The sequence below is a fragment of the Luteolibacter sp. LG18 genome (genome assembly GCF_036322585.1).
Taxonomy (GTDB): domain Bacteria; phylum Verrucomicrobiota; class Verrucomicrobiia; order Verrucomicrobiales; family Akkermansiaceae; genus Luteolibacter.
The window spans coordinates 4,606,746-4,834,502 of sequence record NZ_AP024600.1; the positions used below are offsets into that span (position 1 = coordinate 4,606,746).

The 227,757-nt window shown below is 64.1% G+C and carries 219 protein-coding genes, 3 tRNA genes and 1 pseudogene (2 of these 223 running past the window's edge); 94 read left to right on the plus strand and 129 right to left on the minus strand.

Features of this window, described 5'->3' with window-relative positions; genetic code table 11:
* Together llg_RS18200 and llg_RS18205 are read left to right on the plus strand one after the other, a co-directional pair.
* Nucleotides 1-90, plus strand: the final stretch of a protein-coding gene (locus llg_RS18200) for an HAD-IB family phosphatase (protein ID WP_338286269.1). Its footprint begins 1,023 nt before the window's first position; 90 of the gene's 1,113 nt are visible here — the last part of the coding sequence; the start codon falls outside the window, past its left edge; its stop codon occupies nt 88-90.
* Between the two features lie 104 nt (nt 91-194).
* Nucleotides 195-533, plus strand: coding sequence for a hypothetical protein (locus tag llg_RS18205; RefSeq protein WP_338286270.1), 339 nt, complete (start codon nt 195-197; stop codon nt 531-533).
* A 392-nt stretch (nt 534-925) separates the two neighbouring features.
* On the opposite strand, the gene llg_RS18210 is transcribed toward llg_RS18205, so the two are convergent.
* From llg_RS18210 to rpmH, 8 genes are all read right to left on the minus strand, one after another.
* On the minus strand, nt 926-1,426 hold the full coding sequence (locus llg_RS18210) for an 8-oxo-dGTP diphosphatase (RefSeq protein WP_338290185.1): 501 nt from the start codon (nt 1,424-1,426) through the stop codon (nt 926-928).
* 181 nt (nt 1,427-1,607) lie between these two features.
* Nucleotides 1,608-4,442, minus strand: a complete 2,835-nt coding sequence (gene gcvP, locus llg_RS18215; protein WP_338286271.1) for an aminomethyl-transferring glycine dehydrogenase — start codon at nt 4,440-4,442, stop codon at nt 1,608-1,610.
* 159 nt (nt 4,443-4,601) lie between these two features.
* The gene (gene gcvH / locus llg_RS18220; RefSeq protein WP_338286272.1) at nt 4,602-4,979 is read right to left on the minus strand and encodes a glycine cleavage system protein GcvH; all 378 of its coding nucleotides are present in this window, start codon (nt 4,977-4,979) and stop codon (nt 4,602-4,604) included.
* 28 nt (nt 4,980-5,007) lie between these two features.
* A complete protein-coding gene (gene gcvT, locus llg_RS18225; RefSeq protein ID WP_338286273.1) occupies nt 5,008-6,093 on the minus strand; it encodes a glycine cleavage system aminomethyltransferase GcvT in 1,086 nt (361 codons plus the stop codon).
* Between the two features lie 142 nt (nt 6,094-6,235).
* Nucleotides 6,236-8,050, minus strand: a complete 1,815-nt coding sequence (gene yidC / locus llg_RS18230; RefSeq protein ID WP_338286275.1) for a membrane protein insertase YidC — start codon at nt 8,048-8,050, stop codon at nt 6,236-6,238.
* 27 nt (nt 8,051-8,077) lie between these two features.
* Nucleotides 8,078-8,356: a membrane protein insertion efficiency factor YidD gene (gene yidD / locus llg_RS18235; RefSeq protein ID WP_338286276.1), complete on the minus strand. Its 279-nt coding sequence runs from the start codon at nt 8,354-8,356 to the stop codon at nt 8,078-8,080.
* Nucleotides 8,353-8,718 carry a ribonuclease P protein component gene (gene rnpA / locus llg_RS18240; protein WP_338286278.1) on the minus strand — a complete coding sequence of 122 codons (366 nt, stop codon included), beginning with the start codon at nt 8,716-8,718 and terminating at the stop codon, nt 8,353-8,355. The genes yidD and rnpA overlap by 4 nt, the downstream gene beginning before the upstream one ends.
* Before the next feature lie 47 nt (nt 8,719-8,765).
* Nucleotides 8,766-8,951 carry a 50S ribosomal protein L34 gene (gene rpmH / locus llg_RS18245; protein ID WP_211633174.1) on the minus strand — a complete coding sequence of 62 codons (186 nt, stop codon included), beginning with the start codon at nt 8,949-8,951 and terminating at the stop codon, nt 8,766-8,768.
* A 169-nt stretch (nt 8,952-9,120) separates the two neighbouring features.
* On the opposite strand from rpmH, the gene llg_RS18250 reads away from it, so the two are divergent.
* Nucleotides 9,121-9,618, plus strand: coding sequence for a GNAT family N-acetyltransferase (locus tag llg_RS18250; protein WP_338286281.1), 498 nt, complete (start codon nt 9,121-9,123; stop codon nt 9,616-9,618).
* Between the two features lie 9 nt (nt 9,619-9,627).
* The gene (locus llg_RS18255) at nt 9,628-9,882 is read left to right on the plus strand and encodes a hypothetical protein (RefSeq protein WP_338286282.1); all 255 of its coding nucleotides are present in this window, start codon (nt 9,628-9,630) and stop codon (nt 9,880-9,882) included.
* A 10-nt stretch (nt 9,883-9,892) separates the two neighbouring features.
* Here the strand turns inward: llg_RS18255 and llg_RS18260 are convergent, their stop codons facing one another.
* The 12 genes from llg_RS18260 to llg_RS18315 form a co-directional block, all read right to left on the minus strand.
* On the minus strand, nt 9,893-10,459 hold the full coding sequence (locus llg_RS18260) for a hypothetical protein (protein ID WP_338286284.1): 567 nt from the start codon (nt 10,457-10,459) through the stop codon (nt 9,893-9,895).
* 176 nt (nt 10,460-10,635) lie between these two features.
* Nucleotides 10,636-11,829, minus strand: coding sequence for an NF038122 family metalloprotease (locus llg_RS18265; protein ID WP_338286285.1), 1,194 nt, complete (start codon nt 11,827-11,829; stop codon nt 10,636-10,638).
* Nucleotides 11,830-12,212: 383 nt separating this feature from the next.
* The gene (locus llg_RS18270) at nt 12,213-12,992 is read right to left on the minus strand and encodes a tetratricopeptide repeat protein (RefSeq protein ID WP_338286286.1); all 780 of its coding nucleotides are present in this window, start codon (nt 12,990-12,992) and stop codon (nt 12,213-12,215) included.
* A 56-nt stretch (nt 12,993-13,048) separates the two neighbouring features.
* Complete coding sequence (nadD, locus tag llg_RS18275) at nt 13,049-13,624, minus strand: nicotinate (nicotinamide) nucleotide adenylyltransferase (protein ID WP_338286287.1); 576 nt, start codon at nt 13,622-13,624, stop codon at nt 13,049-13,051.
* The gene (locus llg_RS18280) at nt 13,617-14,357 is read right to left on the minus strand and encodes an AraC family transcriptional regulator (protein ID WP_338286289.1); all 741 of its coding nucleotides are present in this window, start codon (nt 14,355-14,357) and stop codon (nt 13,617-13,619) included. Before llg_RS18280 ends, nadD begins: the two co-directional genes overlap by 8 nt.
* 74 nt (nt 14,358-14,431) lie before the next feature.
* Entirely contained in the window at nt 14,432-15,265 is an 834-nt protein-coding gene (locus tag llg_RS18285) for an oxidoreductase (protein WP_338286291.1), read from the minus strand.
* A gap of 165 nt (nt 15,266-15,430) precedes the next feature.
* Entirely contained in the window at nt 15,431-19,204 is a 3,774-nt protein-coding gene (gene smc, locus llg_RS18290) for a chromosome segregation protein SMC (protein ID WP_338286293.1), read from the minus strand.
* Between the two features lie 187 nt (nt 19,205-19,391).
* Entirely contained in the window at nt 19,392-20,645 is a 1,254-nt protein-coding gene (locus llg_RS18295; protein ID WP_338286295.1) for a hypothetical protein, read from the minus strand.
* A gap of 294 nt (nt 20,646-20,939) precedes the next feature.
* A complete protein-coding gene (locus llg_RS18300; RefSeq protein ID WP_338286296.1) occupies nt 20,940-22,091 on the minus strand; it encodes a Gfo/Idh/MocA family oxidoreductase in 1,152 nt (383 codons plus the stop codon).
* 203 nt (nt 22,092-22,294) lie between these two features.
* Nucleotides 22,295-23,107 carry a sugar phosphate isomerase/epimerase family protein gene (locus llg_RS18305; protein ID WP_338286298.1) on the minus strand — a complete coding sequence of 271 codons (813 nt, stop codon included), beginning with the start codon at nt 23,105-23,107 and terminating at the stop codon, nt 22,295-22,297.
* Complete coding sequence (locus tag llg_RS18310) at nt 23,107-24,108, minus strand: LacI family DNA-binding transcriptional regulator (protein ID WP_338286300.1); 1,002 nt, start codon at nt 24,106-24,108, stop codon at nt 23,107-23,109. Before llg_RS18310 ends, llg_RS18305 begins: the two co-directional genes overlap by 1 nt.
* A gap of 3 nt (nt 24,109-24,111) precedes the next feature.
* Nucleotides 24,112-25,059, minus strand: coding sequence for a dihydrodipicolinate synthase family protein (locus llg_RS18315; RefSeq protein WP_338286301.1), 948 nt, complete (start codon nt 25,057-25,059; stop codon nt 24,112-24,114).
* An 83-nt stretch (nt 25,060-25,142) separates the two neighbouring features.
* Between llg_RS18315 and llg_RS18320 the strand changes: the two genes are divergently transcribed.
* The gene (locus llg_RS18320; protein WP_338286303.1) at nt 25,143-27,074 is read left to right on the plus strand and encodes a sigma-70 family RNA polymerase sigma factor; all 1,932 of its coding nucleotides are present in this window, start codon (nt 25,143-25,145) and stop codon (nt 27,072-27,074) included.
* Nucleotides 27,075-27,170: 96 nt separating this feature from the next.
* On the opposite strand, the gene llg_RS18325 is transcribed toward llg_RS18320, so the two are convergent.
* Nucleotides 27,171-27,299 (minus strand): hypothetical protein, encoded by a 129-nt coding sequence (locus llg_RS18325; protein ID WP_338286305.1) that lies wholly within the window; start codon nt 27,297-27,299, stop codon nt 27,171-27,173.
* Nucleotides 27,300-27,351: 52 nt separating this feature from the next.
* On the opposite strand from llg_RS18325, the gene llg_RS18330 reads away from it, so the two are divergent.
* From llg_RS18330 to llg_RS18340, 3 genes are all read left to right on the plus strand, one after another.
* The gene (locus llg_RS18330; protein WP_338286306.1) at nt 27,352-28,242 is read left to right on the plus strand and encodes a hypothetical protein; all 891 of its coding nucleotides are present in this window, start codon (nt 27,352-27,354) and stop codon (nt 28,240-28,242) included.
* A gap of 132 nt (nt 28,243-28,374) precedes the next feature.
* Complete coding sequence (locus llg_RS18335; protein ID WP_338286308.1) at nt 28,375-29,424, plus strand: hypothetical protein; 1,050 nt, start codon at nt 28,375-28,377, stop codon at nt 29,422-29,424.
* Between the two features lie 33 nt (nt 29,425-29,457).
* A complete protein-coding gene (locus tag llg_RS18340; protein ID WP_338286310.1) occupies nt 29,458-30,609 on the plus strand; it encodes a hypothetical protein in 1,152 nt (383 codons plus the stop codon).
* Nucleotides 30,610-30,742: 133 nt separating this feature from the next.
* Here the strand turns inward: llg_RS18340 and llg_RS18345 are convergent, their stop codons facing one another.
* A complete protein-coding gene (locus tag llg_RS18345) occupies nt 30,743-31,495 on the minus strand; it encodes a type 1 glutamine amidotransferase domain-containing protein (protein WP_338286311.1) in 753 nt (250 codons plus the stop codon).
* Nucleotides 31,496-31,829: 334 nt separating this feature from the next.
* On the opposite strand from llg_RS18345, the gene llg_RS18350 reads away from it, so the two are divergent.
* Nucleotides 31,830-32,207 carry a barstar family protein gene (locus tag llg_RS18350; RefSeq protein ID WP_338286312.1) on the plus strand — a complete coding sequence of 126 codons (378 nt, stop codon included), beginning with the start codon at nt 31,830-31,832 and terminating at the stop codon, nt 32,205-32,207.
* 152 nt (nt 32,208-32,359) lie between these two features.
* Here llg_RS18350 and llg_RS18355 read toward each other — a convergent pair whose 3' ends face one another.
* Nucleotides 32,360-32,914 (minus strand): hypothetical protein, encoded by a 555-nt coding sequence (locus llg_RS18355; RefSeq protein WP_338286314.1) that lies wholly within the window; start codon nt 32,912-32,914, stop codon nt 32,360-32,362.
* A gap of 80 nt (nt 32,915-32,994) precedes the next feature.
* On the minus strand, nt 32,995-35,208 hold the full coding sequence (locus tag llg_RS18360; RefSeq protein ID WP_338286315.1) for a carboxy terminal-processing peptidase: 2,214 nt from the start codon (nt 35,206-35,208) through the stop codon (nt 32,995-32,997).
* 163 nt (nt 35,209-35,371) lie between these two features.
* Between llg_RS18360 and llg_RS18365 the strand changes: the two genes are divergently transcribed.
* Nucleotides 35,372-36,691, plus strand: coding sequence for an alkaline phosphatase D family protein (locus tag llg_RS18365; RefSeq protein WP_338286316.1), 1,320 nt, complete (start codon nt 35,372-35,374; stop codon nt 36,689-36,691).
* A gap of 47 nt (nt 36,692-36,738) precedes the next feature.
* Here the strand turns inward: llg_RS18365 and llg_RS18370 are convergent, their stop codons facing one another.
* Together llg_RS18370 and llg_RS18375 are read right to left on the minus strand one after the other, a co-directional pair.
* Nucleotides 36,739-37,584 (minus strand): polysaccharide lyase, encoded by an 846-nt coding sequence (locus llg_RS18370; RefSeq protein ID WP_338286317.1) that lies wholly within the window; start codon nt 37,582-37,584, stop codon nt 36,739-36,741.
* 79 nt (nt 37,585-37,663) lie between these two features.
* On the minus strand, nt 37,664-39,367 hold the full coding sequence (locus llg_RS18375) for a 4-alpha-glucanotransferase (RefSeq protein WP_338286318.1): 1,704 nt from the start codon (nt 39,365-39,367) through the stop codon (nt 37,664-37,666).
* A gap of 142 nt (nt 39,368-39,509) precedes the next feature.
* Between llg_RS18375 and llg_RS18380 the strand changes: the two genes are divergently transcribed.
* Nucleotides 39,510-40,307, plus strand: coding sequence for an ABC transporter permease (locus llg_RS18380; RefSeq protein ID WP_338286320.1), 798 nt, complete (start codon nt 39,510-39,512; stop codon nt 40,305-40,307).
* A gap of 265 nt (nt 40,308-40,572) precedes the next feature.
* Here the strand turns inward: llg_RS18380 and sucB are convergent, their stop codons facing one another.
* Both sucB and llg_RS18390 read right to left on the minus strand, forming a co-directional pair.
* The gene (sucB, locus tag llg_RS18385; protein WP_338286322.1) at nt 40,573-42,021 is read right to left on the minus strand and encodes a dihydrolipoyllysine-residue succinyltransferase; all 1,449 of its coding nucleotides are present in this window, start codon (nt 42,019-42,021) and stop codon (nt 40,573-40,575) included.
* Nucleotides 42,022-42,063: 42 nt separating this feature from the next.
* The gene (locus llg_RS18390) at nt 42,064-44,832 is read right to left on the minus strand and encodes a 2-oxoglutarate dehydrogenase E1 component (RefSeq protein WP_338286323.1); all 2,769 of its coding nucleotides are present in this window, start codon (nt 44,830-44,832) and stop codon (nt 42,064-42,066) included.
* A gap of 151 nt (nt 44,833-44,983) precedes the next feature.
* Here llg_RS18390 and llg_RS18395 point away from each other — a divergent pair, with 151 nt between their 5' ends.
* The 3 genes from llg_RS18395 to llg_RS18405 all read left to right on the plus strand — a co-directional run bounded on the left by llg_RS18395 (nt 44,984) and on the right by llg_RS18405 (nt 49,823).
* On the plus strand, nt 44,984-45,916 hold the full coding sequence (locus tag llg_RS18395; RefSeq protein WP_338286326.1) for an ATP-binding cassette domain-containing protein: 933 nt from the start codon (nt 44,984-44,986) through the stop codon (nt 45,914-45,916).
* Nucleotides 45,917-46,004: 88 nt separating this feature from the next.
* Nucleotides 46,005-49,217 carry a HEAT repeat domain-containing protein gene (locus llg_RS18400; protein WP_338286327.1) on the plus strand — a complete coding sequence of 1,071 codons (3,213 nt, stop codon included), beginning with the start codon at nt 46,005-46,007 and terminating at the stop codon, nt 49,215-49,217.
* Between the two features lie 6 nt (nt 49,218-49,223).
* Nucleotides 49,224-49,823, plus strand: coding sequence for a 2OG-Fe(II) oxygenase (locus llg_RS18405; RefSeq protein ID WP_338286328.1), 600 nt, complete (start codon nt 49,224-49,226; stop codon nt 49,821-49,823).
* Nucleotides 49,824-49,907: 84 nt separating this feature from the next.
* On the opposite strand, the gene llg_RS18410 is transcribed toward llg_RS18405, so the two are convergent.
* Complete coding sequence (locus tag llg_RS18410) at nt 49,908-50,624, minus strand: Crp/Fnr family transcriptional regulator (protein ID WP_338286329.1); 717 nt, start codon at nt 50,622-50,624, stop codon at nt 49,908-49,910.
* Between the two features lie 93 nt (nt 50,625-50,717).
* On the opposite strand from llg_RS18410, the gene hmpA reads away from it, so the two are divergent.
* A complete protein-coding gene (gene hmpA, locus llg_RS18415) occupies nt 50,718-51,938 on the plus strand; it encodes an NO-inducible flavohemoprotein (protein ID WP_338286331.1) in 1,221 nt (406 codons plus the stop codon).
* 128 nt (nt 51,939-52,066) lie between these two features.
* Here the strand turns inward: hmpA and llg_RS18420 are convergent, their stop codons facing one another.
* Both llg_RS18420 and llg_RS18425 read right to left on the minus strand, forming a co-directional pair.
* Nucleotides 52,067-53,368, minus strand: coding sequence for a type II secretion system F family protein (locus llg_RS18420; RefSeq protein ID WP_338286332.1), 1,302 nt, complete (start codon nt 53,366-53,368; stop codon nt 52,067-52,069).
* 37 nt (nt 53,369-53,405) lie between these two features.
* The gene (locus llg_RS18425) at nt 53,406-55,118 is read right to left on the minus strand and encodes a GspE/PulE family protein (protein ID WP_338286333.1); all 1,713 of its coding nucleotides are present in this window, start codon (nt 55,116-55,118) and stop codon (nt 53,406-53,408) included.
* Nucleotides 55,119-55,284: 166 nt separating this feature from the next.
* Between llg_RS18425 and llg_RS18430 the strand changes: the two genes are divergently transcribed.
* The 3 genes from llg_RS18430 (at nt 55,285) to llg_RS18440 (ending at nt 57,669) form a co-directional block, all read left to right on the plus strand.
* On the plus strand, nt 55,285-56,091 hold the full coding sequence (locus tag llg_RS18430; RefSeq protein ID WP_338286334.1) for an ATP-binding cassette domain-containing protein: 807 nt from the start codon (nt 55,285-55,287) through the stop codon (nt 56,089-56,091).
* A gap of 35 nt (nt 56,092-56,126) precedes the next feature.
* Complete coding sequence (msrB, locus tag llg_RS18435; protein ID WP_338286335.1) at nt 56,127-56,702, plus strand: peptide-methionine (R)-S-oxide reductase MsrB; 576 nt, start codon at nt 56,127-56,129, stop codon at nt 56,700-56,702.
* 136 nt (nt 56,703-56,838) lie between these two features.
* Nucleotides 56,839-57,669 carry a trypsin-like serine protease gene (locus llg_RS18440; protein ID WP_338286336.1) on the plus strand — a complete coding sequence of 277 codons (831 nt, stop codon included), beginning with the start codon at nt 56,839-56,841 and terminating at the stop codon, nt 57,667-57,669.
* Between the two features lie 7 nt (nt 57,670-57,676).
* Here llg_RS18440 and llg_RS18445 read toward each other — a convergent pair whose 3' ends face one another.
* Together llg_RS18445 and llg_RS18450 are read right to left on the minus strand one after the other, a co-directional pair.
* Nucleotides 57,677-58,603: a Gfo/Idh/MocA family oxidoreductase gene (locus tag llg_RS18445; protein ID WP_338286337.1), complete on the minus strand. Its 927-nt coding sequence runs from the start codon at nt 58,601-58,603 to the stop codon at nt 57,677-57,679.
* Between the two features lie 51 nt (nt 58,604-58,654).
* Nucleotides 58,655-59,359, minus strand: a complete 705-nt coding sequence (locus tag llg_RS18450; RefSeq protein ID WP_338286338.1) for a type II secretion system protein — start codon at nt 59,357-59,359, stop codon at nt 58,655-58,657.
* A 202-nt stretch (nt 59,360-59,561) separates the two neighbouring features.
* On the opposite strand from llg_RS18450, the gene tal reads away from it, so the two are divergent.
* The 11 genes from tal to llg_RS18505 all read left to right on the plus strand — a co-directional run bounded on the left by tal (nt 59,562) and on the right by llg_RS18505 (nt 73,482).
* Nucleotides 59,562-60,524 carry a transaldolase gene (gene tal, locus llg_RS18455; RefSeq protein ID WP_338286340.1) on the plus strand — a complete coding sequence of 321 codons (963 nt, stop codon included), beginning with the start codon at nt 59,562-59,564 and terminating at the stop codon, nt 60,522-60,524.
* A gap of 138 nt (nt 60,525-60,662) precedes the next feature.
* A complete protein-coding gene (locus tag llg_RS18460) occupies nt 60,663-61,160 on the plus strand; it encodes a hypothetical protein (protein ID WP_338286342.1) in 498 nt (165 codons plus the stop codon).
* A 5-nt stretch (nt 61,161-61,165) separates the two neighbouring features.
* Complete coding sequence (locus tag llg_RS18465) at nt 61,166-62,287, plus strand: M23 family metallopeptidase (protein ID WP_338286344.1); 1,122 nt, start codon at nt 61,166-61,168, stop codon at nt 62,285-62,287.
* Nucleotides 62,288-62,305: 18 nt separating this feature from the next.
* A complete protein-coding gene (locus llg_RS18470) occupies nt 62,306-62,770 on the plus strand; it encodes a RidA family protein (protein WP_338286345.1) in 465 nt (154 codons plus the stop codon).
* Between the two features lie 61 nt (nt 62,771-62,831).
* On the plus strand, nt 62,832-63,611 hold the full coding sequence (locus llg_RS18475; protein ID WP_338286346.1) for a TatD family hydrolase: 780 nt from the start codon (nt 62,832-62,834) through the stop codon (nt 63,609-63,611).
* 122 nt (nt 63,612-63,733) lie between these two features.
* Nucleotides 63,734-66,043 carry a c-type cytochrome gene (locus llg_RS18480; protein WP_338286347.1) on the plus strand — a complete coding sequence of 770 codons (2,310 nt, stop codon included), beginning with the start codon at nt 63,734-63,736 and terminating at the stop codon, nt 66,041-66,043.
* A gap of 99 nt (nt 66,044-66,142) precedes the next feature.
* Nucleotides 66,143-66,490 carry a histidine triad nucleotide-binding protein gene (locus tag llg_RS18485; RefSeq protein ID WP_338286348.1) on the plus strand — a complete coding sequence of 116 codons (348 nt, stop codon included), beginning with the start codon at nt 66,143-66,145 and terminating at the stop codon, nt 66,488-66,490.
* Nucleotides 66,491-66,496: 6 nt separating this feature from the next.
* Nucleotides 66,497-67,201 carry an alpha/beta fold hydrolase gene (locus llg_RS18490; protein WP_338286350.1) on the plus strand — a complete coding sequence of 235 codons (705 nt, stop codon included), beginning with the start codon at nt 66,497-66,499 and terminating at the stop codon, nt 67,199-67,201.
* Between the two features lie 123 nt (nt 67,202-67,324).
* Nucleotides 67,325-67,399 (plus strand) — tRNA-Arg (locus tag llg_RS18495).
* 154 nt (nt 67,400-67,553) lie between these two features.
* On the plus strand, nt 67,554-72,230 hold the full coding sequence (locus llg_RS18500) for a ThuA domain-containing protein (protein ID WP_338286353.1): 4,677 nt from the start codon (nt 67,554-67,556) through the stop codon (nt 72,228-72,230).
* A 100-nt stretch (nt 72,231-72,330) separates the two neighbouring features.
* Nucleotides 72,331-73,482: a redoxin family protein gene (locus tag llg_RS18505; RefSeq protein WP_338286356.1), complete on the plus strand. Its 1,152-nt coding sequence runs from the start codon at nt 72,331-72,333 to the stop codon at nt 73,480-73,482.
* A 78-nt stretch (nt 73,483-73,560) separates the two neighbouring features.
* Here the strand turns inward: llg_RS18505 and llg_RS18510 are convergent, their stop codons facing one another.
* The 5 genes from llg_RS18510 to llg_RS18530 form a co-directional block, all read right to left on the minus strand.
* Nucleotides 73,561-74,355 (minus strand): AraC family transcriptional regulator, encoded by a 795-nt coding sequence (locus llg_RS18510; RefSeq protein WP_338286357.1) that lies wholly within the window; start codon nt 74,353-74,355, stop codon nt 73,561-73,563.
* A gap of 51 nt (nt 74,356-74,406) precedes the next feature.
* Nucleotides 74,407-75,240: a class I SAM-dependent methyltransferase gene (locus llg_RS18515; RefSeq protein ID WP_338286358.1), complete on the minus strand. Its 834-nt coding sequence runs from the start codon at nt 75,238-75,240 to the stop codon at nt 74,407-74,409.
* A gap of 67 nt (nt 75,241-75,307) precedes the next feature.
* A complete protein-coding gene (recR, locus tag llg_RS18520) occupies nt 75,308-75,913 on the minus strand; it encodes a recombination mediator RecR (protein WP_338286360.1) in 606 nt (201 codons plus the stop codon).
* 4 nt (nt 75,914-75,917) lie between these two features.
* Nucleotides 75,918-76,397: a hypothetical protein gene (locus tag llg_RS18525; protein WP_338286362.1), complete on the minus strand. Its 480-nt coding sequence runs from the start codon at nt 76,395-76,397 to the stop codon at nt 75,918-75,920.
* 50 nt (nt 76,398-76,447) lie between these two features.
* The gene (locus llg_RS18530; RefSeq protein ID WP_338286364.1) at nt 76,448-76,918 is read right to left on the minus strand and encodes a peroxiredoxin; all 471 of its coding nucleotides are present in this window, start codon (nt 76,916-76,918) and stop codon (nt 76,448-76,450) included.
* 253 nt (nt 76,919-77,171) lie between these two features.
* Between llg_RS18530 and llg_RS18535 the strand changes: the two genes are divergently transcribed.
* From llg_RS18535 to llg_RS18555, 5 genes are all read left to right on the plus strand, one after another.
* Nucleotides 77,172-77,813 (plus strand): DUF4291 domain-containing protein, encoded by a 642-nt coding sequence (locus llg_RS18535; RefSeq protein ID WP_338286365.1) that lies wholly within the window; start codon nt 77,172-77,174, stop codon nt 77,811-77,813.
* 97 nt (nt 77,814-77,910) lie between these two features.
* On the plus strand, nt 77,911-78,537 hold the full coding sequence (locus llg_RS18540) for a CDP-alcohol phosphatidyltransferase family protein (RefSeq protein WP_338286366.1): 627 nt from the start codon (nt 77,911-77,913) through the stop codon (nt 78,535-78,537).
* A 65-nt stretch (nt 78,538-78,602) separates the two neighbouring features.
* Nucleotides 78,603-80,006 (plus strand): pyruvate kinase, encoded by a 1,404-nt coding sequence (gene pyk / locus llg_RS18545; RefSeq protein ID WP_338286367.1) that lies wholly within the window; start codon nt 78,603-78,605, stop codon nt 80,004-80,006.
* Nucleotides 80,003-80,821 carry a site-specific DNA-methyltransferase gene (locus llg_RS18550; RefSeq protein WP_338286368.1) on the plus strand — a complete coding sequence of 273 codons (819 nt, stop codon included), beginning with the start codon at nt 80,003-80,005 and terminating at the stop codon, nt 80,819-80,821. Before pyk ends, llg_RS18550 begins: the two co-directional genes overlap by 4 nt.
* A 121-nt stretch (nt 80,822-80,942) precedes the next feature.
* The gene (locus llg_RS18555) at nt 80,943-81,380 is read left to right on the plus strand and encodes a type II secretion system protein GspG (protein WP_338286369.1); all 438 of its coding nucleotides are present in this window, start codon (nt 80,943-80,945) and stop codon (nt 81,378-81,380) included.
* Between the two features lie 52 nt (nt 81,381-81,432).
* Here llg_RS18555 and llg_RS18560 read toward each other — a convergent pair whose 3' ends face one another.
* The 3 genes from llg_RS18560 to llg_RS18570 all read right to left on the minus strand — a co-directional run bounded on the left by llg_RS18560 (nt 81,433) and on the right by llg_RS18570 (nt 86,181).
* Nucleotides 81,433-83,988 carry an adenylate/guanylate cyclase domain-containing protein gene (locus tag llg_RS18560; RefSeq protein WP_338286371.1) on the minus strand — a complete coding sequence of 852 codons (2,556 nt, stop codon included), beginning with the start codon at nt 83,986-83,988 and terminating at the stop codon, nt 81,433-81,435.
* 105 nt (nt 83,989-84,093) lie between these two features.
* Nucleotides 84,094-85,869: a cation acetate symporter gene (locus tag llg_RS18565; protein WP_338286373.1), complete on the minus strand. Its 1,776-nt coding sequence runs from the start codon at nt 85,867-85,869 to the stop codon at nt 84,094-84,096.
* A gap of 6 nt (nt 85,870-85,875) precedes the next feature.
* Entirely contained in the window at nt 85,876-86,181 is a 306-nt protein-coding gene (locus llg_RS18570; RefSeq protein ID WP_338286375.1) for a DUF485 domain-containing protein, read from the minus strand.
* A 94-nt stretch (nt 86,182-86,275) separates the two neighbouring features.
* Here llg_RS18570 and prmC point away from each other — a divergent pair, with 94 nt between their 5' ends.
* From prmC to llg_RS18585, 3 genes are all read left to right on the plus strand, one after another.
* Nucleotides 86,276-87,115 carry a peptide chain release factor N(5)-glutamine methyltransferase gene (prmC, locus tag llg_RS18575; RefSeq protein ID WP_338286376.1) on the plus strand — a complete coding sequence of 280 codons (840 nt, stop codon included), beginning with the start codon at nt 86,276-86,278 and terminating at the stop codon, nt 87,113-87,115.
* A 22-nt stretch (nt 87,116-87,137) separates the two neighbouring features.
* Nucleotides 87,138-88,406 (plus strand): UDP-N-acetylglucosamine 1-carboxyvinyltransferase, encoded by a 1,269-nt coding sequence (gene murA, locus llg_RS18580; protein WP_338286377.1) that lies wholly within the window; start codon nt 87,138-87,140, stop codon nt 88,404-88,406.
* Between the two features lie 96 nt (nt 88,407-88,502).
* Complete coding sequence (locus llg_RS18585; protein WP_338286378.1) at nt 88,503-89,786, plus strand: hypothetical protein; 1,284 nt, start codon at nt 88,503-88,505, stop codon at nt 89,784-89,786.
* A 30-nt stretch (nt 89,787-89,816) separates the two neighbouring features.
* On the opposite strand, the gene llg_RS18590 is transcribed toward llg_RS18585, so the two are convergent.
* Together llg_RS18590 and llg_RS18595 are read right to left on the minus strand one after the other, a co-directional pair.
* On the minus strand, nt 89,817-90,098 hold the full coding sequence (locus llg_RS18590) for a hypothetical protein (RefSeq protein WP_338286380.1): 282 nt from the start codon (nt 90,096-90,098) through the stop codon (nt 89,817-89,819).
* 17 nt (nt 90,099-90,115) lie between these two features.
* Nucleotides 90,116-90,787 (minus strand): hypothetical protein, encoded by a 672-nt coding sequence (locus llg_RS18595; protein WP_338286382.1) that lies wholly within the window; start codon nt 90,785-90,787, stop codon nt 90,116-90,118.
* Nucleotides 90,788-90,909: 122 nt separating this feature from the next.
* On the opposite strand from llg_RS18595, the gene llg_RS18600 reads away from it, so the two are divergent.
* On the plus strand, nt 90,910-92,106 hold the full coding sequence (locus tag llg_RS18600; RefSeq protein WP_338286384.1) for a KamA family radical SAM protein: 1,197 nt from the start codon (nt 90,910-90,912) through the stop codon (nt 92,104-92,106).
* A gap of 221 nt (nt 92,107-92,327) precedes the next feature.
* Here the strand turns inward: llg_RS18600 and llg_RS18605 are convergent, their stop codons facing one another.
* Entirely contained in the window at nt 92,328-93,152 is an 825-nt protein-coding gene (locus tag llg_RS18605; protein WP_338286386.1) for a polyphosphate kinase 2 family protein, read from the minus strand.
* A 107-nt stretch (nt 93,153-93,259) separates the two neighbouring features.
* On the opposite strand from llg_RS18605, the gene llg_RS18610 reads away from it, so the two are divergent.
* The 8 genes from llg_RS18610 to llg_RS18645 all read left to right on the plus strand — a co-directional run bounded on the left by llg_RS18610 (nt 93,260) and on the right by llg_RS18645 (nt 103,028).
* Complete coding sequence (locus tag llg_RS18610) at nt 93,260-94,816, plus strand: hypothetical protein (protein WP_338286387.1); 1,557 nt, start codon at nt 93,260-93,262, stop codon at nt 94,814-94,816.
* A 13-nt stretch (nt 94,817-94,829) separates the two neighbouring features.
* Complete coding sequence (gene ppk1 / locus llg_RS18615) at nt 94,830-96,938, plus strand: polyphosphate kinase 1 (RefSeq protein ID WP_338286388.1); 2,109 nt, start codon at nt 94,830-94,832, stop codon at nt 96,936-96,938.
* Nucleotides 96,935-97,435 (plus strand): hypothetical protein, encoded by a 501-nt coding sequence (locus tag llg_RS18620; RefSeq protein WP_338286389.1) that lies wholly within the window; start codon nt 96,935-96,937, stop codon nt 97,433-97,435. The genes ppk1 and llg_RS18620 overlap by 4 nt, the downstream gene beginning before the upstream one ends.
* A 244-nt stretch (nt 97,436-97,679) precedes the next feature.
* Nucleotides 97,680-97,949: a hypothetical protein gene (locus llg_RS18625; RefSeq protein WP_338286390.1), complete on the plus strand. Its 270-nt coding sequence runs from the start codon at nt 97,680-97,682 to the stop codon at nt 97,947-97,949.
* 51 nt (nt 97,950-98,000) lie between these two features.
* The gene (locus llg_RS18630) at nt 98,001-99,941 is read left to right on the plus strand and encodes a right-handed parallel beta-helix repeat-containing protein (protein ID WP_338286391.1); all 1,941 of its coding nucleotides are present in this window, start codon (nt 98,001-98,003) and stop codon (nt 99,939-99,941) included.
* 178 nt (nt 99,942-100,119) lie between these two features.
* Entirely contained in the window at nt 100,120-100,809 is a 690-nt protein-coding gene (gene nagB / locus llg_RS18635) for a glucosamine-6-phosphate deaminase (RefSeq protein WP_338286392.1), read from the plus strand.
* A 123-nt stretch (nt 100,810-100,932) separates the two neighbouring features.
* Nucleotides 100,933-102,321, plus strand: coding sequence for a hypothetical protein (locus tag llg_RS18640; RefSeq protein WP_338286393.1), 1,389 nt, complete (start codon nt 100,933-100,935; stop codon nt 102,319-102,321).
* A complete protein-coding gene (locus llg_RS18645; protein WP_338286394.1) occupies nt 102,318-103,028 on the plus strand; it encodes an N-acetylmuramoyl-L-alanine amidase in 711 nt (236 codons plus the stop codon). The genes llg_RS18640 and llg_RS18645 overlap by 4 nt, the downstream gene beginning before the upstream one ends.
* Nucleotides 103,029-103,031: 3 nt before the next feature.
* On the opposite strand, the gene can is transcribed toward llg_RS18645, so the two are convergent.
* Complete coding sequence (gene can / locus llg_RS18650; protein WP_338286397.1) at nt 103,032-103,637, minus strand: carbonate dehydratase; 606 nt, start codon at nt 103,635-103,637, stop codon at nt 103,032-103,034.
* Between the two features lie 70 nt (nt 103,638-103,707).
* On the opposite strand from can, the gene llg_RS18655 reads away from it, so the two are divergent.
* A complete protein-coding gene (locus tag llg_RS18655) occupies nt 103,708-104,412 on the plus strand; it encodes a hypothetical protein (protein ID WP_338286399.1) in 705 nt (234 codons plus the stop codon).
* A 4-nt stretch (nt 104,413-104,416) separates the two neighbouring features.
* The gene (locus llg_RS18660) at nt 104,417-105,760 is read left to right on the plus strand and encodes a replication-associated recombination protein A (RefSeq protein ID WP_338286401.1); all 1,344 of its coding nucleotides are present in this window, start codon (nt 104,417-104,419) and stop codon (nt 105,758-105,760) included.
* 125 nt (nt 105,761-105,885) lie between these two features.
* Here the strand turns inward: llg_RS18660 and llg_RS18665 are convergent, their stop codons facing one another.
* Nucleotides 105,886-106,188, minus strand: coding sequence for a metalloregulator ArsR/SmtB family transcription factor (locus tag llg_RS18665; RefSeq protein WP_338286403.1), 303 nt, complete (start codon nt 106,186-106,188; stop codon nt 105,886-105,888).
* A gap of 103 nt (nt 106,189-106,291) precedes the next feature.
* On the opposite strand from llg_RS18665, the gene llg_RS18670 reads away from it, so the two are divergent.
* The 3 genes from llg_RS18670 (at nt 106,292) to llg_RS18680 (ending at nt 109,569) form a co-directional block, all read left to right on the plus strand.
* Nucleotides 106,292-107,368 carry an alkene reductase gene (locus llg_RS18670; RefSeq protein ID WP_338286405.1) on the plus strand — a complete coding sequence of 359 codons (1,077 nt, stop codon included), beginning with the start codon at nt 106,292-106,294 and terminating at the stop codon, nt 107,366-107,368.
* Nucleotides 107,369-107,388: 20 nt separating this feature from the next.
* On the plus strand, nt 107,389-108,378 hold the full coding sequence (locus tag llg_RS18675) for an LLM class flavin-dependent oxidoreductase (protein ID WP_338286406.1): 990 nt from the start codon (nt 107,389-107,391) through the stop codon (nt 108,376-108,378).
* Between the two features lie 156 nt (nt 108,379-108,534).
* Nucleotides 108,535-109,569: a hypothetical protein gene (locus llg_RS18680; RefSeq protein WP_338286407.1), complete on the plus strand. Its 1,035-nt coding sequence runs from the start codon at nt 108,535-108,537 to the stop codon at nt 109,567-109,569.
* Nucleotides 109,570-109,618: 49 nt separating this feature from the next.
* Here the strand turns inward: llg_RS18680 and llg_RS18685 are convergent.
* Nucleotides 109,619-109,691: transfer RNA gene (locus llg_RS18685), tRNA-Ile, on the minus strand.
* A gap of 144 nt (nt 109,692-109,835) precedes the next feature.
* Here llg_RS18685 and lat point away from each other — a divergent pair.
* Genes lat through llg_RS18700 form a run of 3 tightly spaced genes read left to right on the plus strand, consistent with a single transcriptional unit; the run spans nt 109,836 to nt 114,045 of the window.
* Nucleotides 109,836-111,161, plus strand: coding sequence for an L-lysine 6-transaminase (gene lat / locus llg_RS18690; protein ID WP_338286408.1), 1,326 nt, complete (start codon nt 109,836-109,838; stop codon nt 111,159-111,161).
* A gap of 14 nt (nt 111,162-111,175) precedes the next feature.
* Complete coding sequence (locus llg_RS18695; protein ID WP_338286410.1) at nt 111,176-112,696, plus strand: aldehyde dehydrogenase family protein; 1,521 nt, start codon at nt 111,176-111,178, stop codon at nt 112,694-112,696.
* Nucleotides 112,693-114,045, plus strand: a complete 1,353-nt coding sequence (locus tag llg_RS18700) for a hypothetical protein (RefSeq protein ID WP_338286412.1) — start codon at nt 112,693-112,695, stop codon at nt 114,043-114,045. Before llg_RS18695 ends, llg_RS18700 begins: the two co-directional genes overlap by 4 nt.
* On the opposite strand, the gene llg_RS18705 is transcribed toward llg_RS18700, so the two are convergent.
* The 4 genes from llg_RS18705 to llg_RS18720 all read right to left on the minus strand — a co-directional run bounded on the left by llg_RS18705 (nt 114,046) and on the right by llg_RS18720 (nt 118,012).
* Nucleotides 114,046-115,614 (minus strand): PLP-dependent transferase, encoded by a 1,569-nt coding sequence (locus tag llg_RS18705; RefSeq protein ID WP_338286414.1) that lies wholly within the window; start codon nt 115,612-115,614, stop codon nt 114,046-114,048. It lies immediately after the preceding gene.
* 351 nt (nt 115,615-115,965) lie between these two features.
* Nucleotides 115,966-116,355 carry a hypothetical protein gene (locus llg_RS18710; RefSeq protein WP_338286415.1) on the minus strand — a complete coding sequence of 130 codons (390 nt, stop codon included), beginning with the start codon at nt 116,353-116,355 and terminating at the stop codon, nt 115,966-115,968.
* 114 nt (nt 116,356-116,469) lie between these two features.
* Nucleotides 116,470-116,544, minus strand: a tRNA-Val gene (locus llg_RS18715).
* A 67-nt stretch (nt 116,545-116,611) separates the two neighbouring features.
* Nucleotides 116,612-118,012 carry an MBL fold metallo-hydrolase gene (locus llg_RS18720; protein WP_338286416.1) on the minus strand — a complete coding sequence of 467 codons (1,401 nt, stop codon included), beginning with the start codon at nt 118,010-118,012 and terminating at the stop codon, nt 116,612-116,614.
* A 282-nt stretch (nt 118,013-118,294) separates the two neighbouring features.
* On the opposite strand from llg_RS18720, the gene llg_RS18725 reads away from it, so the two are divergent.
* Nucleotides 118,295-118,729 (plus strand): hypothetical protein, encoded by a 435-nt coding sequence (locus tag llg_RS18725; RefSeq protein WP_338286418.1) that lies wholly within the window; start codon nt 118,295-118,297, stop codon nt 118,727-118,729.
* Between the two features lie 103 nt (nt 118,730-118,832).
* On the opposite strand, the gene llg_RS18730 is transcribed toward llg_RS18725, so the two are convergent.
* From llg_RS18730 to gspG, 9 genes are all read right to left on the minus strand, one after another.
* Nucleotides 118,833-121,433, minus strand: coding sequence for a secretin N-terminal domain-containing protein (locus llg_RS18730; RefSeq protein ID WP_338286419.1), 2,601 nt, complete (start codon nt 121,431-121,433; stop codon nt 118,833-118,835).
* A gap of 39 nt (nt 121,434-121,472) precedes the next feature.
* Nucleotides 121,473-122,186 (minus strand): hypothetical protein, encoded by a 714-nt coding sequence (locus llg_RS18735; RefSeq protein WP_338286421.1) that lies wholly within the window; start codon nt 122,184-122,186, stop codon nt 121,473-121,475.
* 4 nt (nt 122,187-122,190) lie between these two features.
* Nucleotides 122,191-122,724, minus strand: coding sequence for a hypothetical protein (locus tag llg_RS18740; protein ID WP_338286423.1), 534 nt, complete (start codon nt 122,722-122,724; stop codon nt 122,191-122,193).
* 102 nt (nt 122,725-122,826) lie between these two features.
* Complete coding sequence (locus llg_RS18745) at nt 122,827-124,083, minus strand: hypothetical protein (RefSeq protein ID WP_338286424.1); 1,257 nt, start codon at nt 124,081-124,083, stop codon at nt 122,827-122,829.
* Complete coding sequence (locus tag llg_RS18750; RefSeq protein ID WP_338286426.1) at nt 124,080-125,015, minus strand: hypothetical protein; 936 nt, start codon at nt 125,013-125,015, stop codon at nt 124,080-124,082. Before llg_RS18750 ends, llg_RS18745 begins: the two co-directional genes overlap by 4 nt.
* Nucleotides 125,012-125,722, minus strand: a complete 711-nt coding sequence (locus llg_RS18755) for a prepilin-type N-terminal cleavage/methylation domain-containing protein (protein ID WP_338286428.1) — start codon at nt 125,720-125,722, stop codon at nt 125,012-125,014. Before llg_RS18755 ends, llg_RS18750 begins: the two co-directional genes overlap by 4 nt.
* Nucleotides 125,719-126,135: a type II secretion system protein gene (locus llg_RS18760; RefSeq protein WP_338286429.1), complete on the minus strand. Its 417-nt coding sequence runs from the start codon at nt 126,133-126,135 to the stop codon at nt 125,719-125,721. The genes llg_RS18755 and llg_RS18760 overlap by 4 nt, the downstream gene beginning before the upstream one ends.
* Nucleotides 126,132-126,686, minus strand: a complete 555-nt coding sequence (locus llg_RS18765; protein WP_338286430.1) for a hypothetical protein — start codon at nt 126,684-126,686, stop codon at nt 126,132-126,134. The genes llg_RS18760 and llg_RS18765 overlap by 4 nt, the downstream gene beginning before the upstream one ends.
* Nucleotides 126,687-126,720: 34 nt before the next feature.
* A complete protein-coding gene (gene gspG, locus llg_RS18770; protein ID WP_338286433.1) occupies nt 126,721-127,149 on the minus strand; it encodes a type II secretion system major pseudopilin GspG in 429 nt (142 codons plus the stop codon).
* Between the two features lie 171 nt (nt 127,150-127,320).
* Between gspG and llg_RS18775 the strand changes: the two genes are divergently transcribed.
* Both llg_RS18775 and llg_RS18780 read left to right on the plus strand, forming a co-directional pair.
* Complete coding sequence (locus llg_RS18775; protein WP_338286434.1) at nt 127,321-128,544, plus strand: saccharopine dehydrogenase family protein; 1,224 nt, start codon at nt 127,321-127,323, stop codon at nt 128,542-128,544.
* Between the two features lie 91 nt (nt 128,545-128,635).
* On the plus strand, nt 128,636-129,868 hold the full coding sequence (locus llg_RS18780) for a carboxynorspermidine decarboxylase (protein ID WP_338286436.1): 1,233 nt from the start codon (nt 128,636-128,638) through the stop codon (nt 129,866-129,868).
* A 109-nt stretch (nt 129,869-129,977) separates the two neighbouring features.
* Here llg_RS18780 and llg_RS18785 read toward each other — a convergent pair whose 3' ends face one another.
* On the minus strand, nt 129,978-130,835 hold the full coding sequence (locus llg_RS18785) for an SPFH domain-containing protein (RefSeq protein WP_338286437.1): 858 nt from the start codon (nt 130,833-130,835) through the stop codon (nt 129,978-129,980).
* 106 nt (nt 130,836-130,941) lie between these two features.
* Here llg_RS18785 and speA point away from each other — a divergent pair, with 106 nt between their 5' ends.
* Both speA and llg_RS18795 read left to right on the plus strand, forming a co-directional pair.
* Nucleotides 130,942-132,888, plus strand: a complete 1,947-nt coding sequence (gene speA / locus llg_RS18790) for a biosynthetic arginine decarboxylase (RefSeq protein ID WP_345789207.1) — start codon at nt 130,942-130,944, stop codon at nt 132,886-132,888.
* Nucleotides 132,888-133,283 (plus strand): VOC family protein, encoded by a 396-nt coding sequence (locus llg_RS18795; RefSeq protein WP_338286441.1) that lies wholly within the window; start codon nt 132,888-132,890, stop codon nt 133,281-133,283. The genes speA and llg_RS18795 overlap by 1 nt, the downstream gene beginning before the upstream one ends.
* 13 nt (nt 133,284-133,296) lie before the next feature.
* On the opposite strand, the gene llg_RS18800 is transcribed toward llg_RS18795, so the two are convergent.
* The 3 genes from llg_RS18800 to llg_RS18810 form a co-directional block, all read right to left on the minus strand.
* Nucleotides 133,297-133,737 carry a hypothetical protein gene (locus tag llg_RS18800; protein WP_338286443.1) on the minus strand — a complete coding sequence of 147 codons (441 nt, stop codon included), beginning with the start codon at nt 133,735-133,737 and terminating at the stop codon, nt 133,297-133,299.
* A gap of 73 nt (nt 133,738-133,810) precedes the next feature.
* Nucleotides 133,811-134,335: a hypothetical protein gene (locus llg_RS18805; protein WP_338286445.1), complete on the minus strand. Its 525-nt coding sequence runs from the start codon at nt 134,333-134,335 to the stop codon at nt 133,811-133,813.
* 49 nt (nt 134,336-134,384) lie between these two features.
* Complete coding sequence (locus llg_RS18810; protein ID WP_338286447.1) at nt 134,385-135,191, minus strand: TIM barrel protein; 807 nt, start codon at nt 135,189-135,191, stop codon at nt 134,385-134,387.
* 154 nt (nt 135,192-135,345) lie between these two features.
* Here llg_RS18810 and llg_RS18815 point away from each other — a divergent pair, with 154 nt between their 5' ends.
* Both llg_RS18815 and llg_RS18820 read left to right on the plus strand, forming a co-directional pair.
* A complete protein-coding gene (locus llg_RS18815; RefSeq protein WP_338286449.1) occupies nt 135,346-136,218 on the plus strand; it encodes a LysR family transcriptional regulator in 873 nt (290 codons plus the stop codon).
* Entirely contained in the window at nt 136,208-137,143 is a 936-nt protein-coding gene (locus llg_RS18820) for a LysR family transcriptional regulator (RefSeq protein ID WP_338286452.1), read from the plus strand. The genes llg_RS18815 and llg_RS18820 overlap by 11 nt, the downstream gene beginning before the upstream one ends.
* Before the next feature lie 208 nt (nt 137,144-137,351).
* On the opposite strand, the gene llg_RS18825 is transcribed toward llg_RS18820, so the two are convergent.
* The 5 genes from llg_RS18825 to llg_RS18845 form a co-directional block, all read right to left on the minus strand.
* Nucleotides 137,352-137,798, minus strand: coding sequence for a hypothetical protein (locus llg_RS18825; protein ID WP_338286454.1), 447 nt, complete (start codon nt 137,796-137,798; stop codon nt 137,352-137,354).
* 30 nt (nt 137,799-137,828) lie between these two features.
* Entirely contained in the window at nt 137,829-140,966 is a 3,138-nt protein-coding gene (locus llg_RS18830; protein ID WP_338286455.1) for an efflux RND transporter permease subunit, read from the minus strand.
* Nucleotides 140,967-140,969: 3 nt separating this feature from the next.
* Nucleotides 140,970-142,091, minus strand: a complete 1,122-nt coding sequence (locus llg_RS18835) for an efflux RND transporter periplasmic adaptor subunit (RefSeq protein ID WP_338286457.1) — start codon at nt 142,089-142,091, stop codon at nt 140,970-140,972.
* Nucleotides 142,092-142,094: 3 nt separating this feature from the next.
* The gene (locus llg_RS18840; protein ID WP_338286458.1) at nt 142,095-143,327 is read right to left on the minus strand and encodes a TolC family protein; all 1,233 of its coding nucleotides are present in this window, start codon (nt 143,325-143,327) and stop codon (nt 142,095-142,097) included.
* A gap of 164 nt (nt 143,328-143,491) precedes the next feature.
* Nucleotides 143,492-143,845, minus strand: coding sequence for a hypothetical protein (locus llg_RS18845; protein WP_338286459.1), 354 nt, complete (start codon nt 143,843-143,845; stop codon nt 143,492-143,494).
* 158 nt (nt 143,846-144,003) lie between these two features.
* Here llg_RS18845 and llg_RS18850 point away from each other — a divergent pair, with 158 nt between their 5' ends.
* From llg_RS18850 to llg_RS18865, 4 genes are all read left to right on the plus strand, one after another.
* Nucleotides 144,004-144,528: an adenine phosphoribosyltransferase gene (locus llg_RS18850; protein ID WP_338286460.1), complete on the plus strand. Its 525-nt coding sequence runs from the start codon at nt 144,004-144,006 to the stop codon at nt 144,526-144,528.
* Between the two features lie 21 nt (nt 144,529-144,549).
* Nucleotides 144,550-146,103 (plus strand): glucose-6-phosphate isomerase, encoded by a 1,554-nt coding sequence (locus tag llg_RS18855; RefSeq protein WP_338286462.1) that lies wholly within the window; start codon nt 144,550-144,552, stop codon nt 146,101-146,103.
* A gap of 106 nt (nt 146,104-146,209) precedes the next feature.
* A complete protein-coding gene (locus llg_RS18860; protein WP_338286465.1) occupies nt 146,210-146,425 on the plus strand; it encodes a DUF433 domain-containing protein in 216 nt (71 codons plus the stop codon).
* On the plus strand, nt 146,422-146,739 hold the full coding sequence (locus llg_RS18865; protein WP_338286468.1) for a DUF5615 family PIN-like protein: 318 nt from the start codon (nt 146,422-146,424) through the stop codon (nt 146,737-146,739). Before llg_RS18860 ends, llg_RS18865 begins: the two co-directional genes overlap by 4 nt.
* Nucleotides 146,740-146,854: 115 nt before the next feature.
* On the opposite strand, the gene fmt is transcribed toward llg_RS18865, so the two are convergent.
* The 5 genes from fmt to llg_RS18890 form a co-directional block, all read right to left on the minus strand.
* Entirely contained in the window at nt 146,855-147,775 is a 921-nt protein-coding gene (fmt, locus tag llg_RS18870) for a methionyl-tRNA formyltransferase (RefSeq protein ID WP_338286470.1), read from the minus strand.
* 11 nt (nt 147,776-147,786) lie between these two features.
* Nucleotides 147,787-148,419 (minus strand): nucleoside monophosphate kinase, encoded by a 633-nt coding sequence (locus tag llg_RS18875; protein WP_338286472.1) that lies wholly within the window; start codon nt 148,417-148,419, stop codon nt 147,787-147,789.
* A 50-nt stretch (nt 148,420-148,469) separates the two neighbouring features.
* Nucleotides 148,470-149,372 carry a hypothetical protein gene (locus tag llg_RS18880; RefSeq protein WP_338286473.1) on the minus strand — a complete coding sequence of 301 codons (903 nt, stop codon included), beginning with the start codon at nt 149,370-149,372 and terminating at the stop codon, nt 148,470-148,472.
* Nucleotides 149,373-149,442: 70 nt separating this feature from the next.
* A complete protein-coding gene (locus llg_RS18885; protein WP_338286474.1) occupies nt 149,443-151,191 on the minus strand; it encodes a M48 family metalloprotease in 1,749 nt (582 codons plus the stop codon).
* 20 nt (nt 151,192-151,211) lie between these two features.
* Nucleotides 151,212-151,814 carry a LemA family protein gene (locus tag llg_RS18890; RefSeq protein ID WP_338286476.1) on the minus strand — a complete coding sequence of 201 codons (603 nt, stop codon included), beginning with the start codon at nt 151,812-151,814 and terminating at the stop codon, nt 151,212-151,214.
* 100 nt (nt 151,815-151,914) lie between these two features.
* Between llg_RS18890 and llg_RS18895 the strand changes: the two genes are divergently transcribed.
* Nucleotides 151,915-152,517: a 3'-5' exonuclease gene (locus llg_RS18895; protein WP_338286479.1), complete on the plus strand. Its 603-nt coding sequence runs from the start codon at nt 151,915-151,917 to the stop codon at nt 152,515-152,517.
* 12 nt (nt 152,518-152,529) lie between these two features.
* Here the strand turns inward: llg_RS18895 and llg_RS18900 are convergent, their stop codons facing one another.
* From llg_RS18900 to llg_RS18920, 5 genes are all read right to left on the minus strand, one after another.
* Nucleotides 152,530-153,138, minus strand: coding sequence for a lysophospholipid acyltransferase family protein (locus llg_RS18900; RefSeq protein WP_338286482.1), 609 nt, complete (start codon nt 153,136-153,138; stop codon nt 152,530-152,532).
* A 5-nt stretch (nt 153,139-153,143) separates the two neighbouring features.
* A complete protein-coding gene (gene cmk, locus llg_RS18905; protein WP_338286485.1) occupies nt 153,144-153,812 on the minus strand; it encodes a (d)CMP kinase in 669 nt (222 codons plus the stop codon).
* Nucleotides 153,809-155,161, minus strand: coding sequence for a 3-phosphoshikimate 1-carboxyvinyltransferase (aroA, locus tag llg_RS18910; protein WP_338286487.1), 1,353 nt, complete (start codon nt 155,159-155,161; stop codon nt 153,809-153,811). The genes cmk and aroA overlap by 4 nt, the downstream gene beginning before the upstream one ends.
* 10 nt (nt 155,162-155,171) lie before the next feature.
* Nucleotides 155,172-156,029 (minus strand): prephenate dehydrogenase/arogenate dehydrogenase family protein, encoded by an 858-nt coding sequence (locus llg_RS18915; protein ID WP_338286489.1) that lies wholly within the window; start codon nt 156,027-156,029, stop codon nt 155,172-155,174.
* Between the two features lie 69 nt (nt 156,030-156,098).
* Nucleotides 156,099-156,545, minus strand: a complete 447-nt coding sequence (locus tag llg_RS18920) for a hypothetical protein (RefSeq protein ID WP_338286492.1) — start codon at nt 156,543-156,545, stop codon at nt 156,099-156,101.
* Between the two features lie 199 nt (nt 156,546-156,744).
* Here llg_RS18920 and llg_RS18925 point away from each other — a divergent pair, with 199 nt between their 5' ends.
* The 3 genes from llg_RS18925 to llg_RS18935 are packed head-to-tail and all read left to right on the plus strand — an operon-like array spanning nt 156,745 to nt 159,055.
* Nucleotides 156,745-157,749: a hypothetical protein gene (locus llg_RS18925; protein ID WP_338286494.1), complete on the plus strand. Its 1,005-nt coding sequence runs from the start codon at nt 156,745-156,747 to the stop codon at nt 157,747-157,749.
* Nucleotides 157,746-158,825 carry an acyl-CoA reductase gene (locus llg_RS18930; protein ID WP_338286496.1) on the plus strand — a complete coding sequence of 360 codons (1,080 nt, stop codon included), beginning with the start codon at nt 157,746-157,748 and terminating at the stop codon, nt 158,823-158,825. The genes llg_RS18925 and llg_RS18930 overlap by 4 nt, the downstream gene beginning before the upstream one ends.
* Nucleotides 158,826-158,839: 14 nt before the next feature.
* Nucleotides 158,840-159,055 carry a hypothetical protein gene (locus tag llg_RS18935; RefSeq protein WP_338286498.1) on the plus strand — a complete coding sequence of 72 codons (216 nt, stop codon included), beginning with the start codon at nt 158,840-158,842 and terminating at the stop codon, nt 159,053-159,055.
* Between the two features lie 251 nt (nt 159,056-159,306).
* Here the strand turns inward: llg_RS18935 and llg_RS18940 are convergent, their stop codons facing one another.
* Nucleotides 159,307-160,902 (minus strand): hypothetical protein, encoded by a 1,596-nt coding sequence (locus llg_RS18940; RefSeq protein WP_338286502.1) that lies wholly within the window; start codon nt 160,900-160,902, stop codon nt 159,307-159,309.
* A gap of 90 nt (nt 160,903-160,992) precedes the next feature.
* Between llg_RS18940 and llg_RS18945 the strand changes: the two genes are divergently transcribed.
* Entirely contained in the window at nt 160,993-161,694 is a 702-nt protein-coding gene (locus tag llg_RS18945; protein ID WP_338286504.1) for a C4-type zinc ribbon domain-containing protein, read from the plus strand.
* 104 nt (nt 161,695-161,798) lie between these two features.
* Here the strand turns inward: llg_RS18945 and llg_RS18950 are convergent, their stop codons facing one another.
* The 3 genes from llg_RS18950 to llg_RS18960 are packed head-to-tail and all read right to left on the minus strand — an operon-like array spanning nt 161,799 to nt 164,763.
* The gene (locus llg_RS18950; protein ID WP_338286506.1) at nt 161,799-163,817 is read right to left on the minus strand and encodes a hypothetical protein; all 2,019 of its coding nucleotides are present in this window, start codon (nt 163,815-163,817) and stop codon (nt 161,799-161,801) included.
* The gene (locus llg_RS18955; RefSeq protein ID WP_338286507.1) at nt 163,814-164,344 is read right to left on the minus strand and encodes a type II secretion system protein; all 531 of its coding nucleotides are present in this window, start codon (nt 164,342-164,344) and stop codon (nt 163,814-163,816) included. The genes llg_RS18950 and llg_RS18955 overlap by 4 nt, the downstream gene beginning before the upstream one ends.
* Nucleotides 164,341-164,763: a hypothetical protein gene (locus tag llg_RS18960; protein WP_338286508.1), complete on the minus strand. Its 423-nt coding sequence runs from the start codon at nt 164,761-164,763 to the stop codon at nt 164,341-164,343. The genes llg_RS18955 and llg_RS18960 overlap by 4 nt, the downstream gene beginning before the upstream one ends.
* 72 nt (nt 164,764-164,835) lie before the next feature.
* Here llg_RS18960 and llg_RS18965 point away from each other — a divergent pair, with 72 nt between their 5' ends.
* The gene (locus tag llg_RS18965; RefSeq protein ID WP_338286509.1) at nt 164,836-165,447 is read left to right on the plus strand and encodes a hypothetical protein; all 612 of its coding nucleotides are present in this window, start codon (nt 164,836-164,838) and stop codon (nt 165,445-165,447) included.
* A 7-nt stretch (nt 165,448-165,454) separates the two neighbouring features.
* On the opposite strand, the gene llg_RS18970 is transcribed toward llg_RS18965, so the two are convergent.
* The 6 genes from llg_RS18970 to llg_RS18995 all read right to left on the minus strand — a co-directional run bounded on the left by llg_RS18970 (nt 165,455) and on the right by llg_RS18995 (nt 171,770).
* Nucleotides 165,455-166,480 carry a hypothetical protein gene (locus llg_RS18970; protein WP_338286510.1) on the minus strand — a complete coding sequence of 342 codons (1,026 nt, stop codon included), beginning with the start codon at nt 166,478-166,480 and terminating at the stop codon, nt 165,455-165,457.
* On the minus strand, nt 166,480-167,034 hold the full coding sequence (locus llg_RS18975) for a hypothetical protein (RefSeq protein ID WP_338286511.1): 555 nt from the start codon (nt 167,032-167,034) through the stop codon (nt 166,480-166,482). Before llg_RS18975 ends, llg_RS18970 begins: the two co-directional genes overlap by 1 nt.
* Nucleotides 167,031-167,729 carry a hypothetical protein gene (locus llg_RS18980; protein ID WP_338286512.1) on the minus strand — a complete coding sequence of 233 codons (699 nt, stop codon included), beginning with the start codon at nt 167,727-167,729 and terminating at the stop codon, nt 167,031-167,033. Before llg_RS18980 ends, llg_RS18975 begins: the two co-directional genes overlap by 4 nt.
* 284 nt (nt 167,730-168,013) lie before the next feature.
* Nucleotides 168,014-168,817, minus strand: coding sequence for a hypothetical protein (locus llg_RS18985; RefSeq protein ID WP_338286514.1), 804 nt, complete (start codon nt 168,815-168,817; stop codon nt 168,014-168,016).
* Nucleotides 168,818-169,029: 212 nt separating this feature from the next.
* Entirely contained in the window at nt 169,030-170,808 is a 1,779-nt protein-coding gene (gene mutL / locus llg_RS18990; RefSeq protein WP_338286515.1) for a DNA mismatch repair endonuclease MutL, read from the minus strand.
* A gap of 365 nt (nt 170,809-171,173) precedes the next feature.
* Nucleotides 171,174-171,770 (minus strand): hypothetical protein, encoded by a 597-nt coding sequence (locus llg_RS18995; RefSeq protein WP_338286516.1) that lies wholly within the window; start codon nt 171,768-171,770, stop codon nt 171,174-171,176.
* 451 nt (nt 171,771-172,221) lie between these two features.
* Here llg_RS18995 and thiC point away from each other — a divergent pair, with 451 nt between their 5' ends.
* Complete coding sequence (thiC, locus tag llg_RS19000; RefSeq protein WP_338286517.1) at nt 172,222-174,219, plus strand: phosphomethylpyrimidine synthase ThiC; 1,998 nt, start codon at nt 172,222-172,224, stop codon at nt 174,217-174,219.
* Between the two features lie 141 nt (nt 174,220-174,360).
* Nucleotides 174,361-174,720 (plus strand): annotated as a pseudogene (locus tag llg_RS19005) (four helix bundle protein); the annotation flags it as partial.
* A gap of 51 nt (nt 174,721-174,771) precedes the next feature.
* Here llg_RS19005 and llg_RS19010 read toward each other — a convergent pair.
* The 3 genes from llg_RS19010 to llg_RS19020 all read right to left on the minus strand — a co-directional run bounded on the left by llg_RS19010 (nt 174,772) and on the right by llg_RS19020 (nt 177,157).
* Complete coding sequence (locus llg_RS19010; protein WP_338286519.1) at nt 174,772-175,518, minus strand: hypothetical protein; 747 nt, start codon at nt 175,516-175,518, stop codon at nt 174,772-174,774.
* Nucleotides 175,515-176,453, minus strand: coding sequence for a toll/interleukin-1 receptor domain-containing protein (locus tag llg_RS19015; protein WP_338286520.1), 939 nt, complete (start codon nt 176,451-176,453; stop codon nt 175,515-175,517). Before llg_RS19015 ends, llg_RS19010 begins: the two co-directional genes overlap by 4 nt.
* A gap of 305 nt (nt 176,454-176,758) precedes the next feature.
* Entirely contained in the window at nt 176,759-177,157 is a 399-nt protein-coding gene (locus llg_RS19020) for a hypothetical protein (RefSeq protein ID WP_338286521.1), read from the minus strand.
* A 189-nt stretch (nt 177,158-177,346) separates the two neighbouring features.
* Here llg_RS19020 and llg_RS19025 point away from each other — a divergent pair, with 189 nt between their 5' ends.
* Nucleotides 177,347-177,706, plus strand: a complete 360-nt coding sequence (locus llg_RS19025) for a hypothetical protein (protein ID WP_338286523.1) — start codon at nt 177,347-177,349, stop codon at nt 177,704-177,706.
* 127 nt (nt 177,707-177,833) lie between these two features.
* On the opposite strand, the gene llg_RS19030 is transcribed toward llg_RS19025, so the two are convergent.
* The 6 genes from llg_RS19030 to llg_RS19055 form a co-directional block, all read right to left on the minus strand.
* Nucleotides 177,834-178,805: a hypothetical protein gene (locus llg_RS19030; RefSeq protein WP_338286524.1), complete on the minus strand. Its 972-nt coding sequence runs from the start codon at nt 178,803-178,805 to the stop codon at nt 177,834-177,836.
* Nucleotides 178,806-179,343: 538 nt separating this feature from the next.
* A complete protein-coding gene (locus llg_RS19035) occupies nt 179,344-180,411 on the minus strand; it encodes an AAA family ATPase (RefSeq protein ID WP_338286525.1) in 1,068 nt (355 codons plus the stop codon).
* The gene (locus llg_RS19040) at nt 180,408-180,656 is read right to left on the minus strand and encodes a helix-turn-helix domain-containing protein (protein ID WP_338290186.1); all 249 of its coding nucleotides are present in this window, start codon (nt 180,654-180,656) and stop codon (nt 180,408-180,410) included. Before llg_RS19040 ends, llg_RS19035 begins: the two co-directional genes overlap by 4 nt.
* A 426-nt stretch (nt 180,657-181,082) precedes the next feature.
* The gene (locus llg_RS19045; protein ID WP_338286526.1) at nt 181,083-182,648 is read right to left on the minus strand and encodes a DUF3592 domain-containing protein; all 1,566 of its coding nucleotides are present in this window, start codon (nt 182,646-182,648) and stop codon (nt 181,083-181,085) included.
* Nucleotides 182,649-182,846: 198 nt separating this feature from the next.
* Nucleotides 182,847-183,149, minus strand: a complete 303-nt coding sequence (locus llg_RS19050) for a hypothetical protein (protein WP_338286527.1) — start codon at nt 183,147-183,149, stop codon at nt 182,847-182,849.
* 53 nt (nt 183,150-183,202) lie between these two features.
* Nucleotides 183,203-183,544, minus strand: coding sequence for a zinc ribbon domain-containing protein YjdM (locus llg_RS19055; RefSeq protein ID WP_338286528.1), 342 nt, complete (start codon nt 183,542-183,544; stop codon nt 183,203-183,205).
* Nucleotides 183,545-183,665: 121 nt separating this feature from the next.
* Here llg_RS19055 and llg_RS19060 point away from each other — a divergent pair, with 121 nt between their 5' ends.
* From llg_RS19060 to llg_RS19070, 3 genes are all read left to right on the plus strand, one after another.
* Nucleotides 183,666-184,052, plus strand: coding sequence for a hypothetical protein (locus llg_RS19060; RefSeq protein WP_338286530.1), 387 nt, complete (start codon nt 183,666-183,668; stop codon nt 184,050-184,052).
* Nucleotides 184,053-184,226: 174 nt separating this feature from the next.
* Nucleotides 184,227-184,703: a cupin domain-containing protein gene (locus llg_RS19065; RefSeq protein WP_338286531.1), complete on the plus strand. Its 477-nt coding sequence runs from the start codon at nt 184,227-184,229 to the stop codon at nt 184,701-184,703.
* A 134-nt stretch (nt 184,704-184,837) separates the two neighbouring features.
* On the plus strand, nt 184,838-185,224 hold the full coding sequence (locus llg_RS19070; RefSeq protein ID WP_338286533.1) for a VOC family protein: 387 nt from the start codon (nt 184,838-184,840) through the stop codon (nt 185,222-185,224).
* 78 nt (nt 185,225-185,302) lie between these two features.
* Here llg_RS19070 and llg_RS19075 read toward each other — a convergent pair whose 3' ends face one another.
* From llg_RS19075 to llg_RS19095, 5 genes are all read right to left on the minus strand, one after another.
* Entirely contained in the window at nt 185,303-186,262 is a 960-nt protein-coding gene (locus llg_RS19075) for a hypothetical protein (RefSeq protein ID WP_338286535.1), read from the minus strand.
* The gene (locus llg_RS19080; RefSeq protein WP_338286537.1) at nt 186,259-186,789 is read right to left on the minus strand and encodes a sigma-70 family RNA polymerase sigma factor; all 531 of its coding nucleotides are present in this window, start codon (nt 186,787-186,789) and stop codon (nt 186,259-186,261) included. Before llg_RS19080 ends, llg_RS19075 begins: the two co-directional genes overlap by 4 nt.
* Entirely contained in the window at nt 186,786-187,307 is a 522-nt protein-coding gene (locus llg_RS19085) for a hypothetical protein (RefSeq protein ID WP_338286539.1), read from the minus strand. Before llg_RS19085 ends, llg_RS19080 begins: the two co-directional genes overlap by 4 nt.
* A 70-nt stretch (nt 187,308-187,377) precedes the next feature.
* Nucleotides 187,378-188,052, minus strand: a complete 675-nt coding sequence (locus llg_RS19090; protein WP_338286540.1) for a hypothetical protein — start codon at nt 188,050-188,052, stop codon at nt 187,378-187,380.
* A 388-nt stretch (nt 188,053-188,440) separates the two neighbouring features.
* Nucleotides 188,441-190,900, minus strand: a complete 2,460-nt coding sequence (locus tag llg_RS19095) for a DNA translocase FtsK 4TM domain-containing protein (RefSeq protein WP_338286541.1) — start codon at nt 190,898-190,900, stop codon at nt 188,441-188,443.
* 317 nt (nt 190,901-191,217) lie between these two features.
* On the opposite strand from llg_RS19095, the gene llg_RS19100 reads away from it, so the two are divergent.
* Entirely contained in the window at nt 191,218-191,667 is a 450-nt protein-coding gene (locus llg_RS19100; protein WP_338286543.1) for a nucleotidyltransferase, read from the plus strand.
* Between the two features lie 80 nt (nt 191,668-191,747).
* Here the strand turns inward: llg_RS19100 and llg_RS19105 are convergent, their stop codons facing one another.
* On the minus strand, nt 191,748-192,125 hold the full coding sequence (locus tag llg_RS19105) for a hypothetical protein (protein ID WP_338286544.1): 378 nt from the start codon (nt 192,123-192,125) through the stop codon (nt 191,748-191,750).
* A 97-nt stretch (nt 192,126-192,222) separates the two neighbouring features.
* On the opposite strand from llg_RS19105, the gene llg_RS19110 reads away from it, so the two are divergent.
* On the plus strand, nt 192,223-193,158 hold the full coding sequence (locus llg_RS19110; RefSeq protein ID WP_338286546.1) for a type I phosphomannose isomerase catalytic subunit: 936 nt from the start codon (nt 192,223-192,225) through the stop codon (nt 193,156-193,158).
* A 145-nt stretch (nt 193,159-193,303) separates the two neighbouring features.
* On the opposite strand, the gene llg_RS19115 is transcribed toward llg_RS19110, so the two are convergent.
* The 3 genes from llg_RS19115 to llg_RS19125 are packed head-to-tail and all read right to left on the minus strand — an operon-like array spanning nt 193,304 to nt 196,381.
* Entirely contained in the window at nt 193,304-194,767 is a 1,464-nt protein-coding gene (locus llg_RS19115; protein WP_338286548.1) for a M81 family metallopeptidase, read from the minus strand.
* 13 nt (nt 194,768-194,780) lie between these two features.
* Nucleotides 194,781-195,515 (minus strand): copper homeostasis protein CutC, encoded by a 735-nt coding sequence (locus tag llg_RS19120; protein WP_338286550.1) that lies wholly within the window; start codon nt 195,513-195,515, stop codon nt 194,781-194,783.
* A gap of 56 nt (nt 195,516-195,571) precedes the next feature.
* Nucleotides 195,572-196,381 carry an MBL fold metallo-hydrolase gene (locus tag llg_RS19125; RefSeq protein ID WP_338286551.1) on the minus strand — a complete coding sequence of 270 codons (810 nt, stop codon included), beginning with the start codon at nt 196,379-196,381 and terminating at the stop codon, nt 195,572-195,574.
* A gap of 100 nt (nt 196,382-196,481) precedes the next feature.
* On the opposite strand from llg_RS19125, the gene llg_RS19130 reads away from it, so the two are divergent.
* The 7 genes from llg_RS19130 (at nt 196,482) to llg_RS19160 (ending at nt 204,347) form a co-directional block, all read left to right on the plus strand.
* A complete protein-coding gene (locus llg_RS19130) occupies nt 196,482-198,986 on the plus strand; it encodes an AsmA-like C-terminal region-containing protein (RefSeq protein ID WP_338286552.1) in 2,505 nt (834 codons plus the stop codon).
* A gap of 114 nt (nt 198,987-199,100) precedes the next feature.
* Entirely contained in the window at nt 199,101-199,541 is a 441-nt protein-coding gene (locus tag llg_RS19135) for a hypothetical protein (protein ID WP_338286553.1), read from the plus strand.
* Nucleotides 199,538-199,933: a phage holin family protein gene (locus tag llg_RS19140; protein ID WP_338286554.1), complete on the plus strand. Its 396-nt coding sequence runs from the start codon at nt 199,538-199,540 to the stop codon at nt 199,931-199,933. Before llg_RS19135 ends, llg_RS19140 begins: the two co-directional genes overlap by 4 nt.
* Nucleotides 199,915-200,286, plus strand: coding sequence for a hypothetical protein (locus llg_RS19145; RefSeq protein WP_338286556.1), 372 nt, complete (start codon nt 199,915-199,917; stop codon nt 200,284-200,286). The genes llg_RS19140 and llg_RS19145 overlap by 19 nt, the downstream gene beginning before the upstream one ends.
* Before the next feature lie 239 nt (nt 200,287-200,525).
* Nucleotides 200,526-201,608: a type IV pilus twitching motility protein PilT gene (locus llg_RS19150; protein WP_338286557.1), complete on the plus strand. Its 1,083-nt coding sequence runs from the start codon at nt 200,526-200,528 to the stop codon at nt 201,606-201,608.
* A 51-nt stretch (nt 201,609-201,659) separates the two neighbouring features.
* Entirely contained in the window at nt 201,660-202,769 is a 1,110-nt protein-coding gene (locus llg_RS19155; RefSeq protein ID WP_338286558.1) for a type IV pilus twitching motility protein PilT, read from the plus strand.
* 240 nt (nt 202,770-203,009) lie between these two features.
* Entirely contained in the window at nt 203,010-204,347 is a 1,338-nt protein-coding gene (locus llg_RS19160) for a hypothetical protein (RefSeq protein ID WP_338286559.1), read from the plus strand.
* Here the strand turns inward: llg_RS19160 and llg_RS19165 are convergent.
* From llg_RS19165 to llg_RS19185, 5 genes are read right to left on the minus strand one after another with little or no spacing between them, the layout of a single operon-like run.
* Nucleotides 204,331-204,789, minus strand: coding sequence for a rhodanese-like domain-containing protein (locus tag llg_RS19165; protein WP_338286560.1), 459 nt, complete (start codon nt 204,787-204,789; stop codon nt 204,331-204,333). The genes llg_RS19160 and llg_RS19165 overlap by 17 nt on opposite strands.
* Nucleotides 204,786-205,484: a DUF1573 domain-containing protein gene (locus llg_RS19170; RefSeq protein ID WP_338286561.1), complete on the minus strand. Its 699-nt coding sequence runs from the start codon at nt 205,482-205,484 to the stop codon at nt 204,786-204,788. The genes llg_RS19165 and llg_RS19170 overlap by 4 nt, the downstream gene beginning before the upstream one ends.
* Before the next feature lie 7 nt (nt 205,485-205,491).
* Nucleotides 205,492-205,992, minus strand: coding sequence for a hypothetical protein (locus llg_RS19175; protein ID WP_338286563.1), 501 nt, complete (start codon nt 205,990-205,992; stop codon nt 205,492-205,494).
* On the minus strand, nt 205,989-206,573 hold the full coding sequence (locus llg_RS19180) for a hypothetical protein (protein WP_338286564.1): 585 nt from the start codon (nt 206,571-206,573) through the stop codon (nt 205,989-205,991). Before llg_RS19180 ends, llg_RS19175 begins: the two co-directional genes overlap by 4 nt.
* Nucleotides 206,554-207,180, minus strand: a complete 627-nt coding sequence (locus llg_RS19185) for a sigma-70 family RNA polymerase sigma factor (RefSeq protein WP_338286565.1) — start codon at nt 207,178-207,180, stop codon at nt 206,554-206,556. The genes llg_RS19180 and llg_RS19185 overlap by 20 nt, the downstream gene beginning before the upstream one ends.
* Nucleotides 207,181-207,436: 256 nt before the next feature.
* Between llg_RS19185 and llg_RS19190 the strand changes: the two genes are divergently transcribed.
* Nucleotides 207,437-208,153 (plus strand): hypothetical protein, encoded by a 717-nt coding sequence (locus llg_RS19190; RefSeq protein ID WP_338286566.1) that lies wholly within the window; start codon nt 207,437-207,439, stop codon nt 208,151-208,153.
* Nucleotides 208,154-208,161: 8 nt separating this feature from the next.
* Here llg_RS19190 and llg_RS19195 read toward each other — a convergent pair whose 3' ends face one another.
* The 4 genes from llg_RS19195 to llg_RS19210 are packed head-to-tail and all read right to left on the minus strand — an operon-like array spanning nt 208,162 to nt 211,648.
* Nucleotides 208,162-209,169 carry an aldo/keto reductase gene (locus tag llg_RS19195; RefSeq protein WP_338286568.1) on the minus strand — a complete coding sequence of 336 codons (1,008 nt, stop codon included), beginning with the start codon at nt 209,167-209,169 and terminating at the stop codon, nt 208,162-208,164.
* Nucleotides 209,170-209,186: 17 nt separating this feature from the next.
* Nucleotides 209,187-209,582 (minus strand): cupin domain-containing protein, encoded by a 396-nt coding sequence (locus tag llg_RS19200; RefSeq protein WP_338286569.1) that lies wholly within the window; start codon nt 209,580-209,582, stop codon nt 209,187-209,189.
* Nucleotides 209,583-209,600: 18 nt separating this feature from the next.
* Nucleotides 209,601-210,605: an AraC family transcriptional regulator gene (locus llg_RS19205; RefSeq protein ID WP_338286570.1), complete on the minus strand. Its 1,005-nt coding sequence runs from the start codon at nt 210,603-210,605 to the stop codon at nt 209,601-209,603.
* The gene (locus llg_RS19210; protein ID WP_338286572.1) at nt 210,602-211,648 is read right to left on the minus strand and encodes an NAD(P)-dependent alcohol dehydrogenase; all 1,047 of its coding nucleotides are present in this window, start codon (nt 211,646-211,648) and stop codon (nt 210,602-210,604) included. Before llg_RS19210 ends, llg_RS19205 begins: the two co-directional genes overlap by 4 nt.
* 197 nt (nt 211,649-211,845) lie before the next feature.
* Here llg_RS19210 and llg_RS19215 point away from each other — a divergent pair, with 197 nt between their 5' ends.
* Both llg_RS19215 and llg_RS19220 read left to right on the plus strand, forming a co-directional pair.
* Nucleotides 211,846-212,508, plus strand: coding sequence for a hypothetical protein (locus tag llg_RS19215; RefSeq protein ID WP_338286574.1), 663 nt, complete (start codon nt 211,846-211,848; stop codon nt 212,506-212,508).
* Nucleotides 212,509-212,616: 108 nt separating this feature from the next.
* Entirely contained in the window at nt 212,617-212,970 is a 354-nt protein-coding gene (locus llg_RS19220; protein ID WP_338286576.1) for a hypothetical protein, read from the plus strand.
* 101 nt (nt 212,971-213,071) lie between these two features.
* Here llg_RS19220 and llg_RS19225 read toward each other — a convergent pair whose 3' ends face one another.
* The 10 genes from llg_RS19225 to llg_RS19270 all read right to left on the minus strand — a co-directional run bounded on the left by llg_RS19225 (nt 213,072) and on the right by llg_RS19270 (nt 219,687).
* Nucleotides 213,072-214,205, minus strand: a complete 1,134-nt coding sequence (locus tag llg_RS19225; RefSeq protein WP_338286577.1) for a class II aldolase/adducin family protein — start codon at nt 214,203-214,205, stop codon at nt 213,072-213,074.
* A gap of 5 nt (nt 214,206-214,210) precedes the next feature.
* Nucleotides 214,211-214,510, minus strand: a complete 300-nt coding sequence (locus llg_RS19230) for a EutN/CcmL family microcompartment protein (protein WP_338286578.1) — start codon at nt 214,508-214,510, stop codon at nt 214,211-214,213.
* A gap of 96 nt (nt 214,511-214,606) precedes the next feature.
* Nucleotides 214,607-214,864: a EutN/CcmL family microcompartment protein gene (locus llg_RS19235; protein WP_338286579.1), complete on the minus strand. Its 258-nt coding sequence runs from the start codon at nt 214,862-214,864 to the stop codon at nt 214,607-214,609.
* Nucleotides 214,865-214,866: 2 nt separating this feature from the next.
* Nucleotides 214,867-216,336 (minus strand): aldehyde dehydrogenase family protein, encoded by a 1,470-nt coding sequence (locus llg_RS19240; RefSeq protein WP_338286580.1) that lies wholly within the window; start codon nt 216,334-216,336, stop codon nt 214,867-214,869.
* Nucleotides 216,337-216,417: 81 nt separating this feature from the next.
* Nucleotides 216,418-216,726, minus strand: a complete 309-nt coding sequence (locus tag llg_RS19245; RefSeq protein ID WP_338286582.1) for a EutN/CcmL family microcompartment protein — start codon at nt 216,724-216,726, stop codon at nt 216,418-216,420.
* 54 nt (nt 216,727-216,780) lie between these two features.
* Nucleotides 216,781-217,083, minus strand: coding sequence for a BMC domain-containing protein (locus tag llg_RS19250; RefSeq protein WP_211634141.1), 303 nt, complete (start codon nt 217,081-217,083; stop codon nt 216,781-216,783).
* Nucleotides 217,084-217,119: 36 nt separating this feature from the next.
* The gene (locus llg_RS19255; RefSeq protein ID WP_338286583.1) at nt 217,120-218,295 is read right to left on the minus strand and encodes an acetate/propionate family kinase; all 1,176 of its coding nucleotides are present in this window, start codon (nt 218,293-218,295) and stop codon (nt 217,120-217,122) included.
* Between the two features lie 28 nt (nt 218,296-218,323).
* Nucleotides 218,324-218,602, minus strand: a complete 279-nt coding sequence (locus tag llg_RS19260; protein ID WP_338286584.1) for a BMC domain-containing protein — start codon at nt 218,600-218,602, stop codon at nt 218,324-218,326.
* Between the two features lie 104 nt (nt 218,603-218,706).
* Entirely contained in the window at nt 218,707-218,979 is a 273-nt protein-coding gene (locus tag llg_RS19265; protein ID WP_338286586.1) for a BMC domain-containing protein, read from the minus strand.
* A 27-nt stretch (nt 218,980-219,006) separates the two neighbouring features.
* Complete coding sequence (locus llg_RS19270) at nt 219,007-219,687, minus strand: phosphate propanoyltransferase (protein WP_345789181.1); 681 nt, start codon at nt 219,685-219,687, stop codon at nt 219,007-219,009.
* Between the two features lie 83 nt (nt 219,688-219,770).
* Between llg_RS19270 and llg_RS19275 the strand changes: the two genes are divergently transcribed.
* The gene (locus tag llg_RS19275; RefSeq protein ID WP_338286590.1) at nt 219,771-220,529 is read left to right on the plus strand and encodes a DeoR/GlpR family DNA-binding transcription regulator; all 759 of its coding nucleotides are present in this window, start codon (nt 219,771-219,773) and stop codon (nt 220,527-220,529) included.
* A 65-nt stretch (nt 220,530-220,594) separates the two neighbouring features.
* Here the strand turns inward: llg_RS19275 and llg_RS19280 are convergent, their stop codons facing one another.
* The 3 genes from llg_RS19280 to llg_RS19290 form a co-directional block, all read right to left on the minus strand.
* Entirely contained in the window at nt 220,595-221,521 is a 927-nt protein-coding gene (locus llg_RS19280; protein ID WP_338286592.1) for a 2-dehydropantoate 2-reductase, read from the minus strand.
* Nucleotides 221,522-221,564: 43 nt separating this feature from the next.
* Complete coding sequence (locus tag llg_RS19285; RefSeq protein WP_338286593.1) at nt 221,565-222,152, minus strand: Ig-like domain-containing protein; 588 nt, start codon at nt 222,150-222,152, stop codon at nt 221,565-221,567.
* A gap of 154 nt (nt 222,153-222,306) precedes the next feature.
* Nucleotides 222,307-223,221 (minus strand): histone deacetylase, encoded by a 915-nt coding sequence (locus tag llg_RS19290; RefSeq protein ID WP_338286595.1) that lies wholly within the window; start codon nt 223,219-223,221, stop codon nt 222,307-222,309.
* A gap of 122 nt (nt 223,222-223,343) precedes the next feature.
* Between llg_RS19290 and llg_RS19295 the strand changes: the two genes are divergently transcribed.
* The 4 genes from llg_RS19295 to llg_RS19310 form a co-directional block, all read left to right on the plus strand.
* Nucleotides 223,344-224,036: a DUF4190 domain-containing protein gene (locus llg_RS19295; RefSeq protein ID WP_338286597.1), complete on the plus strand. Its 693-nt coding sequence runs from the start codon at nt 223,344-223,346 to the stop codon at nt 224,034-224,036.
* 276 nt (nt 224,037-224,312) lie between these two features.
* Nucleotides 224,313-225,638 carry an NAD(P)/FAD-dependent oxidoreductase gene (locus tag llg_RS19300; protein ID WP_338286598.1) on the plus strand — a complete coding sequence of 442 codons (1,326 nt, stop codon included), beginning with the start codon at nt 224,313-224,315 and terminating at the stop codon, nt 225,636-225,638.
* Nucleotides 225,639-225,810: 172 nt separating this feature from the next.
* Nucleotides 225,811-227,091: a hypothetical protein gene (locus tag llg_RS19305; RefSeq protein WP_338286600.1), complete on the plus strand. Its 1,281-nt coding sequence runs from the start codon at nt 225,811-225,813 to the stop codon at nt 227,089-227,091.
* Nucleotides 227,092-227,302: 211 nt separating this feature from the next.
* Nucleotides 227,303-227,757, plus strand: the 5' portion of a protein-coding gene (locus llg_RS19310; RefSeq protein WP_338286602.1) for a Gfo/Idh/MocA family oxidoreductase. The gene runs 793 nt beyond the window's last position; the window shows 455 of its 1,248 coding nt (coding positions 1-455); the start codon lies at nt 227,303-227,305; the stop codon falls past the right edge of the window.

Here is a 227,757-nt window from a genome sequence, read left to right on the forward strand (position 1 = left end):
TTCGGCGGCGTGGCCCGTAGACCATTGGTTATGAATGGCGCTGACGTTTGGGTGGAAAAAATGGCCGATTTTGGGACTGATAGAATCTGACGTAAGGGTTTCAATTTCGCTCGTAATTTCACTGATAACATTTTCAAGGAAAAAACGAGATTTGACTTGTCATACAGCCCCGCGAGGTGTGTGCTCGAAGGGTCATGAGCACCAACACCAACGTCAACGCTGCCAAAGGCAAGCGTTACACCGACAAGGAGAAGAGCGAGATCCTCGCGTTCGTCGACAAGGTCAACGCCGAGAAGGGCCGCGGCGGCCAGAGCGCTGCCGCCAAGAAGTATAAAATCTCCCAGCTGACGATCTCGAGCTGGATCAAGTCCGGCGGCGGTTCCGCCCCGGTTGCCAAGGGCAACGGCGCTACCAAGGGCGGCATCAGCTCGAAGCTCGCCAAGCTCGCCTCCCTCGCCGCTCAGATCGAGAAGGCCGAGAAGGAACTCGGCAAGCTCCAGTCGCAATTCGAGGCGCTCAAGAAGTCCCTCTAACACGCGAAATCCCCCCTGATTTCAAGATTCGAAGCCGCCTTCCCTCCCGGGTTGGCGGCTTTGCTTTTCCCTTATCCCGGACCTGCGGCGGCTTGGTTCTCCCGGGCTCACTGATATCCCTCGGGTCATCACTCCACCTTGTCCCTGGCATGGGCATCTTCCACATCCAGGGCAGGGCCCAGCGCTCATTTCGTGGCGCTACGGAAATTCTCCAAAAGCCCGCTCGATATCGCCGGGATCGTCCGGAAATGGAGATGTCCATTCGGTGTCTCGTGAGACACCGGAAGCGGCGTTAGATTCACGGCCATCCACGGCTCTTCTCTTTTGAGAACCGTTCGCAATCCCCCCGCTGGGACCCGGCCGGACGCTTCAACTCATCCACCGGGCCAGCCTCACCACGCAACCCCGGTTTCGACATGGCTCCACTTCATGGAATCCCCTTCGAACACAAACTTCCCCAAGAATGTCCTGTCTTCGAAAAGAAGAGGCAACCAGTGAATATCATCTTCCCACATCCGTTGATACGGAACGTCTTGCAACGAAAACCAGCACGGAACCGCCTCGTCCGTTTCGGTGGGAATTCCACTGAAATCGTCCGCCCGATAGACATGACATAGGATATCGGGGATGTCGCCCATCGAGAACCAGAGCTCGCCGAGTTTACGTGGAGCTATGGGCAAAATGCACAGCTCCTCCTCGGTCTCCCGCATCACCGATTCGAGCGGCGTCTCGCCCGGATCGATCTTTCCGCCCGGGCCGTTGATCTTCCCGGCCCCGAGGCCGCGCTTCTTCTCGATCAGGAGCACCTGTCCATCGCGGACGATGAACATGATGGTGGCCGGGATCACCGGGGTCCAGGTGGTCCAATCGACGGGTGACGGCGGGCACAGCATGCTCAAGACGGCCGAGGGAATCCGCTTTCCCCCGGCGAGGGAACAAAAAAGGACCGGAAATCCTACGCAATCGCGGATTGTCACGCCGTGAACCCAACAAAAAAGCCCCCGTTTCCGGAGGCTTCGTTGGGGAATGAGCTGCCGTCCCGGGCACGCGGCCCGGGACGGAGACTGGACGGCGTCAGGCCTGCGCCGCGGCGTAGGCTTCCACCGTGTCACAGGTGCAGACCAGGTTGCGGTCGCCATGGACGTTGTCCACGCGGCCGACATACGGCCAGAACTTGTGGGTCCGCAGCACCGGCAGCGGGTAGGCCGCCTGCTCGCGGGTGTAGGGATGCTCCCACTCGTCGCCGCAGACCATGTCCGCGGTGTGCGGGGCGTTCTTGAGCGGATTGTCGGTGGCATCGGACTCGCCGTTCACCACCGCCATGATCTCGCCGTGGATGGCGATCATGGAGTCGCAGAAGCGGTCGATCTCCACCTTGGACTCGGATTCGGTCGGCTCGATCATGAGCGTGCCGCCGACCGGCCAGCTCATGGTGGGGGCGTGGAATCCGTAGTCCATCAGGCGCTTCGCCACATCCTCCACCGTGATCCCGCTCTTCTCGCTGAGCGGGCGCACGTCGATGATGCACTCGTGGGCCACCAGGCCGTTCGGCGCGGTGTAGAGGATCGGGAAGAACGGCGCGAGGCGCTTGGCGGTGTAGTTCGCGTTGAGGATCGCGGTGCCGGTGGCCTGGGTCAGGCCGGCGGCGCCCATCATGGCGATGTACATCCACGAGATGGTGTTGATCGAGGCGCTGCCCCACGGCGCGGAGCACACGGTGCCGGTGGTGCCCGGCAGCTCGCGGTGACCCGGCAGATACGGGACGAGCTGCGGTGCCACGCCGATCGGGCCGACACCCGGGCCGCCGCCGCCGTGCGGGATGCAGAAGGTCTTGTGGAGGTTCAGGTGGCACACGTCCGCGCCGATCCGGCCCGGGCTGGTGAGGCCCACCTGGGCGTTCATGTTCGCGCCGTCCATGTAAACCTGGCCCCCGGCCGCGTGGATCTGCTCGCAGATCGAAACGATCGTCTCCTCGAACACGCCATGGGTGGACGGGTAGGTCACCATCAGCGCGGCGAGGTTGTCCTGGTGCTCCTCGATGCGGGCGGCGAGGTCGGGCATGTCGATGTTGCCCTTCTCGTCGCACTTCACGCCCACCACCTTCATGCCGACCATCACCGCGGAGGCCGGGTTGGTGCCGTGGGCGGAAACCGGGATGAGGCAGACATTGCGGTGGGCGTCCCCATTGGCGAGGTGGTAGCGGCGGATCGCCAGCAAGCCGGCGTATTCGCCCTGCGAGCCGGCGTTCGGCTGCAGCGACACGGCGGCGAAGCCGGTGATGTTCGCCAGCCAGCCTTCCAGCAGCTCCAGCATCTCGCGGTAACCGGTGCTCTGGTCGAAGGGCACGAACGGATGGATCGAGGAAACCTCCGGCCAGCTCAGCGGCATCATTTCCGCGGTGGCGTTCAGCTTCATCGTGCAGGAACCCAGCGCGATCATCGACTCGTTCAGGGCGAGGTCGCGGGACTCCAGGCGCTTCATGTAGCGCAGCATCTCGGTTTCCGAGTGGAAGCGGTTGAACGCCGCCTGGGTGAGGAATTCCGAGGTCCGGGAGAATGCGTCGTTCCAAGTCGGTCCGGTCACGATCGGCAGCTCGCCGGCGCCGCCGAAGGCGGAGAGCACCAGCAGTACATCGCCCTCGGTGGTGGTTTCATCGAACGAGACACCGACGTGGTCGGCATCGATCTCGCGGAGGTTCACCCCGGCGCGGCGCGCGGCCTCGTGGACCTCGGCGGCCTTGCCCGGCACCTTCGCCACCAGCGTGTCGAAGAACGAGCCGCCTTCCACCTCGATGCCGGTGTCGGCCAGCAGCTTCTTGAGCTGCACCGCGCGGGCATGCACCGTGCGGGCGATGTGCTTGAGGCCTTCCGGACCGTGGTAGACGGCATACATCGAGGCCATCACGGCCAGCAGCACCTGGGCGGTGCAGATGTTCGAGGTCGCCTTGTCGCGGCGGATGTGCTGCTCGCGGGTCTGGAGGGACAGGCGGTAGCCCGGCTTGCCGCGGGAGTCGATGGAGACCCCGATCAGGCGGCCCGGCATCTTGCGCTTGAGCTCGTCCTTGCAGGCCATGAAGCCCGCGTGCGGACCGCCGAAGCCCATCGGCACCCCGAAGCGCTGGCTGGAACCCACGCAGATGTCCGCGCCGAACTCGCCCGGAGCCTTCAGCACCGTCAGCGCGAGAATGTCCGCCGCGGCGATGGTCACCGCACCGGCGGCCTTCGCGGTTTCGAAGAAGCCGGAGAAATCGTCGATGCGGCCGCGGGTGTCCGGATACTGGACCAGCACGGCGAACAGGTTCGGCACCGAGGCCGGGTCGAACTTCTGCCAATCGCCCACGATGATCTCGATGCCCAGCGGCTCGGCGCGGGTCTGCACCACGTCGATCGTCTGCGGATGGCAGCGGTCGGACACGAACATCGCCTTGCCCTTCGGCTTGGCGGAAAGCGCCAGACTCATCGCCTCGGCGGCAGCCGTGCCTTCGTCCAGCAGCGAGGCATTGGAGACATCCAGGCCGGTCAGATCGGTGATCATCGTCTGGAAGTTCAGCAGCGCCTCCAGGCGGCCCTGTGCGATCTCCGCCTGATACGGCGTGTAGGCGGTGTACCAACCCGGATTCTCCAGGATGTTGCGGCCGATCACGTTCGGCACCTGGGTGCCGTAGTAGCCCTGGCCGATGAAGGACTTCAGGACCTTGTTTTTCGAGAAGATCGATTTCAGCCAACCGAGGGCCTCCTGTTCGGAGCGGGCGGCGGGCAGATCGAGCGGGGCAGTCAGGCGGATCCCGGCCGGAACCGCGGCATCGGTGAGGGCTTCCAGCGAATCGAAGCCCACGGTGTTCAGCATTTCATCGCGTTCGGTGCCAACGGGTCCGAGGTGGCGGCTGAGGAAATCAAGACGAGCGGACATGTGCAAAGTAAGGAAAAAATGAAAGGGCGAAGGCGCACTGTTGGAAGCGCGCCTTCGCAAAGACTGGAGATTGGACAAACGGGAACGATGACGGACAAATGACGCCTTGGATCCTTACAGGAAACCCGCCGCGCGATCTTGTCCGGAATCGCCGTTCGTTCAGCTGATTTGAGCAACGTAGGCTTCCGGAGTCAGGAGGGACTCGACGTCGGCGGCATTCTTCACGCGGAGCTTGAAGATCCAGCCCGCGCCATACGGATCGGTGTTCACGAGGGCCGGGTTGGCCTCGACTTCCGGATTCACCTCGACCACCTCGCCGCCGATCGGGGCGTAGATGTCACTGGCGGCTTTCACGGATTCCACCACGGCGGTCGGATCACCGGCGTCGACGGCGCGGCCCACGGCCGGCAGTTCGACAAACACCACGTCGGTAAGCTCTTCCTGGGCGTGGTCGGAAATGCCCACGGTGGCGATGTCGCCCTCGAGGCGCACCCATTCGTGGGACGTATTGAAACGGAGGTCAGCTGGAACGTTCATATGCAAGACAGAAGGAACGGGGTGGATGTCAGGCTTTCGGGGCGGGCTTGTAAAACGGTTTCTTCACGACTTTCGCGGGGAATTGGCGTCCCCGCACGTCGATACGGACTTCGGTCCCGATCTTAGTCCATGCGGCGGGCAAATAGGCAAGCCCGATGCCGGTTCCGAGGCTCGGAGAATGCACTCCGCTGGAGAGCTCGCCCAGCGTCTCGCCCTCCGGCGACAGCACCGCGTAGTGCGCGCGCGGTGGCGCGCCCTTGTCGGTGTATTGCAGCGCCACCAGCTTCACCGCCGGGCCTTCCGCCTTCTGCTTCGCGAGGGTCTCGCGGCCGATGAAATCGCCCTTCTCCAGGTCCACGAAGAAGCCGAGGCCCGCCTCGATCGGCGTGCGATCCGGCGCAAGGTCGTTGCCATTGAGCGGATAGCACATCTCCAGGCGCAGGCTGTCGCGGCAGCCCAGGCCACAGGGCTTCGCGCCGGCGGCCACGAACTTCTTCAGCCACTCGCCGCCTTCCTCCGCCGGGGAGAAAAACTCGAAACCATCCTCACCGGTGTAGCCGGTGCGGCACACGATCGCGCCGGTCGAGGTCTTGGAAATGCCATTGCGCGGCGGCAGCGTCTCGCCCGGGCACACCGCGGCGAAAAGCGCGGCGGATTCCGGTCCCTGGATCGCCATTCCGGCCCACAGCTCGCTTTCGTTGCGCAGCTCGATGGACTCCGGCTGGTGCTTGGCGAACCAAGCGAAGTCCTCGTCGATCATCGAGGCGTTCACCACCAGGAAGAAATCGCTTTCGCCCGTGCGGTAGATGATCAGGTCGTCGATCACGCCGCCGTGCCCGTTGAGCAGGAAGGTGTATTGGCCTTCGCCCTCGCCGAGTTTCGCCACGTTGTTGGCGAGCATCTTGTTCAGCCACTCCAGCGCACCCTCGCCCGAGACCAGAAACTGGCCCATGTGGGAGATGTCGAACACCCCGGCCTTCGTGCGGACGGCGGAATGCTCATCAAGGATGGCGGTGTACTGCACCGGCATGTTCCAGCCGGCAAAGGGAACAAGCTTCGCACCCAGCTCCACGTGGGCGGCTTCCAACGGACTACGTTTCAACAAATCGGACACGCGCGAAGCGTGGTGCCCCACCCCGCTCTTGTCAACCGGTCGGCACGCCAAATCCCTTTCCCACGCGGGTTTCCCGCCCCTCCTGGCCGGGACGCGAAAACGGCGGCAGGTCACCCTGCCGCCGTTTGGAAATCCACCGGGATCAACCTCCGGTGCGCGGAGAGCGCTTCTTTTTCGGAGTCACGTCGCGGGTGTTCGGATCGATGCCCTGCTGGCGCAGGCGCTGCATCTTCTCCATCTCCTGCTGTTTCTCGACCATGCGCTCCATGAAGGTCTTCTTGCCCGGAACTGCCTTCTTCTCCTTCAGCTCCGGCTCCGGCAGCTTGTTGGTGATCCAAGTCTGGAGGATCGAGAACAGGTTCGTCGTCGTCCAGTAAAGGGCTAGCGCCGAGGCGAAGTTGTAGCAGAAGAAGAAGAACAGGAACGGCATCATCATCATCATCCGCTGCTGGGTCTTGTCCCCCGTCTTCGGGGTCATCGCCATCTGGATGAAGCTGGTGATCGCCATCACGATCGGCAGCGGGTTGATCGGGACACCGCCGATCTCCCACCGGGTGTCCGGCTGGGAAAGGTCATGCACCCAGAGGAAGCCCTGGCCGCGCAGCTCCACCGCGTATTGCAGCACGCGGAAGAAGCCGTAGAAGATCGGGATCTGGATCAGCATCGGCAGGCAGCCGCCCAAGGGATTCACGCCATACGTGCGGTACAGCTTCATCATCTCCTGGTTCATGCGGTTCGGATCGTCCGCATACTTCTCCTTCATCTTCGCCATCTCCGGCTGGAGCTTGCTCATGCGCTTCATCGACCGCGTGGACTTCGCGTAGAGCGGCCAGATCGCGGTGCGCACGGAAAGGGTCAGCGCGATGATCGCCAGGCCCCAGGACCACTGGGTGCCGGTGCCGCGGAAGGCGTAGTGGAACCAGTTGAGCAGGCGGTTCAGTGGGTTCGCCACCCAGCCGAAGACGCTGTAGGGCATGATGTCGCTCCAATCCCCGCCCATCTGGCGGAGCATCGCGTTGTGGCGAGGACCGGCGAAGATCGTGTAGTTGAACGCCTTGGTTTCATTCGCGGCGAGCGTGGCCTGCGGCAGACCGAGGCCACCGTGGATCGACTTGAGCTTGTGGTCGCCCAGCGTCAGATCGCCGCTGCGCACCCAGAGTTTCGAAATCTGCTGCTCGGACGGGCGGATCAGGGTCGTGAAGAACTGGTCGGCCACGCCCGCATATTCCATCTTGTCCGACTGCTCGGTGATGAGCGACTTCGCGGACTTGAACCATCCGCCGCTGAACTTGCCCGTATCGCCGGTGTGGATGTCACCGTCCGTGTGCCAGTAGTAGGACGGCGGGAACGCCTCCTTGGCATGGATGGGAGCGGCTTCACCGAGGAAGAGGCTGTAATTCTTGAGCGGCACCGGTTGACCGGAGCCATTCTGGACCTGGAGGTTCAGATCGATCAGATAGGGCGAGCCCGGCTTGCCGTTCGACACGATCGAGAAGACCTTCTTCACCGTCACGCCGCCGGGATAAGCACCGCTGAAGACCACCTTTTTGCCTTCCACCGATTCGCTCTCGACGAAGGTGTAGGATACATTGGAAAGCACGTCCTCATCGCCCGCGAGCGCCGCGATCGGAGCGGCACCGGTCTGGTTGAGACGGATTCGGTCCTCCTTGCTACCCACCTTGAACTGATCCTTCAGGTCGACGAACTTGATGCCGCCACCGGTGGTGCTGAAGGTGAACACGGCCTTGTCCGTCTCGATGGTCACCGTCTTTTCGGCGGCGTCGATCACCGCCGGACGCTCCACGGTCATGTCCTGGGCGGCTTTTGGGGCCTCCTGGACGGCGGGCGGCGGGTTCTGCTCCGCGATTTTTTGCTGGTTCTGCCGGCTGAAATACAGGTTTACGGCCAACAGTGAGCCGCAAAGCGCGACGATGATCCAAGTCTTGCGATCGTACATGGGGAAAAGGGTGTGGGGGCGTGTGCCTCAGGGCGCCGGATCGGGGTGGTTGGGAGTCCGTGGCGGCGGGACGGGGTCATAACCGCAGCCACCCCATGGATGACAGCGGAAAATCCTGCGGATTCCGAGCCAGCTGCCGCGCCACGGTCCGTGGGCCTCGACGGCTTGCAAGAAGTAATTCGAGCAGGTCGGCGTGTAGCGGCATCCGGACATCGGGCCGGCCAGCGCCTTGAGCACCGGATTGAGGAATTTCTGATAGAAGCGGACCCCTTTCCGCAGCACCCAACTGGCAGTGCGGCTGATCACGAATGCGGAGGTTTGGGCCCGAAAAGACCAAGCCGCTTTGCCTGGCGGACCCAATCCGCCTCCAGCTCGGCGTAGGTCGCACCCGCCGCACCGGGGCGGGCGATGGTGACGAGGTATCTCTTACCCTCGACGAAGGATGGCGCATACAGCCGCACCATGGCCCGGAAACGACGGCGCAACAGGTTGCGGTCGTGGGCCTTGCCGGACTTGCGCGTCGTGATGAAGCCCGTCCGGATCCCCTCTAGCGAGGAATCCTCCAAGGTGCTTAAAACGACAAACCGGCCGGCTTTCGCCTGACCGGTGGTCCGGACCCGCGCGAACTCGTCGCGGCGGGTCATGCTGTGCTTGCGCGGTAGTCGCATGGCGGGTTCACGGGAAATTCCCGATCCCGGCCCGCGGCGCGGGGCACTCAGGAACCGTGCTGCACCGTGTGGCGCTTGTACGGAATCTCGACACCCTTCGGAAGAAGGCGCTTGCGGCCCTTCTGGCGGCGGCGGCGGAGAATGTCACGACCGGCCTTGGTGGCCATACGGGCACGGAAACCGAATTGGCGGCGGCGGGTACGCTTGGAGGGCTGATAGGTGCGGAAGCTCATGGCGGGTCGCGTTAAAAGGAAATCCTTCCTGCAGGCAGGGCGGGCGCGCACTCTATGCCCCGCGGAACGGATGTCAATCCACCAATTATCACGGAAATGTGAATTTTTTCGCCGGAGCGCCGGAAATTTGCGCGTGTCCCGGGGGGCGGACTGTGCCACCGTCCGCCGCATGGACCCCGTGATGCAGGAACCCGCCGCCCGCTCGTCGAACGCCGATCAGCCGCGTGTCGAACCTGCCACCATCGACGACCTGCCTGCCCTGACCGAGCTGGTCATGGAGCTCTTCGCCCATTCGGGTGATTTCTCCCCGGACCGCACCACCCAGGAGCGCGGTCTTCAATTGATTTTGGAGCAGCCGAACCGCGGCCGCATCTTCGTGCTGCGCACCGATCACCGCATCATCGGCATGGTGAACCTCCTCTTCACGATCTCCACCGCCCGCGGCGGTTTCGTGATCCTGATGGAGGACGTCATCGTCCATCCCGACCACCGCGGCCTCGGCTACGGCGCGTTGCTGGTGGAATACGTCATCGAGTTCGCCCGCCAGAAGGACTTCAAGCGGATCACGCTGCTGACCGACCGTATCAGCGCGGAGTCCCAGCACTTCTTCCAGAAGCACGGCTTCGAGTATTCGAACATGATCCCGATGCGCCGGATCATCGACTGACGGCCTCCCATGGCTTGGGACCACACCACCGCCTCGGATGGATTCGCCATCGCCATGCTGGCGGTGATCGCTGCCAGCTTCGGCGTGCTGTTGCTCCTTTTTCTCGCCATGCGCCGGCAGGCACGCCGCCGCGACCGCCAGGTGGACGATCTGCTCCAGGAGCTGGAACAATCCGAGAAGGAAGCCGAGGCCGCGAAGCGGGAAACCCCTCCCTCTCCTCCACCGTGGGAGAAACCACCGGATTGGTGGAAGGACCGCAAATAGCGCCCCTACCTCAGCGACTCCATCCCTCGTGATGGAAACGCACCAGCTCGATCCGCGCTCCATTGAACCGGAACTCCGCCGTGATCGGCACCTGCTGGCGGCGGGTGAACTCGACCGGAAACCCCACCCCTGGAGGCACCCTCACCACCACTGGTGACAATCCATCCGGATGCTCGGCCACCATCTCCCGCCAGCCATCTTCCCGCTCCACGGAGGTGAGCCCGTCCAACGTGGCGCGACTCAGATACACGCGCATCAATTGGGCCTCCACGGGCCTGGTTTCCACCCACTCGATCCAATCCATCGAGCCATACACCACCGAGCTCTCCCAATCGAACCCGAAGCGGTCCCCCTCCCAAATCAAGGCCACCGGCTTCCTGCCGCCGGGCTGGAACTCCGCCTCGAAAAACGCCAGCGTCTTCCCACCCAATGTCGCTAGGCGCCCAGGCCCCACCTTGACCAACATCGGCACCGGTTTGCCCCGCCGTTCATGGTAGTCCTTCCAGAGCGGGATCACCCGCGCCCGGTCATGCAGGAACTCGAAACGATCCGCGCCCACGGCTTGAAAGTATCCCATCAGCACTTCGCGGGCGCGTTCAAGAGCAGGCTCCCGGGTCCGGGTGGGAACCGCCCCTCCGGCCGCCCTCCCATGCGGCACCCGCGCTCTGTGCTCTCTTACGATCCACAGCAGAATCGTCATCGCGACGACGAGACAGAACCGCACGAGCCATCGTGCCGTATTGGACATCTGGATCATTCCGATGCCGCACGGCGACGGCGCCACATCAGGCAACCCGCGACTCCCATCAGGATACCTGCCGCCGGTTCCGGCACTCCGGCCAATGAAGCGATATCGTAGCCGATCAAATCGAGCGCACGGAGATCGGGTTCGCTCAACCCCCATGCCTGTTGGTAACCGATCGTGGGATCCATCGCCCCGATCCGCTCGCCGGTCAGCCCATCGTCCTTCCAATGGCTCGCCTGCCGGCCATCCCCCCACGCCACTCCGGTGGAGAGGTCGTATTCATGGTCTCCATCGAAAAACACCGCCTCCCCCCCCGGAGTGAGTTCCCTCACCGCATCCGCGAATTCCGATGCCGTGCCGTGCTGCGATCCCGCGGCCAGACGGAACAGATCCAGGGTGGTCAGATCGAGCTGGGTCAGCGGGACGTTGCCTTCCGAAGTCGTGAGATACGGAATCCCGCCATTGAATCCCGCCACTTGGTCCGCCAAGTCGGTTTGAGAAATGAAGCCGAGCGCGTGACCGATCTCATGAAGCGCCACGCTCTCGAAATCGATCGTTCCGGCCGCGATGCCGTCGGCGCGGTTGTAATCGAAAGCGAAGTCACTGTTGAAATCGATCACCGCGTCCGTGGTTGTGCCCACGATGCCATCCAACATCGACGAGGAAAACCCGAGGGCTTTCGCGTTGGCTTTCGTCAGCAGGACATTGCCGCTGAAGTTGACCCCGGACATCGACTGCACATTGAGATTGTAGGACATCGTCGGCAGCGCGGCCACGATCGAGTCGTTCCCGTCCCCGGCGGCATCCGCCACCATGGCATCCCGCAGGCCGGAATATCCCCCGACGAGCAGGTAGGAGGATGTACCACCGATCACGTTTTCCTGCCCCGTGCCGAAGGAGCGAACGTCGGCATCGATCACGACCGTGATCGGATCGGAGATATAAGCCGCCCAGGAATTGGCCGCGCGCTGGAACGCGGCCATCGCCTCGCTGTTCCCCGCCAAGGACGATCCCGGCTGGATCACGATGTTGAAAGTGCTCAACGCCGAGACCGGAGACGCACCTCCGGATGACAACCCACCGGAAGAATCCGCCCCCAGACTCACAGCCGCGTAATCCCCCGCTTCACCACCCGACGCCAGTGGCGTGGACAGTAGGACGATGGCGAGGATCGGGCGAGACAGCATCAGCAGGACAGGCATTCCAATGCCTTGAATTGCAAATCGCAAGCATGAAGAAAGTGGGCCGGAAATGCGGCCATTTGGCCGAAAACGAAACCCGAACATTCTTTCATCCGGCCCCATTTCGCTCCACATTGCATACACGGCCACAGGGGCAAGCACCCAAATCTTCCCCTTGAAGCCGTCATTCCAAAAGCGAACCGTGTGCGCGTTCAAGTGATCCGGGGGGAGCATCTTGAACCAACCACCGGTTCCAACTTTGGGGGGAATGAACTCTGTGAGGGCGCGAAACCGGAGGCTGGTCCCGAGTTTCGCGCCCTTGCTTTTTCCCAAAGGCATCCGCCAAAGAAAAAGGGCATCCGACAGAACGACGGATGCCCTGGAAAAACAGATGAACCGGTGCCTTATTTTTTCCCTTCGGCCGCCGCGGCGTCATCGCCGTAGAAGCTCTTGATATAACCGTATTCGACCATCGTGTCCTGCCACGGCGCCAAGGCACCCGGTGTCTGGAACACGCGGCTTGCCATTCCCAACCATTCTTCGGCCTTCAATTCGTCTTTCTTCTCATACGCGATCGCCGCATGGGCGAAGTAGTAGTAGGGCGAATCGTCCAGGAAATCGTATTTCTCCGCCAGCACCTCAGCCTCCTCCTTCTTGCCCAGCTTGATCTTGCAGAGGAGCACCTTGAACTCTATCAACCGGGTGAGCGAAAGGTCGAGCTTCAGGTTTTTTTCCGCCACCTGCTTCAGAAGCTTGTCGAAGGTTTCCGCGCATTCCTTCCATTTTTTCGTCACGAAATACACCTCGCCGACGTTGAAGCGAATGTTCGGGTTGTCCGGCGACAGCTTATCGGCTTCGTCGAAAGCAGCCATCGCCTTGTCGAAGGCCCGGAACTCAACTTGGCAGGATCCCCAGAGATTCAAGGCATCCGGATCATCCTTGAAGATGACGCGGGCCTTGGAGAGTTCGTCGAGGCATTCGAACACCCGTTTCTCCCCGAACACGCGATAGGCCTCCTGAATATGTTTGGCATACTCCCGCCGCTTTTCCTCAGGAAGGTTCAGGAATGCCTGCTGGTTCGGCGAGTACTGCTGGGTGCCCTTGTCGGCCGCCGGCTTTTCTTCAGCAAAGCCAACAACCGCGGTACCGAGCAAAAGCCACAATGGCAGGAAATGGTTTTTCATCTGGGGAAGTCTGCCGGGAACCCTAGCCAGTTGTTCACACTGGCGCAAGCGGAGGTTCAGTGACGATACAGGCCGTGCTTGCGGATGTAGGCAGCCACGGGAGGAGAGAGCCACCCTTCCACCGATAGTTCCTTTCCCGCCCGGATCGCGGTCGAGGACGCGGGATGCTCGCCCGCCACCACCTGCATCCGCCACCCCGGACGTGGCTGCGGTTTCTCATGACCGCGTGCCAGCACCAGAAACTGCATCACCGCTGCAAGACGATCGGGATGCCTCCACCTCGGCAGGGCCTCCCACTGGTCGCCCCCCATCAGCCAGAACCATTCGGCCTCCGGTTCGTGGTCGGCCATGTATTCCGCCGTGAGGTAGGAGTAGGAGGGTTCCGGGCCGTTCAATTCGTAGTCGTCCACGGTCGCCCACGGAATCCCGGCGGTGGCCAGGCGCAGCATTTCCAGGCGGTCGTCGCCCGAGGCAGCCGCCGAACCCAGCTTGTGCGGGGAAATCCGGCACGGCAGAAACCGCACCTCGTCGAGCCGGGCCTCCTCCCTCGCCCGCTCCGCCATGTGGAGGTGGCCGAGGTGGACCGGATCGAAAGTGCCTCCGAAAATGGCGATTCTCCTGGGCTCAGACATGGCGGCGCGCGTGTTCGCGGTAGGTCGCCGGGGGCATGCCCACCGTCGCGCGGAACTGGCGGGTGAACGCCGTCTGGTCGCCGTAGCCGCAGGCCAGCGCGATCTCCGCCACCGGTGTGGAGGTCGTGGTCAGCATTTCAGCGGCGGCTCCGATGCGGGCCTTCCGGATGAACTGGGCGGTGGTGAGTTGGAAGACCTTCCGCATCCGCCGGTCGAGCTGGTCCGGGGACAGCTTCGCCTTCGCCGCGAGGTCGTCCGGGCGCAAGGTTTCATCGAGGTTCGCCTGGATGAAGGCGACTGTCCTCGCGACCCCGGCATACTCGGTATCCGCCTCGCTAGGCGCGCCGAGATCCCGGGAAATGGAGGCCAGGCCGATCACGTTGCCCTGCGCGTCATGCAGCGGCACCTTGGTGGCCAGATACCAGCCGAGCGATCCGTCGCGGTTGGTGACCAGCTCCAGGCGGTCGCACACTTCCCGGCCGGTTTCCAGCACCTCCATGTCCTGCTCGCGATAGGCCGCCGCGAGGTGAGGCGCGAAGAACTCGTCCGCCACCCGGCCCAACAGCTTGCGGGGATTGTCGATCCCCAGCCGCTGTGCGAAGGCCAGGTTCGCCGCGCGGTAACGCCGCTGCCGGTCCTTGAGACAAAAGACGACGTCCGGCAGGTGCGCGAACAACCGCTCGCAGAACCGCGGCGAGGCAAGTTGATCCAGGAAGTCGTCGTCAACGGACATCGTTCGAGAGTGCGCCCGATCCCCTTGTTGGGCAAGACGGGAGACGTTTTCCCTGAAACTGCCAGCCGCGGTCCTCAGTATGCCGTGGCGATCGCGACCGCCTCATTGCCATCCACATCAGCCGTCACCTGGGAGAGTTTCGCCCGCATGCCGGCGATCGCGTCCTCGCCAAGTGGCAGGCGCAGGGATGGACAGCCCGCCTCCACCGCATCGACGATCGCCTTGGCCGCCTTGACCGGGTCACCTGCCTGTGCGCCCGCGGAGTGGGCGGCGTAATTCCGCGTCGCTCCCACGGTCGAGGCGTAGGCGCCCGAATCCGGCATGCTGCGGAAAGCCGAACCGAAGAGTCCGGTGCGGAAGGCGCCCGGTTCCACGATCAGCACACGCATTCCGAAGGGCCGCACCTCGGCCGCCATGGCCTCGGAGAGCGCCTCCAATGCATGCTTCGCTGCACAATAGGGGCCGAAGCCGGGAGCGGTGATAAACCCACCCACGCTGGTGATCTGCACGAGGGTGCCCGTGCCCCGCGCGCGCATCCCCGGCAAAACCGCCTGGGTCATCGCCACCGCGCCGAAAAACATGGTTTCGAAGATATGCCGGAGTTCCTCCTCACTGGTTTCCTCCACGGCCCCCACCACGCTGTAGCCGGCATTGTTGACCAGCACGTCGATTCTCCCGAACCGATCCATCGCGGCGGCAACCGCACCATGGATTTCCTCCGGCTTGGTGACATCCAGCGGCAACGCCTGCACGCGCTCCGGGGCAAGAGCCACGAGATCCTCCACGGTGCGGGGATCCCGGGCGGTCGCGACGACCCATTCGCCGCGCGCGATGAGCTCCTCAACGATCCGCCGCCCGAAGCCCGACGACGTTCCCGTGACCAACCAAACCTTGCCCTTGGAGTTCATAGTTGCCTTTGGTCCTTCTTCGGTGACCCGGACATGGGATTCCGATCCGGATGTTAGAAAAAGACCCTCCCGGGTCATCGGGGGCAAGACCGAAAAATGAGGGGCGCGGCTTCGGGCTCACTCGAGCCCGGGCCGCGCCCCCCTCCCTCTCCTGTCGGAAAACAATCAGGCGTCCAGACGGAGCGCCGCCTTCTGCGCCGCGGTCTTCGCCTCGTTCTTGCCCATGTTGTCGGCACTGGTGAGACGCATGCCCACCGGCTTCGAGACGCCGAACTCCTCCATCGTCACGCCATACATCACGTCGGCGCGGGCCATGGTGCGCTTCGAGTGGGTCACGATGATGAACTGGCTGTTGTCGATGAAGCGGTCCAGCACCTTGACGAAGCGGTTGATGTTCGATTCGTCCAGCGGGGCGTCGAGTTCGTCGAGCACGCAGAACGGGCTCGGCTTGATCATGTAGATCGAGAACAGCAGCGCCACGGCGGTCATCGAGCGCTCGCCACCGGACAGCAGCGAGATCGACTGGAGCTTCTTGCCCGGCGGCTTGGCGATGACCTCGATGCCGGATTCGAGCGGATCGTTCTCGTCGATGAGCATCAGGTCGGCCTTGCCCTGCTCGCCGAAGAGCTCCTTGAACATGTCGCGGAAATTGATCTTCACTTGGGCGAAGGTCTCGGTGAAGCGGCGCTTGGTCTCCTCGTTGATGCGCTCGATCACCTCCATGAGCTCGTTCTTCGAGCGCATCAGGTCCTCGTGCTGGTTGCGGAGGAAAGTGTTCCGCTCCTCGAGTTCCTCATACTCCTCGATGGCGTCGAGGTTGACCGGGCCCATCGAATCGAGACGGCGCTTGAGATCGCCCACCGTGGATTCCACGAAACTCCAATCCGGCTCGCCGGTCATTTCGCCGGGCAGCTCGATCTTCTCCTCGGCGGTGGCGTTCACCACCACGGTCTCCATCTCGTCCTCGTCGCCCTCCTCGGAGCCGACCACCACTTGGCGACCACCGCGGGCTTGCTGGGATTTCTGGGAGGCGATGCAGGCGAGCAGCGCGTGGGCGTCCGGTTCGAAGGATTCGAGTTCGATCTGGTGGCGTTCCAGGATCGTCTGGACGAGGCTTTCGAGGCGCAGTTCGAGCTTGGTCGAGGCGACTTCCTCGCGGCCTTTCTGCTCGGTGATGCGGGAGTGCTGGCGGCGCAGGTCGCCGAGCACGGACTCGGCCTGCTCGATGGCTTCCAGCAAACCGGTGCGGCTGGCGGCGCGGGAATCGATTTCCACCTGGAGATCCTCCGCCTCGTAGCGGTGGGTTTCGCATTGCTCGGCGAGCGAGGCGCTTTCCGCGGTGGCGGCTTCGATACGCTGTTCGAACGAGGCGATTTCCGACTCACGGCGCATGCTTACCTCGCGCAGCTCGGCGAGGCGGGCTTCCATCGGACGCTGCTGCTCCTCGGCTGCCTGCTTGGCGCGGCGTTCGACGGCGAGCGAGGTACGGAGTTCATTGAGGCCCTCGGCGAACTCGGCTTCGCGGCGGGCGGCGGAATCGGCTTCGGTCTGGAGGCGGCGCTGGTCGCTATCGAGCCCTTCCAGGCGCTCGCGGGCGGAGGCCAGTTCGTTCTCCAGCGATTCGCGGGCCTCGGCGGCGGCGCGCTCGCGCTGGTCGAGTTCACCGCGTTCCCAGCGGACGTTTTCGAGCTTCGTCTCGTAGTTCTCCACCTCGCGAGTGGCGAGGGAAAGCTGGCCTTGCAACGTGGAAACCTCGACCTTCTGGCGCTGCAGTCGCTCGCGGGAAACCTCCACCTCTTCCTGCGTTTCGGTCAGGCGGTGTTCGAGTTCCTCCACGCGGGAGCGGGCCTCTTCCTCGGCTCGGGTCAGTTCGGCGACTTCGGTTTCAAGCGAGCGCACCTCGTTCTGACGCTCCAGCACCGAGGCCGAACCATCGCCGGCGACACCACCGCGGATCACGCCTTCGGCGCCGAGCAACTCGCCATTCAGCGTGGCGAAGGTCGTGCCCGGCAAGGAGGCGCGCAGCTTCATGGCGGTCGCCAGATCCGGCACCACCAGCACGTGTTCGAGCAGGCGCTCCAGCACCGCGGTCACGCGGCTGTCCGACTTCACACGGTCCAGCGCCCAGGCCACCGCGCCTTCCGGCAGGGCCTGCATCTGGGTACCGGCGGCATGGCCGATGAACTCGGTCGGCAGCACGGCGGCCACGCCGAGCTTCTTCTCGGCCAGGCGGCCGATGATTTCCTCGGCGAGCTTCGACTCGGTGACGAGCACCGCCTGGAGATGACCACCGAGCGCGGCTTCGATCGCACGGGCGCAGGTGTTGTCCGCCTCGATCAGACCGGCGAGCACACCGAGCAGACCCGGCTTGAAATGATCCGGCTGATCAAGACCGCCGAGCACGCTGCGGGTACCCTTCTCGAAGCCTTCACCGCTGGCCACCAACTGGCGGACGACATCGAGACGGGAGGACCGCTGGGCCAGCACCTTGTGCGCCTCGGCGGCGGCGGTGCGGGCGGCATCGAGATCACCGCGGGTGTGCTGGAAAGCACGCTCGGCCTTCTGGAAAACCTCCTCGAACTCGGTGATGCGCGCGGCGTTCTCCGAAACCTCGTCCTGGAACCGCATCTGCTCGGCGCGGAATTCCTCCAGTTCCAGCATCAAGCGCTCCTCTTCCTCGCCGAGCTGGCGGGCGCGCTCGCGGGTGCCTTCGAGCTGCGACAGCGCGGCCTCGATGCGGGCCTGGTGGGAGGCCACCAGCGTCTGTGTGCGGTTCGCTTCGCCACGGGCTTCGCGCAGGTTGTTCTCGATCGACTCGCGCTCGGCCTTGGAAAACCGGCTGCGCTCCTCGTGCTCGGCGAGCTGGTTTTCCTGCTCGATGATGCGGCGGGTCAGCGACTCCAGCTCCTCGTTGGCGGAGATGAATTCGAACTCCTGGCGGGCCAGCTTCTCGCGGGTGTCCTCGATGTCCTCGTGGTTCTGGCGGATGCGGCTTTCCAGCTCGGCCTTGCGCTCCTCGTTGAAGGCGATGCGGCCCTCGGCGGCGGACAGCGCGTTGCGGTGCTCGTTGAGTTGCTGACGGAGTTCGGCGAGCTCGCCTTCGAACGCGCGGGCGGCGGCGCGAGCCTCGCTCACGGCTTCCTCCTTCGCCGGAAGCTGCTGCTCGATCTCCGCCTCGCGGATGTCGAGCCCGCGCACGGAAGTCTTCAGCTCGCCGAGTTCGGCGGTGATTTCCACGAACTTCTTGTGACCGAGGTGGGTGTCCAGGATGCGGACGTCACCGGCCAGAGACTGGTAGCGGCGGGCCTTCGCGACCTGGCGCTTGAGCGAGTTCATGCGGCGGTCCTGCTCGGCGAGCACGTCGGACACGCGCAGCAGGTTCGCCTCGGTGTATTCCAGCTTGCGCAGGGCCTCCTTCTTCTCGCGCTTGTACTTGGTGATGCCCGCGGCCTCTTCGAACACCATGCGGCGCTCTTCCGGCTTCGAGGAAAGGATCTGGTCGATCTGTCCCTGCGCCATGATCGAGTAGGCGGTGCGGCCGATACCGGTGTCCATGAGCATGTCATGGATGTCCTTCAAGCGGCACAGCGTGTTGTTGATGCGGTACTCCGAGCGGCCGTCCCGGTAGACGCGGCGGGTGATCGAGACCTCGTTGTAATCCACCTTCAGCGCGGCCTCGCAATCGGCCATCGTCAGCGTCACCTCGGCCATGCCCAGCGGCTTGCGACGCTCGGTACCGTTGAAGATGACGTCCGCCATTTCACCGCCGCGCAGCGCCTTGGCGGAGGTTTCCCCCAGCACCCAGCGGATGGCGTCCACGACGTTCGACTTGCCGCAGCCGTTGGGGCCGACGATGCCGGTCACGCCGCGGTCGAACTCGATCAGGGTCTTGTCGGCGAACGACTTGAAGCCGTGGATTTCGAGAGTCTTTAAATACATCCGGACAGGAGGGTTGGAGGTTGCCCCGAGAGGGATGGGGTGAGGTGAGAGTAACCGGTTTTCGCCCCCCTGCAATCCAACAACGAAAAACCACACTACATCTTGTGTTGTTTTCCGATCCAAATACCTACCTGTTGAGAATTGTGAAATTAAGGTTTTCCGTAATAATTCGCAGGCATGGCCCCGACTAACGCTTTCCCGTGCGCTCCATACCCGGAGGTAGCTGGGGTGCGCCGCCGGGAGCTGGTCTGATCGCCGGTATAGGGGGAGGAGTGGCAGAGATCGTCCCCACCTCCAGCCCGGGAACGAGTTCAGCCACCAACTTCCGGAATTCATCCACTGACGCGGCCTTTCCTCGGGCAAGCTCGATGAGCTGGATCTTCCGAGCCAGTTCGGCGTCATCCGTTCGCCAGTTGACGGAGTTCCGGTCGAGCATGGCGCGCCGGGATTGCAATTCGCCCGTGAGCTTGGCGGCGAGTTCCGGAATGGACGCCACCAAGTCGGCCGCCAGCTTGGCGGTAGCCTCGCGGTTTTCCTCACGCCATAGGTACCACTTGCCGGAATGGTTGCTGGTTCCCATCTGGACGTAGTGCTTTCCTGCCACGGGGACTTTCAGCGTGTCCTCATAAGGGGCATTGTCGGTGCCATAAGGCGGGATACGGGTAGTGACGATGGTTTTACCGCTCTCAGCATCGACCACCCGGATGTCGACAAAGGCGGACATTTGCCGCGGCGGCTGGATTTGGACCCCGTTCTTCATTCTCACCGGTGGCAGATAGCTCCAACTCGAAAGCCGGAAATGAAGGATGTAGGGCGTCTTGGATTCATAGGTGGCGCTCGGAACCTTACCCCCATCCCCCCCACCGATGACGTGACTTTCCGGCTTCGGACCGGAAGGGGAAGGTGCCGGGGCCTCGGAAGGAGGGACGGTATCCGGATTGGTGGGTTTGGGATACAGCACCCCGCCCAACACTCCCGGCATCAGTTCATCGAGAAGCGCTGCATACTCGGCGCGCTTGCTCGGATCCGCCTCGGCGAGACGTTTCTGTTTCCTTTCGATCGCTGCCAGCTTGGCACCATAGTGGGTGGGATCCGGCCGCTGGAGCTCCAACGTCTTCAAATCCTCGCGCTGATACACAAGCGACATGCGGACCCGATTCCCATAGATCCGGAGGTCCACGTTTGGATCGGGCTCAGGAAGATTGGCAGCCGGCGAACGCTCCGGTTCCGCTCCATACCAAAGTTGCCAGATCATGCCCTTTCCGACGTTCGTAAGCAGGACCCGGTGCCGTCCCTTGACCGACACCTCAAGCTGCCCGCGAGAAGCAATCGATGTTTTTTCCAGGATGACCTTGCCGGTGTCGGCATCAAGGACCTTGAGCGTGCAATCCGTGGTCGGTCCCGGCGGCACGCTCCGTGTCGGATTAATGGAATCGTCCACGGTGCTCCAAGCGAGGGTATAGGAGCCAGAGGAAACGTAATCGGGAGATGGAAGCGCCGCGTCCTGCCTATAGATGAGACATCCCCATGTCCTCTGCGCCTGGTCCATGGCCCGCACGGACAAGGACAAGATCACCGCTAAACCGGCAAAGCCAACCGTTCGGAACATACCCGCGGGTCTAGACAGATCCTCGGCACTTCACAACTCCGGAAGATCTACAACTCCGGCACAAAAATAAAAGCCCCCGGAACCGAGTTCCGGAGGCTTGATGAGCGGCTTGGTCGATGAACCGGATCAGACCAGCTCGGGCACGTCGATCCAGCGGCCTTCGTGGTGGGACTTCCAACTCAGCTCCGCGAGCTGGACGCCCTTCGCGCCATCAAGCAGCGACCAGCGGAACGGCTCGTCGGCGACGACATGCTTCAGGAACAGCTCCCACTGGATCTTGAAGGCGTTCTCGAAATTGAGCTGGTCCGGCACTTCGGTCCAGCGGTCGTAGTAGTTGATCGGGCTGTCGATGTCGGGGTTCCACACCGGGCGCGGGGTGACGCTCTGGTGCTGCACCCAGCACTTGCGGAGGCCGACGATGGCGGAGCCTTCGGTGCCATCGACCTGCATGGTGAAGAGGTCGTCGCGGCGGACGCGGACGTTCCAGGAGGAATTGAACTGGCAGGTGATGCCGGTGTCGGTCTCGAAGATCGCGTAGGCGGAGTCATCGGCGGTGCAATCGAAGGCCTTGCCGTTCTCATCGTAGCGCACCGGGATGTGGGTGGCGGCCTTGCAGAACACGCGGTTGACGTTGCCGAAGAGGTTGTCGATCACGTAGCGCCAGTGGCAGTGCATGTCGATGATCATGCCGCCGCCGTCTTCCTCGCGGTAGTTCCAGCTCGGACGCTGGATCGGCTGGCCCTCGTGCTCGCCGGTGAAGACCCAGTAGCCGAACTCGCCGCGCACGGAGAGAATCTTGCCGAAGAAGCCCTGCTCCTTGAGAAGCTGGAATTTCCGCAGGCCCGGGAGCCACAGCTTGTCCTGGACCACGCCATTCTTCACTCCGGCGGCCTCGGCCACGCGGGCGATGCGCACGGCTTCATCGAGCGACACGGCGGTCGGCTTCTCGCAGTAGATGTGCTTGCCGGCGGCGATGGCCTTTTCCAGGAAGCCAACACGGTAAGGAGTGCCGGAGGCATCGAAGAAGATCTCGTTGTAGGAATCCGCGAGGGCGGCATCGAGGTCGGTGGACCAGCGCTCGACATTGTACTTCTTCGCGAGGGCCTGGAGCTTGTCGGCGCTACGGCCGGTGAGGATCGGGTCCGGAATCACGCGGGTGTCGCCGCAGACCACGCCGCCCTGGTCACGGATGGCGAGGATGGAGCGCACGAGGTGCTGGTTGGTGCCCATGCGTCCGGTGACGCCGTTCAGGATGATGCCGATGGTGCGGGTGTTCATGAGTGGTTTTGGGATGGGGTCCGCCTTTTGGAGACAGAATTTACAAAATTGGCAGAATTGACGAAGAGATCTTGGAATCGGGAGCTCGAGAATTAATTGGCGGCAATTTTCATAGAACTAAAATGATACCGTTTGGAGCGCCCCTACTCTTCCCGTGAATTCTGAAAATTCTGTCAATTCTGTCCGAAAAGAGCCGTGGAATTTCACAGGTTCGCGCAGGAGGCGGAGATCTTGTCGAGGAAGACGTGCTGGTTCTCGGCCCAGTATTTGCGGGAGAAAATCTCGACCTCGGTGAGGGCGTTGAAACCGGCGGCCTTCACCATCTTCGCGATGCGGGCGGAGGCGTTGACTCCCTCGCCGGGCAGGCCGCGATCGAGGAGGATGTGGTCGAAGTCCGGCTTGAACTCGCAGACATGGAAGGCGAAGAGGCGGTTCTTCGCGGCGCAGTAGCGGATCTCCTGCTCCAGCTCGCGCTCCCACCAGATGTGGAAGACATCGGCGGCGACGCCGACGAGCGGATGCTCGAGCTGGTCGCACAGCCAGTTCGCATCCCGCATGGAAGCCACGGCACAGCGGTCGCCGGCATACATCGGATGGAGCGGCTCGATGGCGAGCTTGATCCCGGCGGCCTCGGCGGCCGGGAGGATGGCGGCGAGGCCATCGATGATCTGTTCGAAATTCTCCTTCGGCCCCTGCCCCACCGTGCCGCCGCAGACGAGCACGATCATCGGCAGGCCGAGGGCCTCGCACTCGCGGATCACCGCGAGGTTGTCATCAATGCCGCGCTGACGCGCCGCGGCATCGAGACCGGTGAAGAAGCCACCGCGGACATAGGACACGCCTTGCAGCCCGCTGTCCGCGATCTTCCTGCGGACGCGGCCGAGATCCTCGCCCGCGACCGTTTCCCGCCACACGGACAGCCCGCCGAATCCATGCCGTGCGTAGTTCTCGATGCATTCATCGATGGACCACGGCTTGTTGGTGAAGGTATGGATCGCGAGCTGGTCTGGAGTCATCAGGGTGTGGGGAAAGTCGACTGCCCCGGCAGCAGCAATCCGGTGATGCGGATGCACTGCGGCATGGGCGTGGATTCAATGATGCGGTTCGCGAGCTCGCGTCCCGCCTGAAACGCGAATTCGTGCACCGGCATCTTCACGGTGGTGAGAAGCGGGCGGGCGAGGCCACGGACCGGCGAGTCATCGAAGCCGGTGACCTGGCACTGCTCCGGCACGGCGATGCCGGCGCGGGCCAGCTCCGCAAGCACGGCGGTGGCGACGAGATCGTTCACGCAGAAGAGCGCGTTGAAGGACGACGCCAGCTTCTTCACCGAGGCGGTGTCGATCGACTTGAAGTTCTCGTAGTAGACGACCTGCTTCTCGTGGTCGGGGGAGAGACCTCGGGCAGTGAGCGCCTTGGTCCAGCCTTCGAGGCGTTCGCGGAAGACGACGTTGGCGCTCTCGATGCCGATGAAGACAGGCTTCACTTCCTTGTCCTTCGCACCGGTGATCACGTGCTCGACGAGGTCACCCATGCCGCTGGCATAGTCCGAGGTGACACACGGCACGCCGGAAAGGTTGCGGTTCAGCACCACGACCGGGATCGAGCGCTTCTTCAGGGTGGCCAGGGTGGCGGCGTCCGGCTCGTGGAAGGCGAAGATGAAGGCATCGGTGTCGCCGCCCTTCTTGTGCGGGAAGGGATCGTAGTTCTCGCCACCGGTGTCGCAGATCAGATTGCAGCTCGACGGGGCGAGGCCCTCGCGCAGGCCGATGATGAGCTGCTCGAAATCGTAGAACAGCGCGCGCTCCGGATTGTCGTGGTGCGGAAGGACCAGGCGCACGCTGAGGATCGCCCGGCCACGGTGGCGGCGGACGGTACGACGCTCGAAGCCGAGATCGCGCGCGACCTTCTCCACCCGCTCCCGGACGTCGTCACTGACGAGACGTGACCCCTTCAGGGCGCGGGAGACGGTGGAGGCGGAAACGCCGGCTTCGGCAGCGATGTCGTAAATGGTGGCCATGGTTTAGAACGAGTATCCGAGACGCGCGGCACAGTCCATGATGATCCCTGCCTCCCACTCGGGACGGCGCGGGCACTGCGGGTGCGGCTCGGAAGACGGGATTCGGCCTATCAGATGCTGGAATACCGCGCAACTGTGCTTGTAGGCCGGGACGGGCGCCCGGAAGCCCACATTGCCAAGATATTGCAGCGCGTCATTGAGCTCGAAATAGCGGTCGTCACCCGCTTCCCAGTAGGCGTCCCGCTCGGCGAACTTCTCCGGGCAGAAGGCGGCCAGGCCCAGCAGGTAGTCCGAGCCATATTCGACCATGTCGATCCCGAGGTCGTTGCCGGTGAAAATCATGAACTCCGGCCGGATTTCGTCGCGGATCTCCAGGCGGCGCAGCTCCATGCCGCGGTCCAGCGAGGAGTGCTTCATGCCTTTCAGCTCCCGGATCTGGATCAGGCCGCGGACCGTCTCCTCGTCATAAATCATGCCGTTCGGAGCGAACATCTTGCCGAGTTCGAAGCCGAAGACGGCGTCGTAGCCCTTGCAGACCTTCGCGTAGAGATCGACGATCTCGGCCGGGGACCAGTTGTGGAAACGGGTGGTCTGGAATAGGATCGGGGTGCCGCCGAAGGACACGATCTCGTCCATCTGGCGGCGGTAGAGTTCAACGAGATCCCCTTCCAGGCCCTCCACGAACACCCCGGCGACGAAATCGCGGCGGCCTTGGATGACGCCTTTTGTCCACCCCAGCACCTGGGTGCGCTCCGCGGCGGTGAGGTAGTTGGCGTAGCCGGTGTCCATGTTCACCGCGCAGCCGAGACCGGCATCGGTGGTGCGGGCCACGGCCTGTTCGAAAGCCTCACGGGCGATGGTGCCATCGGCATTGAACGGAAGCAGGCAGGCGGCGTAGCCGGTGATCTTGCGGCGGAGCCGACGGGCCTCATGGCGGGATTCGATGGACATGGGATGAACTTGTCGTGAAAGTTATTTTATTGCGTGCAATTATTACGCGTGCTTGAGAGGAGTAACGGGGAAACCGATGGCGGGTGTCAAGGAGGAATCAACGAAGAAGCGGGCCATGTCAGGCTAATGGAGCGATCAATGGCAGCTTTTCCCATCCGTGTTCCGCCGTCCTCGCATTTCTCCGCAAAATAATTTGTCCGTATCTACCGACCACCGGGTGTATTTTGTTAAACCGGATGAAGACCACGGACACCGCCCTCCTGAAGTTGTTCGCACGGGAGCAAGAGGAAGCAGCGTTCACCGAACTGGCGCGGCGCTACAGCAGCCTCATCTTCCACACGGCGCTACGCCGAACCGGCAGCCATGCTCTCGCTGAAGAGGTTTCGCAAAAAGTGCTCTGCGCACTCGCACGCAAGGCAGCCGAACTGGCCCTCACCACCGACGACCGCGGCCTCGGCCCCTGGCTCCACCGGGCCACCAGCCTGGAGGCCTCCAAGGCTATCCGAACGGAATCCTCCCAGCAACGCCGAAGGCACCTCCAGCACCCCGACGACATGCCCGCCACCACTTCCGGAACCTCCCTTTGGGACGACGCACTGCCGCATCTCGATCTCGCTCTCGACCGGCTCGGCGAAAGCGACCGCAGCGTGCTGATTCTCCACTATTTCCGTCGGATGACCTTCCGCGAGATCGCTGCCTCCACCGGGCGGTCAGTCGACGCCGTCCAAAAACAATCCGTCCGCGCGCTCGACAAGCTGTCCGGCCTCCTCCGCGCCCGCGGTGTTGTCCTCTCCGTCGCCGGCCTCACCGCCGGCCTCGCCGCGGAATCCGCGAAGGCCGTACCCACGGCCTTCATCTCCACCTTCGCCTCTCAGGCCTCCACCATACTTCCAGCCAACCCCATCCTCGTCATGCTCTCCACCAAGACCAAAATCCTCGTGACCGCCGTCGTGATTCTCTGTGCGATCCCATTGGTCTCTCAGCAGCTCGCCATCTCCCGTGCCACCCGGCATTCCACCGCTCTGCCGAGCATGCAGGTCACCTTCGGAGATCCGCTTGCCACTCTCGCCACAGGCTCCTCCCGCCAGCGATCCTCCCGCCCCGCGGCTTCCCCATCCACCTCTTCGGCCATCTCCGACCAATGCGATTGGAAGACCCTGATGGACGAGACCTTCAATGACAAACTGAGCCCCACCGACCGAGCTGCTCTCCGCGCGAAACTCGAAGCCATGTCACCCACCGACCGCGCCCGGGTGATGCGGGAAGCCGCCGGGGCGGAGCTGACCCTCTCGCAGAAATCCGGGTTCCTGGCTGGGATCAGCCATTCCCTGATAGAAACCGATCCCGGGCTCGTCTGCCCTATCGTCATGGACGCGTTCAAAGGGGAGCCCTCCTTCGACCACCTGTTCGATAACGCACTCGGCAATGAGGCTTACAAAGAATGGCTCAAGCAGAACCCCGCCGCCGCCCAAGCTTGGTATGAACGCCTGAAACAAGAAAGGGACCAAGGTGGATGGGGCCCCAAAGAGCTGGTCGACTCCATCCAAATCCCGCTATTTGAGACGCTGGTCCGAACCAATCCCGATGCCGCGCGGGCCATGCTCGCCGCGGAGGCCTCCGCCGAGTCGAAGGACCATCTCATGCACGGTGCCTTCCTTTCCTACATAGGCGAAGGCGAAAAGGCAAACGAAGAGCGTGCGGGTTCCGGAAGCGCCGCCGCAGCCGCCATCTATCTTCAATACCTGCGGGAGCAGCCGGTCGATTCCGGCGATCAGCAGAGCATGTTCAACAAGATGATCACCAATTTCGCGGACGAGGGCAACCACGATGCCCTCCAGGCTTGGTTATCCCTTCCAAACCTCACACCGGAAGAGAAGCAGACCATCGGCACCCTGGTCGCGCTCAACAGCATTCACTATCCGGACAAAGCGCCCGCCATGGAAGCCTTGCTGAAGAAAGCCATGCCTCAGGACGCCGACCACCTCCTCCAGCAGGCACGTGAGTCCGGGAAATAAGTCGATCCTCTTGTTCTCCATGAAACCCAGAGTTTTCATTCCCGCCACGATCGCCATTGCCACGGTCGTCTGGCTCATCCAACGATCCCATCTTCATCAGCTCCGCGAGGAACGGGTGCGCGTGGAGCCGCGCATCACCGCGGAAGCGGTTGCCTCCGCCTCGGCTTCGGCCTCATCCCAACCTCCGACCGGCACCGAGATCGTGCCGGAGTTCAAGAGACTCATGCTGGCGACCTATGGTGACCAACACAACGGAAGCCCGCGGCAGAGGGAACGCATGATCTCCCTCCTGCAACAGATCAGTCCCGAAACCCTTGCGGAGGTGATCAAGGAGCTCGGGCAGGACCCGCGTTTCAAGGATGACGCGGAGTATGCGATTCTGGGGCACTACGTTGAAATCCAGCCCCGCGCCGCCATCGAGATCGCGCTGGGCATGCCATCCCGGTTCGACCAAAACAGATTTATCTACCAGAACTTCCTCAACGCCATCAGCGAGCTCCATGACGTGTGGGCAAGCAAGGATCCCGTGGCCTCGCTCCAGTGGCTGCAATCCGAGAATTCCGGGATCCCGGAGGAACTCCACAACCGCATGTTCGGCAACGCCTGCCGCAGTCTTGCGTATGCAGATCCGCAAGCCACCATCGCCGGCATCCTTGGCGATGACCACGTGGACGACGGAGCGATAGGCCAAGACATTGGTCGGGGAATGAACAGTCCGGATCCAATCAAGGCTTTCTTCAAGGCCGCGGACGAACTCGCCACGGATCCCTCTCTGGATGCCGATCGTATCGCCTCCATCCGCCGGGGGGTCGCCGACGGCATGTCCATACTGTTCTTTGACCAGCCTTTTTCAACCGTCACCGATCTCGTCAACGAATGCCTTACCGCGGATGAAAAAATCGCCTTCGTCAATCGCTGCAACGAACAAGGCACGATCGTCGACTCTGCGAAATGGGCGAGCTGGCTGACGACCTTCGAACCCTCGCAAATGGATTCCGCCACCGCTCCGCCGCATCCGCTTGTCACCCGCATGGAGTCGTGGGCCTACGAAGATCCAAACGGAGCCGGAGCCTGGCTCGACGGCATGCCGGACGGCCCGCTCAAGGATCAGGCCAGCGCCGCCTACAATGAAGGCCTGAATCACCGCACCGCGGGCACCGCGCCATAAGGATCGGCTGCCTCCGCGCCCGGGACGTCGTCCTTCCCGCCGGCCCACCGCGGAATCCGCCAAGGCCGGACCTCCTGCTTTCCTTTCAACCTTCACCGCTCCGGTTTTCACCACAGCCCACCTATTCTCATCGTGCTCTCCACCAAGACCAAGACCCTCGGCTCCCTCGCCATCATGCTCTGTGCCATTCCGCTGATTGCCCAGCGGATTTCCATCTCGCGCAGCGAACAAAGGCTCTCTGCCCTCCAATCGCCCCGTGGCACTCCGGTTCCCACCATCGCCCGGCAAAGAGTTGCTCCGTCATCCGGCCCCGTCGGCACCAAGCTCTCCAACAAGCGCGACTTCGAAACGCTGCTGGCGGAATGGAAAGGCGTGCGTGGCTCGGATTCCGCCGACCACGAAGCATTCGTCGCGAAGCTCTCAACCCTGTCACACGACGAACTCGTCCGCATCATGCAGCAGGCCGCACACGCCGATCTCCCGGGAATGGAAAAGGCCCTGTTCCTCGGCAGCATTGGGCGAGCCCTCAGGGACACTGATCCAGGTGCCGTTTTTGCCGCGCTTATGGAGGCCTTCAAGGGCGCTCCCACTTTCGACCGCCTTTTCAACCACGCTGGCGGCGAGGTGACTTTCGCCACATGGGCCAAGCAGGATCCAACCGCCGCCTTCTCATGGTATCGGGATACCCTTCAAGCCGGGAAGACGGGGGAATGGATGCCTGCGGAGATGTACAGTTTCCAGACATCACTCTTCCGCTGGCTGGTGCAGGAACATCCGGATGCCGTGCAGGACCTTGCCGGAGATCAGGCTGGCACGAAAGTACACCTCATGCTCGGGTCCCTCGCGTCCTGGTGGATCTGGGAAAAAGACAGTAATCCTGGCGAGGCCGACGCCTATCTCCGGTTCACGAGGGACATGGACACCCAGTCCCATCAGGAAGGAGCCTTGAGGGGATTGGCGAATGTCCTCGCTGGCAAGGGACGCTTCAGTGACATCCAGTACTGGTTCGAGCGCGATCGGCTCCAGCCCGCCGAAAAGGAGATCGTGGCCACCGAGGTTGCCCGCCTTTCCTCACAAGACTCCGAACAGGCCGCCGCCATGAGGACTTGGTTGAGGAAAGCCATGCCGGATGATGCGGACCGGCTGATTCAGAAAGCCGATGCTCTCTCGAAGGGCAATTGAATCCCAACCTTTCTCACAAACCGAAGAGGACACATGAAAAAATATCTTCCCGTCTCCGGGATCGCCGCCGTCTCCATCATGATCGGCTTGGTTCAGTGGTTCAGCCTTCATCATCTGCATGGGGAAATCGCGCGATTGGAACAGGATGCTTCCACTCCGGGTGGAATCTCCGACAGGGCGCGTTCCCGCAGCATTGGAGCAACATCCGTCGCAACCGCCAGTGCGGATCCTGAGGGGGATTTCAGGAAGTTCGTGCTGACGGGACTGACAGGCCCTTCCAAGAATATCATTGCCGGAAAGGAGGATCGCTTCAGGACCCTGCTGAAACAACTCGATCCCGATACGCTGTATCAGGCGTTGGTGAAGCTTGGAAAAGATCCACGCTTCACCGGCATGGAATATATGGTGCTCCGCTACTATCAGGAGATCCAGCCCCGCGGTGCCGTCGAGGTGGCCCTGAAACTGCCCGATCAGCTTCCCCAGAACAGCAACCGCCAGGGTATGGGCTACCTTTTCTACCTCTGGAGCGCCAAGGAGCCCACGGCGGCGCTCGAATGGGTGCGCGCTCATGAATCCCAGCTTCACCCTGAAGCCCGGGACGGCATGTTCCGGGATGCCTATCTCCGGCAGATGCAGAACGATTCACGACAGGCATTCGCCAACATTCTCGCCGACGAACGTCTGGTAAACAACGAGACCGGCAAGGAGATCGGTGCGACAATGGGGAATCCCCAGCAGGTAAGAGCCTGCTTCCAAACGATGGATTGTCTGTCCGCGGACCCGGGGAAAGTCTCCGCGATCGCGCAAATCCGCGCGGGAGTGGTTGATATGCTCGTGCCCCTTTTCGAACACCAATCGTTCACCGTAGCATCCGGCGTGATCGATGAATGCCTCACCGCGGAAGAAAAGATGGCGTTTTACGCCTCCTGTAATCATTTCAAGAGCATTCCCGACCCTGTCAAATGGGCCGATTGGCTGGTGAAATTCGAGCCGCCGCCCGCGGCCGATCCCACCACCGCCACGCAGCATCCTCTCGTCACACGCCTCCAGGCGTGGGCCAAGGAAGACCCGAACACGGCCGGAGCCTGGCTCGACCGTATGCCGGGCGGCCCGCTCAAGGACCAAGCCAGCGCCGCCTACAATGAAGGCCTGAGCCGTCGCGCGGCGACCTCGACCGCCGAATGAGGACCGGAAACTTCCATGACCCGGGCACGAAGCCACCTAGGTGCCAACAGCGGTCTCGATGATCAAAATGGCAAAATGCCCCCCCTCTCATGGCCTCTTTTCCAAAGCGAGCGAGTCCTTCTTGAACGGTATTTCAGGCGGATGGCACAAGCTGCTCCACCATCGCGTGGACCATGCGCGGGAGGTCGTAGGGGAAACGGGCGGTGATGAGGTTGCCGTCGATCACGCAGGGTTCGTCGGAGACGATGGCACCGGCGTTCTCAAGGTCGGTGTGGATGTTCCAGACGGCGGTGGCTTTCCTGCCCTTGAGGATGCCGGCGCTGACCATGACCCATTGGCCGTGGCAGATGGCGCAGGTCGGCTTGCCCGCGGCGTGCATCCCGCGGACGAAGGCGCGGGCGTGCTCGTCGGTGCGCAGGGCATCCGGGTTCCAACAGCCGCCGGGGAGAATGACGGCGTCGTAATCCCCCACCCTGGCCTCGTCCATGTAGCGGTCGATCGCGATCCAGCCGGCGTTCTCCATCAGGCGGATGGCCAACACGTGGGTGGCGGCGAGCGGCGGGAAACGCAGGCCGAGCGTGGGATGGAATTCACCGATGCGGGGTGAAACGACGTGAACCTCCGCGCCGTGTTCCTTCAGCCAGACCTGGGCCCCGAGGATCTCGACTTCCTCGACGCCGTTGGTGCAGCAGATGGCGATGCGCTTGCCCGCCAGCAGCCGGGGATCGGAAGGCGGATCGTAGAGGAAGGAGTTCAACTCGCGGTTGAGCTCGCCATCGGCGGTGGTCAGCAGTTCGGTGGAGATGGACGGCACCGGCGAGGGCGTCATGAGCTGCTGCATCCGGGTGACGGGAATCGAGGGCGACGGAGGGGTGGGAGAGGTCATGAGGTGGTGTCTATCAGGGAGACACTACGGAGGAATCGCAAGCGGGTTGTCGGGGAGAAAGATACACCACGCTTGGATCGGAATGCCCCTCGATGGCATGTTCACCTGGGTGCCCTGTAGACGCGGCCGGATGGAGCTGGAAACGGTTCATGCAGTTCGGTTGAATCCGTCCGACCGAACCATCATGCGAACGTCCCACACCTTCCTTTTCCAGACAGAGGGCCCCTGGATCACGATCGGCACAGGGGAAGCGGAGCGGCGTGATTTCATCCCTCCCGTGTTTTATTCCATGCCGGGACAGACCGGCTGCGTGCGTCTGCTCCGGGGGTGGAAGATGAAAACACGCCAAGCCCTGATGGATGAGTTCGCGGCGGCGTTCCAGTTCTTCGAGGGGTTCGGTGAGAACTGGCTCGCACTGGGCGACTGCCTTTCCTACCTCGACGAGTGGCTGCCCGCGGATGGTTACGTGGTGGTCATCGAGCGGACGGAAGATCTGTTAGGCGAGGAGGAGGATGAGCAGTCGGTGGCCTTGTTGAAGACGCTCGATGACGCCGGGAAGTGGTGGTCGCAAGCCATCACGGACAACGGCCGCCACAACCGCCCGGCGATTCCGTTCCACGCGCTGCTGCATGTGACCGATGGGGCAAACAACGGACTGGAGAGAATCGAGGAACTAGCGCAAAAGGCAGGCGTGGCGGTGCGGAGGGAATGAACGAGGAGGGAAACGGGTGGATACCCCCAACAGGCAACATCCCCATTTCCGCTGTGTGAATACGTTGTTATCGGACGTCCGTGGAACAACTGACGCCGTGGGGATGAGGGTGGAGGCTCACACCCACAAGCAGGAATGCTTGTGCTACCTAATCACTCGACGGTGTCGTCGCCCTTGCCGAGGTTTGGCTGGAAATCCTTCGCCATGCGCTCGATCCACGGCACGTATTTCTTCTCGTCGGCCTGGGGATAGGTGATCGACCAGCCCGCGCAGTATTTGGCATCGGCCACGTACTTCTCGTAGAAACCGGAACCGTCCTTGGTGGTGCCGGAGACGACATACCATTCCGCGGTCTTTTTCTTGTAGGTGATGGTGCGGTCCTTCTCGGCGAGTGCGGCCTTCCAACTTTCCTCGACGCTGCCCATGCCATCGACATTGAAGTGTCCTCCAACAACGATCTTCACCTTGCCATCCAGGGAGGCGAAGGCCTGGCCGCCACCATTGTCCGGCGGCCGGAGGGCTTTCATCCCGGGAGGAATGGGCAAGGTGCTGCCGAAGCGGGCGTTTCGGTAAGTCAGCCACCCATCCTTGCCGAGGGTGACGCCCACCTGCCAGTTCTCCGGTTCCTCCTCCGCGGCTCTGGCGGATGGCAGGACCATCGCGAGGATGGCCGCGGCAAGAACGGGATATCGCGGGATGGCTTTCATGGGAACGAGGGATTCCCTGCCAAGTTAGAACAAAGATGGTATCCCGGCGAGATGAATCACGGGTTCCTTGGACACTTGGATCAATGGATCTCGACGGGAGTCTTCCGGTTTTCGGCGAGATCGGAACCTTCGCTGCACGTCACGAGATCGTTCAGCACCAGCAGGGCCTCGCGCTTCGCGGGCTCGAGGGCACCGGGCCAGGTCGGCGTGGACGATGGGGCCGCGACGCGGACAAACTCCTCGGAGGCCTTCGCAGGATCGTAGGAGCGCAGGCCGGTGCCGCGGGCGAGATCATCAAGGGTCAGCCGCTGGAAGGTCAGCGTGCGTGCATCAACCTCCTGCTGGGCTTTGAAACGAAGGGCGCGCGCGGCATCGCGTTCCTCCTTCCGGAGCGCGGCCTCGGCAAGCTCCTGGCGGCGGGAATCGATCTGCAGCGAGCGGGTCGGCTGGCCACGGCGCGCGGCGGCGAGGGCGATGTCCTCGCGGAGTTCGGCGAAGTCCTTGCTGGGGTCGGTGCGCTGCTTGCTCAGCTCCCGAAGGCGCGGCAGGAACAAACCATCCGCGGACAGCGGGGTGAAACCCGGCGCGGGCCGGACGCGGTCGCGCTGGAAGGCATGCGGCAGGAACCGCTCGCCCACCTCCGCCGCATCGAAGCGCCCGGGCAACGCGATGTCCGAGGCGATGCCATCAAGCTGGCTGGACGCGCCGGAGGGCAGGTAGAAACGTTTCGTGGTGAGCTTCATCACGCCCACCTGGTCACGCTTGACGAAGAAGGGCATCAGCGGCGCGAGCTCGATGGTCTCCTGCACCGTGCCCTTTCCATACGTGCCGCGATCGCCGACGACCACCGCGCGACGGTAGTCCTGGAGCGCTCCGGCGAGGATCTCGGCGGCGGAGGCGCTCTGGCGATCGACGAGGACGACCAACGGCCCCGGGTAGATGGCTTTCTGCCCGGAGGACAAGGTACTAACTTTCCCGTAAGTGTCCTTTTCCTGAAGCACCGGACCGGTGCCGGTGAAGAACCCGGCGATGCGGCGGGCTTCGTCGACCGAGCCACCGCCATTGCCGCGGAGGTCGAGGACCAGGCCGTCGATCTTGCTGGCCACGAGGCGCTGGAGCAGCCTCTGGACGTCGTTGGCGCAGGCGGTGCGTCCGCTCGGGATATCGACGTAGAAACCGGGCAGCTCGATCCAGCCGAGGCGGTGGCCGGGTTGGTTCGGCAAGCTGATGCCCACGACACCCGCGCTGGCTTCCTCGGACTTCAGCTTCACCCGGCCGCGGGCGATGACCATGTCCCGGAGATCCGAGGTTCCGGCGGGATAGACCCGCAAACGCACGCGCGTCCCCTCCCCGCCCGCGAGCAGCGAGGCGACCTCCGAGGAGGTCATGTGCAAGACATCGGTCATGCCATTGTCCCCATCCTCCAGGCCCACGATGCGGTCGCCGGGCTGGAGCACGCCCGATTGATCGGCGGGACCGCCGATGAGGATGCCAGCGACCCGGGTGGAACCGTCGTCGACGGACTCCAGGGTGACGCCAATACCGACCATTTCATTGCGCAGGGTGTTGCCGAAACCATCGGCCTTGCTGGCACTCATGTAGTCGGAATGCGGATCCTGGGCCCGCGCCATGGCGTTGAAGAAGGCGTAGGCGGCCTCGGTGTCATCGGTCTTCGCGACCTTCTCGACGAGGCGGCGGTAACGGAGCGCGACGATCTCCACGGGCGTGGCCCGGTCGGCGGATGGCACCGCGGGCGCGGCCTTGGCCTTCCGTTCCGCGCGCAGCATTTCATCAAGCAAAGCGTCCTTGAGCTTCAGCCGCAGCAACTCATCGGCCTCCCTGGCATCGCGCGGCCATGGGGCCGTGCGGCGGTCGGTCTGGATGGATTCAGCGGTGGTGAAATCGAAACGGTTCTCCGCGAGGAGCTGTTTCGCCCGTTCCCCGCTGGCGGCGACGCGTTGCTGATAGATCCGGTGGATGGCGAGGGCCGTCTTCGGCCCCTTGCAGGTGATCAGCAAGGAAAGGAGGTCGTTTCCACAGCCTGCCCGGAAGCCCTCGACATCGCTCTGGAGGAAGTAGAAGTGGGTCGGATCGAGCTGATCTAGATACTGGGCCAGCATTCGTTGGCTGGTCCCGGCCCCGTAAGGAAGCCGCGAGAAGTGCGAGTTCTGGATCGCGATGGCCTCATGCTTGCCGATCTCCCCGAGGTCGGCCGGGGCCGCGCGGGTGACCAGCGGAATCGAGGAGAAGGCGACGGCGAGCAAAACACGCCGGCAGGCACTCTGGATCTTCATGCAATGGGAACGACGGACCCTGTGGGGCCGCACCCGGGAGAATGCCTACAGCCCGGGCTGACAATCAAGCGATTCCCTCGTGGGGAAGCCGCAGCACCAAATTTGAAATTTATTTGCCTTTTAGGAAACCTTCTCCACCGTGGTGGGGAACCTTCCGCGATTGATGAACGATCCCGCCTCCCCGAACCGCCGTCGTTTCTTGAAGACCTCGCTCGGCATGCTGTCGATGCCCGCGTTGCTCCCGTCCGCGGAAGCCGCGATCAACCCAAAGGGTGCGCCCGTGCCCGAGGAGATCGGGCCGGTGTTGGGGCACATCGATGAACACCGCATCTGCTGTTTCGTGCGTCCGAAACAACCCGGCAAGGTGACGCTGGTGGTGAAGGATGGCAGCGGCAAGACCATCGCCCGGCAGGAAGCCACCGCCGACCCGGCGCGCGACCTGTGCACGCATTTCCGTTTGGAAAACCTGAAACCGGACACGGTCTATACCGGCCAATTTCTCAATGCCGAGGGGCAGCCGCTGTTCGCGGACTCCGATTTCCGCACCCGCACGGCGAAACCGCCAGCGATGGGACAAAAGGCCGTGCTGGCGATGGGCTCGTGCCTCTCCAGTACCTCCTTCGACGGGCTCTGGAAGCAGGTCGGCGAACAACGACCGGATGCCTTCTGCCTTCTCGGGGACACGCCGTACATCGATTCGAACGACCTCGCGAAGAACCGCACGGCACGGCGCGTGATGTGGGGCACCCTGCCTTCGCTGGGACTGCTGGCGAAGCGCATCCCCTTCTGGAACACGTGGGACGACCACGACTTCGGCAAGAACGATTCCGACGGCCTGATGCCGCTCAAGGAAAACATCCGGCAGGCGTTTCTCGAATACAACGCGCTCGCCTCCTATGGCGAGGACGACAAAGGCATTTACACGAGCTTCCGCCGCGGGCCGATGGAGGTGTGGTTGATCGATGACCGGTGGTTCTCGCAGACCGATGTCTCATGGGCGGATCCGGCACAGCGGACGTGCATCGGCCGGAAGCAGTGGGACTGGCTGCAGCGGACGCTGAAGGCCTCCACCGCGCCTTTCAAGATCCTGTGCACCGGCATGACCTGGTATCCGAAGGGCGGCAAGGAGAAGGACCACTGGGAAACCTACTCCTCCGAGCGCGAGGCGATCTACTCCTTCATCAAGGATCAAAAAATCCCCGGCGTGGTGCTGGTCTCCGGCGACATCCACGTGAGCCGCCATCATGATTACGGAAAGGAACGGCTCGGCTATCCGCTGCACGAGTGCGTCGTCTCGCCGATGCATGACTCGGTGATCCCGTCCCTCGACGTGCCCCATGCCGCGCGGGTGTGGAGCAAGCCGGAACCGAACGTTTTCATGACCCTCGCGGCGGATGAAAGGACCCTGGAGGCTACGTGGTTCAACATGGCCGGGACGAAGCTCCACGGTTTCAAGGTGGGCGCGGCGGAGTTGCGGGCTTGAGCCGCGCCCGGGATTTCAAATTTGAGATTTCGGATTCGGAAGACTCCTCACTTCGGAGCCACATCCTCGTAGGTAGCCTTGCCGTCCGCGATCCGGTAGTCCGTGCCGTAGATCGTCTTCGAAGTAGCGTCGGGCTTGTCGGACTCGAACTGTGAGCGCTTGCGGTCGGTGTCGAGGTGCCACTCAGGGTGGTAGATGCCGGTCTTGAGGTACGGGGTGTATTCCACGCCGATGTCTCCATAGACGTTCGGCCCGGTCTTGTCATAGACGACCTTGCCGTCCTTCCAGATCTGGATGAGCCCGTCCTCGCGCGGCGACCACTTGGCGTGGATCACCCACGAAACCCAGGTGCCGGGCTGGATCGGATCGGCGAGCTTGTCATTGGTGCGGGTCGGCTTTTCCAGCGCGGTGCCGTAGCTGCGGCGAACGAACCAGGAGTCCTCGCCGACGGATATTTCCAGATTCGGATAGGTCGCCTTGCCCTTCCCCGGGATGGCGTGCCACTGCAGGACGATGTCATTGCCCTTCGCATGGCGTTCGATGACCCAGTCCTTCGGGACGAGAATGCGGCCCGCATACCAACGCTCCTGAAAGCCCTGCTCATGCGGCAGCGAGAGCTCGGCGCGGAAGGAGTTCGGGGCGCGCGGAACGAAAAAGCGGACGGCCTTCTTGCCCGCCAACCCGGGCGCATCCACGACATCGAGCCGGGCCGGGGTATTCGTCGCCAGATTGTAGCGATCGTCCTCCGAAATGCCCCAGCGGGTGATGGAGCCGGATTGGAAGTCGTCCTGGAAGACGATCTTCTGGTCGAGATTGAAGACGTCCTTGGCCTTTGGCGCGGCGTTCAACGGCAGCGTAAACACCGCGAGAATGAAGGTGAAGATCTTGAGCATGCTACCGCGGATTACGCGCGGCGCGGGCGGGATCTTTTAGAACATCTAGGTCCCATACGTCCCATACGACCTATCTCCCTCACCGACCGCTGAGCTGGATGAGTTGCCGGAGCTTCGCGGATGCCGCCTCCAGAACCGGCGATGCCAGGGCACCGCTGGGATGCCACGGCAGACGCAACCGCCAGTTGTCACCACCCACCGTTCCCGGGCGATTGAAGCGCTCGGTCATCGCCGTGAGGTCCGTGATCATGATTGCGGCATAGCGGGAGGTGGAGCTGAAGAGGCTCTTGATGAGACGCCATTGAATGGCATCCGAATAGGGCGGCCACACTCCGCCAATGCACGGGAGATCCGCGAACTCCGCCATGCGGCTGAGATAGCCAGTGGCGGTCGCGACGTAATCCGGATCGCTGCTGGGCGAGGCCACGTCATGGCGCAGCGATTCCCACATGCCCGCGAGCGTGTCGTGATCGTGCGTGGCGTACGTGGCGAAGCTGCACTCGGGCAGCTCCTCCTTCGGGATGACGTGGCCGTCTTCATCGAAGTCCCAATGCGGGATGCGGAACCCGGCGATGCCGATGGACGAGAGATGCGGCCGGACGTATTCGGGCACGCAGCCGAGGTCCTCGCCGACGACCTCCCCTGCCCCGGCGGCCTCGATCACCATGCGCAGGCGGAGGTCGCCATCGGCGCGGTTCGCAGCTTGGTTTTCCGGCGTGTCATCGGGGCGCGGCGCCCAACCGGGCAGCAGGCCGCCGGTTTTCAACTCCGCCTCTTCCTCGGTGAGATCGAGGAACTCGGCGTTCCGCTGCGGCCGCCATGGGAACGAGTAGATCCGGTAGAAGCCGAGAACGTGATCGATGCGGAAGATGTGGAAAATCGAAGTGAGCTTCGCGACGCGCTGCCGCCACCACGGGAAATCCTCGTCCGTCATCTTGTCCCAACGGTAAAGCGGGATGCCCCAGTTCTGGCCCCACTTCCGGATGAAGCGGTCGTGCTTGAACACACGCTCCGGCGGAGCACCGCCGCACCAGCCGAGGTCGAAGTCGGCCTGGCCAAAAAACACATCGGCGGAATACCAGCTCACGCCGATCGGGATATCCCCCATCAATTTCACGCCACGGGCATCGGCGTGGGCTCGGACGGCCCGCCATTGGCGGAAACACAGCCACTGGATCCACTTGAAAAACGACAGGCGCTCGGTGACGGCCTCGCGATCCAACTCAAAGGCCGTGCCCAAGGTGGCGAGCGCCCGCTTCGGATCATTGAAGGCTTCCGGCCACAGATCCCACGTTTCGGTGCCGTGGTTCTGCTCCATCAGCCATCGGAAATTCGCGTAAGGCAGCAGCCACCCGGCCTCGGCTGCGGAGAAATCGCCGAATTCCTCCCAGTCCTCTTGCTCCTGAAAGCGGGCCCATGCTTTTTCCAACAACGCCCGCTTGGCCTTGCGGACGGCGCGGTAGTCGACCAGCGGAGCCTCGGCCGCCCCACCCATTTCCGCGCGGACCGCGGCCACCTCCTCCGGCGTCACCCACGGCACGTCCTGCGGATCGAAGCTGAGATAGGCGGGTTCCAGCGCCACGGACGAGATGGCGTTGTAGGGGCTGTCATCGGCCCCGGTTTCCTGGATCGGCAGGAGCTGGAGGAAGCCGACCCCGTGGTCCGCCGCCCAATCGATCCACTCGCGGAGCGCGCGGGTGTCGCCGATGCCGAGATCGCCCGGGCGACGCGGGGAAAAGGCTGGCAGCAGGATGCCGGCGGAACGTCGGGGCGCGGTGGTCATGGTTGTCGGGGAGTTTCGGCCAACCTCGGAAAGTGGCAAGCCGTTAGGGAGGGAGAGCAAACGGCAGGCCGGGATGCGGTTTCCTGCATGGAATGCATGGTTGCTCTTGGCGGGCGGCGTTTCGCGCTCCATCTTCCGGGCCGTGTCCCTGTTCCGCGTCATCGGTCGCCTGATTCTCGACTTCCTCGTCTACCTCGGGGAAATCGCGATGCTCGTGAGCGAGACCTTTGTCTCCCTGACCCGCGGCAAGATCCGCCCCCGGCTGGTGCTCGCGCAAATCGCGGAAACCGGCTACCGCTCGCAGCCGGTGGTGATCGTGACCGGCGCCTTCACCGGCGCGGTGCTGGCGGCCCAGGCGATGTTCCAGTTCAAGCCTCTGGGCATGGAAACCGGCGGCGGCGCGCTGGTGAGCGTGGCCATGCTGCGCGAGCTGGGCCCCTCCGTGACCGCGCTGATGCTGGCCGGACGCGTCGGCGCGGCGATGGCCGCCGAGATCGGCACCATGAAGGTCACCGAGCAGATCGACGCGCTACGATCGATGAACGTCCATCCGATCGATTATCTGGTCACTCCCCGCCTGCTGGCGATGGTGCTGGCGATGCCGCTGCTGATCGCGGAATCCGCGGGCTTCGGGATCATCGCCTCGGTCATCGTGGGCATTGGCCCGTTCGGCGTGAACCCGGCCTACTGGCTCACCCAGATGGGTCGCTACACCGACATCACCGACATCATCATCGCTCTGACCAAGGGTTTCGTGTTCGGCATGCTGATCGTGATCATCTCCTGCGACCAGGGACTGAAGGCGAACCAAGGCGCGGTGGGCGTCGGCCGCGGCACCACCCGGGCGATGGTGTATTCCGCGCTGGCGATCCTGATCGTGAACTTCTTCCTGACGCTGCTGATGAACATCATCTTCCCGGCAGGCGCGGCAACGAAGTAGCCGCAGCCGGCATGCGATAGCCCAGGGCATCGCCCTGGGGCCCGACGACGATGGGAACCGAGCCCTGAAGGGGCGGGATGCCGGTGATGACGCCGCTTCTCCTTTCATTCCGCCCCTTCGGGGCTCTTCTCGATTCGTGCCCAGTCCCAGGGCGATGCCCTGGGCTATTCCATGACGCCCCTTCAGGGCTACACTTAGGCTACTAAAAAGCCCGATCCGCGAACGGACCGGGCCTTTGGTAAAGTTCGTCACGCGATCACTGGGATCACATTTCGAGCAGCAGGCGCGTCGGGGTCTCCAGGCACTCCTTGATGCGGATCAGGAAGGTCACCGCCTCCTTGCCGTCCACGATGCGGTGGTCGTAGCTGAGGGCGAGATACATCATCGGGCGGATGACGACCTGGCCATTCACCGCCACGGGGCGCTGCTGGATGGTGTGCATGCCGAGGATGCCGCTCTGCGGCGGGTTGAGGATCGGGGTCGAGAGCAGCGAACCGTAGGTGCCGCCGTTCGAGATCGTGAAGACACCGCCCTGGAGGTCCTCGATGGCGATCTTCCCTTCCTTGCCCTTCTTGGCGTAGTCGAGGATGTCCTGCTCGATCTGGGCGAAGCTCTTCTTGTCCGTGTCGCGGAGGACCGGGACGATCAGGCCCTTCTCGGTGCCGATGGCCACGCCGATGTCGTAGAAGTGGTTCTCGATGATGTCCGTGCCCTCGATGCGCGCATTGATCTGCGGCACATCCTTGAGCGCCTGGGCCACGGCCTTCACGAAGAAGGACATGAAACCGAGCTTCACGCCGTGCTTCTTCATGAACTCGTCCTGCACCTGCTTGCGGAGGTCCATGACGGCGGACATGTCCACCTCGTTGAAGGTGGTGAGGATGGCGGCGGTCTGCTGCGCGTTGACGAGGTGCGTCGCGATCTTGCGGCGCAGCATGCTCATCTTCTTGCGGGTGGTGCGGCCATCCTCGGAGGCGGTCGGCGCGGAGGCCTTCTCGACCGGCGTGCTGACGACGGACAGGTCCGGCTTCAGGCGCGGGGCGGTCACGCCGGTGGCGGCACCGGGAGCCGGGGCCGGAGCGGCGGCGGCAGGAGCCGGGATGGAAACCGGAGCGGGCGCGGGAGCGGCGGCAGGAGCCGGAGCGGCACCGGCGGCACCCACCTCGATGGTGGCGATCACGGCACCGATGGCGACTTCCTCGCCCTCGGGCACGAGGATCTTCAGCTTGCCGGAGGCTTCCGCCTCCAGCTCGTTGGAAACCTTGTCGGTCTCGAGCGTCACGAGCACCTCGCCCTTGGTGACCTGATCACCGTCCTTCTTGCGCCAAGCGGCGACATTGGCGGAGGTGATGGATTCACCGGCCGCGGGAACCTTGATCTCGACGGTGCCACCGGCCGCGGGAGCGGAAACCGGGGCCGCCACCGCGGCGGCAGGAGCCGGAGCAGGAGCCGCGCCATCGGCGGCCGGAGCGGCACCGGCCGTCTCCTCGATGTGGCCGATGATGGTGCCGATGGACACTTCCTCGCCCTCGCCGACGAGGATCTGGAGGATCCCGTCGCCATCGGCTTCGAGTTCATTGGAAACCTTGTCGGTCTCGAGAGTGACGAGCACTTCGCCCTTGCGGACGGACTCGCCGTTTTTCTTGTGCCAGCGCGCCACGTTGGCGGAGGTGATGGATTCGCCAGCGGCGGGAACTTTGATGTCGAGGGACATGGTTGCGGGAAAAGTCGGAGGCCTTCGGGGTCGGGGGATTTGTTAGAGTGTGAAGGCTTCTTCGAGAAGCGCCTTTTGCTCGCGGTAGTGCATGGCCTTCGAACCGGCGGCCGGGCTGGAGGCGCGCTCGCGTCCGGCGTAAACCGGCTTCTTGCCGAGGACATCCTCCAGCAGCGGGGCGATGTAGGTGTAGGCACCCATGTTCTGCGGCTCTTCCTGGCACCACACGAAGCGGGTCGCGTTCGGATACTGGCTGAGCAGGGCCTCGACCATCTCCTGGTGGAACGGATAGAGCTGCTCGACGCGGAGGATGGCGGCGTTGTCGATCGCCTTCTCCTCGCGCTTGGCGGCGAGGTCGTAGTAAACCTTGCCGGAGCAGAAGATCACGCGCTCCACGGCCTGCGGGTTCGCGAATTCCTTCGGATCGGGCAGGATTTCCTGGAAGCAGGAGCCCTCGAGGAAGTCCGCTTCGTTGGAAACGGCTTCGGCGCGGGTGAGGAGGCTCTTCGGCGTCATCAGGATGAGCGGCTTGCGGAACTCGCGGCGCTTCTGGCGGCGCAGCGCGTGGAAGTACTGAGCCGGCGTGGTGAAGTTGCCGACGATCAGGTTGTCCTCCGCGCACAGTTGCAGGAAGCGTTCCAAGCGGGCGCTGGAATGCTCCGGGCCCTGGCCTTCGTAGGCGTGCGGCAGCAGCATCACCAGGTCGCTCGGCGTCTGCCACTTCGACTCGGCGGAGGAAATGAACTGGTCGATGATGACCTGCGCGCCGTTCGAGAAGTCACCGAACTGAGCTTCCCAGAGGGTGAGCATCTGCGGGTAGCTCAGCGAGTAGCCGTAGTCGAAACCGAGCACGGCGAACTCGGACAGGAACGAGTTGTAAACGCAGAACTTCGACTGGTCTTCCGAGAGGTGCTCGAGGGCGATGTGGCGTTCGCGGGTCTCGTAATCGTAGAACACCGCGTGGCGCTGCGAGAACGTGCCGCGGCGGCAGTCCTGGCCGGAGAGGCGCACCGGAGTCTGCTCCATAAGCAGCGAGCCGAAGGCCAGCGACTCGGCGAAGGCCCAGTCGATCGGGCCGCCGTTGTGCAGGGCCTCGATGCGACGCGGGATGAAGCGCTTGGCCAGCGTCGGGTTGAGATGGAAACCCTCCGGGATGGTCGTGAGTACCTTGCCGATGTGCTGGAGGCGGTCCTTGCTAATGCCGGTGGCAACCGGGGTGTGGGAATACGGCGGCTGTTCGACCGCCGTGGAACCACCGAACACGGTGCGGTCACCGGCCTCGGTGGCCGTCACCATCTTCTGGTAGCTCTCCTCGAACTTGTCCCAGATGGCCTGCTCGAGCGCGTCGGCTTCCGGCTGGGTGAGCACGGCGGTTTCGACGAGCTGGGCCTTGTAGATCTGGCCGAAGGTCTTGCGGGCCTCGATCTTCTTCGCGATGTGCGGCTGGGTGAAGGCGGCCTGGTCGTTCTCGTTGTGGCCCTGGCGGCGGTAGCAGTACATGTCGATCACGATGTCGCGACCGAACTTCTGGCGGAACTCGAGGGCGAACTGGGCGGCCCAGTAAAGCTCCATCGGCTCCTCGCCGTTCACGTGGAGGATCGGGGCCTCGATCATCTTCGCCACGTCCGTCGCGTAGGCGGAGGAGCGGGCATCGGCCGGCAGCGTGGTGAAGCCGACCTGGTTGTTGATGATGAGGTGGATGGTGCCGCCGGTGCGGTAGCCCGGGAGCTGGGAAAGGTTCAGCACTTCCGCCACGGAGCCCTGGCCGGCGAAGGCAGCGTCACCGTGCAGCAGCACCGGCAGGACCCGCTTGCGGTCGGTGGCCACGCCGTCGTCGCCGAGCACGCGCTGGCGGGCGCGGGCCTTGCCCTCGACCACCGGGTTCACGGCTTCGAGGTGGGACGGGTTGGCGGCGAGGTTCACGCGCACCTTGCCATCGGCCAGTTCGCGGATGCTCTCGTAACCGAGGTGGTACTTCACGTCGCCATCGCCGGCCACGAGGTCCGGGATGTAGTTCGGCGTGAATTCATAGAGGATCGTGGTGAGCGACTTGCGGACGAAGTTCGCGAGCACGTTCAGGCGGCCGCGGTGGGCCATGCCCATCTCGATCTCCTGCACGCCCGCGCCGGGGCAGCGCTCGAGGATGGCATTGAGCACCACCATCGCGCCTTCGCCGCCTTCCAGCGAGAAGCGCTTCTCGCCGAGGAACTTTTTGCCGAGGAAATTCTCGAACGACTCGGCTTCCAGCAGCCAGCGCAGCGAGTTGACCTTGCGCTCCGCGGGATCCGCCTCGCGGCGCGCGTGCTGCTCGATCCGCTCGCGCACCCAGTGGCGCACGGTCGTGTTGTTGATGTGCATGAACTCGAAGCCGATGGCTCCCGAGTAGATGTTCTCCAGGGCGGCCACCATGTCCCGCAGCTTCATCTTCTCGCCGTGGAGGAGGAACTGGGTGGAGGCCTCGCGGTCGAGATCGGCCTCGGAGAAGCCGAACTGGTCGAGGCGCAAGCGCGGGTTGCGCTCCTGGGTCTCCTCCAGCGGATTGATGCGAGCCTGAGTGTGGCCGAGCGTGCGGTAGTTGTAAACGAGGCTCACCACCTTGCCGTAGAAGGCGAGGTCGGCGCCCGGCTCGGCGATGGTGGCGGTTCCGGCGGCCCCTGCGACTTCAGCCTTCCGCGACTGCGCGGCACCGAGTTCAAATCCTTCGAAGAATGCGGACCAGGTCGGCTCGACGGAGCGCGGGTCTTCGATCCACTGGGCGTACTTTTCCTCGAGCAAATCCGCGTTGAGGCGGGCCGAAACCGATGAGTTCATGGGCTGTATTGGGAATGCCGGTGGGAAAGCGTGATTTTCTCGCTTGGCCCGCCGCGCGCAGCGCTTAGTTAAGGGGCAGGCCGGTGCGCGTCAACCGCACAGGACAGAATTTGAGAAGAGTTTGAAAGGAGTTCCGGAGCCCTCGCCACCGATGATCGAAGTCAACAATCTGACCAAACGGTTCCCCCGCCACGAAGCCGTCCGCGGCATCAGTTTCTCGGTGGCCAAAGGGGAAATCGTGGGTTTCCTAGGGCCCAACGGCGCCGGCAAAACCACCACCCTGCGGATGCTGACCGGCTACCTGCCGCCCACCTCCGGCAGTGCGAAAGTGGCGAATCACGACATTTTCCGCGAATCGATCGAAGCACGTCGCAAAATCGGGTATATGCCCGAAAACGTGCCCCTCTACGACGACATGCGGGTGCGCGAGTATCTCCGTTTCCGCGCCGAGCTGAAGGGCCTCTCCGGCCGCGACGCCCGCCGCCGCGTCTCCGAGGTGATCGAGACCTGCGGCCTGGAGGCGGTGAAGAAGAAAATGATCCGCGTCTGCTCGAAGGGCTACCGCCAGCGCGTGGGCCTCGCCGATGCCCTGGTCCACCAGCCCGAGCTACTGATCCTGGACGAACCCACCAACGGACTGGACCCCAACCAGATCCGCCAGATCCGCGAGCTCATTCGCCAGCTCGCCGAGCGCCACACGGTGCTGGTTTCCACCCACATCCTCCACGAGGTGGAAATGACCTGCAACCGGGTCATCATCATCGACGGCGGCAAGATCAAGGCCCAGGACACGCCGAAGAACCTGGTGGCGGGCATGCGCGCCGCTGGCAAGGTCCACCTGGAGGTCGCCGCGGACCCGCAGGTCGTCTCCGCCGCCCTCTCCCGCTTGGACAACGTCAAGCGCGTGACCACGGAACCCCGGGACGACCGCTGGACGCATTTCGAGGTATTGGTCGATTCCGGCACCGATGCCCGCGAGCGGATCAACAACCTCGTGGCGCAATATGCGTGGCCCATGCGCTCGCTGTTCCGGAAGGAAGCGACGCTGGAGGATGTATTCGTGGAGCTGACGCGCCGGGACTGACCGGTCCCCCGGCAGGCGCGTCCTTGCCTTTCGGCTCCGATTGGGATTGAGTGTCCGATGCCTTGGAGGATTTCCGGGGCACCGGGCCATGAAACCGTCAGCCGTCCTCCTGCTGCCGCTGGTCTCCACGGCGCTGTTCGCCGCCCCGCCGGAGCTTGGAAAGCCCGTAGCCATCGGCCCGGAACTCCATTTCCCCACTGCTCTGGCGGTGGATATGGATGGAACGATCTACGTGGCGGAGAGCTTCCGCTCGGAACACTCGGACCCGGACCTGAGCCGGTTTCCAGACGCATGGGCACTGGATGACCTCGCCGTGGGCACGGTCGAGGGCCGAGAGCTCCTTCTGAAGCGGCGGTTCACGGCCGGGCAGATTCCGGAGACCGCGGGCTGGCGGGATCTCAACCGCGACGGCGTTTCCGATCACCGGGACCTCGGCGTGGTCTCCGAGCGCATCCTGCGGATCGGGCCAGGCAAGGCGGCCACCATCTTCGCCACGGGCTTCAATCGCGAAACCACCGGCACCGCCGGAGGCCTGTTCGTGTCCCGAGGCGAGGTGCTGGCCTCGATGTCCCCCGACATCTGGTCACTCCGCGATCTCGACGGGGACGGCAAGGCGGACCGGCGCGAGGTGTTTCACAGCGGCTTCGGCGTCCACATGGGAATGCCCGGTCACAATCTCCGCGGCATCGTCCGCGGGCCGGACGGCAAACTCTACTGGCCGGTGGGCGACAAGGGCGTGAGCACCGTGGCACGGGAAGGCTATCCGGTGGTGCTGCCGGACGAGGGCTGCGTGTTGCGCTGCGAGCCGGACGGTTCCCGGCTCGAGATTTTCGCACGTGGATTGCGGGACGTGCGCCAACTGGCCGTCAACGATTCCGGCGACCTGTTCGGCATCGACAATGGACCCGGCCCCGGCAACCCGGGACGGTTGCTCCAGATCGTGGACCAGGCGGATTACGGTTGGCGCTGCTACTATGACTATCGTAGCGATGGCTACAATCCCTGGTCCGAGGTGGAGGACGGACAGCCGCCGCCCCACGTGTGTCCCGCCGTGCCGGGCTACCAGGAAGGCGCCGCCGCGGGACTGATCCGCCTTCCCGATGGCGAAGGCTTCCTGATGATTCCTTTGCCCGCCGGACCGCCCCGCTGGCTGAAAACCGCGGCCTTGGGAGCGGGATTCGTTTGCCGCAGCGAAGGCCCGTTGGCCACCTCGATCCAGGCCTCCGCCGCCACCTTCGGGCCGGATGGTGCTCTCTATCTGGTCGGAGTGAACACCACCACCCCGATCACGAAACCACAGCTCTGGAAGCTAGCGCTCCCGCCATCGATGGCGAGCAAGGACGCCGCCCCTCTGCTACGCAAGGGACCGGCCAAGATCGATGCCGCCCAATTGCTGACCCGGCTCGATCACCCGGACGCCCGCGTCCGGCTCGATGCCCAATTTGAATTGGCCTCCCGGAATGACAGCGCGCCCCAGTTGCTGGCCGCGGCCGGTCGCTTCCGGGATCATCCCCGCCCTCTTTCCCACGTGCTGTGGGCGCTCACACGGCTCTCGATCTTCGATCGCGGGGTGCTCCGCGATCTACTCCAGTCCCCGGTGGACGAATCCCGGGCCCAAGCGGCCAGATGGGCTGGCGAGTTGCACGGGACCGGCTGCGCCGACGATCTGATTCCCCTGCTCCGCGATCCTTCGAACCGCGTCCGTTTCCACGCGGCCATGGCCTTTGGGAAACTCCGGTCGCCGCTGGGGCTCGGGTTCCTGCCGACCCTGCTGGCGGAAAACGACAACCGTGATCCATGGCTGCGGCACGCGGGCATCACCGCGATGAAGGGACTGTGGCTGGCCGATGTGGCGCGAGTGGGCCAAGAACACCCTTCGTCCGCCGCCCGCCTCGCCATCGCGCTCTCGGTAGCCGCCCGCAATCCCGCCGCGGCCTTGCCATGGCTCCGCGACCCCGATCCGGCCGTGGCTGACGCCGCGATCTGCGCCATCTATCAGAACGCGGCTCCGGATCCTTGGGATGCCAACGCCGGCGCCCCCCTCACCCAACTGGCGTGGCGGCTGGGAGAAACCAAGCCCAGCCCCGGCCCCATGGCCACCCGCCGACTCATCGCCGCCAATCGGCTCACCCCCGATCCGAAGTCCATGGGGCGGCTGCTCTCCTACGTGGAGGATGTCGGCTATCCAGCCAGCCTGCGGATCGAGGCCATTCGCGCGATCGCCACGTGGAAGGCATTGCTTGCCCGTGACCCGTTCGACGGACGAGTCCGCACGGTCACCCCCGGACCGGAAGTCGACCAACTCCGCCTCTCACGCACCCTCACCAAGCTGGCCAAGGGCAGCCATCCGAAGCTCGCGGAGGCCGCTACGGCAGCATTAAAAGCCCTCGATATCCCACCGACACCCGATCCCACGAGCTTCCTCGCGGACGCCCTCGACCGGGACCTACCCGTCGACCAACGGCTGCTGGCCGTCGACGCACTCTCACGCCACCAACCTGCCTCCTTCAAAAACGCCATCGATCTCCTGTTGCGGGATCCGAATCCCAGGATCGGGCTGGCCGCCGCCAAGATTGCAGGCCGCCAGGGCTCGGAAAAAGCCCTCGATTTTGTCTGCGGCATCCTCGGGAACTCCAACGACCAGTGGGAACTCCAGGAGGCCACCCGCATACTCGGCTCACTTTCCAACGCAAACCGGGAAACGCTGATCCTCCAGTTTCTCGACCAAGTCCAGCACGGGCGCTGGCCCGCCGGTGCGGTGCTTGATCTGTTGGAAATCTCCCGCCCGCTTGCCGGGAATCTCCAAGTCGCCGCCATGTTGGCGAAGGTCGACCAGGCCCTTTTGGACCGCGACGGCAAACTCGGAGCCTTCACTCCCTGCCTGACCGGCGGCAACCCCGCGAACGGCAAGGCGGTTTTCGAAAGGCGTGGTCTCTCCGGCTGTGCGAGCTGTCACAACGCGGAGCGAGAGGCACAGGAACTGGCCCCATCCCTCAACCACATCGGTTCCGCGGGTCGGCGCTTCATCCTGGAGTCCCTTGTGTTTCCCGATGACAAGGTGGACGCCCCCTACCACTTTATCGTGCTCGGACTGCCGGACGCCCGCACCGTCCGGGGCATGCTGAGGGGCGAAACATCGGAGACCGTCACCCTGCGGATCCTGGATGGTTCCGACGTGGTGGTGAAGAAATCGGAGATCGTTTCCCGATCCGCTCCGGCGAGCCTGATGATGCCAGCCCACCAACAGCTTTCGCTGATGGAGGTGCGCGATCTTGTCGAATACCTCTCGAGCCGCCAATAAGGGGGCGTGAACTTTGACCCGCTCCTCGACGCCCTCGCCGATCCCGGCTGGATCGCCGTGCCCGGATTCCTGCCCGCCGACCTCGCGCGCTCGGTGGCGGCGGAGTGCGCCGTGCGCTGGGGCGAAGGCGAATTCCAACGCGCGGGGGTGGGTCGCGGGGCCGCACTCGCCATCCGCGAGGACATCCGCCGCGACCACGTGCTGTGGCTGGACCGCTTGAACGCCGGTCGCGCGCAGACCACCTGGCTGGACACCATCGAGGATCTGCGCGTGGTGATGAACCGCGGGCTGTATCTGGGACTTAACGAGTATGAAGGCCACTTCGCGATCTATCCGGCGGGTGGCTTCTACAAGGCCCACCTCGACCGCCACGAGAACACCCAATCCCGGATCATCACCGCCATCCTGTATCTCAACGACGGCTGGCAGCCCGGCGATGGCGGCGAACTGAAGATCTGGACCACGCCAGGCGACAAGGACGGCGCGTTCGAACTGATCGAGCCCCGGCTGGGAACGCTGGTGCTCTTCCGCGCCGGGGATTTCTGGCACGAGGTACTCCCCGCGAACAAAACGCGGATGAGCATCACGGGCTGGTTCCGAGTGTAGCCTGAATGTAGCTGAAAGCTCCGTTTTCAGATTGTCTCCGCCAGCTCCAGTTGGCGGTGGCTGGTTGGGCCGAACGATCCTCCTTCAAGCCCCCTCCGGCTGCAGGTGTTCCTCGAACATCCTCCGCAGGCGAGGAACATCCGGCACCTCGATGCTCCGGGCCTTCACCTCGATCAGGTCTTCGTCCCGCAGCTTGGCGAAGATGCGGGACAAGGTTTCCTGACGGGTGCCGAGTTCAGAGGCGAGCACACCCTTGCGGATGCCGAGCTCGATCGAGGCGGTGGCACTGCCCCCGCAACGCCGCAGGAGCCAATGGAGCAGGCGCGTCTCGGCATCGCGGAGCTTGTAGTTCTCGATGGTGGAGACGAGGTCATGGAGATGGCGGCTGAGCGAGGCCAGCATCCGCAGCGCGAGATCGGATTGGTCGCGGAGGTGGTCGAGGAATGACTTGCCGTGGATCAGCACCACCTCGCTCTTCTCCAGCGCGCGGGTGTGCGCCGGATAGCCCGGCAAACCGGCCACCGCGGGCTCGGCGAAGGATTCACCGGCGTGGATGAGGTGGATCAATTGCTCCCGCCCGCCATCGCCGATCCGGTAGGCTTTGATGAGTCCTTTCGTGACCACGTAGAACCCTTCCACTGGATCGCCCTCCCGGAACAGGATCTCGTTCTTCTTGAGCGGCACCACCCGTGAATAGCCCGCCACCCGCTGGAGATCGGTTTCCGGAAGGCCGCTGAAGATCGTGGCGCGCTGCAACGACGAGGCCAGCGCGGCGAGACGGATCAATTCGGGGTCGTGCATGAACTGTGGAAAATGATCCCCTTTTTGATCCCCATCAAAAGCCCGGAATCCAGCGAATTGGAAAACACCGGGCGCGGCGGTCTGCTGCGGGCGATGCAAACGACAACCCCATCCGCCCTCAGTGACAAGACCATCGCGGTGGTGAAAAGCACTGCCCCCGTCCTGGAACAACACGGGGAACTCCTCACCCGCCACTTCTACGCGCGCATGTTCCGGGAAAACCCGGAGGTGAAAGCGCTCTTCAACTCCAGCAACCAGGGAGGAACCCAACAGAAGGCGCTGGCCGGGGCGATCTGCGCCTTCGCGGCGAATGTCGACCGCCTGGAAGCGCTCGCATCCGCCGTCGAGCGGATCGCGCAGAAACACGCGGGCCTCGGCATCCAGCCGGAGCATTATCCGGTCGTGGGTGCGAACCTGCTGGCCTCGATCCGCGAGGTGCTGGGCGAGGCCGCCACCGATGACATCATCGATGCGTGGGCGGAGGCCTACGGCTTCCTCGCCAATATCCTGATCGGGCGGGAAGGCGCGATCTACCGTGATCAAGCGGAGGCCGAGCACGGCTGGGCCGGGTTCAAGCCTTTCACCATCGCACGCAAGCAGGTCGAGAGCGAGGTGATCACGTCCTTTTACCTGAAGCCCGTGGATGACTCGAAGGTGCCGTCCTACAAGCCCGGTCAATACCTCACCGTGCGGGTGCCGGATGCAGTGAGCGGGACGACGATGCGGAACTACAGCCTTTCCTCCGCGCACTCACCGGAAGGATTCCGGATCAGCGTGAAGGCCGAACCAAGCGGCAGCGTTTCCGGGTTCCTGCATGCGCAGGAGGAAGGGACAGTGCTGGAGATTGGACCACCGTGCGGAGAGTTCTTCCTCGATCTGAACGGAGATCCCACGCGGCCGCTGGTGCTAATCTCCGGTGGCGTCGGCATCACCCCGACACTGGCGATGCTCGAAACGGCGCTGAAGGCGTGGCCGGAACGTGAGATCGTGTTCATCCATGGCGCGCTCAACGGCCGCACCCACGCCTTCCGCGATGCCCTGCTCGATCTCTCGATCGATCACCCGCTGCTCACGCTCCATACCCGCTACAGCTCACCGACCGAGGAGGACCGCGAGCGCGGTGGCTTCGACAGCGAGGGCTACGTCGATGGCGACCTGATCGCGTCGCTGGTGCCGCGCTTCGATGGCGATTACTACTTCTGCGGCCCGAAGCCGTTCATGATCGGTATCTACCGCCAGCTCGCCGAATGGGGCGTGGCCGCGGAACGGATTCACTTCGAGTTCTTCGGCCCGCGCCAGGAGCTGGAGGCGTAGCCGACATCCGGCAGGATCATCTCGGCGGGATGAACGCCGCCCCATCCGATGAAGGGATGGGGCGCGCTCATGGCAGCCAACGAGGGCGCTAGGCCCGGTCGCCCCGGCGGTGCGCCCCTACCTTTTCCTCAGTGCGCGCCGAGGTTCGAGATCGTCTGGAAGATCGCGGTGATCATCAGGTAGGCCATGGTGCCGATGAGGCCAGCCATGATGATGAGGATCGTCGGCATGATCAGCGCCATGATGCGCTGGAGATCCTTGTTCAGTTCCTTATCGTAGCGCTCCGCGGCGCGGCGCAGGGAGATATCCAGCTTGCCGGTCTGCTCACCGACGGAAATCATGTCCACGAACAAGGCCGGGAAGGCCCCGGTGCGGATCAGGGCGCGGGAGAACGCGCGGCCATCGCCGACTTGGTCGATCACGCGATTCAGTTCACCCCGCAGCGAGAGGTTCTGGGTGGCATCCCGGGTCAGCTCGAGCGCGCGCAGCAACGGCAGGCCGTTGCCCACCAGGTTCGCCATGGTTTCGAGGAACTGGACGTAGAAGCGGCTGGCGATCACCGGCCCCATGAGCGGCATCTTCAGCTTCACCCGGTCCCAGGTCGGCTTGTTCGCGTCGTTGTCCTTCCACGCCTTGAAGAACAGCGCCCCGGCGATCAGCAGGATCACGTAAACATACCAATACTGGCCGAGGTGGTTGCTGACCGCCATCATCCACTTGATCGGCAGCGGCAGTTTGCCCCCCGGGGTGCTCTTGATCAGTTCGGTGAGCTGCGGGATGAGGGTGGTGACGAAGACCACGGACACGCCGATGCCGGCGAGCACGAGGAAGGCCGGATAGATCATCGCGAGGATGAGCTTGCTCTGGAGTTCCTGGAGGGTCTTCAGGTAGTGGGCCTGGCGCTTGAGGATGGTGTCGAGCGCGCCGGAAGCCTCGCCGGCGGCGGCCAGCGAGCAGTAGAGCGGCCCGAAGCTGGGGCTCACCCGCTTCAGCGCGGCGGAGAAGTTCATGCCATCGCGCACCTCCTGGCGGATTTTGTAGGCCACGCTCTTGAGGCTGCCGAGTTCCTGGCGGCTCTCCATCGACTTGAGCGCGGGCTCGAGCTGGAGACCGGCGCCGAGCATGTCGGAAAGCTCCTCGGTGAACATCACCACCTCAGCCCGCTTCATCTTGATCGGACCTTCCGGAATCGCGTCTTCCTTGGCCTTCGCCGCGGGCTTGGCGGCCACGCCCTTGTCGTAGTTCGCCTCCGCCTTGGCCTTGTTCTTGGAGGCGGATGGCACCGTGGCCGCCGCGTTCTCCTTCAGGCTCACCGGCTGGAGGCCACGCTTGTCGAGCAAGCGCAGGGCTTCCGGGCGATCGGTGGCGTCGATTTGCCCGGTGGTGACGGCACCGGAGGAATTCAGGGCTTTGAAGGCGAAGACGGGCACGGGAGGACCAGGAGCTGCGGTTGGAAAGGGACCGGGATCAGACGTCGGTGGCGACGTCCGTGGAGGTGACGGAGATGACTTCCTCGATGGTGGTCTGACCCTGCATCACCTTGAACCAGCCGTAGCCACGCATGGGAACGTAGCCATCCTTGATCGCCTGGGCGCGGATCTGATTGTTCGGCGCGCTGTGGGCCACCAGTTCCTGCATGGCGTGGGTGAGGATGGCCACCTCGTAGATGGCGAGACGTCCGGAGAAGCCCGTGTTGCGGCAGCGGTCGCAGCCCTTGGCCGAGTAGGCCTGGCCCTCGATATCCAGCGGAATGCCAAGATCGAGGCGGTCCTGGGTCGTCACCTCGCGCGGCACCTTGCAGTGCGGGCAGAGGCGGCGCACCAGGCGCTGGGCGAGGAAGGCGCGGACCGCCGCGGACACCAAGAACGGCTCCACGCCCATGTCCACCAGACGGCTGATGCCGCCAAGCGAGTCGTTGGTATGGAGGGTCGAGAACACCAAGTGACCGGTGAGCGAGGCGCGGATCGCGATTTCCGCGGTCTCAAGGTCTCGAATTTCCCCGATCATCACGATGTTCGGGTCGGCACGGAGAATGGAGCGCAGGGCCGAGGCGAAGGTGAGGCCGATTTCCGACTTCACGGCGATCTGCATCACGCCAGGGAGCTTGTTTTCCACCGGATCCTCGACCGTCACGATACGGCGCTCCGGGTGGTTCACCTCGCCGAGGAAGGAATAAAGGCTGGTCGACTTACCCGAACCGGTCGGGCCGGTGATCAGGATGATGCCGTTCGGCAGGTGCAGCAGGGACTCGATCTTCTGCCGCACGAAGGGCTCCATGCCGAGCTTCTCGACATTGAACTTCTGCTGGTTGAGGAGTCGGAGAGACACGCTCTCGCCCTCGACGGTCGGCACGGTGGCGACGCGGACGTCGATGGTCTGGCCTTCGAACTGGAGATTGATACGACCGTCCTGTGGCAAGCGGCGCTCGGCGATGTCCAAGCGGGACATGATCTTCAAGCGGGCGATCACCGAGCTCTGGAGCGCCTTGATGTTCTCCGGCACGGTCACCTCCAGCAGGCGGCCGTCGATGCGGTAGCGGATGCGGAGGTTGTCGCTGAGAGGCTCGACGTGAATATCGGTCGCGTGCTGGTCGAGGGCTTCGCGAATGATCTGGTTCACGAACTTGACGACGCTGGCTTCCTCGTCGTCATCCTTGTCGATGACGTTCGCCTCGTCGGTCGCCTCGAGGCTCTCGAAGTCCATTTCACGGCCTTCGAGGATCTGCTCGAAGGTGTCCGCCCCCACCCCGTAAAGGCGGCGGAGGGATTCATGGATACGGCGGCGGGAGGCCATGCACCACTCCACCCGCATCGGGAGCTCCTGGGCGGTGGCCTGGCGGGCGACGAGATTGAAAGGATCGAAGGTGGCCAGCTTCAGGATGGTCTCGCTCCCCTCGCCCTCGATGGAAATCGGCAGCAGGCGGTGGCGGAGGGCGATCCGCGGGCCGCAGGCCTCGCGCAGCGGCAGCGGGGCCTCGGCGGGCGGAATGCTTTCCAGCCACTCCATGCCCAGGTCGTGGGCCAGCTCGCGGAGATACTTCTCCTCGTCCAGAATCCCGGCATCGAGCAGGTCGTCGATCGGAGAGCGTTGGCGCTGGGATGCCCCTTCGAGGACATCCGAGACGGCCTTGAGGTCGTCACATCCGGTGCGGCGGGCGGGTTCGAGCAGGAGCTGGGTCATTCGGCTGGCGGTCTTCTCCCATTAAAACCGCCGGAGAGGCAACTTTGTCTCTCGAAAATGCAGGGAAATGGCGGATTCGCCGATTTTCCACCCCCAACTCCCCTGACCGCCCCCCATTCCTCACATTTTCCGTGCCACCCGGCACCCGGCGTGCATCATCGCGGGCGTGTCTTATTTGGAAGTCCGCGATCTCTACAAGCAGTTCACCAAGCGTTCCGGGGGCCCGTTCTCGTCCTCCACGGAAACGATCCGCGCGGTGGACGGTGTCAGCCTGTCCCTCGAAAAAGGCGAAATCCTCGGGCTGGTGGGTGAATCCGGCTGCGGGAAATCGACCCTTTCCCGAACCCTCATGCAGCTCACCCCGCCGACCTCCGGCTCGGTGATCCTGAACGGCGAGGACCTTTCCAAGCTCCCGCACCATGAGATCCGGAAGCGCCGGCTCGATTTCCAGATGGTGTTCCAAGACCCCTACGCCTCGCTGAACCCCCGCATGACGGTGTTCTCGACGCTGGCGGAGGCGATCAAGCAGCGCCACCCGAAGCTCGCGAAGCTGGCGCTGGTGGAGCGGGTCGAAACCCTGATGGCCACCTGCGGCCTGGATGCCGGGACGATGCGGAAGTACCCGCACGAATTCTCCGGTGGCCAGCGCCAGCGCATCGCCATCGCCCGCGCACTGGCCCCGGAACCGAAACTCGTGATCGCGGACGAGCCCGTGTCGGCCCTCGACGTATCGATCCAATCGCAGATTCTGAACCTGCTCAAGAAGCTCCAGAAGGACCTGGGCCTGACGCTGATTTTCATCTCCCACGACCTCGGGGTGGTCCACTATCTGGCCGACCGCATCGTGGTGATGTACAAGGGCAAGATCGTGGAATCCGGCACCGCCGCGGAGGTGTTCCACCACCCGCAGAACGACTACACCAAGCGGTTGCTGGCTGCGATTCCGAAGCTGGCGGACGCACCGGCCGCTTGATGGGAATTTTCCGGCGGGTTGCGTCTCCCATCCGCATGAGTATGTTGACGCCGATGTTCCACTCCCGCTGGCTTGCCGCTCTCGCGTTCCCGTTGGTCCTCGGATCGTGCAAGGCCGAGGATGCCAACAAAACCGCCATGGAAACCTCCAAGGATGCCCCCGCCCAACCCACCGGCAAGGTCGAGAAGACCGATGCCGAGTGGAAGAAGATCCTCACCCCGGAACAGTACCGGATCCTGCGCCAGGCCGGAACCGAGCGCCCGAACAGCGAGGTCTACGAGCAGTTCAAGAAGCAGGGCGGCGGCACTTACTACTGCGCAGGTTGCGGCGCGGAGCTTTTCACCTCCAAGGAGAAGTTCGACTCCCACTGCGGCTGGCCGAGCTTCTACGACCCGTCCAAGGCCAAGAACGTGATCGCGCGCGACGACTACTCCGGCGGCATGGTCCGCACCGAGGTGTTGTGCGCGAAATGCGGCGGCCATCTCGGCCACGTGTTCAAGGGCGAGGGCTTCGACACCCCCACCGACCAGCGTTATTGCATCAACGGCATGGCGCTGAAGTTCGTGCCAGCCGAGGCGAAGGCGGAGGAAAAGCCCGCCAAGGACAAGTGACCTCCATCGTGCAAATCCCAATGCCGGAAGTCATGGGATTTGCTTGCTACTGTTAGACCCGAAGTTGAGGGTTCGCGCCGTCATGGTACGTTATCTTCCCTGGCTCTTTCTGCTCCCCCTCGCCCAAGGATCGACCATGCTCGATCCGGCCGATGCGCCCGGAGTGACGGCAGCGGATTACCAGAACCTTGCCGCCGGTTACACCTCGGTGGGCAAGGTGGGAGGTTCCGGCCAAGCGGGTTCAGGCGTGCTGATCTCGGACCGCTGGGTGCTGACCGCCGGCCACGTCAGCATCGGCAAGGCGGGCGGCACCTTCACCATCGGCGGCAATACCTACACGGTTTCCACCGCCACGACCTATCCGGGCTTCTTCTCGACCTCGGTGGGCAACGACCTTGGATTGCTCTATCTCAGCGCGCCCGTCACCGGAGTCGATCCGGCGATCATGCTGAGCACCCAGGGTGGCCTGATGGGGGAAAGCTCGGTGTGGGTGGGGTATGGTTTCACCGGAAATGGCACCACCGGCTACAGCTTCGCGCTGAACGAGAAGCGGGCCTTCACCAACGTCATCGATTTTTACGGTCCGAAATACGGCGTCGCCTCGACCTCGTTCGTCTCCGATTTCGACCGCCCCGGCGATCCGACCAGCAACGCGGAGGATTCCAACCCGAGCGCCACGACTCTAGAGGGCAATGTCGCCCCTGGTGACAGCGGCGGCGGGGTTTTCATCAAACGGGGCGGAAAGGATTATCTGGTCGGCACGATCAGCTATCTCGCCAGTTTCGATGGCACCGGCAATGCCGACTACGGCGACCTCAGCGGCGCGACCAACCTCGATTTGTATTACTCGTGGATCGCCCAGCAAACGGGCATCCAAGCGGTACCGGAGCCATCCGTCGGGCTTCTGGCCGCCATGCCGCTCCTCTTGTGCTGGCACCGCCGCAGGCAGCGCCAGGAAGAAGGTTGATGCCGCTTCAGCGCTGGAAGCCATCGCGGATGATCCGCGTGATTTCGAGCGCCACACCGAGAGCCGCGGTACCTTGCTGGCCGCTGACCTTGGGGGCCGCGCCATCGGCCGCGCTGCGGACGAAGGCGTCGAGCTCCAGCTTCAGGGGCTCGCCCGGCTCCACCTCGACGGCACCGCGCAGGATCTGCATGCCATCCCGCCAGTGGACCTGGCCGGATTGCTCCTGGTAATCGAGCGAGAGATAGCAGTCCTCCTGAAACACACGGATCTTCCGCATCTTGTCCGGGCTGATGCGGCTGGCGGTGACGTTCGCCACGCAGCCATTTTCAAAACGGATGCGGGCGTTGGCGATGTCCTCGTTTGGCGTCAGCACGGAAACCCCGACGGCATCGATGCTGGCGATCGGCGAGTTGACCAGATGGAGGATGATCTCCAAATCGTGGATCATCAGATCCAGCACCACGCCGATGTCGATGCTGCGGTTCGGAAACGGAGACAAACGGTGGGCCTCGATGAAGCGCGGATGGGTCAGCTTCTTTTCCAGTTCCCGCAGCACGGGATTGAAACGCTCGATGTGCCCGATCTGGAGGACCTTCCCCGTACGCTTCGAGGTTTCCACCAGCACCGCGGCGTCCTCCACCGTGGGAGCGATCGGCTTCTCCATCAGCACGTGAACGCCGAGCTCCATCAGGCGGCAGCCCACCTCGCGGTGCGCCACGGTGGGCACCGCCACGCTGGCCACGTCACAAAGACGGGCCAGCTCCTCGAGACTGGAAACCGGAGTGGCGCCGAACTCCCGGGCGATTTCCTCGGCCCGGGCCGCATCCGCATCATACACGACGGTCAGATCGACGTCGGGAAGCTGCGAATAGACCCGGGCGTGGTTGCGCCCCATGGCTCCGGCACCGGCTACTCCGGCTCGAGTGTTCTGCATGCGCTCTTGCTAGACTGACATCCGGCGGGAGGGCAAGCGCGGGAAAGACGATCAGCGGTACGAGATGACATCATCGGAGCCCGCGAGGCCGACCACCTTGGTGGGATCGGAGGCCGGGTTGCCCTTCTTGCCGTCCTTGCCGTAGGTCCACATCACGTAGTCCTGGTCGCGCGGCTTGTAGTCGGTGTATTCGCCGGCCTTGCCGGTATCGAGGAAGCGGTCCTTCACGCCGCCGGCACCTTCCTCGGAGTCGTTCTGGAACGGCGGGGCGTTCACGGCGATGATGATCTCCTTGCCCCACGGGTCATAGAGAATGCCATCGGGGCCGAGGCCGCCCTTCTTGTTCGCGGCAAGGGTGAAGCTGCCGAATTCCTCCTCGTTCTTATTAACCGACTTGATCTTGTCCGCGATGTCCTTGAAGTGGATGGTGTCCTTCGGCATCAGCGCGCCCATCACGAAGTTGTTTTTCTCCTCGGAGGTGGGTAGGCTGTAAACGGTGTCCTTGCCCTCGGTGCGGGCGGATTCCGGAAGCGGCGGGCGGTTGTATTCGCCGATGAAGGCCTGGAGACCCACGGAAAGCTCGCGGAACTGGCTCAACGCCTGGGTTTGCTTGCCCTTCTGAATGGCACGGCTGGCAGCCACCGAGGCCAGGGTGGCAAGGACCGCGATGATCGCGATCACGACCAGCAACTCGACCAAGGTGAATCCCTTGGAGCGGAAATGGGGGTTATTGATGTGGGTTTTTTTACAATCCATTCCGGGAAGCTAGGTGGCGATTGCCGGTTTGTCCATTCCCCGGGCGGGGCGAGGCCGACGTTTCACGCAACTGGCCCTGGAATCTCCGGACGCAATCGGGGAATCCATGCAGGGGACTGCCCGGACCCATGAGAGCAACGAATCACATGACTCCTCTTTTTGCCTCGCCAGACCGGAGGTTTCCCCCTACTTCGGCGCCGCCATGAGCGCTACCCAACTTGATCAACTCAAGGAGTTCACCACCGTCGTCGCCGACACCGGCGATTTCGAATCGATGAAGGCTTACCAGCCGCGCGATGCCACGACGAACCCGTCGCTCATCCTCCAGGCCGCCGCGAAGCCGGAATACCGCCACCTCGTCGAGCAGGCCGTTTCCGAACTCAAGGGTGGTTCGCTCACCGGCGAAGCCCTCACGGAAGCCGTGCTGGACCGCATCCTGATCCTTTTCGGCCTCGAGATCCTCAAGATCGTGCCGGGCCGCGTGTCCACCGAAGTGGACGCCCGCCTGTCCTTCGACACCGAAGCCACCGTTTCGAAGGCCCGCGAGCTGATCGCCGCCTACGCGAAGGAAGGCATCTCCAAGGACCGAGTGCTCATCAAGATCGCCTCCACCTGGGAAGGCATCAAGGCCGCCGAAATCCTCGAGAAGGAAGGCATCCACTGCAACCTGACCTTGCTGTTCTCCTTCGCCCAAGCCGTGGCCTGCGCCGAAGCCGGCGTGCAGCTGATCTCGCCGTTCGTCGGCCGCATCCTCGACTGGTACAAGGCCTCCACCGGCCAGACCTACGAGGGCGACGCGGACCCGGGCGTGATCTCGGTGAAGCAGATCTACACCTACTACAAGAAGTTCGGCTACAAGACCGAGATCATGGGCGCATCCTTCCGCAACAAGGGCGAGATCCTCGCCCTCGCCGGCTGCGACCTCCTCACCATCAGCCCGGGCCTGCTCGGCGAACTCCAGGCTTCGACCGAGCCGGTCGAGCGCCGCCTGACCGCCGAATCCGCCGCTTCCGCCGACCTTGAGAAGGTTTCCTTCGACGAGAAGAGCTTCCGCTACTCCTTCAACGAGGACGCCATGGCCACTGAGAAGACGGCCCAAGGCATCCGCGGTTTCGCCGCCGACATCGTGAAGCTCGAGAAGCTGGTGAACGACATCATCGGCTGATCGCCACAGCGATCCGTTTTTCGAAAAGCCGGAACCTCGCGAGGGGTTCCGGCTTTTTCGTGGATCGGCCGGGGAAGCACCCGCTTGCTTTTTGCTTCCGGCCCGGCGGGTTCCCCGCTCCAATCGCCCGCACACGCCATGAACCGTCGATCGTTCGCTTGTTTGCTCCCGGCCTTGTTCTGCCTCCTCTCCGTCCCGGCCTGGGCCGGCGGCAAGGCGGGCGAAAAGGCATCCGTGACCTTCCACATCGAAGCGGACCGCAACGACAACCCGAAGCTCATCTTTCCGGAGCCGGTGGGAGGCAAGGAGCGGATCTTCCGCCGCCTGCCGGATGTCACCCTGAAGGACGTGAAGGATTTCTCCCCCTTCCAGGCCAGTGACGGCACCACCTATGGCGTGCTCATCACCCTGAAGGACAACGCCGCCACCCGCCTGGCCGCGCTCACCGCCACCAACCCGGACCGCTATCTCCTCGCCATGGTCAACGGCCGGGCCGTCGACGCGGTGTTGATCGACAAGCAGGTCACCGACGGCAAGCTGGTGATCTGGAAGGGCATCACCGCCCTGGAGATCCAGGAGTGCGACAAGCTCGTCCCCCGCCCCGGCGCGAAGGACAAGGACAAGAAGAAGAACTGAGAGCCATGAGGTTCCGCCGCATTCTTGCCCTCCTGGCGCTGTCCGCCTCCCTCCTCCAGGCCGGCCCGGAGGAGATCCGCCTGCCCACCGCGAACGATTTCCTGTTCAAGGGCCAGCCGGACAAGTTCTACATGTACATCGACCGGGATTTCGAGAACCAGCACACCAAGGCCTGGGAAGGCGGCGGTTACGGGTTCGTCCGGAATCCCGCCCGCATCAATGGCGAGGTGGTGATGTGCAAGTTCCACGAGGGCATCGACATCGCCCCGATGGAACGGGACAAGGCGGGCAACCCGCTGGACATCGTCAACAGCATCTCGGACGGCACCGTGGCCTACATCAGCCCGGCCGCCGGTGGCAGCAACTACGGCAAATACGTGGTGGTGGAGCACAACTGGGACCACACCGCCGTCTACTCGATCTACGCCCACCTTTCCGAAATCACCTGCAAGCCGGGCGACCCGGTGAAATGCGGCGCGCCGCTCGGCAAGATGGGCTTCACCGGCGCGGGCATCGACCGCACCCGCGCCCACGTCCACCTCGAGATCGTGCTGAAGATCTCGGACCGCTACGACGACTGGAACAAGGCGATCGGCGGGGCGAAGAACGTCCACGGCAATTTCAACGGCCAGAACTTCACCGGTGTCGACGCCGCCAAGTTCTTCCTCGAACGCCGCAGCAACCCCGCGCTCACGTTCAATGCCTTCGTGGCCTCCACGCCGGTCCACTTCCGGGTGACGGTGCCCTCGAAGGGCATCATCCCGGAGTTCGCGCGGCGCTACAACTGGATGCTCCATGGCGATGCCGACAAGGCGAAGTCGTGGGAGATTTCCTTCAGCGCCACCGGCCAGCCGGTGTCCTTCGCCGCCAGCGAGCGGGTGGTGCCGGGACCGATCATCACCTACCTGACCAACGCCTCGATCCCCCACCAGTATCTCACCCGCGGCCTGGTGAAGGGCGACAACGGCACCGGTTCTCTTTCCGCCAGCGGCAAGCAGCTCGTGGCGCTGGTGAGCGACGATTTCCCGGTGGCCCCGCCGGAGAAGCCGGATGGCAAGCCCGACAAGACGGACGCCAAACCGGACAAGCCGGTGTTGGTGAAACCGCAGAAACCGCGCGCCAACTGATTTCCTTTTTACGACCCCATGACTGACAACACCCTCGCCAAGATCGAGTCCCTCGGTCTCAAGCTGCCTTCCGTTCCCGCCCCGATCGCCGCCTACGTGAACTGCGTGCGCACGGGAAACCTGCTGTTCCTTTCCGGCGGTCTGCCGATCGATGGCGACCGCAAGGTCATCGGCCAGGTGCCGGGCCAGGTCTCGATCGAGGAGGCCTACGAAGGCGCCCGCATCATCATCCTCAACCGCCTCGCCATCATCCGCGATGAGATCGGTTCGCTGGACAAGGTGAAGCGCGTCGTGACGCTCAACGGCTTCGTGAGCTCCGCCCCGGACTTCTACGACCACCCGAAGGTGGTGAATGGCGCGTCCGAACTGCTGGTGGAGATCTTCGGCGAGCGCGGCAAGCACACCCGCACGGCGCTCGGCGTGAGCGCGCTGCCGCTGAACGTGGCGGTGGAAATCAACCTCATCGTCGAGGTCGAGGACTGATCGTCCCCGGTGGTTTTACGGTCATGGTCCGGTGATCGATGGTGTATCGTCCATCCCGGCCATGACCTTGATCGATGCCCACAATCACCTGCACGACCCACGGCTGGGCGATCCCGAACCGGTGATCGCCGCCATGCGGGAAGCCGGGATCACCCGCTGCATGGTGAACGCCACCTGCGAGGCGGATTGGCCCGTGGTCGGGGCGCTGGCGAAGGCCCATCCGGATTTCATTGTCCCGGCCTACGGCATCCATCCGTGGAAGGCCCACCTCGCGGAACCCGGCTGGACCGACCGCCTGCACGCGCTGCTGGATCGGTCACCCGGCGCGGCGATCGGCGAGTGCGGTTTGGACCGCTGGGTGAAGGAGCCGGACATCGCCACGCAGGCTCCCGTGTTCGAGGAGCAGTTGCGGCTGGCCCGCGAGTTCGACCGGCCGGTGGTGATCCATTGCCTGAAGGCATGGCAGCCGTTGTTTGAATCGTTCGAACGGGTGCCGCCGCCGCGACGGTTCCTGATGCACTCGTTCAATGGCTCGATCGAAACGGCGCGGCGGCTGATCCCGCTGGGAGCCTACTTTTCGTTCTCCGGCTACTTCCTCCAGCCGCGGAAGGTGGAGGTGGTGGAGACGTTCCGAAAACTGCCGGTCGACCGCGTGCTGGTGGAAACCGATGCCCCGGATATGTTGCCGCCGCCGGAGTTCATTTCCCATCCAATGGAAAACGGAGTGAACCACCCGGCAAATCTGAAGGAAATCGCGAACGAATTCTCCAAGTTGATGGGCATTTCGTCCAAGGAAATGATCGATCGGACGGCCCGCAACTTTGGCGGTTGTTTTGGTTGAGACGGATGGGTAGGTTACGCTCCCGGTTCAGAATTTGACAAATTTCATGCAACTGGGAAAGGATGGCCCGGAGCAAGCGTAAGCATGCCCGCCCTGTCTGCTATTTTCTCATCGCAAACCCCATGACCACCCGCCTGGCCCTCGCCGCCCTACTGGCCCCTACCCTCGCGTTCGCCCAGCAGGGCAACCGCAAGGGGCACGACAACATGTCCCCCATCATCCCGCTCGACCAGGTGCCGAAGGCCCCGGTCCTGCCGGTGCAGGAGGCGCTGAAATCCTTCCAAATCGCCCCCGGTTTCGTGATCGAACCGTTCGCGAGCGAGCCGATGGTGGTCGAGCCGGTGGCCCTCGATTTCGATCCCGCCGGCCGTGCCTGGGTGTGCGAGATGATCGGCTTCATGCCGGACATCGATGGCAAGGGTGAGGACGTGCCGCAGGGCCGCATCATCGTGCTGGAGGACACCGATCACGATGGCAAGGCGGACAAGCGCACCGTGTTCCTGGAAAAGGTCCTGCTGCCGCGCGCGGTGGCGGTGTTCCCGGATGGCGTCCTGTTCGTGGACAACTACCGCCTGCTGTGGGTGAAGCGTGATGGCCTGAAGGCCGTCGGCGAGCCCGAGGAGGTCGCGAAGGACTGGATCGCCGGCGGCAAGGGCGGCAATCCCGAGCACAAGTCGAACGGCTTGGTCCGTGGCCTCGACAACTGGCTCTACAACGCCAAGTCCGACAAACGCATCCGCCGCATCGACGGCAAGTGGGTGGTGGAATCCACCCAGAACCGCGGTCAGTGGGGCATCTGCCGCGACGACTACGGCCGCCTCTATTACAACGACAACTCGACCTTCCTGTGGGGCAACCTGGTGGCCCCGAACCTGCTCGAAGGCAACCCCGGCGTGAGCTTGAAGGTGAAGGATTTCACCCAGCTCGGGCCGAACTCGACCTGGCCGATCCGCGTGACGCCGGGCGTGAACCGCGGCTACATCTCGAAAACGAACGGTTACAACGAGGACACGCTCGACCCGAAGTCCTTCAAGCTCATCAACGCCACCGCCGCGTCCGGTCCGATGATCTATCGCGGGACGAATTTCCCGGCGGAGTGGTACGGCCGCGGGCTTTCCCCGGAGCCATCGGTGAACCTGGTGAAGGCGATCCAGATCACCGACTCGAACGGCAAGCTCACCGGCAGCCATCCCTTCGGCAAAACCGAGTGGCTGGCCTCCACCGACGAGCGCTTCCGTCCGGTGAACCTCTACAACGCGCCGGATGGCACCGTGCTGCTGCTGGACATGCACCACGGCCTGCTCCAGCACAAAACCTACATGACCACCTATCTGCGCGAGCAATACACCAGCCGCCTGCTGGACAAGCCCGCCGATGGACAGGGACGCATTTTCCGCATCCGCTACAAGACCGGCCCGCTCGAAAACGCCACCGACCTGACCAAGCTGGACGGCGAGACGCTGGTGAAAATGCTGGCGCACAAGAACGGCTGGCAGCGCGACATGGCGCAGCGCCTCCTCATCGAGCGCAACGACGCGTCGGTGGTGCCGCTGCTTGAAAAGCTGGCGGGCGTGGAAGGATTCCCGATCGGCAGCATCAACGCGCTGTGGACGCTGGAAGGCCTCGGCAAGCTCACCGCCGTGCCGGTGACCAGCGGTCTCGGCTCCAAGGACCCGAAGGTGGTGTGCTCCGCGCTGTGGGCCTCGACCAAGCTGTCCGACACCGAGCTCAAGAAGGTGGCCGACCGCATCACGAAGCTGCAACCGGCCAACGACGAGGTGAAGATCTACCTGGCCCGCGCGCTCGGACCGGTGGGCACGCCCGAGGCCTTCGCCAAGCTCTCCGACCTGGTGGCGAAGGATGGCAAGGACCCGCTGGTGAAGGCCGCCGCCTACTCCGGGCTCAAAGGCAAGGTCGCCGATTTCAAGAACGCCACCGCGGGCAAGCTCAACGACCCAGCCTTCTTGGCCTGGCTCGACCAAGGCCTGAAAGGCCCGGTGGTGCAGGTGTCCGGAGCCGGCTTGAGCGGCGAGCATCTCGCCTCGTTCAATCGCGGCAAGGCGATGTTCGTCGGGGAAGCCGCCTGCTTCGGTTGCCACGGCGCCGATGGCCAGGGGCTGCCGAACCTCGGACCGCCGCTCGACAAATCCGAGTATGTCACCGGCAGCCCGGAGCGTCTCGCGCGGATCCTGCTCCATGGCATGAGCGGTCCGGTGACGGTGAATGGCGAGACCTACACCCCCGCCGGCGAAATGCCCGCGCTTTATCCGAATCCGGCGATGACCGATGCCAAACTGGCGGACGTGGCCACCTACGTGCGCCACGAGTGGACGAACACGGCGGAGCAGGTGCAGCCGGAGGTGTTCACCAAGGTGCGCGCCACAACCAAGGACCAGGTCGGCCGCCCCTACACCGCGGAGACGCTGAAGTAACCGCAGGCTGTCTTTTCCAAAGCCCGCTTCCGAATCCGGGGGCGGGCTTTTTCGTGCGCCCCCTTGCCTCCCCGCCCGGGTGATGCAAGACTCCCGGCGATGGCCGACAAGACCCTCTTCGAGAAGATCTGCGACAAGGAGATCCCCGCGAACCTCGTGCATGAGGACGAGCTGTGCGTGTGCTTCCGTGATATCTCGCCCCAGGCGCCCGTGCATCTGCTGCTGGTGCCGCGCAAGCCGATCCCGCGGGTCGGCAAGGCCACGGCGGAGGACCAGGCGCTGCTCGGCCATCTGTTGCTGACCGCCGGGGAGATCGCCCGCCAGGAAGGTTTCGCGGAGGCGGGTTACCGCGTGGTGTTGAACAATGGTCCGGACGCGGGCGAGGCGGTGCCCCACCTGCACGTCCACATCCTCGCGGGTCGCAAGCTCGACTGGCCACCCGGCTGATCCGCCATGCGACGCCTTCTCGCCATTCTCGGCCTCGTTTCAGGACTGCTGCTGACGTCCTGCGTCCCCAGCTTGCCCGCGTCGGAAACCGGCACGCTCAAGAACGGGCGGGCGCGAGTGGTGTTCGTGCACGGGATTTTCCAGAACGGGAACCTGAGCTTCGGTCTGCTGCGGCATCGGCTGGAGGACAAGGGCGTCGCCTGCTACGCGCCGTCGCTGAAGCCCGCCGACGCGCACGAGGGCATGGCGAAACTGGCGGAGCAGTTGAAGGCGGGCATCGACCGGCAATTCGGGCCGAAGGAGCGGATTTCGATCGTGGGCTTCAGCATGGGCGGGCTGGTGGCGCGCTACTACCTGCAGGAACTCGGCGGCGCGAGCCGCTGCGACGCGCTCTACACCGTGGCAACGCCGCACCATGGCACGGAGACCTCGCGTTTCTACGGCGGCCAGGGCGCCCACGAGCTGCTGCCGAACAGTGATTTCATCCAAGCCCTGGCGCGCAGCGAGGACCGTCTCGGCTCGATCCCGGTGGTCTCCTATCGCAGCCCTTACGACCTGGTGATCCTGCCTCACGACAGTGGCGTGTGGGACCGTGCCGAGAACATCGAGGTGCCGGTGCTGGCCCATCCGTGGATGACCCGGGCGGGTCCGGTAGTGGATGACATCGAGCGCCGGATCACGGCGTCGCTGAAGCCGGTGCCGGGGCGGTGAGGCCGGGGTAGATCACCACTGAAGCAAGTTGGAAACTTGCTCTACTTCCCTAGACTTCTCCTTGCCAAGCCGGGGAGCCGGGGCTAACACTTCCGCCCGCACCGCCACCGGTGCGATGGAGATGGTCCCGTAGTCCAACGGATAGGACGATGGCCTCCGAAGCCGTAGGTACAGGTTCGATTCCTGTCGGGACCACCACTTTCGATTCCTCCACCACGTTGGCCGGGATTCTGCATCAAGGACTTCGGACGGTCGTGCCGTGACGAAATGACTGTCCATCCCCGCCCATCTATGATGGGATCGTGCGTTCACGTCCTCCCCCGCGTCGCCGGCCTCCCCCACCGGAACGAACATGAATCTCCCCCGACTGCTGTTCGCCCTATTTCTGGTGATCGCCGGTATCTGCCCCGCGTGGGCGGACCGGATCAAGGTCCTCGTCATCGAGGGCGCGAGCAACCATGACTGGCAACACCGCCAGAAGATCCTCAGCGCGATCCTCTCCCGCGACGGCTCCTTCGAGCTGACCTTCGTCACCACTCCCGGGGCGGCGAACGATCCCGCCTGGGCGACCTGGTCGCCGAATTTCGCGGCCTACAACGTGGTGCTGTCCGGCTACAGCAATGGCGCGGGCGGCCAACCACGCTGGCCCGCGACGGTGGAAACGGCGCTGTTGAACTACGTGAACGGCGGCGGAGGATTCATCGCCTTCCATGAGGCGGCGGATTCGTTCGCGGATTGGTCCGGCTACGGCGACCTGCTCGGATTGCGCTGGAGCACCACCACGGCGGGGAAATCGATCGTGGTGAATGCCAACGAGACGCTGCAAACGCTTCAGGCCGGGCAGGGTTCCTACACCAGCCACGGCGACCGCACGAACGTGCTGGTGAAACGCCTCGGCAACCACCCGATCCACGCCGGGCTGCCTGCGTCGTGGATGGCGGCGAGCCTGGAGGTGTGGCGCTATTGCCGGGGGCCGGCATCGAACACGACGATCCTGTCCTATGCGAAGGATCCCGAGACGCAGATCCAGTTTCCGGTGGAATGGACGGTGAACTATGGAGCGGGGCGCGTTTACGCTTCGAGCTACGGCCACGTTTTCGCCGGGGAAACCGCCCCGGAGGGGATGCGCTGCGCGGCCTTCCAGGAGCTGCTGGTGCGGGCGCTGAAGTGGTGCGCGGGCGTGAATCCGGCGGCCACCGTGCCGGCGGATTTCCCCACGACCACCGCGGTGTCGATCCGCCCGAACATCGAGGGCTTCAGCGGCTTCGGCGGACCGAAGGCGGTGGGCGCGTTTTCGAATGGCGTGCTGCCCACGCTTTCGATCGTCCCGACCGGTGTGGTGGTGGAGAAGGCGTTTCCGGCGCTGTCGTGGGACTCGCCGATCGACGCGCGGGCGTGGCCGGGGACTCCGGGCAACCTGCTGGTCGCGGAAATGGACGGCCGCCTCTACAAAGTGGCGGACAACGACAGCGCCACCACCCGCCAGCTCGTCCTCGATATCACCGACCGCGTCTGGTACCTGAACTGGGACAACGACAACTACGGCGAGAAACACGGCGGCATCTTCTCGACCGTCTTTCACCCGAAGTTCGGACAAGGGCTCGGGAAGGACTACCTCTACGTCTACTACCTCCACAACGACAACGACCAGCCGAACGCGAACCCGCCGTTCTACGACCGGCTGGCGCGCTTCACCTGGAACGGCACGTCGTTCACGCCATCGAGCGAGCTGATCCTGATCCAGCAATACGACACCACCAAGGGCCACGAGGGCGGCGGCATGGCGTTCGGCGCGGATGGTTTCCTCCACATCGCGTTCGGCGACGAGGGCACGGAAAGCGGCGACTCCAGCCCGCACACCCAGAAGATCAACGACCGAGCCCGCTCCGGGATCTGGCGGCTGGATGTGGACATGCAGGGCGGGGCCATCAGCCACCCGATCCGCCGCCAACCGGGCGGCTCCGGTTCCTACACCCAGGGATACTACGTCCCCAGTAGCAATCCGTGGCAGGATGCCACCGGCGGCACCTTGGAGGAATTCTACGCCATCGGCCTGCGCGAGCCGCACCGGATGAGCTTCGACACCACCACCGGCCTGTTCTGGATCGGCGATGTGGGGGCCAGCAACCGCGAGGAGGTCGATGTGGTGGATGCCGCGGGACTCAATTTCCAGTGGAACTACCAGGAAGGCACCGCCGCGGGGTTCCGGGCCGCGCCAAGCCCGCTCATCGGCACCTCGCGCGGGCCGGTGTACGATTACTCCCACAGTGTCGGGAGTTGCATCATCGGCGGCCACGTTTACCGCGGCACGGCGATCCCGACTCTCTCCGGGAAGTATCTGTTCGGCGACAACGGCACGCAGTTGCTCTACGCGCTGGATTACAACACCGCCACGCAAACGGTGGTCTCGGTCGAGCAGTTCGGACAAGGCCGCGCCGGAGCGCTGTGGGACGGGATCTGCTCGTTCGGCGTCGATTCCCACGGCGAGCCACTGCTGCTCCAGATGGGCGCGGGCGTGACGGGCGGCGGCATCATCTCGCGGATCAAGCCGCAGGGCGCGCCCGGTGGTGGCACCTGGACCTATCCCGCGAAGCTGTCGCAGACCGGCGTGTTCTCCAATGTGACCACCCTATCCCCCGCCCCCGGCCTGATTCCCTATGACGTCAACATGCCGCTGTGGAGCGCGGGCATGGAGAAGAAGCGCTGGGTGATGATCCCGAACGACGGCATCCCGAACTCCGCGGCCGAACAGATCACCTACAGCGAGAACGATGCATGGCAGCTCCCCACCGGCACCGTGTTCGTGAAGCACTTCGCCCGGCCCGACACCGGTGCGGCGCTGGAAACGCGGCTGCTGGTCCACGGCACCGATGGCTGGGGCGGCGTGACCTACAAGTGGCGCGCCGATGGCACCGATGCCGACCTGCTTGAAAACGGCGGCACCGAGCAGCTCCACATCGGCGCGAACACCTTTGAGTATCTCTACCCCTCCCGCGTGCAATGCAACCGCTGCCACACCGCCGCCGCGGGTCCGGTGCTCGGGTTCCGCACCCGCCAGTTGAACCGCGATTATGCTTATCCCGGAGGTTTCACCGCCAACCAGATCGAGTCGCTGAGCGTGGCAGGCTACCTGCCGCAGACACTCACGGCGAGCTCGCTGGCCAACGTACTCACCTCCGCCGGAGCGCACGATCCCACCGTGACGGACGAACGCTGGGTGCGCTCGTATTTCGACAGCAATTGCTCGCACTGCCACCACCCGGGCGGGAGTTCGCGCGCCTACTTCGATGCCCGTTTGACCACGCCGCTGGTGAACCAATCGCTGATCTGCGGCCCGGTGATCGATGGCCTCGGCAAGCCCAACGCCGCGGTGGTGAAACCCGGCAACCTCGACAGCTCGATCCTGTTCCAGCGCATGAATACGATCGACGAGTGCTGCTCCATGCCGCCGCTGGCGAAGGGAATCGTCGACCAGGAAGCGGTCACGCGGGTCGCCACCTGGATCCTCGGCATGGACGCGAACTCGTGCACGAAGACGCAGAGCTTCTACGGTGGCGGCACGCTGGGCATGCCCGGCACCACGCCCGCGGGAGCCCATGGGCCGGACGGCTGGCACTCGAACATCGTCATCAACGAGACCTCGACCTACACCAACACCACCGGCCGGGCCATCAGCGTGGTGATCGACCGTTTCAAATTCAACGCCGGCCGCACCGGCGACCCGGTCACGCCGTTCCTCGTGAAGGTCAATGGCGACAACAACTTCACCGTGCTGGCGATCGGCACCACGCGGCTGGTGTATGGCCTCGGCTTCAACGACCTGCCATTCTCCGATGGGGCCACGGTCATCGCGCTGCAACCCGGCGACAAGATCGCGACCGGCTTCCTCGACACCTACCCGAACGGCAGTGGCGGCACGCTGGCGGGTATCATCGACTGGCGCGACGGCGGCGCGGAGATCTGGTATGGCGGCGGAGACTACGACAACAACGCCGGATCAGTCACCCTCGGCCAGGCCCCGCTGCCGGGTGCGAACGTGATGACCAACCTGCACCGCGATTACTTCTACACGATCAGCTACCTCATCACGGAGCTCCAGCTCGGCAATGGTCCCGCCGCTCCGGCCGGAGCCGCCGCCGATGGCGCGAACTCGAACCTCGTCATCAACGAGAGCGACATCTTCACCAACACCACCGCCGTGCCGATGATCGTTAGCGTGGAGAGGTTCCGTTTCCATGCCTCCCGCGTCACCGATCCGCTCACGCCCTTCATCGTGCGGGTCAATGCCGACAACGATTTCACCGTGCTGGCGATCGGCACCAGCCGCAGCGGTTATAGCTTGGGAGCGAACGACCTGCCCTTCTCCAACACCCCGGTGCGGATCTCGATCGGCCCGGGCGAGACGGTGGCCCCCGGGTTCATGGACTCGCTGCCGGACGGCACCGGTGGCACTCAGAACGGCGCGGTGTCCTTCACCTACGGCGGGGACTCGATCTTCTACTGCTACGACGTCACCAATGTCGGAAGCGCCATCACCGTCGGACAGGCACCGGTGTTGCGCGGCTATCCGCTGACCGACCAGGTGCGCAGCTATTGGTTCTCGGTCTCGCTCGGGTTCGGCGGCCAGGAGGACGAGGACAACGACGGGCTGCCGGACAGTTGGGAACTGGCCTTCACCTCCTCGCTCGCCACCTTGTCCGGGACCAAGGACTCCGATGGCGATGGCATGAGCGATGCGATGGAGCGCCAAGCCGGAACCAACCCGCTGGACCGCACCAGCCTGCTGATGCTGCTCGATGTCCGGCCAGAATCGGCCAGCCAGGGCGCGAACGTCGATCTCCGCACCGTGCCGGGGCGCAGCTACAGCGTGAAGCTCTCCACCAATCTCCAGACCTGGACCACGGTGGCCACCTGCAAGGCCGCCAACTGGCCCGCCACCACCACCCGGATCACCCTGCCGCCCGCGCTGCTGCCCGCCGGGGCGGACAAACGCTTGTTCGTGCGGGTCTCTCCGGTCACCGGGAACTGACCCACGCGGGACGCGGGTGGATCTTTCACGAACAAACGTCCCGGCGTGTTTTTGTGATTTGAATTTGCCTCCCGGCGGCCCGGGGGATTGGGATGGTGGCATGACATTGCTGCGCTCCGTCTCCTCCCTCTGGCTGGCCGCCGTGGTGGCCGTTTCCGCCGCCGATGCCCCGAAGGTCCTGCCGATCGGTTCCCCGGCCCCGGATTTCTCGCTGCCCGGCATCGATGGCAAGACCCACACGCTCGCCGAATACTCCTCCTCGAAGGTGCTGGCCGTGATTTTCACGTGCAACCACTGCCCGGATTCCGTCGCCGCCGCCGGCCGCACCGAAACCCTCTACCAGACCTTCAAGGACAAGGGCGTGTCCGTGGTGGCGGTGAACTCGAACAACGAGATCGGCCTGCGTCCGGATGAACTCGGCTATTCGCCCTACGGAGACTCCGAGGCGGAAATGAAGCCCTTCGCCAAGGACCACGGCTGGACCCTGCCCTACCTCTACGACGGCGCGACCCAGGGATTCGCCATCGCCTGCGGCGCGCAATCGACGCCGCACGTGTTCGTGTTCGATGCCGATCGCAAGCTGCGCTACACCGGCCGCATGGACGACGCCGGTCGCTCGAAGGCCCCGGTGGAAAAGAGCTACGTGGTCGACGCGATCAACTCCCTGCTCGCCGGCCAGGAAGTGAAGGAGCCGGTCACCCGCTCGCTCGGTTGCTCGACCAAGTGGCTCACCAAGAAGGACGCCGTGGCCGCCGACCAGGCCGCCTGGGAAGCCCGCCCGGTGACCGTGGCCGACCTCGATGCCGAGATCGCGAAGAAGCTGCGCTCGAACACCTCGAAGAACGTGCGCCTGATCAATTTCTGGTCGACCACCTGCGGCCCGTGCGTGGCGGAATTCCCGACGCTGGTCGACACCGCCCGCCGTTTCGAAACCCGCGGTTTCGAATTCATTTCGGTGAGCTTCGATCCGAAGGAAGACCGCTCGAAGGTCGAGAAGTTCCTCACCAGCCGCCACGCCGCGGTGGTGAAGGAGAACGAGAAGTCGCTCCAGGACGAAGGCCGCACCACCGGCAACTACCACTGGACCGGCGGCAATCCCGACAAGTGCGCGGAAGCCATCGACTCCGAGTGGACCGGTGCCCTGCCGCACTCGATCCTCGTCACCCCCGGCGGCAAGATCGTCTGGCGCCAAAGTGGCGAGGTCGATGCCGTGGAACTGCGCCGCCAGATCCTCAAGGCGCTGGAGTCCTGAGCAACCCAAGGAGCAGGGACATTCCTGTCCCGTTCTTCGCTTTCCGAACCGGGACAGGAATGTCCCGGTTCTTTTGTCTCACCGCCCCCGGACCTGCTGGCGGAAAGCACCGGGCGGCATACCGGTGAAGCGGTGGAAATGCCGGGTGAAGGCGCTCTGGTCGCAGAAGCCGGTGGCCAGCGCGATGTCCGACAAGGGCTCGTCGCTGGTCGCCAGCAGATGCAGGGCCTCGTCGATGCGGGCCTTCATCACGAGCTGCTTCGGCGTGAGGTGGAACAGGCGCTCGGTCCACTGCGCGAACTGGCTCGGCGAAAGGCCGCTGGCCTCGGCGAGTTCCGCCAACGAGGGCGGTTCGGCGATTCGCTGCTGGATGAGCTGGAGCGCCTTGGAAAGCTCCGGGAAGCCGCGGTTTTTCGCACCGCGGGACGAGGTTTCCACATCGCGGGAAACCCCCAGCACCCCGGACGCCTGGACGGCCCCCGGTGCGAAGATCGGATACTTGCTGGTGAGGCACCAACCGCGGCGGCGGCCCGGGTAGAAATGCAGCTCGAGCTGGTCGATGAGCGGCTTGCCAAGGCGGATCACGCGCTCGTCCTGGCGCTCGTAGAACGGAGCCAGCGTTTCCGGGAAAAGGTCGGACGGACGCTTGCCGATCAGCGGGGCTTTTTCAAAAAGCCCGCAGCGGTCGACCAGCGTGCGGTTCACCCACAGGTAGCGTCCTTCCCGGTCCTTGATGAAAAAGACCAGCCCGGAGAGGTCGTCCAACAGTCGTTCGAGAGGAAGCGGCACGCTGCCGCCGGGTCCCGCGAACGAGGCCGCGAGTTCTCCCGCCCACGAGGTGGCGGGATCGGACTTCTGTGGCTTCGAAATCATTTCAAATCAGTCGATTGGAATCATTGAAACCGCAAAACCGTAACGGGTCTTTCAGCCCAGGCGCAAGGCCTTGAGAGCGATGAACATGGGGAATTCCTTCGCGGCACGGTGTTCGCCGCGGCTGCGGGGACCGGGCTGGGAGCGGCGATGGCTGTAAAGCTCTTCGCATGCCACCACGCCGAGTCCGCCCTGGCCGAGCGCGCTCAGAAGCTCCGACAGCGGGCGGTGGTGGAACATCGTCAGCTCGCCCGATTTCCGGCCCGGATGAGTGGTGATCGGGATGTCGAGCTGGGAACCGTAGCGGTCGAGGCGGCGGTACTGGATCTTGTGCTCGGCGTCCCAGCCCCAGTGGGACTGACGCGGGATGCGGAAGCACGGGTGCATGAAGACCATCACGGCGCGGCCGCCGGGTTTCAGCGCCTTGGCCACGTTGCTGAACATCGCCACCGGATCGGGCACGTCGTGGACGGCCATCAGGCAGGTGGCGGCATCGTGGGAGGCATCCGCCCACTTCCCGGGCTGGCAGGCATCGGCGGTGAAGAACTTCACCCGCGGGTTCTGGCCATGGCGCTTCTGGGCGGCCTCGATGAGCTTCGGGCTGGCATCGACCCCGGTGAAACGGGCGATCCCGGTTTCCAGCAGCGGCCGGACCAGCACGCCCTGGCCGCAGCAGACGTCGATCACCGACTCGCCTTCCTTCGGGTCGAGGAGCTTCAGCGTGGCGGGCAGGATGACGTGCTTGTGGTAGTCCGAGCCATCCTCGCCGACGAGTTTGTCATACCAAGCGGCCACCGGGTCCCAGCCCTTGTCCTTGGGAGGCGGCGGCGGTCCGGGGCGCATGGGCTGGCCGGGACGGCGGAACGGGCGACGGGGAGGACCGGGCATGGTGGAAGTTGAGAGCTGAAAGTTGAGAGTTGAGAGACAGAAGGCCTGAGGGCCAACCCACCTTGTGTCAGAACGCGCGGCGGCCTTCGAGCGCGCGCATCAGCGTGAGTTCGTCAGCATGGTCCAGTCCACCGCCCGCGGGCAAGCCCTGCGCGATGCGGGTGATGCGGCAGTCCTTGCCGCGCAGCAGGTCGGCGAGGTAGTTCGAGGTCGCCTCGCCCTCCACATCGGCCCCGAGCGCGAGGATCACCTCGACACCGGGGGTGGCATCGAGACGGGCCACCAGCGCCGGAATCCGCAGGTCCTCGGGCGAGACGCGGTCGAGCGGCGAGAGTTTTCCGCCGAGGCAATGGTAGCGGCCTTTGAAGGCACCGGAACGCTCCAGCGGCAGGACGTCGGTGGCCTGTTCCACCACGCACAGCACGGAGGGATCGCGCTTCGGATCGTCGCAGATCCCGCAGGATTCGCGGGTGGCGAAAAAGCCGCAGACCTCGCAGGAGATCACGGTTTCCTTCGCCGCCTGAAGAGCCTCGGCGAGGGCCAAGGGCTCGGCACGCGGGTGCTGGAGCAGCCAGATGGCGATGCGTTCGGCGCTGCGCGGACCGACACCTGGCAGGCGCTTCAGTTCGCCGACCAGGGCGCTCACCGCCTCGGGATATTCCGCGCGTGCCATGGGATTATCTCACAGGGCCGGGCTTGAGTCGGCGACCGGCGTCGCCCCCCTCGCACGGCATGTGGTGCCGGGAGGCGTAAATCTTCGCACACAGGCCGCTCCACGCCACCGCCACCACGGATGGAGCCATCGGCCACCATTTCGCGGAAAGCGCCAGCACCGGCCAGACGGCCAGCACCACCGCGACCGCCGAAAGCCACAGCACCGTGCGACGCCAGTGGGTCGGGGTTTCCAGGATCGCCATCGGCAGCGCGAAGGCCACCACCAGCGCGATGGCCCAGCCGATCCATGGCGGCTGCGCCACCGGATCACCGCCGAGGCCCGCCTGACGGATCGCGCCGAGCAGGGCTCCATCGAGCCGATTCAGCAAGCCGAGCGCTTGGAAGCCCACCGCCAGCACCAGCGACATCACGCCGATCGACGCCGCCGGCAGGGCGACCGTGCCGCGGGGCAGCTTCTCGGTGGATTCGGGGCGGTGCGACATAAAGGGTGTGGACGGCGAACCTAGGAGAGCCTTCCGGATTCGACAAGCGTTCAGGCGAGCAGTTCCGAAAGCAGGCCGAGGTGGTCCTTCGGAGACACCTTTTCCAGCACGTGCTCGATCCGGCCATCCGCGCCGATCACGAAGGTGGTGCGCTCGGTGCCCATGAAGGTTTTCCCATACATCGACTTCTCCACCCACACGCCATAGGCCTCCACGATGGCCTTCTCCGGATCGGAGATCAGCGGATACGGCAGCGAGAACTTGCGGATGAATTTCCCGTGGCTCTTCACGTCGTCGATGCTGACGCCATAAACGCGGGCGCGGCCCTTCAGATCGAACCAGCCATCGCGGAGTTCGCAGGCCTGGGTGGTGCAGCCGGGAGTGTCGTCCTTCGGATAAAACACGAGGACCACACGGCTGCCGCGCAGGGCGGACAAGGTCACGCTTTCCCCTTCCCCGATCCCCTCGCCCACCACCGGAGCCGTGAAGTCCGGGGCCATCTCTCCCACCTGCGGTTTCATGGGCAACGATCTCGGCGCGGAACCCGCCGATGGCAATGATGAAATCCCGGCGGGAGCCCCGGATTGACATCCGCAGAGGATACCTCTAACGAATCCGGTGTCGCCGATGACGCTTCCCCTCGAAGCGCTCCGGCCACGGGAAAACGCCCGGCCATGTGGCAGGGCACCCGCTCCGGAATCCGGAGAATCACTCCTGACCGGATCCGTCCGCATCACCCATCCCCGTCCGACGCGGACCGGACGTTTCAAGAACATGCGTTTCGAACGCTACACCGACCAAGTCGCCCGGTGGCCACAACAAGGCCGCCATATCCTCGCCCACCACGACACGGAGTCGATCGTCGTCTATCAAGCCTACCGCCCCTCGATCGCCCTGCACGCGGTGCAACACCAGCAGTTCGGAGGCGACTTCAGCTACAACCGCATGAGTTGGATCAAACCCAACTTCCTGTGGATGATGTACCGCGCGGGCTGGGCCACCAAGGAGGGACAGGAACACATCCTCGCCATCACCCTCCGCCGTTCGTTCTTCGACCAAGTGCTGCGGGAAGTCGTTCCCTCCAGGTACGAACCCTCCCGTTTTTCCGACGAAGCCGCATGGAAGAAAGCGGTCGCCAGCTCCGAGGTCCGGCTGCAATGGGACCCGGACCACGATCCGACCGGAGCCCCGGTGGCACGCAAGGCGGTGCAACTCGGGCTGCGTGGCGAAACCCTGCGCCGCTACGGCACCGGGGCCGTCCTCGCCATCGAGGATATCACGCCATTCGTAATCGAGCAGCGGGAACACGCCAGCGGGGATTTCTCCCGACTGCTCATCCCCGAGGAACGTGTTTACGTGCCTGCCGATCCCGACGCAGGCCGGGCCGTGGGCATCGACTACCCATCACACCTATAGGGCCTGTACGAATTATAGGCTCTATAGGTTGAGGACCCGATACACAGAAACGCTTTTCAATTTTCTTTCGGCGCAATCCGCGCTTCAATATCGGAGCATGACCCTCGCCAGCAAGATCACCCTCGGGAGGCTCTGCCTCGTGCCGGTGTTCGCGGTGCTGGCAGTGAAATACGGCCACACGGTGGCCGCCGGGCAGCCGGTGGAGGCGCTGCGCTGGTGGGCGCTCGCCACCTACATCGCGGCCGCCGCCAGCGACGGCATCGACGGCTGGATCGCGCGGCGTTTCAACCAGCGCTCGCGGTTCGGCGAGATCATCGACCCCATCGCGGACAAGTCCCTGCTGCTCACCGGGATCATCACCCTGAGCGTGGTCGACTGGGGCCCGGGAGGGTGGCGCATTCCGTGGTGGTTCTGCGCCCTGGCGATCCTCCGCGACCTGATCATCCTCGGCGGGATCACGATTCTTTTTTTCACCCGCAAGATGCGGCACATCGGACCGCGCTGGATTGGCAAGGTCTGCACGGTGTCGCAAATGTTTGCCTTGGGCTGGGTGATGCTGAAATGGGTGCCCTTCGATCCGCTCTATCCTTGTCTGGTGGCTGCTTTCTTCACCGCTTGGTCCGGCTATGACTACCTGATGAAGGGCATTCGCCAATTGCGGCAGCCCGCCCTGGACAGGGAGTCATTCCGGGAATTGGCGGCGAAGCCGACCCACGTGCGCTGAGAGGCCCCGGTCGTTACGCCCTCGACGCCGGGGTTTTCGGCCAGCAAACTGCTGCCACCTCTCCCATGCCCCGCAAAACGAAGCTTATTTGTACCCTCGGCCCCGCCACGGAGGCGGAGGAAACCATCGGCCAGCTCATCGACCTCGGCACCAACGTCTTCCGGCTCAACATGAGCCACGCGAAACACGAGTGGGCCCGTGAAATGGCCGCCCGCGTCCGCCGCCAGTCCGACAAACGGGGCATCCACGTTCCAGTCCTTTTCGACCTGACCGGTCCCTCGATCCGCACCGGCGACCTGCCACAGCCGCTTGAGCTCGTGGACGGCGACCTCGTCGAATTCCGCGTCGAGGGCACCGAGCCGAGCATCCCCTACAGCACTACCGTCAACTACGGCGGCCTGATGGCGGACGTCAGCGAGGGCAAGACGCTGGTGGTCGACAACGGCACCATGCTGATGCTGATCAAGACCAAGAAGGACGACCGCATCGTCTGCGAGGTGAAGACCCCGGGCAAGCTGGGTTCCCGCCGCCACATCAACCTTCCGGGCACCCGCCTGAACCTCCCCGCCCTGACCGAGAAGGACAAGGTGGACCTGTCGCTGGCCGTCGAATGCGACGCCGACTACATCGCCGGCTCCTTCGTCCGCGATGCCGCCCACGTCCGCGAGCTGCGCGAGGCGATGGAAGCCCTGGAAGGCAACGCCCAGATCGTCGCCAAGGTCGAGGACCAGGAAGCGGTCCGCAACATCGACGCCATCATCCACGCCGCCGACGTCATCATGGTGGCGCGCGGCGACCTCGGGATCGAAGTCGAGTTCGAGGAACTGCCGATCCTCCAGCGCCGCATCGTGCGCCGCTGCCACGAGCTGGGCACCCGCGTGATCGTGGCCACCCAGCTTCTGGAATCCATGATCGTGAACCCGACGCCGACCCGTGCCGAGGTGACCGACGTGATGAACGCCGCCTACGAGGAGGCCGATTCGCTGATGCTGTCTGGTGAAACCTCCGTTGGCCGCTACCCGGACCGCTGCGTGGAAGCCATCGTCCGCATCGCGAACCGCATCGAGCGCTCCGGCGGTCTCGGTTTCGGCTCGCAGGTGTTGCTCCGCGACGAGCGCCAGAAGACCGCCCGCGCGGCGGTGACGCTGGCGGACTCCCTCCCGGACGCCTTGCTGGTGGTGCTCACCCGCCGCGGCGTGCTCGCGAACCAGGTGGCGATGCTGCGCCCGCGCACGACCGGCTTCTTCGCCTTCACCCCGACCGAACGCGTTTGCCGCCAGCTCGGCCTGACCCGCGGCGTGCAGGCCTTCAAGCTGCCGTTCGCGGCCACGATCGAGGAAACCATCCAGCGCGCCACCGACCAACTGCGCGGGATGGAACTGGTGCGCCCGGGCACTCCTTTGGTGATTGTGTCGGACATCCTTTCCGACCACTTTGCAGCGAATTCCATTCTGCTGCACCACGCTTGATCGAATTGCTCCACGGCGACTGCCTCGAAGTCCTGCCCACCCTCCCGGCGGGCGGCTTCGATGCGGTTGTCACCTCCCCGCCCTACAACCTGGGCATCGATTACCGCACTTTCCGGGACACCGCCCCGCGCGCCGAGTTCCTGGAGTGGTGCCTGCGTTGGGCCGCCGGGGTGAAGCGCGCGCTGGCGGATGACGGATCGTTTTTCCTGAACGTCGGCGCCGCCCCGAAGAACCCGCTGATGCCGCACCAGCTCCTGCTGGCGCTCACCGATGGCGCGGAGCCGCTGTTCACGCTCCAGAACACCTTCCACTGGATCAAGTCGATCACGGTGGAAACCCGCGGCGGCGAGCGGATCAGCACCGGCCACTTCAAGCCGATCAATTCGAAGCGGTTCGTGAACGACTGCCACGAGTATGTCTTCCACCTGACGAAGACCGGGAATGTCCCGGTGGACCGCCGCGCCGCGGGCGTGCCCTACCAGGACAAGTCGAACATCGCGCGCTGGGGCCACACCGGCGGCGAGGACCTGCGCTGCCGGGGAAACACCTGGTTCATTCCCTACGACACGATCCAATCCCGCGACAGTGAACGGCCTCATCCGGCGACGTTTCCGGTGGCGCTGGTGGACCAATGCGTGAAGCTCCACGGCAAGGGCAAGGCCACCCGCCTGCTCGATCCCTTCCTCGGCATCGGCACCTCGGCGGTGGCGGCCACGCGGATGGAGCTGGCGCGGTTCACCGGCATCGAGCTGGACGAGGAGTATCTGAAGGTGGCGCGGGAGCGGTGCGCGGAGGAGGCGAAGGAACGGATCTGATCCGCCACGGAGCGGCGGTGGATCCCGGGATTCCGACAAATCACTCCCGGCTCGGCTTTCTCCATTGCAGATGGAGCCCACAAGCGAAAGCCACCGCCCACAGCGGAGTTCAACCCTTGCGATGGTGATTGGGGCAATGGTCGGAGTCTCCCTGCTCGCAGCCTCCTACAACGGGCTGTTTGATCTCAATCCCCACAACAAACAGGTGACGAGGGTTTGCAGGGATCTTGAAGACCTCGACACCGGCATTGCCAAGTTTGTCATGCACGCCGGGCGACCACCCACCGGACTCGAAGGTTTGTCCGCCCTTGTCATCCGACCGACCACTCTCGAACGGCGGCGAGGTTGGGTGCAGGCATTGAAGGCCATTCCATCGGACCCATGGGGAAACGCCTATGTTTACCGTGCGTCCACCACCGGCACCCAAACCACGGTCACCATCGCGTCCCCCGGACCCGACGGCACCCCGAACACCGAGGACGACATCGAAACCGATCCCCGGACTTATTCCATCGGCGACGTTGCTGACGGCCCCGGCGGGCCGAAAGGGTCACCTTGAAACCCGGAGAGCAATCCGCCGCCCACACCCACAAGCAGGAATGCTTGTGCTACTATTTCCCCAGTACCACGTAGGGTTTCACCGGCTGGGAGACGCCCTTCACGTGGACTTCCGGGCGGGGTTCCATCTTGAAGTCGCCGTTCACGGCGTCGTGGATCTCCTTGCTGACGATCACCTCGCCACCGCCGGTGAGGGCCTGGAGGCGGGCAGCGACCACCACCACGTGGCCGAGTGCCGTGAAATTGACCTGACGGTCGGCGTTTCCGACCAGGCCCACGACCGCCTCTCCGGCGTGCAGGGAGATGCCCACGCGCAGGGACTTCTCCCCTTCCGCCCGCAGTTCGCGGGACAGCGCCAGCGCGGCGTCCCGCATCGCGAGGGCGGCGTCGACGGCACCGGCGATCGAGCCGCTGCGTTCCAGGCGGAACATCGCCATCAGGCCGTCGCCGGTGTATTTGTCGAGCAGGCCACCGCGGGCATGGAGGGCATCGGTCATCACGCCGAGGTAGGCATTGACCACCCGCATCACGTCCTCGGGCGGATGGCTTTCGGCGAAGCGTGAGAAGCCACGCACGTCCGCAAAGAGGATCACGACGTTCTCACGGTCTCCTCCAAGGCCAAGGCGCGATTGCTGGGAATCGAACAGCTCCCGCGCGATGCCGGGATCGAGGAAGCGGTGCAGCAGCGAGCGGTTCCGCTCCTTCGCCGCGCGTTCGAGGCTGAAACTCAGTTGCGTGACCAGCAGGAACGACGCCAGCGCGGAGGCCGAGGGTAGCACCGGGTCGAGCCACACGTCCGCCACCGCGAACATCACCAGACTCAGCCCGAAGATGAAGCCCAGCACCATCAGCAGACGCCAGCCGGCCTTGAGCGGTTCACGGCGCATCGCGAGGCGGCCGATCGCCAGCGCGCAGGCGAAGGCCCAGAACAAGGCGGTGCCACGGGGCGCGGGATGGAGGAAATGATGCCCCTTGAGCGTGCGGGTCGCCTGGGCCAGCAGCTCGGTTCGTTCAAGGTCGCCGAGCGGTCCGGCGATCGGGCTGCTGCGGAGCGGCGGCAGGAACACGATCTTGTCCTTGAAATACTTCTCCGGCGGCTCCCAGGAACCGCGGCCTTTTCCACCGGGACGATCCTTGCCGGGCTTGAACTGCCACTCGCCGCGAAGCACGTCGCTGTAGCTCACCTGGGCGAAATCACGGCCCTCGTGGCTGCCCACCAGATCGACCAGCAAGTTGCCCTCGCCGTCGATCAGCGGGAACCGCTTGCCGTCGAAATCTGCCAGATGCTTGTCCGGGAACACCGGCGTGGCCGGCCCTTCGTGATCGCGGCTGGCGGCGAACAGCAGCAGTGGCGCGGGCGTCGGCTCATTGTCCGGCCACGTGAACGCCACCGTGGGCAGCGAGGGGCCCATGAACCAACGCAAGCCCGGCGAGGCGACCTCTCGGGCGACGCCCTTCAAGCGACCGAAGCCGGGAGAACTGGCCGCCTCGTTCGGCGGCGGCGCGATCAGCACCACGTTGTTCGCGGAGCGCATCGCCGTTTCCAGCGAAGAGATGTCGCGCTCGGTGCGGCTCCATTCGCTCTCCATCGGACCGGGCAGCAGATTCTCCATCTCCGGATCCTCATCGAGCGCCCGGTCGGCGGGCATCGGCAGCACCACCCGGCGCGCACCGAGTTCCGCCAGCCGCAGGATCATCTTCGCCTGCACCGAAGCTTCTGACTCGCGGGTGGTGGCGGCCCGGCGGGACGCGGCATCCCATTCCACCAGCACCAGCGGCGAGGGGTCGGGCATGTCGCGCGGATGGGTGCCATTGATGATCTGGATGGCGGATTGCAGAGAGGACGCCTGGAACGGTTGGAAGACCTTCACCGACACCAGTCCCCACGCGATCAGGAAACCAGCGGCGGCGAAAACCTCGGCGCGGAGGTCGAGCACATGGCGTCCGATCTTCCAGCGGAAGTGCTTGGCCAGCCAGAGGTCGAAACGCCCCAGCACCGCACGGCGGGTGCCGTGAGCGAGGAAGGGCAGAAGGCACAGGAAGAACCACGGGATGCCCGCCACCAGCAGGAGCTGCTCCTTCACCTGCGGAATCAACCGCAGCAGCCACACCACCGCGGCCACCAGCCAGATCCAGCGGATCCCGGAGCGCACCGCGGCCGCGCGATCGAGCGCACCACCCCGCGACAAAGCTCCCCCACCCGCGCCCACCACGGCCAGCACCAGGGCCCCGGCCAGATAGGCCGGAAACACGACCAACAGCAGGGCCAGATAGGAACTGCCGGAATAGAGCCATGATACCGGATGGCCGGAACTTTCCAGCGATTCCGAGAACCCGGAGAACGTGAGGATCAGGGCCGCCCAGAACGACCACCTGACCAGCGTGCCGCGGCTCTGGAACACGGTGCGGAGATTCCACACCGCACCGAGCAGCATGCTCACGGTGAGCACGGCATTCAGGAACCACCACGCGAGCACCAGCGTCTGGTTCGCGCGGTTTTCCCAGAGGATGAACCCGGTCACCGCGGTCAAGGGCCACAACCAGCACGCCGGATGGCTCCACCAGCGGGCAGCAGGTGGTTCGGAACCGGAGGACGATCGGCCGGACATGCGGTGGATGAAACAAGGAAGGAAACCCCGGCGGAGACCCACCGGCAAGCTTCCAGCGCCACGACCGGGCCGTTTCGTTTCAAGGAAACGGCCCGTCGGCGGACCTCAATGGCCCGGCATCTCGTGCTCCTGGATGTACTCCTGCTTGAGTCCCAGCGACTCGGGAGCGTGGAGGACGAGCATCTTGCGGCGTGAGTCGGCGGGCACGGTTTTCTTCGTCGCCTTCGAAACCACGATCATCAGCGTGATCGCGAGCGGCACGGCCCAGATCGCCGGTTGCTCGCAGAGGATGCGGAGCAGCGGATTCGCGGCCCAGAACTGGTTGAGCGGCGCGAACCCGGAGAAGATCTTGCCCATCGGCCCCTTGTCGAGCGCCAGCGTGCTGACGTTCACCATGGCGGCGGAAAGGAGCGCGAGCAGGCCGCCGGTGAGCATGCCGGTGGCGGCGCCCTTCATCGTCATGTCACGCCACCACACGCTCACGAACAGCAGCGGGAAGTAGCTCGCCGCGGCGATCGCGAACGCCTGGCCGACCATGAAGTTGATCTCCAGCGGTTCGACGAAGCAGCCCAACAGGACCGCCACGCCACCAACGATCACCGCGCAGAGCTTGAACATCTTCAGGCGCTGCTCGGGAGTGGAGGAGGGCTTGAGAATGCGGCCGTAAACATCGTGGGCCAGCGCGCCGGTCATCGAGACCAACAGGCCGCTGAAGGTGCTCATGAACGCGGCGAAGGCACCCGCGCAGGTAATGCCGCTGAGCACGGAGCCGAGCACGCCATACTTCGCGCGCAGCAGCACGGGCAGCTCGAGCACGATCTTGTCGGTGCCCTTCGCGCCGGCACCGGCATACAGCTCCGGCAGGAGGTTGCGACCGATCACGCCGAAGACCGGCGGGAAGACGTAGAAGACCCCGATGAGGATCATCACCCACATGGTGGTGCGTTTCGCCGCGACGCCATCCGGGTTCGTGTAGAAGCGGACGAGGATGTGCGGCAGGCCGGCGGTGCCGCAGACCAGCGCGATGATGAGAGAGTAGGTGTAGAGCAGCGAGTACGGCTTCTGGTACTTCGCGAGGAAGTCGGCGCGCTGTTCCTGCGGCAGGGCTTCGGACGCGGCCTTTACGGCCTTGGTCGTGAGCGGGCCAAAGGGTGCGATCCACGCCTTGTCGGCCGGGGCCTTTTCGATCAGCGGCTTGCGCTCGACCGATTGCACGATGGGTGCCGGTTCCTTGGCGGTGGCGTTCGCGCCGACATGGCTACCATAGGTGCCATAGACGGCCATCAACACGAAGATCGGCACCGAGATGGCGAACATCTTCATCCAGTACTGCATCGCCTGGATCAGCGTGATGCCCTTCATGCCGCCGAGCGCGACATTGAAGGTGATGACCGCGCCGACCACGACCACGCCCACCCAGTAGGGCAGGCCCGGGAAGATGTAGGCCAGGGTGGTGCCCGCGCCTTTCATCTGCGGCATGGTGTAGAAGAAGCCGATGAAGAGCACGAAGATCACCGCGATCTTCCGGAACAGCGGCGAATCGAAGCGCCCCTCCGCGAAGTCCGGGATGGTGTAGGCCCCGAAGCGGCGCAGCGGCCCGGCGATGAAAAGCAGCAGGAACAGATAGCCGCAGGCGTAACAGACGGGATACCACAGCGCATCGTAGCCGGAGGACATCACCATGCCGGCGATGCCCATGAAGGAGGCGGCGCTGAGGTATTCACCGGAGATCGCGGCGGAGTTCCAGCCGACCGAGACGGAGCGTCCGGCGACGAAGAAGTCCGAGGCGGTTTTCGATTTTCCCGCGGAGCGGAAACCCATCCAGAGGGTCACCAGCACGGTCGCGAGCGAGAAGACAAGGATCCAGGGATCGACGTTCATGGCGGATCAGGCTTCGCGGTTGTGCTTCAGGGCGTCTTCCGCCTCTTGTTTCTCCAGCGCCAGCGAGCGGCGGATGAAGGTGTAGCTGATCACCCACACGAAGGGGAAAAACAGGATGCCGAGGATCAGCCAGCTCAGGGTGAAGCCGCCGACGCGGGTAGCCATCAGGTCCGGGGCAAAATAGTTGACCAGAGGCAGCGCGAGCAGGACACCGCCGAAGGTGACCGCGCAGGCGATGGACAGGCGGAGCTGCCGCCGCATGAGCTGGCGGAGGAACTCCTCGCTATGGATGAAATCTTCGTGGTGAGGCATGATCGACCATGCTCCTAACGGGCGGATTCCGCGGAGGAAAGGAGTTTCCGCTCTTGGCGGCGGACGTTCGCGCGCCCATGGTCGCCGCCCACGCATGACCACGCTATTGGAGACCCTCGACGGCGGCACCCGCTATTTGGAGAAACGCGGGATCGAGGACGCGCGGCGGAACATGCAGATGCTCATCGCCCACCAGCTCGGCTGCACGCGGATGGACCTCTACCTGAAGTTCGACCAGCCGATGGAGGAAAAGGACCTGGTGCCGCTGCGCGAGGCGCTCAAGAAGCGCGGCGAGGGGGTGCCGCTCCAACACCTGTTGGGAACGGTCTGGTTCCACGGCAACGAGTTCAAGACCGATGCCCGCGCGCTGATCCCCCGCCCCGAGACCGAGGAGCTGGCGGAAATGGTGCTGAAGCTCCCCGATCTGCCGGAAGCGGCGCGGGTGCTGGACATGGGCTGCGGCTCGGGGGTGCTCGGGCTATCGCTCGCCTCCGCCCGGCCCGACTGGCAGGTGGTGGTGGCGGACGTTTCCCCGGACGCGCTGGCCTTGACCCGCGAGAATGCCGCCGCGATCGGGCTGGCGAACGTGGATTTCGTGGAAAGCGACCTGTTCGCCGCGGTGGACGGCCCCTTCGATCTGATCGTGGCCAATCTGCCCTACGTGCCGGAAACCGACCGCCCCACCCTGACCCGGGAAGTGATGCACGATCCGGATCTCGCGCTCTTCGGCGGACCGGACGGACTGGACGTGATCCGGCGGTTCACCCCGCAAGCCATTGAAAAACTGTCACCCGGAGGACACATCGCACTTGAAATCGGACATGATCAGGCTTCACACGTCGCCCGTCTTCTCCAAGATGCCGGTTTCACCGCGGTCGAGGTGAAGACCGACCTGTCGGGCATCGCCCGATTCCCCTTCGCCCGCAAATCCTGATTCTCCTCTCTCCTTTCGTTACATGGACAAACTGCTCGTTCACGGCGGCACCACCCTGCGGGGTGCGGTCAACATTTCCGGCTCGAAGAACGCCTCGCTGCCAATCCTGGCCGCCGCCCTGCTGACCGAAGAGGATTGCATCATCCGCCGTGTCCCGGACGTGTCCGACACGAACTACATGGTGCAGATCCTCAATGCATTGGGAGCCGACGTCGAGCGCTCTTCCGGCACCGTCCGCGCGACCTGCGCGGACATTTCCGACACCGCCCCGTATGAACTGGTGCGCCGGATGCGCGCCTCGATCTGCGTGATGGGCCCGCTGCTGGCCCGCAAGCGCCGCGCCGTGGTCTCCCTGCCCGGCGGCTGCGTCATCGGCGACCGCCCGGTGGACCTCCACCTCCGCGGCCTGGAGGCGCTGGGCGCCAAGGTCGAGTTCGAGGGCGGCAACATCATCCTCACCGCTCCGGATGGCCTGAAGGGCGCGGAAATCAATCTCAGCGGCCCCCTCGGCCCGACCGTGCTGGGCACCGACAACGTGATGATGGCCGCCACCCTGGCGGAAGGTATCACCGTGATCGAAGCCGCCGCCGCCGAGCCGGAGGTGCTGGACCTGGCCAATTTCCTCAACGCCATGGGCGCGAAGATCGAGGGTGCTGGCACCAGCCGCATCGTGATCGAGGGCGTCGAAAAGCTCCACGGTGTCGAGCACACCGTGATCCCGGACCGCATCGAAGCCGGCACGTTCATGGCCGCCGCCGCGCTGGCGGGCGATGGCGTGACGCTGCGCCGCGTCTGTCGCGAGCACATGAAGTCGATCACCGCCGCCATCGAGGCGTCCGGCCACTCGGTCGAGTTCAATGCCGCCGGGGACGCCTGCACCATCCGCCGCGGCGAGAACCTCAAGGGCTGCAACCTGGTCACCGCCCCCTACCCCGGCTACCCGACCGACATGCAGGCCCAGATGACCGCGCTGCTGGCCACCACCCCGGGCATCAGCGTGATCAAGGACACGATCTTCCCGCAGCGTTTCATGCACTGCGCCGAGCTGAAGCGCATGGGCGCGGACATCAAGGTCGACAACGGCACCGCCATCGTCCGCGGCGTGGACAAGCTTTCCGCCGCCCCGGTGATGGCCTCCGACCTGCGCGCCTCCGCCGCCCTGGTGCTGGCCGCCCTCACCGCCACCGGCACCACCGCCATCAACCGCCTCTATCACATCGACCGCGGCTACGAGCACATCGACGAGAAGCTGCTCATGCTCGGTGCCGCGGTGGAGCGGGTGAAGGAATAGGCGTTCCTTCATGGCTTGAGCTGGATTTCGGACGGGTTGTGCTTCCCGTCCACGCGTGGTTGATCCTGCATGGGGCGTCAATATGATGTCATGCAAATGGTCGACCGTATCCCATGCAAAACCCTTGGCTGCCCGAACACCATTCTCCCATCCACGGCGGAGAAAACCCAAGGCCTTTGCATGCCTTGCGTCCACGCCGGACTGAGGTTGGAACGCGCGGAGTATATCCGGCAAAACCGCCGGGATCTAAATGAATTCGACGGCATTGAAGATGCCGTCGAAGGCCTGAAGATCATCCACCGGACACGCAGGCACGATCCACTGGTGAATTGGATCCCGCACCCCACTCCCACCGACAAGCTGTATGCCGATCTCAACGAGGAGCAACAAAGCCGTCTTGCAGCCTATGCGGAGTCGTTGATCGGCAGCGAGCGCAACCAGGAAGCCAAAGTGATCGTCGAATGTCTGGCCGCATTCACCAACGCGTCGTTGGAGAAGTGCCTTCGGGCATTCGCAGCACAAGATGAAACGGGGCCGACTTTGGCCTATCGTCAAGCATCGGCGGAGATCCGGGACCACCTCATCTCCAAGGTGGATGGAAAGATAGAAAAATGGGAAATTCAGAAAAGGAACGCCATCCTTCTCTCTCTGGCCTGGATCGGCGATGAGGTCGTCGTTGAACTATTTGCCCACTGGCGAAAGCACCCTCCGGCTTGGCGTGATTCCCTCTATGTCGCCCCCGAGGATTATGCTCGTGAAGCTGGATGGGAATTGGACGAGGCGGGAAAGCGCCGTGATCTTTATTTCCATCGTTGTAATAAGCTCCTCATAGGCCCATCGTCCGACCCGCGACAATTCCACGCCATTAGTGATTCGCAGGACTCCTGCCCATGGTGCCGGAGACAACTCGTTCACCTTTTCAGCATGATTCCAGCCAGCTTCGGCATGGAGAACCTGTTCGACTCCGGCGTGCGCGTGCAAGTGACCACCTGCGAGGTTTGCACCGATTTCGGAGTCGTCCTTGGCGAATATGACGAAACCGGATCCGGCAAATGGAGCACCTCGAATATCCGGCCCGAATACCTGCCCACTGATACCGATCATTGGGGCAAATTGCCCCGCAATCCCTTGCGTGTGGCTGGATCTCGGCCACCACTTGCGGCAGCCTGCGATTTCCTTCCGACGACATTTTCGCAGATCGGCGGGCATCCCACCTGGATTCAGGACGCCGCCTATCCCAACTGTCCGAAGTGTTCAAAGACCATGATGTTCCTGGCACAGGTGGATCATCCCGAGATGGGGAGCGATGCCGAAGGCAGAAGCTATGCGTTTGTTTGCCCACCTTGCCGGACCACCGCCACGAACTACCAGCAGACTTAGCTTGAGTCTCACGACCTCGACTGAGCAGACCTAATCCTGCGGCGAGTCCAATCCGAATGTCCGGAGGAACGAGTCGATCTGTTCGTCGGACGCCTGCCAATCGGCCCCTCTGGCTTCCGCCATGGTAACGAGCCCCAACAACGCGACGGGATCCTCCGCTGACAGCTTGAGAGCATCGTTCTCGGCGTGCCAGATCTCCCCGCCATCTTCCTCCTCCAAGGAGCATCGAACCGAATACCCTTTGGCAACCAGCACGAGGTAGGCTGGCACCAAGGCATTTCCCGCGTTGGCGATGGTGGTTTTGGGGACCATCGGGTTCACGGATTGTTTCACGCCCCCTTCACGCCGAGCGTCGCCACCTCGAAATCGACGCGCGCCGGGGCTCCCCCCTTGGTGCCGGGGATCTCGCGGCGGACGATCTTGGTGCCGAGTACCTGTTCCAGCATCCGCAACTCCATTGCGACCGCGGTGGGGTATTTTTCGAAGATCGGCAGCAGCGGGTGGTGGTACTCCTCGATCCGGAAGCCACGTTCCGGGTCGTACTTGCAGCGGCCGAAGCAGCCTTCCTTTTCCCGCAGTCCGGCGAGAAGGGTGGCTTTTTCCACCAGCGACTTCGCCTTGGAGAGCTTGGGGCGCCATTTCTCAAGCTGCTGCTGGAAATGCTGGAACAGCAGCCGATCCGGCGCCGTCTCGCCGAACAGCGTCCGGATCGCGTCCAACAGGTCGAGGGTGAGGGTCACCCCGGCCTGGGGGAACAGCGCGTCGGCCTTGGCGGTGAGGCGGTAGAAGATTTCCGGGCGGCCGACCTGGGTGCGGGGCACACGCCAGCGTTCGAGGTAGCCGAGCTCCTTGAGGTCGTGGCAGTGCTGCTTGACGGTCATGTAGGCCATCTCCAGCCGTCGAGCCAACTCACTGACAGGCAATCCCCCACCGAGTTTCAATTCCTCGATGACAGCCACCCACTGGGGTTTGACGAGATCGCGGAAGCCGGGCAGAAACATGGTGTCCGGCGACGATTTGTTGGACGGGAAGCGGATGCCAGCGCAAAATGTCCGTTGCGCGCGCCAAAAGTGGGTCCATGGTTTGACAACCTTCGAACTAACACTAGTTTTCGTCCAAGCCGATGGCCAACCGCCCAACCGATTTTGACCCCGCCTTCCGGTCGCATGCACCGGGTTACTGGCCGGAGGATGCGATGGAAAACTGGAGCGACCACAAGTGGCAGCTCCGCAACCGCATCGATTCCCTTTCCGATCTCGAAAGCCGCCTCACGCTCACCGACGAGGAGCGCGCGGGCGTGCTGCTCGCCGGCACCAAGCTGGCGATGGCGATCACACCGCATTTCTTCAACCTGATCGACAAGGACGATCCGGACTGCCCGATCCGCCGCCAGGTGATCCCGCGCATCGACGAGGGCTGGACCGCGCCGGAGGAAATGGCCGACCCGTGCGGCGAGGACAGCCACATGCCGGTGCCGGGGCTGGTCCACCGCTACCCGGACCGCGTCCTGTTCCTCGTGACCGACCGCTGCGCGTCCTACTGCCGCTATTGCACCCGCTCCCGGGTGGTGTCCGGCGTGGGCGAGCAGCATCTGGAGACCCAGATGGAGCAGGCTTTCCAGTATCTGGAGCGCACCCCGCAGGTGCGGGACGTGCTGCTGTCCGGCGGAGACCCCCTGCTCTTCAGCGATGACAAGCTCGACAAGATCCTGACCCGCCTGCGTTCGATCCCGCACATCCAGTTCGTGCGCATCGGCTCCCGCATCCCGATCTTCCTGCCGCAGCGCATCACGCCGGAGCTGTGCGCGATGTTGAAGAAGCATCACCCGCTGTTCATCTCGGTGCACACCAACCACCCGCGCGAGCTGACCACCGAGGTCCGCGACGCGCTCGGTCGCCTGGCCGACGCCGGGATTCCGCTGGGCAACCAGAGCGTGCTGCTGCGCGGCATCAACGACTCGGTGGAGGTCCAGAAGGCGCTCGTCCACAAGCTGCTGATGTGCCGGGTGAGGCCGTATTACCTCTACCAGTGCGACCTCATCACCGGCTCCTCGCACCTGCGCACCAGCGTGACGAAGGGTCTGGACATCATCGAAGGCCTGCGGGGCCACACCACTGGCTACGCCGTGCCGCAGTTCGTAATCGATGGCCCCGGCGGCGGCGGAAAGATCCCGCTCAACCCGGAATACGTGGTCACCCGTGAACCGGGCCGCGTGATCCTGCGGAACTACGAGGGTGGCATCTTCGAATACGCCGAACCAACACCGATGCCCGCGGACGTGCTCACGGCGCTGCACGAGAAGGCGATGGAGACGGCGTGAGCCTCATCTTCCGTAGCTGAAGTGGTGACACTTCAGGCAGAGCGGATTCCCGCATACGGAATCGCGCCCATTTCTCTTCAGGTTGCCTCGCCCCCCTTGGGGGGCAAAGCAGACCGGGAACAGGGGACAATCGGAAGCGAAAGAGAAACGCCATCCGGAGGGATGGCGGGGATTCACCCAACCGGAAGTGTCACCACTTCCGCTACGATCGGAGAGAAATCTCAATCCCCCACGTGCACCGAGGACGGGTCCCAGTTGGGTTGCGGGAACTCCATCTTCAGCGAACGCAGTTTCTCGACCAACAGGTTCGCCACGCAGAGGTTGCGGTACCACTTGCGGTCGGCCGGGATGACGTACCACGGGGCGTGCTCGGTGGAGGTCTTGCCGATCAGGTCCTCGTAGGCGTTCATGAAATCGCCCCAGCGGGCGCGGTCCTGGAGGTCGTCCGGATTGAACTTCCAGTGCTTCACCGGGTTGGCGAGGCGGGCCTCCAGGCGCTTCTTCTGCTCGTCCTTGCTGATGTGGAGGAAGATCTTGATGATGGTGGTCCCCTCCTCGGCGAGCATGCGCTCGAACTCGGCGACGTGGCGGTAGCGGCGCTTCCAGACGTCGTCGCCGAAGAGCTTTTTCACCCGCACGGCGAGGATGTCCTCGTAGTGGCTGCGGTTGAAGATGACGAGCTGGCCGTTGCGTGGCACGTGGGGATGGACCCGCCAGAGGAAATCGTGCGCCAGTTCCTCCTCGCTCGGCTTTTTGAACGAGTGGACGTTGATGCCCTGGGGATCGATGCGGGAGAAGACGTGCTTGATGCAGCCGTCCTTGCCGCCGGTGTCCATGGCCTGGATCACCACCAGCACGCGGTGTCTCTGCTGGGCGTAGAGGACCTTCTGGAGGTGCTGCAGTTCGTCCCGCAGCATGTCATAGGTGGCCTCGTGGTCGTCCTTGGTCAGGTCCTCCCACAACGTCTTCTCGGAGGTATCCACGGAGGCCATCTCGAACTTCGAGCCCGGCTTCACCAGATAACGATCGATCCCTTTGGACGGCATGGCGCATTTATCCCGTTAGGCGCCGCCCCTGACAAGTACGGACTGAAGCACCGGCTTGTCACATATTCCGGATTGAAAGTAGCCCGCTCCGGGGTTCTGCTGGTTCGATGCCGAAAGCACGGAAGCAGCAGCCACCCGCCCATGAACCGGCCGTGATCTCCACGGCACTGCACATCGGGGCGAGTTCGGTTTCCGTGATGGTCTGCGAGCAGGACGGCCAGACGATCCTACCGGTCGACTTCCTCGAGCAGCCCGCGCCGATCGCGCGGGACATTTTCCGCCGCGGCTCGCTGAGCCAGAGCACCATCGAGCGGATCGTCTCGATCATCAAGGGCTACCAGAAGTCCCTGGCCGAGCTGGGCCTCGATCCCCACGGCATCACCCGCACGCTGGCGACGAACATCCTCAGCGAGGCCACCAACCAGGAGGCGGTGCTCAATCGCATCCGGATCGCCTGCGGGCTGGACGTCTCGACGATCGACGACGGGGAGATGACCCGCCTGATCTATCTGAAGACCCGCCGACGGCTGAAGGACATCCCGGCGATGAAGGAGCAGACCACGCTGGTGGTCCACGTCGGACCGGGCAACACCCGCGCGCTGTTGTTCCAGGGCGGGGCGATCGTCCGCTACACCAGCTACCGGCTGGGCACCCACCGCACCCGCGAGGCGGTGGAAGGCTCCCACGCCGAGGGCCCGGCGCTGCTGCGCGTGATCCGCGAGCACGCCTCCGGGAACCTGGCGCAGATCCGCTTCGACTACTCGGACGTGAAAATCGAGGCGCTGGTGGTGATCGGCTACGAGATCCAGTCCATCACCCGCCAGCTCGCGAAACCCGGCCAGCCGTGCCCGGTGAAAACCCTGCGCCAGTTTGTGGCGGAGGCCTCGGTGCTCAGCGACGTGGAACTGGTGAAACGCTTCCAGCTCGATTACCAGACCGCCGAGGCGCTGGTCCCCTCGCTGGAGATCAACCTCGCCATCGCCGAACAGCTCGGGCTCGCCCAGCTCCACATCCCGGCCAGCGAATACGAGCAAGGGCTGCTCCACGACATCCTCATTTCCCGCGAGCTGACCGGCACCTTCGCCGACGAAGTGCTGCGCTCCGCGAAGATCATGGCCGGGCGCTACCAGTCCGACCCCCGCCACGGCGAGCACGTCGGCCGCCTGTGCTCGCGCTTCTTCGCCGAGATGGCGGACCTCCACCAGCTCACCGCCCACGACGCCCTGCTGCTCCAAGTCGCCGCCATCCTCCACGAGGTGGGCACCTACGTCAGCCCGCGCGCCCACCACAAGCACTCCGAGTACATCATCCTGAACTCCGAGATCTTCGGACTGGACCGGCTGGACGTCACCATCGTGGCCCTCGTTTCCCGCTACCACCGCCACTCCGGCCCGAGCCCGACGCACCCGCACTACCAGGCACTTTCGACCGACAACCGCATCCGCGTGGCCAAGCTCGCGGCCCTGCTGCGCGTGGCGGACGCGCTCGAGCGGACCCACGACCAGCGCGTGAGCGAAATCGTGTTCCGCCGCGATGCCGACAAACTCCACCTGCGCCTGCCCGGCCTGGACGACGCCGCCGTCGAGCGGCTCGCGATGCAATCGAAGGGCGACCTTTTCCAACAGGTCTTCGGCCTCGAAATCGTGATCGACGACGACCTCTAACTCTTTCCCCACGATGCCCGCTCCCTATCTCAACCGCGAACTCTCCTGGCTGGAGTTCAACCAGCGCGTGCTCAACGAGGCCCTGCGTTCCGACCTGCCCCTCCTGGAGCGCGTGAAGTTCCTGGCGATCACCGCCTCGAACATGGACGAGTTCTTCCAGGTCCGTGTCGGCGGCCTGATACTGATCCAGCGCAGCGGTCGCAAGACGCCGGACCCGAGCGGCATGACGCCCGCCCAACAGCTCCTCGCGATCCGCCGCCGCGTGACGCGGATGGTGTTCGACCAATACAGCCTGCTGAACAAGGCGCTGCTGCCGGAAATGGCGAAGGCCGGCATCCGCCCGCTGAAGATGGACGACCTGAGCGGCACGCAGTCCGATCAGGTGGCGGCGTTTTTCGAAGACAACGTCTTCCCGCTGCTCACGCCGCTGGCCGTCTCGATGACGCCGGAGGGTGCCGCCGAGCCGCTGCTGGTGCCCGCGCTGCAATTGGTGGTGGCCTGCCGCCTGGTGGAAACCGACACCGGTGCGACCCGCTATGCCGTGATCCCGATCCCGGAAACCATCGCCCGCCGCGTGGCGGTGAAGTCGGCCGAGGACACCCACGCCTTCGTGTGGATCGAGGACGTGGTGGCCTGGCACGTGGACGATCTGTTCCCGGGCGAAAAGGTCGCCGCCACCACCTGCTTCCGCGTCACGCGGAACGGCGACATCGCCGTGCAGGAGGAGGACGCCATCGACCTCGCGGGTGAAATGGAGGAAGTGCTCACCGCCCGCCGTTTCTCCGACACCGTCCGCCTGGAGATCCCGAAGAACGCGCCGCGCGACATCGCCCGGGTGGTGAAGGAACTGACCCGTTCCGGCACACCGGAGTTGGTCCGTGCTCACGGCCCAGTCGGGCTGTCGTCGCTGATGGACCTCGCGTTCCTGCCCGGCTTCGACCAGCTCCGCGATGAGGAATGGCCGCCGCAGACCGCCGCGGCGATCGCGCCCGGCGAATCAATGTTCGAAACCATCGCCGCGGGCGACGTGCTGCTGCACCATCCCTACGAATCCTTCGAGCCGGTGCTGCGCCTCATCGAGGAGGCCGCCGCAGACCCGGACGTGATCGCGATCAAGCAGGTGCTCTACCGCACGGCCCGCCAGTCCCGCATCATCGACGCGCTGATCCGCGCCGCGGAAAACGGCAAGCACGTCACCGCGCTGGTGGAACTCAAGGCCCGCTTCGACGAGGCCCGCAACCTGCACCGCGCCGACGAACTCCAGCGCGCCGGGGCCCAGATCGTCTATGGCGTGAAGGGGCTGAAGACCCACGCCAAGATCTGCCTGATCGTGCGCCGCGAGGGCGGCCACCTCCGCCGCTACGCTCACCTCGGCACCGGCAACTACAACGAATCGACGGCCAAGCTCTACACCGACCTATCTTACCTGACCTGCAAGCCGGAGTTCGGCCACGATGCCTCGCTGTTCTTCAACGCCGTCACCGGCCGTTCGAAGTTGCTGCGTTTCCAGCGCCTCGTCCCCGCCCCCACCGCGATGAAACCGCGGCTGCTGGAGCTCATCGCCGGCGAAACCGAACGCGCCAAGCAGGGCCTGCCCGCCCGCATCCTCGCCAAGGTCAACTCGCTCCAGGACCCGGACATCATCCTCGCCCTCTACCGTGCCTCGCAGGCCGGAGTGGAGGTCAAACTGAACATCCGCGGCATTTGCTGCCTGAAGCCTGGCGACGCCCGCTGGTCGAAGAACATCGAGGTGGTGTCGGTGATCGACCGCTTCCTCGAGCACGCTCGGCTGTTCTACTTCCACCAGGGAGGCACGCCGGAAGTGTTCATCGCCTCCGCCGACTGGATGGGCCGCAACCTCGAGCGCCGCGTCGAGCTGATGATCCCGATCGAGGAGCCCGCCTTGCAACGCCGGTTGGTGCGCATCCTGGAGACCTTCTTCCAGGACAACGTGCAGGCTTCCAAGCTCATGCCGGACGGCACCTCCCAGCGCCTTGCCAAGCAACCGGGCCACCGCGCCTTCCGTGCCCAGGCCCATTTCTTCAATCAGGCCCGCAAGGCCGCGAAGGCCCGCGAGCACGAACGCTCGATGACCTTCGAGCCCCACGTCCCAGCGGAATGACGGTCCTCACCTCCACCGGTGAAGGCATTTCGTGCCGGGTCATGGTCCGGCGCGATTGGGACGAATGGGAGGTCGAGTGGCGCATCGGCCGCACGAACCTTTTCAGCAGCGGATTCGAGGGCAGTTACCACTTCCATTCCCCCGAGGCGCTGTGCCGGACCTTGGAGCGGCTCCACCGCCGCGCGCTCGATCCTGAGGCAGGCCGACCGCTTGAGCAAATGGATTGGGCCCACCGTCCGTTTTCCGACATGAAGGAGAATTGCCGTTTTATCGGCACCCTGCGGGCGCTCCACGGGCATACACGACGGGCCTTGAAGCGGGTCTTCGCATTCGCGGTCGTGCCCGGCAAGCGCGGCCCCGTGTTGGAGGCCTCGCAATGGCCGCAGGGAGAAAGTTTCGTCCACCTTCCGATCGGCTTCCTACTGACCACCCGCGACGCGGTGCGGATGGCGACGGAGGGCAAGGGTGTCCCCGCGTCGATGGACGCCTTGGGGTGATCGTCGTGTAGCTGCACTGGTGACAGTGCAGGCTGGGTGGATTCACCCGGTCCCATCCGCCTTCAGCCCGCCATCTCCCGAGCTCTGTTGATGAACTGAACGTTCCAGAATTTTGGGGGAATCTTCCCCGCCTGCATTGTCACCAATGCAGCTATTCGAAGATGGGCGAACACATCTCCCCCCGCGATGAATTTGACAGGCCCCGGCCCGCTCCATAGACCTCATGGATCATTCCCCCAAAGCCATGACTCCCATTGGACAACTCTCCCTCGCCGCTGCGTTCGCCTCTTCAATCCTCCTCTCGAGCTGCGCCCAGGGCGACGTCGACTATTTCTTCAACGGCCCGCGCGACGGCTCCTACCAGCCTGCCGTCCAGCGCTCCGATGATTCGGCGTGGTACGCCCAGCAGAACGCCGCCCGCGAAGCCAACATGCGCGCGGTCCGCGAGCAGTCCTACAAGAACGAGATGCAGAACTATCAAAACGGCTACCGCAGCACCTTGCCGAACTACTGAAGCGGTTGCCCTCTCGACAAACCCCGCACCGCCTTTAGCGTGGAGGCGGTGATGTTTCCCGCCCGCTTCCTGGCTTCGTGGCTGCTGGTTTCCGCGCTGGCGGGAGCGACGGAGTATCACGTCACCACCACCGGATCGGACAGCCAGCCCGGCACGCTGGCACAACCGTGGCGGACCATCCAGAAGGCCGCGTCCACCGCTATCGCGGGAGACACGGTGAACGTCCACGCCGGTACCTACGCCGAACGCGTCGCCTTCACGAGCCGCTCTGGCACCGCGGCCCAGCAGATCGTTTTCCGCCGGGATCCGGGTGATGCAGCGGCGGTGCTGGTGACCCAGGCCGGGGTGACCCCGCCCAATGGCACCAGCGCCATCATCACGATCACCGATTGCAGCCACCTCGTGCTCCGCGATCTGGAAATCGCCGACTACAAGACGAGCGGCACCAACGCCCAGCAAAAGGCCAAGCTGCCGGTGGGCATCTACATCCACGGCGCGGGTGATGGCATCAAGCTCCGCAACTGCAAGGTGCACGACATTTGGCAGAGCTGCTCCACCCTCAACGATTTCGGAGCGAACGGCTTCGGCATCGCCGTGTATGGCGACGCCGCCCAGCCCATCGACCATCTCGTGATCGACGGCTGCGAGGTCTACAACCTCCGCACCGGCGCGAGCGAATCGGTCACGCTCAACGGCAACGTCACGAACTTCACCGTCACCGGAAACTCCGTCCACGATTGCAACAACATCGGGATCGATTTCATCGGCTTCGAGGGCGGCAATGCCACTCCCGCCCTCGATCAGGCGCGCAACGGCATCTGCTCCGGCAACACCGTCACGCGCATCGATTCGAAGTTCAACCCGGCCTACGGCGGCAACTTCACCACCGGTGGCAACAACGGCACCCGCAGCGCGCCCGGCCTCTACGTCGACGGCGGACGCGACATCATTCTCGAACGCAACCATGTCTCCGACTGCAACTACGCGCTTTCCGCGGGCAGCGAGAACACCGGCAAGGTCGCGTCCGGGATCACCGTCCGGAACAACCTCTTCCACCACTGCCATGTCGGCGGGATCGTCATCGGCGGCTCGGACACGTCCAACGGCGGCCTTAGTACTTCCTCGTTCACGAACAACACCCTCTACGGCAACGACACCACCGGCCAAGGCGGCGGGCAGTTCGCGATCCAGCACTACGTCACATCCACCATCATCCAGCGGAACCTGATGGAAACGACCGCTTCATTCGCCCAGTTCGTGCTGAAGGACAACAGCACCGGCGGCTTCGCGGATGGCGCCATCGACTGGAATCTCTACCGCGCCACGCCCGCGGCTTCGGTGGAGTTCATCTGGCAGACGACGGCGGGAGCGTTCGCCACCTGGCAATCCGCCGCCCGTGATCCGCATTCGACCTTCATCACCGGTTCGACCGGACTGGCGGTGACGGCACCGGTCGTGGGCACTCCGGGCAGCGGCTTCGCCCTCACCGCCACCTCTCCGGCGAGAAATGCGGGAGACAGCTCTGCGTTTCCATTCACCCCGGCCAGCGGAGAAAAGGACTGGGCCGGAAAAAGCCGCGTCGCCGGAGGACGCGTGGACATCGGGGCGGATGAATACATGGACGCGCTCCAGATCTGGCGCGACCAGTGGTTCTCGCTGCCCGATGGCGGCCCGCAGGTCGGAGCCTCAGACGATCCGGACGGAGACGGCGCACCGAATCTCATCGAGTATTCCCAGGGCATGAATCCCCTGTTCTCCGACCGGGCCTCGCTGCCATCGCTGGCGGTGGCCGGAAACACCCTCACCTTCCGCTACCGGAAAGCGGCCTCCGAAGCGACCTACACCGTGGAGCAATCCACGACCTTAGGCGGATGGATCACCGTTTCCCAGACCGAGCAAAACGACGGCGCTGGGCTGTATTGGAGGTCGGTGCCGGTGTCCGGAAACCGGCTTTTCCTGCGCCTGCGGGTGACGTCCGCGCAGGCGTGGTAAAGTGAAAGGGAGAGGCCACCCGGCGGTGGTTTGAACAGCGGACCACCGGTCCCACCCCGCCCAACGCGTTGACAATGCGCGAATAAGTTGGCATTTTGTCTCCGTGACTTCTGTGAATTCTGTTTCTTTTAGGGTATTTGATTCGTCTGAAGATGCGGTGAGAGAACTGGCTGCCGAAGTGGCCGATCTCATCCGCAGCCGGGCCGCGGAAGGCCGCGCCGCCGTTCTGGGCCTGGCCACTGGCAACACGCCGCTGCCGTTTTACCGCGAGCTGATCCGCCTGCACCAGCAGGAGGGCCTGTCCTTCGCGAACGTGATCACCTTCAACCTCGACGAGTATCTCGGCCTCGAGCGTGATCACCCGGAAAGCTACTGGACCTTCATGCACCGGAACCTGTTCGACCACCTCGACATCCTGCCGGACAACGTGAACCTGCCCTCCGGCACCGTGGCCTCCGCTGAAGTGGACGCCCACTGCGCCGCCTACGAGGAAGCCATCCGCGACGCCGGTGGCCTCGATTTCCAGCTCCTCGGCATCGGCCGCACCGGCCACATCGGGTTCAATGAGCCGGGCTCCGAGAAGGACTCCGTGACCCGCCGCGTGCACCTCGATCCGGTCACCCGCGCGGACGCCGCCCCGGCCTTCGGCGGTCTGGACAACGTCCCGACCCACGCCATCACCATGGGCTGCTCCACCATTCTCTCCGCCAAGCGGATCGCGCTGCTGGCCTGGGGCGACAAGAAGGCGTCCATCGTGAAGGAAGCGATCGAGGGCCCGATTACCGACCAGATCAGCGCCTCGTTCCTCCAGGAGCACGGCAACACGACCTATTTCCTCGATCGCGGCGCGGCGTCCCAGCTCGCCTGATCGATCCCCGGTTTCCCAGCCCGCGGCCCGCCGGATCGGTGGCCCGCGGGCTTTTTTCTTCATCGGAAATTCATCGTTTTGAGATTCGCCTCACGTCCGGCTTCGCGTAGTTTGCCCCTCGATATGGCCACCTCCTCGGATGCGAACCAAACGCACTGGCTCGACCTCGCCGGAAAAACCTCCCGGCGCGTCAATCTCGGCTGGTGGATGGACCGCCTCGCCGCCCCGCTGGTGATCCTCTCGATCGCCGGAGCCTGCGTGCTGCTGCTGGTGCGCCGCGAGCACCCGCAGACGCCCGTGTGGTGGCTGGCCGCCGGGATCGCCGGATCGCTGCTGCTGATCGGTCTGGTCGCATGGCTGGTCGCCCGCCGCGGCTTCGAATCGCGGGACCAATCGCTGGTCCGCCTGGAGGCCACGATGCGCCTCCGCAATGCGCTTTCCGCCGCCCAGGCTGGGGTCGCCCCGTGGCCGAACCCGCCGACGCACGTCGATGCGGGCATCCAGTGGAACTGGCCGCGGTTACTCGTGCCCGTTCTCGGCACCTTGCTCCTGCTCGCGGCTGGACTGCTGATCCCGGTTTCGAAACCGGAGGGTGCCAAACATGCCACCGACGAACCGCAAGCCTGGAGCAAGATCGAGTCCGACCTCAACAAGCTGGCCGATGAAAAGGTGGTCGATGAGACCTACCTCGAGGACATGCGGAAGCGGGTCGAGGAACTGCGCGCACAGAAGGAAGAGGATTGGTTCAGCCATTCCTCGCTGGAAGCCACCGACTCGCTCAAGAAGTCCCACCAGTCGGAAATCTCCCGCGTCGAACGCGAACTCGGCCGCGCCCAGAAGGCCATGGAGAATCTCCAGAAGACCGCCGGGGCCAATCCCGCCGAGCAGGCGAAGCTCGCCAACGAGTTCGACCAGGCGCTCCAGGGCCTCAAGAACGGCGCGATGAAGCCGAATCCCGAGCTTCTCAAGCAGCTCCAGAACTTCGACCCGAAGAACCTCGGCGCGTTGACTCCGGAGCAGATGGACCAGTTGAAGGAAAACCTCCAGAAGGCGGGCGAAGGCATGAAGGGGATGGACGGCCAGGGCGGCGAAGGTCAAGGCCAGGGCGACGATTGGGCCGAGCAGTTGCTGGGCGACGACAAGGGCGAAGAAGGCCAGAACGGCAATGGTCAAGGCAACGGCCCCGGCGATCCCCAGGACGGTGAAGGCCCGGGCCAAGGCGGTGTGAACCGCGGCCCCGGCCACGATCCCTCGCTCTTCGGCAAGGAACGCGACAAGCTCAAGACCGGTGACCTCACCGGCATCGATGCCAAGGATCTGTCCCGTGCCACGCCGGGCGACCTGCTGCAACTCCAGGACGGCGAGCACGACGTGGACAAGTCCGCCAGCAAGTCCTCCGCCGGGGGCGAGGCCGGCTCGACCGGTGTCGGTGGCGACCGCGTGTGGAAGGAATCGCTCGATCCCTCCGAGCAGCGCGCGATGAAGAACTTCTTCAACGACGGCAAGAAATGAAGCGGCTCCTGCTGCTGGCCGCCCTCGCCTGCTCCACGGCGTTCGCGGGCGAGAAAATCATCGTCATCGATCCCGGCCACGGCGGACCCGCGGACTCCGGATCTCAGAAGGAGCGCACGCTTTCCTCCAGCAACAACGCGACTTCACCGGGAAAGCTGCTCGAAAAGAACCTCACGCTGGAGCTGTCCCTCGAGGTCGCGAAACAGCTCGCGGCACACCATTCCGGTCTGAAGCCGGTGCTCACCCGCACCCAGGACGAGAACCCGGATTTCGCGAAACGCGCCGCTTTCTGCGCCGCCGCCAAGCCGGTTGCGATCTTCAGCATTCACTTCAACGCCTCCGACAACCATGCCGGACTCGGAACCACCGCGGTGGTCGCGGCAAAGGGCGGCAATCCGAACTACAGTGATGACGAGGCCTTCGCCAAGGGACTGATCGCCGCCGCTCACCGCGTGGTGGTGAAGTTTGTGCCGAATTCCACGGCGCTGGCCGTGATCCCGGACAGCCACCTCCACGGCGGCGCGGGATCGAATTTCTTCCACCAGCTCGCGAAATATCCCGAGCTGCGGGCGGTGCCGAAGTGCTTCCTGGAGGTCGAGTTCATCGACCGCAAGGACGTGGAAACGGAGCTGCTCGCGAAGCGCGGCGAGGCCTTTCCTCAGATCGCCAGGGCGATCGCGGATTACCTCGCCACGCGGTTCGAATGAACCTCAGACGTCGATTTTCGCCGAGATCGGATCGGCCAGGCGGCTGATCAAGCCGGTGTCGAGGCGGTAGATCCAGCTATGGATCTTGATCTCCTGGCCACGTTCCCAGGCATCCTCAAGAATGGTGGTGCGGGCCACGTGCTTGGCCTGGATCAGGACGTTGAGCTCGCAAAGGCGGTCGACGGCCTGTTCGTGCGGCATGGCGTCGAGTTCCTCGCGGTTGAGGCGGGCGATCAGGCGGATCCCAGCGAGCCAGTTGTCGATCATGCCGTGGCGGTAGTTTTCCAGCGCGGCGCGGACACCGCCGCAGCCGTAGTGGCCGCAGACAATGATGTGCTTCACCTTGAGGACGTCGACGGCGTACTGCATCACCGCGAGAACGTTGAAGTCGGTTTCCGCCACCACGTTGGCGACGTTGCGGTGCACGAACACCTCGCCGGGGGCGAGGCCGGTGATCTGGTTGGCAGGCACACGGCTGTCCGAGCAGCCGATCCACAGGTATTCCGGACTCTGCTGGGACGCGAGGCGCTTGAAGAATTCCGGGTCGGCGGACACCTGGGCATCGGCCCAGGCACGGTTGTTGTCGAGGAGTGACTGAAGGTCAGGCATGCAAGAAAAGGGGTGGGGCGCGCCCCCATTTCGGGATTCCAAGCCGGGCTGGCAAGGTGCAAGTTGGGGCATGTTCCGCACGCTGTTGATTCTCGCCCTCTCGGCCACCGCCGTTTTCGGCGCGCCGAAGCGCGTGGCGGTGTTCGTCGCCCTCTGTGACAACGCCAGCCAAGGCATCCAGCCAGTGGCCGCCAAAATCGGCGATGGCAACAAACCGGACGACAACCTCTACTGGGGATGCAGCGAAAGCCTGCCCTCCTGCCTGAAGGCCAGCGGCGCGTGGAAGCGGGTGAAAAAGGAAGCTCCGGACGACCCCCGGATTCTCGAACGGCGGGTGTTCACCGACGCCGCGGGCACCATGACGGTCACGGTCGAGGGTTGGCGAGGCTCCGAGATCGGGGCCTGCCTGACAGCGTTTGAAACCGCGCTGGTTTCCGGCGAGCACGACCTGTGCGCCTTCATCGGTCACAACGTCCTGATGGACAAGGAAATCGCCCCGCCCGCGAAATCCGCCGCGAAGCCGGTGGACGCCGTCGTCCTGTGCTGCCGGAGCGAACCGTATTTCAAAAAACGCCTGACCGACCTCGGCGCGAAACCGGTGTTGCTCACCACCCAGTTGATGTATCCTGGAGGGTTCCTGCTCCGGGATAGCCTGCCACTGTGGGCGAAGGGCAAATCCCCCGCCGACCTGCGCGCGGCCGCCGCCGGTGCCTACGCCCGCAACCAACAGATCTCCGTCAAAGCCGCCCTAGGCGTGTTTTCCGTGCTTCCCTGATCCCGTGTCCGATCTTTTCACCACACCCGCTGCCGCCGCCGACAAGCCCAATCCCGGCGAACCCCTCGCCTCCCGGATGCGGCCCCGCACGCTGGCCGAGATCGCGGGGCAGCAGCACATCCTCGCCGAGGGAAAATTGCTGCGGCGCGCGATCGAATCGGACCGCTTCACCTCGCTGATCTTCTACGGGCCGCCGGGCACCGGGAAAACCACGCTCGCCCACGTCATCGCCCGCAGCACCGGCTCGCGTTTCGAGGCGCTGAACGGCGTCGAGTCGAACGTCGCCGAGATCCGCGCGAAGATCGAGCAGGCCCGCACCTGGCGCGACCTGCGCGGGGAAACGACGATCCTGTTCATCGACGAGATCCACCGTTTCAACAAGGCGCAGCAGGACGTGCTGCTGCCGCACATCGAGCGTGGCACGGTGCGCTTCATCGGTGCCACCACCCACAATCCCTACTTCTACGTCAATTCGCCGCTGGTCTCCCGCTCACAGGTGTTCCAGCTCGAATCCGTGTCCACCGCCGAGGTGGTGACCGTGCTGGAACGGGCTATCAGCGACGAGGAACGCGGCTTCGGCGGACAGAACATCGTCGCCGCCCCGGAAGCGCTGCGGCATTTGTCCGAGAAGTCCGACGGCGACGTCCGCAAGGCACTCACCGCGCTGGAACTCGCCGCACTCACCACTCCGCCCGACGAGGACGGAGTCATCCGCATCACCCTCGCGGTGGCCGAGGAATCGATCCAGAAAAAGGCGATCGTCTATGACGCGGACGGCGATGCCCACTACGACACCGCCTCCGCGTTCATCAAATCGATCCGCGGTTCCGATCCCGATGCCGCGCTCTACTGGCTGGCCAAGATGCTGCACGCCGGCGAGGACCCGCGTTTCATCGCCCGCCGGCTGGTGATCTCCGCCAGCGAGGACATCGGCCTCGCCGATTCCGGGGCCCTGCGGGTGGCCGTGGATGCCCTTCAGGCGTTTGAATTCGTCGGCATGCCTGAGGGCCGCATCCCCCTCGCCCACGCCACCGTCTATCTCGCCACCGCGCCGAAGTCGAACCGCGCCTACGAGGCCCTGGGCAAGGCGATGGCCGATGTCGAGCAGGGCCGCACGCTCGCCGTGCCGCCGCACCTGCGGACGAAGACACGGAAGAAGCTCGCCTCCGCCTCCGGGGAATCCGATGAGGCGTTGAAGTACCTCTACTCCCACGATTACCAGGGAGCCTACATCCCGCAGGCCTACCTGCCCGAGGGCCGCACCTACTACACCCCCGGCGAAGAGGGCCTGGAGAAGCGCATCAAGGAACGCCTCGACCACTGGCGCCAACTACGGGACAAGCAGTAGCACAAGTTTTCAACTTGTGAGCGGGGACGGATCGATGCTCCGAAGACCGCCAAACGATCCGTCGGGACCGCTTGGGAGCGATCCAGGAAACGGACTTGGCACACCCACAAGCAGGAATGCTCGTGCTACCTCTCGTGCTTCAGCACCAGGTCCAGCAATCCCGGGAAGCGTTCCTCGAACTCGTCCTTCCGCACCGAGCTCATGCAGCGGGTGCCTTCCACCCGCGTCGCCACCAGCCCGGCGTCCCGCAGGATCGCGAAGTGGTGCGAGCGCGTCGCCTTGGAAATATCGAGCGGCACGCCGTTGCAGGCCAGCTCGCCGCCACCCAGCAGAGTCCGCACGATGGCGATGCGGCACGGATCGGAGAGCGCTTGCATCACCGTCGGCAGCGTCACTTCGTCGAGTGGCGGATGGCTGTATTCCTTCATGGGACGCGGGAAGCTAGCACCGATCTAAAGTTCGACAATGATCGAATTATCGTTTGACGGACGAAAAATCCGGGGCAATTAGTTCGACGAAAGCCGAACAATCATGACCGCTCGCACCGAATCCGCCTCCGAATTGCTCAGCCCGGTCCGCATCGGGGCCTGGGACCTCGCCAACCGTCTCGTCATGGCCCCCCTCACCCGCTGCCGCGCCAGCGAGGGACGGGTGCCGAACGCGATGATGGCCGAATACTACCGCCAGCGCGCCTCCGCCGGCCTGATCCTCACCGAGGCCACCTCGATCAATCCCCTCGGCGTCGGCTACCCGGACACGCCCGGCATTTGGTCGCAGGAGCAGGTCGAAGGCTGGAAGCTCGTCACCGACGCCGTCCATGAGGCGGGTGGAAAGATCATCCTCCAGCTCTGGCACGTCGGCCGCATTTCCGATCCCGTTTACCTGGACGGCGAACTCCCGGTGGCCCCGAGCGCGATCGCGCCGTCCGGCCACGTCAGCTTGATCCGTCCGATGAAGCCCTTCGTCACGCCGCGAGCGCTAACGATCGAGGAAATCCACGGCATCATCGGCGACTACCGCCGCGCCGCGGAAAACGCCAAGGCCGCCGGTTTCGATGGCGTGGAAATCCACGGCGCGAACGGCTACCTGCCCGATCAGTTCCTCCAGAGCGGCACCAACCACCGCACCGATGAATACGGTGGCTCGGTCGAAAACCGCGCCCGTTTCATGCTGGAGGCCGTCGATGCGGCGATCTCGGTGTGGGGAGCCGACCGCGTGGGCCTCCACCTCGCGCCGCAGGGCGATTCCCACGACATGCACGACGAGGATCCCGCCGCCACCTTCGGCTACGTCGCCCGCGAGGCGTCGAAGCGCGGGCTGGCCTTCCTCTTCATCCGCGAAGGCCTCGATGTCGCCAAGCCCGTCGGCCCCGTGATCCGCGAGGCCTTCACCGGCACCTACATCGCGAACCAGCAGCTCACCCGCGAATCCGCGGAAGAAGCCCTCTCCAGCGGCCTCGCCGATGCCGTCTCCTTCGGCCGCGAGTTCATCGCCAATCCCGACCTGCCGCGCCGCTTCGCCCTCGGAGCGCCGCTCAATGAGCAGCACCCGGAAACGTTCTACGCTCCCGGCCCGCAGGGCTACACCGACTACCCGGCCCTCGCCTGATCCCGCGATCCCCGCGCTCCATGAAACGCCTCGCCGACATTCCCCTGTCCGTGCTCGACCTCGCCCCGATCTGCGAGGACGGAACGATCGCGGACAGCTTCCGGAACTCGCTCGACCTGGCACAGCACGTGGAGCGCTGGGGCTACAAGCGCTTCTGGCTCGCCGAGCACCACGGCATCCCTGGCGTGGCCAGCGCCGCCACTTCCGTGCTCATCGGCCACGTCGCGCAGGGCACCACCACGCTGCGGATCGGTTCCGGCGGCATCATGCTGCCGAACCACCCGCCGCTGGTCATTGCCGAGCAATTCGGCACTCTCGAAACGCTCTACCCCGGCCGCATCGATCTCGGCCTGGGCCGAGCCCCCGGATCGGACCGCGCCACCGCCCATGCGCTCGGCCGCGATCCCACCACCGCCGACTCCTTCCCGGAGCACGTCCACGAACTCCGCACCCTGCTCGGCGATTCCACGTCCGACCACAAGGTGAAAGCCATCCCCGGTACCGGCACCCACGTGCCGATCTGGTTGCTCGGATCCAGCACCTTCAGTGCCCAGCTCGCCGCGGCGATGGGCCTACCCTTCGCCTTTGCCGCCCATTTCGCCCCGCGCCAGATGCAGGAGGCCCTGCACCTCTACCGCACCTATTTCCAACCCTCAAAGGATCTCGCGCAACCCTATGCCATGGTCGGCCTACCGGTGATCGCCGCGGACACCGATGCAGAGGCCGAACGTCTCGCCACCTCGGCCCTCCAAAGCGTGCTCGGCCTCATCCGCCACAAGCCCGTCCGTGTCCAGCCGCCAGTCGACCGCATGGACGGCCTCTGGGACGCATCCGAGAAAGCCGCCGTCGCCTCATTCTTCGGCGCTGCCATCATCGGTGGCCCGGAAACCGTGAAGCAAAAGCTGGAGGAAACCCTGGCCGCCACCCAAGCGGACGAGTTCATCCTGAACTCCCAATTCTACCACCACACCGACCGCCTGCGGTCGTATGAGATCGTGAGCCAGCTCTAACATTACTGCCCGAATAAGCATTGGGCCAACGGTTGCCTGATAACCCCAGGGCGATTTCGTGAATGCATCCGGGAGCCGCAGCCGAAAAAAGAGACGGGGCCGTAGAGAGCCTTGCATCCATCGGAGCAATCAAAGAAATCTTGCCGAATTCAAAATATGATATCGGTTGGAATCCAAGATGCCAATGAGCTGGTCCTGCTTCTGAAGCAAATCCAGTATGCTTGGTGCGCATTCGGGAAGGGGCACTCTTTCGTCGAGAACGATCAGGACAGGGAGTTCAATTGGAAATGCGGACTGAAGGACCTTCAGAAAAAGGTAGGCAGCCGGGATTTTAGCCCCATCCCCTACTTCTGTTTCTTCGAGGGCCGGTTTGATATCGAGGGAATGGGTGAATCGATAGCGCTTCTGGATTTGCATCGTTGGCTCGACCTCTACTACGGAGGCAAGCTCGACCACTACAATTTCAATATGAGCTTGGCATTTGGCCAGGATGGCAACGATGCATCACATGCCGGGATCTGGTTCAGGGGGGCGAAGCATTCCGGACGAAACAATTGGCTGGAATCCCACGTTGGAGCAACGGCTACGTCCGATGCTTCGGCTTCTATTGTCGAAGCTGTCAAAGCGCTTGGTTATGATAAAGAGCTAGAGACTTACCTCGCTCAGAATCGTCGCGCCGCCCTCTTCTTCATAGCGTCGGGGGTGCCCAACGCTGCATTGTTACGCCCCACGCAGGAGCAAAAAGTAAGAGATGCTTTGGAGTTAATTGGGGAGGGCGCGAGAAATTCGGATATAGCATCGTGTAGCGTCTCGCTTTCCGTGCACGGTGTGGGGCATTTCCTGAATATGGAACCATCGGGCGATTTGCTGGAATATGACGCTCAACAGAAAAAGCGTGCAACGTCCTTGGTCAGCTTGATTCTGAAAAACGATTTCAAACAGAAGTGGGATTTCTGGTTCAACACCGCCTCCGAGAAGGCGCTTACGGGCCCGCTTTGGAACAGGAGGGGCTCTGTCTTTGAGAAGGTTGATACCAAGGCGGTGCTCGGACACCTCAAAGCCGGGAAAGCAAAGTACAAGGTGATTCTCAAATGGAAAAACTCCACCTACTACCTCGAGATCCAAGGCTTGGGCCTTGAGTCAAAGGAAGGCCAGATCATCGCCGGGTTTGGAATCGATTTCGAACCATGAACAATTCCCGATCCATTGAAATCATCCGGCCGGGTTTTCGACGAATGAATGGGCCCGGTGGGGTTCGAACCCACGACCAAAGGATTATGAGTCCCCTGCTCTCACCGCTGAGCTACAGGCCCGTCGCGGATCGGAATATCAGCCGGGTTTGAACTTGGCAATGCCCGGAACGCCTTCCTTGAGAAAGACCGCAACTCCAGCGGCGGAGAGAGGGTTCGGGCTACCCCGCCAGTTGCGAAAAGGACGATTTGCCGCTAGATTCCCGCATGATCGCGGTCCGGACGATGGCTCCGGCGGAGGCGCTTCGTGAGCTCGGAAAACACGTCCTCCAGGACGGTTTCGGCATCGTGCTCGATCTGGAGAAAAGCCACGGCTGCCACGCGGTGGACGCCGCGGGCGGTCGCACGTTGCTCGATCTCTACGGCGGCTTTGGGTCGATGCAGATCGGCTTCAACCATCCGCGCTTCGATGAACCGGAGGTGCGTGAATCCCTTCTGGAAGCCGCCCGCACGAAGGCCGCGAACTCGGACGTCGCCACCGAAGCCTTCGCGGAGTTCACCGCCACCTTCACCCGGATCGCCGGGCTGCCACCGCTGGACCGCTACTTCTTCATCGAGGGCGGCGCGCTGGCGGTGGAAAACACCCTCAAGGCAGCCATGGATTGGAAGGTGCGTCGGAACCTCGCCGCGGGCCGAGGTGAACGCGGCACCGGCATCGTCCACTTCGAGCGCGCCTTTCATGGCCGCAGCGGCTACACCCTCAGTCTGACCAACACCGATCCGGTGAAGACAGCCTACTACGCCAAGTTCCCCTGGCCACGACTGCCCTCCCCCGCCCTCGATTTCACCCTCTCCGCGCACGAACGCCTCATCGACGTCGCCGCCCGCGAGGAGGATACCATCGCGCAACTGCAACACCTCTTGGAAACACAGGGCGACGATCTCGCCGCCATCATCATCGAGCCGATCCAAGGCGAGGGCGGCGACCGTCATTTCCGCGGCGAGTGGCTGCGAACCCTCCGCCGGCTCTGCGATGAGCACGGCCTGCTGCTCATCTTCGACGAAGTCCAGTGCGGTGGCGGCACCACGGGCAAGATGTGGTGCTGCGAGCACTTCGGCGTGTTGCCGGACCTGCTCGCCTTCGGGAAGAAGGCCCAGGCCTGCGGGGTAATGGCTGGCCCTCGCCTCGACGAGGTCCCGGAAAACGTCTTCCGCCTGCCGGGCCGCATCAACTCGACCTGGGGCGGCAACCTCGTGGATATGGTCCGCGCCACCCATTCGCTGCGGATCGTGGAGGAGGAATCCCTTCTGGAAAACGCGAACCGCATCGGCCGCATGCTGGTGCGGGATCTGGAGGAGCTGGCCCAGCGCGAACCCCTCCTCAGCGCCGTGCGCGGACGCGGGCTGATGATCGCCTTCGACCTGCCCAACCGCGAGCTGCGCGATGCCTTCCACCGCGGGCTCTTCGAACTCGGCCTGCTCACACTGCGTTCCGGCGAACGCTCGATCCGTTTCCGCCCCGCGCTCGACCTCCCCGAGTCCGCCATCGACGAAGCCATCGGGCTGCTCTCCCACCAATGCCGGCGGATGTGAGTCCGCCCGAGATCATGCTCACCTTCCTCCATTCCCTCGGCATCGAAGGCCACCATGCCGGTGTGTTCGATGGCACGTGGCATGGCAGCGGACCGGAGGTGGCATCCGTCTCTCCCATCGATGGCCGCGTCATCGCTCGCATCCAGCAAGCCACCGCCGGGGATTGCAAGGAAGCCCTCGCCCGCGCCCAGGAGGCCTTCCAAGCCTGGCGCGAGGTGCCCGCCCCGGTCCGCGGCAAAACCGTCCGACGCATCGGCAACGCGCTGCGGGCTGCAAAGGAAGATCTCGCCCGCCTGATCACGCTGGAAACCGGCAAGATCCTCGCGGAAGCGGAGGGCGAAGTGCAGGAGATGATCGACATCTGCGACTTCGCGACCGGCCTTTCCCGGCAACTCCACGGCCTCACCATTGCCTCGGAACGCCCCGCCCATCGCCTCATGGAGCAATGGCATCCGCTCGGCCCCATCGGCGTGATCACCGCGTTCAATTTCCCCACCGCCGTCTGGTCGTGGAACGCCGCGCTGGCCGCCGTATGCGGCGATGCCGTGCTGTGGAAGCCGTCCCACCGGGCTCCGCTTTGCGCGATCGCCACCACACGGTTGGTCGAACGCGTCTGCAAAGGCACGGGCGCGAATCCCGCCATCTTCACCCTGCTCTGCGGCTCCGGGGACATCGCGGGCGATGCCATCGTGAAGGATCCGCGCGTGCCGCTCGTCTCCGCCACCGGCTCGTGCACGATGGGTCGCCGGATCGCCGCCACCGTCCACGCCCGGCTCGGTCGCACGCTTCTCGAACTCGGCGGCAACAATGCCGTGATCGTCACGCCTACCGCGGATCTCGATCTCGCCGTGCGCGCGATCTTCTTCGGCGCGATCGGCACCGCTGGCCAACGCTGCACCACCACCCGCCGCGTGATCGTCCACGAATCCATTGAAACCGCCCTCCGCGAACGCCTGCTGAAGGCTTACTCCTCTCTGCGCATCGGCAATCCCCTCGACCGCTCCACGGTGATGGGCCCGGTCATCCATCCGGATGCCGTGGCAGCGTTAATGCAGGCGAAACGCCGGATCATCGATGAAGGCGGAGAGATTCTCCACGGCGGCGAATCTCTTCCGCTGCTCGGTCCCTGCTATGTGTCCCCCTGCCTCGCCCGTTCCCACCCGGACATGCCGGTGGTGCGCGAGGAGGTCTTCGCTCCCCTGCTCCACCTCCTGTCCTATCGCGATTTCGAAGACGCCATCGCCTGCCAGAACGCGGTTCCCCAGGGATTGAGCTCTGCCATTTTCACCAACGACTTCCGCGAGGCCGAGCGTTTCCTGAGCGCCCGCGGCAGCGATTGCGGCATCGCCAATGTGAACGCCGGCACCAGCGGAGCGGAGATCGGCGGAGCCTTCGGTGGCGAGAAGGACACCGGTGGCGGTCGCGAAAGCGGCAGCGATGCCTGGAAAAACTACATGCGGCGCCAGACCAGCACCCTCAACCACGGAACCACCCTGCCGCTGGCACAGGGCATCCAGTTCGGAGATCCATCATGAATGCGGAACATCGTTTCGATTGGCCGGTCTGCGAGGAAGCGGAGGATTTCCTGCTTTCCCACCTCGGCGGCTTCCTCGCCCGGAACACCTTCGCGCGCACCTTGTCCGAACGCATGCGCGATGAAACCGGCACCCTCCTGATCGATTGGGTGGACCACCTGGTCATGGATGCCGGATGCGAAGGCGATCTCGAGCGGCTCGGTTTCCTCCTCGATCCCTCCGGGGAAACTCCCGATGGAGACCTCACCTGGCAACATCCCGAGGCGATGTTGCCGCGGGTGGTCCTCCGCCGTGGCTGCGGCCAAGCCGAGGAACTGGCCATCCATGTCGAATGCATCGTCGATTTCCTCGCCATCCACGGCATTCCCCACCCGATCGAAGGCGATCCGCTGGGACGCTATCGGCGGGCGCTCGTCTCGGATGAACACGAGGCCCGTTTCCATGTCACCGAGCGGCGGGGTTACCGCGGATTCATCCCCGACACCCGCGCAAACGCCTCCGAACTACTACACGCATCGGAGTTGTGGCGCACACGCCGCCGGAGCTACGAGGACGTGGCAGAAGGTTTCCACGACGCCCTCACCCTCCTCGACCGATTGATTGCCATGGTCGGCCGCGACCTGGCCTGCCACGTCGTGTTCGATGGCGAGCGGAAGTTCTGGCAATCCCGCAACCGCGCCGCCCGCGTCCAGAAAGCCCGCCAGGATTCACTCGGACTCGGCTGGGCAAACCACGACCATCACACCTTCCGCAGCTCCCGCGAGGGATTCATCCACCTCATGGCGGTGATGGAGAGACTGGGCTTCGAGCGCCGCGAGCGCTTCTACGCGGGCGAACAAGCTGGCTGGGGCGCGCAGATCATGGAGCAGCCGGTCGAGGGCATCGTGGTCTTCTGCGATGTCGACCTCACGCCGGAGGAAACACACATCGATTTCTCCCGCCAACCGCTCGCCCCGGCCGATTCCCTGCACACCGTGGGCCTGTGGATCGGCCTCCACGGAGAGAGTTTCCTCGACGCCGGCATGCACCATCTCGAGTGCCGTTTCGACTACGCCATGCTCCGCGAACAACTGGCCGGGGAAGGCGTGAACACCATGAAACCCTTCTCCGACTTCCCCTTCTTGAAACAGGCCTTCACCGAGGGCGAACACTGGCCGGTGGATCCCGGCCGCGCGCGGAAACTCCTCGATCTCGGCCTCATCGATGGCGAACGCTACCGCATCTTCCTCAACGAGGGCGCGATCGGCAGCCACCTGGAAAACCTCCAGCGCAAGGGAGGTTTCAAGGGCTTCAACCAGCAATCGGTGAGCGCCATCCTCGCCGCCACCGATCCGCGACTGGCGAGGTGATCAGGCGTGCGTGAGCGCTTCCTCGAACGCCGCGCGGATCGTTTCGAACGACTCGATGCCGGTCGAGACGCGCAGCAGGTTCGCGGGCACGCCGCAGTCCTCCGTCCACTCCAGCTCGTGGTAGTGCGCGAGCAGCGTGTAGGGGCAGGCCAGCGTGAAGATCGTGCCGAAGCTCGGGCCCTTGCACACCTTGAGGTTGTCGAAGACCTTCGGCGTGCGCTTCTGGTTCTTCAGCACGAAGGAGAGCAGGCCGCCGTAGCCGCCGCCCTTGGCCTTCACCGCGTCGTAGTTCGTCGTGTCGCCCAGCGAGGGGTGCCACACCGTTTCCACGGCGGGATGTGCGGCCAGCCAAGCGGCCAGTTCCGCACCGTTGGCATTCACCGTCGCCATGCGCTCCTCGTAGCCCTTCAGGTTCGAAAGCAGCACCTCGGCATCGCCGATGTAAAGCGGAGCGGTCTCCGTGGACTCGATGGCGAGGAACTCGCGGAACGCATTCGCATGTGGGGAATCCGGACGCACGGTGGCCGCACCGGCCATCACGTCGCCCATGCCGGAAAGCCACTTGGTGAGGCTGCCCGTCACCACATCGGCGAAACGCAGGCCCTGAATGTTCGCAGGCCCGCCCGCGGAATCATCGATGATGAAGGGAGTGCCACCCTCCGCGCAAGCGGCGGCGAGGCGGGCGAGGTCCGCGGTATGCAGCAGCGGGTTGCTCGGAGCCTCCGTGAAAACGCCCGCGAACTCACCTTGGCGGATGCGCTGCAGCGCCTCGTCGAACGACTCGCCGGTGGCATCGTTGAGATACACCACGCCGTTTCCGAAAAGCTCCTGGATCTTCAGGCAATCGACATACGGGAACTCCAGTTGCAGCGTCTTCTTGCCCTCCTTCACCCCCGGCAGCGCTCGCAGCACCGCAGTCACCGCGGCCATGCCGCTGGAGAAGATGAAGGCATCCTCCGGCTCCGCCCCCGCCAGCTTGGCGATGCGGCGCGCGATGAGATGGGACTTCGAGCCCTCGCGGAGATTGTTCTCCAGGAAATCCTGAGCTTGGCGGCTGCTCACCACCTCGCCGGAAAAGCGCCAGTAGAGGTCGGCATCCTGCTTCGCCTTCTGCGGCACCACCAGCGCCTGCAGGCCGCTGAGACTGGCGATGCGGATCGCGGTCTCGGCGCGGCGTTCCACCCAACGCTGGGCGCGCTGCACCGCCCCGCGGGTCGGCAACACCACCACGTGCTCGTCTTCCAGCGCGATCTCGGCCCTCGCCGCGGCGAAGAGACGCTCGACCTGCGGGTGCTTGAAAAAGCGTGGGTATCCGGCACGCATGCGGCGGGTCACCTTGTCGCGACCCTCCTCATAGCCGACGACCGCGTCCCACGTGGGCAGGCATACCGAGCAAGCATGCGCGGAGTCCGGCAACGGCACGCCCAGATCATCCTCGGTCCATGCCGGATCCGCCATCAGGTCGCGCGGCTCCCGGTCGTCATGGCTGGTCCCGGCGCGGTGCGCCAAGCGCACGCGTTCAGTCAGGGTCGAAACCGTGGTGGATACTTCTGAATCTCCGTCACTCATGCAGGGCCTTTGGTCGGTCTGGAATCCGTTGTTGGGATAAGCTGGAAAGGGCGCGTGGTGCGCGGCTCGGGAAGCGGCCCGACCGCTTGCCATCCGCTCGAATCACCTGGGGTTCTCGACCTGATGGTTTTGCCAATTCGGCGGTAGTGGATGGCGAAATCGTCAAGGAGGAGCACCGGGAATGGTTCCCCGATCGGCCTCCTCCGGTGAATCCACCCGGTGGAGGGTGGCCGACGCGCGGACTCTGACACGAGCCACCCCGGACGCAAGCCCCAATCCCTCCCGCCCCGGTGCGGAAATCCCCTAAATCGACTCTCCACGGCATTTGGGTATCCGGCTCGTCACGCATCTTCATTCCGGCGAGTTCCCCCACCCGGCCGGCCACCTGCGGAACCCCTTACCGCCCGACTTGGAAGGCAGTTCAAGGCCGCACTTCAAACCCTGTCCACGGGCGCACCGGGCCCGCAGCACCGCGATCAAACGCGGATCGGTGGCGCTCCCGTATGGCGCACCACAGGAACAGGAAGTGAAACCCTCGACCTTGCGTCGATAGCAAAGCGGGCACTCTTCAATCCGCCGGTCCCGCAGACGGTTGATCGCGGCAAGCGCCGACACCACCGCACGCCCGTCTCCAAACCACATCCACCCGCTGCGCCGGGCACCCAACGACTCCGAAAGATCCTTCCTGAGCCGTATGTCCATCCAGACGAGGACCACCAAATGGGCCAGCAAAATGAGCATGATCCAAAGATCACCCATAGCACCTTTCTATCATCCGGGACGGAGAGGAACCATTACAAACGCGGCTCCGTATTTGAAGAAACCCTTGAAATCAACCTGCCGGAAAGGGAGGGATGGTGCGCGGTGCAGGGTTCGAACCTGCGACCCCATCGGTGTGAACGATGTGCTCTACCACTGAGCTAACCGCGCTTGCGGGTCGGGCGGATGATTAGGGTCCCCGACCCGGATTGGCAACGCTTTTCGCAACATTCTTGTTTCAAAATTCCACCCACTCCCCGAGCCGCGCCACCTCTACACTCCCGGAGTGCTTGGCCGCCAAAGCCTCGCGCAGGGCCGCGGCGTGATCGGGCTCGCCATGTACCAGCCAGGTTTTTTTCTTCGGTCCGCCCGTGCGATCAAACCAATCGAGCAATTCCGAATGATCGGCGTGCCCGGAGAACGAATCGATGATCTCGATCCTCGCCCGCACCCGGTGCAGCTCACCGAAAATCGGCACCTCCTTCTCCCCGTCGCGGATGCGCCGTCCAAGCGTGTGGTCCGCGCAAAATCCCACGAACAGCACCGTCGTGCGCGGGTCCCCGATGTTGTTTTTCAGATGATGGAGAATGCGGCCCGCCTCGCACATGCCGGACGCGGCAATGATGATCGCCCGCCCCTCGATTCCGTTCAGCTCCATCGATCCCTTCACCGATCGGACCAGCGTCAGGTTCTCGAAACCGAACGGATTCTGCTTTTCGAACAAGGTCGCATAAACCTCGTCATTGAAACATTCCGGATGCAGCCGGTAGATCTCCGTGGCGCTCACCGCCAGCGGGCTGTCCACATAAACCGGCATGTCCGGGATCCTCCCGTCCGTGAACAGTTCGTGCAGCATGAAGAGAAGCTGCTGGGTGCGCTCCACCGCGAAGGCGGGGATCAGGATCTTTCCTCCCCGCGCCAGTGCCGCTTGGATGACTCCCGCCAAATGGTCGCCCGCTCCCGGCGGAGCCTCGTGCTCGCGACCGCCGTAGGTGCTCTCCATGAGCACGAAATCGACGTCCGGCACCGGCACCGGATCCCGCAGGATCTCATTCCCTCCCCGCCCCACGTCTCCGGAGAACAGGAACCGCTTCCGCTGGCCATCCGCCTCGTCGTCGATTTCCAGCAGCACCTGCGCGCTACCGAGGATGTGGCCGGCATCGATGAAGGTCACCGTCACCCCATCCGAAACCGGCAAGGGGCGATCGTAGCTCACCGTCACGAACTGCCGCAGGCACCGCTCCGCATCCTGCTGCGTGTAGAGGGGCTCCGCGGGTGCCAGCCCCTCACGCTTCCGATGCTTGTTCAGCCACTCGATGTCCCCCTCCTGGATGTGCGCGGAATCCGCCAGCATGATCTGGCACAGGTCGCGCGTGCCATCGGTGGCGTAGATGTTTCCGGTGAACCCCTTCCGGCACAGGTTCGGAAGGTTGCCCGAATGATCGATATGGGCGTGCGAAAGGATCACGCAATCGATCGACGCCGGATCGAAATACGGGAAGCAGCAGTTCACGTCGTAGGCGTGCTTCCGGCTGCCTTGGTACAAGCCGCAATCCAGAAGGATCCGCTTGCCATTGATTTCGAGAAGATGCTGGGAACCCGTGGTGGTGCCGGCCGCGCCGCAAAATCGGAGTTTCATCGGTTTGTTAGGATACGGTCATCCTTCCAAAAGGCGAACGATTTCGCCGCCCAACCCCTGCTGATGCCATGCTCGCAAACCGCCCATCAGCCGGGTCGCCCGGTTTCAGGAAGGCGATCTCGATGGGACGACCGCCCCGCAGAAGGAAATCCACGACTCCATGAAACGAAACCCGGAAAACACCATTCAGATAACAAATCGGCCAAATCAAAATAACAAAAAACCATTTGATGAACACATCATCCCGCGTAAATCCACCATGCTGACATCAGCAACTATATCATGAAAACAACTGCTATCGCCATTACCGCCCTACTTTCGCTTGCCGCCTCCGCATTCGCGGGTGTCGAGTCAATCTCCATCACCGGCGCCACCAGCGTCACAAGCTCGTTCGGCTCCACGGAATACGTTCAATTGGCCGGATTGGTGGTCAACGGCACCGGCTCCCCCTTCGTCGAACTGAGCTTCGACGGCGGCTCCACCTACGCATCGCCCTCCACCACCGCCTATCAGGGCCTATTCGCAGGCCCGTGTATCGTCCGGCTCCGTAGCACCAATGCGGCCGCTGGCACCAAGATGTATCTTCATCTCATCCGGGGCAGCAAATCGTCCTTCGCCGCCAATGACAGCCACCAGTCCACCCTTGATTCCAGAATGATGGCATCCTCGATCTACCGGACCTTCTCCGGAACTGCTGCGATCGTGGCCCGGAACTAACCGCACGCCGCCCCGTAGCCAATCACTGCTCCGAGCCCGACTAAAACAAAGACCCATGCCCGGAACACCGGACATGGGCCTTTGAAAGGAATCGGAGGAACGATCAGCGGCGGCCGAGGCGCGCGGGCTTCTTCGTTGCCTGGGCGTCGTAGTCCGCCGGGGCGTTGCTCTTCTTCGAAGCCGCCGGAGCGGGAGCCGCAGCCTTGTCGGACACCACCGGCACACCGTCCGGCGGAGCGATCGAGCCGGGGCCATCCCCGAAATTGCGGAGATCCGAAGCGATCTTGTAGCGGCGGTCCATGTCGTCCTGCACGGAGTCGAGCTGCTTGTCGGCGCGGACGATCGAGGGCTGCATGAAGATCAGCAACTCGGACTTCTCCTTGTCCTTGGTCGTGCTCGAGAAGAGTTTGCCGAGGCCCGGGATCTTGCTGAGGATCGGGATACCCGAAACGCTGTCGCGGTCGCGGGAGATGATCAGACCACCGAGCACCACCGTCTGGTTGTTCGGCACCGTCACCGTGGTGGTCATCTCGCGGGTGATGATCGTCGGCACGGTGAGGTCACCCACCGTCTGGTTCGCACCCACTTCATCGCTGATCAGCGCGATCTGGAGGGTGATCTCGTTCTCGGAGTTGATCAGCGGGATGACCTCCAGTTTCAGCACCACATCCTTGTACTCGATGTTGGTCTGCACGCCACCGGTGGTACCCGTGCTGCTGGCATTATTGTAGGTGTTGGTCGGAACGGCGATCTGCTGACCGGAGGAGATGACGCCCTTCTTGTTGTTCGCCGTGTAGATGCTCGGGCGGGAGAGCACGGTGAAGTTGCCGGTCGCCTGCAGGGCGCTGAGATAGAGGCTGTAGGAGCGACCGATCGTGCCGTAGATGTTCAGACCGTTGCTGGCCGGGAAATTGGCCGGCGTCAACAGGGCGGCCGGATTGATCGGCACCGACGGGGTGTCGGTGGTGGGGGTGCTGCCACCGGCGACACCGGTCTTCTTGTTGCCGAAGGTCTTCAGGAAATCGACACCGTAGTCGAGGTTGTCGTTCACGGTGAGCTGGCCGAAGACGGTCGAGATCATCACCTGGTCGGCCTTCACGTCGACCTGGTTGAGGAGCTTCTCGATGACTTCCACGCTGGCCGGCGGGCCCTGGACGATGATCGAGTTGGTGATGTTGTCCGCCACCAGCAGCGTGCGGCCGACGAGGATCGACTGCGGAGCCGTGGAAACGTTCGGATCGGAGAGGCCGGAGGAACCCAGCGAGCTGCCACCGCTGCCGGAGGAGCCCCCGAACCCACCGGAAGAACCGCTGCTGCCGAAGCCACCCGAAGAGCTGCTGGAACCCGTCGCGCTGGTGCGGCTGCCGGTGCTCCCGCTGGTGCGACCACCCGAGGCACCACCGGTCGTGCGGCCACCGCCGCCACCGCCGAAGTTGGCGCCGGTCGAGCCCGCACCGCCGCCGCCACCGCTGCCGGTGCCAGTGCCCGTGAAGGCGCGGTTCAGGGCATTGCCCGCCACTTCGAGGAAATCGTTCGCCGCGAGGAAACGCAGGCGGCGGCGCAGGAAGTTGCGGTCGTCCGTCTTGGTGTCAAACTCATGGATCAAGGACTCCACGAACTTCAGGTCCACCGGACGGCCCATCGCGAAGATGCGGTTGGTGCGGGGATCGGGAACGATCTGGACCGGAGTGTCCTCACCCGCGGCGGTGGCCGTATTGCCACGGTTGCCGCCCTGCTGTCCCGGGACGCCCTGCGGAATGTTGTTCTCCGCACGCTGGATGCCAGCGGTGCGCTGGGCCTGCTGCTGCGTGCTGAGCAGCTCGTTGAGCGTCTGCGCCAACTCGGTCACGTCGGCATACTGGACCTTGATGAACAGCTTGCCGGACTCACCGGAGGGCTTGTCGATCTCTTCCTTGAGCTGGATCAGCTTCCGGATGACGGAGGTGTTCTCCGTGATCACGAGGGCCGAGGCATTCGCCACCGCGGCAATCGAGCCGTAGGCACCGCCCACCTGGCCGATCACCTGGTTGAAGACCTGGAGCGCCTGCTCCGGCTTCAGGTAGCGGAAAGTCATCACATAGGAGATGACGAGGTCGGAATCCGGCAGCACGTCCTCATCGCTGTAGATCCCGGCCAATCCCTTCGGATTGTTCGCCGCGTTGCCGGCGAAAAGCAGGCGATCCACGCCTTCCTCGGCGGGCACGAACACGAAACCTTCCGTCAACGCCGACATCTTGAGAAGATCGGAGGCTTGCTTGTAGGTCAGCGGCTCCTTGACGCTCGCTTCCTGCACGAAGGAGAACTCGGCCTGCGCGGCTGCGGCGGAAACCACCACCCGGCGGCCGGTATACTTGTGATACAGGTCGGCGAGCTCATTGCCGGTGATCTTCTGCGCGTTGATCGTCTCGGTCACCTTGCGCTCGGCCAGCGGGCGGTCGTCCTGATTCGGCAGCACCTGCCCGGGCTGACCGGCCTGAGCGGCGGGACCACGGGGTGGACGGCCGCCTGGTGGAATGACTGGATTGCCCGGAATCGGATTGGCGGGTGCCGGTGCCGGCGTGGGATTGCCGGGATTGGCCGGGATGGCTGGAACAGCGGGAGGCAAGGGCGCCGCCGGGGCGGGCGCGGCCTCGTTGGCTTCCTGACCGAAGGCGCTGGAGAGCGCGATCAAGCCAACGGGGAGAATACGGCGAATGGCGTGCATGAGAAACGAAAAGCGTGCGGGATGAAAAACGGGATGAAATCAGCGGTTGCCACCTTGGCTCGGAATGACCCGGGGGCGTGGAGGACGGACGTTGTTGTTATTGTTGTTTCCGCCGTCCCGTCCACCTCCGTGGTTGTTGTTGAAGCCCGCGGTGTTCGCACCACCGGCATTGCCCCCGTTGCCTCCACCGGCATTGGGCATCGGATTGCCAGCGGCCACCGGAGAGGCCTGGCCCGGCACTGGAACCGCGACAGGCATGTTGGGATTCCCCGGGTTGCCGGGGTTGCCCGGATTTCCGGGATTGCCCGGCATGCCGTTCTGGCCGGGCTGCCCCTTGGCGGGCGCCGCGGTCTTGATCACCAGCAGCTTCTCATCGAAGGCAACCACCCCGGTCTTGGAACCAGTGGAAAGCATAACGGTCATGCTGCGTGGACCAGAATTGCCGGGCCGCACTTCCACCACCTTGTAGTCCGAAGGCTGGCCGGGGATGATCTTGATGCGCTCGTCCGGCTTCTTCTTGTTCTGAAGAACCACCATGTAGCCACCATCCACCGGCATCACCGCGCTCAGGGCGAGGTCGCCGAGGGGATTCTCTTCCGGGGGGCGAATCACTTCCGGCTTGGTCGTGAACGGGGATTGTTGCCACAGGCGGGAGTAGGTCGAATCAGGGACCTTCTTCACCACCTCGACGCCAAACGCGGCGGAGGAAGCGAAAATCGTCAGGATTGTCAGGAGAAATCGCGTCGTTTTCATGACTTCAGGTGGTGGGGCTTTGCGGGACGAACCACTGCTCGATCGTCAACTTGGCGTCGATCTTGGTGTCGTCCTCGTGGTTCGGCTGGAGATGGATGAAGGTGACGGCCCGGAACTCGCTGGGCACCTGGAGACGACCGATCCACTTGTAGAGGGCGTCCTCGTTGCCGGTCACCGAGAATTCCACCTTCGCGCGGTGGTAATTGACCGGGGAAACATCGGTCGGCAGCAGCTTTTGCGTTTTGATCGTCAGGCCGCGGGAAGTCGCTTCCCGCTCGACAAGCTGCTGGAGCGCGGTCTGGGCGTCCTGATCTTCCTGGGGCTTCGGTTCGTGCTCGGCGATCCAGTCCATCTGGTCCGCGACCTGATCCCGCTGGCTGAGGATCATTTTGGCCAGATCATACTCCTGCTGGGCTTTCAACTGCTCCCGCGCCACGTTCGTGCGGAGCTGGGAAAGCTTCATGAACAGGATCAAATTGAGCATGATGAATCCGCCGATGCCGAGCAACGTGAGCAGGCGTTTTTCATTGGAAGACATGGAGTAATGTAGCGGAAAAGGGGGTGGAAAGGAATTCCGGGATCAGCCGGACGAGAGAAAAAAGCCGCCCGGGCGCGGAATTGTCGGTTGACGGAAAACAAATCAGCGCCTTTGGGTCCCGGCTTGGGCCGTGCGGCCGGTGAACACGAAATCCCAACCCTTATTGGTTTGCGCCGGCTCTTGGTTTTCCCAAGTGAAAGCGGAAAGCTGGTCGCTCTTGTGAAGGGCCAGGTCGAATTGCTTGACGGGCCCCGGCTGCGGAGCTTGCCCCACCACCTTGATTTCATTGCCGTCGATGTCCGCGGACTTCAAGCGCACCCCGCCTGCGCCCCCGCCGGACGAAGGAATTGAACTCACCACCCGGTAGAGCAGCTCCACCGGGGATTTGCCGAGATCCACAACAGACTCGAGCTCATCCCACTTTGCAACGTGCTGCTGGTAAGCCATTCGCTGCGGAGCAACCTTCCCAGCCTCGGCTCGCAGTTGGGAAACCTTGCGATCCTTCATCCAGTAATCGTATCCAAACCAACCGAGGGTGCCCAAATACGCGATCCCGACGAGGGCCGCCGCGGCGATCATCTGGCGGCGACGCTGGGCGTGCTTGCGGGCCGCACGGACGTCATCCGGGAGCAGGTGGCTGCGCGGATCCGGGAGAACCGGCGCAGGTTTCGGGAAAATCTGGACCGGGATGCCGAAGGCGGTTTCCAGCGCCCCGACCGGCGGCTGAGCGGAGTCATAGACCACGACCCGCTCGGCGCGACAATCCAATCCCTGGAGGGACATCTGGATCAGGGCGAGACGCATTTCCCGGACCACCGCTCCATCCGGTGCCGGACCTTCGATACCGGTGGCCTGGCAATAGGCGAGCTTTCCACCCACCGAAACCGCGAACACCCAGCGACCGAACTCGCGCCAGAGCACGAGGGAATCCCCTTGGTACGGGACAGCGCGGGCGGAGAGGTCGAATTCCTTCGGCGTGCGGGCAGGCATTTCGCCGTCACCCGGCGTCCTAAGAACCACCGAGAGCAGGGTCGAGTTCTCGCCATCCTTCGCCACCACGAACTGGTCGGTGAGCTGGCCCGCCATCGGGTCGGGACGCAGGCCCTGGCGCTCCGCGTGCATCGCGGCGAGCTCCGGGAACAACGAGGCATCCTCGGTATTGACCTTCAGAGGCAGCGCCGTGAGGGCCCGGACCGGAAACAGCAGAATCACGTCGCCGGACGGCAAACCGGTGATCTCTCCCGCCCGGGCCGTGGGGGCCGTGGACAGCAAAGTAAACCCCGTGGCGGACGATCCCGACCAAATTTCCCACCCGGTCTCACCGGGAACCAGCATCAAATTGTCGGACGGTTTGCTCACGGAATCACTTCTTCGGTTCGTTCTAGGATGGCCGGACGGCCAGTGCGGTTGCGGAGAATCAGGGAAATCTTGCGGGTGGCCCCTTCGGCGTGGCCGACGCTTTCGATGCGCACGGTGGTGTCATTCGCCGCGAAACGCTGGGCGATGTCGGGACGACCGTTCGTGTCAACTCCTAGCAAGGAAAGCGCCTCGTTGACATTCTGGAAAGGAACATCGTCGTCGGTGTAACGGACCCCATCGGAACCCCGAACCTTTTCCACCACCTGATCGGCGGTTTCCACCGGCACCTCGGCGGCGGCGGCGATCAGCTCGGCGGAGGCTTCATTGACGTCCAGGGCCCCGGCGCTCCAGATGGTGAACCAGTTGCGCCAATCCGGCTTCACCGCCTCCACCCGGTCCATGCCGCGCACCAGACGCATTTCGTCGAGGCTGTAAAACGGATGATTGAAAGGCTGATTGATACGCCCTTCCCTCTCATACCAATCCCGCTCCGCGCCATTCATAGCCACCTCGTCGTCGGAATCGATCCAGTCGCCCAGCGCATCGGTCACCTGCTGGGCCTCTTCCATTTCCAAGCCCCAGTCGGAGAACATCTTGCGCAGCAGCGGCTTGTCGTCACGCAGCAGGATCGCGTTGATATTGAAGCGTCCGCCCTCGGAAGCGATCTTGACGTCGTAACTGCCCCCCACTTCCTCATCGGTGTGATGGAGAAGCGGATCGCTCGGCTTCACGGCCGGATTGGAAGCGACCGCCACGCCCATTTCGGCGAGCTGCTTCGCCTCGAAGCCATGGATCTTGGCGGACGCCACCTTGGTGTCGAACGAAACCACCCGCAGCGTCGCCATGCAGGCGATGCCGAGAATGGCGACCAGCCAGATCACGGCCAGAAGGGCCATGCCGCGGCGGCGTTTGGAATGAATTCTGGAGATCATGGCGTCGGTTGCTGCCTCGGCTGCGACTGCCCGAGCTGGCGCATCAGCACCTCCGGATTCTGTTTCGGCGTCAGCCAGAAGATCTGGCGGATTTCCTGCCCCTGGGCACCGAAAGCCATCTTGAGCTCCAGCATCAGCGGGAGACGGCCTTGGATGTCCCAGTCGTATTGCCATTCCATGGTCCGGCCATCCATGACCTGCCATTCGAAATAGTTCACATCCTCCAGCAGCACGATCTCGGCGAACGGCTTGTTATCGATGCTCGAACTGGCCGGCTCATTCGCGGCCTGGGTCGAGCCCTCAAGGATTTCATTCTCGTAGTAGCGCAGGACGATGTTGAGATACCCGTCGCTGCGCCGCACCGTGGAAATCTGCACGGCCTTGGCAATGCGCTCGCCGCCGCCCCAGTTGAAGCTCAGCGGGACGTTCTGGAGCGTGAGATCGGAGAGGATCTGCGTGCCCTCCTGATACTTGAGATCGAAGCGCGTGTTCCCCGGCAGCGAGGAGAACCGGCGGGAAAGAAGCTCGAAGAACGCCTGGTGGAGCATCTCCTCGTTCTGGGTCTTCACGACGGTGTTCCCGAGCGCCAGGGAGGCATGGGAGGTCGTGAACACCATCCCCATGAGCATGGCGAGCAGCATGATGGCCAGCACCAGCTCCAGCATGGTGAAGCCCTTGCGCCTCGGTTTTGGAACGGAAATCTTCACGGTTGATACATGCGCGAGTAGCGCCAGACCCGGGCGCTTTGCTCCTGCTCCTGGTTGTTCTCGGTCCACCGGGCGATGACCGTGATGAGATACATTTCCTGCAGGGCCTGCCCGTCCTCGTTCTGGAGCTGGTCCTGCATGGCCTCCACCTTGGTGACCACCTCCGTGTCCGCTTCCGCCAGCACCGTGGTGGTGGTGCCCTCCTCCATGGTCGGAGCGGCGAGGGCCTCGTCGAGGGCGCTTTCCAAGATCCGGGTGATGCGCAGCTTGCTCTGGGCATACTGCGCGGTGGCGGACATCCGGCTGATGGCCACGACAAACGCCACCGCCGCCGTGCCGAAAATGGCCAAGGCGAGGACCACCTCAAGCATGAGGAAGCCTTTGCGGGCGCGTTTGTGGAGGCTGGAGATCATTTGAATTCGGTCGCGGAATCCCGGATCGAGGCAGTCAGGGGGTGGTATTCGTCTTCAATCCAGCCATCCTTGTAGGTCAGGCGGACGGAGATGGGTTCGCAGAGCCCCTCGGGATCGAAACGCCAGACTTCCGGCCGGCGTTCATCCATCGGGACCCATTTGTCAGCGCCCCAGTGGCGGACCATCATCGAAAACTCCCCATCCAGGGCGATTTCGTCATGGACCGGGGCCTGGGCCGCGGCGGAAGGCGAAACCTCTTCATCCGTGGGCGATTCCGCGGAATGGGAGGAACGCTGGGAACCGAGCGAGCGGGAGACATTCTGTTCCGTGCCGCTCATTTCGGCCAGCGGCATCAGGAGCACCTTTCCGGGCACGAACACGATGGCGTAGGGCTTCTGCTGCAGCAACGCGATCATCCGGGCACGCTTGGCCATGATCTCCACCTCACCGGAAACCCGGCGGAGCTCCCGCTCCGAGGTGTGATAGACCATCAAACCGACCGCCCCTCCGATCACGAGAGCCGCGATGGCCAACACCATGACGATTTCCATCAGGGTGAAGCCAGCGCGCGAAGCCCTGCGGCCCTTAGTCGTCCTGGCTGCTGAGGTCATCTTCCGTTCCTTCGATGCCGTCCGGGCCCTTGCTGATGATTTCGAACTCGGCCGGCTTCTTGCGGCCCGGGAACTTGTAACCATACTGATTCTTCCACGGGTCGGTCGGCACCGCGGTCATGGTCTGGGCCCACTTGCGGGCGCTGGCCGGACGGTGCACCAGGGCATCGAGGCCTTCCTGAGTCGTGGGATAGTTGCCGGCGTTGATCTTGTACATCTCCAGCGAGGAGCCGAGCGACTTCATGTCGGCGGTCGTCTGGGTGATTTTGGCCTGGTTGCCGATGCCCTTCATGGCGAAAATGGCCCCCCCGAGGATCATCGCGATGATCCCGAGAACGATGACCATTTCAAGGAGGGTGAAGCCTTTGCGGCGGATCTGGCGGTTGGGGCGGGTGGTTTTCATTCTTTGAAAATGACTGGCTCTTGGCCGGGCGGCACAAGGCTTACAGGGATGAAAACGCCGGGCGATGGAAAAGTTGCCGGTAAAAGTTACATCCGGGGCAGGAAAGTTCCCGGGAAATCCTTGCCAGCCCGGCCGGATTTTCCCACCCCTGTGGCCCGCAAATCTCATCCCATGAACAAGGTTCTCCTCATCGGCGCCGGGGGCGTCGGCAGCGTCGTCGCCCACAAATGCGCCATGGTTCCCTCCGTTTTCGGGGAAATCACCCTCGCCTCCCGCACCAAATCGAAGTGCGACGCCATCGCCGCCGAGGTCAAGAAGCGCACCGGCCGGGACATCGCCACCGCCCAGGTGGACGCCGATGATCCGAAGCAGACCGCCGAGCTGATCCGCAAGACCGGCGCCACCCTGGTGGTCAACGTCGCCCTGCCCTACCAGGACCTGACCATCATGGAAGCCTGCCTGGACGCCGGGGTGGACTACCTGGACACCGCCAACTACGAGCCGAAGGACGTCGCGAAATTCGAATACTCTTGGCAATGGGCGCTCCAGGACAAGTGGCTCTCCGCCGGTCGCTCCGCTCTGCTCGGCTCCGGTTTCGACCCGGGCGTGACCAACGTTTTCACCGCCTGGGCGCTGAAGCACCACTTCGACGAGATCCACACCCTCGACATCATCGATGTGAACGGCGGCAACCACGGCAAGGCCTTCGCCACCAACTTCAATCCGGAGATCAACATCCGCGAGGTGACCGCCGAGTGCCGCCACTGGGAGAACGGCCAGTTCGTCGAAACCCCGCCGATGTCGAAGCACCAGGCCTTCACCTGCCCGCAGGGCGTCGGCACCTATGAGATCTACCGCATGTACCACGAGGAACTGGAGTCCCTCGTGAAGCACATCCCCACGATCAAGCGCGCGCAGTTCTGGATGTCGTTCTCGCCGAACTACCTGAAGCACCTCGAAGTGCTCCAGAACGTCGGCATGACCCGCATCGACCCCGTCGTTTACCAAGGCGTGGAGATCATCCCGCTCCAGTTCCTCAAGGCGGTCCTGCCGGACCCGGGCGAACTCGGCCAGACCACCAAGGGCAAGACCTGCATCGGCAATGTCATCACCGGCGTGAAGGACGGCCAGCCGAAGGCGATCTACATCTACAACATCTGCGACCACGAGGCGTGCTTCGCCGAAGTCGGCTCCCAGGCGATCTCCTACACCACCGGCGTCCCGGCGATGATCGGCGCGAAGCAGATGCTGGAAGGCAACTGGCGCAAGCCGGGCGTCTGGAACATGGAGCAGTACGATCCGGACGCGTTCATGGCCGACCTGAACGAGCACGGCCTGCCGTGGCAGTTCATCGAGCTGACCCAGGAACAGGCGGCGGCGTTCCAGGTGGCATAACCGACACTTCCCGAAGGCTTCAAAGGCGCGGCTCCCTCACGGGGCCGCGCTTTTCCTTTTACGGGGTGCGGAGCGCGTCTAACGTGCGCGCGTGTCCGCCGCCTACGTCGTCTCCCTCGCCGCGCTCGAGCGCAATGCCCGCATCCTCCGCGAAACCGCCGATGCCGCGGGCTGCAAGCTGGTGCTCGCCCTGAAGGGCTTTTCCTGCTGGAAGGCCTTCGACACGATCCGCCCGTATCTCGACGGCTGCTGCGCCTCGGGCCTGTGGGAGGGCCTGCTGGCCCGCGATTACTTCGGAAAACATGTGGTGACCTATTCCCCCGGCTATACCGAGGAGGACATCCGCGAGTTGTGCGAGTTCACGCACCATCTCGATTTCAATTCGCTCTCCCAGTGGTTCCGGTTCCGCGGGATCGTGATGACCCACCCGCGCTTCAAGAGCGGCGAGCTGCTCTGCGGCCTGCGCGTGAACCCCCAGTGCTCCACCGGCAGCACCCCACTCTACGATCCCTGTGTGGCGGGTTCGCGGCTCGGCATCACCGCGGATCAATTGGAAGGCGTGGACCTCACCGGCTTGTCCGGCCTGCACTTCCACACGCTCTGCGAACAGAATTCCGACGACCTCGAGAAGACGCTCGTCGCGGTGGAAGAAAAGTTCGGCCACCTGCTGCGCTCGGAGCAATTCACCTATCTCAACATGGGCGGTGGCCACTGGATCACCAAGCCATTCTACGACCGCGCCCTGCTGGCGCGACTGGTGCAGGAAACCAAGGCCAAATACGGCGTCGAGGTCTGGCTGGAACCCGGCGAGGCCGCGGCGATCCACACCGGCGTGCTGCGCTCGACCGTGCTCGATGTCTTCGAATCCGCGGGCCACAAGCTCGTCATCCTCGACATCTCCGCCACCGCCCACATGCCGGATGTGCTGGAAATGCCCTACCGCCCGGACGTGTTCCTGGTGGACCGGCATGAGCCGCCGGTGGAGCAGGAATCGCTTCCGGCCGTCACGTTCCCGGGCGAGTTCTATCACCCCGCCGGTGATCCTTCGTCCAATCCCGCGCTGCGCGATCCCGAAGCGGCGTTCATCTACCGGATCGGCGGCCCGACCTGCCTCGCGGGCGACGTCACCGGCGATTTCGCGTTCCACCGTCCGCTGGAGGTAGGCGATGTGATCGTGTTCGACGACATGGCGCACTACACCATGGTGAAGACCACGACCTTCAACGGCGTGAAGCATCCGGCGATCGTGCTGCAGCGGCCCGATGGCACGCTGGAGACGATCCGGGAGTTCGGCTACGCGGACTTCCGGGACCGACTGGCGTAATTGCACAATCATTGCTGCTTGTGGGTGGGGATGGCGGACCGTTGTTAGAACGTCCGGACCTCCGGAAGCAGTCCGCTCCACCCATGCGCAAATTGGAAACTTACGCTACCTAGCCCACATTCCCCGTCGCCAGCACCGGCTGCATGTGGGATTCGGACACGAGCGAGATCATGAGGTTGTTCACCATCGTCGCCTTCTGGGCTTCGTTGAGGTGGACGATGCCATCCTCCTCCAGCTTCTTCAGGGCCACCTCGACCATCCCGACCGCGCCGTCCACAATCAGCTGGCGGGCGGCGATCACGGCGGCGGCCTGCTGGCGGCGGAGCATCGCCTGGGCGATTTCCGGGCTGTAGGCGAGGTGGGAAAGCTGGGCCTCAATGATCTCGATGCCCGCGGCACCCACCCGGTCCTGGAGTTCCCTCTGCATGGTGGTTCCCACCTGCTCCGGAGATCCGCGGAGGGACAGCTCGCCGGTCTGGTGCGGCTCATACGGGTAATGGCTGGCCAGGTGACGCAGCGCGGTTTCGCACTGGATGTTGATGAACGACTGGTAGTTTTCCACGTCGAAGAAAGCCTTGGCCGTGTCCACCACCCGCCAGACGATCACGCAGGCGATCTCGATCGGATTGCCCTGGGCGTCGTTCACCTTGAGCTGCGGGCTCTGGAAATTGCTCACCTTGAGCGAGATGGGGCTCTTGCTGGCGAAGGGATTGGCGAACCAGAAACCGGGTTCGCGGACGGTGCCGGTGTATTTTCCGAAGAAGGTCAGCACCTTCCCCTCGTTCGGGGACACGATGAAAAGCCCCTTCAGCCACAGGATCAGGACGGGCACGATCAGGACCAACAGGAACGGGGCTTCCTGCAGGATCACCAGGTGCTTGCCGGTCGCCACGGTACCTCCAACAGCCGCGATCAGGAGCAGGAAGGGCAGCAAGCCCTGGACGCAAATGGCCTTTCGTTCGGTCATGCCTCCTTTTCAGCGAAAAATCCCTGCTGCGGCAAGCCCTCGGTGAAAATCCCGCCTCATCGCGAGTTCCCCTTTATTTTCCCGGGAAATGACGTTTTCCTCCCGCATGGTTCCTCCGACCGACACCGCCGAGAAAACCGCCAAGCGCAAGGCCCACAAGGACTGGTCCCCCGCCAAGTCCGCCGAGCTCTATGGCATCGACAACTGGGGACACGGATTCTTCGGTGTCAACAAGCACGGCGACGTGACGGTCAACCTGGCCGATGACAACGGCACCGCTGGTGTTTCGCTGCACGAGGTGATCGAAGGCCTGCGCGACCGCGGCACCCATCTGCCCGTCCTTCTCCGTTTCCGTGATCTGCTGCACAACCGCATCGCCGAGATCAACACCTCCTTCCGCAAGGCGATCAAGGACGTGGGCTTCAAGGGCAGCTACCGCGGCGTCTATCCGATCAAGGTCAACCAGCAGCGCCAGGTCATCGAGGAGATCACCGAATTCGGGAAGCAGTTCCACTACGGCCTGGAAGCCGGTTCGAAGCCCGAGCTGATCGCCGCGCTGGCCCACATGCACGACCCGGAAGCCTATCTGGTCTGCAACGGCTACAAGGACGAGGAGTTCATCGACCTCGCGCTCAACGCCCAGAAGATGGGTCTGCGCGTGATGCTGGTGCTCGAGATGCCGTCCGAGCTCGATCTCATCCTCGAACGCTCCCGCAAGCTCGGCATCCTGCCGAACCTCGGCGTGCGCGTGCGCCTCTCCACCCGCGGCTCCGGCCACTGGAGCGAGAGCGCCGGCGACAAGTCCGTGTTCGGCCTCAGCGCCGCTCAGGTCATCGAGGCCGTGGACCGCCTGAAGGATTCCGGCTACCTCGGCTGCCTGAAGATGCTGCACTACCACCAGGGCAGCCAGATCCCGAACATCGCGGCGATCCGCGAAGGCGCCACCGAGGCGACCCGCATGTACTGCGACCTGATCAAGGAGGGCGCTCCGATGGGCGTGCTCGACATCGGCGGCGGCATGGCGGTCGATTACGACGGCTCCCACACCAATTTCCACTCCTCCTGCAACTACTCGGTGCAGGAATACTGCGCGGACGTCGTCGAGACGATCGCCCAGATTTGCGACAAGGCCGGCGTGGCCCACCCGAACCTGATCTCGGAATCCGGCCGCGCGGTGGTGTCCTACTACTCGGTGCTCGTTTTCAACATCCTGGACGTCACCAGCGCCCAGACCACCGACAAGGCTCCCGCCGTGCCGGACAACGCGCCGCAGAACCTCCTGAACATCATCGAGGTCAACAAGGTCATCAGCAAAAAGAATCTCCAGGAGTGCTTCAACGACGCGATCTACTACCGCGACCAAATGCGCGCCCAGTTCTTCTACGGCAGCGCCACCCTGCGTGAGCGCGGCCTGGCCGAGGCCTGGTTCTGGCACATTCTCACCAAGATCTCGAAGCTCCTCAACGACCTCGACGAGGTGCCGGAGGACCTCCGCGAGCTGTCCTCGACGCTGGTCGATTACTACTACGGCAACTTCAGCCTCTTCCAATCGCTGCCGGACTCCTGGGCGATCGAGCAGATCTTCCCGGTGATGCCCATCCACCGCCTCGACGAGCGCCCGCTGCACCGCGCGGTGCTGGCGGACATCACCTGCGACTGCGATGGCAAGATCGACCGCTTCATCGACAAGGAGGACGTCGCCAAGATCCTGCCGCTGCACGACTTCAAGCCGGACGAACCCTACTACGTCGCCGTCTTCCTCGTCGGCGCGTATCAGGAAACCCTCGGTGACCTCCACAACCTGCTCGGCGACACCAACGTGGTCGGCGTGCACCTGGAGAACGGCAAGCCGGTCTACACCCACGAGGTGGAAGGCGACACCGTGGCCGACGTGCTGACCTACGTGGAATACGATCCGAAGGAGCTGGTGACGAAGTTCCGCAACTTCGCCGAGAAGGCGGTCGTCGAAGGCCGCATCTCACCGAAGGAACGCCGCGAGATCCTGGACATCTACCGCACCGGCCTCGGCGGATACACCTACTTCGAGAGCTGATGCGGATCGCCTCGCTCGACCACCTCGTGCTCACCGTGCGCGATATCCCGCGCACGGTGGCGTTTTATGAGCAGGTCATGGGCATGGAACCGCGGACCTTTGGAGCCGGCCGCGTCGCGCTCCATTTCGGCACGCAGAAGGTCAACCTGCATGACGCCGCGGCACCGGTGGAACCCCACGCCGCCGCGCCGACACCCGGCTCCTCGGACCTCTGTTTCCTGACAGAGCGCCCGATCGACGAGGTGGTGTGCCAGCTTCTGGATCACGGGGTGCCGATCCTCGAAGGACCGGTCCCGCGCACCGGAGCGCAGGGGCCCATCCTGTCGGTCTATTTCCGCGATCCGGATGGAAACCTGATCGAGGTGGGCGAGCCGTTGCAGACCGACAGGAGGTGAGCGGAGCGGCCGCCTATTTCTTCGCGTTGGCGGGGTCGAGGTAGTTGGCGCTGTAGGCCTTGCCCATCAACTTCTGGTCCTTGTCGTAGACCTCCACGCCCCAGCCGACGTATTCGTTGCCCGACTTGTCATCGCCGAATTTCTGCGGGGAGGTCGTGACGGTCGCATCTCCGTGGGTAAATTTCGCGGTCAGGGTTTCCTGGGGCCCGGTCGAGACGTTCTTGGTTTTCGAGTTCCGGAGGAAGAAGGTGCAGCGCACCTCCATGTCGCCGGGGACCTGCTGGACGATGCTGGCGATGCGGACTTCCAGTTGCTTGGTCTGGACGTTGCCATCCTTCTTGCTGGCGACGATTCTGCCTTGGACTTTCAAGGGCAGGGATTCCAATCCAGCGGAGGCCACGGACACGAGACCGCAAGCGAGAAGCAGCGGCAATACAATGGAGCGTATGAACATCCCTACTCAGGCGCAAAAACGGCCCGATAGGTCAACAATTGTTTTAAGGTGAGTGGTTTAGGCTACATACCACTCATTGCTTGCTGTTCTCCGGATCGAGGTGGTCGGCGCTGTAAGCCTTGCCGATGAGAACGTGGTTCTGGCCATAGACCCGGATCCCCCACCCCGCGTATTCGTGGCCGCTGGCCTCCACTTTCTTGACGTTGGTCTTCGGCTTGCCGTTGGGCTTGGTGCCGCCGCCCAGATAGTGCTGCTGGTTGGATTTGAACTCCTCCACCGGTGTTTCAAGGCTGGCGCGCCCTCCGGACAGGGTCGCGGCGAGGTTCAGCTCCTTTTCCACGACCACCTTGTCGCTCTTGAGATCGCGGGCGTAAAAGATGCAGGTGACTTGGAGAGGCCCCGGGTCCTTTGAAGAAAGAGTGGTCAGCTCGATCCGGAGCTTCTTTTCCTGCACCTGCTTCTCCTTCTTGCCACCGGTCTCAAGGCCGGTGCCGACGATCTTGCCCTCCACCTTGAGCGGCAGCGGGGCGAGATCGGCCGAGGCAGGCACGACACCGAGCCAGCCCACCGCGGCCATCGAAAGCAGTTTCCGGATCATAGTGATGCAACCTCGCCACCGCGGCAAAGTTGCGATCCCTTCGCGACGGTCACACCGAGGCGGAATCCACCGCGTGGAGGCGCTCCGCCGCGCGGCGGGCGTCCATGTCCTGCGGGATGCACTCCGCGCCGAGCGGAAGCGGCAAGCCGAGCTCGCGGACCACCTTGAAGACCTCGCCGTAGTTCACCTCGCCGGTCGAGGGTTCGTGGCGATCCGGGCTGTCGGCGAACTGGACGTAGCCGATCCATTTCACGCCCTTGCGCAGGTTGTCGATCAGGTTGCCCTCGGTGCGCTGCATGTGGAAAAGGTCCCAGTTCAGCTTCACGTGCTCCGACCCGATCGCCTCGCAGAGTGCGATACCATCGGCGCTGCCGTAGAGGCAGTGGTCGGGGTGGTTGTAGGGGTTCATCGGCTCCAGGATCACGGTCTTGCCATGGCGTTCCAGCACCGGCACGGCGGCCTTGAGCTTGTCCACGACCGAGGCGTGCATCTGCTCCTTGGTGAGACCGGGGACGTTGTCGCCGCAGACCACCGTCATCAGGTCGCAGCCCGGGAGGATCTTCGAGGCCTCGCAGGACGCCTCGATCTCGGCCACGAATTTCTCCACCGGAAACGCGGGGTCGTTGATCTCCTTGCCGAAACCCCAGGCGGTGAACTGGGTGGCGGTCATGCCGTGGCGGCGTAGTGCCTCGGCCCCGGCGGTGAGGTCCTTGTCCTTCCACGTCCAGAGCTCGATGGCCGGAAATCCGAGGGCGGCGGATTGTTCGATGCGGGAAACGAAGTCGCCCTCGAACCACATTTCGATGTTCACGGCGATCGGGGTGTTGGGCGTGCGGCCAGGCAATGGAGCGGACATGCGCGGAGATTGCGCAAGAACCATTGGCGGAGCCAGCGAGAAGGGGCTAGAACGGAAAAGTCGTTCTCAAGAGACGGCCCCCGGTTGACTCGACTTCGAGAGGCTCCATAACTTTCCCAAAACCCCACGCCTCTCCCCGGCGGTCACCCCCAACATGGATCAATACCATCTGTTACCCCGCATCACCTTCCGCCAGTTGGAGGTGCTGAGGGCCGTTTACCGCGAGCGGTCATTCGCGAACGCGGCGCTGGACCTGCACAGCACGCGTGGCAACGTGAAACGGATGTGCGCCGAACTGGAGCAGATCCTCGGCGGGAAGCTGTTCGAGAACGAGGCCACCCACACGCTCCAACCGACTCCATTCGCGGAGGCGATGGTCGCCCAGATGGGACCGCTGGTCCGCAGCGTGCGGAAACTGGAGGAGGCCGTGGCGATGATGCACGAGACCGGCCGGGTGCTGCGCCTGGCGGCCACACCGGAATTGTTCGACAGCGGCTGGTTCACCGGGTTCCTGCGGAGGTTCCGCACCCACTGCCCGTTCCGGGTCTGCTGTGTGATGATGGACGACCGGCGATTCCGCACAGCACTGCTGAACGCCGAGTGCGACGTGTTCCTCGGCTGCGGAATGACCCCGACAGACAAGCTCGACACCGTGGATCTGGGCTCGGTCCCCTGGCGGCTGATCGGCCCCGAAGGCGAGATCCAAATGCCCTTGCCTTCGAACCTAAAGGAGACCTCGTGGAAGTTGGAGGACAACGGCGATCCGGAAGCCATGGAACGCCTGCTGGAGTCCCTGCAACAGGCCGGAGCCGGACGGGGCGAATTGCTCGCACCTTCCGTATCACGGACCTGGCAGGAGAAACCGAAATCCATCCCGGCGGGAAGCGTGCTGCTGGTGCCGGACACCCACAGCGACCACCACGGTTCGCACGTCTGGCCGTCCCACCACTACGCGGCCTTCGTCCGACGGAATCATCCGTATTCCGAACTGAAACCCCTTCTCGAATCCGCCGCGCATGGAATTTGAACTCCGCAGCCTGCTCGTCTTCCGACACCTCGCCGGATGCGGCAGCTTCAGCGAAACCGCCAAGCACTGGGGCATCTCCCAGCCGGCGGTGAGCCTGACCATTTCGAAGCTGGAGAGCGCGGTGGGTCTGGTGCTCTTCGAGCGCTCCCCCACGGGCGCGAAACTCACCACTGACGGCCACGCCTTCATGCCACGGGCCGATGAGGTCTGCCAGTGCTACGCCGGTCTGATCGACGGGCTGCGGACCTGGAACCGGCGGGAAACGCGGGAGGTCCTGTTGGCCTGTGACGGCACCTCGATCGGCCGGACCTTGATCGAGGATCTGGCCGCGAACAAGGTGCCGAATCTGACCACCAAGGTGGTGACCTGCGATCTCCACGACCGCTGGGGCGCGGGACTGGAAACGAACCGCTTCGACCTCGCGCTGTCCGGCCGCTTCCTGCGGGCGGGCCTTGATTCGAACATCCAGGAAGCCGTGCTGCTGCGGGAACGCGGGATCACGGTGGCGTGGAATCCGGTGTTCCATTCGTTCGATACCCAGCAGTTCAGTTTCCCGGAGATCCTGAAGTCCACCGTGCTGCTGCCCACCGTGAAGGTGGTGGCGGGCTTCGACGAGTTCTTCGCCCGCTGGTGCCACGAGGCCTATGGAACCCAGCCCGCGCACGTGATGTCCTTCGACACCGAGGCCGCGGCGGCCGCGGCCTGCAAGGCGGGCCTGGGCGTGATGCTCGCGCCCGGCGATCTGATGCCGCGGCTGGGAACGGAGTCGAAGCACTACGAGAGTGTCCGCACCTTCGAGTTCCTGCTGCCCCAGGCCTTCACCTACGGCATCTACTGCCGGGCCGAGGAAACGTCCAAGGACGTGCTTTCCACGGCTGCCGCGATCTCCAGCCACCTCTCGAAACGCGGCCTGCTGGCCCGCTAGGAGGGCCCGGTTATAGGTGTATAACGGGAATATCTCCGGCGTCTCTCGTCGGGCATATGGCCCTGCGGCATATTGGTTCTGCTGTCCCGCACGTCGTTATTTCACCCCAAAAGGAAGGAATAACACGAACCCAGCCAGCCCTTGCCGGCCGTTCGTGACGACAGAGCCGGCAGCCGCATTTCCCCACGGCTGCCGGCCATGTGCCGGATCACTCGGCGTGATCGCAGGTGCAGGCGTATTCCGGGTGCTTGCACTCGCCGCAGGTGGCGAGGTTCGCGCCGAATTTCTCGGTCACGGTCTTGCCGTCGGCGGTGGCCTTGATCTGGATCACCACGGGCAGGTTGTTTCCTTCCGGCAGCGGCTTGTCCGAGACGTAGGAGTCGCCGTCCTTGGTGAACGTGAGCTTGGTGGGGTTCGCTCGGTCGCCACCGGTCAGGGTGATCTGCGCGTTTTCCTGGGTCATGGGCTTGTCCTCGGCATTGAGGAAGGTGATGCGGACCTTCTTGTCGGGGGTGACGAAGAACTCGGCATGGGGTTCGCCCTTCTTCAGGATACGGCCGCCGTTTGGACCGGCCTTGCCGACGGAACCGTGGGCGTGGACGGGAGAAGCGAGGAACGCGGCCACCAGGCCGGTGAGGATCAGGATGTGTTTCATGTTTGGTTTTGGATTACAGGGTTTGGGATTCTAACGGGCCGCGGGTGCATCGAGCGCGAGGGCACGGCGGGAGGCCTTGCGGCCGAAGAGCAGGAAGACGGCGGGCGTGATGGCCATGTCGAGGAGCGTGGAGGACACCAGGCCACCCGTGATGACGACCGCCACCGGGTGCAGGATCTCCTTGCCCGGTTGATCGGCGGCGAGCACCAGCGGGATCAAGCCGATGCCGGCGGAAAGCGCGGTCATGAAGACCGGCACCATCCGCTCGAGCGTGCCGCGCTCGATCATCTGCCGCGTGAACTCCTCTCCCTCATGGCGCATGAGGTGGAGGTAGTGGGAGATCATCATGATCCCGTTGCGCGCGGCCACGCCGCCCACGGCGATGAAGCCGACCAGCGTGGCGATGCTGATGTTGTCGATCTTGTACCAGGTGAAGACCAGCCCCCCCATCAACGCCAGCGGGATATTCAACATCACCTGGAGCGCCAGCGGGAAGCTGCGGAAGTAGCCGAACAGCAGGAACACGACGACGACCAGCACCACCGCCGAGAGGATGGCGATGCGCTGGGACGCCTCGCGCTGGGCCACGAACTCGCCCTCGATGCTCATGAAGTAGCCCTCCGGCAGCTTCAGCTCCCCGGCGATCTTCTGCTGGAGCGTGCCCACCACCGTGCCGACGTCCCGCACGGTCGGCTTGATCGCGACCACGAAACGGCGCTGGTTCTTCTCCCGCTGGATCACGTTCGGCCCCTTCGCCTCCTGCACGTGGGCGACGAGCCCGAGCGGCACGCGCATCCCGCCCGCGGTTTCCACCGGCAAGGCGGCGAGCTTCTCCGGTTTGTCGCGGAGGCCTTCGGGAAGGCGCACGACGAGATCGACGGCGCGCTGGCCATCTCGGAGCTCCGCCACCTGCTCGCCGCCCAGATAGGTGGCGAGCTGGTCGTTGAGATCGCCAGGGGTGATCGAGTAGGCAAAGGCGCGGTCGCGGTCCGGCTCAATGCGGATCTGCGGGATGGTCGACTGGGCATCCAGCTTCGCATCCTCGAAGCCCGGGATGGTCTTCGCGATGGACTGCACCTGCGTGCCGATGCGGCGCAGCTCATCGAGGTCAGGTCCGTAGATCTTCACGGCCACCGGCGCGGAGACGCCGCTGAGCATATGGCCGATGCGGTCGGCCAGCGGCCCGGTGAGCACGCTGAAGGTGCCCGGCACGGTGCGGATCGTCTTGCGGATATCCTCCAGGATCTCCGCGCGGCTGCGGCCCGTGGTGCCGGAGCGGAAGTCGATGTCGAACTCCGCCGTGGAGACAGGCACCACGTGGTCGCCCCTCTCCGCGCGGCCGACGCGGCGCCCCACCTTGGACACCTCGGGAATGGCGGTGAGCTTCCGCTCGATCACGTCCGCCACCTGGTTCATCTGCTCCAGCGAGGTGCCGGGAGCGGTGGTGGTGGAGACCAGCGCGGTCTCCTCCTTGAAGGAGGGCAGGAAGTCCTTCCCCATCATCGGATAGAGCATGAACGACGCCGCCATCAGCAAGGCGGTGATCGCGATCAGTATCCACGGCTGGTCGAGTGCGAACTTGAGCAGCGTCTTCTTCAGCAGCCACTTCATGCCGCGTGTGACGTGGCCATCCTCGTGGGCCTTGCCTTCCTTCGGTTTCAGCAGGAACGACGCCAGCACCGGAATCACGGTGAGCGAAACCACGAACGACGCGGCCATGCTGACGATGGTGGCAATGGCGATCGGCGAGAACAAGCGGCCCTCCACCCCGCTCAGGCCGAGCAGCGGCAGGAACACCAGCACGATCAGCACGGTGGCGTAGAAGATGCTGTTCCGGACCTCGCCGGAGGCCTTCGCGATCACGCCGATGCGGGGCAGAGGCTCGAAGCGTGCGGCGTTTTCCTTCAGCCGCCGGAAGACGTTTTCCACGTCCACGATGGCATCGTCCACCACCATGCCGATGGCCACGGCGAGACCGCCGAGGGTCATGCTGTTCACACTGACGTCCGCGACCTTGAACACCAGGAAGGTGATCGCGAACGACAGCGGCATCGCCATCAGCGTGATGAAGGTCGTGCGGAAGTTCAGGAGGAACAGGAACAGCACGATGACGACCATGACGGCCCCCTCCATGATGGCGCTCTTCAGGTTATCCATCGCATGGTCGATGAAATTCGCCTGCCGGAACAGCGGCTCCGCCTCCACGCCCTTCGGCATCGCGGGCCTCAGCTCCTCCAGCGCCTTCTCGATTTCCGCGGTCAGCTTGATGGTGTCGAAGCCCGGCGATTTCGTGATGCTCATGATCACGCCGCGGGTGTTGTTGATGCTGGCATCGCCGCGCATCGGCTCGATGTCCCAGGCCACGTCCGCCACGTCACGGATGCTCACGGGGCGGTCGTTGACGCGCTTGATGACGGTCGCGCCGATGGCATCGGGATCGATGGTCATGGCGAGGTTCCGGATCAGGATCTCCCGCGAACCGGAGTTCACGAAGCCGCCGGTGGTGTTGCCCGCGGCTTTTTCAGAGGCGGCTTTCAACTCCTCCAGCGTCACGCCGTGGGCCTGCATCTTCGCCGGGTCCGGCTGGACCTGGAGCTGCTGGATGCCACCGCCCATGTTCAACACCTCGGCCACGCCGGGGATGCCCTGGATGCGCTTCTTGATGGTCCAATCCGCCAGCGTGCGAACGTCACGCGGCGCGAGGTAACCCTCCTTGCCTTCCTCGATGGTCGAGCGGACCCCGACCAGCAGGATCTCCCCCATCAACGAAGCGACAGGAGTGAGGAAGGGTTCGCTGTCCTTCGGCAGGGTCGCGCGGACACCTTGCAACCGCTCCTGCACCAGCGTGCGGGCGCGGTAGATATCGGTTCCCCAGGCGAACTCGGCATACACCAGCGAAAGCGAGACGTCGGAATTCGAGCGCAGGCGGGTGATGCCGCCCACGCCGGAAAGCGCGGACTCGATCGGCTGGGTGACACGGGATTCCACCTCCTCCGGCGCGAGGCCCGGCGACTCGGTGAGGATGACGACGGTGGGCTTCGTGAGGTCCGGCAGGACCTCCACCGGAAGTTGCTGGAAGGTCCGAATACCGAAGACCATCACCAGCAACGCCAGCCCGAGAATGATCGCCCGGTTCGCGAGCGAAAATCGGATCAGTTTGTCGAGCATGGCTCAGGTGGTTTCCGGAGTTTCGGGTTGCGCGGGACGGAGCTTCGCCATCGACACGATCACCAGCAGCACGAACAGGATCGCGGTGGAGGCCATGAAGAAGCGCGTCAGCAGCGGCGATGGCGCGGCATGGTCGTGGTCTTCGCCTTTTCCAGCAGCTTTCGCGGCCTTCTGCGCGGCGGATATTTCCGATCCATCCGCATTGTGCTCGTGGCCGTGGGCGGCATCGAGTGCCTCCTTCAGCGACGGCCCGGAGCCGCCGGCAAACCCGAGGGCGTAGGAGCCGGTGGTTACCACCTCGTCCGCAGGCAGCAGGCCACCGAGGATCTCGACGAAGCGATCGTTCATCTGGCCGATGCGCACGGGCACCTTGCGGAAGGCATTCGGAAGATCGAAGTCCTTCACATACACCACGCGGCTGGCGGGATCGCCCTGCAGGGCGATACGCGGCACGCTCAGCACGTTCTCCCGCTTCGAAAGCACGACGGAGAACTCGGTGCGCATGCCGGGGCGCATGCGGAGACCAGGATTCGGCACCCGGAAAATCGCGTCGATGGTGCCGCTCTCGCGGTCGGCGGAGGTGCCGAACCGCAGCAGCGTGCCATCGAGCGCCTCGCCGCCGAGCGCGGCCACGCGGATGTGGGCCTGCGTGGTGCCGGGCTTGAGCTTGCCCGCGATGTGTTCGGGCACTCGCGCCACGGCCAGCACTTCTGTTAGATCGGAGATGTCGAGCAGCTCCTTCTCGGGCTCGACCGGTTCACCGAGGCGGACGTGCGCGGAGCTGACGAGGCCGCCGATGGGCGACTTCAGCTCCACCGACGGCGGTGGGTCGCCGGGCTGGCGGCTCTCGACTTTGACGAGCGGTTGCCCGGCGGTCACGACGTCGCCTTCGAAGACCTTCATCTCGAGGATGCGGCCGGCGATACGGCTGCTGAGCACGGCGTGGTTGCTGGGGATCTCCTCGATGCGACCGAGCGCGAAGGCGGTCTCCTCGAAGGTGGTTTCGGCGGCCTCGACGGTTTCGATGCCGAGGTTCTTCACGCCCGCCTCGTCGAGGATGACGGGCGGGGCATCCACGGCGAGCGCCGGAAGGGTGAGCAAAAGGGAAAAGAGAAATGGTTTCATGGATCAGCGTTGGTTGATCGCGGCTTCGTAGCGCACGCGCGCGAGGTGGAAGTCACGGAGGGCGTCGAGACGGGACGACGCGAGTTGGAGGCGTTGTTCGCGGGCCTTGAGGACGACCTGGAGTTCGCCCTGGCCATTGCGCCACGTTTGTTCGGCGAGCTCGGCCTGGCGGTCGGCGAGCGGGAGCAGCTCGGCACGGACCTCGCGTTCCAGCTTCGCCCACTGCTCCATTTCCGCGCGCGCGGCCTCGGCCTCGTTGCGGATGTTGCGGTCGAGCGCGGTGATTTCGAGCTGCTTGCGCTTCAGCTTCGCCTGGGCGGCCTCGACGTTGCCGGAATTGTCGTTCCACAGCGGCAGCGGGATGCTGAGCTGGAAGCCGACCATCCCCTCGCTGCTCACGCCATCCGGGGCATCCATGCGGCGTCCGGCGGTGCCGAACACGCCAACCTCGATGTCATCGTACTTCTTGGTCTGCTCGAGGTTCACCTCCATGGCGACAGCCTCCGCTTCCACCCGGGCAACCTGCATGTCGGGGCGGCGCGACGATCCCGCGCCCGCTTCCGGGACGCGGATCGGCGGCAATTCGCCGCTCGGCAGCACGGTGGCCGACGGGCTCATGCCCAGCAGCGGCTTCAATGCGCCGGTGGCGGCGACCTCCGCGGCATCGAGCTGGCGGATCTCGGTGGCCAGCTTCGCGGCCTCCAGTTTCGCCTGCCCGGCATCGAGACGCGAGCCCTCGCCCTTTTCCGCAGCCTTGTCGATGAACTCGGCGAGTTTTTTGGAAACGTCGGCTTGCTCCCGCAACAGCTCGCGCTGGCGGCGGATGGCGAGGATCTTCACCAGCTCCTCGCGGCCTTCGGCGACGAGCTTGCGCTCGACATCGCGGACCTCGGCCTCGGCGGCCTTCAGCTCCTGCACCGAGATCTCCTTTTCGAACCGGAGGCGATCGGTGACCGGAAAACTCTGGGTGAAGCCGATTTTCACGCTGCCCTCGCTGGACTTCGTGTTGTGCTCGACCTCGGTTTCGAGGCGCGGGTTCTCACGGCGACCCGACTGCTTCATGCGGCCGAGCGCCTCGCCGATCCGCAGCCTCGCCGCGGCGAGGTCCGGATTCTGGGTCCGCACGCGGTCCGCCACCGAAGCGAGCGTAACCACCAATCCGCCGGATTCGGCGGCCATCGATCGGACCGGCCACGACAAGGCCAGCGCGATCGCCAACAGGTATTTGAAACTCATGGTTTATAGAAATGGATCTCCAAAACTCCGCCCGATCCGGACGGAAGGATGCCGCTCATGCGGCTTCGGAAACGCGACGGTCCCGGGGACGCATCACGGGGAAAACAAAGCGGCCGGTCAGGACGACGACGGGCCACCGCTCCGGCAGGCGGAGCGTTTCCGGATCAGATCAAAGGGGGCTTGTCGAGGGACAGCACCGGGCCATCCGGCGCGCTCTCGTTGGCACCGCGGAGGCTTGCTGAAAGCACCATCGGCGGGAAAAGGGACGCCGCACCGGCATCGATGGAGAACCACACCGGCGCGTGGCAGCACTCGCCGTGGTGGTGTTCGTGGTCATGGTGATAGGGCGGGCAGTCCTTGGAATGCTCCGTCTCGGCATGCGGACCGTGGTCCGTTTTCTCACCACATCCGGCCTTGTGCTCGACCGGCACGCAATTGTCGAAATGCGCCCCGGACGCACGCAGACCCAGACCGGCGAAAAGGCCGATCAGGAGAATTGCGCGGAGCCAAAGGAACATCGAGCGGAACCAAGCACCCAATGCCACCGCTGACAAGCAAAAGCGCATCCCCGGAATAGCCCCGACTCATGCTTCCCGGGAAAACGATTCATCCCTCCCCCGTTTGTTGGAGTCATTCTAACCTTGGCCAGCCGCCCGCCGCCACCCACACTCCCCGCATGCCATCTCCGGATGCCCTCCGCGCCGCCGTGCGGGACGTCGTCGACTTCCCGAAGCCCGGCATCGTTTTCAAGGACATCACCCCGATCCTCGCCAACGGCTCCCTGTTCCGGGACGCCATCACGCTGCTTTGCGAGCACGCCGCGGATCAGAAGATCGACAAGGTCGTGGGCATCGACGCGCGTGGTTTCATCTTCGCCGCCGCCGTGGCCGACCGCCTGGGCGTGGGCTTCGTGCCAGTCCGGAAAAAGGGCAAGCTGCCGTGGAAAACCCGCCAGACGTCCTATTCCCTGGAATACGGCGAATCGGTGGTGGAGCTCCACGAGGACGCCGTGGCTCCGGGCGAGCGCGTGCTGCTGGTCGATGACCTCCTCGCCACCGGAGGCACGGCCGCCGCGGCCCTCCAGCTCCTCGGCGAACTCGGTGCCGAGGTCGTCTCCGTTTCCTTCCTGATCGAGCTCTCGTTCCTCAACGGCCGCGACAAGCTCGCGCCCCATCCCATCCGCTCCCTCATCTCCTACTAACCACCTTTCCCTCATCCCACCATGTCCTGGACACGCTACTGCCAATCCGTCATCCGCTATCCGCAATTCGGCTTCTCCATCGACCTGTCCCGCATGGACGTCGATGACGCTTTCCTTTCGGCCATGCAGCCGAAGATCGCGAAGGCCTTCACCGACATCGCCGCGCTCGAGGCCGGTGAGATCGTGAACCCGGACGAACAGCGCATGGTGGGCCACTACTGGCTCCGCAACGCCGACCTCGCCCCGACCGACGCGCTCCGCAAGGCGATCACCGAGCCGCTTTCCGACCTCAAGGATTTCGCCGAGAAGGTCCACACCGGCCAGGTCAGCCCTCCCTGCGGCGGCGTCTTCAAGCAGATCCTGCTCATCGGCATCGGCGGCTCCGCCCTGGGCCCGCAGCTCGTGAACGACGCCATCGGTCACGGTGCCAAGGTGCCGATCTTCTTCTTCGACAACACCGATCCGGCTGGCATCGACCGCGTGATCTCCGACCTCAAGGAAGTCGGCCTGAACCGCACGCTGGTGCTCGTCATCTCGAAGTCCGGCGGCACCGCCGAGACCCGCAACGGCATGCTCGAGGCCAAGGCCGCCTATGAGGCCGCCGGCCTGAACTTCGGCCGCCACACCGTGGCCGTGACCGGCCTGGGCTCGAAGCTCGACCAGTACGCGATCGACCAGAAGTTCCTCGCCCGCTTCCCGATGGAAGACTGGGTCGGCGGCCGCACCTCGGTGATGTCCACCGTGGGCCTTGTGCCCGCCGCCCTCCAGGGCATCGACATCGACTCCTTCCTCGCCGGCGCCGCCGCGATGGACGTGGAAACCCGCAAGACCGACGCGAAGACGAACGCCTCGATGCAGCTCGCGCTCGCCTGGTACCACGCCGGCAACGGCAAGGGCGAAAAGGACATGGTCGTGCTCCCCTACAAGGACTCGCTCGTCCTGTTCTCGAAGTATCTCCAGCAGCTCGTCATGGAGTCGCTCGGCAAGGAACTCGACCTCGACGGCAAGAAGGTGAACCAGGGCATCGCCGTCTACGGCAACAAGGGTTCCACCGACCAGCACGCCTACGTCCAGCAGCTCCGCGACGGGGTCCACAATTTCTTCACCACCTTCATCGAGGTCCGCAAGGGCCGCAACGGCGAGGGCATCGAGGTCGAACCGTCCACCAGCTCCGCCGACTACCTGCAGGGCTTCCTGCGCGGCACCCGCAAGGCGCTGTATGAGTCCGGCCGCAAATCCGTGACGATCTCCATCCCGGAGGTCACCCCGTTCCAGCTCGGCATCCTCATCGGCCTCTTCGAGCGCGCGGTGTCGTTCTACGCCTCGCTGGTCAACATCAACGCCTACCACCAGCCTGGCGTGGAAGCCGGCAAGAAGGCCGCCACGACCTTCCTGGAACTGCTCAACACCGTCCGCGGCCGCCTCGTGGCGGACGCCCGCACCGCCGACGAAATTGCCGCCCAGTGCGACGCCGATCCGGAGGACGTTTACCACTGCCTGACGCACCTGTCCGCCAACGGCGAGGTCCAGATCGCGATCGGCAAGGATCCGTCCGGCGACACGTTCTCGCTGTAAGGGATTCCGATTTGATCCAAGGAGGCGTTCCTGCGGGAGCGCCTCCTTTTTTGTTTGGGTATCCAGCGGGGTTTACCAAATCCATTTCCAGCGCTAGGATGACGGCATGGAAGGACAGGAAGCCATCGTCATCGACCCGGAGATCCTGGGCGGCACTCCGGTGTTCGCAGGTACCCGCGTCCCCGTGCAGGCACTCTTCGATTACATCGAGCGGGATTACACTCTCGCGGAATTCATCGAGTGTTTCCCGTCCGTCACCCGAGAAATGGCCTGCCGGGTGCTTGACCAATCGGAGTCAGCTCTGGTGTCCCTCGCGTCATGAGGATCCTGCTGGATGAATGCGTGCCTTGGCCGGTTCGCAAACTTCTCCCGGACCACGATTGCCACACGGCTTGGTATCAGGGCTGGGGCGGAACGAAAAACGGTGAACTGCTATCTCTCGCGGACAAGGAGTTCGACTTATTCATCACCGCGGACCGTAATCTCCGCTACCAGCAAAACCTGGCGGCACGAACCATCGCCATCTTGGAACTCTCCACGAACGATCTTCGGAGAATCCAGGCCGCCGCGGTATCGTTGCAAGCGGTTGTGGAATCCATGACCGCAGGTGAATACCGGATTTTGGAAATCCCTTGAGCCGCGTCCGGCGTATTCGAAAGCTTCAGTTGGCGGTGGCTTGTCAGGCCGAACGACGCCCCCCCACAGAGGGAAAGCAGAGCTTCCCCCTACATCCTGAAAGCGGAGCTTTCAGCTACAGCACCCGCTCCGGCTTCCGGCCGCGGAGGTAGTCGGCAGCGCTCATGCGGCGCGCGCCTTCGGGCTGCACTTCGAGAAGTTTCAGCGCGCCTTGGCCACAGCCGATGACGAGGGATCCGGTGGAAAGGTCGATCTCTCCGGCTCCGGGCCCGTTCTCGATCACCTCGGTTTGCGGGAACACCTTCAAGCGGCGCTCCTTGCCGTCCTCGCTTACCGTGAGGTAGGTGCCGGGCCACGGATCGTAGGCGCGGATGCGGCGCTCCAACTCGATCGCGCTCAGAGCGAAATCCAATCGTCCGTCCTCGCGCTCCAGCTTCGGAATGTAGGACACGAGGGCCTCGTCCTGCGGGACGCGTGGAGCGGTGCCGGACGCGAGCGGCTCCAAGGCCTCCGCCATCGCCTCGGCCGCAACATCGGCGAGACGGTCGTGCAATTGGCCGCCCGTTTCACCGGGCAGGATCGGAATCGATTTCGCGAGGATGATGTCGCCCGCATCGAGCTGCTTCACCACATGCATCACGGTGATGCCGGTTTCGGAGTCCCCGGCATCGATCGCGGCCTGGATGCAGGCGGCACCGCGGTAGCGCGGCAGCAGCGAGGCGTGGAGATTGATGCAGGCGAGCCGCGGCAGCTTGATGAGCTTCAGCGGCAGGATCTGGCCGTAGGCCATCACCACCATCAGGTCGATGTCGTAACCGGCCAGTTCCTCGAGCGCATCGCGCACCTTTTCCGGCTGGAGCACCGGGATGCCCGCCTCCAGCGCCACCGTCTTGATGGCCGGTGGCGTGAGCGTGTGATGGCGACCCACCGGTTTGTCCGGCTGGGTCACGAGCAACACGGGCTTTGGCCCGGCTTCGATCAAACGACGGAAGGCCGGGATGGCGATCTCTCCTGTTCCGAAAAAGGCAACGCGCATGACAAAGGGTCTCAGGCCGGCCGCTTCAGCGATGCCTGATAGATGGGCAGCTTGGTGATGTGGTCCACGATGTCACGCAGAACCTTCACGGGGGCCTGGGTGGCATCGATGTCCAGCACCCGCTCGGCGGAGTAGTATTCGAGGATCGGTTTGGTCTCGGCCTCGTAGGTGGCGATGCGCTGCTGGATCACGCGATCGCTGGCGTCGTCCAGGCGGTTCTCCTTGAGCGCCCGCTTCCGCATGCGGCGGGCGAGTTCCTCACGGTCCGGGCAGGACAGGTGGAAGACCTGGTGGACCTCCACGTGCTCGGCGAGGAACTCGGCCTGGCGGACGTTGCGCGGAATGCCGTCGAGGACGAGGAAGTCGATGTCGGGCTTGTAGATGTGGGTCTCGCTCCAGTTCAGGATCTGGGCGTGCCACAGCTCGATGGTCAACTCGTCCGGCACCAACTCGCCGCGGCTGGAGTAGTGGACGAACTTCTGGCCGAGGGCGGTGCGGGTGTCGAGGGAGCGGAAGACATCGCCACAGGCGCAGTGGAAGAAGCGCGGGACGCTGCCAAGGATCTTGCCCTGGGTGCCCTTGCCGGAACCCGGCGCGCCGAGAAACAGGAAGGCCGGAAGTTTGAAATCGAGTTGCTTCGACATAAGGAAAGCCGCGGACCGTACCGGCCGCATGCCCCTGCCGCAAGCACGGATCAGGCGGTTAGATGCGTCGGCAAGACCACGAAAATGGCCACCGGCACGAGGAATACCGCATCCACCAGCACGCGCAGCACGGAATTGGACATCAGGTGGCGGCAGCGGTTCAGGATGTAGAGGAGGGCCGCGGAAATGAAAACCGAGTAGTAATAGGGCCGGATCAAGCCCTCGGTGTCCGGCCTACTATTTCGCTCCATGACTGCAAAGACGAGACACGCCACGGATAGCGCCAGCAAAAGAAGGGTCAGTGTGAGGTCCGCCGTGGCCCGCTCCTCCTCGTTTCCCTGGTCAACTTTTTCCCAGAGATCAATGGCGCTGATATTCGCGATGCACAAAACACCGAAGCAGATGACCTCCGGAGCGAGCAAAAGGTCGAGGCAGCGGAAGCCGCTCCAGCCGTCCATGGCGGGCAAGTAGACGTGCGCGGCCACCGCCGTGCCGTAAGCGAAGGCCATCCCCGCCATCACGTTCTTGGTGTAGGGAATCTGGCCGAGGCGGTGGTTCGTGAAGATGTTCAGCGCGAAAAACCCGAGCACCAGCACGCCTCCGAACAGCGCGTAGTTCAGGATGTCCACGGGCAACGCGGCCAGGGTGGTGATCAGCGCCCCGAGCCCGGCAAGCACGCCACCGATGGCAAACCACTTCCGGTGCTTCAGATGGAACCGGTGGCGTTCTTCCAGGAGCTCCGGCGTCCCGGTCCGCATCGCGGCATCCAGGAGGCGGTCGAACACGTAGATCGCCCACACGACCAAGCCGAGGACCACATAAGCACTCACCGGCAGGTAGTTCGCCCGCCACGTTTTCCCGAACACCCACAGCCACGCGACCGCCACCAGCGGAGCATCAAGGCTCAGCAGGTTCGGAAGCAACCAGAAGGGTGTGCGGCGATCGGAGACCACGGGCGCCGGAACTTCCCCGACGTCACCGGTCCATGCAAGCGCCCATTTGCACTCGAAGCCTTCCAGATGGCTAGCGGGCGAGCATCGAGGGCGGCAATGGCAGCCCGGTGGCCGCAGCCACGGCCCGCATCACCCCCAGCTCCCGGTCGCCGATCTGACCGTCGCTTTCGACGGCGAGCCGACACAAACGCATCAACTGGGATTTGACCATCGGCGTCGCGCCCCAGAACGCCCTCAGCGCCCCGGCCACACCGTCAGGCGTCAAATCCGCCGCCGGAGCCGCCTCGAAAGGGACGCCGGTGTGCTGGAAATACTCCGGCACGACCGCGCCAAGGGCCATGCCATCGCCGGAGGCCGAATCGAGGGCGGTGAGGATCAATGCGGCTTCACGGTAGAGGGTTTCCAGACCGCGATGGACCGTCTGCGGAGGCGACATCATGCCCGCGTGCATGGCGATCCTCCGTTCGACCAGTTGCTGGGCCAGAAGCAATTCCCAGGACAGATTTCCCTCCGCGAACCTCACCCGGGCGGCCTCGACCAATTGCACCAGTTCCCGCTTCGGGAGCGATTTGAGCGGCAGCACGGTGCCCTCGATCACAGCCAGCCGGGAGCTCTCCTCCAAAGCCCCCAGTGCCTCCGTTACCGGTGCCACCCGCGGATCATTCCCCCCTCCGGCCACGGCCAGCAGCACCAACCGGGCCTCCCTGGGAGTTTGAAGCGAAGGAGCCTTCCGCCAACGCGCGGCCAACCCGTCCGCATCGAGGTCAGCTTCGACCTCCGGCGGCTGAGATCCGCCACGGACCAGAAGGGGCCGCTCGGCATGCAAGTGCACCTTGATGAACTCCCCGTTCCAATTCGGCTCCAGCGCCCGGATGCGTTTCTTGAGATCCGGATGGGTCTTCAGGCCGGTGAGATCGCTCGGCATGAAAAACACATGGCGGGCTTCCATCGCCCGGAGGCTGAGCAACATGCCCTGACGCCACGTGCCGCCGACCTTCTTCAGCGCCCGCGCCATCGCCTCCGGATTGCGGGTGAACTGGATCGAAGCCGCATCCGCCAGCAACTCGCGCTGCCGGGAAACCGAGCATTGCAGCAGCCGGGCGAAGAACACACCAATGGAGCCGACCACCCAGATGATGCCCCCCAGCGCGAACGCGGCGAGCGTCCACCCGCCCGCGCCCCGGATGTGCTCGGCGATACGGATGACGCCCCGGCCGGTGAGCGAAATGACCACCAGACCAAACACCAGGCCCATGAGACGGTGGTTCAGGATGATGTCACCATTGACGATGTGGCTGAACTCGTGCCCCACCACGGCCTGGAGTTCATCGCGGTCGAGGTGATCGAGCGCACCACGAGTCACGACCACCACCGCCTGATGTGCGTCCCGACCAGCGGCGAAGGCATTGATCCCCTTCTCCTCTCCCATCACCCAGGCTTCGGGCACCGGAATGCCAGCGGCCAGGGCCATTTCCTCCACGATATTGAGAAACCTCCGCTCGGCTTCGTTTTCGGTCGATGCCGGAACCGGCCGCGCTCCGAGTCGTGCCGCGACCACCGCACCGCCACCCCGTAGGGAGGCGATCCGCCAGATCGCACCTCCGACAATCAGGGCGACCACCGGCACGGCCACAGCCAACCCCGTTTCCGGATCCCACCACCGGAACAGCGGACCGGGACGATGCTGGTCGAAGAATGGCCGCACCAGGATGGCGATCCCGTAGAGGGCGGCGATCACGCCGAACAAGCACAGCACGAAACCGGGCACCAGCATCCGGGCCCGGGACCGCGCCTGCCTTTGGGCTTCGAAGAAGTCCACGAGCGGGGGGGTCCGGGTTGTTAGAAGCGCACCACCGGAGCTTCCCGCTCCGCGGACTTGTCGATCTCGAACAAGGAGGCCACCGGGAAATGGAAGGTGCCGGCGATGAAGTTCGCCGGGAAGATTTCACGACGGATGTTATAGCCCATCACGGCGTCATTGTAGGCCTGGCGGGCGAAAGACACCTTGTTCTCGGTGCTGGTCAGCTCTTCCATGAGCCGGGCGATGGTCGCGTTCGCCTTGAGATCCGGATAGGCCTCCATCACCGCGAACAGGCGGCCGAGCGAGCCTCCCAGCGCGCCTTCCGCGGCGGCGAGTTTCTGCATCTCCACGCGGGCACCCGGCGTGGCAGCGGCCTCGGTGCGGGCGGTCTCCGCCGCGTGGCGGGCGGCCACCACCGCCTCAAGCGTCCCGCGCTCATGGTTGAGATAGGTCTTGGCGGCCTCGACGAGATTCGGGATGAGGTCGTGGCGGCGTTTCAACTGCACGTCGATCTGGGCGAAGGCATTGCCGAAGACATTCCGCATGCGGACCAGGCCGTTGTAGGTCGCGATGATGTACCAGAGGATGACCACCACCAGCACTGCCACAGCGGTCCCCAGAATCCCAACGGTCGTATACATGTGGCGACCATGACTCCCTGCTGGCCTTCCGGCGACTCCAAAACCCACGGCCGTTTCAACCGGGCTTGAGCCGCCGGTCATCACGCGGCAAGCTCGCGGCGTGCCGCTTATCCGCGACTGCCGTTTCACCGCCATCGACTTCGAATCCGCCGGAGCCGCGCGCGGGCGCACCGACGCGCCGGTGCAGATCGGGCTCGCAGGATGGTCTCATGCCGAGGGCCATGGCGGGACGTTCATGTCCTACTTGAAAACCGACCAACCGGTGACGTGGTCGGCCCGGAAGGTGCATGGCATCGGCCCCGAACACCTCGTGAACGCCCCTTCCCTGCTCTCGCTATGGCCGGAGCTGAAGACCCGGCTCGCCGGAGCGGTGGTGGTGGCCCATGGCAAGGGCACGGAAAAGCGTTTCCTGCGGGCATTCCCCGGCCACGGCTTCGGCCCGTGGATCGACACCCTGCTGCTGGCCCGCGCGGCGTGGCCGGAACTGCCGGACCATTCGCTGGGCGCGCTTTCTGAAAGCCGGGGGCTGACAGCCGCCATCACCGCGCTGGTACCGGACCGCAAGTGGCACGACGCGCTCTACGACGCGGTGGCCTCGCTGGTGCTGCTGGAGGATCTGATCACCTCCTGCGGATTGGAAGATCTGCCGATGGATGGCCTGGTTTCCCCTGACACCTCCACCTGGCACCGCCTGAGGCGTTGAACTCCCCGCGGCTTACAACGCCGCAATGGCGTCCATGATCCGCTTCGAGATTGCCTGGTAACCTTCCTTGCCGTGGGAGGCCTTGATTTCCTCCGCCGTGAGGCGGATCGGATCGCCGACGGTCACCGAGATCCGGGCGAAACGGATGCGACCGGAACCACGCGGCAAAGCCTCACGGGCTCCGCGGATGCGCACCGGCTGGATCACCGCGCCGGATTTGACCGCCACCAGGCCGATGCCGGGCTGGACCTCGCCGAGATTGCCATCAAGCGTGCGCTCGCCTTCCGGGAACACCAGCACGCGCTCGCCTTCCTTGAGGAGTTTGATCACGGTTTTCAGGCTGCCCATGTCCGGACGATCCTGGTCGACCGGGATCGCGTTCCAACGCGGGTACAGCCAAGCGCCAAAACCGCGGAAAAGCGTCTTCCGGGCGAGATACCACATCTCGGTGCGGTAGAGATTCCCGATCAAAGGCGGATCGAGGAAGCTCTCATGGTTCGAGGCCACCAGCACCGCTCCTTCGGTGACGAGCTTCTCCGCGCCGATGACCCGCATGCCAAACAGCGAGCGAAACGCCGCGCCGAGGGTCATCCAGCCGCACCAGTAAATCCAACGCATCATGCGGTTCAGAGCAGTTTGAGTCCTTGCTTCTCGAGGATCTCAATCGCCGCGGCGACGCCGGACTCGATCGTGTGGTCGGAGGTGTCCAGCACGGTCGCACCGTTCGCCACGATCAGCGGCGCGGTCGCCCGGCGGCTGTCGGCGGCATCGCGCTTCGACACCGCGTCGAGTTCGCCCGCATCGCGGCGGCGCGCGGCGCGGACCTCCTCGTCCGCATCGACGTAGATCTTGTAGGGCGTGTCCGGGAAGACGACGGACCCGATGTCCCGGCCTTCCATCACCACGCTGGCGCGCTTGAGATACTCGCGTTGCAAGGCCACCAGGGCATCACGCACCTCCGGCACGGCGGAGACGGCGGAGACGTTGGAGTTCACCGCCTCGCCGCGGAGCTCGTCGCCCGGATCGATGCCATCAACCTTGATCGTCGAATAGCGGCCGTCGTCGCCGCACTCCAGTGTCGTGCGGTGAAGAACCGCGATCACCGCGGCGGCGTCGTGCGGGTCCACGCCCTCGCGCAGCACCTTCCACGTCACGGCGCGGTACATCGCGCCGGAATTGACCATCACCAGCCCGAGTTGCTCCGCGAGGATGCGGGCCAGGGTGCTCTTTCCCGAAGCCGCCGGGCCGTCGATGGCGATGGCGACATTTCCGGAATCCGGTGAGATCGAGGTCATGCTCGGACGAGGGTTTTCTGTTCGTAGTCGGCGGGGTTGGTCCGCTCGTGGCGGACAGCATCGAGATGCTTCGAGAACCCGGGATACGAGGTGTTCACGCACTCGGTGTTCTTCACCACGGTCTCACCCGCGGCGAAGAGGCCGGCGATGGCGAAGGCCATGGCGATACGATGGTCGCCGTAGGAATCGAGGGTGGTGCCGATCAGCGGCTTGCCGCCGTGGATCTCCATGCCGTCCTCGAACTCGGTGATGTCCCCGCCCATCAGGCGCAGGTTCTCGACCACCGTGGCGATGCGGTCGGTTTCCTTCACGCGCAGCTCGCGGGCATTGCGGATGCTGGTGGTGCCTTCCGCCAGGGCGGCGGCCACGGCGATCACCGGGATCTCGTCGATGAGGTTCGGAATTTCCTCCGGCAGCAGCGAGGTGCCCTTCAACTGCGCGCCATGGACCTCGATGTTGCCGATTGCCTCGCCTTCGGTCTGGTGCTCGGCCACGATGATGTGGGCACCCATGCGGACGAGGACGTTGATGATCGCCGTGCGGGTCGGATTGAGGCCCACGTTCTTGATCATCAGGCGGGAGCCGGGCATGGCGGCGGCGGCTACCAGCCAGAAGGCGGCGCTGGAGATATCGCCGGGCACCACGAAATCGCAGGCCTCGGGCATCTGGTCGCCGTAGATGGTGATCGCGTTGCCATCGCGGATCGTGCGGACGCGGAAGGACTCCAGCATGCGCTCGGTGTGGTCGCGGGTTTCCGCGGGCTGGGTGACGGTGGTACGGCCTTCCGTGAAGAGACCGGCGAGCAGCACGGCGCTCTTCACCTGGGCACTGGCCATCGGCATCTCGTAGCGGATCGGCGTGAGCTTGCCGCCGGTGATGCGGAGCGGCGCGCAGCCCGGCTTTTCACCGAGGGTCTCGATCTTCGCGCCCATCTCCTCGAGTGGCTTGGTGATGCGGCCCATCGGACGAGAGGAAAGCGAGGCATCGCCGAAAAGTTCCGACGTGAACGGCTGGGCGGCCAGCAGGCCCGCGAGCAAGCGCATGCCGGTGCCGGAATTGCCACAGTCGATCGGCTCGACGGGGGCCTGGAGCTTCATCGAGCGGCCGGTGATCTTCATCGCGACCGGGCCGTAGCCTTCCAGTTCCTCCAGCACCTCGACCTCGGCGCCGAGCGCCTGCATGGCCTTCAGCGTGTTCAGGCAGTCCTCGCTGGGCAGGAAATTGGTGATGGTGCAGGTGCCGTTGGAAAGACCGGCCAGCATCGCGGCGCGGTGGGACATGCTCTTGTCACCCGGCACGCTGAACTCGGCGTGAAGGGTTTCGATCGATTTGACTCGGAATTCCGACATGATGAAAAACTTAGCGGTTGAGGGGCAGAGCGTCCCGGCGGGTCTTGGCGGTGGCCAGCAGCCGATGGACGGTTTCATGGTCGCCCGCCTCCAGCGAGGCAAGCATTTCACGAAGCCCGGCGATGGTCTCGCGCAGGGGCGCGGCCAGCGCCTCCCGGTTTTCCATGAGGATCTCGGTCCACATGGCGGGGTCGCCGCCGGCCACCCGGGTGGTGTCGCGGAGGCCGCCACCGCCGAAGCGGCCGTCGCCGGGGTCCCGCAGGGCCACCGTCGCCCCCGCCGCGGCGATCACGTGCGGGAGATGGGAAATCCGCGCAACCAGCTCATCATGAACCGCGGAAAGCATCCACGAGGTGCGGCATCCGACGGACTGCCAGAAGCGCTCCAACTTCCCCCGCAGCTCGACCGGCGAACGCTGGTCATCGGTGAGCAAGCAGGCGGCGGACTCGAAAAGGGTGGCCTTCGCGGCCTCGATGCCGCCGTGTTCGGAACCGGCCATCGGGTGGCTGCCAATGAAAGGAATGCCGCTGCCCGCGAGCACCGGCGGCAGAGTGGCGTGCACCACGCCCTTCACGCTGCCGACATCCGTGACCACCGCACCCGCGGCGAGACCGGCAGCCAAGGCCTTCTTCACCAGGTCCGGCATCGCTCCCACCGGTACGGCGAGCACCACCAGATCCGCGCCTGCCACGGCGGCGGGCAATTCCGAGGTGGCTCCAGCGATGCCGAGCGATCGGGCGGTGGCCGCCGTTTCCTCGCGGCGGGCCCACAGGCTCACACCCAGATCGGGAAATTTCTTCGTCAGGGCAAGCGCGAGCGATCCTCCGAGCAATCCGCCCCCGAGCACCGCCACCTTTTGGAAATCCATGGTCATTGGAAATGAAACGGCCGGGTCCGCGGAACGAACCCGGCCGGCTCGAAAAACTCTGGAGAGGAATCAGGGAACGCGGAAGTACTTCTTCTCGCCGCTCTGATAGGTCGGGTCCTGGACCAGGGTGCCGCTCGGGATGTCCCGCACGTCCACCATCTTGTTGTTATACGGGCTGAAGACGAAGCCTTCCTTGCCGGGCACCGGATTGGCGAAAGGATAGTCCTTCTTGTTCTCCTGCTTCGGCTTCGGCTGGGTCGGCTCGGTGGTGCCGCCTTCCGGCTTGCTGAGGTTTTCGGCCGTCTTGTTGGCCTCCTCTTCCTTCTTCTTGAGCTCTTCCTCCTTCTTTTTCAGCTCGTCCCGCTTCTTCTGCAGTTCCTGCTGCTCCGGGCTCAGGACGGTCTGCTGCGGCTGCTGGCCCTTCTTGCCGGGACCGCCGTGCTCCGGGTAAACCGTGCAGGACACGAGCAGCGATCCGCTCAGCGCGGCGACACCAAGGAGAAGACGGGAGGACATGACTGGGAAATAATTGGGGTTATGGGACCGGATATTGCGTCAACCAGGGCGGGCTTGCAACACCGGGATCATTGGACCAACCCGCGCTCGCGTCAAGCCGTCGCGTCATCCGCCACTGATCGCTTCCCATCCGCCCGCCAAGCCTCTAAGGCCATGGGCAGGCCTGATGGAATCCCCGCGCACACCACTGTTGGATTGGATGAACGGACGAGGAACCGTTCCATCCTTCGATGACCTGGCGCTCGCCGTGTTCCGGCACCAGTTCCAGCTCAACGAGCCCTACCGGCGCTATGCCATGGCTCGCGGCCGCACGCCGGAGACGGTGGCGCGCTGGCAGGAGATCCCGGCGGTGCCGACCGATGCCTTCAAGCTGACCCGCCACCCGCTGCGTTGTTTCCCGGCCTCCGAAACGCGGGCCATTTTCCGCACCTCCGGCACCACCCGGGACATCCGCGGCGAACACGCCTTCGACGACCTCACGCTCTACGAAACCTCGATTCTGCAAGGCTGGCGGCATGCCGGACTACCGGTGCCGGAGAATCCGTGGTTCGTCTTCCAAGCCCCCACCAACGCCCCGGATTCCTCGCTCGGCCACATGTTTGGCACGCTCCAACAGGCTCATGCGCCGGACGCCGCCGACCGCTGGCTGATCGACGCCACCGGTCGGCTCAATCCCGCCCCTCTCGCCCGCGCCGCGGCGGAGGGCCGCCCGATCGCCCTTTTCGCGACCGCGCTAGGACTACTGCGAATGATCGAGGCGGACCAGCACGTGACGCTGCCCGCGGGCTCGTGGATGTTCGAAACCGGCGGCTACAAGGGCGTGAAGGTCGAGCTGGAGCCCGCCGCCTTCCGCGCGCTGGTGGCGGAGCGTTTCGCGATCGAACCGTCCCACCTGCTCAACGAGTACGGCATGACCGAGCTCAGCTCGCCCTTCTACGCGTGGAACGGCGAGGCCTCCCACCGCGGCAGTCCCTGGACCCGCATCCGGGTGGTCGATCCCGAAACCGGCGAAACCGCCGCAGAGGGCCAGCCCGGTTACCTGGAAATCCTCGACCTCGCCAACCTCGGCTCGGTCGCCGCGATCCGCACCCAGGACCTCGCCATCGCCACCGGTGACACCACCTTCACCCTGCTCGGACGCGATCCCGCCGCCCTGCCCCGCGGCTGCTCCCGTCGCACCGACGACCTCCTCACTTCACCATGACCGCCACCCGCCAACGCCTCGAGGCCCTGCTGGCCCAGCGCGACGCCCTCACGCCATGGGTCGGGGAGTTCGACGAAGCCGCCCTGACCGGCCTGCTGGAAACCCAGCTCGGCTCCGCGGACGCGCTCGATGCCTGGGTTCCGCGTGGCGATACCCGTGGGAGAGCCGTGCCCTATTCGCCGCTGCTCCATGTGGTGAGCGGCAACACCCCGCACGCCGCCTTTCAATCCGTGTTCCGCGGACTCCTCGTAGGTAGCCACAACCGGGTCAAGCTCCCCTCCTCCGGCCTCCCGGAGTTCGAGGCCTGGGTCCCCACCCTACCGCCGGTGCTGCGTGATCTCATCGAGATCCGCCACGACCTGCCGGACGAGTGGCTCGCCAGTGAAGCCGCCGTGGTCTTCGGCAGCGCCTCCACCCTGGCCACCTTCCGCGAACTGCTGTCGTCCGGCACACCGCTGATCGATCACGGCCCGAAATTGAGCATCGGCGTGGTGTTCGAACCGGACCGGGAAGCCGCCGATCTCGCGGCGCGTGACATCCTCGCTTACGAGCAACGCGGCTGCCTCTCCATCCAAGCCCTCTACGTCGCCGGAGGACCGATCGCGGCGGGACGTTTTGCCGCCGAACTGGCAGGGGCCATGGCGCGCCACCGTGAAGCGCACGGGCGGGAGTCACTCAGCCTCTCGGAAAGCGGAGCCATTTCGAACAGCCGCGAACTGCTGCGTTTCCGCTTCGCCAATGGCGACGACGTGGCGCTGTGGGAAAGCGAGGGCGACACGAGCTGGACGGTGGTCTATCAGGCCGATCCGACGCTCGCGCCCGGTCCGCTCAATGGCTTCGTCACCGTGCACCCCCTGCCTCCGGCCGGACGCTTGCACGAGGCGCTGGGCCCGGAAACCGCCCACCTTTCCACGGTGGCGATCCACCCCTACACCGACGCGCTGGCCGACCGGTTGGAACCGCTCTCGGCCCCACGCGTCTGCCCGCTCGGCCAATCCCAGCAACCGCCCTTCTTCTGGCACCACGACGGCCGCATGCCACTGGCCGATCTGGTCCGCTGGCGCGACCGCGCCTAATCCCCTTTCCCATCATGTTCGACGATCCACCGGTCCGCACCACCGCCACCATCGAGAAACCGCTCGATTCCAACCTCTACCACGCGGCGCTTCCCAACGGGAAGATCGTCATCGCCCACCTTTCGAAGGCGTTGCTTGAAGCCCACGCCGTGTTCGAAGCGGGCCAGCAGGTCCATCTGGAACTGACTCCCTACGATTTCGACACCGCCCGCATCATGGGCCTCGCCTGAGGCTCCGGGCCGCTCCTCGTAAAAATGAAGCGGCCCGACCGATCCTCCCCGGGAAAAACCCAAAAACCCAAGGGATCCTCAGTCGGGCCGCCTGCTTTTGTCGCGACGCGCGCGTCGTAAGCAAAACCCTCGATTTCGGTCAAGACTTTCCGGTGACTTTTTTCATTTTCTGAAGTCAGCCACCTCAGCCCCTCACCTAAGGAACGGTTCCCGGCAGGATTCTTGTCTGAAAAACGCCCGCTTCCCGGGAATCAGTTCCGCTCGCGGATCGCCTTCATGGAGCGCTCCATGATCACCTTCAGCTCGGGATCGGCGGTTTCCGCCAAGGCCGCGATCGGCGCGAGCGACTTGGACGTTCCCACCCGCCCGAGCAAGCGCACGGCGGATTGACGCTGCGAGGGCTTTGCCTCGGGGAGGCGCTTGAGGATCAGGGGCTCGATGTCAGGCCCGAGGTCACCATAGAGCGATTCCCAGGCGGTGGCATCGTTCACCCACAATTCGTCGACCACGGGCGCGATCGACACCACCTTCCGGGACACGAGGAAAGCCACCAGCTCACGTGACGGCTCGACGCGCGCGGCATGCACCCGCTTCAGTCCGGCCTCCATCACCTCGGTCGCCTTCGACTGCCCGGGCGGGGACCAGACCGACAAGGCTCGGGCCAAATTGCCGAGCAACGCGGCGTCCGCGTCCTTGCCATGCTGGACGAGCAAACGGGTGATGTCCTCGCGGTAAACCTTCGGCTCCGCCTCGGCGAGGCGCTTCACCGCCTTGGAAACCCGGTCCGGATCGATGCTCTCCATCTCGCGGCGGTTGAGATCGTAGAACGCGGGATCGTTCTTGTCCTGGAGCTTCTCCAACGGACCGGAAACGAACAGGGCGTTGTCCACGTTCACCTGGACCACATTGAGATCGCTCATGATGCGGGTGGCGTCACCATCGCGGCCCAGCCTGCCCACGACCTCCGCCACCTTCTCGACGGGACCGGTCAGCGGGGACAGCACCATGAGCCATTCGTCGGTGCCACGGGCGTACATCGTGGAACGGGCGATATCGGCGCCGGTTCCACGCACCAGGTAATCACGCACCAGCATCTGGTTGCTTTCGCGCAAGTTCCGCAACCACACGCCGATGGCCCGGGTCCCATTGCCCGCGGCGGCCAGCCTGGCGTTTTCCTCGACAAGCGGCGTGAGTTCGATGCGGGCGGTCGACTCGGGAGTCTTCGGGTCCGCCCCCTTCGCGGAATCGACCTTCGCCACCGGCGAGGACGGATTGCCGCCGAGGGGCGCGGAGGCCTCGTCAAAAACAAACGGCAGAGCCAGCAACCCGGCCAGAAACAGAAGCGACACCCCGATGGCCTTCTTGCGGCCACGGGGATTGGCATACACCAGCAGTGCGCCACCCGCGAGACCGGCGAAGGCGGCGAGTGCGAGGCGGTTGCCGGTCGCGACTCCGTCCAACAACCCGCCATGGCGCGCTCCAAGAGCCAGAACCAAGGCGATCGAGATCATTCCGACGACCGCAACGATGCCGGTCATCGTCCGCAGCGGGGACGGCGGCTCGAAAGAAGCATGGGACGGCTCCGGTGCATAGGCCGCCCGCTGGATCGTGGGCTCGACCGGCGGCGCGTGCGGCACCCGGGCAAACATGTCGAGGCGCGGGTCCCGCTTTTCGCCGGGATAGAACTTCTTCGCACGGAGAATGGTGTCATCATCAATGCGGAAACGGTGCTCGCACGATCCGCACTCCACGGTGCGGTCCCGCAGCTCGGCTCCGACCTTGAACCGCTGGCCACACGAGGGGCATCGGATCTGCAGGCTGTCCGGTTGTTCGTGTGGAGGAAGCATGTGTGTCATCAACATCCCCGCAACTCCGCCACTTGGCAATAGCAAGCATCATTGCTTGCCCGCATGGCGGCGGACCGTTAGGCATCGGGCATGCTCGATGAAATCCGCGACCTGCTGGTGCTCCAGGACCGTGACAAACGCCTCCAGACCATCCAGAAGGACTTGGACAAGCTCCCGCAGGAAGAGACCCGCGCGAAGACCAAGCTTTCCGGCGACCAGGCGGCGGTGGACAAGGCGACCGAGGCGCTCCGCGCCTGCGAACTGGAGGTCAAGAAGGTGGAGCTGGATGCCGAGACACGCCGCACCACCATCAAGCGGCTGAAACTCCAACAGTTCGAAACCCGCAAGAACGACGAATACCAGGCGCTGGGACACGAGGTGATACGCTACGAGAAGGACCTCGATGGACTGGAAACCCGCGAGTTGGAGCTGATGGAGGAAACCGACGGCCTGCGCACGGCGCTGGCCGAGGCAAACGCGGCTCTGGCGAAGACCCGCGGACTGGTCGACGCCGACCTGGCCTCCATCGCGGAACGCAAGGCCAACCTGCTGGCCGCGCGGGACGAGGTGAAGGCCGAGCGCGACCGCCTCGCGGCCGCGGGTCCGGCCAACGTGATGCCCCTCTACGAACGCCTCCTGAAGACCAAGGGCGGAGTCGCGATCGCGCCGATGCACGAGGGCCGCTGCGGCGGCTGCCACATGAAGCTGATCGCCGGCACCGTGATCAAGGTGCAGGCCGCCAAGGAAATCGCCCAGTGCGAGGACTGCGGACGCATCCTCTACGCGGATTGAGCCGCTTTGAAGCAAGGAGCAGGGACATTCCTGTCCCGTTCTACCTGAATCCGCACACCTGATCGCAAAGAACGGGACAGGAATGTCCCTGCTCCTTGTTCCGTTCAATAGAACTCCTTGCGGCGCTCCTCGATCATCACCAGCCAGTTCATCATCGTCACCGGCGGCAGGTTCGCAGGATCGGTGATGGGCTTGAGGTTCACGGTGATCTTGTCCGCGGTCAGCACGGCGCCGCTGCTCGCCTTCATGTCCAGCGGGCGGATCGGGGTGTCCTTGTCATCCGCCGCGAGGCTGCCGACCTGACCGCCGAGCTCGATCTTCCATGGATCGACGTCGGTGCCGTAGCGACGCTCCGGGGCATACATCGAGGCGGCGGGAAAGTCCGTGGAGCCGCTCTTGGCGACGATGTTGAAGTCGTCCCCGATATAGAGACGCATGTTCGTCACGATGGAGAACCCCTTCGTGAAGGTGGTGAGATCGCCGCAGTTGGTGAGCACCACGCCGATGTCGTTGTCGAGACATGGGTAAGCGGGCTTCCGCACCTTCGTGCTCACGGTGTAATCGGCGTTCACCACGATCGAATTGTTCACCGCCAGGCTATCGCCACCGAGCTTGGTGACGACGTAAGCGTTCATGAGCTGGGGCTTGATCTCCACGCAGGGCCGCGAGCCGGCCACGGTGGTGAAGGCGAAGGGAATGGTGAGGTCCGCCGCGAGCTCCGCCGCGGTGAAGGTCTTCACCACGTCGAGCCCGCTCTTCTTGTAGGTGAAGCGGAGGTTGGTGGGCGCCTGGTTGCCACCGGAGCCGGTGACACCGGTGGTGCCGAGCACCTCGGTGACGTCCAGCTTCATGGCGCACTGGAGCGCGCCGACGGAGTACTGGTTCCACGTGGTTTTCGAGATCGTGTTGGCCTCGGTGGCCAGCGCGAAGCGGTCGAAGAACTCGGTACCGCGGTTGATCGGCACGAACACGGCGCGACCGCTCTCGGACGGGAGCGAAACGGGGTAGAACTCGCCGGTGGTGCTGTTGTCCACTTCATACTGCTCGCGCAAGCCGGGGGTGAACGGGCTGTTTCCGCCGAACGACTTGCCACCGATCACCGAGTCCGAGGAAAGGGTCATCGCCCGGCGGCTGGCCAGCGCATCGAGGGTGGTGGAGCCCTCCACCTGCGCCTTGCCGGCGTAAACGCGCCCCAGGATGGACACGTTTTGCCAAGCTTCCCCGGAAGCATACTTGCCGATCGCGGTGAAGGCGTTGGCCGAGATCGAAAGCTGGGACGGGATCTCGTAGATCGAGACCACGAAGTCGCGCTCCTGGTCGATGCGGGTGCCGAAATCGTTCTGATAAAGCGTGAGCGAGAAGCCCCACCAGTTCCGCTTCGCCACGAACCAGTCACCCGGCTTGGCGTAGCCGAAGTTGATGCGCGGGTACTTGAGCTTCACGAACTGGTTGCTGGCCGCGGTGATGGAGACGTCCGCGTAGCCGTTGGCATAGGTGCCGTAGTATTTCTTCGAGGAGATGATCGGATAGAGCATGTCCCCCATCTGGGTGCTGATGTCCGAGGACGTGCCGGTGCCGGTGTCATCGGTGTTCAGCGGGGCCGGGAAACCGGTGCCGAGGCTGTGGTTCATGCCGGAGGCGGCGTAGCGGGTGATGCTCGAGGACATCCCGCTGATGGAGTAATTGTCGTCCGCCTGGATCGGGTCGAACATCGCGCCGATGTTCGTGAGCGTGGAGTCGCCGTTGTTCCCCTTGTAGGTGGTGGTGAGGTTCAGGTTCGTCGCCACGGTGGTGGCGATGGAATTGCGAGCGTTCGCCTGATCGAGCGCGTCGTTGAAAATCGTGCCCCACTGCAAGGGGGTCGAAGTGGCCGTGCTGGCCTCGTTGCCGCTCTGCATGCAGCGGATCGCACGGTTCGGCACGATGGCGACCACCGAGCGCAGGATGGCGTCCTCCTTGCTCTGGAAGTCGGTGCGGACCTGGATGTCCTTCTGGATGTCGAGCGCGCGCCCCGAGTTGCGGTAGGCGGCGGTGAGGAGCAGCGTGAGCAGCAGCCCGAAGGACAACACCACCACGTAGGAGATGTAACCGGCCGGCCGCCGGCGGATGACGGTCGTTTTCATTGCTGCATGGCTCCGGAATAGGTGAGCACCTCATCGGCAGGCCCGGTGATCCTCGTCCGGAGGATGCCGTTTTCGACGGAGAATTTCACGTCCTTGGGCCGCTTCGTGAGCGCCCATTCCGGCGTGCCGAGGATGCCGTTGGCCGGCACCACGTAGTAGTAAAGCGCGTTGCCGCTGCCGAGGTTCTGGAACGCCAGGATGCCGGCGCGGGCCGTGCCATCGGGTTGCTGGTAATTGAGCACCAGCACCGAGGCATTGGTGAGCACGGAGTTGGTGCCCGCCTTGGCGTCGGTGAGATTGTTGTGGAGGCGGTAGCGCTCGGCCTGGCCGATGATCTTGTTCATGTAGGCGCTGAGCACCGGGGCCTCCTCCACGAGGAAGCTCTGCGCGTTGTAGATCCGGAGGAAGGCGAACTGCTGGTTGGCCAGCGACAGCACCATCGCGCCGACCGCCAGGCCGATCATCATCGCCAGCGACAACTCCATGAGCGTGTAGCCCCTTTTCCGGTCTGGACGCGGTGTCTTCATTGGGCGCGGACCACGGTGCGGGATTTCACATAGGTGTGGCCGCCGATGTTGTAGGTGAGAACGCTCTGGAGCTTCCAGACCTTCATCAAGGCCGGGTTGGTGGCCGTGGTGCCGCCTCCACCATCCGTGGAGAAGTTGTTACTATCCGGAACACGCGTGCGGTAGACCGTGCCGGTAACCGACTTGCCACCCGGAGTTTTGCCGATCTCGACGGTGGACGAGGAGAACTGCGGCTGGGCGGGCCAGGGCGAGCTCACCGAGGTGAGCGTCTCGAAGGGCACGCGCTGGGCGTAGGCCTTCTCGTAGGTCATGTAGGCGTCGGAAATCGTCTGCTGCATCGTCCACTGCCGCGGGGTCAGCACATTGAGGCCGAGCTTCAGCAACAGCAGGCCGAGGACGCCGAGCGTTGAAATCGCCATCGTCGCGTCAATCAACGCCAATCCGCGCCTTCCCCGCTTGCGCCGGGCGGCCGGAATGGAGACACTGCGCGGGTGTTCCACCGCGTTCTCACCCTGTTCGCCACCGTCTGGCTGCTTGCCACGGGAACCGTCCGGGCACAGGCCATCCTCGAGCCCCCCTACGGCTTGAAATGGGGAGACTCTCCGGAGAAACTGATTTCCTGGGCTTCCCGACATTCCCTGGACGTTACCATTTCGGTGCCTGGAGATCAACCGGCATTGCGGGTGGTCAAGATCCAGGCGCGAAAGGGCTTCCTGCCCGGCACCAGCGACGCCGCGGTGGAGGGACGCTTCTTCGGCGGCCGGATGTTCGAGCTGACGGTTCATTATATCGACCCGGAGGCCTCGGCGGATCTGATGGAAACGCGGTTCCAGCAATTGAAACAGAAACTGTCGTCGGAGCTCGGCACGCTCGTCGCCGACCAGCAGCAGCGGTCGACGGCGGATCAGTTCACGACTCGGACCCAGGCGTATCATCGGGAGCCGGTGAAGGGATTGTTCCTGATGCTGGCATTCACCGAGATCGAGGATCTACTGAGGAAGACGAAGGATGCCCGCTACTCGGTGATCTATCGGAACGACAATCTCAGGCAGGAGCTGGAGAAACTGATGCGGGCACCGGCCGCCCCGCAGGATGGCCGGTGAGGCGGAATCACTCGATGGTGTTGACGTTGCCATTGACCTGGATCGTGCGGTCCAGGTTGAAGGTGACATAGGCGAGACGCTCGACGCCGAAGGGCGTGGAGGTCACGAGCTCCAAGGTCCACTTGCCGTCCGCGTCGAAGATCTTGTCCCAGTTCGTGAGCGTGAGCACCCGACTCTGGGGGATGGTTTCATTCACCACCAGCGAGGAGCCCGGCACCACGGTCCCAACCTTCCCCAGCACCGCCGCGCCCTCGTAAACTTGGGCGTAGGTGGTGGAGCTGGGATAGAGGTCGTTCAGGGTGAGCGTGACGGTGGGCAGCGCGAAGCGGATGAGCTGGTTGCTGGTGATGCCGGCGATCGAGCCATCCGCCACCGGCCAGATCTGGATGAACTGGGATGCGAGCTGGGCGGCGGGCGCCTGGTAGTCGTCCAGCGAATAGATCGAATAACGCTCCTCGCCGCGCACCTTGGTCTGGGGTGTGGCGGTGAGCGACGTCATCGAGTACGTCAACGTCTGCGAACCGTTCACGGCGATCGAGGAGGTGCTGATCAAGGTCGCCTGGGTACGGTCGATCCCGACGCCTGTTCCCGAGGCGCCGTAGGACTGTTTGTGGCGCAGGAAGTTCACGCTCTTGGAAGCCACCGGATCACTCGCGCCGGACAGCAGGCCGGAAACCGTGATGTCGACATAGAACGGACGGTCGGCACGGGTGCGGGGAATCGTGGTGTAGGGATCCTCCGAGCGGATCGACACCGTGGCCATCGGCACGTAGGAGCCCACATACTTGCTATCGAGCAGGTAGCTGGTCAGCGGCGAGGATTTCACCGTCCACAGTTCGAACCGTGCGCCACCGGGATTGATCGCCAGATCGGATTGCTGGCTACCGGTCGATGAAAGGTTCGCCGATTGCTTGGTGGTGCCGGACGGGAGCTGGTACTGGATGATGTAATTGGTGAAAGAGGAACCGCTTTGCGCGGCGGCCCCCATGATCCCCATGGCGGAAAGAAAGAGAATGGAGCGGAAGGTTTTCATCAGGGTTTCCCGGTGACGGGGGTGGCGGCGGTCGGAGCCGGGGCGGTTTTCAATGGCAACACCGAGATCGGATCGCCATGAAAGGTGGCAACCACGATGTAGGGACTTTTCGCGAGGCTCTTCTGGACGTCATCCGGCAGGGCTTCGCGCCCTTCGGCCTGCGGGCGGCTCACCTCCTGGGTGATAATCCAACCGCGGTTGTCGGACAGGAATTCGGACCAGGATTGGAAGTTCGAACCCTCTTTGAAACCGAGCCGGGAGGCATAGGCCGCGGGTGTATGGAGAATGGCGCGCTTCGGCACGAGAGTAGCCCGGCCAGCGAAACAAAAGATGTCCGAGCGGGTCAGAATATCGCCGGGACGGTTCGCCACGGAAGGATCCACAGCCAACTCGACGGGTTTCATTTCCACCGTGGGGGGCTGGGTCCGCTGCTGCTGCGCACGGCGCGTCAACTCCTCCGCGGTGACCGCGTCACGCATGGTGGGCTTTGCCGCGGTTTCTGCGGCACATGGCAGAACAAGAAGAGCGGCGCTGAACGACAGGAAGGTTTTCATGACTTGCGGAAGGTCACCAGCAGGCAAAGGTCCTGGATGTCGAAACCCGAGTTCGAGGTGTCGGTATGGGTGAGCTCGAAGAGATAAATCACGTCCATCGGCCCGATCTTGATCTTGCCGGTGCTGTCAAGATAGGGCTTCAGGAAGCTCTCGATCGTCGGCTGGTTGTAGTCCGGCAGGGTGCTGGGCGGCGTGTCGCCGTTGACCAGCGCCACCACCTGTTTCGAGCCGGTTTGGGTGGTGTTGTAGAAGGTCGACCAAGCGTTGTTGTAGTAGTAGCGGCCGCCGAAGTTGAGCGGCTTGTTCTTCGCCGCCAGGCGCGTGTAGACGATGTTGGCGGGTTTCACGTTCGTCTGCTTGTCGTAGAAGATACGGGTCCAGGAACCGGTGTCGTACTTCACCTGGGCCTCCACCGGGAAGTAGGCGGTGTTCGTGGCCACGGAGGCTCCGAGCACGCGGACATCGATGTAGATGTCCTGCTTCGGCGTGAGGGTCCCCGGCGGCGTGATGGTCACCACGTCCTGCACAATGCTTGGGTAGGTGATGTTCCAGGTCAGCGTGGGATGGGTGCCGGACTGGACGACGGTGGGATAGGCGGTCAACGAGCCGACCGGGATGGCCGGATCGTTGGTTTGGGCCGCCGCGTGGGCGGCGAGGCAAAGGACGGCGAGAGCACTGGGGACAAGGGCTTTCATGGCGGGCGTAAGGGTGAAAGATGGAACTGAATCCGCCGCCATGGCAGCACGGTGGAACCGTGATGGGAGCGGTGCGCGCGGATCGGACACAGGCACGGATGGACCTCATGCAAGGTCAGGCCATGCCCGCTCGGGACAGATGTCCGTTCGCGGCCACCTCGGGCTGCCGGCAAGGGATTCGGCAAGCCATCGGTCGGATTCGGAAACTCAGGAAGGGAACGATTTCTGGATCGTCGGGATCAGGGTTGGGTGTTGAACAGCAATTGTCGGGTGGGTGAATGAGGTCATCGGACAGGTGCGAGGGGGGCGTCCGACCACGATCTCCAAGGGCCGCGAGGCACATCGCGGTCATGGGTGAAGCGCCATTCGACCTGCTCGCCGCTGCGGAGTCCGAGGAAATCGCGGACGGCGGGGCTCAGGTCGATGCCTGCGCTGGAATTCCGGTTAGGACGGGGATCTTCCTTGCCGAAAACGTACTGCCAGTGGTCGGTCACGAAGGGCCCCACATCCTCCCACTGGGCGTAGCAGACGCGGCCCTTGTGGTGGATGGCGACCCAGCGGTCCTTGCACACGGAAATCCCGTCGCCACGATAATCTTCCCAGAACCATGGGATAACCTCGGGGGCCTCGGGACGATGCCTGCCATCGCGACCGATGTCATTGTAAGGCAGGGCGATGTAAAAGGGATTGAGCGCGGGGGTGAAGTCCGCCGGGAAGTAACCCTTTCGGCGCTCGGGATGATCGTAACCGCCGAAGTTCTCCTGCCAGTTCTGGTCCCAGGCGCTGGCGCGGTTCGGGGTCGGATTGTTCTGCGACGGCTGCTCGCCCACCCAGAAGACGGTCGAGACCACATTGCGGTGCCAGGAATCCGGACCGCGGAAACGCTCGCGCGGATTCTCGATGACGACGCTCGCCGCGGGCGGCACGCCGTAGGGATCGCTGAGCGTCGGGATCACGTCCCGGCGGTTGTCCAACAGGCGCTCATGGGCCGCCTCTAACCGGTCTTCCAAGGCCGCATTCGCCAGAGCCGGAGCAAGAAGCGCCGCGGCAAACAGGGAGAAACGAACTGGAAGCTCTGGGTTACCCATCGTTCGGACCTACGCGATCACGGGTGTTGCCTCGACCCTAAATAATCAGGGGTTTCTTACAAGAATATTCAGATTATTTTTGAACGCTTCGGACGTTCAGGTGTCGTGCACAACTCGCTCAAAGATCACGCTCGCCTATAAGCCAAAAATTTGAACGAGTTACAATAAAATTTTGGAACTACGTAATACACCGATTACGCGATGGTCCGGGATCAGGCGTTGCCGCGGTCCAGCCCGAAGCGCTTTTCGAGTTCGCGGATCGAGAACTCGGTGAGCGTCGGGCGACCGTCCGGGGCGCAGTACGGCAGCTCGCATTCGAACAGCCCATCGAGCAAAGCGCTCGTTTCAATCATCCTCACCGGCAGCCCCGCGGCCATGCGCCGGGCCATCAGCCGGGCCACGCGCTCGAAGGCGAAACGCGGCCCGGGAGTGGATTCGTGGAGCAGTTCCTCCACCAGCAGATCGACGAAGGCGCGGGAATCGGTCACGCCGAGGCAGGCGGGCAAGCCGCGGACCTGGATGGTATTGCCGCCGAAGGAATCGAGCTCGATCCCCGCCGCGGCGAGGGCCGCCCGTTCGCGGACCAGCAGCTCGTGATCGCGCGGCTCCAGCTCGACCAGTTCCGGCACCAGCAGCCCCTGGCTCTCCACTCCCCCTTCCTTCCCGGAGAGGAGCTTTTCGTAAAAAATCCGTTCCCGACCCGCACGGGGATCGAACAGCACCAGACCGTCCTCGCTTTCCAACATCACGAACCGCTGGTGCAGCAGGCCGAGGTGACGGAACGGCGGGGCCTTCGAAACGGGGGCGGCGGGTGTTTCCTCCACCGGCGCGCTGGGGCGATGCGCGGGAGCCACCGGCAAGGCAGGTTGCACGGCGGCGGGAGCGGTCCACGTCCGGGCCGGTGGGATCGGTGACCGGGCGGGCACCGAAGGCCGCGGTGGCGGCGTGTAGCTTGCCCGACCTACTGGGGTGGCGGGAGCATCGAAGATCGCGGCGGAGGGTTTCGGCCGCAGGGCGGTGGTCACCGATTCCAGGATGGTGTCCCGGATGTCGAGCGGGCGGTGGAAGCGCACCTCGCGCTTCGCCGGGTGGACGTTCACATCCACCAGATGCGGCTCCAGGTCGATCCACAGCCAGGCCGCGGGGTGCATGCCCTCGGCGACCGCGCCGCGGAAACCTTCGGCGAGGGCGCGGGAGATCACGGAGTCCTCCACCGGCCGGCCATTGAGAAACACGCACTGGTGGCGGCGGCCCTTCCGCGCGTGGAGGGCGGGCAGGACGAAGCCTTCCACCGAGACGCCATTGCCGCGGGTGGCGGGCAGCGGGATCAGCTCGCTGGACGACTCCGCGCCGAGCAGATGGCGCACGCGGTCGAGCGCCTTTGCCACCGGTGGCAGGTCGAAGATCTCGCGGCCGTCCTTGTCGAAGCGGAACCGCACCCCGGGCGCGGCCAGGGCGTGGAGCCGGAGCTGGTGCTCGACATGGGCAGACTCGGTGGACTCCGCGCGCATGAACTTCCGTCGCGCGGGCATGTTGAAGAACAACGCGCTGGCCTCGATCAGCGTGCCGGGCGCGCATCCGGCCTCCTTCACCTCGCGGACGCGGCCTCCATCAACGAGCACCTCGGTGCCGGACACGGAATCGCGCTCGCGGGTGACGAGGCGGAAGCGCGAGACGCTGGCAATGCTGGGCACCGCCTCGCCGCGGAAGCCGAGCGTGGAAATGGCCGCCAGATCGGCGGAAGTGCGGAGCTTGCTGGTGGCGTGGCGCTCCAGGGACATCAGCGCGTCCTCCTTCGACATCCCGCAGCCGTCATCGACCACGCGGATGCGGGCCGCGCCGCCGCGCTCGATTTCCACGCGGATCTCCCCCGCCCCGGCGTCGAGGCTGTTCTCGACGAGCTCCTTCACCACCGAGGCCGGCCGTTCCACCACCTCCCCCGCCGCCACTTGGCTGGCCAGGATATCGGGCAGGACACGGATCTTCGGCATCGGGAAGAGGTTTTGCGGCATGGCCGCGGCGGGCGGAAGTGTAAAGTAGCGCGAGGCTCCCGCCTTGCGTGTGGGGATTCTGAATTTGGAGTGCGGCGAGCGATCGCCGCTTTGAGCGGAGGCGAGTCATCGCCGAGGGTAAACCTGCGTTCGCAAAGCAACTCCCATGTTCCAAGGCCGCCTCACCGCTGGCTCTGGCATTCCCATTACAGGTCAGCCTGGCTCATCGTCGATTCTCTCCCGCACCCAAAGCGGCGATCGCTCGCCGCACTCCAAATCCAGACTCGCAACCGGCCACTCATAGGTCAACCGGACGCGCGAGGACCTTCGCTCATCTTCCCAGCACGCAAGGCGGGAGCCTCGCGCTACTCCGCCTTCGGGGTCTTCTCGGTGGCGACGGCCTTTTTCACATCGCCTCCGGCAGGGATCGGCGTGGCACCGGGCGGCGGTGCGCCGGATTGCTGCGGCGTTTTCACCGGCGCGACCGGCTTGGCCCCGGGGATGGCGTGGTTCCAATCCGCGTAGATCAGGCCATCCACCTCCACCCCGTAGACCGGGTTGGAGGTGTTCGGGTCGGCGTAGGTGACCATCCGCCACTTGTTGCTGGTGCCGAAGCCCTTGACGTTGCCGGTTTTCGGATCGCAGGCCACCGAGCCGAGCATGGTGTAGATCGGCTCCGCCATCAGGTCCGGGATGGAAACGCGCAGCACGGAGAGCATTTCATCGCCGCCGATGCTGACGAAGGGCGTGAACACCAGCCGCGAGTTGCCCGGGTCATCGCCCTTCAGCGCGGTGTAAACGCCGGCGTATTCCACGAAACCCGCGGCGACCCACGGCTTCACCAAGTGGCGGGGCAACTGCTTGTTGTCCGTCACCGGTTGTTTCGGTTCCGGGGCCGCGGGTTTGTCCTCCGCCGCAAATGCCCCCGCCGCCAACACCACCACCGGAAAGATCCAGCGCATAGGGTGGGAGGATGCACCCGGTCCGGTCCGATTGCAAGTTGCGTCTGGGCGCGTGATTGTAGTCGAAAGCTCCGCTTTCGAATCGTCTCCGCCAGCTCCGTTGGCGGTGGCGGGGAGGCCAAGCGACCTCTTCCCCCCGAAGAGGGAAAGCCGGAGCTTCCCCCTACATCCTAAAAGCGGAGCTTTCAGCTACCATGAAATCCGCGCATCACCCCCATTCTTGACTTCCCGGTCGCCCCGGTCACACTGCCGCCTCACGACAGGAGAGTTCCCACGCTCGGGGAACTGAGAACGGCCGGCGCTCGCGGCGAAAATCCTCCGAACCTGGAAGCGGGTCGCCCCGCCGCGTAGGAAGCTCGTCCCCATCCGATCCTCTCCTCCACGGCCGCGCCTTGTTCCCAAGCGCGGCCTTTTTATTTCCCCGATTTCAAAACCGAACCTCAGCCCCACCATGATCAGCCCCGAAGAAACCAACGGTGCCGCCGAAGCCGCCGCCACGTCCAGCCACGACGAATCCCGCGCCCCGCTGCCCGCCTCCACCCGCATCTACGTCGAGGGCTCGATCCATCCCTCCGTGCGCGTGCCGATGCGCGAGATCGCGCTTTCCGACACCAAGGCCTTCAACGGCCGCATCGAGAAGAACGCCCCGGTCCGCGTCTATGATTGCTCCGGCCCGTGGGGCGACCCGGCCTTCACCGGCACCTCGGAGCAGGGCCTGCCGCCGCTCCGCCGCGAGTGGATCCTGGGCCGCAACGACGTCGAGGAATACGACGGCCGCGAGGTCCAGCCGCAGGACAACGGCTACCTCACCGAGAAGCACGCCGAGTACGCCTCCAAGTCCGAGCGCGCCAACCGCTACGTCGAGTTCCCCGGCCTCACCGCCGACCGCCGCAAGCCGCTGCGCGCCACCGGCAAGCCGGTCACGCAGAAGTGGTACGCCGACCAGGGCATCATCACGCCGGAGATGGAATTCATCGCCATCCGCGAGAACACGCGCCGCGCCCAGATCGCGGACATGAAGGAGGACATCGTCCGCAACAATCTGGAGAAGCAGCACGCGGGTTCCACCCAGCTTCCGGCCAGCCCCTACACGCCGTCCATCTTCGGCCGTTTCCCGCAGCGCATCCCCGCCGAGATCACGCCGGAGTTCGTCCGCAGCGAGGTCGCCGCGGGTCGCGCGATCATCCCGCTCAACGTCAACCACCCGGAGTGCGAACCGATGATCATCGGCCGCAATTTCCTGGTGAAGATCAACGCCAACATCGGCAACTCCGCCGTCGCGTCCTCGATTGAAGAAGAGGTCGAGAAAATGCGCTGGGCCACCAAGTGGGGCGCGGACACGGTGATGGACCTTTCCACCGGCAAGAACATCCACGCCACCCGCGAGTGGATCCTTCGCAATTCCCCCGTGCCCATCGGCACCGTGCCAATCTATCAGGCGCTGGAGAAGGTGAACGGCAAGGCCGAGGACCTCACCTGGGAACTCTACCGCGACACCCTCATCGAGCAGGCCGAGCAGGGCGTCGATTACTTCACCATCCACGCCGGGGTGCTGCTGCGCTTCGTGCCGATGACCGCCAGCCGCATGACCGGCATCGTCTCCCGCGGTGGCTCGATCATGGCGAAGTGGTGCCTGGCCCACCACAAGGAGAACTTCCTCTACACCCACTGGGACGAGATCTGCGACATCTGCGCCGCCTACGACGTTTCCTTCTCCATCGGCGACGGCCTGCGTCCCGGCTCGATCGCGGACGCCAATGACAAGGCCCAGTTCGGCGAGCTGGAAGTCCAGGGCGAGCTGACGAAGCGCGCCTGGGCGAAGGGTTGCCAGGTCATGAACGAAGGCCCCGGCCACGTGCCGATGCACATGATCGAGGAGAACATGGCCAAGCAGCTCGAATGGTGCCACGAGGCCCCGTTCTACACCCTCGGGCCGCTCACCACCGACATCGCCCCCGGCTACGACCACATCACCAGCGGCATCGGTGCCGCCATGATCGGCTGGTATGGCTGCGCCATGCTCTGCTACGTCACGCCGAAGGAACACCTCGGCCTGCCGAACAAGAAGGACGTGAAGGACGGCGTCATCACCTACAAGCTCGCCGCCCACGCCGCCGACCTCGCCAAGGGCCACCCCGGCGCCCAGTACCGCGACAACGCCCTCAGCAAGGCCCGCTTCGAGTTCCGTTGGGAAGACCAGTTCAACCTCGGCCTCGATCCGGTGACCGCCCGCGAGTTCCACGATGAAACGCTGCCGCAGGACGGCGCCAAGACCGCGCACTTCTGCTCCATGTGCGGCCCGCACTTCTGCAGCATGAAGATCACCGAGGACGTCCGCAAATACGCCGCCGAACAAGGCCTCTCCGAAGAACAAGCCCTCCAGGCCGGCATGGACGAAAAGAGCAAGGAGTTCACGGAGGCGGGAGCCGAAGTGTACGTCCCGGCCTGACCTCTGAAGAAATAGGTCCTATACGTCCTATGGGACCTATAGGACCTATAGGACCTATAGGACGTATAGGACCTATTCTTCCAGAGAACAGCCTCGCCCGCCACGGAGATAGGACCTATAGGACTCATAGGACCTATCTCCATGAGCCCGCCTCCCTCCGACCAAGATCCTTCCGGCTTCCTCCCGAAATCCGGAAACTACCGCGGGCTGCTCTCCTACCGGAAATCCGAGGTCCTCTATGACTTCACCTTCCGCTTCTGCGAGCGCTTCCTGAAAAAGGGAGACCGCACCATCGACCAGATGGTCCAGGCCGCCCGCTCCGGGAAACAGAACATCGCCGAAGGCAGCAAGGCCGGTGTCACCTCCACCGAAACCGAGCTCAAGCTCACCAACGTCGCCCGCGCCAGCCTCGAGGAGCTGCTCATCGACTATCAGGACTACCTCCGCGTCCGCGACCACCAGCAATGGGAGAAGGACTCCCGCGAAGCCCTTTACGATCGCCGCCGGAACATCGCCACCCGCCTGATGCACCAAGCGACCTACCAAACAACGTCAGCATATACCATACCTCCTAAGGACATTTAAGTGCTTTTCTAATTTTTCAGGATCCATAGTGGGATCAATACTAATAGATACCTGAAATCCATTCGGACGTCTATTCTCGGGCAAGCGATGCTCAGGAAAATTATCTTTGGCATTATTTCCCATTTTTTCTTCATCACTTTCCTCCATTTCAGAAGAAGTAAGCAGTTCATCACTGTCATCGCCTTGGGACACCGACTGTTTAATCAATCCTATCGTAACCGTATCCCCCTCTTGGACACATAATCCCGCAGTGGTTAGGGATGACAGGAACAAGGAGACACATTGTTCCGCAGATTCGATATGAACTTTATGCTGCATTGCCAACTGCCTAATCCTTGAAACCGATGCGTCGCCATTTTGAAAAGCCTCGTAGAGTTTTTTAAAGATGGAAGGCATCATGCACGCCTCTTGCAAAAGCTCTCCAATATCCTCTGGAGGAGATGATGCGAGATTTTTGGCCAACTTCGACGCCGTGTAAGCCTTACTATCCCCTTCCATCAAACCAAATTGTTTGAGAGCGGATATTTTTATCTTTCCTTTATCACCAAGCCCAAAGACTCCAGCAAGAAGCGCGGTTTCATTTTGAGTTGATGTGTGTGTTTTAGCCACAAGCTTCTTAGATAGCACCACCGCCTGAGAAAGATCAATTCTCGGGAAAATAGTGCCACCCTTCCTTCCACCTTTGGGCATTGGGGATTTTGATTTATCAGTCATAATCTCTTAGATTCAAAAACTTGAAGCAAGTCACTTAATCCATCCTTATACGATTTTGAGAAATCTGCATATTTTTTCCCAACTATCAAAGGAGGCACCTCACATTCATCCAGCCTAATAGGAAGTATGTGGACATCTCGCTTTTCCACCTCCTTAAATAGCGCATTATTTAACTCACGCTTAACCCATTCAGAAACCACCGAATTTTCGCTCAAAACAATTAAAAAGAAATCGGATTCAGCTAGCCCCTGCCCGATTTTCTCAACTATCGAATCGCCGACCAATATTCTACGTTCATCGAGCCAAACAGTAACCCCAGCATTAGTCAAATCCGCTGCCAACTGCCTCACGAACGGTTTATCTTTTGAGCTATGAGACAAAAAGACAACCAACTCCTTATCCTTGGCAGAATGCCTCTCTTCTTTTTGAGCGGTCGCTTCATCCACCAAATCCTCAACTATCAAATCCCGCTCTAGAGCACCCATTTCCTTAGCCCATTTAACTAGAGGGGCAAGAGCAGAAGGAGCATAATTAACCACGCCTACAACCGTGGCTGCTTTTCGAAGGCCATCGTCGATTACGTCTCCTAATTTCATAAATTGCCTCAAATGAATCATTAGCGGCATTTTAACGAGAGCTTCGCGAACAACGGCCTTTTTTTGCCCGGACGAACCCTTATAAGGATAAGGCAAAGTCAATAAGTAACTTTCATCGTTTATTGACTCAAGCAAGCCAATAGTGACGCAATTCTTTAGCAACTTCCCTGCTGTTCTCGGATCAATTCCCGCAAATTGGGAGATTTTGCGAATATCCGGGAGATCTAGCCATGCGACAGCGTCTAAAACTGAAAAAAGAGATTCAACGGCAGCTGCCTCAAACTTCAATGAGCAATCTGAACCCTTCTTCGGAACTTGAGATTTGGGGAGGCGGGGCACTGTCTGCAACTCTAGAAACCAGCAGCACACGTGCAATCAATTTCCTCCTCAACCACACCACCTCCCCCAGCCTTCCCATCTTCGGGTTCCGGTGTCCGGGGAGTTCAGGATGTCCCAGCAGCCCCGTGTCCAGGCCCAGCAGCGGGGCGTGTTGCTTGAGCGAAGCTAAGGCTTCCGGGGACGGGTTTCGATCCAGGCGTGGACGCTTTTGCCGCGGGTATGGACGATAGCTGCCGTCCGTCACACTGAGACTCCGAAAAAGCGCTTGTCGCAGCGCCACACAGGACGCCTATATTCCTTTCAACCTATCCCAACTCCTCCTCCATGAAATCCAGCACGAGGTCGAGGAGTTCGTCCATCCCTTCGAAGAGCTCTTCCTCGATGGTGGAGAGATATTCCTCTTCGGTTTCGCTGTAGTCGAGGCGGTCCTCCGGGCGGGTTTGGCACCAGCGGCTGGCGTTGAGGGGATCGACGAGGGTGGCGGCACCGATGAGCTCGAAGGAGTTGATCACCCGCTGGTGGTTCACGTCGCTCTGCCAGAAGCCGTGCAGGCCGTCTTCCTCCTCCAGCACGGCGACGGTTTCATAGACGTCCATGAGCGCCCGCTCCTCGCGGGTGAGGGACCGTTCGGCCGATTCGTTCTCGAGGCGGTCGACCAGCGCCTCCACCTTGTCCGGCCACTCGATTGGTTCATGGGAAAACATCGCGGGGGGGCTTAGAACAAAGGGGCGATCCTTGCCAAGCGAAACGATGGCCGCCCAGCCCCAAGAAACCCAAAACCGAATGGCCTCGCGGAAAATGCCATGGAACCTTGGGATCGGCTCCGGGAGCAGCCTGGGCCCTGGACCCTCAACGGCATTGATCATTGAGGCGCGATCCTTCTGACTGGTCCCGTGCAAACGTTTTACATGGCAGTCGTGGTCTACCTCGCGATTTCGTTGGGGTTGGTGGCGATGCTCCATTGGATGGGTGTCCAAAGAAGGCGGTTGTTCTTTTCGCTGCATGGGACGCTGGCCTTCGAGGATCTGAATGAAGAACAAGCCACCCAATGGATTGAAATCGACCGGCGGAAATTCGATTCGGGATTTTGGAGAGTCATCGCGGTTGCTTACATGATCTGGCACTATCCCGGATTGATCAGCCACGCGCTCTTCCAGCGCAATAGCCTGCATCCTATTCAGATGGTCATCGTTTCTGCGATCGTGTGGATCGGAATTCTCTTCCTCGTGCTTGCGCCATCCGCTTCCCGTTGAAGGCTGCAACAGGCATCCGACATCCCCGGTCGTCGATGGGATAGGGCTTCCGGTGACTCCGGCTGCTCCAGCCGATCCAGGCTCTTCCCCCCTATGCGTCCCATAGGTCCCATACGACCTATAGCTCCTAGCCTTCCGCCTCCCTCAACCACACCACCTCCCCCACCCTTCCGGTCTTCGGGTGACAGTGCCCGGGGAGGCGGCACGGGTGCTCGGGGTGGCCGAGCAGGCCGGGGTCCAGGCCCAGCAGCGGGGCGTGTGTCTTGAGCGAGGCCAGGGCCTCCGGGGGCGGCGTCTCGATCCAGGCGTGGAGGCTTTTGCCGCCGGTGTGGACGATGGCGGCGAGCCGCATGCCGCATTCGTCCTGGAGCCAGCGCAGCAGCGCGAGGGAATCGCGGAGGTGGCGGTGGTGTTCTTCCTCGGTCACTGGGGCGAGTCCATCGAAGCCATCGAAATCGAGGACGGTGTAGGGGCTGGCGACGACGTTCATCGTACTTCGCGAGACGGTGCCGGGGGCCCACAGGGTCGGGGTGGTCATGGGGCCGATGCGTTCGTCATCGGGGGCGGCGCACCATTCGGCGCGGGTGCGCCAGCGGCGTGCATGCTTATCCCCGCTTTCGTGGACCTCGCCGGTCCAGAGCAGGGCCTCGGGCGGGAACAGGGTGCGCAGGAAATGGCGGGGATCGTGGAGGACGAGCGGATCGTCCGGACGCTGCGGCGAGGTTTCCCAAACGTCATACGGATCCCAGGGATGGGCGGCGATGAGGGCGGCGCGGCGTTGACGGATGGCGGCCGCGGCGCGGGCTTGGTCGGCGGCGCGGAGAGAAGACGCAAGACTGGAAGAAGTAAGACGTAAGATTGAAGAAGAGGAGGCCGGGCGGTCGCGGGGCGGGAGGCTGTCGGGGAGACCGGCGAGGGCGAAGATGCGTTTGCGGTGCTCGGCATCGCCGGGATGGGCGGCGCAGGCGAACTTGCCATCGGCGAAGAGGACGAGGTGGTTGCCGGTGCGGTCGCGGTCCTGCTCGGCGCAGGCGGGGCAGCGGGCGTGGGACTTGTTTCCGCGGTGGCGGAGTTTTTCGAGGCGGGTGGGGTCGAGCATGGGAGAAGACGGAAGACTTGAAGACGCAAGAAGTAAGAGAAGAGGAAGAGAGGGCGGGTGTGGTTGGGTGGGAGTTGTCCAGTCTGTCCAGTAGCCCTAGGGGAACTGGACAGACTGGACTGGATACCGTGGAGGAGGACGCGGAGCGAAGTAGCGCTGGGCTGGGCCCGGCGTGCGGGATGGAGCGGGTGTGATGGGAGGGCGAGGCATGAGGGAAACCGCCACGAGGCGGGCCATTGAAGTGAAGGGAGCGCGTGTCAACGGAAGGGCTCTTCCCAACACGCCGGGCCAAGCCCAGCGCTACCACGCAAGCGGAATTGGAGGCGTGGGAGTAGAGAGAGAGAGATAGCGTTCTCTCTCTTTCTCTCCTCCCCTGTCCTGTCCTGTCCACGCCTTGCCCCTGCATGGTCGCGCACCCGGGAGCGGACGCGGCTGTTAGACCCGGTCGCCCCGGCGGAGCGCCCCCACCTTTCCCGCCGGGTTGTCCAGTCTGTCCAGTTCCCCTAGGGCTACTGGACAGACTGGACAGTGGACTCGCTCACGGCTGCCACCAGAGGCGTCCGTTTTCGTCCTCGACGATGTGGTTGGGATGCTCGTTGAGGATGACGAACGCGCGGGCACGGGCGCATAGTTCGGCTGAGACGAGACGGTTTGCCGCCTGGGTGCGGGTTTCCCCACGCATGCCGCACAGCGCCGTTTCGATCGCCTTGAACGGCACTCCACGTTCCTTCTTCACCTCCTCGCCGGAAAGGAACCCCTCCATGTCGAACTCCGGATAGGCGGTGAAGAAGCCGTCGCGGCGGTGCCAGGCGCTCGGCGGGCCTTCCTTGCCGTCGTTGTTCTTGCAGCAGGTCAGCACCACGGTGTCGTCCTCGGTGCGGTTGCTGGCGGGTTCCAGCGCGAACACGCATCGCGCGGCGCTGCCGATCTGGTAGCTGCCGGCGAGTTCGTGGAGGAGATCGCGACCGCTCTTGCGGGTGCCCTCGCTGGATTTCTTCCGCATGTGGTGGAGGATGAGCAGCGCGGGGCGCTCGGCCATGTCCTCGGGCAGGCAGGAGAAAATGGCATCGAGCGCGCCGCGGTAGTCGGCCTGCTTGTCGCCATCCGCGGCGCGGTTCCAGGGATCGATGATGACCAGCCCGGGCCGCAGCTCGGCGATGCGCTCGCGGAGCAGGGCGCGGAATTCCAGCTCCTGGAACGCGAGGCCGTAGGGCGGTGGTGGGGTGATGCGGACCCATTCATCGAGCACCTCGCGGCTGGCCATGCGGGCCAGCGGCTCCAGCTCGGATTTCAGCCGGTAGGGGCCGTTCTCACACTGGACGACGAGGCTGCGGAAGCGGGCGTGGAGCGGGTGGCCGAACCACGAGCCACCGGTGGCCCCGGCGATGGCCAGCGCCATGGCGGCGCGGCTTTTCCCGACCCCGGGCCAGCCGCCGAGGACGGTGAGGCCGCCGCGGGTGAGGTGGCAATCCCCCATCAGCAGGAAATCCTGCGGCGGCTGGAAATCGAGGAAGTCCGTGGGCTTCCAGATCGGCATCAGCGGCGTCACGCGGTGAACCTCATCGCGCACGTCCTTCAGCGAGGCGCTTTCCAGGATCGGGATCAATGGGCACCTCCCGGCTGCGGCTTCACCACGCGGGCGGTGCTGGCCTCGATGAAGGCCTCGAGATCCGCGGTGCGGAAACGCAGCGCCGCGCCCAGGCGCACCACCGGGATCTCCCCGGCGAGCACGAGATTGGAGAGCTGCCGGGGCGAGAGCCGCAGCCGCGCCGCCGCCTCCCGGCGGGTGCAGAGCGTCTGGGTGGGTGCGGGGCGATCGGGTGTCGGATGGTGTAATAGGATGTCCTTCATCACGGCCGGAGGTTGTCCGTACCGCCGCGGGGGTGGGTAGTGAACAGTTGGCCAAACCGGGGGAGAAGTTTGCTGGTTTTCAGTTTTCAGAGAAGAGGAAGAAGTGCCGAGTGATCAGTCAGCAGTGATCAGAGGAAGGAGTTGAGCCTTCAGGCGAGGAAGGTCTTCAGGGGGAGGCGGAGGCTCTGGAGATTTCAGCCGCAAAGACGCGCAACAATCTCAAAAGGGAAGAGGTCGGTTGGCCTTTGGAAATCGAGAACACGGCGGGCTCTTCCTCTTGCTGAACACTGAAAACTGAACACCAGCAAACTCCTCCAGAGCCTCCGCCGCCCTCTTCTCTGATTTGCCTCCGGCTATGTCCGCGTCGCTCCCATTCTGCTGACTCGGCACTTCTTCCGCTTCCCTGAACACTGAACACCCGCAAACTCATCCCACCCACGCATACACCGCGATGGCCAGCAAGACCGCGGCGACGATGAGCGAACGGCGGCCGTCGAGAACCATCTCCGTGTCCACGTTCAGGCCGGACTGCGCGGGGTTCGCGGGGTTGTAGAAGACGTCCACTTCCGAGCCCGCGGGATGGCGCGCCACCTCGGCATCGGCGCTGGCGCGGGCTCCGGCGATCTTCACGTTGAAGGGCCCCCGGGCGCTGGTGTTGCCGTGGTAGTCCTGGCCATCCGCCTGGTAGCGGTATTCGATCACGGCGCGGTAGTAGGTGCGGGTGCGGGCACTGGAGTCCGCGCTGTCCGTTTCCGTGAACGACTCGGTGGCGCTGGAAACGACTGTCCCCTTCACCCGCGACCATGGCAGGGCCTTGCGCGGATGACGCCGCATCCACAAGCCCACCACGAGGCAGAACAAGCCCGCGCCGCCGCACAGGAACACCACCAGCGGATGTCGCATGCCGGGAATGCCGCGGCTGAACGCGCGCGCGATCTCCGGGGCTTTTCCAAACGCCACCAGCCCGCCGGTGTAGAGCGCCGCGAGCAAGACCGCCCCGCCCCACAGGCAGCCCAGGGAAACCGGTGGCTTCCGTTCCAAGACCGCGTCCTCCGGGTCCGCCGGATCGTAATACACCGGCACCTCCGCGCCCACCGGGTAGCGTTTCACCACCACGTCCACGTTGTCCGCGGAGCCCATGCCGATGCTGACGCGCTCGCCGCGCACCGTCTTCCCACCGGCCTGGAACTCGTAGGTGATCCACGGGACATTCCGTACTTGGGTGGTATCGCCCGCGTGGCGGTGCCGCTCCGCCTTCACCTCGGAGCGCGTGATCCGCGCACGCGTTTCCTCCCAGCGCGAGGCCTGCCGGACCCGCCGCGTGAGATACCCCACCAGCCCGAGCAAGCCGAGCGGCGGACCGAAAAGCAGCAGCGCCATCCAGATTCCAGACGCCTCATCGCCCATCCCCACCAGCACCAGCCCCGCCGCGGAGGCCGCGATGCCCGCCAGCGCCAGCTTGGGCAGGCCGGAGTGTTTCCACTGCCGCGCCAGCAGCACCACGGCCGCCAGCAGGATCGCCACGGCCAGCCCGCGCACCCCGTTCCGCACGCGCAGGTAGCCCTCGTTTCGCACCGGCTCGGCGTGCGGCGCGTGGCTGATGTCGAAGAGCTCCCCCGCCCCCTCGCGGGCAAACGCGGCCTGCATCGCCGTGACCATCGCGGCGCGGGTATCGAGCGCCTCGCGCTCCGTCGGCGCCGTCACCGTCAGCCACCCATCCCGCGTTTCCTGCCGCGGGTCCGGCTCGGTTTCCAGCGCCACCTTCACCTGGACGTTGCGGCGGGCGTCCTCGAACGCACGCAGGACGCGGGCATCATCCCGCTCCTGCGTCGTGCGCAGCCGCGCGCGGGTCGACCGCTCCGCCGCGGCGAACGAGGCCGCGAAGTCCTGCACCTCCCACACCAGGAACGCCACCGCCACCAGGCCGAGGAAGATGAACTTCATCCTCGCGAACACCGCGAGCTGTTCCGGCGATGGCGCTTCCTTCTTCATCGGTCCGCAATCTAGCAGACCGCTCCGTGCGGGGGAAGGACGATGGCCACATCGCCACCGCCATCCAGGCCAATCGGCCCACGCTCACCTCCGGCTGGACCTACCGCACCTTCCACAGCACTGGCACAGTGAACGACATTCCGAAGACCATCCTCCGCGCGAAGGTCAGCGAAACGCCCTCATCGGAACCCGTTCCACCTATCGCGCCGGAACGTCCCCGGGATGCTCCGTCCCCGCTTGCTTTGCGAGCGGCACCTCGTGCGCCTGCAGGCGTTGCAACATCGCGACCAATTCCGCATAAGTGGGACGTCCCCGGTTCTCCTTCAAAATCTCGGCGACGCGGGCGGATTTCCCCGCTTCGATCTGGCGGGCCGACTCTTGCAGCACCATTCCCGTGAACTCAGCGTAGAAGTGCTGCTCCACTGAGCGATTGAAATAGACGATCACCAGACCGATCAGGAGAACGACATTCAACACGATGGAAAGCGTCTTCATTTTCATGGTGGGGACACGATCTCAATTTCAGGCCGCTTGCACCGCGATCGCCAGCCCAGTCACTTCTCCGTCACCTTCTTCACGTAGCACGCCTTCAGGGCGATCGAGACGCCGTTCATCTTGCACGAGATCTCGTGGTCGCCCTCGACCAACCGGATCGGCTTCGACTTCGTGCCGGTCTTCAGCACGTCCGAGGTGCCGCCCAGCTTGATGTCCTTCACCATCGCCACGATGTCGCCGTCCGCCAGCACGTTGCCGTGCGCGTCCTTCACCACCCGCGCCTGCTCCGGCTCGTCGGTCTCCTCCTTCGCCCACTCGTGGCCGCACACCACGCACTCGTAGCGGGATTCATATTCCAGGTGTTCTTTGCTGTCGCAGATCGGGCAGACGGGCTCGCTCATGGCGCCAGCTTCACCGCATCGGCGGGGCTTTGTCCACTGCTTGTGACGGACGGCCCAATTGTCACCAAACAGGCTTTGACGCGCCGGTGGCCCGCGGTCCTTTACTGGAAGCCATCGCCCCATGCACCTCGAACGTTGCCAGGACCAGAACCAGCGGACACTGGATCAATTCTACGGGGAATTCCTCGCGGCGGACAATTCGCCCTCCCGCGAGGCCGCCCACGCCATGCTCGGCCTGATCGGCCGGCTGCGGTCGCTGGACGATCCGCGGCGCGTGCACGGACTCACGTCGCATTTCCGCCTCTGCCTGCTCGCCCAGGACCATCACGCCACCCCCTGGCACGTCACCATCGCCACGCTGGGCCGCGATCTCTATCAGATCGACTACCTCATGCCGGACCACCACGCCCCGTGGCCCGGCGCCCGCGTCAGTGGCGAGGCCCGCGGCGAGGAACACGCCCTGCAAATGGTCCTCCGCGCCATGGACCTCTCCGGCGGCTGGAGTTGAAGTAGAGCAAGTTTCCAACTTGCTCACGGGGCAGGCCCGTAGGCCCTCAAGGCGTCGCAGGAATAAGCGGCATCTCCTCCACATCAAGCGTCCCTTCAGGACGCGGAGCCCATCCTCCCGCCTTCCTAAACGCTCGACTCCCTCCCTGCCACGGAGAGACAACTCACCATCCTCATGAACCACCTCCGCGTCTCCGAAATGGACTGGATCGAGCAGCGCTCGCCGCTGGGAAAGTTCCACGTCTTCCGCCGCCACCTCTCCGAGGCCCTCGGCGCGCCGCGTGACGCGGGCGTCGCGAATGGCGGCCATCCCTTCGACGTGGAAATGGTGAAGCTCCCGCCCGGTGCCACCAATTGCCCCTTCCACGCCCATGCCGCGCAGTGGGAGTTCTACCTCGTCCTCAGCGGCAGCGGCTCCATCCGCCATGGCGACACCGCCACGCCCGTCGCCGCCGGGGATTCCTTCGTCTGCCCGCCCGGCGAGGCCCACCACCTCACCAACACCGGCACCGAGGACCTGCTCTACTACGTCATCGCCGACAACCCGCCCGCCGACGTCATCCACTACCCGGACACCGGCAAATGGCATGTGAAGCCCCTGCGGAAATCCTTCGTCATGCAGGAGGTCGATTACTACCAGGGCGAGGAGTGACCGCCGCCCGCGCGCCGGCATCGCCACACATTCCTCCTTGCGCGCGCTCCGCCCCGTGCCATGGGTGATATCCCTCCGATCGGCTCCCGGAGGTGCCATCGCGTGGAGCCACGAACCATCTACCAATCACCACCATGGGACAACACGGCTACAACCAAGGCGACCTCGGCTGGTCCGAGCTCACCACCACCAGCGCCGCGGACGCGATCTCCTTCTACGGCAGCCTCGTCGGCTGGGAAAAGAAGGGCGAACCCGCCCCCGGCTACCATGTCTTCGGCCGCGGCGAGGAAATGCTCGGCGGCATCACCCAACCCCAGGAAGGCTGCGGCGGACCGCCCCGCTGGATGCCCTACACCACCGTCGAAGACCTCGATGCCACGCTCCAGAAAGCGGAAGGCCTTGGCGCGAAAACCATCCTGCCGCCCATGCCGCTGCCCGAGGACTCCGGCCGCATCGCCATCATCCAGGACCCGCAGGGCGTCATGACCGGCCTCGCGCAATACAACCGGAAGGCCTGCTGAAACCCTCCCGTGATGAAGGGCTGCGATCACTCCCGCCCTTCATCCCCATCTTGCCACCGCCGCTCTGGCGCAGTCACCTCACGCCGTCCGCCTCCGCCACCACAGCAGCAGGCTGGCCACCATCACCGGCAGACACCCGCCCGGCTCCGGCACCGAGAAGTCATTGCCGTCATGGCCGGCCCACAGGTACCAATCGTTCCGCATCGATGAGCCGCCAGAGGCCATCGCGTAGAGGCCCTCACCCGCGGTGCCCTCCAGGCTCTTCGTGTGTGACTCGAACGCCAATGCCGGCTCCTCCATCACGGCCGGTTCCGTGACTTCCCCTGAAACGAAGGACGGGGCCGCCACGCCGAACAAGTCCTTCGCCGCCGCAAGGGCCGCCTCCTTCCATTCGATCACCGGTTCGATGTCATCGGCTGGCTTCACCACGGCCGACACATCCGTCTTGGCCACCGTCGGCACAACCGATTCCGGACTGGCATCCACTCCCGGATCGAACGGAATCGAAAACGCGTCGGTTCGCACCGGCAACGGGTCATGGTGAACGACACCACTCTTTCCCACCTCACGGGAGGACGTCGCGGACGCCATCGTTTCCGAATGTCCGCTTGGTTTGATCCCCGATCCTTGGAGCGCCATCCACAACGCCACTCCGGCCGCCACCGCACCGACTCCTGCTGCAACCCGGCGCATCCCACGCCGGGGAGCTTTCTGCTCAGCAATCGGAAGCGGGCTGGCAGCGGACCGCACCGCCCGGCGCAGGTCGACCAGGAAAGAACGCTGCGACGCGACCGAAGCCAGAAACGCCGGCCGCGTGGCGAGCTTCTCCATCAACGGCAGGTCCGCCGGGCGCTCGCCCATCAGCCAATCAAACGCCGCCTGCTCGTCCGGATCGGCGGGCACGAAAGGCACGACATTCTCCGGCAGCGCCACCGGAGCGCCCGCCGCCGCCAGCAGCTCCGCCCGCATCGCATCCCCGAGATCGAAATCCGGAACCCCGAGCGAGCTTTCCAACAAATCCACGAAGGGGTCGTTCACGAGTCCCCCCCTTCCACGCGCCAACGCTGGCGCAGTTGCTTCACCGCCAGATGGAGGAAGTAGCCGATGTTTCCCTGCGAGATCCCGGTGACCTCCTCGATCTCCCGGTAGCTGAGCCCCACCTGGAATTTCAACCGCACCAGTTCCCGCTCGCGGTCCGGCAGCTCCTCCACCAGCGAGGCGAGTTTCCTTTCCCGCTCACCGCGGTCGAGATGGTCGTGAGGCGACCCGCCCTCGTCATCGGGCAGATCGAAGCGGGCGAAATCGAGCCCGAAACTCACCACCTTCTGCCGTCGCAGGTAGTCGCTGACCACGTTCCGGCACACGGTGAAAAGCCACGCCGCGAGATTCTCCGGCATGCCCTTCTCCCGCAAACGGATCAAACGGAAAAAGGTTTCCTGCACCGCATCGCGTGCGAGCTCGCGGTCCGAGCACAGGGTGTAGGCGTGTTTCAGCAACGGCCGCTCGTAGCGGACGAGGATCTCCGCCAGCCAGTTCCCGGATTCCATGGACGCCGCTTCGCTCACGGCGGCGGAGGCGAGGGTTCGGGATGGGCGATGAGCTCGGCGATCATTTCCCGGGCCGCGGGAGTCTCCGTCCACGGCGGCAGCTCGAGGAAATCCGCCGCCTCGCGGCAGGCCTGGATGTCAGCGGGATCACTCATTCGCGTGGCGGCCAACCGCAGCGCCGCGATCCCATCCGGCTCTCCGAGCTGGATCAAGCCTTCACGGGCCGCGTTACGTAGATCCCGATCCGGCGAGCTGAGATAGGGCGAGATCCGCTTCACCGCGGCGGCCTCATAACTCGCCACCGCCTCCTCGATCACGGCCAATGCCTGATCCCGCTCCTCCGGAGGCACCGGCTCCGGAGTGCGGGACGACACCCGCTTCGGATCGGGCTGCCGGGGGGCTGGCAGCTCCTTTCCAGCGGAAACCCGGTGCGCTTCAACCGCCGGATCCGGCCGGACGCCGACCTCGCGATGACGGGTGGCGAAGCCGAGCGAAATCGCGACGGCGAGCAGCGAGAAAGCGAGATAACGTTTCATGAATCGGAAAAAGGGGCACGCTCCCCGGCCACACCAGACGGACCGGAAAGCGTGCCGGATGCGCTCCACTTCAGGGAACGGCAACGCCCGGGAAGTAGGGCGTGAGGTTGATCGGGTTCGCCCGCTGCACCTTGTAGGTGCCGGTGTAGATGCTGTTGCCGGTGCCGCCCTTGCCGGAGAGGTCGAAGCTCTCCGTCCGGGTGATCACGGTGTTGCTGGAAGTGCCGATCTTGAGGACCGCCGATTTCAGCGTCTGCGTGCCGATGCCGCTGCCAGGGCCCGCCTTGACGGTGAGCGTGGTGTAGGCGCGGCGCGTCAGGGCCGGGAGCTCGGGGCTGTTCGCCGTGTCCTTGGTGGTCGTGCCGCTGTCCGCCTTGCCCTGCACCACCGGCTGGGTGAGCAGCGCGGCGGGAACCGCCACGGCCGCCTTGCCCTGCTTGGCGGCATACAGGTTGCCCACGTCATTGGCATTGGTGAAGCGCGTGAGCACCCAGCCGCTGACGGAGCCGTCCAACAGGTTCGCGGCGCGCATCGCCTCCAGGATCTCACGGTTGGTGAAACGGACGGAGGTGACCGCATAGGTCTTCTTGTTGCCGCCGTTCGGAAGCTGCTGCACGACGGGAGCGCCTTCGGTGACGATGGTGGCCGACACGGCGATCGGGGCGTTCACGCCCGGCTTGATGGTCTGGCCATAGGCGGACGCGGCGCCGAGAAGCCCGGCGGTAACGAGGATGATGGATTTCATGAGGTAATTCGATGTTTCAAAGGTGAGCGCCGCGGACCGCTCGCCATGAACATCGAATGGGCGGAGGAATTCTTGGCGGAATTCGGAAAAATCCCGCGTGACGGTTCCGTCCCACATTCTTGGTAGCCGCGTTCGTGAGAACGTGGGCGGGGAAAATTCACCTCATCCCTGCGACACCGCTGCAAAACTTCCTGCCGCTCCGGGCGCGCAAAAGCATACTGGATCTGCACGAATCATCGCAAATCCTCACCACCCACGTTCTCACGAACGCGGCTACTTTGGGATCTCCCCGCTATGCCTCCCAAAGAAAGATGGGAGCAGTGATCACAACCACCAACAAAATCGCCCGACACGCTCGGAGAAGCCAAGGCGTCTTCATGGCCGCTGTTTATTTCAAGTACACCTCGCGCGGCTTCGCGCCATCGCCCGGTCCCACCACACCGCGGGACTCCAGGATATCCACCATGCGCGCGGCACGGGTGTAGCCGAGACGCAGGCGGCGCTGCAGCAGCGAGGTGCTGCATTTCTGCTCCTGGCGGGCCACCTCGATGCACTTGATGATGAGTTCCTCATCGGCATCCGAGATCTCCTCCTCGTCGTCATCGCCACCGCCATCGATGGACGCCTGGATGTCGGTGGCGAAATTCGGCGAGGCCTGCGCGGCACAGTGATCGACCAACCGCTCGACCTCGTGGTCGGACACGAAGGCCCCCTGGGCGCGCTCCAGTTTCGCGGAACCGGGCGGCAGGTAGAGCATGTCGCCCTTGCCCACCAGCTTGTCCGCGCCCTTGGTGTCGAGAATGACGCGGGAATCGAGCGCGGAGGAAACCTGGAACGCGATGCGCGAGGGAATGTTCGCCTTGATGATGCCGGTGACCACGTCCGCGCGCGGCGTCTGGGTGGCGATGATGAGGTGGATGCCCGCGGCACGCGCCTTCTGCGCGATGCGCGCGATGCACATCTCGACGTCCGCCGGCGCGGTCTGCATCAGGTCCGCCAGCTCGTCGATCAGCACGACGATGTACGGATAGCGGTCCGGCATTTCATCCTCTTCCGGAATGAGATCCTCCTCATCGGCCTCCGGGCCGAGTTCGCCGGACTCCAACGCCGAAGCGATGGATTCGATGGCTTCCAGATCGACCTCCTCGTCCTCGGGTTCCGGTTCGGGCTCGGGAGCCGCCGGTTTCTCCGGGCGCACCCGCTGGTTGTAGGCGTCGAAATTGCGCACGCCGACCTTGGCGAAGACGCGGTAGCGCTTCTCCATCTCGTTGACGACCCACTTGAGCGCGGCCACCACCTTCTTCGGATCGGTGACCACCGGGACCACGAGGTGCGGCAGCTTGTTGTACATCTGCATCTCGACCACCTTCGGGTCCACCATGATGAACCGCAGTTCATCCGGGCCGAACTTGAAGAGCATCGAGGCGATGATCGAATTGATGCACACCGATTTACCCGAACCGGTGGCACCCGCGACGAGCAAGTGCGGCATCGCGGCAAGGTCGGCGATCACGGTCTTGCCGTAGACGTCCTTGCCCAGCGCCAGCGGAATCTTCTTCTTCGCGGACTTGAACTCCGGATCGTCGATCAGCTCGCGCAGCGGCACCGCCACCTTCTTCGAGTTCGCGATCTCGATGCCCACCGTGTCCTTGCCGGGAATCGGCGCGAGGATGTTGATGCGTTCCGCCTTGGTGGCGCGGGCGATGTCCGCCTCGAGCTGTGAGATGCGGGACACGCGCAGGCCGGTGCTTGGATAGATCTCGTAGCGCGTGATCGTCGGGCCGCGGGTGATGTCGCCGGGAGTCACCTCGATGCCGAAGGCCTTCAGCGTCTCGATGATGATCTGCTGGTTCGAGAACAGCTCCTCACGGTTCGCCGCCTCCGGCACGTCGTCCTCCTCGATCTTGTCGAGCAGGTCGTAGCCGGGCGTTTCGTAGTCCTCGTAGCCGGTCTGGCTGAGCGATTGGTGGGACGGCTTCTTGCGCTCGAACGGCTTCGCGCCGATCGGAGCATCGACCATCCGCCGCTGGGACGCATCGATGATTTTCGGCACCGGCGTTTCCTTGAGCGTGAACTGGGTCTGGCCATCGTCCTCCGCCTCTGGAGCAGCCTGTGCTCCCGCCGCCTTCGCGGCCTCGCGTTCGCGGCGGCGCTGGTCCCGCTGGCGCTCACGCTCGGTGTCCAGCTCGGACTGGCGGGCGGCCGCCAGCCCGGCGGCCTCACGGCGCTCCAGATACTCATGGTAGCGCATGCGGCCGAGCCGGTAGCACGCCTTCAGAAACCGCACCGGTGGCTGGCCGGTGAAAAGGATGAGTGCCACCAGGTAACCGGTACCGAACAGCAACAGCGTGCCGATCCGCCCGATCAGGCGCTCGAACACATAGCCGCCCACGCCATAGCCGACCACCCCGCCCGGGCTGATGATCCGGCAGCGAGCGGCCCAGTCCTTGAAAAAGTAATCCGCCGAGTGCAGCCACACCGCGCCCGCCACCAGCAGGATCACGAAACCGAGGATCTTCCGCGGCCACAGAGCCCCCTCCTTCCATAGCTTCACCCCCCCGAACCACATCAACGTCACCGGAATCAACCAGGCGGTGGCTCCGAACAGGACGATCTGGATGAATGCCAGGATGCCGCCCACCGGACCGATCAGGTTGCCGCCCTTGGCATCCGACTTGTCCGCGAAGGGCTCCAGGAACCCGACATGCGGCAGATCCGAGGGCGAGTAGGACACCAGCGAAAGCGCCAGCAGCAGCCCGGTCGCGAGCAGGATGATCCCGGTGATCTCGTTGGACCACTTGGACGGTTCCGGCTCCTCGCCGCGCTTCTTGTTCTCAGGCCGCGCCATATCGGGGGTCGGGGGAGCATCCCCCGCCGGACCTCAACCGGCAAGATTGTTTTCGCAACCGGAATATTCGGAATTCCGTAGGATCACCCCGAAAGCCCCGGCCACGTTCGGGGGAAACGCCCACCTCATCGGTGAATTCGACTGGCAGAACCAGCAATCCGCCGATAGCTTGGGCGAGCAAGCTTCGGCGCTCATGGACAAGACGGTGACCCGGCGAACACTCAAGGACTTCAGGGATCGCGGCAATCCTTGGAAGGACCGCACCTATCAGGAGCGCTTCACCGCCGTGGCCGTCATCAGCGGAACCTGCCGGAACCATGGATCACCTGAACCAGGATTTTCTCGAGTTTATCGGATTACTCGAAGAGGAGAACGTTGAATACCTGATCGTCGGTGGCTATGCCGTCGGCGTCCATGGCTTTCCCCGCTACACGGGCGACATCGATTTCTTCGTGGCCATCCGGCCGGAAAACGCGGCAAAGCTGATCCGGGTGTTCGACCGCTTCGGATTCGGCGATATCGGACTTACCGACGCGGATTTCCTCCAAGAAGATTTCGTCATCGAGATCGGCCGGGAACCTCGGAAGATCCAAGTGCTGACAGGAATCGACGGCGTGACATTCGAGGAGTGCCTCGAAAACCGGATCGAAGTGGACTATGACGGACTGCCGTTGAAGTTCATCGGCAAAGCGGATCTCATCCGCAATAAAGCCGCTTCAGGGCGGTCGAAGGATCAGATCGATTTGGCCGAGCTGGAGAAAAATTGAAACCCTCGTCGGGCCATCAAGGGATCATTGGTACTGTCTCCAACAGCACGGGAGCTACCTCAACGGCGTGTTGACCCAGATCACTGGAACGAACGATAGCCGATTCCCGAATCCCCCGGACCCATGCCGTAGTAGCCTCCCGCCATGCCGGTTTTCATCACCTTGGCTCCGACCGCCCGGCCATTGACGATGCGGAAGTCCACTTCACTGGCTTCCGCGCGGTAATGCCAAATCTCGCCACCGTCACCGGAGGAGCGTTTGGAATTCGGCTCGCCCCAGCGCGCGAGGATCTCTCCAACAGAAGGCGTCCGCCCCGCCGGATCTTCCGCCACTTGCCCCTTCCTTCCGATCCGGAAGGCCGAGTAATCCCGGTCATTGAAACGGACCACACCCGCTCCAATGCAGCCCGGGAGGACCAACACGGAAATGGCGAACAACAATCGGGAGAACGCTTTCATGGGTGAATGGCAAGTTCGATGGTCCCTTACCGCTCTCATACGTTCGTAGAAGATCAATGATCTTTTCAATCGCCGGTCCCGTGGCAGCCTGACGGGCGTGGCTCCCATTACCTTCACCCCTCTCTACATGGATCGCGTCTGGGGCGGTCGTGAACTGGAACGCGTCTACGGCCGCACCCTGCCGGACGCCACCACGCCCATCGGGGAAGCCTGGGAAATCGTCGACCGCGATCCGGAACAATCCGTGGTGAACTCCGGTCCCTTCGCCGGCAAATCCCTGCACGAGCTCTGGAGCCATCACCGCGGGGAGATCTTCGGCGAAGGCCTGCCGGACTCCGAGCGCTTTCCGATCCTGATCAAGATCCTGGATTCCCGCGACGATCTCTCGATCCAGGTTCATCCGCCGGTCGACAAGGCGGACGAACTCGGCGGCGAGCCGAAGACCGAGATGTGGGTGATCGCCGCCGCCGATCCCGGCGCGAGACTCTACGTCGGCCTGAAAAACGGCGTCGCCCGCTCCGATTTCGAGGCCGCCATCGCCGATGGCACCGTCGAGAAAGCCGTCCATGCCATCGCCCCTCAGCCCGGCGAATCGATCTTCATCCCCTCCGGACGCCTCCACGCCATCGGCGCGGGCCTGCTGATCCACGAGATCCAACAGAACTCCGACACCACCTACCGCGTGTTCGATTGGAACCGCATGGGTCTCGATGGCAAACCGCGTGCCCTGCACGTGGAGCAATCGCTGGCGAGCATCGACTTCGAGGACTTCGAGCCTGGCATGGACGTGCCGAATGGCGACGTGCTGGCCGAGTGTCCGTATTTCCGCACCTCCCGCCACGAGCTGGCCGATGGCGCGCTGCTGGCCAATCCGGACCCCGGCCGCTTCACCATCGTCGGCGTGGTGGAAGGCGCGCTCGTCAGCACCGACAACCGCCGTTTCGTGAAGGGCGATTACATTCTCCAACCGAAAGGCGCGTCACCGTTGGTTGCGGACGGCAACACGGTCGCCCTGCAAGTGGAGCTGCCGTGAGGAAGGAGTTGAGGCTTCAGCCGAGGAAGGTCTTCAAAGGGGGCGGAGGCTGGTGAGCAGGAATTCGGAACGAAGCGGACGATCGGGATGAAAAGCGGGTCCATTGGACTCGCCCTCCCTCTGAAGACCTTCCTCGCCTATAGGCTCAACTCCTCAGAAGAGCCACCTCGAACTCCCCCGGATCAAACCCATCATCCAGCGGATAGAACGGCCGCCGGATGCGCTTGAACGCCAGCCTCGGGATATCCTGGTTCACCGCGCCATCCGTCAGCGCCAGAAAGGCGTGGCTCGCCGCGGCATGAAGCTCCGGCTCCAGATAGCCAATCTTCACCACTGTCAACTCGTGCTCCGCCGGATCAAGGCCCAGGCGGGTGAACTCGCGGATCACGTGGAACGGCTTGCGGCGGCTGGTGAGGATGACGTTCACGCCGCCCACCCTCAGCACCGCGAGATCGCCACCCACGACATCATCGGGAGAAAGAAACGCCACCTCCCCCTCCAACGCCAGTGGCACCGCGTGGACTGGATCGAGCTTGCCGCCGAGCGAAACCCTCACCCGGGCACCTACACCCGCATCGTAGCAAACCCGCACCGCCTCCGCGTCCGGCACGCTCGCGTAAATCGCGGTGGCCTTGCCTGAGGCGAAATCCGGATGCGCGAGCAACCGTCCGATGAAGGTCGGAATGTCCCCCGCCCCACCCGCCGTGGGGTTGTCGCCCGAATCGCTGATGAACACCGATTTTCGCCCGAGCGCCGCCGCCTTGGCGATGCACGTGTCGGCATCGTGCGCCTCCACGCAGAAGTTGAAATCGTGCCGCGCTTCCCAATACACCCGCGCGATCCGCACCGCCTCCTCGCGGCATGCCGTTTCGTCCGTGCCGGTCACCACCACCGTGGCCGAGGTGCGCGGTTCATCCGCCCACACGTAACCAACCCACAGCGAGGCATCGAGAATCCCCGGGCGGACATCGGACAGCTTCAGCGTCTGATAGACACTGCGGCCCGGTTCCACGAACGTGCTCGTCCTTTCTCCCGGCAAGCCCACCGGAATCCGCGCCCACGCCCGCACCGGCCGGATGCCATGATCCAGACACTCCAACAGCAGGCGGCACGCCTTCTCCCGAGTCTCCAGGTAATCGATGTGCGGGGCCTCGCGGTAGGCGGTGAAAAGATCCACCCGCTCCACCAGCTCCGGAGTGACATTGCCATGCAGGTCCATGCCCGTGGTGATGAGGCACTGGTCCCCCACCACCTCGCGGATCGCGCGTGCCAGATCGGCCTCCGCGTCGTCCCTGCCGACCACGTTCATCGCGCCGTGGATGTCGAAGTAGAATCCATCCAAGGGCAACACCGCGCGGATGCCTTCAAGCAGTTCGTCCTTCAACGCCTGATAGACCTCCGCCCGCACTGGTCCGCCGGGGATGGCCTTTGCCTGGAGAATCGGAAACCACTCGATGTCCCCGCGGCCTTGGAACTTCCATTCCGGCATGAACGGATAGCGGGCCTGCATCTCCTCCCCGCGGAGCACCAGGAAATCCTCCATGCCGCTGGTCAGCGGCGAGAACGTGCAGCTTTCAATGGCGATGCCGCCGATGGCGATACGGTACATCTCGGCAAGGGGATCAGGAGTTCCCGGAAAGAATGCCACGGATCGCGGCTTCATCGGCGACCTTGCGGGAGAACTCGGGCGGATAGAGCGCCGCGCCCATCGCGGGGCGGTGGTTCCGCCACGTCATGCCGCTGTCCACGGTGCGGCGGCAGCTCAGATGGAACTCGGACGCTTCCGTGAGAGCGGCGATTTTCGCGATGTTCCGCGGCGTGATCCCACCACCGGGCAAAATGACAAGGCGCTCACCGGCGGCCTTCACCAGCCCCCGGATCAAGTCCGCGCCTTCCAGCACGCTGGCTTCCTGACCGGAGGTAAGAATGCGGTGGACGCCGAGCGATGCCAGGGCATCGAGCGATTCGAATGGATCGCGGGAGACATCGAAGGCGCGGTGGAAAGTCACCTGCAGCGGACCCGCCGCCTCGATCAAGGTCCGGATCTTCTCCTCATCCACGCGTCCGTCCGCCAGCAGAGCCCCGATCACGATCCCGTCCACACCGAGTTTCCGGGCCACCGCGATGTCCTCCAGCATCACCTCCATCTCGGTATCGTCGTAGAGGAAATCCCCGCCCCGCGGACGGATGATCACCATCAGCCCCAGCGACACCCGCTGGCGTACCGCGCGGATCATGCCCGCGCTCGGCGTGATGCCCCCCTCCATCAATCCGGCACAAAGTTCCACCCGGATCGCCCCGGCCCGCTCCGCGGCCACGGCACTCTCCACCGAATCGATGCAAATTTCCAACTTCACCCTGCCGAGTGAATCTCATTGCCCCGCGGATGCCAGCGGGAATCGCGGCGTCCGCCTCAATCGCAGAACTCCAGCGAGAACCGCGGCTCCTCCCGCAGCGACCACCAGGGCGAAACCTCGCTGCACGCGCAATGGAGCTCCACATGGCCGTGTCCGGCCTTCTCCAGCGAGCCACGGATCGCGGAAATGGCCACATCCGGATGATTGCAGTCCTGGCTCAGGTGGCCCAGTACGATCCGGCGCAGGCCGGGATGAGCCAGTTCCTCCACCAGCGCGGCGGCCTGGGCGTTCGAAAGATGGCCGTGGCGCGAGCTGATCCGCTGTTTCGTGGACCACGGGCGTTTTGTATCCATTTCCAACAGGTGATCGTCGTAATTCGCCTCCACGAACAGCCCGTGCACGCCGCGCAGGCGGTCGACCATGCCGCGGGTCACGAACCCCGCATCGCTGAGCAGACCGAAGCGGTGCTCCTCATGATGGAACACGAACCCCACCGGGTCGACGGCGTCGTGCTGGATCGCAAAAGCCTCAATATCAAAGGATCCAACCCGGAACGGCTGGCCGGCATCGAACACCCGCCAGGTCGCGCCCTCGATACCCGTGTCCTTCACCACCCGCGCCGTGGCGGCGGTGGCGTAGATCGGCACTGGCATCTGCTTGAGCAGCACCCGCAGGCCGCGGATATGGTCGCCATGCTCGTGGGTCAACAGGATGCCGTGGAAGGAACCGGGATCGAGACCGATCGATTTCAGGCGGGTCACCAACTGCTTCGCGCTCAGACCGGCATCCACCAGCAGGCGCGTGCCTCCCGCCTCGATCACCGTCGAGTTTCCCGAACTTCCGCTCCCCAGCACCGCGAACCGCATCGGGCGGATGCTACGGACCCCGCCAGCCTTCCGCAACGCCGATCGCCGCGATGATTGCAATCAGGCCGCGCGGCCGTACCATGGGCGCGCGTTTCACGGCATGACCCGGCTCCATTTCTTCCGCAACCTCCGCACGGCGATCCTGCTGCTGATGGTCTGCACCGTCGTGGCCGCGGTCGGCGGCCTATGGTGGGCGAATGCCACCGGGCTGCCGGAGGAATGGCGCCAGCGGATCGAACACGAACTGGCGAAACAGGGGCTGAATGTCAGCGTCGCCAGCCTCAGCTATCAACCCTTCCACGGTGGCCTGGTCGCCACCGAAATCCGCATTTTCTCGGATGAAAGCTGCACCCGCCAGATTTCCCGGGTCGAACGGGTGGCCATCGACTTTGACAAAAGCCGCCTCGCCCGCGGCGAACTGAAGCTAACCAAGTTCGAGATCAAGGACGGCCGCCTCGATCTCCCGGTCGACCCCGCGAACCCCAATGGCGAGATGCTGGAGGCCAGCCACGTCAATGCCACCATCGCCATGCCCGGCGGCCGCGTCCTGGAACTCCGGGATGCCAACGGGCAGGTCGAGGGCATCGACGTCGCCGTCACCGCCCGCATCCTGGGCTACCGGCCCGCGCTCAGCTCGCAAGCCGACGACGACCCGAACCGGAAAGCCCGGCTGGAAATCCTCAAGCGCTGTCTGGACGAGGCCCGGAACTGGAAGTTCGACGACAAGGAGCGCCCGAAAATCAGCATCGCCATCGACGGCGACTTCGCGGACCGCTCGACCCTCCACGGCCGGGTCAAGTTCAACGCCACCAACGTCGAACGCGGCGGCCACACGCTGCAAAAGGTTTCCGCGGACGCGGAATGGACCGGCACCTTGTTGACGGTCACCTCGCTGAAAGCCTCCGACCGCCGTGGCGAACTGGAAGGCCGGGTCGACTACGACCTCGTCGGCCGGGAGGGCCGCTTCGGCCTCAGCTCCGGCCTGGACGTACCACGGCTCCTGCGGTCGTGGTTTGGCGTGAGCTCGATCCGCGACGTGACCTTCGCGGGCGAGCAGCGGGTAGAGGGCAACGGCACTTTCAAACTCGTGGACGACGGTCCTCCGGAAGTGAAAGTCACCGGCTCCACCGCTTGCAAGGCGCTGATGATCCGCGGCGTCGCCTTCGATTCGTTCGCCAGCGACTTCTCATGGAGCAAGGGCAACCTCTTCATGCGCGACATCAAGGTGATGCGGCGCGACGGCCAACTCACCGGCAAGATGTTGCTCCAGGACAAATACATCCGCGTGGCGATGCGGACCAATTTCCCCTTCGCGGTGGCGAGGCCGTTCTTCGTGGGCCAGCCCTTCGGCCGGGTGCTCAATGACTTCGCCGAGAACGATCACACCAAGCTGGATGCGAACCTGGAATTCGGCTGGGACCTCGAAAACCCCATGTCGTGGGTCGTTTCCGGACACGGCAAGGTCGAGAATTGCACCTATCGCGGAACCCCTTTCCTATTGGCGGAAACCGACCTGGATCTAAGCCACAGCCAATTGGATTTCCAGAATGGATCGGTCATTTTCGACTACCGGAACTACGCTCTCCAACATGCCCATGATGGAGCGCGCACCGGGGCACTGAAGGTGAGGCAGGTCCGCTACGACAGCGACGCGGACACCGTGGCGATCTCGAACGTCGATGGCAATTTCTGGCCCGCCCCATTGGTCCGCATGTTCGCCCGCGGCATCGCCGAGGACCTGGAGCAATACCGCTTCCACCAGCCGCCCAACCTCCAGTGCTCGGGGCTGGTCGACACCGTCGGCAAGGGCCGCACCGACCTGAAGATCGCTTTCAAAACCAACGCCCCCGCGAACTACGAGTTCATCGGCAAGGACCTGCTGCTGGAGTCCCCCTCGGCCAATGTTCGTATCCAGAACGAGAAGGTGGTGGTGGACAATCTCGCCTTCCGCACCTTCGGCGGACCGGTGGCCGGCACCATCACCCGGATGCCCGGCCGGGAAGCGGGACTGAGCGGCGAATTCAGTTGGACGAAGCTCTCCTTCAACGACGTCGGCGCCCTCTACGGCTTCGATCCAAAGGGAGGCGGGCTGCTCACGGGACGCCTCGAGTTCACCTGCGGCACGAACGGCGTCGAGCATCTCAACGGGCGGGGCTTGATTGGCCTGGAAAAAGGCGAACTCTTCTCGGTGCCGATCTTCGGCCCGCTCTCCCCGCTCATCTCCGGCATTTTAGGTGGCCGGGTTGGCTTCCAAAAGGCCACGGGGGCCTTCTGCACCTTCACCATCCGCGATGGTGTCATGCGCACCAATGACTTCCGGACCGGCACCTCCTCGCTGGCTTTCAGCGGGGATGCCCGGATCGACCTGGACAAGGTCACCCTCGACATGACCATGCGCATGAACGCGCGCGGTCTGCTGGGCGTGCTCACCCTGCCGCTCCGGCCATTTTACGGCCTGTTCCAATTCCACGGCAGCGGCCCGCTCAAGAACCCCGAGTGGCGGAATGTAATGTTCACGTCACCTCCAGAGGATCAAAAGGACGCGCTGATGAATCCACCCAAAGCCACCATCATCCAGGAGCCAGAACGGTTGGAAAAGCGGTGAGATTCCGTAACGCCGCGGGCGAAACGATACCTTGCGCCATCGCCATCGCGATGTCACCCTAACGCCAACGCGGTCGCTTCGATCGGCCGCCCTGAAATTCAACCCCGTCCAACCATGTCTGACGCATTTTCCGCCACCAACGCCCTGGATCCCGAAGCCGGTTTCACCCGCGGGCCGTCGGTCGGCCAAGCCGCCAACGACCTCCGCGCCGCCGCGGGCGAAAAGGCCCGTGACCTCGCCAACACCGCCACGGAGCAGGCCCACGCGCTGAAGGACAAGGCCGTCGAAACCGCCCAGCATCTCCGCGATGTCGCCACCGAAAAGGCCAGCCAGTTCAAACAGGTAGCCAGCGAGAAAGCCGAAGCCTTCAAGTCCGCCGCGACTGAAAAAGCCCAGCAACTCCGCTCCGCCGCCAGCGACCAGTGGCACGACACCCGTGACAAGGCGAAGGAGATCCATGTGACCACCGAGGACTACATCCGACAGCACCCGACCAAGGCGGTGCTCGGTGCCCTCGGCGTCGGTTTCCTGATCGGTCTGATCGTCCGCCGATGAACGACGACTCACCGGAACCGTCCAGCGGTGCCCCGGGCGAAGCGCCTCCTGCCAATTGGCGGGAGGCGGTCGCTGATCTCGTATCCGCACGGGTCGCCCTGATCGAACTGGAAGCACGCGAGGCCGCGCGCGGCGCGGGGCGGAAGGGCGTGCTCGCCGCCATCCTCGGAGGCGCGGCCTTTTTCACTTGGGCGCTCGTTCTCGCCGGGGTGATTCCGCTGCTGGCCGCGGCCTTTGGGGTCGCCTGGGGCTGGATTGCCCTCGGACTGGCGCTGCTCCACGCCATCGTCGCTGGCATCGCGCTGACAATGCTCCGCAAGCCGGAACCACCCGCGTTCTCGCTCACCCGCTCCGAATTCCAACGCGACCGCGAATGGTTCAAAAACCTGTGATCAATCCCGAGATCGAGGCCCTGCTGCGCCGCAGCGAAACCGCCCGCCGGCGGCTGGCCTACGATCTGGCCGCGCTCAAGCACCGTGTGGACGTTCCCGCGCGGATGAAGGAGTCCCTCCAGACCAATCCCACCGGCTGGATTGGCGGATCGCTGGTGACCGGACTGCTCGCCAGCTTCGCCCTTCGCCGCAAGAAACCGAAGCGAGTCGAGGAAAAGGTCCGCCGGGCGGGCCTGACCGGGCTGCTGCTGACGGCGGGAGGAGCCCTGATCAAACCTGCCCTGAAGTCGTTGGCCACCAACTACCTCCAGCGGACATTGGCCTCCCGGCTCGGCTCGCGGCACGACCATTGATTCCGTCCCGTCCCGACCGGAGGCTCCCGTATGAATCCGGGTCCTGCGATCCACCGGTTTCCGTGTGGATTTTCCCGTCGCCTACCCCAACTGTTCCCTTGTGGAATTCCATGGAACATTGATTCTCCCGCCTTCCAAGTTTCCGCGCCCCACCGTGTAACCTTGGCACAGGCAAATCAGGCCGTCCGCGGCTTTAGTGCTACTCAAACCCGACCTCACACGTTTCCAAACCCTTCGCCATGTCCGCCCATCAGGTGCTCGACCACGTCGACCAGTATCTTCAACTCGGTCGTGAATACGACTGCTCGGATATCCATCTGCCCACCGCCTATCCGCCGGCATGGCGCCGCTTCGGCCAGCTTTCCCCGATCTGGGAGGACCATCAGCCGCTGACGGCGGAGGACACCGAGCGCCTCGCCCGTTCCTTCCTCGGCGACCGCGAGTGGAACCGCCTCCAGGACAAGGGTGACGTCGACTTCGCCTACGCCAACAGCCACGGCCGCTACCGCGCCTCCGTGGTAAAGCAGCGCCTCGGCTACGACATGGTGTTCCGCATCATCAACACCAAGATCCGCGCCATCGAGGAAATCGGCCTGCCGCTGGACCACTTGATTCCCCTCACCCGCTATCAGAACGGCCTGATCCTCGTGACCGGTTCCGTGGGTTCCGGCAAGTCCACCACCCTCGCCGCGCTGGTCGATTTCATCAACCGCGACCGCGACGACCACATCCTCACGCTGGAAGACCCGATCGAATACGTCTTCGAATCGAAGGGCTGCCACATCAACCAGCGCGAGGTCCATCTCCACACCGACTCCTTCGCCAAGGCCCTGCGCGGCGCTCTCCGTGAGGATCCGGACGTGATCATGGTCGGTGAAATGCGCGACCTTGAAACCATCCAGCTCGCGCTGACCGCCGCGGAAACCGGCCACTTGGTGCTCGGCACCCTGCACACCGGCAACGCTCCGCGAACCCTGGACCGCGTGCTCGACGTGTTCCCCACCGACCAGCGCGACCAGATCCGCATCATGGTGTCGGAATCCCTGCGCGGCATCCTTTCCCAGCAGCTCGTCCCGCGCGCCGATGGCACCGGCCGCTGCCTGGCGCTGGAGCTCCTCGTCAATACCCCGGCCGTTTCGAACTGCATCCGCGAGGGCAAGACCTTCATGCTCCCCGGCGTCATGCAGACCGGCAAGAACGTCGGCATGATCACCATGGATGAATCGCTCCGGAAACTCTACATCCAGGGCCTGATCTCCCGTGAGGAACTCCTCTACCGCAGCGAGGACAAGAACCAGATGAAGGCCTTCCTCCAGTCCTGATCCCGGTGCCCGCGAAACCCTTGTTAGACCTTTCCGAAAACCCGATTTCCCATGGCTCAGATTGACGCCCTTTTCCGCTATCTCGTCGAGAACCGCGGCTCCGACCTCCACCTTACCGAAGGCCAGCCGCCGAAAACCCGCGTCCACGGCGCGGTGGTGGCCATCCCGGACCAACCCGTCCTCCAAGGCGAGTCGTTCAAGAACCTCCTCGCCGAGATCTGCGATCCCAAGGCTTTCGAACGCTACCTCGAAACCGGTGACCTCGACTTCGCCTACGCGATGGACGAGCAGTCCCGCTTCCGCTGCAACTACCTGAAGCAGAGCCACGGCCTCGCCGCCGTGTTCCGTCTCATCCCCACCGAGATCGCCTCGCTGGAATCCCTCGGCGTGCCGGAGGTGGTGAAGGAGTTCGGTCACATGCGCTCCGGCCTGGTGCTGGTGACCGGCCCGACCGGCTCCGGCAAGTCCACCACCCTCGCGGCCTTGCTGGACTACATCAACAGCAACTTCAACCGCCACATCATCACGGTCGAGGAGCCGATCGAGTTTGTGCACCGCAACAAGAAGTCGATCATCACCCAGCGCGAGGTGCCGATCCAGACCCCTTCGTTCGCGGACGGCCTGCGTGCCGCCCTGCGCGAGGACTCGGACATCGTGCTCGTCGGTGAGATGCGCGACCTCGAGACCATTTCGCTGGCCCTCACCGCCGCCGAAACCGGCCTGCTCGTCTTCGGCACCCTGCACACCAACAACGCCCGCAAGACCGTCGACCGTATCATCGACGTGTTCCCGGCCGACCAGCAGTCTCAGGTCCGCACCATGCTCGCGGCCTCGCTGCGCGGCGTGCTCGCCCAGCTCCTGTGCAAGCGGGTCGACAAACCAGGCCGCACCGCGGTGCACGAGATCCTCTTCGCCACCCCGGCGGTGTCCGCGATCATCCGCGAAGGCCAGACCCAGAAGCTCTACGACGTCATCACTGGCGGCAAGGGCGAGGGCATGCAGTTCATGGACGAATCGATCTGGAGCAAGCTCCGCGAAGGCATGATCTCGCCGGAAGAGGCCTACATGAAGGCGATCGACAAGACCCGCTTCAAGAAGTTCCTCCCGGCCGAACTCGCCAACCTCGGCGAGGCCTCGGGCGAGAGCCCGATGGGCCACTGAGAGGCTCTCTCTTTTCCCGCAAAGGCCCGTGGCATCCCGCCACGGGCCTTTTTCATGCAGGAAGGGACACTACGGGATAACGTAATTCTAATAGGATTGCGCCAGGGCGGGGAAATTACGAAGAATAGCGGTGTTCTTCTATTGAGAACATTCCCCCATCCCCCTCCGATATTGTTTGGAATAGTGTATTATTGACTATTCCTAGACAATTTCGTAAACCTTACGAAGCGCGGAAAAGCCATGTCCCCGGAAACCCTCACCTTCGCCTGTCCTGTCTGCAATAGCCGGCTGACCGTGCCCATCGCGCTGGCGGGAGTGATCGGCCCCTGTCCCACCTGCCAGACGCGGATTCAGGCCCCCGCTCTTCCGGCTGGCTATGGCATTCCGCCGGTGACCGCTCCGGCCCCCGCACCCCAGCCTCCGGCACAGACGGCTCCTCCCGCACCCGCTCCAACACCGGTGCCCGTGGAAATCCCGGTGACCTTGCCGGTGCTCCAACCGGTGGCCGCGGTGGAGCCCAAGCCGGTTTACAAGCCGGAACCCCGCCAGCTTCCGAACCGACCGGAAGGCATGGAGCCGATCGGCAAAAGAATGTCGGATTCCATGAAAGCAGCCCAACCGGATGCGGGAGAACCGCGCCGGGGCTCCGGTGTGATCCGGCTGATGGTGCCCGTCCTTTTTCTGATGCTCGCCGCCGGACTCGTCTTCGGCATCCTCACTTTCCTGAATCACCAGAACGTCCAGCCGGAGGTGAAATCCCTGGTGCAACCGGGAGCGCTCGGGAGCATGGACAAGGCGGTCGTCACCCCCTCCGCCGATTTGCCGCCGGCACCCGCGGAGCCCGATGAATCGGCCCCGGTGGCACCGCCCGCGCCCGAGGCATTGGCTCCGCCAGATCCCTCCTCCGCTCCCGCGGCCAAGCCGACCTCATCGGTCTCCGCCTCGCAGATCCTGGAAAAATTCCTCGCCATGAAGACCCTGGCCGATCGTCGGCCGCTCATGGAAACGACCACGGTCCCGGCCGAGCTGGAGGCCAGTTGCCTCGCCGCCTCGCTGCCGCCGCCCGTCCGCATGGTGCCCACCATCCAGACCACGAACGCCATCGAGAACTCCACCGACTACTATTTCAAAGTCACCTTCAACCGCCCGGTCGGCGGCACCGAGAGCTACGACATGCTCGTGCGCCGGAGGGGAGACCAGGATCCCAAGGTGGTGGTCGATTCGTTCCTCGACCTCTATGGCGAGAACAGCCGCCTCCGCCGCTTCGCCCGGGTGGCGGTGGAAAAGCCGGCCATCTTCCAGGTTTATGTGGAACCGGCCCGCCGTTGCTTCGATCCGAAGGTTCCCAACTACGACAAGAAGTTCACCGTGAAGATCAGCGGCGAGCAGGGCGGCGGCACCATCCTGAACGCCTACTCCGGCAACGCCTCGGCGATTGGCGAGATGATCGAGAAGGAACAGATGCTCTGGGGCCGGTCGATGGCCTGTACGATCATCCTCTCATGGAACACCAAGGACGATCCGGCCCATCCCTACATCGAGGCGAACATGATCAAGGCCCTCACTTGGAATCCTTGACCATCCCGGCGGCCTTCAGGGCTCCGATGCCTCCCCGCAATGCGTAAACCTGGTCCGTCATCTGGAGCTTGAGGATCCGCTCGGCGATCTGCGAGCTGACGCCACAGTTTCCCTCGCTGCAATAGACCACCACCGGCGGCCCTTCGACCAGTCTCTCCATCGTGGACGCCTCGAATTGGTTGGCGTCCTCCTTGGCATCGAGATTCCACAAGATCGAGCCTGGCATGCCGTCGAGTTCCCACTCGCGGCGCGGGCGCGCATCCACCCACAGCACCTTGCCCTGCCATCGCTCTATCACGGTGGCCAGGCAGATTTCGTGGGGCTTCAAATCCTCCTGGCGGCAGGGCACGTCGCGGAGTGGGGGACCCGCGATCCGGAAATTCGCGGCCGCAGCCACCAGGGAGATGGCCGCGATCACCGCGGTCTGGCCGATCACGTTCACGGCTTGGAGGCGGCTTTCGCTTCGCCCGGAAGCGGACGCCTCACCACCGCGTACGCCATCACGTCCTGGTATTTCTCCAGCTTGCAATCGGTGGCGAGGTGGAAGACGCCGAGCGCCGGCTCCTTCGTGGCCTGGGGCTTGATCACCAGCTCGTATTTCTTCCCTTCCACGAGCGTCTTCAGCTCGTGGGTGAAGGCCGTGCTGCCCGTGGTGACACCGGTGAAACGAACAGGCTCCCGCCAGTTCACGGTGAAGACGATCGACTGGGCCTTCACCTCCGAACCGGTCTCCCACTTCAGGGTCTTCGGCTCGATCGTGATCACCTCGGGAATGGTCACCTTGAGGTCGAGCTGCACGGACGGCTTGTCCTCGGGATCCCCGTCCAGCCAGATGCCGATCTGCTTCTCCACCGATCCGGTGGCAGCCGCGACATCGAAAGCCGCCTGGATGGTGCCGGATTCCCCCGGGGCATAGCTGAGCTTCTTGCCCTCCGGTCCGGAAGCGAGGCAGGAACAGGACGATTCGATGCGCTTGATCGTGACTTCCTTGTCGCCCTTGTTCGTGAAGGCGAACGAAGCGTTCACGGTTTTCGCATCGGCCTCCGCCTGGAGCACTTTCGAGGTTTCGTTGAACGAAAGCCCGCCCGCGAATGCCAGCGGCATCCCGCCGAGCCAAAGTAAAAGGAACCTGCGCATGACGGGACTAAGAGCCGCCTTTCGGCTTCGGCGCAAGTGCAACCGAGATCAACAAGCGTCCGCCGCGCCAAGCCGGGCCGAGCACGTAGAGCGGCTTTTCCGCCGATACCTCGGCGTCCGTCTTGAGCACCTTTTTCCGGCTCAACCACAGCTCCAATCCCAGGCGGGCGGAGCCACCAGTCGGCTTGCTCTGGGCTTCGAAACGCACCATCACCTCATCCGAGCCCCCGAGCGGCTGCGCCCAGTTCTCGTAGCTGCGGTAAAGCGGCTTGGTATCCACCCCGATGCCGCTGTAGTGCGCGAATTTCAGGTGCTCCTCCTTCTGAAGCTTGTCCACCGCGGCCTGGGCCAACGGCTTGGCCTTGTCTCCCGCTGCCTTCGGGTCGCCATCGGTGACATGGAAGACGCGGACCACCACGTTTCCCACCACCTCCTTGCCCGTATCCTCCTGACCGCGCGCGAAAGACGCGGCGAGGAGCATCAGGGCGGCCATGCAGCGCAGGATCATTGGGTCACGGCGGCTGGCGTTCCATCCGAGTTCGATGCGGTGGAATCGATCTCGCTACCGGGCGAAACCGACGCCGTGTCATGGAAATCGAGCGTGTCCGGAATCGCCGACACACCATCCAGCACGATCACCGTGGAAGAACCGTTGTTCCCCGAGTAATACTTCGCCTGCACCTCGTTATAGGGGGTGTAGATCACCGGCGTAGCCGCAGCCACGGTCATCGGCTCCGGAGCAGCGGCGCGGGTACCCATCCAGAAGGCGAGCGCCATGCCCGCGGCGGCGGTGGCCGGCATGAACCAGGCGGCGCGCCACCACGCGCGCTTCTCGCGCGGCTGGGGCATCACCGTCTGGTTCGCGGTGATCGCGGAGCGGATGCGGCTGTTGAAGAAATCAGCGTAGGGAGGCTCCTCCTCCCGCGGCAGCAGGGCGGACGCCTGCTTGCGCCAGCGGCGGGTTTCCTCGCGGGCGGCCAGTTGATCGGGCTGGGTGGCAGCCCATGCCTCCACGCGGGCGAACTCGTCACCTTCAAGTTCGTCCTCCAGCCACAGGGCCAGTGTCACGTCATCGGGTTTCGTATTCATCCTTGAGGAGGGTTTGGAGTTTCTGGCGGGCGTAGAAGAGACGGCTCATCACCGTGCCGAGCGAGCAGCCCATCGCGTCGGCGATTTCCTTATACGAAAGTCCTTGGGCATCTTTCAAGATAACCGCCTCGCGGTGCTCAGGAGAGAGCTTCGCCAGCGCGGCCTCGATCTTCGCCCGCAGTTCCCCGTGCTGGAGGGAGGCATCCGGGGCCTCGGCCTCGGAGGGGGCGGTCGACGCGGTCGGATCGATCCGGTCGCGCTCGAAAATCTCGTCATTGAGCTCCCCGGCGCTCTCCGGGCGGCGTTTCCGGGTCCAATCGTAGACGGTATTGTGGGCGATTCGGAACAGCCACGTCGAGAAACGCGCCTTGGCCTCGAAGCGAGGCAGGGCGTTCCAAGCCTTGATGAAGACCTCTTGGGAGAGGTCCCAGGCATCGGCTTCGTTATGGATCATGTTTCGGACCATGGCGTAAATCCTCCCACGGTGCCGCGTCACGAGGTCGTCGTAGGCCCGCAGGTCCCCGGCTTGAGCCCGGGCGACCAGCGCGGCGTCCTCATCGGACCCCGCCCCGGCCTGCGGATCGACGGCCTCGAGTGGCCCCGTCACGGGATTTGACGATGGTCCGGGGGATTTATTCATGCCTTTCTGAACCCCCGCTCCATCCGCCATCCAGCGCCGCGACGACCGCCCGGAAGGGGTCGAGAACGTCGGGCTGGCGGATCATGAGGACATGTTGAACATCGCCCGGCCTCCGCGCAACTCCGATCTAGGGCCCGGGAAGCCCGGAATCACCGTGACGATTTGCTTTCCAGAAGCCCAATTGTCTCGCGGAACCCCTGCCGCCCTTCCACATTCGGGTGCCGTGTCACCCGATTCCCTGTCCTCCAGCCATCCGATCCTCGCGGAAATCAGCGCCTACCAAGCCGGGCAGATCTCGGTTTACGTGGTGGTGGCCTTGGTGGTCGTGATCGTTTTCATCCTCTCCCTGGTGCGCCTGATCGTCACCAAAAACGCCCGCTGGGTGATCGGACTGGTTCTCAGCGCCATCGTCGGATTGGGAGGACTGGGAGCAGGCACGGTCCTTCTGGCCAAAAAGGCGAAGGAGGCAAGCGAGACCCCACGGGTCGTCGCCAGCGCCGACCAGAGCGTCCACGCCCGCATCCCGGGTCACTGGAAGGAGATGCCCAACCTCAATGAGGTGGCCACCCTGGAGGTCGGCAACGCGATCCGGGAACAGTATTTCATCGTCATCTCCGAGTCGAAACAAGACGTGGAGCTGGCCCTGGATGACTACGCCGACCTGACCTCCAAGCACATGCTGGGCACGCTCAAGAACGGTGAACGCGGCCCCAAAAGCACGGTGACCATCGATGGCCACCCGGCCATCCAGTATGAAGTGAAAGGCAGCGTCGACAAAACCCCGGTGGTTTACCTCCAAACCACCGTGGAAACCCCCGGCGGGTTTCACCAGCTCCTGATGTGGACCCTGCCCTCGAAGCGGGAGATCGCTTGGCCGGTCTTCAAGGAGGTGCTGGATTCCGTGAAGGTGGAGGACCCGAAGACCGGGGAGTCGTCGTAACCGTCCGCTCAGAGGCCGGTCATTTTCTCCAGCTTTTCCGGGTAGCGCTCTCCCTGCACCTCGATGGCGGACGCAGCGGTGTCGATGTCCCGCAGGTCGTCCGGCGTCAACATGATGTCATCAGCGCCGATGTTCTCCTCCAACCGGTGGAGTTTCGTGGTCCCGGGAATGGGCACGATCCACGGCTTCCGGGCGAGCAACCACGCCAGCGCGATTTGGGCAGTTGTCGCCTGCTTTTCCCGCGCGATGCCGTCGAGCAGGCTGACGAGGGACTGGTTCGCCTCAAGCGCCTCCGGGGTGAACCGTGGCAGGCTGCTACGGAAGTCACCGCCCTCGAAGGTGGTGCTGCCATCCATCTTGCCGGTGAGGAACCCCTTCCCCAGCGGGCTGTAGGGCACGAAGCCGATGCCGAGTTCCTCCAAGGTCGGGACGATCTCCCTCTCCGGTTTGCGGGTCCACAGCGAATACTCGCTCTGGAGCGCGGCCACCGGTTGGACGGCATGCGCCCGGCGGATGGTTTGTGCCCCGGCCTCCGAGAGACCCAAGTGCTTCACCTTCCCCTGCTCGATCAGCTCCTTCACGGCGCCCGCCACATCCTCGATCGGCACGGCGGGATCGACCCGGTGCTGGTAGAGCAGGTCGATGACATCGACCTTGAGACGCTTGAGCGAGCCCTCGACCGCCTGCTTGATGTGCTCCGGGCGGCTGTTCACGCCGGGTGGTCCCTTCATGCCACGGGGATCGAAATTGGCGGAGACATCGAAGCCGAACTTGGTGGCGATGACCACCCGATCCCGAAAAGGCGCGAGCGCCTCGCCGACCAGTTCCTCGTTGATGAAGGGGCCATAGATTTCAGCGGTGTCGAAAAAGGTGACACCGCGTTCGACCGCGGCATGCAGCAGGGCGATCATCTCGCGGACGTCCTTCGCGGGTCCGTAGGAGAAGCTCATGCCCATGCAACCTAGCCCGATGGAAGAGACCTCCAGGCCGCTGTTTCCCAGTGTACGTGTGTTCATGTTCTTAAATGCGGTGATCAGCCTTGGTATTGTTCGTCGGTGACGTGCTCCAGCCAGTCGACGGCCCGGCCATCGAGCTGTTCCTGGATGGCGATGTGGGTCATGGCGGTGTCCGGAGACGCACCATGCCAGTGCTTCTCGCCCGCCGGGAACCAGACCACGTCGCCGGGCCGGATCTCCTCGATCGGTCCGCCCTCACGCTGCGCGCGGCCGAGCCCCGCGGTGACAAGAAGGGTCTGGCCGAGCGGATGGGTGTGCCACGCGGTGCGGGCACCGGGCTCGAAGGTGACACTGGCCCCGGCCACACGGGCGGGAGCGTCCGCTGCGAACAGCGGATCGATGCGGACCGTGCCGGTGAACCAGTCGCTGGGTCCTTTTCCCGATGGTCGGGAACCGTTTCGTTTGATGTCCATGAGGTGTGTAATACGGGTTCAATAACCCATTGCCCCGGTGCGGGACCGCCACTCGCCGGGAGAGGTGCCCTCCCAACCGTGGAAAGCGCGGAAGAAGGAATTTGAGTCTTCGTAGCCGAGCAGGAAGGCCACGCCGTTCAGCTCGACCGCCTCCTGCTGGAGGTAGTGGTGGGCAAGCTCGCGGCGGGTTTCCTCCACGACCTGCTGGAACGTGATGGCCGCTTCGCCAAGCCGCCGTTGCAACGTGCGCGTGCTCATGCCGAGCTCGCGCGCAATGTCCTGGAGAGAAGGTCGACGTCCCGCGAGCGAACGCTTCAAGGTTCGTTTCACCCGCTCTCCCAGGTCCGAGGTCCGGTTCCGCGATTGCAGCTCGGTTTCCAGCTGGGCGCCAATCGCGGCGAGCAGCTCCTCGTTGTGGGTCAGGAACGGGCGGTCGAGGTCGGTGGCACGGAACACCAGCGCGTTGCGTCCCGCCTTGAACCTCACGCGGCAGCCGAAATGATCTTCCAGCAGTTCGCGCTGGCGGGTGGCACGCTTGAGGTCCAGCCGCAGCGGCGTGACCTGGCCGCCGGTGCCCAATCGACCGACGGACACGATCCACGCCAGGGCCATGTCGATAAGCACCTCGGGCTCGTCGTTGTCCGCCTCGTGGTAGATGAACTCCACGGTGGCCTCGCCATTCTCCTCGTGGATACCGATTTCCTCGGGACAGGTGAGCTGCTTGTAGCGGGCCATCCGCTGGATGGCATCGCGGTAGCTGCGGCTACATACGGCGGCGACCGCGGCGGGATGGTACTTTTCCAAGCGGGGGTCCGACCCGAGCTTCAAGCCGATGGCCGGGTCCGGGCTCAGTTCACCGACCGACCGCCACAGGGCGAACAGCTCCGCCGTGGTGGCATGGATCTTCTCCTGCTGGAGAAAGCCCCCGGGAAGCCCCGCGAGCCGGAGCAGGTCCGGCAAGGCCAGCCCGTGCTCGGTCAGCCGCCCGGCAAGCAGGCTTGAGATGCGGAAGCGGTCGTTCATGACTTGAGGGAGGCCATATCGATCACGAAGCGGTAGCGCACGTCCTGCTTCAGCAAGCGGGCCCATGCCTCGTTGATCCCCTGCATCGGGATCAACTCGATGTCGGAAACGATTCCGTGCTGGCCGCAGAAATCCAGCATCTCCTGGGTTTCCGCGATTCCGCCGATGGCGGAGCCCGCGAAGTTCCGCCGTGGCAGCAGCAGGTTGAACGCGGACACCGGCAGCGGCTGCTCCGGAGCCCCCACCAGGGTGAGCGTGCCATCGAGTTTCAACAGGCCGAGGTAGGCATTGATGTCGTGCGGGGCCGACACCGCATCGAGGATGAAATTGAAGCTGCCCTGATGCTTCGCCATCGCGTTCGCATCGGTGGACACCACCACCTCGTGCGCGCCAAGGCGCAGGCCGTCCTCGATCTTGGAGGGCGAGGTGGTGAAGAGCACCACATGGGCTCCGAAGGCGCGGGCGAACTTCACCCCCATGTGGCCGAGGCCACCGAGCCCGACGATGCCGACCTTCTGCCCCGGCCCCACCTTCCAGTGACGCAGCGGCGAGTAGGTGGTGATGCCGGCGCAGAGCAAGGGAGCGGTCGCCGCCAGATCGAGCGTTTCCGGCACCCGCAGCACGAAGCCCTCGTCCACGACGATGGAGGTGGAGTAGCCGCCGAAGGTGTGGCCGCCGAGGTGCTTGTCCTGGCCGTTGTAGGTGAAGGTCGGGAACGACAGGCAGTATTGCTCGTGACCGGCCCGGCAGTTTTCACAGGTACGGCAGGAATCGACCATGCAGCCGACGGCCGAGAGATCGCCGACCTTGAACTTCGTGACCTCCGGGCCCACACGGCTCACCCGGCCGACGATCTCGTGACCGGGCACACAGGGATAGACGGTGTTCTTCCAGTCGTTGTGGGCCTGGTGGAGATCCGAGTGACAGACACCGCAGTAGAGGATGTCCATTTCCACATCGGTGGCGCCGGGCTCGCGGCGGGTGATATCGAGCGGCAGCACGGCCGAGGCGGCGTCTTGGGCGGCGTATGCGTGAACTTTCATGGGAGTGATGCCAGACTACCCCAATTCGGGGTTTCGTCATTAGCAGGACGCGCCAATCGACTTGCAAAACGCGCCAATCGGCTCTGACCACCCGCCCCGGGCACCTTCCGCAAGATCCCCTGACGACCCGGAACCGTTAGAGGTCCAGGCCGCTTCCGTCCTTGCGGAAGCGCCCGGACGGTGCCACTCGTAGGGCCATGCGCCGTCTTTCCTTGATCCTCGCCGCCGCCGGACTGGCTTCCGCCGGTGCCGCGCACGCCCAGTCGCAATCGGTGTCCACCCTCACGGTGTCCGGCACGCTCACCGTGGCCTCCGCGGCGACCAACACCGACAATGGCAAGGTGGCGACGATCAAGCAAAGCCTGACCAGCTACCGCTTCGGCAACCGCGAGCTGCTCCAGCTCATGGTGGACAACAACATCATTCCGTCCCTGGCGGGCTACACGCTGGTCCAGAAGTTCAACAACGACGGCACCAGCGCGGGCTACTTCGCTTGGAACGCCTCCACCCACAACGAGGTCAAGGCCCCCGAGGACGTCTTCGGCTTCACTCCTGCCGGTGAAGTGAAGGCGGTGAACCAGACCACCACCCAGCCGAGCACGCCAGGCGGCGCGGTGACCGTCACCGGCACCACCAATTTGAAAACCTTCGGCACGCTGGCCGTGGATGGCAGCGCCTGCTCGCTCTTCAGCACCGTGGCGAAGAAGACGCCGACCACCGGAAAAATCGGCACCACGACCTACTCCTTCACCGGCGTGACCTCCAGTTCGGTGCTCAACGGTATTTTCGGGGGCGATTCCTCGTCCTCGATCGAAGGCACGCTGAAGGCCGCGACTCCGAAGCCGTTCGTGGCTCCCTGATCCGTGCGTTCAAGCATTCACGTCATCATCGGCATGCTCCTCTTGATAGGGGTGATTGCCGGGGTCAAATGGTTGATGTCATCGCCGGTCTCGCGATTCGACAAACCGTTGCCCGTCCAAAGAACCTCTGCATCATCGGTCAATCCACACACCGCTTCTCCCGTCGCGAAAACGGTTTCCCCGCTGGTGGTGGACGAGATCGTCCGAGAGGACATCGAGAAGGCGGTGGTGACTTACTCACCCGACGCCCTGCCGACCTTCGAACGCTTCCTCGCCAGCAACGAGCCGGATGTGCGCGAGGCGGCACGGGATGGCCTGGTGAGACTTGGCCAGAAAGGCGGAGCCGCGCTCCTGCGCCGCGCCACCGCCCGCATGACCGATCCCGAGGAGATCAAGCGGATGCAGGAAACGGCGGACTGGCTGGACCTTCCCCCGGCCACCGAAGGGCCGATGAAGAGGTAGCACAAGTTTTCAACTTGTGAGTGTGAACGGCGCGCATGTCAGGTGGGTCCGAACGTTCTCACGACTCCGAACCCCACCCATGAGCAAGTTGGAAACTTGCTCTACTTCAGCGCCGCGAGGATCTGATCGGTGAGCTGCTGGACGAGCTTCTCGGCCTCGGGGTCGAGGCGACCGGAGTCCGCCGGAGCGGCGGCATCTGCGATCTGGCAAACGGCTCCCGGCTGGAAGGAGGTGTTGTCGCAGAGCTGGCACTCCTTCCAATCCTCGCGCGGGTCCACCATGCCGAGCTGGCGGCGGATCTTGAAGATGTCCTGCATCTTCTCGAACGGGATCGAGTGCAGCTTGCCGCCGTTGAGCTGGCTGGCCACCCAGATCGTCTGGCAGGCGGTCTCCATGTTCTCCAGCTTCCAGTAGGCGTCCTCGACATCGCTGCCCCAGGTCATCACGCCGTGGTTCTGGAGGAGCACGGCGGGATTGTCCTTCGCCACCTCGCCCACGGACGTGGCGTTCTCCGGGCTGCCGGGGGTCTGATACGGGATCAGCTTGATCGGACCGGTGAAGATCTCGGCCTCGGAGCAAAGGCAGGTCGGCGGCTCGATGCCGGCCACGGCGAAGGCGGTGGAGTACGGAGGATGGCCGTGGATGCAAGACTTCGCGAGCGGCTGGCGCTTCATGATCGCGAGGTGGGTGTTCACCTCGGACGTGCGCTTCCGCCATCCGGCCTTCTGGTTGCCATCGAAATCCACGAGCGCGATGTCATCGACCTGGAGTTCGCCCTTCGAGCGCAGGGTCGGCGTGCACAACACGAGGTTGTCACCGACGCGGACGGTGATGTTGCCACCGTTGCCATCGACCATGTTGCGGCCCCACATCTTGTGCCCCACATGGACCATCTGCGTTTTGATCTCCACGATCGCCGGACTGTAGAAGAAGCGCTGGATCTCCTCCGGCGTGACCGGATCCCCACCGGCGGGCCAGTGGTATTCGAAGGACGGCACGATCGGCACCGGCGGCACCTTCGGCACGCCCGGCGGCAGCGGCGGGAAACGATCCGAGGACTTCCCAGTGGAAACCGGAGCGGCAGCCGCTTTTCCAGCCACCACCTTGCCCGGGCCATCACGCAGGACGTCGCGGGCCGAAGGCGTCAGGACGGCGTCCTTCGGCAGGTCGGCGGCGGTCTTGCCGGATTTCAGGAAGGCCTCGATGTCGGCTCCGGTGAAAACTTTCTTGGTCATGGGAATCAAAACGGATGGTAGGAAAGGCTGTCGAAGATCGCGATGTTGAGCGCGTCGATCGGGATCGGATGGTCGAAGGGCGCGGTGGCCTCGGCTCCCTCCACGAAGCCGATGATGTCCCCTTCCCCGGCGCCGAGGTTGTCATAGACCACGAGGGTCGGCTGGCTGGAGAGCGCGGGACGGTTCGCGCAGGCGTCATTGAACTGCGCGGCATCGAGCGGGTTTACGAGCAGCCAGCGCCCGCCTTTGAAGGAGGGTTGCTGGATGGCCATGGTGGCCTTGCCGATGACGTGTCCGATGCGCATGGGAGAATCGGGCTTCAGTGGAGATCCGGCCTGGGGCCAGAGCCCAGAGTCCAGAACCCAGAATCAAGAGAAGAGGTGGAACCAGCGGCGATCATATCAGTTGTCGATGATGCCCTGGACGAAGTTGCGGATCGGCGAGGAGTCGTCGTGGACGAGGTGGCGCGCGCCGAGCCCGTCGGTGGAGACGAAGACCTTCGAGTGCAGGCCGGCGCCGAAGAGGTCGATGGCGATGCAGGGGGCACCGGTGGGTTTGTCGTCGGAATCGACCGGCTGGCACAGCAGCAACTTGCTGCCCTTCAAGGAAGGGTGGCAATGCGAGCTGACGGCGTGGCCGACGATCCGGGCGACGAACATGGTCAGATGATGCGGAGGTTTTCGACCATCACGCAGCGGCGGATGCGGGTGAAGGTCTTCGGCGTGGTGATGCCCTCGCCGGTGGTGGTGGCGATGGAGTAGGACAAGTAGCCTTCGCCGCCGAGGCCGAGACCGGCGACGGACGGGCCGTTCTTCACGAAGATGGTGGTGTCCATCTCGCGCGCCATGTAGGTCATGTGGTCCACATCCTTCGAGTGGATGATGGCTGAGTGGCGGTAGCCGTGCTCGGCGCGCTTCGCCTCGCGGACGCCGGTGACGAAGTCCGGCACGGCGACGATCGGCAGCACCGGCATCATCTGCTCCTCCTGGACGAAGGCGTGGTCGGCATCCGTCTCGGCGAAAAGCAGCGGGGTGTTCGCGGCTACCGAGGTTCCGGCCACCTGCGCGAGCTTGGTGGGATCCGCCCCGACGAAGGCGCGGTTCACGACCGGGTGCGAGCAACCGCCGTCGGTTTCCTTGTAGGTGAAGGCGGACTTGGTGAGCTGTTCGAGCTGGGCGGAGGTGAGGCGCGCGGCACCGGCTTTCTGGAGTTCCTCGCAGAAGCGGTTGAACACCGAGCCGACGACGAACACGGCCTTCTCGCCGATGCAGAGCAGGTTGTTGTCGTAGGCACCGCCCTGGATCACGTCGCGAGCGGCCTTGGCGAGGTCCGCGGTTTCATCGACGACCACGGTGGGATTGCCCGGACCGGCGCAGATCGCGCGCTTGCCGGACTTCATCGCGGCGCTCACCACGGCCGGGCCGCCGGTAATGGCGAGCAGCGGGATGAGCGGGTTCTTGCAGATGAGCTCGAAGGACTCGAGCGTGGGCTCCTCGATGGTGGTGATGAGGTTGGCGATGCCGAGTTCGCGCTGGATCGCCTCGTTGTAGGCGCGCACCGCGAGCGCGGCGCTGCGGGCACCACCGGGATGCGGATTGAAAACGATCGCGTTGCCGGCGGCCACCATGTTGATGACATTGCCGGTGAGCGTAGGCACCGAGTGGGTGACCGGAAGGATCGCGCCGACGACACCGAAGGGCGCGTATTCCTCCAGCGTGATGCCGCCATCCCCGCTCATCGCGTCCGGACGCAGCCATTCCACGCCGGGAACGTTCTTGGTGATCTGGAGCTTCTCGATCTTGTGGTCGAGGCGGCCGATCTTGGTCTCCTCCATCTCGAACTTGCCCCACGCTTCCGCATTGGAAACCGCGAGGGTCTTCACGATCTCGACCACCTTCGCGCGACCGGCGACACCGAGCTTCTTGAGCTTCAGGTGCGCGTCGTTGGCGGCCTCGGCGGCCTTGTCCACGCAGGTGAAGACGCCGGACTTGCCGGAGTCGCCGGGGCAACCACAGCCGCAGGACGACTTCGCGGCGGCCGGGGCCGGAGCAGCCGGGACGGAGCCTTGGGCCAGCTTCGCGACGACGCTTTCGACGACGCTGCGGAGGGTTTCGGGATCGAGAGTTTTCACAGGAACAAAGAGAGAGGTGAGTCCGTGGATCTCACGGATGGAGCGATCTGGAATTTGAGATTTGAAATTTCAAATCCGGGATCAGCCACCCTTGTAGATGGCTTTGCCGAGGACATCCACGCGGTCGATGATCGCGACGATGGCGGCATCGACGGGGACCTGCTTGAGGCCCTCCGCGGCGCGGGCGGAGCTGCCCTGGCAGAACATCACGACCTCCCCTTCCCCCGCGCCGACCGTGTCGATGGCGACGATGGTGTTCTGGCCGTGCTTGAACTTCGACGGATCCTTGTCGTCGACCAGCAGCGGGCGGAGCAGAAGCAGTTTCCTGCCCGTCATTTGCTCATCCTTCTTGGTGGCGACGACCTGGCCGATGACTTCCGCGAGGAACATGGTGGCGAGGAGTGAGGGGTGGCCCGGGATGCCACGCGGCATCCCGGCGGGAGCTTACTTGCGGGCGCGCTCGGCGGCGGGAGCCTTCGGCAGGACGCCTTCGATGGCTTCGTCCGGGCGGGCGATGACGTGGGCGCTCACCACCTCGCCGGAGGCGGAAGCGGCGGCGGCACCGGCGTCGAGCGCGGCCTTCACGGCGGCGACGTCACCGGTGATGACGGCGTTGCAGAGGGCGGAGCCGACCTGCTTCATCGGGCCGGCGAGTTCGACATTGGCGGACTTCAGCATCGCGTCGACGCCGACGACGAGGCAGGCGAGACCGCGGGTTTCAAGGAGTCCAACTGCTTGTTTGGCCATGGTGGTGTCTGGTTAGGTTGTGAGGGGTTGGGAAAATCAGGAAAGCTTGCGATAAACTTCGCGGGCGAGGACGAGTTCCTCGTTGGCCGGGATGACAATGACCTTCACGCGGGAGTCATCGCGGCTGATGATGGTTTCGTTGGCGCGGCAGGCGGCGTTCTTCTCCGGATCGAGGACGAGGCCGAATTCCTCCAGCCCCTCGCAGACGCGGGCGCGGATACAGGCACCGTTCTCGCCGATCCCGGCGGTGAACACGAGGGCCTCCAGGCCGCCCATGCGAAGCAGGAACGAACCGGCCCAGTGGCGGATGGAATCCACCAGCACGCCGAGTGCGAGCGCGGCATCGGCATTGCCGTTCGCAGCGGCGTCGTTGACGTCGCGGATGTCATTGGAAACGCCGGAGAGGCCGAGCAAGCCGCCCTCCTTCGTGAGCTGGCGCTGCGCCTCCTCCAGCGTGAGGCCGAGCGTCTTCACCGCATAGGGAATCGCCTCGGCATCGAGGTCGCCCACGCGGTTGTTCTGGGGCAGGCCGCTCTGCGGGGAGAAGCCCATGCTGGTGCCGATGGCCACGCCATTGCGGATGCCGGTCACCGAGCTGCTGCCGCCGAGGTGGCAGGAGATGGCGCGGAACGGCGCGCCGGAGATCTCCCTCGGGCCATCGAGATACAGGCGGCGCGCGACCTGCGCCACGTCCTCGCGGCCGCAGAGTTCGGCGGAGCGTTCGGCAATGAACTTGTGGCTGGCGCCGTGGAAACCGTAGCGGCGGATGCCGGCCTCGTGCCAGCTACGAGGAATAGCGTAGCGGGAGGATTCCTCCGGTACCCATTGGTAGAAGGCGGTCTCGAAGAGCGCCACCAGGCGGGCCTTCGGCAGGCTCTTGCGGAACTGGCGGATGCCGTTCGCATACGGCGGATTGTGGGCCGGAGCGACCGCGGCGAAGCCCTCCAAGGCCTCGATCACGCGGTCATCCGCCTCCACGCAGCCGCTCAAGTCGCGGCCCAGCACCGTCTTGAAACCGACCGCCTCGATCTCGTCCGCGGAGGCGATCACGCCGTCCCGCTGCAACGTGGCGAGCGCGTCATCGATCACCGCGGAATAGTCCGTCACGCGCTCGTAGCCACCCTTCGCCAATACCGCCCCGCCCTGCTCTCCCATGCGGAAGAGCTGGTACTTGAACGACGTGGAGCCGAGGTTGGCGACGAGGACGAGCATGGACGCGGACGTGTTCGAACCGGGAGGATCAGGCGATCCAGGAGCCGAGCTTGCTCAGGTCGTCGTGCGGACGCGGGATGACCTGCACGGAGGTCACGGTACCGATGTTCGAGGCGGCGGACGCGGCGGCGTCCAGGCCGGCCTTCACGGCGGCGACATCGCCGGTGAAGAAGGCGGTGACTAGGCCGGAGCCGATCTTGTCCCAGCCGGTGAGCTTGATGTCCGCGGCCTTGAGGGCGGCGTCGGACGCTTCGATGAGGGCGACGAAGCCCTTCGTTTCAATGATACCAATCGCTTGTTTGGCCATGGTGGTGGAGGTGAGGTTATAGGTTGTTTGTTAAGGGTTATTGGCGAGAGCTTGATGGGAATCTTCCCAATAACCTCTAACCTGTAACCTTTAACCAATCGCCATCAGGCGATTCCGAACTGGGTGAGCAGGTCGGGATGCGGGCGGGCGATGACGTGGGAGCTGACCAGCTCGCCGACACGGCCGGCGGCTTCCGCCCCGGCGTCCACGGCGGCCTTCACGCTGCCGACGTCGCCTTTGACGAGGACGGTGAGGAACCCACCGCCGGTCTGCACCTGCTTGATGAGTTCGACGTTGGCGGCTTTGGCCATGGCGTCGGTCGCTTCGACGCTGCCGACGTAGCCTTTGGTTTCGATCAATCCGAGGGCGGTGCTCATGATTTCAGATGTTCGGTGTTGAGAGGATTACTTGAGAAGTTCGCAGAAGGTGTTGCTGCCGAGGCCGCAGGCGTTGCCCTCGTCGGTGTCGATGTGGACCTCCAGCTTGAAGGACGGGTCCACGCGGACGACGAGATTGTCGAAGGTCATGCCGATCGGGCCGTGGACCTTGAGCTTCATCTGGTCGAGGTGCTTCACCCCGTAGAAAGCGGCGTCGGCCGGGTGCATGTGGACGTGCGGCTGGGCGCGGATCACGCCCTGCGGCAGCTCGAAGTAGCCGTTCGGCCCCATCAGCATGCAACCCGGGGTGCCTTCGATATCGCCGGACATACGAACCGGAATGTCGAACCCGAGCGCGATGGCATCTGTGAAAGCCAATTCCACCTGGTTCAGGGTCCGGCAAGGTCCAAGGATACGCAGGTTGGAAATCACCCGGCTGCGCGGCCCGATCAGGGTCACGGACTCCTTCGCGGCGTATTGGCCGTCCTGGTAAAGCCCCTTCATCGGGGTCAATTGGTGGCCTTTTCCGAACAGTGCCTCGACCGCTTCCTGGGTCAGGTGGCAGTGGCGGGCGCTGATATTCACCAGCAAAGCATTCGGGGCGCTGGCAGCACGCGGCAGGGAGAGGCCAAGTTTGGAATAGACTTGCTCCCTCACGAGGTGTTCGATCACTGCTCGTGGCGTGTTGGGTGTCAGCGGCGCTGCCATGCGCAGCCAATTTGCTTCTACCTGATTAAATCGTCAAGGGAAAACAAAGATATTCCCAAGAGAACCAAGATTTCCCAAAAGTCATGTTAGCCGTTGAACGTCATCGCCGTATCCTCGAATTGCTGCAGGTCAATGGCTCGGTCCGGACCGTCGAAATTGCCTCCGGTTTCGGCGTGACCGACGAGACGATCCGCAAGGATTTCGAGTTCCTCGAGCACCGCGGCGACCTGATCCGCATCCACGGCGGGGCCACCCGCCCGGCCCGTGCCCGCGAGGAACTGCCCCTCACCGAGCGCCAGATGATCCGCCGCGAGGAGAAGTCCGCGATCGCGAAACTGGCCGTGGCGCGCATCCAGCCGAACGACACGATCTTCCTGGACGCCAGCTCCACCACGTTGACGCTCACCGAGTTCCTCCCGGACATGCCGCTCACGATCCTCACCAACGCGTTGAATGTTTTCACTGCGCTGGAAAACCGTAGCCAGTGCGACCTGATCTGCACCGGGGGCCTCTACGACCGTCGCTCGCGCTCGTTCATTGGCCTGCCCGCGGAGGCCGCGCTGCGCCGCTACAACATCCACCGCATGTTCTGCTCCGGTAACGGCATCGATCTGGAACGCGGCATCAGCGAGACGAATTCCCGCCAGGCCTCCTTCAAGGAACGCGTGATCGCCAATGCCGAGGAGGTCGTTTACCTCGCCGACCACAGCAAGCTGGGCCAGAAGGCATCTTTCTTTTTCGGGGATATTTCGTCTTTGAATTGCGTTATCACCGACCAGGCCGGTGACCCGGACTTCCTGCAGGCGCTCCGCGAGCGCGGCGTGGAAGTGCTGAAGCCTTGAGCGACACCGCTCTCCGGAAACCCCGAACGACACGAAGGCTCACGAAACGTGAGCCTTCGCCATTTTTACCTCTCCGCGATCTTCGCGCGGATGCGGGTGAGGAGCTTTTCAAGATGGGGCATCGGCACGCCGACAGCCTGACCGCGGCGCAGGGGTTCCGCCCAGATCGGCTCGACCTCCACGTCCCGGCCCTCCACGAAATCGATCATGCTGGACGGCCGATAGGGTCCCATCGGACGGGTGCGCTCGACGTTCAGCTCGATCAGGTCGTCGGAGAGATCCAGCCCCTGGGCACGGGCGGTGTGGACCGTTTCCGCCATCAGGGCGCGGATCTCAGTTTCCACGCCGGGCGTTTGTAGCAGCACATCGGTGGTCACGCCCCCCTCGGCGATGGCGAGGCCGTTGAACGGGATGTTCCAGACAAGCTTCTTCCACTGCGCCTCCTCCAGCGGCTGGCCAGCCTCGGCGGGAATCTTCGCGGCCTTGAAGCGGCGCACGATTTCCGAGGTGCGGCCGCGCTCGTCCGGCAGGAATTCACCCACCGTGATCCGGCCACCTGCCGTGTGGCTGACGAACCCCGGCGCGAGGCGATTCAGACACACGAAACACAGTGCCCCGAGAACGCGCTCCGGACCGGTGATGTCGGCGATGGCCTCGCAGTTCCCCAGTCCATTCTGGAGCGTGAGCACTTGGGTGTCCGCATGAAGGAGCGGCGGTAACACCTCGGCGAGGCGATCATTGGCGGTGGCCTTCCAGGACACGATGACGAGATCCACCGGACCGATGTCCTCCGGCGTGCGGTAGCCCTGCACCTGTGGCAGCGTGAAATCGCCGTGGACGCTTTCGCAGCGAATGCCATCCCGTGCCACGTCGTCGAAATCCGAGCGCAGCAGGAACCGCACGTCCGCACCCGCCTCCGCAAGGCGACCGCCGTAGTACAAGCCGATCGCCCCCGAGCCCACGATCGCCACCGATTCAAACTTCCAACTCACGCCCGGCAGCAAAGCCCATCCCGCCGCGGACGCAAGGCGTGAGTCACTTCATCGCGAGGAAGCGGTAGTAGCGGCGGGCGTCATTGGTGGCCACGCTGGTGTCGGTGACCACCACGCCCACCTCCTGCGCCACCTCCACGGTGCGGAAGGTCTTCCAGGTCTTCATGTCCTCGGAATACTGAGCCTGGTAGCTGGTGCCCTGCTGGCCGTAGAGGGTGATCTGGAATCCGCGGCGCGGGCCCTCGGTCCACTGCGGCTCGGTGGCATGGGCCTGGCCGCTGACGAGCACGTAGTCCCAGCGGCTCACCGCCCCTTGGTTGTCGGTGGCCTGCGCGCTCACCACCAGCGATCCGGCGCGTGGATTGCTCCAGGTCACCTCGTAGGGCGCGCGGGTGGCTTCACCGATCACCACACCGCCGACGGAGAACTGGACCTTGGCGATCGAGCCATCACGGTCGCTGGCGTTCGCGGTGAACTTGCACGGGATACCGGCCTGGATCGTCGCCCCGTCGGCAAGTCCGGTGATGGTCACAACCGGCGCCTCGTTGGCGGCGGCGGTGGCGGTGAGGAACGCTCCGCACGCGGCGGCACGGAGGAGAGCGGCAAGGTTGGCAAGGGCTTGATGTTTCATCCTGCACGAACCCTAACACCGCGATCATTAAGCCATGATGAACGGTGGGATATGCCGATGATCAAATGCTTATCGGGAAGTAGCGCACTCGATCCTTAGACGTCTGGTCGCCACTTGGCGAATAGGTCCTATAGGACGTATAAGACCCATCTTCTCACAGCCCGCGGTACTCCACCGCGAGCTTCTTCGCGGTGGCCACCGTGTTGCGGTGGAGCTTCGCGGTGAACTCGAGCTGGCGGTTGTAGCCGCCACCATAGAGCACGGTGACCGGAATGCGGTTCTTCAGAAACGCGCGCAGCAGCACCTCGTCGCGGCGCTGAAGGTCCTTCACGGAAAGGTGCATCTGGCCGAAGCGGTCGTTGCGGTGGTTGTCAGCGCCGGCCACCCAGATGACGAGGTCCGGTGAGAAAGCATCGAGCGCGTTCGCCAGCGAGGTGAAGAGCTGCTTGAGATACATCTCCCCTTCCACATAGCGGACGGTCTCCACGTCCATCGATCCATCCACTTTTTTCGTCGGGTAATTGCGCCCGACGTGGATCGAGTAGGTGAAGACGCGCGGGTCGTGGCCGAGGATGGCGTTGGTGCCGTTGCCCTGGTGGGCATCGGTGTCCACCACCATGATCCGGATGCCGGGCTGCTTGTCCTGGATATCACGGATCGCGATGGCGACGTCATTGAAGACGCAGTAGCCCTCACCGTGTTCGCTGAAGGCATGGTGGGTGCCGCCCGCCAGGCAGACGCCGATGCCCTCCTCAAGCGCGGCGTGGCAGGCCAAGCGCGTGGCCTCCACCTCAGTGGCGCTGCGCGCGAAAAGTTTCCCGCCCACCGGCAGACCGAGCAGGATCTGCTCCTTCCGGTCCAGCAAGCCGGACTGGATTTTCGAAATATAGTCCGGCTGGTGCGCCAGCTTCAGCAGGTGGGAATCGGCCACCCGCACGTCGATGATCTCCTCCGGGCGCAGGATGCCGCCTTCCAGCAGCATGTCCTTCGACACCCGGAACTTGTCCATCGGAAACGGGTGCCCGGCTGGCAGGGCGAGCTCGAAATCCTGGGAGTAGAAGCAGCGCATGGTGGTCGCCCAACAGGGAACAGAGGAACCCGCGGAAAGCCAATGGGAATTTGAGAAACGATCAGGAGTCCACGCCGGTCGATGGCCTTGCCAGTCTGTCCCTTTTCACTCAGAAAGTTGTCATGAACGCCCCGGACATTTCCGCCCCGACCACCAGCAAGGCCGCGGTCGCCAGTCTCATCTGCGGCATTGGCGGATTCCTCACCGGCCCCCTCACGGGCATCCCCGCCATCATCACCGGCCACATCGCCCATGGTAATATCCGTCGCGCCGGTGGCACGCTTGGCGGCGGCGGCATGGCCCTGGCCGGGCTGATCATGGGCTACATCACCAGTTTTCTGATCGGGGGCATCGCCCTACTCGCCGGCATCGCCACTCCGGCCCTGCTGAGGCAGCAGGAAAAGGCGGCCCTGGTCATGCTCACCTCCGACATGCGCCAGATGCAACTGGCCTTCGTGGACTTCGAATCCGATTACGACAGCTACCCCTCGGACGCCCTGGCAGCCCGGGTCAAGGAGGAGACCGGCCAGGCCGCGAAGAACTCACTCTATCAGCTCGAAGCCGCCGGAACCGTCTCCGACCTGAAATCCCTACTCCACGTGACGCGGAAGATGAAGGGCGGCTGGAACTACTTCCCCGGCGCGAAATCCACGGATGTCCGCCGACTCGTACTCATCAGTCCCTCGGTCAATGGAAAGCACAAAGCGCTGTTTTCCGATGGCACGATCCTGGATTTCAGTTCCGCGCAACAGGAGGAAGCCGTCCTGAAGGCAGGGCCTGGGATGGTCTTGGTTCCCGTCGAGGACGTGCGCTGAGGATTCGTCGCGTGGGAAGACATCGACTGGCCCGATCCGTTCAGCCGCCACGAAATGCGACCAAACGACCTGAAAAACCCACTCAAAATCCCCAAACCGCTCAAACCCAACACCAAATTCACACCAAAAACGCGAACTTTCAGCCTAATCACGCCCCAAGCCCCCTATCCCTCGGGCTCAAAATCGCGCTCATGAGACTAATTCATCGCTTGTGAAATATTTCACAAGCTCTTGCATTTGTCCGAAAAAAAGTCCTGTGCCACCTTCCGCAGCGAAATGAGCGAGCGAGACGCCAGCGCCAAGGGGCCCCGAAAAGTACTGATCATCGGGGCCGGATTTGCAGGATTGGAGTGCGCACAGAAGTTGGCGAATGACTCCCGGTTCGAGGTGACCATCATCGACCGGAACAATCACCATCTCTTCCAGCCCCTCCTTTATCAAGTCGCCACGGCCTCCCTGGCCGCCTCCGACATCGCCCGTTCCATCCGCCAGGTCCTGACCAAGGCGAAGAACGTCACCGTGCTGATGGACGAGATCAGCGCCATCGACAGCGACGGCAAGACCGCCAACGGCAAGTCCGGCACGGTTTACCACTACGACACCCTGCTGCTGGCCGCGGGTGCCCGCACCGGTTACTTCGGCCGCGACGAGTGGGCCGAGCACACGCTGGGCCTTAAAACCTTGGCGGAAGCCCAGACCGTCCGCCGCACCGTGCTTTCCAACCTGGAGAAGGCCGAGCTGACCACCGATCCGGAAGAGCGCAAGCGCCTCATGACGGTGGTGATCATCGGAGGCGGCCCGACCGGCGTGGAGCTGGCGGGGGCCTTCGCCGACCTGATCCACCGCTCGCTGAAGGAAGACTTCCGCCGCATCGATACCTCGAAGCTGCGCGTGCTGTTGCTGGAAGGTGCGGACCGCATCCTGGCCGTCTACGATCCGGACCAGAGTGCCTACACCAAGGACCGTCTGACGAAGGACGGCGTGGAAGTGCTGACCTCCACGAAGGTGGTGAACATTTCGAAGGGCCGCGCGGAGCTGGAAGACGGCACCGTGCTGGAGTCCGAGGCCATCATCTGGGCCGCCGGTGTGGCCGCGAACCCGCTGACCACCATGCTCGGCGTTCCGACGGACCGCGGTGGCCGCATCACCCCGAATCCCGACCTCTCCCTGCCGGGCAAGCCGGACATCTTCGTGGCCGGTGACCTCGTCGCCATCCTCGATGAAAAGGGCAAGCCGGTCCCCGGCGTGGCCCCAGCCGCCTCCCAGATGGGCCGCCACGTGGCGAAGGTCCTCAAGGAGGACGCCCGCCTGGAGAAGACCCAGTTCTCGGGAGACAAGGCCTCGCTGCGTCCGAAGTTCAGCTACTGGGACAAGGGCTTCATGGCCATCATCGGCAAGAACCACGCGGTGGTGAAGGCCGGGAACATGCGCGTGAAGGGCTTCATCGCCTGGGTGATGTGGCTGTTCATCCACATCCTCTTCCTCATCGGCTTCCGCAACAAGCTCTCGGTCCTCCTCGGCTGGGCATTCTCCTACATCCGGGACAATCCGGAAGCCCGTGTGATCGTGAACCGCCCCGGTTCCGTCGCCAAGCAGGCCTGATCGGAGAAACCACCATTCCCTATCCGCGAACGGGCACCCCACTGGGTGCCCGTTTTGCGTTGAACACACGTTAGTTGCAAGAAACATCGCCGAAGCGACGTTATGGGACGAAATCCGCCGTCATTGGCAGACAAGACCCACCACCTCGTTCGCTATCCACCCGTCACCGCCCATGAAACCCAAGTTCGTCACCTCCGCCGCCGTCGTCGTCATCGGAGCCGGCGCATTCCTCGCCGGTCGCTCCAGCGTCTCCAACAGCGCCAAGGAAGGCACCGCCTCCGCCGATGAGGTCAAACCGCTGGTGACGTCTTCCCGCGGTTCTGGCTCCGGATCGGCTGATGGTTCCCGTTCCTCCAGCCGCACCGGGGGAAAATCGGACAGCCGCACCGCGGGTGACTCCACCCGCCCGGCCACCAAGGAGGCCCGCCTGGCGAAATTGGAAAACATCATGCGCGGCGAGGACCCGCTGGCCCGCAACCGCGCCCTGATCGATTACCTCGACCAGCTCGACCCCGCGGAGCTGAAGGACGCCGTGGACCGCTTCCGCGCCATGGGCATCACCCAGGAGCGCTTCGGTGAATACTCAATGATGCTCACCGCTTGGGCCAAGGCCGATCCGACCGGCGCGCTGGCCTACGCCAAGGAGAACACCAACGGCGGATTCGCCACCAATGCCATTCTCAGCGCCTGGGCCACCAACGACCCCGAGGCCGCCATCGCCTGGGCCAAGGCCAACCACACCGGCGACGAGGCCAATCCTTATCTGGCCGGGATCATCCGCGGCATCGCCGCCAGCGATCCCACCCGCGCCACCAGCCTCATGACCGAGATGCCCTACGGCAAGGAACGCGGCGAGGCCCTCAATGGCGTGCTCCCGCACATCCTCACCCAAGGCAACGAAGCCACCCGCGAATGGATCGCCTCGCTTCAGGACGAGCGCCTCCGCAATGGCGCGATGGAGCACGTGGCCGACCAGATGGCGAAGACCGATCCGAAGGGCACCGCCGATTGGCTGCTGGCCAATCCGGGCGACGCCGCCACCCGCAACATGGACAACGTGCTCGGCACCTGGGCGGAAAAGGACCAGGCCGGTGCCACCGCCTACTACCAAGCGCTGCCCGCGGGCGAGGCCCGCAGCAATGCCCTCCGCGGCATCGTCAACACCATCGCCGACAACGATCCGCAGGCCGCGATCGCGTTCATGGACAGCCACCCGGCCGATGTCACCGACCGCACGGTCCAGCAGCTCGTCTGGCACACCATGGAGGATTCCCCGGAACTGGCCCTCAGCCAGGTTTCCAAGATCGGCGACCAAGGCGCGCAGGAAGGCATGTATCGCCGCGCGATCGACACCTGGATGCGCAACGACCCGGCCGCCGCCAAGGGCTACCTCCAGACCCACGCCCTGCCGCCGAACCTCCGCGGCTACGTGCAGAACAAACTGAGCAAGTGAGCGCAAAGTAGCACAAGCATTCCTGCTTGTGAGTGGGTGGACTCGCGAAGTTTCGCGCACTTCCAGTCCGCCCTCGTGTGGCCGGTGAAAAGAAAGAGCGCGCCTCTGGTTCGTTCTCTTCTCTGATCACTGATGACTGATCACTAGCCCCTCAACGAGGACCAGCTCTTGCGTCTGGACTCCCGGTTCGCGATCCGGGAATGTCGAGGCCGTGTCCGATTCTTTGTCCATCGCTGTTCTGGGCTGCGGTTCCCGTGGCCGCACCTATGCCAAAATCGCCGCGTCATTCGGCGACCGTTACCGTTTGACCGCCGCCGCCGATCCGGTGGCCGTCCGCCGCGAAGCCGTCTCCTCCCTCGCCCCGGCCGGGCAGGTGCAGGAATTCCAATCCGCGGAATCGCTCTTCGCCACCGGGAAGCTGGCGGATGTACTGATCATCGCCACTCAGGACGCCCAGCACTTCAGCCACGTGATGGAGGCACTGGAGGCGGGCTACGACGTGCTGCTGGAAAAGCCCGCCGCGGAATCGCTGGAACGCTGCGAGGAAATCGACCGCCGTGCCCGCGAGCTGGGCCGCCGCATCGCGCTGTGCTTCGTGCTGCGCTACACCCCCTTCTACTCCACCGTGAAGAAGGTGATCGAAAGCGGTCGCCTCGGCCGCATCAT

Coding starts and splice junctions, on each gene's coding strand:
- llg_RS18205 (WP_338286270.1), top strand. CDS start 195: ATGAGCACCAACACCAACGTCAACGCTGCCAAAGGCAAGCGTTACACC.
- llg_RS18210 (WP_338290185.1), bottom strand. CDS start 1,426: ATGCTGTGCCCGCCGTCACCCGTCGATTGGACCACCTGGACCCCGGTG.
- gcvP (WP_338286271.1), bottom strand. CDS start 4,442: ATGTCCGCTCGTCTTGATTTCCTCAGCCGCCACCTCGGACCCGTTGGC.
- gcvH (WP_338286272.1), bottom strand. CDS start 4,979: ATGAACGTTCCAGCTGACCTCCGTTTCAATACGTCCCACGAATGGGTG.
- yidC (WP_338286275.1), bottom strand. CDS start 8,050: ATGTACGATCGCAAGACTTGGATCATCGTCGCGCTTTGCGGCTCACTG.
- rnpA (WP_338286278.1), bottom strand. CDS start 8,718: ATGCGACTACCGCGCAAGCACAGCATGACCCGCCGCGACGAGTTCGCG.
- rpmH (WP_211633174.1), bottom strand. CDS start 8,951: ATGAGCTTCCGCACCTATCAGCCCTCCAAGCGTACCCGCCGCCGCCAA.
- llg_RS18250 (WP_338286281.1), top strand. CDS start 9,121: ATGGACCCCGTGATGCAGGAACCCGCCGCCCGCTCGTCGAACGCCGAT.
- llg_RS18255 (WP_338286282.1), top strand. CDS start 9,628: ATGGCTTGGGACCACACCACCGCCTCGGATGGATTCGCCATCGCCATG.
- llg_RS18260 (WP_338286284.1), bottom strand. CDS start 10,459: ATGGGATACTTTCAAGCCGTGGGCGCGGATCGTTTCGAGTTCCTGCAT.
- llg_RS18265 (WP_338286285.1), bottom strand. CDS start 11,829: ATGCCTGTCCTGCTGATGCTGTCTCGCCCGATCCTCGCCATCGTCCTA.
- llg_RS18270 (WP_338286286.1), bottom strand. CDS start 12,992: ATGAAAAACCATTTCCTGCCATTGTGGCTTTTGCTCGGTACCGCGGTT.
- nadD (WP_338286287.1), bottom strand. CDS start 13,624: ATGTCTGAGCCCAGGAGAATCGCCATTTTCGGAGGCACTTTCGATCCG.
- llg_RS18280 (WP_338286289.1), bottom strand. CDS start 14,357: ATGTCCGTTGACGACGACTTCCTGGATCAACTTGCCTCGCCGCGGTTC.
- llg_RS18285 (WP_338286291.1), bottom strand. CDS start 15,265: ATGAACTCCAAGGGCAAGGTTTGGTTGGTCACGGGAACGTCGTCGGGC.
- smc (WP_338286293.1), bottom strand. CDS start 19,204: ATGTATTTAAAGACTCTCGAAATCCACGGCTTCAAGTCGTTCGCCGAC.
- llg_RS18300 (WP_338286296.1), bottom strand. CDS start 22,091: ATGAACACCCGCACCATCGGCATCATCCTGAACGGCGTCACCGGACGC.
- llg_RS18305 (WP_338286298.1), bottom strand. CDS start 23,107: ATGACTCCAGACCAGCTCGCGATCCATACCTTCACCAACAAGCCGTGG.
- llg_RS18310 (WP_338286300.1), bottom strand. CDS start 24,108: ATGGCCACCATTTACGACATCGCTGCCGAAGCCGGCGTTTCCGCCTCC.
- llg_RS18315 (WP_338286301.1), bottom strand. CDS start 25,059: ATGTCCATCGAATCCCGCCATGAGGCCCGTCGGCTCCGCCGCAAGATC.
- llg_RS18325 (WP_338286305.1), bottom strand. CDS start 27,299: ATGAGTCTCTTGAACTCCGGCACGATCTCGGTGCCGGTCGGAGGTTGG.
- llg_RS18330 (WP_338286306.1), top strand. CDS start 27,352: ATGATCTCCCTCCTGCAACAGATCAGTCCCGAAACCCTTGCGGAGGTG.
- llg_RS18340 (WP_338286310.1), top strand. CDS start 29,458: ATGAAAAAATATCTTCCCGTCTCCGGGATCGCCGCCGTCTCCATCATG.
- llg_RS18345 (WP_338286311.1), bottom strand. CDS start 31,495: ATGACCTCTCCCACCCCTCCGTCGCCCTCGATTCCCGTCACCCGGATG.
- llg_RS18350 (WP_338286312.1), top strand. CDS start 31,830: ATGAAAACACGCCAAGCCCTGATGGATGAGTTCGCGGCGGCGTTCCAG.
- llg_RS18355 (WP_338286314.1), bottom strand. CDS start 32,914: ATGAAAGCCATCCCGCGATATCCCGTTCTTGCCGCGGCCATCCTCGCG.
- llg_RS18360 (WP_338286315.1), bottom strand. CDS start 35,208: ATGAAGATCCAGAGTGCCTGCCGGCGTGTTTTGCTCGCCGTCGCCTTC.
- llg_RS18365 (WP_338286316.1), top strand. CDS start 35,372: ATGAACGATCCCGCCTCCCCGAACCGCCGTCGTTTCTTGAAGACCTCG.
- llg_RS18370 (WP_338286317.1), bottom strand. CDS start 37,584: ATGCTCAAGATCTTCACCTTCATTCTCGCGGTGTTTACGCTGCCGTTG.
- llg_RS18375 (WP_338286318.1), bottom strand. CDS start 39,367: ATGACCACCGCGCCCCGACGTTCCGCCGGCATCCTGCTGCCAGCCTTT.
- sucB (WP_338286322.1), bottom strand. CDS start 42,021: ATGTCCCTCGACATCAAAGTTCCCGCCGCTGGCGAATCCATCACCTCC.
- llg_RS18390 (WP_338286323.1), bottom strand. CDS start 44,832: ATGAACTCATCGGTTTCGGCCCGCCTCAACGCGGATTTGCTCGAGGAA.
- llg_RS18395 (WP_338286326.1), top strand. CDS start 44,984: ATGATCGAAGTCAACAATCTGACCAAACGGTTCCCCCGCCACGAAGCC.
- llg_RS18400 (WP_338286327.1), top strand. CDS start 46,005: ATGAAACCGTCAGCCGTCCTCCTGCTGCCGCTGGTCTCCACGGCGCTG.
- llg_RS18410 (WP_338286329.1), bottom strand. CDS start 50,624: ATGCACGACCCCGAATTGATCCGTCTCGCCGCGCTGGCCTCGTCGTTG.
- hmpA (WP_338286331.1), top strand. CDS start 50,718: ATGCAAACGACAACCCCATCCGCCCTCAGTGACAAGACCATCGCGGTG.
- llg_RS18425 (WP_338286333.1), bottom strand. CDS start 55,118: ATGACCCAGCTCCTGCTCGAACCCGCCCGCCGCACCGGATGTGACGAC.
- msrB (WP_338286335.1), top strand. CDS start 56,127: ATGAGTATGTTGACGCCGATGTTCCACTCCCGCTGGCTTGCCGCTCTC.
- llg_RS18440 (WP_338286336.1), top strand. CDS start 56,839: ATGCTCGATCCGGCCGATGCGCCCGGAGTGACGGCAGCGGATTACCAG.
- llg_RS18445 (WP_338286337.1), bottom strand. CDS start 58,603: ATGCAGAACACTCGAGCCGGAGTAGCCGGTGCCGGAGCCATGGGGCGC.
- llg_RS18450 (WP_338286338.1), bottom strand. CDS start 59,359: ATGGATTGTAAAAAAACCCACATCAATAACCCCCATTTCCGCTCCAAG.
- tal (WP_338286340.1), top strand. CDS start 59,562: ATGAGCGCTACCCAACTTGATCAACTCAAGGAGTTCACCACCGTCGTC.
- llg_RS18460 (WP_338286342.1), top strand. CDS start 60,663: ATGAACCGTCGATCGTTCGCTTGTTTGCTCCCGGCCTTGTTCTGCCTC.
- llg_RS18465 (WP_338286344.1), top strand. CDS start 61,166: ATGAGGTTCCGCCGCATTCTTGCCCTCCTGGCGCTGTCCGCCTCCCTC.
- llg_RS18470 (WP_338286345.1), top strand. CDS start 62,306: ATGACTGACAACACCCTCGCCAAGATCGAGTCCCTCGGTCTCAAGCTG.
- llg_RS18475 (WP_338286346.1), top strand. CDS start 62,832: ATGACCTTGATCGATGCCCACAATCACCTGCACGACCCACGGCTGGGC.
- llg_RS18480 (WP_338286347.1), top strand. CDS start 63,734: ATGACCACCCGCCTGGCCCTCGCCGCCCTACTGGCCCCTACCCTCGCG.
- llg_RS18485 (WP_338286348.1), top strand. CDS start 66,143: ATGGCCGACAAGACCCTCTTCGAGAAGATCTGCGACAAGGAGATCCCC.
- llg_RS18490 (WP_338286350.1), top strand. CDS start 66,497: ATGCGACGCCTTCTCGCCATTCTCGGCCTCGTTTCAGGACTGCTGCTG.
- llg_RS18500 (WP_338286353.1), top strand. CDS start 67,554: ATGAATCTCCCCCGACTGCTGTTCGCCCTATTTCTGGTGATCGCCGGT.
- llg_RS18505 (WP_338286356.1), top strand. CDS start 72,331: ATGACATTGCTGCGCTCCGTCTCCTCCCTCTGGCTGGCCGCCGTGGTG.
- llg_RS18510 (WP_338286357.1), bottom strand. CDS start 74,355: ATGATTTCGAAGCCACAGAAGTCCGATCCCGCCACCTCGTGGGCGGGA.
- llg_RS18515 (WP_338286358.1), bottom strand. CDS start 75,240: ATGCCCGGTCCTCCCCGTCGCCCGTTCCGCCGTCCCGGCCAGCCCATG.
- recR (WP_338286360.1), bottom strand. CDS start 75,913: ATGGCACGCGCGGAATATCCCGAGGCGGTGAGCGCCCTGGTCGGCGAA.
- llg_RS18525 (WP_338286362.1), bottom strand. CDS start 76,397: ATGTCGCACCGCCCCGAATCCACCGAGAAGCTGCCCCGCGGCACGGTC.
- llg_RS18530 (WP_338286364.1), bottom strand. CDS start 76,918: ATGAAACCGCAGGTGGGAGAGATGGCCCCGGACTTCACGGCTCCGGTG.
- llg_RS18535 (WP_338286365.1), top strand. CDS start 77,172: ATGCGTTTCGAACGCTACACCGACCAAGTCGCCCGGTGGCCACAACAA.
- llg_RS18540 (WP_338286366.1), top strand. CDS start 77,911: ATGACCCTCGCCAGCAAGATCACCCTCGGGAGGCTCTGCCTCGTGCCG.
- pyk (WP_338286367.1), top strand. CDS start 78,603: ATGCCCCGCAAAACGAAGCTTATTTGTACCCTCGGCCCCGCCACGGAG.
- llg_RS18555 (WP_338286369.1), top strand. CDS start 80,943: ATGGTGATTGGGGCAATGGTCGGAGTCTCCCTGCTCGCAGCCTCCTAC.
- llg_RS18560 (WP_338286371.1), bottom strand. CDS start 83,988: ATGTCCGGCCGATCGTCCTCCGGTTCCGAACCACCTGCTGCCCGCTGG.
- llg_RS18565 (WP_338286373.1), bottom strand. CDS start 85,869: ATGAACGTCGATCCCTGGATCCTTGTCTTCTCGCTCGCGACCGTGCTG.
- llg_RS18570 (WP_338286375.1), bottom strand. CDS start 86,181: ATGCCTCACCACGAAGATTTCATCCATAGCGAGGAGTTCCTCCGCCAG.
- prmC (WP_338286376.1), top strand. CDS start 86,276: ATGACCACGCTATTGGAGACCCTCGACGGCGGCACCCGCTATTTGGAG.
- murA (WP_338286377.1), top strand. CDS start 87,138: ATGGACAAACTGCTCGTTCACGGCGGCACCACCCTGCGGGGTGCGGTC.
- llg_RS18585 (WP_338286378.1), top strand. CDS start 88,503: ATGGTCGACCGTATCCCATGCAAAACCCTTGGCTGCCCGAACACCATT.
- llg_RS18590 (WP_338286380.1), bottom strand. CDS start 90,098: ATGGTCCCCAAAACCACCATCGCCAACGCGGGAAATGCCTTGGTGCCA.
- llg_RS18595 (WP_338286382.1), bottom strand. CDS start 90,787: ATGTTTCTGCCCGGCTTCCGCGATCTCGTCAAACCCCAGTGGGTGGCT.
- llg_RS18600 (WP_338286384.1), top strand. CDS start 90,910: ATGGCCAACCGCCCAACCGATTTTGACCCCGCCTTCCGGTCGCATGCA.
- llg_RS18605 (WP_338286386.1), bottom strand. CDS start 93,152: ATGCCGTCCAAAGGGATCGATCGTTATCTGGTGAAGCCGGGCTCGAAG.
- llg_RS18610 (WP_338286387.1), top strand. CDS start 93,260: ATGCCGAAAGCACGGAAGCAGCAGCCACCCGCCCATGAACCGGCCGTG.
- ppk1 (WP_338286388.1), top strand. CDS start 94,830: ATGCCCGCTCCCTATCTCAACCGCGAACTCTCCTGGCTGGAGTTCAAC.
- llg_RS18620 (WP_338286389.1), top strand. CDS start 96,935: ATGACGGTCCTCACCTCCACCGGTGAAGGCATTTCGTGCCGGGTCATG.
- llg_RS18625 (WP_338286390.1), top strand. CDS start 97,680: ATGACTCCCATTGGACAACTCTCCCTCGCCGCTGCGTTCGCCTCTTCA.
- llg_RS18630 (WP_338286391.1), top strand. CDS start 98,001: ATGTTTCCCGCCCGCTTCCTGGCTTCGTGGCTGCTGGTTTCCGCGCTG.
- llg_RS18640 (WP_338286393.1), top strand. CDS start 100,933: ATGGCCACCTCCTCGGATGCGAACCAAACGCACTGGCTCGACCTCGCC.
- llg_RS18645 (WP_338286394.1), top strand. CDS start 102,318: ATGAAGCGGCTCCTGCTGCTGGCCGCCCTCGCCTGCTCCACGGCGTTC.
- can (WP_338286397.1), bottom strand. CDS start 103,637: ATGCCTGACCTTCAGTCACTCCTCGACAACAACCGTGCCTGGGCCGAT.
- llg_RS18655 (WP_338286399.1), top strand. CDS start 103,708: ATGTTCCGCACGCTGTTGATTCTCGCCCTCTCGGCCACCGCCGTTTTC.
- llg_RS18665 (WP_338286403.1), bottom strand. CDS start 106,188: ATGAAGGAATACAGCCATCCGCCACTCGACGAAGTGACGCTGCCGACG.
- llg_RS18670 (WP_338286405.1), top strand. CDS start 106,292: ATGACCGCTCGCACCGAATCCGCCTCCGAATTGCTCAGCCCGGTCCGC.
- llg_RS18675 (WP_338286406.1), top strand. CDS start 107,389: ATGAAACGCCTCGCCGACATTCCCCTGTCCGTGCTCGACCTCGCCCCG.
- llg_RS18680 (WP_338286407.1), top strand. CDS start 108,535: ATGATATCGGTTGGAATCCAAGATGCCAATGAGCTGGTCCTGCTTCTG.
- lat (WP_338286408.1), top strand. CDS start 109,836: ATGATCGCGGTCCGGACGATGGCTCCGGCGGAGGCGCTTCGTGAGCTC.
- llg_RS18695 (WP_338286410.1), top strand. CDS start 111,176: ATGCTCACCTTCCTCCATTCCCTCGGCATCGAAGGCCACCATGCCGGT.
- llg_RS18700 (WP_338286412.1), top strand. CDS start 112,693: ATGAATGCGGAACATCGTTTCGATTGGCCGGTCTGCGAGGAAGCGGAG.
- llg_RS18705 (WP_338286414.1), bottom strand. CDS start 115,614: ATGAGTGACGGAGATTCAGAAGTATCCACCACGGTTTCGACCCTGACT.
- llg_RS18710 (WP_338286415.1), bottom strand. CDS start 116,355: ATGCTCATTTTGCTGGCCCATTTGGTGGTCCTCGTCTGGATGGACATA.
- llg_RS18720 (WP_338286416.1), bottom strand. CDS start 118,012: ATGAAACTCCGATTTTGCGGCGCGGCCGGCACCACCACGGGTTCCCAG.
- llg_RS18725 (WP_338286418.1), top strand. CDS start 118,295: ATGAAAACAACTGCTATCGCCATTACCGCCCTACTTTCGCTTGCCGCC.
- llg_RS18730 (WP_338286419.1), bottom strand. CDS start 121,433: ATGCACGCCATTCGCCGTATTCTCCCCGTTGGCTTGATCGCGCTCTCC.
- llg_RS18735 (WP_338286421.1), bottom strand. CDS start 122,186: ATGAAAACGACGCGATTTCTCCTGACAATCCTGACGATTTTCGCTTCC.
- llg_RS18740 (WP_338286423.1), bottom strand. CDS start 122,724: ATGTCTTCCAATGAAAAACGCCTGCTCACGTTGCTCGGCATCGGCGGA.
- llg_RS18750 (WP_338286426.1), bottom strand. CDS start 125,015: ATGATCTCCAGAATTCATTCCAAACGCCGCCGCGGCATGGCCCTTCTG.
- llg_RS18760 (WP_338286429.1), bottom strand. CDS start 126,135: ATGATCTCCAGCCTCCACAAACGCGCCCGCAAAGGCTTCCTCATGCTT.
- llg_RS18765 (WP_338286430.1), bottom strand. CDS start 126,686: ATGGAAATCGTCATGGTGTTGGCCATCGCGGCTCTCGTGATCGGAGGG.
- gspG (WP_338286433.1), bottom strand. CDS start 127,149: ATGAAAACCACCCGCCCCAACCGCCAGATCCGCCGCAAAGGCTTCACC.
- llg_RS18775 (WP_338286434.1), top strand. CDS start 127,321: ATGAACAAGGTTCTCCTCATCGGCGCCGGGGGCGTCGGCAGCGTCGTC.
- llg_RS18785 (WP_338286437.1), bottom strand. CDS start 130,835: ATGACCGAACGAAAGGCCATTTGCGTCCAGGGCTTGCTGCCCTTCCTG.
- speA (WP_345789207.1), top strand. CDS start 130,942: ATGGTTCCTCCGACCGACACCGCCGAGAAAACCGCCAAGCGCAAGGCC.
- llg_RS18795 (WP_338286441.1), top strand. CDS start 132,888: ATGCGGATCGCCTCGCTCGACCACCTCGTGCTCACCGTGCGCGATATC.
- llg_RS18800 (WP_338286443.1), bottom strand. CDS start 133,737: ATGTTCATACGCTCCATTGTATTGCCGCTGCTTCTCGCTTGCGGTCTC.
- llg_RS18805 (WP_338286445.1), bottom strand. CDS start 134,335: ATGATCCGGAAACTGCTTTCGATGGCCGCGGTGGGCTGGCTCGGTGTC.
- llg_RS18810 (WP_338286447.1), bottom strand. CDS start 135,191: ATGTCCGCTCCATTGCCTGGCCGCACGCCCAACACCCCGATCGCCGTG.
- llg_RS18815 (WP_338286449.1), top strand. CDS start 135,346: ATGGATCAATACCATCTGTTACCCCGCATCACCTTCCGCCAGTTGGAG.
- llg_RS18820 (WP_338286452.1), top strand. CDS start 136,208: ATGGAATTTGAACTCCGCAGCCTGCTCGTCTTCCGACACCTCGCCGGA.
- llg_RS18825 (WP_338286454.1), bottom strand. CDS start 137,798: ATGAAACACATCCTGATCCTCACCGGCCTGGTGGCCGCGTTCCTCGCT.
- llg_RS18830 (WP_338286455.1), bottom strand. CDS start 140,966: ATGCTCGACAAACTGATCCGATTTTCGCTCGCGAACCGGGCGATCATT.
- llg_RS18835 (WP_338286457.1), bottom strand. CDS start 142,091: ATGAAACCATTTCTCTTTTCCCTTTTGCTCACCCTTCCGGCGCTCGCC.
- llg_RS18840 (WP_338286458.1), bottom strand. CDS start 143,327: ATGAGTTTCAAATACCTGTTGGCGATCGCGCTGGCCTTGTCGTGGCCG.
- llg_RS18845 (WP_338286459.1), bottom strand. CDS start 143,845: ATGTTCCTTTGGCTCCGCGCAATTCTCCTGATCGGCCTTTTCGCCGGT.
- llg_RS18850 (WP_338286460.1), top strand. CDS start 144,004: ATGCCATCTCCGGATGCCCTCCGCGCCGCCGTGCGGGACGTCGTCGAC.
- llg_RS18855 (WP_338286462.1), top strand. CDS start 144,550: ATGTCCTGGACACGCTACTGCCAATCCGTCATCCGCTATCCGCAATTC.
- llg_RS18860 (WP_338286465.1), top strand. CDS start 146,210: ATGGAAGGACAGGAAGCCATCGTCATCGACCCGGAGATCCTGGGCGGC.
- llg_RS18865 (WP_338286468.1), top strand. CDS start 146,422: ATGAGGATCCTGCTGGATGAATGCGTGCCTTGGCCGGTTCGCAAACTT.
- fmt (WP_338286470.1), bottom strand. CDS start 147,775: ATGCGCGTTGCCTTTTTCGGAACAGGAGAGATCGCCATCCCGGCCTTC.
- llg_RS18875 (WP_338286472.1), bottom strand. CDS start 148,419: ATGTCGAAGCAACTCGATTTCAAACTTCCGGCCTTCCTGTTTCTCGGC.
- llg_RS18890 (WP_338286476.1), bottom strand. CDS start 151,814: ATGTATACGACCGTTGGGATTCTGGGGACCGCTGTGGCAGTGCTGGTG.
- llg_RS18900 (WP_338286482.1), bottom strand. CDS start 153,138: ATGATGCGTTGGATTTACTGGTGCGGCTGGATGACCCTCGGCGCGGCG.
- cmk (WP_338286485.1), bottom strand. CDS start 153,812: ATGACCTCGATCTCACCGGATTCCGGAAATGTCGCCATCGCCATCGAC.
- aroA (WP_338286487.1), bottom strand. CDS start 155,161: ATGTCGGAATTCCGAGTCAAATCGATCGAAACCCTTCACGCCGAGTTC.
- llg_RS18915 (WP_338286489.1), bottom strand. CDS start 156,029: ATGGATTTCCAAAAGGTGGCGGTGCTCGGGGGCGGATTGCTCGGAGGA.
- llg_RS18920 (WP_338286492.1), bottom strand. CDS start 156,545: ATGTCCTCCCGTCTTCTCCTTGGTGTCGCCGCGCTGAGCGGATCGCTG.
- llg_RS18925 (WP_338286494.1), top strand. CDS start 156,745: ATGAACGGACGAGGAACCGTTCCATCCTTCGATGACCTGGCGCTCGCC.
- llg_RS18930 (WP_338286496.1), top strand. CDS start 157,746: ATGACCGCCACCCGCCAACGCCTCGAGGCCCTGCTGGCCCAGCGCGAC.
- llg_RS18935 (WP_338286498.1), top strand. CDS start 158,840: ATGTTCGACGATCCACCGGTCCGCACCACCGCCACCATCGAGAAACCG.
- llg_RS18940 (WP_338286502.1), bottom strand. CDS start 160,902: ATGCTTCCTCCACACGAACAACCGGACAGCCTGCAGATCCGATGCCCC.
- llg_RS18945 (WP_338286504.1), top strand. CDS start 160,993: ATGCTCGATGAAATCCGCGACCTGCTGGTGCTCCAGGACCGTGACAAA.
- llg_RS18950 (WP_338286506.1), bottom strand. CDS start 163,817: ATGAAAACGACCGTCATCCGCCGGCGGCCGGCCGGTTACATCTCCTAC.
- llg_RS18955 (WP_338286507.1), bottom strand. CDS start 164,344: ATGAAGACACCGCGTCCAGACCGGAAAAGGGGCTACACGCTCATGGAG.
- llg_RS18960 (WP_338286508.1), bottom strand. CDS start 164,763: ATGGCGATTTCAACGCTCGGCGTCCTCGGCCTGCTGTTGCTGAAGCTC.
- llg_RS18970 (WP_338286510.1), bottom strand. CDS start 166,480: ATGAAAACCTTCCGCTCCATTCTCTTTCTTTCCGCCATGGGGATCATG.
- llg_RS18975 (WP_338286511.1), bottom strand. CDS start 167,034: ATGAAAACCTTCCTGTCGTTCAGCGCCGCTCTTCTTGTTCTGCCATGT.
- llg_RS18980 (WP_338286512.1), bottom strand. CDS start 167,729: ATGAAAGCCCTTGTCCCCAGTGCTCTCGCCGTCCTTTGCCTCGCCGCC.
- llg_RS18985 (WP_338286514.1), bottom strand. CDS start 168,817: ATGGGTAACCCAGAGCTTCCAGTTCGTTTCTCCCTGTTTGCCGCGGCG.
- mutL (WP_338286515.1), bottom strand. CDS start 170,808: ATGCCGAAGATCCGTGTCCTGCCCGATATCCTGGCCAGCCAAGTGGCG.
- llg_RS18995 (WP_338286516.1), bottom strand. CDS start 171,770: ATGCGCTGGATCTTTCCGGTGGTGGTGTTGGCGGCGGGGGCATTTGCG.
- thiC (WP_338286517.1), top strand. CDS start 172,222: ATGATCAGCCCCGAAGAAACCAACGGTGCCGCCGAAGCCGCCGCCACG.
- llg_RS19010 (WP_338286519.1), bottom strand. CDS start 175,518: ATGACTGATAAATCAAAATCCCCAATGCCCAAAGGTGGAAGGAAGGGT.
- llg_RS19020 (WP_338286521.1), bottom strand. CDS start 177,157: ATGTTTTCCCATGAACCAATCGAGTGGCCGGACAAGGTGGAGGCGCTG.
- llg_RS19030 (WP_338286524.1), bottom strand. CDS start 178,805: ATGCTCGACCCCACCCGCCTCGAAAAACTCCGCCACCGCGGAAACAAG.
- llg_RS19040 (WP_338290186.1), bottom strand. CDS start 180,656: ATGAAGGACATCCTATTACACCATCCGACACCCGATCGCCCCGCACCC.
- llg_RS19045 (WP_338286526.1), bottom strand. CDS start 182,648: ATGAAGAAGGAAGCGCCATCGCCGGAACAGCTCGCGGTGTTCGCGAGG.
- llg_RS19050 (WP_338286527.1), bottom strand. CDS start 183,149: ATGAAAATGAAGACGCTTTCCATCGTGTTGAATGTCGTTCTCCTGATC.
- llg_RS19055 (WP_338286528.1), bottom strand. CDS start 183,544: ATGAGCGAGCCCGTCTGCCCGATCTGCGACAGCAAAGAACACCTGGAA.
- llg_RS19060 (WP_338286530.1), top strand. CDS start 183,666: ATGCACCTCGAACGTTGCCAGGACCAGAACCAGCGGACACTGGATCAA.
- llg_RS19065 (WP_338286531.1), top strand. CDS start 184,227: ATGAACCACCTCCGCGTCTCCGAAATGGACTGGATCGAGCAGCGCTCG.
- llg_RS19070 (WP_338286533.1), top strand. CDS start 184,838: ATGGGACAACACGGCTACAACCAAGGCGACCTCGGCTGGTCCGAGCTC.
- llg_RS19085 (WP_338286539.1), bottom strand. CDS start 187,307: ATGAAACGTTATCTCGCTTTCTCGCTGCTCGCCGTCGCGATTTCGCTC.
- llg_RS19090 (WP_338286540.1), bottom strand. CDS start 188,052: ATGAAATCCATCATCCTCGTTACCGCCGGGCTTCTCGGCGCCGCGTCC.
- llg_RS19095 (WP_338286541.1), bottom strand. CDS start 190,900: ATGGCGCGGCCTGAGAACAAGAAGCGCGGCGAGGAGCCGGAACCGTCC.
- llg_RS19100 (WP_338286543.1), top strand. CDS start 191,218: ATGGATCACCTGAACCAGGATTTTCTCGAGTTTATCGGATTACTCGAA.
- llg_RS19105 (WP_338286544.1), bottom strand. CDS start 192,125: ATGAAAGCGTTCTCCCGATTGTTGTTCGCCATTTCCGTGTTGGTCCTC.
- llg_RS19115 (WP_338286548.1), bottom strand. CDS start 194,767: ATGTACCGTATCGCCATCGGCGGCATCGCCATTGAAAGCTGCACGTTC.
- llg_RS19125 (WP_338286551.1), bottom strand. CDS start 196,381: ATGCGGTTCGCGGTGCTGGGGAGCGGAAGTTCGGGAAACTCGACGGTG.
- llg_RS19130 (WP_338286552.1), top strand. CDS start 196,482: ATGACCCGGCTCCATTTCTTCCGCAACCTCCGCACGGCGATCCTGCTG.
- llg_RS19135 (WP_338286553.1), top strand. CDS start 199,101: ATGTCTGACGCATTTTCCGCCACCAACGCCCTGGATCCCGAAGCCGGT.
- llg_RS19140 (WP_338286554.1), top strand. CDS start 199,538: ATGAACGACGACTCACCGGAACCGTCCAGCGGTGCCCCGGGCGAAGCG.
- llg_RS19145 (WP_338286556.1), top strand. CDS start 199,915: ATGGTTCAAAAACCTGTGATCAATCCCGAGATCGAGGCCCTGCTGCGC.
- llg_RS19150 (WP_338286557.1), top strand. CDS start 200,526: ATGTCCGCCCATCAGGTGCTCGACCACGTCGACCAGTATCTTCAACTC.
- llg_RS19155 (WP_338286558.1), top strand. CDS start 201,660: ATGGCTCAGATTGACGCCCTTTTCCGCTATCTCGTCGAGAACCGCGGC.
- llg_RS19160 (WP_338286559.1), top strand. CDS start 203,010: ATGTCCCCGGAAACCCTCACCTTCGCCTGTCCTGTCTGCAATAGCCGG.
- llg_RS19170 (WP_338286561.1), bottom strand. CDS start 205,484: ATGCGCAGGTTCCTTTTACTTTGGCTCGGCGGGATGCCGCTGGCATTC.
- llg_RS19175 (WP_338286563.1), bottom strand. CDS start 205,992: ATGATCCTGCGCTGCATGGCCGCCCTGATGCTCCTCGCCGCGTCTTTC.
- llg_RS19180 (WP_338286564.1), bottom strand. CDS start 206,573: ATGAATACGAAACCCGATGACGTGACACTGGCCCTGTGGCTGGAGGAC.
- llg_RS19195 (WP_338286568.1), bottom strand. CDS start 209,169: ATGAACACACGTACACTGGGAAACAGCGGCCTGGAGGTCTCTTCCATC.
- llg_RS19200 (WP_338286569.1), bottom strand. CDS start 209,582: ATGGACATCAAACGAAACGGTTCCCGACCATCGGGAAAAGGACCCAGC.
- llg_RS19205 (WP_338286570.1), bottom strand. CDS start 210,605: ATGAACGACCGCTTCCGCATCTCAAGCCTGCTTGCCGGGCGGCTGACC.
- llg_RS19210 (WP_338286572.1), bottom strand. CDS start 211,648: ATGAAAGTTCACGCATACGCCGCCCAAGACGCCGCCTCGGCCGTGCTG.
- llg_RS19215 (WP_338286574.1), top strand. CDS start 211,846: ATGCGCCGTCTTTCCTTGATCCTCGCCGCCGCCGGACTGGCTTCCGCC.
- llg_RS19225 (WP_338286577.1), bottom strand. CDS start 214,205: ATGACCAAGAAAGTTTTCACCGGAGCCGACATCGAGGCCTTCCTGAAA.
- llg_RS19230 (WP_338286578.1), bottom strand. CDS start 214,510: ATGCGCATCGGACACGTCATCGGCAAGGCCACCATGGCCATCCAGCAA.
- llg_RS19235 (WP_338286579.1), bottom strand. CDS start 214,864: ATGTTCGTCGCCCGGATCGTCGGCCACGCCGTCAGCTCGCATTGCCAC.
- llg_RS19245 (WP_338286582.1), bottom strand. CDS start 216,726: ATGTTCCTCGCGGAAGTCATCGGCCAGGTCGTCGCCACCAAGAAGGAT.
- llg_RS19250 (WP_211634141.1), bottom strand. CDS start 217,083: ATGGCCAAACAAGCAGTTGGACTCCTTGAAACCCGCGGTCTCGCCTGC.
- llg_RS19255 (WP_338286583.1), bottom strand. CDS start 218,295: ATGCTCGTCCTCGTCGCCAACCTCGGCTCCACGTCGTTCAAGTACCAG.
- llg_RS19260 (WP_338286584.1), bottom strand. CDS start 218,602: ATGGCCAAACAAGCGATTGGTATCATTGAAACGAAGGGCTTCGTCGCC.
- llg_RS19265 (WP_338286586.1), bottom strand. CDS start 218,979: ATGAGCACCGCCCTCGGATTGATCGAAACCAAAGGCTACGTCGGCAGC.
- llg_RS19270 (WP_345789181.1), bottom strand. CDS start 219,687: ATGGCAGCGCCGCTGACACCCAACACGCCACGAGCAGTGATCGAACAC.
- llg_RS19275 (WP_338286590.1), top strand. CDS start 219,771: ATGTTAGCCGTTGAACGTCATCGCCGTATCCTCGAATTGCTGCAGGTC.
- llg_RS19285 (WP_338286593.1), bottom strand. CDS start 222,152: ATGAAACATCAAGCCCTTGCCAACCTTGCCGCTCTCCTCCGTGCCGCC.
- llg_RS19290 (WP_338286595.1), bottom strand. CDS start 223,221: ATGCGCTGCTTCTACTCCCAGGATTTCGAGCTCGCCCTGCCAGCCGGG.
- llg_RS19295 (WP_338286597.1), top strand. CDS start 223,344: ATGAACGCCCCGGACATTTCCGCCCCGACCACCAGCAAGGCCGCGGTC.
- llg_RS19300 (WP_338286598.1), top strand. CDS start 224,313: ATGAGCGAGCGAGACGCCAGCGCCAAGGGGCCCCGAAAAGTACTGATC.
- llg_RS19305 (WP_338286600.1), top strand. CDS start 225,811: ATGAAACCCAAGTTCGTCACCTCCGCCGCCGTCGTCGTCATCGGAGCC.